At 68.6% G+C, this 230686-nt stretch carries 180 protein-coding genes and 1 pseudogene (2 of these 181 running past the window's edge); 94 read left to right on the forward strand and 87 right to left on the reverse strand.

Annotated elements, in window-relative coordinates:
- The 5 genes in view from ABAZ39_RS23820 to ABAZ39_RS23840 are tightly spaced (each overlapping or abutting the next) and all read right to left on the reverse strand, a layout consistent with a single transcriptional unit that may run on beyond the window.
- On the reverse strand, positions 1 to 6 hold the start of the coding sequence (locus ABAZ39_RS23820; protein WP_051658466.1) for a thioesterase II family protein. Its footprint begins 804 nt before the window's first position; only the first 6 of its 810 coding nucleotides appear in the window; its start codon is at positions 4 to 6; its stop codon lies off the left edge, out of view.
- Positions 6 to 1658: a cyclic peptide export ABC transporter gene (locus tag ABAZ39_RS23825; RefSeq protein ID WP_040136330.1), complete on the reverse strand. Its 1653-nt coding sequence runs from the start codon at positions 1656 to 1658 to the stop codon at positions 6 to 8. The genes ABAZ39_RS23820 and ABAZ39_RS23825 overlap by 1 nt, the downstream gene beginning before the upstream one ends.
- Positions 1655 to 3304: an ATP-binding cassette domain-containing protein gene (locus ABAZ39_RS23830; protein ID WP_040136332.1), complete on the reverse strand. Its 1650-nt coding sequence runs from the start codon at positions 3302 to 3304 to the stop codon at positions 1655 to 1657. Before ABAZ39_RS23830 ends, ABAZ39_RS23825 begins: the two co-directional genes overlap by 4 nt.
- The gene (locus ABAZ39_RS23835; protein ID WP_040136334.1) at positions 3301 to 4302 is read right to left on the reverse strand and encodes a TauD/TfdA family dioxygenase; all 1002 of its coding nucleotides are present in this window, start codon (positions 4300 to 4302) and stop codon (positions 3301 to 3303) included. Before ABAZ39_RS23835 ends, ABAZ39_RS23830 begins: the two co-directional genes overlap by 4 nt.
- Positions 4299 to 16895, reverse strand: a complete 12597-nt coding sequence (locus tag ABAZ39_RS23840; RefSeq protein ID WP_040136336.1) for a non-ribosomal peptide synthetase — start codon at positions 16893 to 16895, stop codon at positions 4299 to 4301. Before ABAZ39_RS23840 ends, ABAZ39_RS23835 begins: the two co-directional genes overlap by 4 nt.
- Positions 16896 to 17261: 366 nt before the next feature.
- Here ABAZ39_RS23840 and ABAZ39_RS23845 point away from each other — a divergent pair, with 366 nt between their 5' ends.
- Entirely contained in the window at positions 17262 to 17465 is a 204-nt protein-coding gene (locus ABAZ39_RS23845) for a DUF3008 family protein (protein ID WP_040136338.1), read from the forward strand.
- A 40-nt stretch (positions 17466 to 17505) separates the two neighbouring features.
- On the opposite strand, the gene ABAZ39_RS23850 is transcribed toward ABAZ39_RS23845, so the two are convergent.
- Positions 17506 to 18111 carry a DedA family protein gene (locus ABAZ39_RS23850; protein ID WP_040136340.1) on the reverse strand — a complete coding sequence of 202 codons (606 nt, stop codon included), beginning with the start codon at positions 18109 to 18111 and terminating at the stop codon, positions 17506 to 17508.
- 210 nt (positions 18112 to 18321) lie between these two features.
- On the opposite strand from ABAZ39_RS23850, the gene glpD reads away from it, so the two are divergent.
- The 9 genes from glpD (at position 18322) to ABAZ39_RS23895 (ending at position 28423) form a co-directional block, all read left to right on the forward strand.
- On the forward strand, positions 18322 to 19863 hold the full coding sequence (gene glpD, locus ABAZ39_RS23855) for a glycerol-3-phosphate dehydrogenase (RefSeq protein ID WP_040136343.1): 1542 nt from the start codon (positions 18322 to 18324) through the stop codon (positions 19861 to 19863).
- A gap of 80 nt (positions 19864 to 19943) precedes the next feature.
- Positions 19944 to 21047: an ABC transporter ATP-binding protein gene (locus tag ABAZ39_RS23860; RefSeq protein ID WP_040136345.1), complete on the forward strand. Its 1104-nt coding sequence runs from the start codon at positions 19944 to 19946 to the stop codon at positions 21045 to 21047.
- Positions 21048 to 21064: 17 nt separating this feature from the next.
- Positions 21065 to 22153: an ABC transporter ATP-binding protein gene (locus tag ABAZ39_RS23865; protein ID WP_040136348.1), complete on the forward strand. Its 1089-nt coding sequence runs from the start codon at positions 21065 to 21067 to the stop codon at positions 22151 to 22153.
- Positions 22153 to 23037: a carbohydrate ABC transporter permease gene (locus tag ABAZ39_RS23870; protein ID WP_014242526.1), complete on the forward strand. Its 885-nt coding sequence runs from the start codon at positions 22153 to 22155 to the stop codon at positions 23035 to 23037. Before ABAZ39_RS23865 ends, ABAZ39_RS23870 begins: the two co-directional genes overlap by 1 nt.
- A 15-nt stretch (positions 23038 to 23052) precedes the next feature.
- Entirely contained in the window at positions 23053 to 23850 is a 798-nt protein-coding gene (locus tag ABAZ39_RS23875; RefSeq protein WP_014242527.1) for a carbohydrate ABC transporter permease, read from the forward strand.
- Positions 23851 to 23870: 20 nt separating this feature from the next.
- Positions 23871 to 24164: a DUF2160 domain-containing protein gene (locus ABAZ39_RS23880; protein ID WP_040136351.1), complete on the forward strand. Its 294-nt coding sequence runs from the start codon at positions 23871 to 23873 to the stop codon at positions 24162 to 24164.
- A 58-nt stretch (positions 24165 to 24222) separates the two neighbouring features.
- Entirely contained in the window at positions 24223 to 25977 is a 1755-nt protein-coding gene (locus tag ABAZ39_RS23885; RefSeq protein WP_040136353.1) for an ABC transporter substrate-binding protein, read from the forward strand.
- A 154-nt stretch (positions 25978 to 26131) separates the two neighbouring features.
- Complete coding sequence (gene glpK / locus ABAZ39_RS23890) at positions 26132 to 27637, forward strand: glycerol kinase GlpK (protein ID WP_040136355.1); 1506 nt, start codon at positions 26132 to 26134, stop codon at positions 27635 to 27637.
- Between the two features lie 12 nt (positions 27638 to 27649).
- Entirely contained in the window at positions 27650 to 28423 is a 774-nt protein-coding gene (locus ABAZ39_RS23895; RefSeq protein WP_040136358.1) for an SDR family NAD(P)-dependent oxidoreductase, read from the forward strand.
- Here ABAZ39_RS23895 and ABAZ39_RS23900 read toward each other — a convergent pair.
- Positions 28413 to 28979, reverse strand: coding sequence for an AAA family ATPase (locus ABAZ39_RS23900; protein ID WP_040136361.1), 567 nt, complete (start codon positions 28977 to 28979; stop codon positions 28413 to 28415). The two genes, ABAZ39_RS23895 and ABAZ39_RS23900, sit on opposite strands and share 11 nt — an antisense overlap.
- A gap of 48 nt (positions 28980 to 29027) precedes the next feature.
- On the opposite strand from ABAZ39_RS23900, the gene ABAZ39_RS23905 reads away from it, so the two are divergent.
- Together ABAZ39_RS23905 and gltA are read left to right on the forward strand one after the other, a co-directional pair.
- Entirely contained in the window at positions 29028 to 29495 is a 468-nt protein-coding gene (locus ABAZ39_RS23905) for a flavodoxin family protein (protein ID WP_040136364.1), read from the forward strand.
- 123 nt (positions 29496 to 29618) lie between these two features.
- A complete protein-coding gene (gene gltA / locus ABAZ39_RS23910) occupies positions 29619 to 30959 on the forward strand; it encodes a citrate synthase (RefSeq protein WP_051658467.1) in 1341 nt (446 codons plus the stop codon).
- Positions 30960 to 30974: 15 nt separating this feature from the next.
- Here gltA and ABAZ39_RS23915 read toward each other — a convergent pair whose 3' ends face one another.
- On the reverse strand, positions 30975 to 31838 hold the full coding sequence (locus tag ABAZ39_RS23915; protein ID WP_040136366.1) for an aldose 1-epimerase family protein: 864 nt from the start codon (positions 31836 to 31838) through the stop codon (positions 30975 to 30977).
- Between the two features lie 22 nt (positions 31839 to 31860).
- Positions 31861 to 32487, reverse strand: a complete 627-nt coding sequence (locus ABAZ39_RS23920) for a MarC family protein (protein WP_237907691.1) — start codon at positions 32485 to 32487, stop codon at positions 31861 to 31863.
- A 94-nt stretch (positions 32488 to 32581) separates the two neighbouring features.
- On the opposite strand from ABAZ39_RS23920, the gene ABAZ39_RS23925 reads away from it, so the two are divergent.
- The 10 genes from ABAZ39_RS23925 (at position 32582) to ABAZ39_RS23970 (ending at position 42943) form a co-directional block, all read left to right on the forward strand.
- Positions 32582 to 33079, forward strand: a complete 498-nt coding sequence (locus ABAZ39_RS23925) for a response regulator transcription factor (RefSeq protein WP_247881760.1) — start codon at positions 32582 to 32584, stop codon at positions 33077 to 33079.
- Positions 33080 to 33119: 40 nt separating this feature from the next.
- On the forward strand, positions 33120 to 33743 hold the full coding sequence (locus ABAZ39_RS23930) for a chemotaxis protein CheC (RefSeq protein WP_198129061.1): 624 nt from the start codon (positions 33120 to 33122) through the stop codon (positions 33741 to 33743).
- 90 nt (positions 33744 to 33833) lie between these two features.
- Positions 33834 to 35807, forward strand: a complete 1974-nt coding sequence (locus ABAZ39_RS23935; protein ID WP_040136371.1) for a methyl-accepting chemotaxis protein — start codon at positions 33834 to 33836, stop codon at positions 35805 to 35807.
- 22 nt (positions 35808 to 35829) lie between these two features.
- A complete protein-coding gene (locus tag ABAZ39_RS23940; RefSeq protein ID WP_040136373.1) occupies positions 35830 to 37392 on the forward strand; it encodes a chemotaxis protein CheW in 1563 nt (520 codons plus the stop codon).
- Positions 37393 to 37410: 18 nt separating this feature from the next.
- Positions 37411 to 38511 carry a chemotaxis-specific protein-glutamate methyltransferase CheB gene (cheB, locus tag ABAZ39_RS23945; protein ID WP_040136375.1) on the forward strand — a complete coding sequence of 367 codons (1101 nt, stop codon included), beginning with the start codon at positions 37411 to 37413 and terminating at the stop codon, positions 38509 to 38511.
- 60 nt (positions 38512 to 38571) lie between these two features.
- A complete protein-coding gene (locus ABAZ39_RS23950; RefSeq protein WP_051658469.1) occupies positions 38572 to 39189 on the forward strand; it encodes a HEAT repeat domain-containing protein in 618 nt (205 codons plus the stop codon).
- Complete coding sequence (locus tag ABAZ39_RS23955; protein WP_051658470.1) at positions 39190 to 40080, forward strand: CheR family methyltransferase; 891 nt, start codon at positions 39190 to 39192, stop codon at positions 40078 to 40080.
- Positions 40081 to 40092: 12 nt separating this feature from the next.
- Positions 40093 to 40521 carry a response regulator gene (locus ABAZ39_RS23960; RefSeq protein WP_051658471.1) on the forward strand — a complete coding sequence of 143 codons (429 nt, stop codon included), beginning with the start codon at positions 40093 to 40095 and terminating at the stop codon, positions 40519 to 40521.
- Positions 40518 to 42704, forward strand: a complete 2187-nt coding sequence (locus ABAZ39_RS23965; protein WP_040136380.1) for a chemotaxis protein CheA — start codon at positions 40518 to 40520, stop codon at positions 42702 to 42704. Before ABAZ39_RS23960 ends, ABAZ39_RS23965 begins: the two co-directional genes overlap by 4 nt.
- A complete protein-coding gene (locus ABAZ39_RS23970; RefSeq protein WP_040136382.1) occupies positions 42704 to 42943 on the forward strand; it encodes a hypothetical protein in 240 nt (79 codons plus the stop codon). Before ABAZ39_RS23965 ends, ABAZ39_RS23970 begins: the two co-directional genes overlap by 1 nt.
- 152 nt (positions 42944 to 43095) lie before the next feature.
- Here the strand turns inward: ABAZ39_RS23970 and ABAZ39_RS23975 are convergent, their stop codons facing one another.
- The 5 genes from ABAZ39_RS23975 to ABAZ39_RS23995 form a co-directional block, all read right to left on the reverse strand.
- Positions 43096 to 43494 (reverse strand): response regulator, encoded by a 399-nt coding sequence (locus ABAZ39_RS23975; RefSeq protein WP_040136384.1) that lies wholly within the window; start codon positions 43492 to 43494, stop codon positions 43096 to 43098.
- Positions 43491 to 45344, reverse strand: a complete 1854-nt coding sequence (locus ABAZ39_RS23980; protein WP_051658472.1) for a sensor histidine kinase — start codon at positions 45342 to 45344, stop codon at positions 43491 to 43493. The genes ABAZ39_RS23975 and ABAZ39_RS23980 overlap by 4 nt, the downstream gene beginning before the upstream one ends.
- A complete protein-coding gene (locus ABAZ39_RS23985) occupies positions 45325 to 45966 on the reverse strand; it encodes a chemotaxis protein CheC (protein ID WP_014242550.1) in 642 nt (213 codons plus the stop codon). The genes ABAZ39_RS23980 and ABAZ39_RS23985 overlap by 20 nt, the downstream gene beginning before the upstream one ends.
- A 240-nt stretch (positions 45967 to 46206) precedes the next feature.
- Positions 46207 to 47358 carry an acetylornithine deacetylase gene (gene argE / locus ABAZ39_RS23990; RefSeq protein WP_200475659.1) on the reverse strand — a complete coding sequence of 384 codons (1152 nt, stop codon included), beginning with the start codon at positions 47356 to 47358 and terminating at the stop codon, positions 46207 to 46209.
- Positions 47359 to 47609: 251 nt separating this feature from the next.
- A complete protein-coding gene (locus ABAZ39_RS23995; RefSeq protein ID WP_014242552.1) occupies positions 47610 to 47957 on the reverse strand; it encodes a hypothetical protein in 348 nt (115 codons plus the stop codon).
- 381 nt (positions 47958 to 48338) lie between these two features.
- On the opposite strand from ABAZ39_RS23995, the gene ABAZ39_RS24000 reads away from it, so the two are divergent.
- Entirely contained in the window at positions 48339 to 48851 is a 513-nt protein-coding gene (locus ABAZ39_RS24000) for a DUF2934 domain-containing protein (RefSeq protein ID WP_040136389.1), read from the forward strand.
- Between the two features lie 22 nt (positions 48852 to 48873).
- On the opposite strand, the gene ABAZ39_RS24005 is transcribed toward ABAZ39_RS24000, so the two are convergent.
- Positions 48874 to 50169 carry a family 4 glycosyl hydrolase gene (locus ABAZ39_RS24005; protein ID WP_040136391.1) on the reverse strand — a complete coding sequence of 432 codons (1296 nt, stop codon included), beginning with the start codon at positions 50167 to 50169 and terminating at the stop codon, positions 48874 to 48876.
- Positions 50170 to 50367: 198 nt separating this feature from the next.
- Between ABAZ39_RS24005 and ABAZ39_RS24010 the strand changes: the two genes are divergently transcribed.
- From ABAZ39_RS24010 to ABAZ39_RS24030, 5 genes are all read left to right on the forward strand, one after another.
- Entirely contained in the window at positions 50368 to 51702 is a 1335-nt protein-coding gene (locus ABAZ39_RS24010) for a GH1 family beta-glucosidase (RefSeq protein ID WP_040136393.1), read from the forward strand.
- Positions 51703 to 51899: 197 nt separating this feature from the next.
- Positions 51900 to 52643 (forward strand): hypothetical protein, encoded by a 744-nt coding sequence (locus ABAZ39_RS24015; protein WP_040136395.1) that lies wholly within the window; start codon positions 51900 to 51902, stop codon positions 52641 to 52643.
- 226 nt (positions 52644 to 52869) lie between these two features.
- A complete protein-coding gene (locus tag ABAZ39_RS33370; RefSeq protein ID WP_051658473.1) occupies positions 52870 to 54927 on the forward strand; it encodes a glycosyltransferase in 2058 nt (685 codons plus the stop codon).
- A gap of 16 nt (positions 54928 to 54943) precedes the next feature.
- A complete protein-coding gene (locus ABAZ39_RS24025) occupies positions 54944 to 56488 on the forward strand; it encodes a DUF6212 domain-containing protein (RefSeq protein WP_040136396.1) in 1545 nt (514 codons plus the stop codon).
- A gap of 120 nt (positions 56489 to 56608) precedes the next feature.
- Entirely contained in the window at positions 56609 to 58408 is a 1800-nt protein-coding gene (locus ABAZ39_RS24030) for an ABC transporter ATP-binding protein/permease (protein WP_040136398.1), read from the forward strand.
- 8 nt (positions 58409 to 58416) lie between these two features.
- Here the strand turns inward: ABAZ39_RS24030 and ABAZ39_RS33375 are convergent, their stop codons facing one another.
- Positions 58417 to 60543, reverse strand: coding sequence for a tetratricopeptide repeat protein (locus tag ABAZ39_RS33375; RefSeq protein WP_051658474.1), 2127 nt, complete (start codon positions 60541 to 60543; stop codon positions 58417 to 58419).
- A 162-nt stretch (positions 60544 to 60705) separates the two neighbouring features.
- Between ABAZ39_RS33375 and ABAZ39_RS24040 the strand changes: the two genes are divergently transcribed.
- A complete protein-coding gene (locus tag ABAZ39_RS24040) occupies positions 60706 to 62526 on the forward strand; it encodes a radical SAM/SPASM domain-containing protein (RefSeq protein WP_247881761.1) in 1821 nt (606 codons plus the stop codon).
- On the opposite strand, the gene ABAZ39_RS24045 is transcribed toward ABAZ39_RS24040, so the two are convergent.
- Positions 62478 to 63863: a GH1 family beta-glucosidase gene (locus tag ABAZ39_RS24045; RefSeq protein ID WP_040136402.1), complete on the reverse strand. Its 1386-nt coding sequence runs from the start codon at positions 63861 to 63863 to the stop codon at positions 62478 to 62480. The genes ABAZ39_RS24040 and ABAZ39_RS24045 overlap by 49 nt on opposite strands.
- A gap of 135 nt (positions 63864 to 63998) precedes the next feature.
- Between ABAZ39_RS24045 and ABAZ39_RS24050 the strand changes: the two genes are divergently transcribed.
- Positions 63999 to 65324, forward strand: coding sequence for a GH1 family beta-glucosidase (locus tag ABAZ39_RS24050; protein ID WP_040136404.1), 1326 nt, complete (start codon positions 63999 to 64001; stop codon positions 65322 to 65324).
- A 178-nt stretch (positions 65325 to 65502) separates the two neighbouring features.
- A complete protein-coding gene (locus ABAZ39_RS24055) occupies positions 65503 to 65970 on the forward strand; it encodes a Ros/MucR family transcriptional regulator (protein ID WP_051658475.1) in 468 nt (155 codons plus the stop codon).
- 81 nt (positions 65971 to 66051) lie between these two features.
- Here the strand turns inward: ABAZ39_RS24055 and ABAZ39_RS33380 are convergent, their stop codons facing one another.
- From ABAZ39_RS33380 to ABAZ39_RS24070, 3 genes are all read right to left on the reverse strand, one after another.
- The gene (locus tag ABAZ39_RS33380; protein WP_051658476.1) at positions 66052 to 67227 is read right to left on the reverse strand and encodes a polysaccharide deacetylase family protein; all 1176 of its coding nucleotides are present in this window, start codon (positions 67225 to 67227) and stop codon (positions 66052 to 66054) included.
- A 298-nt stretch (positions 67228 to 67525) separates the two neighbouring features.
- Complete coding sequence (locus ABAZ39_RS24065; protein WP_372684174.1) at positions 67526 to 68167, reverse strand: class I SAM-dependent methyltransferase; 642 nt, start codon at positions 68165 to 68167, stop codon at positions 67526 to 67528.
- A 150-nt stretch (positions 68168 to 68317) separates the two neighbouring features.
- On the reverse strand, positions 68318 to 69241 hold the full coding sequence (locus ABAZ39_RS24070; protein ID WP_081863296.1) for an alpha/beta hydrolase: 924 nt from the start codon (positions 69239 to 69241) through the stop codon (positions 68318 to 68320).
- Positions 69242 to 69343: 102 nt separating this feature from the next.
- On the opposite strand from ABAZ39_RS24070, the gene ABAZ39_RS33385 reads away from it, so the two are divergent.
- Together ABAZ39_RS33385 and ABAZ39_RS24080 are read left to right on the forward strand one after the other, a co-directional pair.
- Positions 69344 to 69739 (forward strand): PRC-barrel domain-containing protein, encoded by a 396-nt coding sequence (locus ABAZ39_RS33385; RefSeq protein WP_051658477.1) that lies wholly within the window; start codon positions 69344 to 69346, stop codon positions 69737 to 69739.
- Positions 69740 to 69914: 175 nt separating this feature from the next.
- Complete coding sequence (locus tag ABAZ39_RS24080; RefSeq protein WP_051658478.1) at positions 69915 to 70454, forward strand: hypothetical protein; 540 nt, start codon at positions 69915 to 69917, stop codon at positions 70452 to 70454.
- A gap of 5 nt (positions 70455 to 70459) precedes the next feature.
- Here the strand turns inward: ABAZ39_RS24080 and ABAZ39_RS24085 are convergent, their stop codons facing one another.
- The 18 genes from ABAZ39_RS24085 to ABAZ39_RS24170 form a co-directional block, all read right to left on the reverse strand.
- On the reverse strand, positions 70460 to 71221 hold the full coding sequence (locus tag ABAZ39_RS24085; RefSeq protein ID WP_014242576.1) for an SDR family NAD(P)-dependent oxidoreductase: 762 nt from the start codon (positions 71219 to 71221) through the stop codon (positions 70460 to 70462).
- Positions 71222 to 71376: 155 nt separating this feature from the next.
- The gene (locus ABAZ39_RS24090; RefSeq protein ID WP_040137205.1) at positions 71377 to 73026 is read right to left on the reverse strand and encodes an electron transfer flavoprotein-ubiquinone oxidoreductase; all 1650 of its coding nucleotides are present in this window, start codon (positions 73024 to 73026) and stop codon (positions 71377 to 71379) included.
- 49 nt (positions 73027 to 73075) lie between these two features.
- Positions 73076 to 73903: a universal stress protein gene (locus tag ABAZ39_RS24095; RefSeq protein ID WP_040136410.1), complete on the reverse strand. Its 828-nt coding sequence runs from the start codon at positions 73901 to 73903 to the stop codon at positions 73076 to 73078.
- A 31-nt stretch (positions 73904 to 73934) separates the two neighbouring features.
- Positions 73935 to 74834 carry a hydroxymethylglutaryl-CoA lyase gene (locus ABAZ39_RS24100; protein ID WP_040136412.1) on the reverse strand — a complete coding sequence of 300 codons (900 nt, stop codon included), beginning with the start codon at positions 74832 to 74834 and terminating at the stop codon, positions 73935 to 73937.
- A 2-nt stretch (positions 74835 to 74836) separates the two neighbouring features.
- Positions 74837 to 76840: an acetyl-CoA carboxylase biotin carboxylase subunit gene (locus tag ABAZ39_RS24105; protein ID WP_040137206.1), complete on the reverse strand. Its 2004-nt coding sequence runs from the start codon at positions 76838 to 76840 to the stop codon at positions 74837 to 74839.
- Between the two features lie 20 nt (positions 76841 to 76860).
- The gene (locus tag ABAZ39_RS24110; RefSeq protein ID WP_040136414.1) at positions 76861 to 77643 is read right to left on the reverse strand and encodes an enoyl-CoA hydratase/isomerase family protein; all 783 of its coding nucleotides are present in this window, start codon (positions 77641 to 77643) and stop codon (positions 76861 to 76863) included.
- 16 nt (positions 77644 to 77659) lie between these two features.
- A complete protein-coding gene (locus ABAZ39_RS24115) occupies positions 77660 to 79267 on the reverse strand; it encodes a carboxyl transferase domain-containing protein (protein WP_040136416.1) in 1608 nt (535 codons plus the stop codon).
- A 28-nt stretch (positions 79268 to 79295) separates the two neighbouring features.
- The gene (locus ABAZ39_RS24120; protein WP_040136417.1) at positions 79296 to 80429 is read right to left on the reverse strand and encodes an acyl-CoA dehydrogenase family protein; all 1134 of its coding nucleotides are present in this window, start codon (positions 80427 to 80429) and stop codon (positions 79296 to 79298) included.
- Between the two features lie 119 nt (positions 80430 to 80548).
- On the reverse strand, positions 80549 to 81730 hold the full coding sequence (locus ABAZ39_RS24125; RefSeq protein WP_040136419.1) for an acetyl-CoA C-acyltransferase: 1182 nt from the start codon (positions 81728 to 81730) through the stop codon (positions 80549 to 80551).
- A gap of 36 nt (positions 81731 to 81766) precedes the next feature.
- Complete coding sequence (locus ABAZ39_RS24130; RefSeq protein ID WP_040136421.1) at positions 81767 to 82939, reverse strand: isovaleryl-CoA dehydrogenase; 1173 nt, start codon at positions 82937 to 82939, stop codon at positions 81767 to 81769.
- Positions 82940 to 83171: 232 nt separating this feature from the next.
- Complete coding sequence (locus ABAZ39_RS24135; RefSeq protein ID WP_040136424.1) at positions 83172 to 84665, reverse strand: aldehyde dehydrogenase family protein; 1494 nt, start codon at positions 84663 to 84665, stop codon at positions 83172 to 83174.
- Between the two features lie 60 nt (positions 84666 to 84725).
- Positions 84726 to 85955 carry a phenylacetate--CoA ligase family protein gene (locus ABAZ39_RS24140; RefSeq protein WP_040136426.1) on the reverse strand — a complete coding sequence of 410 codons (1230 nt, stop codon included), beginning with the start codon at positions 85953 to 85955 and terminating at the stop codon, positions 84726 to 84728.
- Between the two features lie 170 nt (positions 85956 to 86125).
- Positions 86126 to 86986, reverse strand: a complete 861-nt coding sequence (locus tag ABAZ39_RS24145; RefSeq protein WP_040136428.1) for an ABC transporter ATP-binding protein — start codon at positions 86984 to 86986, stop codon at positions 86126 to 86128.
- Between the two features lie 79 nt (positions 86987 to 87065).
- A complete protein-coding gene (locus ABAZ39_RS24150) occupies positions 87066 to 88349 on the reverse strand; it encodes an ABC transporter substrate-binding protein (RefSeq protein WP_040136431.1) in 1284 nt (427 codons plus the stop codon).
- Between the two features lie 72 nt (positions 88350 to 88421).
- The gene (locus ABAZ39_RS24155; RefSeq protein ID WP_040136433.1) at positions 88422 to 89495 is read right to left on the reverse strand and encodes a branched-chain amino acid ABC transporter permease; all 1074 of its coding nucleotides are present in this window, start codon (positions 89493 to 89495) and stop codon (positions 88422 to 88424) included.
- Positions 89496 to 89510: 15 nt separating this feature from the next.
- Positions 89511 to 90398, reverse strand: a complete 888-nt coding sequence (locus ABAZ39_RS24160) for a branched-chain amino acid ABC transporter permease (RefSeq protein WP_040136435.1) — start codon at positions 90396 to 90398, stop codon at positions 89511 to 89513.
- Positions 90399 to 90555: 157 nt separating this feature from the next.
- On the reverse strand, positions 90556 to 92487 hold the full coding sequence (locus ABAZ39_RS24165) for a long-chain fatty acid--CoA ligase (RefSeq protein ID WP_040136437.1): 1932 nt from the start codon (positions 92485 to 92487) through the stop codon (positions 90556 to 90558).
- Positions 92487 to 93374, reverse strand: a complete 888-nt coding sequence (locus ABAZ39_RS24170; RefSeq protein WP_247881762.1) for an ABC transporter ATP-binding protein — start codon at positions 93372 to 93374, stop codon at positions 92487 to 92489. The genes ABAZ39_RS24165 and ABAZ39_RS24170 overlap by 1 nt, the downstream gene beginning before the upstream one ends.
- 202 nt (positions 93375 to 93576) lie before the next feature.
- Between ABAZ39_RS24170 and ABAZ39_RS24175 the strand changes: the two genes are divergently transcribed.
- Entirely contained in the window at positions 93577 to 95229 is a 1653-nt protein-coding gene (locus ABAZ39_RS24175) for an AMP-binding protein (RefSeq protein ID WP_040137208.1), read from the forward strand.
- Positions 95230 to 95383: 154 nt separating this feature from the next.
- Here the strand turns inward: ABAZ39_RS24175 and ABAZ39_RS35800 are convergent, their stop codons facing one another.
- From ABAZ39_RS35800 to ABAZ39_RS24185, 3 genes are all read right to left on the reverse strand, one after another.
- Entirely contained in the window at positions 95384 to 96643 is a 1260-nt protein-coding gene (locus ABAZ39_RS35800) for a hypothetical protein (RefSeq protein WP_144243622.1), read from the reverse strand.
- Between the two features lie 322 nt (positions 96644 to 96965).
- Entirely contained in the window at positions 96966 to 97856 is an 891-nt protein-coding gene (gene mmsB, locus ABAZ39_RS24180; protein WP_040136439.1) for a 3-hydroxyisobutyrate dehydrogenase, read from the reverse strand.
- 31 nt (positions 97857 to 97887) lie between these two features.
- Positions 97888 to 99027 (reverse strand): isobutyryl-CoA dehydrogenase, encoded by a 1140-nt coding sequence (locus ABAZ39_RS24185; protein ID WP_040136441.1) that lies wholly within the window; start codon positions 99025 to 99027, stop codon positions 97888 to 97890.
- 161 nt (positions 99028 to 99188) lie between these two features.
- Here ABAZ39_RS24185 and ABAZ39_RS24190 point away from each other — a divergent pair, with 161 nt between their 5' ends.
- The 3 genes from ABAZ39_RS24190 to ABAZ39_RS24200 all read left to right on the forward strand — a co-directional run bounded on the left by ABAZ39_RS24190 (position 99189) and on the right by ABAZ39_RS24200 (position 102221).
- On the forward strand, positions 99189 to 99884 hold the full coding sequence (locus ABAZ39_RS24190; protein WP_040136443.1) for a GntR family transcriptional regulator: 696 nt from the start codon (positions 99189 to 99191) through the stop codon (positions 99882 to 99884).
- Between the two features lie 92 nt (positions 99885 to 99976).
- Positions 99977 to 101533, forward strand: coding sequence for a malonate--CoA ligase (locus ABAZ39_RS24195; RefSeq protein ID WP_040137209.1), 1557 nt, complete (start codon positions 99977 to 99979; stop codon positions 101531 to 101533).
- Positions 101534 to 101657: 124 nt separating this feature from the next.
- On the forward strand, positions 101658 to 102221 hold the full coding sequence (locus ABAZ39_RS24200; protein WP_040136445.1) for a TetR/AcrR family transcriptional regulator: 564 nt from the start codon (positions 101658 to 101660) through the stop codon (positions 102219 to 102221).
- Positions 102222 to 102421: 200 nt separating this feature from the next.
- On the opposite strand, the gene ABAZ39_RS24205 is transcribed toward ABAZ39_RS24200, so the two are convergent.
- From ABAZ39_RS24205 to galE, 3 genes are read right to left on the reverse strand one after another with little or no spacing between them, the layout of a single operon-like run.
- Positions 102422 to 103600: a DUF2336 domain-containing protein gene (locus tag ABAZ39_RS24205; RefSeq protein WP_040136447.1), complete on the reverse strand. Its 1179-nt coding sequence runs from the start codon at positions 103598 to 103600 to the stop codon at positions 102422 to 102424.
- 37 nt (positions 103601 to 103637) lie between these two features.
- A complete protein-coding gene (locus ABAZ39_RS24210) occupies positions 103638 to 104189 on the reverse strand; it encodes a MarR family winged helix-turn-helix transcriptional regulator (protein ID WP_051658479.1) in 552 nt (183 codons plus the stop codon).
- A gap of 14 nt (positions 104190 to 104203) precedes the next feature.
- On the reverse strand, positions 104204 to 105223 hold the full coding sequence (gene galE / locus ABAZ39_RS24215) for a UDP-glucose 4-epimerase GalE (RefSeq protein WP_040136449.1): 1020 nt from the start codon (positions 105221 to 105223) through the stop codon (positions 104204 to 104206).
- Positions 105224 to 105724: 501 nt separating this feature from the next.
- Here galE and ABAZ39_RS24220 point away from each other — a divergent pair.
- The 13 genes from ABAZ39_RS24220 (at position 105725) to ABAZ39_RS24280 (ending at position 122974) form a co-directional block, all read left to right on the forward strand.
- Positions 105725 to 107446, forward strand: a complete 1722-nt coding sequence (locus tag ABAZ39_RS24220; protein WP_040136452.1) for a type I secretion system permease/ATPase — start codon at positions 105725 to 105727, stop codon at positions 107444 to 107446.
- Positions 107443 to 108816, forward strand: coding sequence for an HlyD family type I secretion periplasmic adaptor subunit (locus tag ABAZ39_RS24225; protein ID WP_040136454.1), 1374 nt, complete (start codon positions 107443 to 107445; stop codon positions 108814 to 108816). Before ABAZ39_RS24220 ends, ABAZ39_RS24225 begins: the two co-directional genes overlap by 4 nt.
- Positions 108817 to 108910: 94 nt before the next feature.
- Positions 108911 to 109126, forward strand: coding sequence for a hypothetical protein (locus ABAZ39_RS24230; protein WP_040136456.1), 216 nt, complete (start codon positions 108911 to 108913; stop codon positions 109124 to 109126).
- Between the two features lie 752 nt (positions 109127 to 109878).
- Complete coding sequence (locus ABAZ39_RS24235) at positions 109879 to 110700, forward strand: calcium-binding protein (RefSeq protein ID WP_040136458.1); 822 nt, start codon at positions 109879 to 109881, stop codon at positions 110698 to 110700.
- 74 nt (positions 110701 to 110774) lie between these two features.
- The gene (locus ABAZ39_RS24240; protein ID WP_051658480.1) at positions 110775 to 113126 is read left to right on the forward strand and encodes a glycosyltransferase family 2 protein; all 2352 of its coding nucleotides are present in this window, start codon (positions 110775 to 110777) and stop codon (positions 113124 to 113126) included.
- Between the two features lie 4 nt (positions 113127 to 113130).
- A complete protein-coding gene (locus tag ABAZ39_RS24245; protein ID WP_040136460.1) occupies positions 113131 to 113958 on the forward strand; it encodes a class I SAM-dependent methyltransferase in 828 nt (275 codons plus the stop codon).
- The gene (locus tag ABAZ39_RS24250) at positions 113955 to 115256 is read left to right on the forward strand and encodes a glycosyltransferase family 4 protein (protein WP_040136462.1); all 1302 of its coding nucleotides are present in this window, start codon (positions 113955 to 113957) and stop codon (positions 115254 to 115256) included. The genes ABAZ39_RS24245 and ABAZ39_RS24250 overlap by 4 nt, the downstream gene beginning before the upstream one ends.
- Positions 115253 to 117415 carry a hypothetical protein gene (locus tag ABAZ39_RS24255; protein WP_040136464.1) on the forward strand — a complete coding sequence of 721 codons (2163 nt, stop codon included), beginning with the start codon at positions 115253 to 115255 and terminating at the stop codon, positions 117413 to 117415. Before ABAZ39_RS24250 ends, ABAZ39_RS24255 begins: the two co-directional genes overlap by 4 nt.
- Positions 117416 to 117456: 41 nt before the next feature.
- Complete coding sequence (locus ABAZ39_RS24260) at positions 117457 to 118770, forward strand: glycosyltransferase family 4 protein (RefSeq protein WP_014241733.1); 1314 nt, start codon at positions 117457 to 117459, stop codon at positions 118768 to 118770.
- Positions 118770 to 120065 carry a hypothetical protein gene (locus ABAZ39_RS24265; protein WP_081863298.1) on the forward strand — a complete coding sequence of 432 codons (1296 nt, stop codon included), beginning with the start codon at positions 118770 to 118772 and terminating at the stop codon, positions 120063 to 120065. The genes ABAZ39_RS24260 and ABAZ39_RS24265 overlap by 1 nt, the downstream gene beginning before the upstream one ends.
- Before the next feature lie 63 nt (positions 120066 to 120128).
- Positions 120129 to 121316: a polysaccharide pyruvyl transferase family protein gene (locus tag ABAZ39_RS24270; RefSeq protein WP_040136467.1), complete on the forward strand. Its 1188-nt coding sequence runs from the start codon at positions 120129 to 120131 to the stop codon at positions 121314 to 121316.
- A gap of 163 nt (positions 121317 to 121479) precedes the next feature.
- Positions 121480 to 122250, forward strand: coding sequence for a hypothetical protein (locus ABAZ39_RS24275; protein WP_051658482.1), 771 nt, complete (start codon positions 121480 to 121482; stop codon positions 122248 to 122250).
- A gap of 253 nt (positions 122251 to 122503) precedes the next feature.
- Positions 122504 to 122974 carry a hypothetical protein gene (locus ABAZ39_RS24280; RefSeq protein WP_040136468.1) on the forward strand — a complete coding sequence of 157 codons (471 nt, stop codon included), beginning with the start codon at positions 122504 to 122506 and terminating at the stop codon, positions 122972 to 122974.
- 84 nt (positions 122975 to 123058) lie between these two features.
- Here the strand turns inward: ABAZ39_RS24280 and ABAZ39_RS24285 are convergent, their stop codons facing one another.
- Complete coding sequence (locus ABAZ39_RS24285) at positions 123059 to 124771, reverse strand: right-handed parallel beta-helix repeat-containing protein (RefSeq protein WP_081863299.1); 1713 nt, start codon at positions 124769 to 124771, stop codon at positions 123059 to 123061.
- A gap of 500 nt (positions 124772 to 125271) precedes the next feature.
- Here ABAZ39_RS24285 and ABAZ39_RS24290 point away from each other — a divergent pair, with 500 nt between their 5' ends.
- From ABAZ39_RS24290 to ABAZ39_RS24305, 4 genes are all read left to right on the forward strand, one after another.
- Entirely contained in the window at positions 125272 to 126345 is a 1074-nt protein-coding gene (locus tag ABAZ39_RS24290) for a Bug family tripartite tricarboxylate transporter substrate binding protein (RefSeq protein ID WP_081863301.1), read from the forward strand.
- Positions 126346 to 126428: 83 nt separating this feature from the next.
- Positions 126429 to 126935 (forward strand): tripartite tricarboxylate transporter TctB family protein, encoded by a 507-nt coding sequence (locus ABAZ39_RS24295; RefSeq protein WP_040136472.1) that lies wholly within the window; start codon positions 126429 to 126431, stop codon positions 126933 to 126935.
- Positions 126936 to 127108: 173 nt separating this feature from the next.
- The gene (locus ABAZ39_RS24300) at positions 127109 to 128635 is read left to right on the forward strand and encodes a tripartite tricarboxylate transporter permease (RefSeq protein ID WP_040137215.1); all 1527 of its coding nucleotides are present in this window, start codon (positions 127109 to 127111) and stop codon (positions 128633 to 128635) included.
- A 97-nt stretch (positions 128636 to 128732) separates the two neighbouring features.
- Positions 128733 to 129437, forward strand: coding sequence for a TerC family protein (locus ABAZ39_RS24305; protein WP_040136474.1), 705 nt, complete (start codon positions 128733 to 128735; stop codon positions 129435 to 129437).
- 4 nt (positions 129438 to 129441) lie between these two features.
- Here the strand turns inward: ABAZ39_RS24305 and ABAZ39_RS24310 are convergent, their stop codons facing one another.
- On the reverse strand, positions 129442 to 129630 hold the full coding sequence (locus tag ABAZ39_RS24310; RefSeq protein ID WP_040136476.1) for a hypothetical protein: 189 nt from the start codon (positions 129628 to 129630) through the stop codon (positions 129442 to 129444).
- A gap of 161 nt (positions 129631 to 129791) precedes the next feature.
- Between ABAZ39_RS24310 and ABAZ39_RS24315 the strand changes: the two genes are divergently transcribed.
- Both ABAZ39_RS24315 and ABAZ39_RS24320 read left to right on the forward strand, forming a co-directional pair.
- Positions 129792 to 130478 (forward strand): CBS domain-containing protein, encoded by a 687-nt coding sequence (locus ABAZ39_RS24315; protein WP_040136478.1) that lies wholly within the window; start codon positions 129792 to 129794, stop codon positions 130476 to 130478.
- Between the two features lie 35 nt (positions 130479 to 130513).
- Positions 130514 to 131272 carry a GntR family transcriptional regulator gene (locus tag ABAZ39_RS24320; RefSeq protein WP_040136480.1) on the forward strand — a complete coding sequence of 253 codons (759 nt, stop codon included), beginning with the start codon at positions 130514 to 130516 and terminating at the stop codon, positions 131270 to 131272.
- Positions 131273 to 131384: 112 nt separating this feature from the next.
- Here ABAZ39_RS24320 and ABAZ39_RS24325 read toward each other — a convergent pair whose 3' ends face one another.
- Both ABAZ39_RS24325 and aptA read right to left on the reverse strand, forming a co-directional pair.
- On the reverse strand, positions 131385 to 132884 hold the full coding sequence (locus ABAZ39_RS24325) for a CoA-acylating methylmalonate-semialdehyde dehydrogenase (RefSeq protein WP_040137216.1): 1500 nt from the start codon (positions 132882 to 132884) through the stop codon (positions 131385 to 131387).
- 17 nt (positions 132885 to 132901) lie between these two features.
- Complete coding sequence (gene aptA / locus ABAZ39_RS24330) at positions 132902 to 134263, reverse strand: omega-aminotransferase AptA (protein WP_051658483.1); 1362 nt, start codon at positions 134261 to 134263, stop codon at positions 132902 to 132904.
- Between the two features lie 124 nt (positions 134264 to 134387).
- On the opposite strand from aptA, the gene ABAZ39_RS24335 reads away from it, so the two are divergent.
- From ABAZ39_RS24335 to ABAZ39_RS24345, 3 genes are all read left to right on the forward strand, one after another.
- Positions 134388 to 135350 carry a LysR family transcriptional regulator gene (locus ABAZ39_RS24335; RefSeq protein ID WP_040136482.1) on the forward strand — a complete coding sequence of 321 codons (963 nt, stop codon included), beginning with the start codon at positions 134388 to 134390 and terminating at the stop codon, positions 135348 to 135350.
- A gap of 79 nt (positions 135351 to 135429) precedes the next feature.
- Positions 135430 to 135990 carry a hypothetical protein gene (locus ABAZ39_RS24340; RefSeq protein ID WP_040136483.1) on the forward strand — a complete coding sequence of 187 codons (561 nt, stop codon included), beginning with the start codon at positions 135430 to 135432 and terminating at the stop codon, positions 135988 to 135990.
- 197 nt (positions 135991 to 136187) lie between these two features.
- Positions 136188 to 136655 carry a DUF4112 domain-containing protein gene (locus tag ABAZ39_RS24345; RefSeq protein WP_051658484.1) on the forward strand — a complete coding sequence of 156 codons (468 nt, stop codon included), beginning with the start codon at positions 136188 to 136190 and terminating at the stop codon, positions 136653 to 136655.
- Between the two features lie 9 nt (positions 136656 to 136664).
- Here the strand turns inward: ABAZ39_RS24345 and ABAZ39_RS24350 are convergent, their stop codons facing one another.
- A complete protein-coding gene (locus ABAZ39_RS24350; RefSeq protein ID WP_040136484.1) occupies positions 136665 to 137390 on the reverse strand; it encodes a pyridoxamine 5'-phosphate oxidase family protein in 726 nt (241 codons plus the stop codon).
- A 100-nt stretch (positions 137391 to 137490) separates the two neighbouring features.
- Here ABAZ39_RS24350 and pdxR point away from each other — a divergent pair, with 100 nt between their 5' ends.
- From pdxR to ABAZ39_RS24375, 5 genes are all read left to right on the forward strand, one after another.
- Complete coding sequence (pdxR, locus tag ABAZ39_RS24355; protein ID WP_051658485.1) at positions 137491 to 138936, forward strand: MocR-like pyridoxine biosynthesis transcription factor PdxR; 1446 nt, start codon at positions 137491 to 137493, stop codon at positions 138934 to 138936.
- Between the two features lie 157 nt (positions 138937 to 139093).
- Entirely contained in the window at positions 139094 to 140584 is a 1491-nt protein-coding gene (locus ABAZ39_RS33390) for a glycosyltransferase family 61 protein (protein WP_051658486.1), read from the forward strand.
- 348 nt (positions 140585 to 140932) lie between these two features.
- Positions 140933 to 142708, forward strand: coding sequence for an N-acetylglutaminylglutamine amidotransferase (locus ABAZ39_RS24365; protein ID WP_040136489.1), 1776 nt, complete (start codon positions 140933 to 140935; stop codon positions 142706 to 142708).
- A 7-nt stretch (positions 142709 to 142715) separates the two neighbouring features.
- Complete coding sequence (gene ngg / locus ABAZ39_RS24370) at positions 142716 to 144497, forward strand: N-acetylglutaminylglutamine synthetase (RefSeq protein ID WP_081863302.1); 1782 nt, start codon at positions 142716 to 142718, stop codon at positions 144495 to 144497.
- 16 nt (positions 144498 to 144513) lie between these two features.
- Positions 144514 to 145674 (forward strand): osmoprotectant NAGGN system M42 family peptidase, encoded by a 1161-nt coding sequence (locus tag ABAZ39_RS24375; protein WP_051658487.1) that lies wholly within the window; start codon positions 144514 to 144516, stop codon positions 145672 to 145674.
- Positions 145675 to 145681: 7 nt separating this feature from the next.
- Here the strand turns inward: ABAZ39_RS24375 and ABAZ39_RS24380 are convergent, their stop codons facing one another.
- The 6 genes from ABAZ39_RS24380 to ABAZ39_RS37575 all read right to left on the reverse strand — a co-directional run bounded on the left by ABAZ39_RS24380 (position 145682) and on the right by ABAZ39_RS37575 (position 152806).
- Positions 145682 to 146935: an MFS transporter gene (locus ABAZ39_RS24380; protein WP_040137222.1), complete on the reverse strand. Its 1254-nt coding sequence runs from the start codon at positions 146933 to 146935 to the stop codon at positions 145682 to 145684.
- A 244-nt stretch (positions 146936 to 147179) separates the two neighbouring features.
- The gene (locus tag ABAZ39_RS24385) at positions 147180 to 148991 is read right to left on the reverse strand and encodes a carbon starvation CstA family protein (protein ID WP_014241758.1); all 1812 of its coding nucleotides are present in this window, start codon (positions 148989 to 148991) and stop codon (positions 147180 to 147182) included.
- A gap of 207 nt (positions 148992 to 149198) precedes the next feature.
- The gene (gene btsR, locus ABAZ39_RS24390) at positions 149199 to 149918 is read right to left on the reverse strand and encodes a two-component system response regulator BtsR (protein ID WP_040136492.1); all 720 of its coding nucleotides are present in this window, start codon (positions 149916 to 149918) and stop codon (positions 149199 to 149201) included.
- Positions 149915 to 151624 carry a sensor histidine kinase gene (locus tag ABAZ39_RS24395; RefSeq protein ID WP_040136495.1) on the reverse strand — a complete coding sequence of 570 codons (1710 nt, stop codon included), beginning with the start codon at positions 151622 to 151624 and terminating at the stop codon, positions 149915 to 149917. Before ABAZ39_RS24395 ends, btsR begins: the two co-directional genes overlap by 4 nt.
- Positions 151625 to 151745: 121 nt before the next feature.
- Positions 151746 to 152156, reverse strand: coding sequence for a hypothetical protein (locus ABAZ39_RS24400; RefSeq protein WP_040136497.1), 411 nt, complete (start codon positions 152154 to 152156; stop codon positions 151746 to 151748).
- 137 nt (positions 152157 to 152293) lie between these two features.
- Positions 152294 to 152806: a septal ring lytic transglycosylase RlpA family protein gene (locus ABAZ39_RS37575; RefSeq protein WP_081863345.1), complete on the reverse strand. Its 513-nt coding sequence runs from the start codon at positions 152804 to 152806 to the stop codon at positions 152294 to 152296.
- Between the two features lie 576 nt (positions 152807 to 153382).
- Here ABAZ39_RS37575 and ABAZ39_RS24410 point away from each other — a divergent pair.
- The 3 genes from ABAZ39_RS24410 to ABAZ39_RS24420 all read left to right on the forward strand — a co-directional run bounded on the left by ABAZ39_RS24410 (position 153383) and on the right by ABAZ39_RS24420 (position 156087).
- On the forward strand, positions 153383 to 154726 hold the full coding sequence (locus ABAZ39_RS24410) for a reprolysin-like metallopeptidase (RefSeq protein WP_040136499.1): 1344 nt from the start codon (positions 153383 to 153385) through the stop codon (positions 154724 to 154726).
- A 107-nt stretch (positions 154727 to 154833) separates the two neighbouring features.
- Positions 154834 to 155190: a Lin0512 family protein gene (locus ABAZ39_RS24415; RefSeq protein WP_014241764.1), complete on the forward strand. Its 357-nt coding sequence runs from the start codon at positions 154834 to 154836 to the stop codon at positions 155188 to 155190.
- 75 nt (positions 155191 to 155265) lie between these two features.
- Positions 155266 to 156087, forward strand: coding sequence for a hypothetical protein (locus ABAZ39_RS24420; protein ID WP_040136502.1), 822 nt, complete (start codon positions 155266 to 155268; stop codon positions 156085 to 156087).
- A gap of 24 nt (positions 156088 to 156111) precedes the next feature.
- Here the strand turns inward: ABAZ39_RS24420 and ABAZ39_RS24425 are convergent, their stop codons facing one another.
- Entirely contained in the window at positions 156112 to 156372 is a 261-nt protein-coding gene (locus ABAZ39_RS24425) for a hypothetical protein (protein WP_040136504.1), read from the reverse strand.
- 154 nt (positions 156373 to 156526) lie between these two features.
- Here ABAZ39_RS24425 and exbB point away from each other — a divergent pair, with 154 nt between their 5' ends.
- Genes exbB through ABAZ39_RS24440 form a run of 3 tightly spaced genes read left to right on the forward strand, consistent with a single transcriptional unit; the run spans position 156527 to position 158755 of the window.
- On the forward strand, positions 156527 to 157486 hold the full coding sequence (gene exbB, locus ABAZ39_RS24430) for a tonB-system energizer ExbB (RefSeq protein WP_040136506.1): 960 nt from the start codon (positions 156527 to 156529) through the stop codon (positions 157484 to 157486).
- A 4-nt stretch (positions 157487 to 157490) separates the two neighbouring features.
- Complete coding sequence (exbD, locus tag ABAZ39_RS24435; RefSeq protein WP_014241770.1) at positions 157491 to 157913, forward strand: TonB system transport protein ExbD; 423 nt, start codon at positions 157491 to 157493, stop codon at positions 157911 to 157913.
- The gene (locus ABAZ39_RS24440; protein WP_051658488.1) at positions 157910 to 158755 is read left to right on the forward strand and encodes an energy transducer TonB; all 846 of its coding nucleotides are present in this window, start codon (positions 157910 to 157912) and stop codon (positions 158753 to 158755) included. Before exbD ends, ABAZ39_RS24440 begins: the two co-directional genes overlap by 4 nt.
- A 36-nt stretch (positions 158756 to 158791) precedes the next feature.
- Here ABAZ39_RS24440 and ABAZ39_RS24445 read toward each other — a convergent pair whose 3' ends face one another.
- The 3 genes from ABAZ39_RS24445 to ABAZ39_RS24455 all read right to left on the reverse strand — a co-directional run bounded on the left by ABAZ39_RS24445 (position 158792) and on the right by ABAZ39_RS24455 (position 162439).
- Positions 158792 to 159418: a response regulator transcription factor gene (locus tag ABAZ39_RS24445; protein ID WP_040136508.1), complete on the reverse strand. Its 627-nt coding sequence runs from the start codon at positions 159416 to 159418 to the stop codon at positions 158792 to 158794.
- Positions 159402 to 161060 (reverse strand): ATP-binding protein, encoded by a 1659-nt coding sequence (locus tag ABAZ39_RS24450; RefSeq protein ID WP_051658489.1) that lies wholly within the window; start codon positions 161058 to 161060, stop codon positions 159402 to 159404. The genes ABAZ39_RS24445 and ABAZ39_RS24450 overlap by 17 nt, the downstream gene beginning before the upstream one ends.
- A gap of 119 nt (positions 161061 to 161179) precedes the next feature.
- Complete coding sequence (locus ABAZ39_RS24455) at positions 161180 to 162439, reverse strand: Glu/Leu/Phe/Val family dehydrogenase (RefSeq protein WP_040136510.1); 1260 nt, start codon at positions 162437 to 162439, stop codon at positions 161180 to 161182.
- A 296-nt stretch (positions 162440 to 162735) separates the two neighbouring features.
- Here ABAZ39_RS24455 and ABAZ39_RS24460 point away from each other — a divergent pair, with 296 nt between their 5' ends.
- Both ABAZ39_RS24460 and ABAZ39_RS37120 read left to right on the forward strand, forming a co-directional pair.
- The gene (locus tag ABAZ39_RS24460; protein WP_051658490.1) at positions 162736 to 163128 is read left to right on the forward strand and encodes a GreA/GreB family elongation factor; all 393 of its coding nucleotides are present in this window, start codon (positions 162736 to 162738) and stop codon (positions 163126 to 163128) included.
- 250 nt (positions 163129 to 163378) lie between these two features.
- Positions 163379 to 164455: a DUF2325 domain-containing protein gene (locus ABAZ39_RS37120; RefSeq protein WP_040136512.1), complete on the forward strand. Its 1077-nt coding sequence runs from the start codon at positions 163379 to 163381 to the stop codon at positions 164453 to 164455.
- A 24-nt stretch (positions 164456 to 164479) separates the two neighbouring features.
- Here ABAZ39_RS37120 and ABAZ39_RS24470 read toward each other — a convergent pair whose 3' ends face one another.
- Positions 164480 to 166501 carry a methyl-accepting chemotaxis protein gene (locus ABAZ39_RS24470; RefSeq protein WP_051658491.1) on the reverse strand — a complete coding sequence of 674 codons (2022 nt, stop codon included), beginning with the start codon at positions 166499 to 166501 and terminating at the stop codon, positions 164480 to 164482.
- 325 nt (positions 166502 to 166826) lie between these two features.
- Between ABAZ39_RS24470 and ABAZ39_RS24475 the strand changes: the two genes are divergently transcribed.
- A complete protein-coding gene (locus tag ABAZ39_RS24475; RefSeq protein ID WP_247874721.1) occupies positions 166827 to 167912 on the forward strand; it encodes a hypothetical protein in 1086 nt (361 codons plus the stop codon).
- 16 nt (positions 167913 to 167928) lie between these two features.
- Here ABAZ39_RS24475 and ABAZ39_RS24480 read toward each other — a convergent pair whose 3' ends face one another.
- Together ABAZ39_RS24480 and ABAZ39_RS24485 are read right to left on the reverse strand one after the other, a co-directional pair.
- Positions 167929 to 168330, reverse strand: coding sequence for a DUF1398 family protein (locus ABAZ39_RS24480; protein ID WP_040136518.1), 402 nt, complete (start codon positions 168328 to 168330; stop codon positions 167929 to 167931).
- A gap of 32 nt (positions 168331 to 168362) precedes the next feature.
- The gene (locus tag ABAZ39_RS24485; protein WP_040136520.1) at positions 168363 to 168821 is read right to left on the reverse strand and encodes a MarR family winged helix-turn-helix transcriptional regulator; all 459 of its coding nucleotides are present in this window, start codon (positions 168819 to 168821) and stop codon (positions 168363 to 168365) included.
- A 427-nt stretch (positions 168822 to 169248) separates the two neighbouring features.
- Between ABAZ39_RS24485 and ABAZ39_RS24490 the strand changes: the two genes are divergently transcribed.
- The 5 genes and pseudogenes from ABAZ39_RS24490 to ABAZ39_RS24510 form a co-directional block, all read left to right on the forward strand.
- Positions 169249 to 170727, forward strand: a complete 1479-nt coding sequence (locus ABAZ39_RS24490) for a methyl-accepting chemotaxis protein (RefSeq protein ID WP_443983715.1) — start codon at positions 169249 to 169251, stop codon at positions 170725 to 170727.
- A 305-nt stretch (positions 170728 to 171032) separates the two neighbouring features.
- Entirely contained in the window at positions 171033 to 171767 is a 735-nt protein-coding gene (locus ABAZ39_RS24495) for a substrate-binding periplasmic protein (RefSeq protein ID WP_247874720.1), read from the forward strand.
- A 7-nt stretch (positions 171768 to 171774) separates the two neighbouring features.
- A complete protein-coding gene (locus ABAZ39_RS24500) occupies positions 171775 to 172605 on the forward strand; it encodes a substrate-binding periplasmic protein (RefSeq protein WP_040136527.1) in 831 nt (276 codons plus the stop codon).
- A gap of 13 nt (positions 172606 to 172618) precedes the next feature.
- On the forward strand, positions 172619 to 175660 hold the full coding sequence (locus ABAZ39_RS24505; RefSeq protein WP_051658492.1) for a hybrid sensor histidine kinase/response regulator: 3042 nt from the start codon (positions 172619 to 172621) through the stop codon (positions 175658 to 175660).
- A 53-nt stretch (positions 175661 to 175713) separates the two neighbouring features.
- A pseudogene (locus tag ABAZ39_RS24510) lies at positions 175714 to 176106 on the forward strand (response regulator); the annotation flags it as partial.
- Positions 176107 to 176143: 37 nt separating this feature from the next.
- On the opposite strand, the gene ABAZ39_RS24515 reads toward ABAZ39_RS24510, so the two are convergent.
- Complete coding sequence (locus ABAZ39_RS24515; RefSeq protein WP_040136530.1) at positions 176144 to 177373, reverse strand: sensor histidine kinase; 1230 nt, start codon at positions 177371 to 177373, stop codon at positions 176144 to 176146.
- 402 nt (positions 177374 to 177775) lie between these two features.
- Here ABAZ39_RS24515 and ABAZ39_RS34725 point away from each other — a divergent pair, with 402 nt between their 5' ends.
- Positions 177776 to 178018: a hypothetical protein gene (locus ABAZ39_RS34725; RefSeq protein WP_081863304.1), complete on the forward strand. Its 243-nt coding sequence runs from the start codon at positions 177776 to 177778 to the stop codon at positions 178016 to 178018.
- Positions 178015 to 178452 (forward strand): hypothetical protein, encoded by a 438-nt coding sequence (locus ABAZ39_RS24520; RefSeq protein WP_040136531.1) that lies wholly within the window; start codon positions 178015 to 178017, stop codon positions 178450 to 178452. The genes ABAZ39_RS34725 and ABAZ39_RS24520 overlap by 4 nt, the downstream gene beginning before the upstream one ends.
- A 30-nt stretch (positions 178453 to 178482) precedes the next feature.
- Here ABAZ39_RS24520 and ABAZ39_RS24525 read toward each other — a convergent pair whose 3' ends face one another.
- The 8 genes from ABAZ39_RS24525 to ABAZ39_RS24560 form a co-directional block, all read right to left on the reverse strand.
- On the reverse strand, positions 178483 to 179259 hold the full coding sequence (locus tag ABAZ39_RS24525; protein WP_040136532.1) for an SDR family NAD(P)-dependent oxidoreductase: 777 nt from the start codon (positions 179257 to 179259) through the stop codon (positions 178483 to 178485).
- 149 nt (positions 179260 to 179408) lie between these two features.
- Positions 179409 to 180314, reverse strand: coding sequence for an SMP-30/gluconolactonase/LRE family protein (locus tag ABAZ39_RS24530; protein WP_247881763.1), 906 nt, complete (start codon positions 180312 to 180314; stop codon positions 179409 to 179411).
- Between the two features lie 5 nt (positions 180315 to 180319).
- On the reverse strand, positions 180320 to 181855 hold the full coding sequence (locus ABAZ39_RS24535) for a tripartite tricarboxylate transporter permease (RefSeq protein WP_014241796.1): 1536 nt from the start codon (positions 181853 to 181855) through the stop codon (positions 180320 to 180322).
- An 18-nt stretch (positions 181856 to 181873) separates the two neighbouring features.
- Entirely contained in the window at positions 181874 to 182401 is a 528-nt protein-coding gene (locus tag ABAZ39_RS24540; RefSeq protein WP_051658493.1) for a tripartite tricarboxylate transporter TctB family protein, read from the reverse strand.
- Positions 182402 to 182459: 58 nt separating this feature from the next.
- Positions 182460 to 183425 (reverse strand): Bug family tripartite tricarboxylate transporter substrate binding protein, encoded by a 966-nt coding sequence (locus ABAZ39_RS24545; protein WP_040136534.1) that lies wholly within the window; start codon positions 183423 to 183425, stop codon positions 182460 to 182462.
- Between the two features lie 105 nt (positions 183426 to 183530).
- Complete coding sequence (locus ABAZ39_RS24550) at positions 183531 to 184181, reverse strand: 2-dehydro-3-deoxy-6-phosphogalactonate aldolase (protein WP_040136536.1); 651 nt, start codon at positions 184179 to 184181, stop codon at positions 183531 to 183533.
- A gap of 5 nt (positions 184182 to 184186) precedes the next feature.
- Positions 184187 to 185179, reverse strand: a complete 993-nt coding sequence (locus ABAZ39_RS24555; RefSeq protein ID WP_040136538.1) for a 2-dehydro-3-deoxygalactonokinase — start codon at positions 185177 to 185179, stop codon at positions 184187 to 184189.
- Positions 185143 to 185982, reverse strand: a complete 840-nt coding sequence (locus ABAZ39_RS24560; RefSeq protein WP_040136541.1) for an IclR family transcriptional regulator — start codon at positions 185980 to 185982, stop codon at positions 185143 to 185145. Before ABAZ39_RS24560 ends, ABAZ39_RS24555 begins: the two co-directional genes overlap by 37 nt.
- Positions 185983 to 186262: 280 nt before the next feature.
- Here ABAZ39_RS24560 and clpB point away from each other — a divergent pair, with 280 nt between their 5' ends.
- Both clpB and ABAZ39_RS24570 read left to right on the forward strand, forming a co-directional pair.
- Positions 186263 to 188932, forward strand: coding sequence for an ATP-dependent chaperone ClpB (clpB, locus tag ABAZ39_RS24565; RefSeq protein WP_040136543.1), 2670 nt, complete (start codon positions 186263 to 186265; stop codon positions 188930 to 188932).
- A gap of 148 nt (positions 188933 to 189080) precedes the next feature.
- Positions 189081 to 189674, forward strand: a complete 594-nt coding sequence (locus ABAZ39_RS24570) for a class I SAM-dependent methyltransferase (protein WP_040136545.1) — start codon at positions 189081 to 189083, stop codon at positions 189672 to 189674.
- 5 nt (positions 189675 to 189679) lie between these two features.
- On the opposite strand, the gene ABAZ39_RS24575 is transcribed toward ABAZ39_RS24570, so the two are convergent.
- On the reverse strand, positions 189680 to 190498 hold the full coding sequence (locus ABAZ39_RS24575) for a cytochrome c oxidase assembly protein (protein ID WP_051658494.1): 819 nt from the start codon (positions 190496 to 190498) through the stop codon (positions 189680 to 189682).
- Positions 190499 to 190579: 81 nt separating this feature from the next.
- A complete protein-coding gene (locus ABAZ39_RS24580) occupies positions 190580 to 191347 on the reverse strand; it encodes an FCD domain-containing protein (protein ID WP_040136547.1) in 768 nt (255 codons plus the stop codon).
- Positions 191348 to 191760: 413 nt separating this feature from the next.
- Between ABAZ39_RS24580 and lldP the strand changes: the two genes are divergently transcribed.
- The 6 genes from lldP to ABAZ39_RS24610 all read left to right on the forward strand — a co-directional run bounded on the left by lldP (position 191761) and on the right by ABAZ39_RS24610 (position 200262).
- Positions 191761 to 193449 (forward strand): L-lactate permease, encoded by a 1689-nt coding sequence (lldP, locus tag ABAZ39_RS24585; protein WP_040136550.1) that lies wholly within the window; start codon positions 191761 to 191763, stop codon positions 193447 to 193449.
- Positions 193450 to 193795: 346 nt separating this feature from the next.
- The gene (locus ABAZ39_RS24590; protein ID WP_040136551.1) at positions 193796 to 196669 is read left to right on the forward strand and encodes an FAD-binding and (Fe-S)-binding domain-containing protein; all 2874 of its coding nucleotides are present in this window, start codon (positions 193796 to 193798) and stop codon (positions 196667 to 196669) included.
- 19 nt (positions 196670 to 196688) lie between these two features.
- Entirely contained in the window at positions 196689 to 197459 is a 771-nt protein-coding gene (locus tag ABAZ39_RS24595; RefSeq protein ID WP_040136553.1) for a (Fe-S)-binding protein, read from the forward strand.
- Positions 197452 to 198876, forward strand: coding sequence for a LutB/LldF family L-lactate oxidation iron-sulfur protein (locus tag ABAZ39_RS24600; protein WP_040136555.1), 1425 nt, complete (start codon positions 197452 to 197454; stop codon positions 198874 to 198876). Before ABAZ39_RS24595 ends, ABAZ39_RS24600 begins: the two co-directional genes overlap by 8 nt.
- Complete coding sequence (locus tag ABAZ39_RS24605) at positions 198869 to 199540, forward strand: LutC/YkgG family protein (protein ID WP_040136557.1); 672 nt, start codon at positions 198869 to 198871, stop codon at positions 199538 to 199540. Before ABAZ39_RS24600 ends, ABAZ39_RS24605 begins: the two co-directional genes overlap by 8 nt.
- 275 nt (positions 199541 to 199815) lie before the next feature.
- On the forward strand, positions 199816 to 200262 hold the full coding sequence (locus ABAZ39_RS24610) for a group III truncated hemoglobin (protein ID WP_040137233.1): 447 nt from the start codon (positions 199816 to 199818) through the stop codon (positions 200260 to 200262).
- Here ABAZ39_RS24610 and ABAZ39_RS24615 read toward each other — a convergent pair whose 3' ends face one another.
- Both ABAZ39_RS24615 and ABAZ39_RS34730 read right to left on the reverse strand, forming a co-directional pair.
- Positions 200263 to 200757: a type 2 periplasmic-binding domain-containing protein gene (locus ABAZ39_RS24615; RefSeq protein ID WP_175428833.1), complete on the reverse strand. Its 495-nt coding sequence runs from the start codon at positions 200755 to 200757 to the stop codon at positions 200263 to 200265.
- Positions 200758 to 200822: 65 nt separating this feature from the next.
- Entirely contained in the window at positions 200823 to 203237 is a 2415-nt protein-coding gene (locus ABAZ39_RS34730; RefSeq protein ID WP_081863306.1) for a hybrid sensor histidine kinase/response regulator, read from the reverse strand.
- Positions 203238 to 203466: 229 nt separating this feature from the next.
- Between ABAZ39_RS34730 and ABAZ39_RS24625 the strand changes: the two genes are divergently transcribed.
- On the forward strand, positions 203467 to 204327 hold the full coding sequence (locus ABAZ39_RS24625) for an LOG family protein (protein ID WP_040136561.1): 861 nt from the start codon (positions 203467 to 203469) through the stop codon (positions 204325 to 204327).
- A gap of 3 nt (positions 204328 to 204330) precedes the next feature.
- Here ABAZ39_RS24625 and ABAZ39_RS24630 read toward each other — a convergent pair whose 3' ends face one another.
- On the reverse strand, positions 204331 to 205119 hold the full coding sequence (locus tag ABAZ39_RS24630; RefSeq protein ID WP_040136563.1) for a DUF3750 domain-containing protein: 789 nt from the start codon (positions 205117 to 205119) through the stop codon (positions 204331 to 204333).
- 136 nt (positions 205120 to 205255) lie between these two features.
- Between ABAZ39_RS24630 and ABAZ39_RS24635 the strand changes: the two genes are divergently transcribed.
- Complete coding sequence (locus ABAZ39_RS24635) at positions 205256 to 205696, forward strand: hypothetical protein (RefSeq protein ID WP_040136566.1); 441 nt, start codon at positions 205256 to 205258, stop codon at positions 205694 to 205696.
- A gap of 6 nt (positions 205697 to 205702) precedes the next feature.
- On the opposite strand, the gene ABAZ39_RS33395 is transcribed toward ABAZ39_RS24635, so the two are convergent.
- Complete coding sequence (locus ABAZ39_RS33395) at positions 205703 to 207751, reverse strand: mechanosensitive ion channel family protein (RefSeq protein ID WP_051658496.1); 2049 nt, start codon at positions 207749 to 207751, stop codon at positions 205703 to 205705.
- 366 nt (positions 207752 to 208117) lie between these two features.
- Between ABAZ39_RS33395 and ABAZ39_RS24645 the strand changes: the two genes are divergently transcribed.
- Complete coding sequence (locus ABAZ39_RS24645) at positions 208118 to 208498, forward strand: RT0821/Lpp0805 family surface protein (protein WP_040136568.1); 381 nt, start codon at positions 208118 to 208120, stop codon at positions 208496 to 208498.
- Positions 208499 to 208513: 15 nt separating this feature from the next.
- On the opposite strand, the gene ABAZ39_RS24650 is transcribed toward ABAZ39_RS24645, so the two are convergent.
- From ABAZ39_RS24650 to ABAZ39_RS24675, 7 genes are all read right to left on the reverse strand, one after another.
- Positions 208514 to 210715 (reverse strand): site-2 protease family protein, encoded by a 2202-nt coding sequence (locus ABAZ39_RS24650; RefSeq protein ID WP_051658497.1) that lies wholly within the window; start codon positions 210713 to 210715, stop codon positions 208514 to 208516.
- 3 nt (positions 210716 to 210718) lie between these two features.
- Positions 210719 to 212083: an efflux RND transporter periplasmic adaptor subunit gene (locus ABAZ39_RS24655; protein WP_051658498.1), complete on the reverse strand. Its 1365-nt coding sequence runs from the start codon at positions 212081 to 212083 to the stop codon at positions 210719 to 210721.
- The gene (locus tag ABAZ39_RS24660; RefSeq protein ID WP_247874717.1) at positions 212073 to 212861 is read right to left on the reverse strand and encodes an efflux RND transporter periplasmic adaptor subunit; all 789 of its coding nucleotides are present in this window, start codon (positions 212859 to 212861) and stop codon (positions 212073 to 212075) included. Before ABAZ39_RS24660 ends, ABAZ39_RS24655 begins: the two co-directional genes overlap by 11 nt.
- 139 nt (positions 212862 to 213000) lie before the next feature.
- The gene (locus tag ABAZ39_RS24665; RefSeq protein WP_051658499.1) at positions 213001 to 214851 is read right to left on the reverse strand and encodes a TolC family protein; all 1851 of its coding nucleotides are present in this window, start codon (positions 214849 to 214851) and stop codon (positions 213001 to 213003) included.
- A gap of 66 nt (positions 214852 to 214917) precedes the next feature.
- Positions 214918 to 218445: an Ig-like domain-containing protein gene (locus ABAZ39_RS37420; RefSeq protein ID WP_308217022.1), complete on the reverse strand. Its 3528-nt coding sequence runs from the start codon at positions 218443 to 218445 to the stop codon at positions 214918 to 214920.
- A 295-nt stretch (positions 218446 to 218740) separates the two neighbouring features.
- A complete protein-coding gene (locus tag ABAZ39_RS34735) occupies positions 218741 to 222382 on the reverse strand; it encodes a DUF4347 domain-containing protein (protein WP_081863308.1) in 3642 nt (1213 codons plus the stop codon).
- Between the two features lie 415 nt (positions 222383 to 222797).
- Positions 222798 to 223367 carry a GNAT family N-acetyltransferase gene (locus tag ABAZ39_RS24675; protein WP_040136571.1) on the reverse strand — a complete coding sequence of 190 codons (570 nt, stop codon included), beginning with the start codon at positions 223365 to 223367 and terminating at the stop codon, positions 222798 to 222800.
- Positions 223368 to 223787: 420 nt separating this feature from the next.
- Here ABAZ39_RS24675 and ABAZ39_RS33400 point away from each other — a divergent pair, with 420 nt between their 5' ends.
- The 3 genes from ABAZ39_RS33400 to ABAZ39_RS24690 all read left to right on the forward strand — a co-directional run bounded on the left by ABAZ39_RS33400 (position 223788) and on the right by ABAZ39_RS24690 (position 225647).
- Positions 223788 to 224456, forward strand: coding sequence for a phage tail protein (locus tag ABAZ39_RS33400; RefSeq protein WP_051658500.1), 669 nt, complete (start codon positions 223788 to 223790; stop codon positions 224454 to 224456).
- A gap of 107 nt (positions 224457 to 224563) precedes the next feature.
- Positions 224564 to 224884, forward strand: coding sequence for a DUF6916 family protein (locus tag ABAZ39_RS24685; protein WP_040136573.1), 321 nt, complete (start codon positions 224564 to 224566; stop codon positions 224882 to 224884).
- A 79-nt stretch (positions 224885 to 224963) separates the two neighbouring features.
- Complete coding sequence (locus tag ABAZ39_RS24690; protein WP_040136575.1) at positions 224964 to 225647, forward strand: phage tail protein; 684 nt, start codon at positions 224964 to 224966, stop codon at positions 225645 to 225647.
- On the opposite strand, the gene ABAZ39_RS37580 is transcribed toward ABAZ39_RS24690, so the two are convergent.
- The 3 genes in view from ABAZ39_RS37580 to ABAZ39_RS24705 are tightly spaced (at most 6 nt apart) and all read right to left on the reverse strand, a layout consistent with a single transcriptional unit that may run on beyond the window.
- Positions 225616 to 227442: an alpha/beta fold hydrolase gene (locus tag ABAZ39_RS37580; protein ID WP_051658501.1), complete on the reverse strand. Its 1827-nt coding sequence runs from the start codon at positions 227440 to 227442 to the stop codon at positions 225616 to 225618. The two genes, ABAZ39_RS24690 and ABAZ39_RS37580, sit on opposite strands and share 32 nt — an antisense overlap.
- Positions 227439 to 229880 carry a glycosyl hydrolase 2 galactose-binding domain-containing protein gene (locus ABAZ39_RS24700; protein ID WP_040136577.1) on the reverse strand — a complete coding sequence of 814 codons (2442 nt, stop codon included), beginning with the start codon at positions 229878 to 229880 and terminating at the stop codon, positions 227439 to 227441. Before ABAZ39_RS24700 ends, ABAZ39_RS37580 begins: the two co-directional genes overlap by 4 nt.
- 6 nt (positions 229881 to 229886) lie before the next feature.
- Positions 229887 to 230686, reverse strand: partial view of a DUF1839 family protein gene (locus ABAZ39_RS24705; RefSeq protein WP_040136579.1) — the 3' portion only. The gene runs 103 nt beyond the window's last position; 800 of the gene's 903 nt are visible here — the last part of the coding sequence; its start codon lies off the right edge, out of view; its stop codon occupies positions 229887 to 229889.

Consider the following 230686-nt stretch of genomic DNA (forward strand, 5'->3'; position numbering starts at 1 on the left):
GGCCATCACGCCGGCTCCAGCGCGAACAGGTGATGGTGGCCGTGGCCTTCCTCGATGCGGCCCTCGTTCATGTGATAGATGCGGTCGGCGAGGCCGAACCAGCGCTCGTCGTGGGTTACGCAGATGACGATCTTGCCCAACGCCTTCAGCTCCGGCAGCAGCTCCTCGTAGAAGACGCGGCGGAAATGCGGGTCCTGGTCGGCGGCCCATTCGTCCAGCACGATCACCGGCTTGTCCTCAAGCTGGGCGACGACGAGGGCGAGGCGCTTGCGCTGGCCGGTGGACAGGGAAACGGTGCTGAAGCCGCCGTTGGCGACCGTCACCTTGTCCTGCATCTCCAGCCGCTCCAGCAGGACGCGGACGCGCGCCGGGTCGGGATCGGCGACGCCGTAGAGGCGGCGCGACAGGTGATAGTCGGAGAAGATGGCCGAGATCATGTCGCGGTAGCTCTGCATCCGCTCCGCCGGCACCGGCTCCCCGTCGGCGAGCAACTCGCCGCCGCTCAATGGCATCAGCCCGGTCAGCAGGCGCAGCATCGTGGATTTGCCGGAGCCGTTGCCGCCGGTGACGAAGGTCATCTCGCCCGCCCGGAACTCCGCCGACAGCGGCCCCACGGCAAAGACGGGCGCGCCCGCGTCATCGTGATAGGCGAAGGTGGCGTCGGTCAGCGCGATGCGCGTGGGCGGGCCGGGCAGCCGCTCCGTCCCCTCGTCCGGGGCGCTTCCGGCGGCGGCGCGCAGCCGCTCCTCCATCGCCTCGATGTTGGACAGGGCCATCTCGGTCTGGGCGACCAGCGGGGTGACGAAGGACACGGTGCTGACCGGCCCGACGATGAACAGCGCCGCCGTGGTCGCCGCCACCACCACCGCGTGATAGCCGGTGGTGAACAGCGGTACGACGAAGACCATCATGCCGATCAGTGTGTAGAACATCGCCTCGACCAGCGCGAAGTTGCGGCCCCACCGCTCCTTCATGTCCACGTTCACCGCGCGCGCCCGGGACGAGGCGTCGGCGAGGTCGCGGATCAGCCCGTCGCCGCGGCGGCGGTTCATCCGCACCTCCTTGAAGCCGCGCAGCAGGTCGGTCAGCCCGTCGAAGACGCGCGTCTCGGCCGCCGCCGCCTCCACCATGCTGCGGCGCAGGCGCTGCACCCGCGCGACCTTCACGGCCACGGCGATCCCGGCGAAGGCGAAGGCCATCACGCAGGCCAGCGGCGACAGCCAGGCCAGATAGACCGCCAGGAAGGCCAGCATCACCGCCTGCTGCCCGCCGATCGCCAGAAGCGGCAGGGACTGAGCCAGCGTCTGGGTGTCCTGGGTCAGCACGCCGTGCAGCGACGCCCGCCCGATGCGGTCCACGGTCACGAGGTCGGCGCGGCGCACCAGATCGAACAGGCCCAGGCGGATCTTGTGAATCAGCCGCTCGGCGTCCTGGGACGCGGTGACCAGCGCGTAATTGTGGGTCACCCCGAACAGCGTCACCGTGACCGCGTACATCACCAGAAGCCGCGGGCTGAGGATGCCCTTGGCGGCGTCCTTGGCGGCGGCGTCGACCAGCCAGAGCAGCGCCGCGGTGGCGATCGCCGACAGGACGTTCATCAAAGCGAGCGTGCGCAGATTCTCCGGAAGCTCGCGCAGGACGATGGCGGCCAGCCTCATGCCACGCCCTCCACCCTATGGGCGAGTTCGGTCAGTTGGCCTTCCTCCATGTGCAGGCGGCGGTCGGCGACGTCGAAATAATGGTCGTCGTGGGTCACCGCCACGATGGTCAGGCCGCGCCGCTTCAGCTCCGGCACGACCTCCCGGTAGAACTTGAAGCGGAAATGCGGGTCCTGGTCGGCGGCCCATTCGTCGAGGATCAGGATCGGCGCCTTCTCCAGGACCGCGGCGACGAGACCCAGCCGCTTGCGCTGCCCGGCGGACAGGTCGCGCCGCCCGAAGCGGTCGCCGTCCAGAGCGGTGACCCGCTCCATCTCCATCCAGCGCATCAACTCGGCGGCCTCGACAGGGTTGAGGGCGTCCTGGCCGTAGAGGCGGGCGAACAGGTGGAAGTCGGCGAAGACGGTCGCCATCAGCTCGCGGTAGGCGGCGATGCGCTGCGGCCCGACCGGCACCCCGTCCACCGTGATTCGCCCGCGCAGCGGGTGGTAGAGGCCGGTCAGCAGCTTGATGAAGGTCGATTTTCCCGATCCGTTGCCGCCGGTGATGAAGATTACCTCGCCGCGCCGGATGGTCAGGTCGAAGGGGCCGACCGCGAAGGGCGGCTCGCCCGGCGGGGCGGGGAAGGCGAACTCCACCCCCTCCATCCGCAATTCGGCGAAATTGGCGGGCACCGGCAGGGCGGGGCCGTCGCTTCCGGCCTCCGCCAACTCCGAAAGCTGGCCTTCCAGGGCCATCATGCGCCCGGCGGCGGCCTCCGCGGCGCTCATCACCGCCAGCGACTGCATCAGCCCGAAGACCGGGGCCGACATGAAGAAGATGGCGGCGGTGATCTTCACCAGCTCCGCCGAGATGGCGCTGGAGTAGGACGGCACCACGAAGACGACCACGCCCAGCATCAGGTTGAAGGCGCATTCGCCGAACACGAACTGCTGCCAAGTGTGCAGATGCACCGCGCCGCGGGCCGTGGTGGTGCGGCCGGATACGGTGGCGAAGGCGGCGTTCAGGTCGCGGCTGCGGGCGCTGTTCAGCCGCTGTTCCTTGAATCCGTCGAACAGGTCCGACACGCCTTCGAACAGGGCGGCCTCCTCGGTCGTCATGGCGCGCTGCCGCTCCTCCAGCGCGCGGCCCAGCCGGATGTAGAACCATGTCCCGGCGCCGAGCAGCCCGCCGATCAGCAGGAAGGCGACCGGCGAGATGGTGGCGATGTAGAGCAGGATCGTCCCGGTCAGCAAGACCGAGCGCACCGTCAGCGCCAGGAATTGCGAGTTCTGCGAGATGAGCTGGCTGCTCTGCGTCACGCTTTCGAACAGCGGGGTCTGGCCGAAGCGTTCCAGTTTCCACAGGTCGGCGCGGCGGATCTGGTCGAGCAGTCGCATGCGCAGGCTGTCCACCACCTCTTCCGCGTCCGCCGACAGGTGGGCGACCATGCGGCCTTCCAGGAGCATGTAGAGGAGGACGCTGGCGACGAAGGCGGCGGCCAGCGGCACGTTGACGAAGTCGGCCTTCTCCGCGGCGATCTCCTCCGCCCCGCGGTTGACCAGGGCCAGCACCAGCGTGGAGAAGAGGGCCGACCCCAGCGCATAGAGAACCAGCCGGCGCAGCGGCGCCGGTCCCAGCCGTCCCAGCAGGCGGAGGAGGTTCATCGCGCGTGATCCTGCGGGGTGCCGTCGTCGATGCGGATGCGCAGCGCGTGGCGGTCCGGGTCGGCGAAGGCGCCGCGCCCGTGGAGCGCCTCGTGGTTGTTCATCGCCAGCAGGCTGTCGGACTCCATGAAGGTCTCCAGCCGCCGCGCCGGGTTGTCCAGTTCCGCCTGGAGGATGGCAAGCGCGCGGCGGACCTCCGGGGTGTCGTGCTCCGGTCGGGCGGCGAGGCCGCGGCGCAGCGTGTCGGTGCGGAAGCGGATGAGCGGGCGGTCGCCGAAGACGGTGGCGAAGGTCACCTCCACCGCGTCGCGCGACCCGGTGCGGGTGAAGGTGGCGGGAATGCGGAAGGGCAGCGCCGTCCGCGACAGCAGGTCGAGCGCCCAGCGCCCCTCCTCACTGCCGGCCAGAGCCGCGCGGACGCAGCGGGCGTCGCGCAGGCTGGACCGCCCGCCGCCGCAGGCCGCCGCCCGGGCGAAATAGAGCAGCATGTAGCGTTCGGGAGTCGAGAAATACTGGGTGTCGGTGTGGAAGTCGGCCTCGTCGGCGTGCTCGGAGAAGGTGGAGGCGCCGCCGCTGCGGACCAGTTCGGGGCGGACCTTGATGTCCCACACCACCTTGCGGTCGATCCGGTCGGTCGCGGTCGGTGCGCCCATGCACACCGCCAGTGCGTAAAGCAGGCGGCGCCGAGTGTCGAGATCGTGGCGGCCGAGGTGGGCGCGGCGGATCAGCACGCCGCTGTGGCTGGTCTCGAGCCGGTCGCGGATCGCCGTGGCCAGGGCGGACAGGCCGGGCGCGGCCTCCGCCAGCTCGCCGCGCAGCTCGGTTTCCCGCCCGTCCGGGACGAGGACGGCGGCGTCGGTCTCCGCCCCGTGGCGGGCGACCAGAACGGCCAGCACGCGCGCCGTCTCCGCGTCGGGCAGCGGCTCGGCGGTGAATTCCCCGGTGCGGAAGCCGAGATCCTGGACATGGGTGAGCATGATGGCTCCGAAGGCGTTCATCGGGAGAAGAGGTCCGCGGCGGCGCGCAGCATGTCGGCCTGCCCGGCGCGGGGAACCGGCGGCCAGCCGAAGCCCATGCGGCCGAGAAGCCCTTGCGTGCGCTCGGAGGTCAGCTCCTGCCGCCGGCCGCGCGCCTGGGGGGAGCGCCCGCTGTAGAGCCCGAAGCCCTCCAGCGTCTGGGCAAGTGCGCCGTCCATGTCGGGTTCGCCGATAGCGCGCTCCAGCCGGTCGAGCAGCGCGTCGAAACCGACCGCCCGCACCGCGCCCGCCATGCCCGCCGCCGAGGTGACGAAATCGGCCAGCGTGTCGCGGCGGTGATTCTCCACATGGTGCGTCTCGTTGGCGAGGCCGGCGGCACCGGCCAGCAGAGCCACCGCGCGGGCCACGAGATCGACGTGGCACAGCCAGACGTGCGAATCGTCGGGCACCACCCCCAGCCGCACGAAGGCGGCCAGTTGCCGGAAGAAGGCGTTGTCCCGCAGGTTCAGCTGAAGCGGCCCGCCCTCCGCCGCGAAGACGACGTTGCCGACGCGGTGGATGCTGGCGTTGCGCAGATCGCCGCGCGCCGCCGTGACCAGCCGCTCCGCCTCCTGCTTGCTGCGGACGTAGTAGTTCTCGTCGAGGACGTCCGGCACTGCGTCGTACTCGGTGACCAGTTTGAAGCCGTCGTCCGGCGCCTTGCCGGTGACCGACAGGGTGGAGATCAGGTGGAAGTCCGCCGGGTCGCCGCGCCGCGCGGCGGCGAGGTCGAGGAGCCGGCGCGTCGCCTCCACATTGTCGGCGTGAAACTCCGCGTAATGGCCGAAATGATTGACGTTGGCGGCGCAGTGGAAGACCGCCCGCACCCCCTCCGCCAGCGCGCCGTGCACCGTGGGGGCAAGGCCCAGCCCGTCGCGGCGCAGGTCGCCGGCCCGCACGGTCAAGCGCGGGTCGCCGATCAGCATGGCCCCGCCCGCCGTCCCGAAATAGCCGGCCAGCACGCGGCCCAGCCGGGCGTGGGCGGTCCCGTCGTCGCTCCCGCGGACCAGGGCGGTCACCTTCTGCGCCGTATCGGAGAGCAGCTCCCGCAGCAGATAGGCGCCGAGATAACCGGTGGCGCCGGTCAGCAGCACCTCGGCATGGTCGCTCCGCTCCGTCCCGTCGAAGGCGTCGTAGGCCGCGTTCCGCGCCTCGTAGGCTTGCTGCTGCTCGGCCAGCGCCCGGTCGCGGGCGGCGTCGAAGGTGGGCAGGGTCGCCTGATAGTCCCGCCAATGGGATCGGACAGCGGCGATCACCCGGTGCAGGTGATCCGGCTGGGGCCGCAGGCGCAATGCGAAATCCGCCAGCACCGGAGCTTCGTAGAGATCGTTGATCTTGCAGGCGAACTCTCGGCGCAGGCGGTTGACCACGGCGATCGCCCGCAGGCTGTCGCCGCCCAGCTCGAAGAAGCCGGCCTCCCGCCCCGGAACGGGCCGCTGGAGCTGCTCCGCCCACAGCTCGGCCACCCGCTGCTCCACCGCGTTGCGCGGCGGGGTGTAGGCGCCCGAGGCTGTGCCTTCGGAGGGCGCGTGGTCGGCCAGCGCTTGCAGCAGCGCCTTGCGGTCGACCTTGCCGGCCACGGTCACCGGAATCGCCGGCACCATGATCACCGCCGCCGGCACCATGTAGGCGGGCAGCGCCGCCGCCGCATGGGTGGCCCAGGCGGCCTGCGTCGGCTCCGTGGCGTCGGGCGCGAGGCTGACGAAGGCCCACAGCGTCTGGGCGCCGCCCGGCGGTGTGTCCACCAGGGCCACCGCCTGCTGTACGCCGGGGTAGGATTCCAGCCGGTGCTCGATCTCGCCCAGCTCGACGCGCTGGCCGCGCAGCTTCACCTGGCCGTCGGACCGTCCGAGCACCAGCAGTTCGCCATTGGGCAGCCAGCGGCCGAGGTCACCGGTGCGGTAGCGGCGGCCCTTCGGCGTCTCGACGAAGGCGGCGGCGGTCAGGTCGGGCCGGTTCAGGTAGCCAATGGCCAGCCCCAGGCCGCTCAGCCAGACATGGCCGATGGCGCCAGGGGGCACCGGTTCCCCGTCCTCGTCCAGGATGTGGATGGCGGTGTTGGGCAGCGGGCGCCCGGCGCTCATCCACGGCGAGTCCGGGGACAGGATGCCGATGCTGGCCGCGGCGGTGTTCTCGGTCGGGCCATAGCCGTTGATGTAGCGCAGCCGGGCCGCGTAGTGCAGGGCGTCGGCGGCGTTGGGCGGTTCGCCCACCGTCATCAGGATGCGCAGGGTCGGCAGGTCCGCCTGCTCGAACAGCCGCAGGTAGGAGGGCGGCAGGGTGGCGGAGGTGACGCCCAGCCGCTCCATCTTGGCGCGCAGCCCGGCGGTGTCGTCCATCTCGGCGCGGCGGATCGGAACCAGCGCGCCACCCGTCGCCCAGGTCATCACGGAATCGGAGATCCAGGCGTCGAAGGAGGGGGAAGAGCTGAGAAGTGTCCGCTCGTCCGGCTGGACGCCCATCATCCGCGCCATCGACAGGCCAAGGTTCAGCATGCCGCCATGATGCAGCACGACGCCCTTCGGCACTCCGGTGGACCCCGAGGTGTGGATGATGTAGGCGGGATCGCCGGGACCGCTGCGTTCCCCGGCCTCCGGCTCATGGGCGTGGGCGGCGCGGAACTCCTCGGTCAGGGCTTCCGGGCGGAGGACGGCGTATCCGGCCTGCGCCAGCGCGTCGGGCAGGGGGTGGCCGTCCAGCGCCACGACGACACGGATGGCGGCGTCGCGGGCGATGAAGGCCAGCCGGTCCGCCGGCAGGTCACGGGTCAGCGGCAGATAGGCGGCCCCGGCCTTCCAGATCGCCAGCACCGCCTCGGGCAGGGCGGGCGAGCGCTCCGTCAGGACGCCGACCGTGTCGCCGGCCCGCACGCCCTGCGCCAGCAGCGCATGGGCCAACGCGTTGGCGCGGGCGTTCATCGCGGCGTAGCTGACCGCGCCGTCGTCGGTCATGAGGGCCGGGCGATCCGGCTGCGAGCGCGCCAGTGCGGCGAACTGGTGGTGGAAGCAGGGAACCGGGTGTGGCATCGCCGGGCCGCGCTCCCACACGGCGAGCAGCGTTTCCTCGTCCGGCAACAGCGCGGGCAGCGGTTCGCCCGGCGCCCGCTGCGGATCGGCCAGCCGCCGCGCCCAGCCGGCCAGCGCCGCGGTCCAGGCCTGCGCGGTCTCCCGCTCGTAGAGGGCGGCGTTGGCATAGAGCTGAAGGACCAGCCCGCCGTCCGCCTGCCCCTCATGCACCAGGACAAGGTCCTGGGCGGGGGCGTTGCGGCGCAGCTCGTAGCGGATATCCCCGTCGTCGGAGGCGTCGATGGCCGCGAAGCGGAGCCCGTCACCTTGCAGGGCGGGCATCGCCGGATTTTCCGTCACCGCCAGATCGAACAGCGGGTAGCGTGCCGGATGATGCGGCTGCGGCTGGCTGCGGCGGAATTCCTGGTGGATGCGGGCAAAGGGCTGGAGGCCATGGCGCAGCGCTTCCGCCAGACGGCGTTGCGTGGCCTTGACCGCCTGTTCCCGCAACTCGCTCCGGTCGACCCGGAAGGGCACCGGCAGCATGTTGATGAAGTAGCCGATAACGCCCGCCTCCTCCGCCGTCTCGCGGGTGGAAGTGGCGGTGCCCATCAGGAACGTCGTCCGGCCGGTGCGGCGGCGCACCTCATACGCCATCAGGGTCATCATCAGGGCGTGCAGGCTGGCGCCGTTGCGCCGGGCGAGGGCGCGCAACGCCTCCGCCACGTCGGGGGCGAGGCGGACGCGGTGGCAGTGGCTTCCCTTGACCGTTTCCGCGTTGCGCACCGGCGGACGGGGTTTGTCGAGCGGCCATTCCTCGAAGGCGGCGTGGTCGATTCCGGCGAGCAGGTGCCGCCAATGCTCCGCGTCAGTCTGGGCGGCCTCGCCGGCGAGATAGGCCTCCTCCCGTGCGGCGGAACGGCCGAAGCCGGGCGCGCGGTCGGGCAGGGGAACCCCGCGCAGCAGTTCTGCGAGGTCGTTCGCCAGAAGGCCGAGCGACAGGCCGTCGCCGATGGAATGGTGCAGCGCCAGCCAGAACAGGGCGCCTCCGTCCGCCACCCGCACCAGCCCGGCCCGCCACAGCGGCGGAGCGGCCATGGTGAAGGGTTCGGTCTGGCGCGCCCGGATGCGTTCCAGGGCGGTGGGACGGTCGGGCGCCGTCGAAATCTCCAGACCGGCAGTCGTCGAATGGACAGTCCGGCGGAGCGTGCGGCCTTCGTCCTCTTGGAAGCCGGTGCGCAGGGCCTCGTGCCGCTCGGCCAGGGCGGTCCAGGCGGCTTGCCAGCGGTCGTCGGCCGGGGTGTCGCCCTCCACCGCCAATGTCAGGGGGATGGTGAAGCCGCAGGTGTCCAGCCCGGCCTGCTCGGCCACCCAGAACTCCCGCTGGCCTTCGGTCGCGCGGTCGGATTCGGCGTCGGATTGGATATTCGTGGGTGCGGCGGCGGCGAGGCGGGCGGCAAAACCGCGTAGGGTCGGCTCGGTGAACAGGTCGCGGGCGGAGACCGGCCGCCCCAGTTCCGTCTCCAGAGCGTGGGCGACGGCGATGGCGAGCAGGCTGTGGCCGCCAAGCGCGAAGAAATTGTCGTCGCGCCAGACCGGGCCGCGGTTCAGCCGCTCCGCCCAGACGCGGGCCACGGTTTCCTCAAGCCGGCCTTGCGGCGCCGTCTGCGCGCCCTGCGTGGCGTGGCCGGCGATCAGCTCTTGCAAGGCCGCGCGGTCCACCTTGCCGGACGCCGTGACCGGCACCGTCTCCACCGCGATCACCCCGGCCGGGATCATCACCGCGGGCAGCCGTTCGGCCAGCCAGCCGCGCCAGGACTCCTCCGCCGGGACCAGCTTGCCGGGGGTGGGGCGGGCGAAGGCCCACAGGCTCTGCGCGGCACCGGCCTTGCCCTGCACCAGAGCCACCGCCTGCGCGATGTCCGGGTGGGCGCCCAGCGCCTGTTCGATCTCGCCGAGTTCGATGCGGATGCCGTTCAGCTTCACCTGATCGTCGATGCGGCCCAGCACTTCCAACTCGCCGTCGGCGCGCCAGCGCCCGAGGTCGCCGGAGCGGTACAGCCGTCCGGCGCCCGTCCCGACGAAGACCGCCGCCTCCTGCTCCGGACGGTTCAGATAACCGCGGGCGAGGTTGGCGCCGCCCAGCCAGATCTCCCCAACCGCGCCCGGCGGCACCGGGCGGCCCGCCGCGTCGCGGATGTGGACTGACGTGTTGGGCAGCGGTCGGCCGACGGGCAGGAAGCCCCGGTCCTCCGCGCCCAGCAGCCCCATGGCGCTGGTGATGGTGTTCTCGGTCGGGCCGTAGGCGTTGTAGTAGCGCAGCCGCCCGGCGTAGGTCCGGACGTCGGCCGCCAAGGGCGCCTCGCCCCCGGTCACCAGAATGCGCAGCGACGGCAACTCCGCCCCGTCGAACAGGCGCAGATAGGTCGGGGTGAGATCGGCGACGGTCACCCGCTGCTCCGCCAGGAAGGCGATCAGGCGGGCCGGCGCGCTCAGCACCTCGTAGGGAACGGCGCAGAGCGCCGCCCCGGCGGCCAGCGGCACGCCGATGTCCGACAGCGACACGTCGAAGGAGGGCGAGGCGAACATCAGCGTCCGGTCCCCGGCGGTCAGGCCGAAGGTCTCGACGGCGCCCAAGACCATGTTCACGTAGGCGCCGTGGCTGACCGGCGTGCCCTTGGGCCGGCCGGTGGAACCGGAGGTGTAGAGGATGTAGGCGATGTCCTCCGGTCCGGTCGCGGCCTGTGGACGGTGGGCTTGCGGACGGTGGGCGTGCGCCGTGCGGAAATCGGCGGAGAGGTCCTCCGGACGCAGAAGCGGCAGGGCCGACAGCGCGTCGGGCACCGCAGCGCCGTCCAGCGCCAGCAGCAGGGCCGCCCCGGCGTCTCCGGCGATGAAGGCCAGCCGTTCGGCCGGCAGGTTGGCGGCGAGCGGCAGATACACCGCGCCGGCCTTCCACACGCCAAGAAGCGCGGCGGGCAGGTTGGGGGAGCGGCCGGTCAGCACGCCGACCACGCTGCCGCGCTCCGCCCCATGCTCCTTCAGGGCGTGGGCGATGGCGTTGGCGTCTGCTTCCACGGTGCGGTAGGTCAGAACGCGGTCGGTGCCGATGACCGCCGGGCGTCCGCCCTGGCCGGTGCCGGGCCGGTCGATCAGCCGCTCGAACAGCGCGTGGAAGGGCAGCGCCGGGCGCTCCGCCGCCGGGCCGTGCTCCCACGCCGCGAGCGTCATCTCCTCTTCCGGCAACAGTTCGGGCGGTGACACGTCGGCGCGGGCGGCGTCGCTGCCCAGCCAGCGCGCCCAGCCGGCCAGCGCCTCGAACCAGCGCTCCGCCGTATCCCTGGCGTAGAGCGCGGCGTTGACGTGCCATTGCAGCAGCAGCCCGCCGTCGGCCAGCCCTTCATGGATCAGCACCATGTCCTGGCCCGGCGAATGGCCGGTGCGTTCGTAGGCCGGCCCGTCGCCATCGGGGCGGACGAGGCGCAGCGGGCCGAAGGTGGGCGCGCTTTGCGGATTTTCCGTCACCGCGATGTCGAACAGCGGGTAGCGGGCCGGGTCGCGCCGCTGCGGGCGATCCGCCCAGAAGCCGTGACAGATCCGCGCGAAGGGCAGGCAGGCGTGCTGGAGCGCGTCGGCCAGGGCCGCCTGGGTGGCGCGCAGCTCCGCCCCGAAGGGGAAACCGGCAGCGGGACGGAGGGCCAGCGGCAGCATGTTCACGCCGTAACCGACGACCCGCGCATCCTCGGCGGTTTCCCGGATGTCGCCGGTCGTGCCGATGGTGACGGCGCCGCGCCCGGTGCGCCGCCGCACCTCGCGCGCCAGCAAGGTCAACAGGACGGCGTGCAGGCTGGCCTCGTTCCGGCGGGCGACGGCCTTCAGCCCCGAGGCGGTGGCTGGGTCCAACCGCAACTCGAAGCGGTGGCTGCCCGGCGCGGCCCCGGCGGCGCGCGGCGTGTCGAGCGGCCAGTCGTCGAACGCCTCGGCGGGCAGAGCGGACAGCAGGTTCCGCCAATGGGCCTCGTCCGTCGCGCGGTCCGGGCCGTCCAGATAGCGCCGCTCGCGGGCGGCCATGGCGGCGTAGCGGACGGGCCGAGGAGGCAGGGTCTCTCCCGCCAGCAACGCGGTCAGCTCCTCCAGCAGGATGCCGACCGAGCGCCCATCGCCGATGGAATGATGCATCGCCATCCAGAACAGCGGCGCGCCGCCATCCGCCAGCGTCACCAGCCCGGCGCGCCACAGCGGCGCGGTCGCCATGGCGAATGGTTGGCCTTGGCGGGCGCGGATGTGGACCAGTGCCGCGGCGCAGTCGGGTTGCTTGGACAGCTCCGGAGTGACGTCGATGGTGGGGGCGATGTGGCGGCGCAACCGCCCTTCGGCGTCCTCAGCGAAGGTCGTGCGCAGCGCCTCGTGCCGCTCGGCGAGCGCTGTCCAGGCGTCCGACCAGCGAGCCGCGTCCGGCAACTTCCCCTCCACGGCGCGGATCAGGGGAATGATGAAGGGCCGCGTGTCCAGTCCCGCCGCTTCGGCCACCCAGAACTCGCGCTCCCCTTCGGTGGCGAGGTCGGACTCGTCTGCGTCGGCCTGGGGCGTTTTCGCGTCGCGCAGTTCCGCCACCTTGCGGGCGAAGCCGGCCAGGGTGGGGGCGGCGAACAGGGTGCGCGCCGGGACGGCCACACCCAACTCCTGCGACAGCCGGTGCGCGATGGTCACCGCCAGCAGGCTGTTGCCGCCGAGCGCGAAGAAATTGTCGGTGCGCGCGACCTCCTCGCCCAACAGACGGCCCCACAGGGCGGCGATGCGGTGTTCGAGACCGTCCCGCGGTGCCGGACGCTCCGTCGTGGCGGTGTGGCCATCGGTATGGGCGAGGCGGAGCAGGGCGTCGCGGTCGATCTTTCCCGCCGGTGTCAGGGGGACCCTGTCCACCGCCGTCACGCTGGCCGGCACCATGAAGGCGGGCAGGCGGTCCGCCAGGAAGGCGCGCCACGCCTCCTCGTCGGGCAGGGTGGCGCCGTCCTTGGCACGGACGAAGGCGCGCAGTGCCTTGGTGCCCTCCGCCGCGGCGTCCACCAAGACGACGGCTTGGGCGGCGGCGGGGTGGGCCAGCAAATCCTGCTCGATCTCGGCAAGCTCGACGCGCTGGCCGTGCAGCTTCACCTGATGGTCGATGCGTCCGCACAGGACCAGTTGGCCGTCCGGCGTCCAGCGCCCGAGGTCGCCGGTGCGGTAGAAGCGGCCCTCCGTCGTCTCGACGAAGGCGCGCGCGGTCAGGTCGGGGTTGTTGAGGTAGCCGCGGGCGAGGCCCACCCCGCCCAGCCACACTTCCCCCGGCAGGCCCGGCGGAACCGGCGTGCCGTCCGGACGGCGCAGCGTGACCCGGCTGTTGGGCAGCGGGCGCCCGGCGGGCACCGGCCCGCCGCGTCCGCTGTCCGGCAGGATGCGCCCCATGGACGCGAGGATGCTCGCCTCCGTGGGGCCGTAGGCGTTCCAGAAGGCCAGGTCGGCGGCGTGGTGGCGGGCGTCGTCGGCGTTCGGCGCCTCTCCGCCGGTCAGCAGGACGCGCAGGCCGCGGAACGGCTTCTCCTGGCTGACCCGCAGGTAGGAGGGGGCGTGGAAGGCCACGGTGACGCCCAACTCGGTATAAGCATCCTTCAGCGCCCACGGATCGTCGCGCAGGTCCGGTGGCACGGGAACCAGCGCCATCCCATGCAGCAGCGCCAGCCCGAGTTCCCACAGCGAGGCGTCGAATCCCGGCGTCGCCGCCAGCGCCATCCGGTCGTCGGCCCGCAGGCCGACCGTCTCCCCGGTCGCCATCGCGGCGTTGAGGAAGCCGTCGTGACGGACCGCCACGCCCTTCGGATGCCCGGTCGTGCCGGAGGTGTAGATGATGTAGGCGAGGTCGTCCGGCGCCCCGGCCACGGTGGTCGGTGCGGCGGAGCCTTCGAGGATGTCCGGGCGGATCAGCGTCGGCACGGCCTCGGCCAAGGCGGGCGGAACGGGCTGGCCGTCCAGCGCGATCAGCAGCCGGACGCCGGCGTCGCGGACCATATAGGCCATGCGCTCTGGCGGCAGGTCCTGGGCCAGCGGCAGATAGGCCGCTCCGGCCTTCCAGACGCCGAGCACCGCCGCGGGCAGGCCCGGCGAGCAGCCGGTCAGCACCGCTACGGCCTCCTGCCGCGCCACACCGCAGCCCAGCAGCGCGGCGGCGATGCGGTCGGCGTCTCCGTTCAATTCGCCATAGGTTCGTAAGCCGCTGCTGGTCACGACGGCGGGGCGGTCCGTCTGGCGGGCGGCGATCTCCTCGAACAGTTCATGGGCGCGGCGGGCCGGGCGGGGGCGCTCCTCGCCGTGCTCCCAGCGGTCGAGAAGGGCCGTCTCCTCCGGCAGCAGCGCGGGCAGCGGAGAGTCCAGTCGCGTCGCGTCGGCGGCAAGCCAGCGCGCCCAAGCGGCGAAGCCGCCCAGCCAGGAGCGCGCCGTGGTCTCCGTGTAGACGTCCGGGTTCCACAGCAGCGCCAGTTCCAGCCCTTCGCCATCCTCCGCCGTCACCGGCTCGTGGCTGAAGGCGAGGTCGAGCCCGGCGGCGGGGTGGGCGAGCGCGCCGGGCAGGCGGCGCGGGGACAGCGACAGGCCGCTGGCCGGATCGGCGCTGGTCCGCGGCGGGTTGGCCGTCAACGCCACCGAGAAGAGGTTGGGGCGGGCGGGAGGCAGCGCGTTGGGCCGGCGCTGGCGGAATTCACGCTGGATCAGGTTGGCGGGCAGGGCGGCGTGTCCGACCGCCTCGGTCAGCGCGTCCTGGGTGGCCCGGACCTGCCCGTTCAGCGCTGCCGGGGTGCCGGGCAGGACGACCGGCACGAGAGTGACGAAATGCCCAACGGCGTCCTCCGCTCCCGCCGGGCGCAGCGAAACGCCGGTGCCCAGGATCAGGTCGGTTCGGCCGCCGCGCCGCCGCGTTTCTGCCGCCAGGATCGCCAGAAGCAGGCCGTGCAGGCCGACGCCCTGCGCCTTCGCAATCGCGGCGAGGGCCGCGGTGGTCGCGGCATTCAGCCGCTCCGCCAGGGGTGGGGCGGAGCGGCCGCCGGGCGTGGTGGGGCGGGGCTGGTCGAGCGGAAGCTCCTCGAACGCCTCCGGCGGCAGGGCGTCCAGCTTGGCGCTCCAGAAGGCGCGGTCCTGCGCCGCCCCGTCGGAACGGAGGTGGCGCGCCTCGTCCCGCGCCGCCAGCGCGATGCCGTGCGGCGCCGGCGGCAGGGGACGGGCCTGCAGCAGGGCGAGAACATCCTCCTGCACCGTGCGGGCGGACTGGCCGTCCACCACGGCGTGGTGCAGCACGAACCAGAACAGCGTCTCGTCGCCGGATTCGACGACCATCAAGCCGGCGCGGGCCAGCGGCGCCTCGGTCAGGGCGAAGGGCGTCTCGGCGTAGCCGGCGATCAGCTCCCGCGCCTCCTCCGGAACGTGGCAGCGGTCGATGGAAAAGCCGGCGGAGGGCGGCAGGGCGGTGATGGGAACCGTGCGCCAGCGCACCCGCCCGTCGGCGTCGGCGTGGAAGGCGGTGCGCAGGGCCGGGTGACGCGCCAGCAGGGCGGCCCAGGCGGCGCGCCAACGCTCCGCCTCCGGAACCGGGCCGTGCACCGAGAGGGCGCGCACGACGTGCGACCCGGCGGCGAGGCCGAGCTTGGCGGCGACCCAGAAATCCTCCTGACCGGCGGTGGCGGGACCACTGGTCAGGTCCGGCGGGGCGGTGTCCTCGTCCGTCTGCTCCGCGATGCGGCGGGCCAACACCTCCACCGTCCGGGAGGACAGGATCACCGGCACCGCCACCGGGTGGCCGAGCGCGTGCAAGCGCTGCCCCATCGCGATGGCGAGCAGGCTGGTCCCGCCGATCGCGAAGAACGGGTCGTCCCGCATCACAGGGCGGCTGTCCAGCACCTCCTCCCACACCGCGGCGATGGTCCGCTCCAGATCGCCCTGCGGCAGCGTTCCGCCGGTCGCACGAGGTGCGGAGAGAGCCTCCTCGGCAAGCGCCAGCAGGGCGCGGCGGTCGGCCTTGCCGGCGGAGTTGATCGGCATCCGCGCCACAGCCTTCACCTGCGCCGGCACCATGTAGGCGGGCAGGCTGCGGCCGAGGAAAGCGCGCCAGTCTTCCGACTGAGCCGCCTCCGGGTCGGCGCTCTCGACGATGGCGATCAGGCGGCCCTGCTGCTGAAGGGCTGCGGCGCGGCTGACCAGCGGGTGGCGCAGCAACGTGCGCTCGATCTCGCCCAGCGACACCGACTGGCCGGACACCTTCACCATGTCGTCGGCGCGGCCCAGCATCTCCAGCTCGCCGTCCACGTTCCAGCGCCCGAGGTCGTGCGTGCGGTAGGCGCGCCCGAAGCGCGTCTCGACGAAATTCTCCGCCGACAGCTCGGGCTGGTTCAGGTAGCCGCGCGAGACGCCCCGCCCGACGACGTGGATCTCCCCGATTTCGCCATCGGGGACCTCGTTGCCGTGGCGGTCCAGCAGATGGACGGCGTTGTTGGTGAAGGGACGCCCGCTGGGCAGCGGACCGTCGCCATGGGGTGGCACCTTGTGCATGCAGATGGTGCCGCAGACCTCGGTGGCTCCGTGCATGTTCCAATAGTCGAGGTGGCGGGCGTAATGCCGCGCGTCGTCGGGGTTCGGCCGCTCCCCGGCGGTCAGGATCATCCGCAGCCCCGCCGGAACCGCCCCGCGCAGAAGCCGCAGGTAGGAGGGGGTGAACAGGGCGATGGTCACACCCAGCCGGGTCATGTGGTCCAGCAGCCGCGCCGGATCGTCGATCAGCGCGCGCGAGGCCGGGACATAGGCGGCCCCGGAGAGCAGCGGCAGGCACAGCTCGCGGAAGCCCAGAATGAAGCCGGGGGAGGTGGACAGCAGCACCCGGTCGCCCGGCCCGACGCCCTGCGCCTCCGTGTGGCCGAGCGCCAGATTCACGCAGGCGTCGTGCTGGATCAGCACGCCCTTCGGCTGGCCGGTGGATCCGGAAGTGAAGAGGATGACCGCCAGCCCATTCACCGGGCCGGACCGGTTCGGGCGCTCCGCTGACTTGGCGAGGCTGTCCCCGTCCAGGGATTCGGGGCGCAGGACGGCCTGCGGTCGTTCCGTCCCGCCGTTGACGGACAGGGCATCGGCCAGCGCGTCCGGCGGGGTCAGCCCATCCAGCGCGATCAGCAGCCGCACTCCCGATTGCCGCGCCATGTTCGCCAGCCGCTCCGGCGGCAGGTCGGCGACCATTGGCACATAGACACCGCCCGCCTTGAGGATGCCGAGGAACGCCTGCGGCAGATGGCCCGACCGCTCTGTCAGCACGCCGACCGGCTCTTCCCGATGCAACCCGAAGGCCAGCAGCGCGTTGGCCAGCGCGTTGGCCGCCGCGTCCAACCCGGCGTAATCCAGAGTTCCGTTCTCCGTCACAACCGCCGCGGCGGTGGGGTGCCGGTCCGCAAGCCGTTCGAATCCCTCATGCAGACGAAGATCGGGCCAAAGTCTGACCGGCCCGAAGCTGTTGGACAGATGAAGGTGGTCGGTGGGGAGGTGCGGCGTGGTGTCGGGCATCGAAGTCCCCACAATTCCTTCGGCGTTGCAATGATCCGACGGGACAATTTGCGACAAGTTTTTACAGAAACGTCATATGCGTCCCAAAAAGGGATTAGATCGCCGAGAATACGTCCTAAAGGAGGATTGTCAACGAGTGATACAACTCAGAGAAATTTTAGAAAAAGAGAAAGCCACATTACGGATATGGAATGACCAGGGCATACCAACGTGTGGTTATGGCGTGCCGATCGGCGCCGTATCGGCCCTGCGTGGGGTGAAGCGGTTGCGATGGGGCATCAAAAGTTGCAGAGCCGATGTGCGAGAACGGAATCCGCTCCCGCCCTGTTGATGGAACGAGCGTTCACATCACAGGTGGAGGGACGGATGGGCAAGGCGGAGTCCAAGAAGCAGCAGATGGCTGCGGGGGCGGCGCTGGCCGCCAAGCGCGGGGAACAGCCGGAGTCCAGCCTGCGCGGCGCATCGAAGGAAATGGCCAAGTCGATGAGCGAGAAGGAACTGCGGGAGATGGCGTCCGCGAAGCGCAAGGACCTGCCCACCCGCGGTTCGAAGGATGATGCGGAGAATTGATGTCGGGCTGTTGTAGGGGAATTGACGGGGGAGTCCCCCGTCAGTTCTGTTCCTGCGGGCGGAAGGTGGCGACGCGGTAGGCGTACCAGACGGCGATGGCGGCGATGACCAGCTTGGCCACCGGGTCCATCCACCCCGACACCTTGTCGTACTGCCCCTCCAGCAGATAACCCGCCCCGGCGAGGACCAGCGACCACAGCGCCGTCCCGATGGTCGAATAGACCAGGAAGCGGGCCAGCCCCATCCCGGCGATCCCGGCGGGAACGGAGATCAGCGTGCGCACCGCCGGGATCAGGCGCCCGATCAGCACCGACGCCCCGCTGTGCCGGTGGAACCAGCCCGCCGCCTCGTCAACCTGCGCGGGCGCCACCGTCAGCCAGCGGCCATGCCGGGCGGCCAGCCGTTTCAGCCGCTCGCTGCCCAGCCACAACCCAGCATAGTACCAGAACAACGCTCCCGCCACCGATCCCGCGGTGCCCGCCAGAACCACCAGCGGCAGGCTGAGATCCCCGCGGGCGGCAACGAATCCGGCCAGCGGCATGATGAGTTCCGATGGGATGGGCGGAAAGACGTTTTCCAGCAGCATCAGAAGCGCGATGCCGGCGTAGCCGCCGCTTTCGACCAAGTTTGTGATCCACTCGAACACGCGGTCCTCCGGTTCCGGTTGCCTGGATAACCCTCCGGCGCCGCGGGAGTTCACCGGCTCCCCCAACGAGGGAGGGGGGATGGCGCCATGTCCTTTCGTATCACTTTCACTTTTTTCGTATTGCGGGCCGCTGAACCCTCGGCTACCGTTTGAAACGAAAGCAAAGGCGCAGACCGCAAAGGGCGGGCGCACAGCGGAGAGGAGGGATGGATGGCCGGGGTCTACGACCTTGCCATCGTCGGCGGCGGCATCAACGGCTGTGGCATCGCGCGCGATGCCGCGGGGCGGGGCTGCTCCGTCTATCTGTGCGAACAGAAGGATCTGGCGTCGGGCACGTCCTCGGCCTCGACCAAGCTGATCCACGGCGGCCTGCGCTACCTGGAATATTACGAGTTCCGGCTGGTCCGCGAGGCGCTGCGCGAGCGCGAGGTGCTGTGGCGCATGGCGCCGCACATCATCTGGCCGCTGCGCTTCGTCCTGCCCCATCTGCCCGGCCTGCGGCCATCCTGGTTCCTGCGGCTGGGCCTGTTCCTCTACGACCATCTCGGCGGGCGGGAGAAGCTGCCGGGCACGCGCGGGCTCGATCTGCGCAACGATCCGGCGGGGAAGCCGCTGAAGCCCGGTTTCGGTCGCGCTTTCGAATATTCGGATTGCTGGGTCGACGACGCGCGTCTGGTGGTCCTGAACGCGCAGAACGCCGCCCGCATGGGCGCGACGATCCGCACCCGCACCCGCTTCCTGGGCGCCGTCCGCGAGGATGGACTGTGGACCGTGACGGTGGAGGACACGCGCAGCGGCCAGCGCAGCAGCATCCGCGCCCGCGCTCTGGTCAACGCCGCCGGCCCCTGGGTGTCGGAGGTGATGCGGCAGGGCGCGCGCTCCACGGTGGAGGCGCGCATCCGTCTGGTCCAGGGCTCGCACATCGTGGTGCCGAAGTTGTTCGACCACGACCGCTGCTACATCTTCCAGAACGCCGACAAGCGCATCGTCTTCGCCATCCCCTACGAGCGCGACTTCACCCTGATCGGCACCACCGACAACGACTACCAGGGCGATCCCGCGAACGTCCGCGCGTCGGAGGCGGAGATCGCCTATCTCTGCGCCGCCGCCGGGGACTATTTCGCCAAGCCGGTGACCCCGGCCGACGTGGTGTGGACCTATTCCGGCGTCCGCCCGCTCTACGACGACGGCGCCTCGACGGCGCAGGCGGCGACCCGCGACTATGTGCTGGCGCTCGACGCGCCGGGCGACGGCAAGGCGGCGCTGCTCAACATCTTCGGCGGCAAGATCACCACCTACCGCCGTCTGGCCGATGCGGCCATCGCCAAGCTGGCGCCCTTCCTGCCGAAGCTCGCTCCGGGAGCCTCGGACTGGAGCAGCGCCGGGACCCTGCCGGGCGGCGATTTCCCGGTGGACGGCGTTGCGGCGCTGGTCGCCGAACTGCGCGGGCGGGCGCCCTTCCTGACCCAGCCGCATCTGGAGCGGCTGGCGCGCACCTACGGTACCCGCGCCCGCCGGATTCTCGACAGCGCCGCACGGCCGGAGGATCTGGGCCGCGACTTCGGCGGGACTCTGACCGAGGCCGAGGTCCGCTATCTGATGACGGAGGAATGGGCGGAGACCGCCGAGGACGTGCTGTGGCGCCGGACCAAGCTGGGGCTGCGGCTGGACCCCGCCCAGGCCCAGGCGCTCGACGCCTTCATGACCGAGGAGCGCAGCCGAAGGGAGAGGGCATCCGACGCCGCGGAATAGCGGGCGCGGAAAACAGGCTGGAAACAGGGCGACAAGAACCATCTCAATAAAGAAAAAATGAATATTGGGGAGGAAGGCCGGTGGGCTTGGTTCTGGACAAGGTCAGCAGGCATGTCGGCGGCCACGTTCACCTGGAGAACGTGTCGCTGAGCCTGGAGCGCGGGTCGCTGAACGTTCTGCTGGGGCCGACCCTGTCGGGCAAGACGTCGCTGATGCGGCTGATGGCCGGGCTGGACGTGCCCAGCGCCGGGCGCGTGCTGGTGGACGGGGTGGACGTGACGGGGCGGCATGTCCGCGAACGCTCCGTCGCCATGGTCTACCAGCAGTTCATCAACTACCCGTCCCTGACCGTCTACGAGAACATCGCCTCTCCCCTGAGGGTCGCCCGCCGGCCCAAGGACGAGATCGACCGCAAGGTGCGGGAGGCCGCCCGCCTGCTGAAGCTGGAGCCCTACCTGCAGCGCACGCCGCAGCAGCTGTCCGGCGGTCAGCAGCAGCGCACCGCCATCGCCCGCGCCCTGGTCAAGGAGGCGCAGCTCGTCCTGCTCGACGAGCCGCTGGCCAACCTGGACTACAAGCTGCGCGAGGAGCTGCGGGAGGAGTTGCCGAAAATCTTCGCCGCGACCGGCGCGGTCTTCGTCTACGCGACGACGGAGCCGGCGGAGGCGCTCCTGCTCCGCGGCAACACGGCGACGCTGTGGGAAGGGCGGCTGGCGCAGTTCGGGCGCACCCCGGACGTCTACCGCCGCCCGGCCAACCTGACCAGCGCGCGCGTCTTCTCCGACCCGCCGCTCAACACCATGCGGGTGCACAAGCGCGGTCTGCAGATCGTTCTGGCGACGGGCGAGCACGGGCCGGCGCGGGGCGTCCTGGCGGAGCTGCCGGACGACGACTACACCATCGGCTTCCGTGCCGACCACCTGCACCTGACGCGGCCCCACGCCGACGCGATGTCCCTGAGCGGTGCGGTGGCGGTCAGCGAGATCACCGGGTCGGAGAGCTTCGTCCATATCGACCTGCCGCGCACCGATGGCGGAACCGACCGTTGGGTCGCCGTTACGCGCGGCGTGCTGGAGGTCGAGCCGGGCGAGCGGATCGAGTGCTTCATCGACCCGCGGCGGCTGTTCGTGTTCGGCCATGACGGGCGGCTGGCCGCGGCGCCGCCGCTGGTCATGGCGGCGTGACGGGGAGGGCGGACGGCATGGCGCGCATCGACCTTCAATCCCTCGGCCACAGCTACACATCCAATCCCAAAGGCGACGACGACTACGCGCTGAAGCCGATGACCCATGTGTGGGAGCAGGGCGGGGCTTACGCGCTGCTCGGGCCGTCGGGCTGCGGCAAGACAACGCTTCTCAACATCATCTCCGGCCTGCTGACCCCCAGCGAGGGGCGGGTGCTGTTCGACGGCAAGGACGTGACGGCGCTGCCGACCGAGGCGCGCAACATCGCCCAGGTCTTCCAGTTCCCCGTCGTCTACGACACCATGACGGTCTACGAGAACCTCGCCTTTCCGCTGCGCAACCGCGGCCTGCGCGGGGCGCCGCTCGACGCGCGGGTGCGCGAGATCGCCGGGCTGCTCGACCTGACGGCGGACCTGAACCGGCGCGGGCGAAACCTGACCGCCGACGCCAAGCAGAAGATTTCGCTGGGGCGTGGGCTGGTCCGCCCGGACGTGGCGGCCATCCTGTTCGACGAGCCGCTGACCGTCATCGACCCCCATTTGAAATGGGAGCTGCGGTCGAAGCTGAAGGCGCTGCACCGCGCGCTCGACCTGACGATGATCTACGTGACCCACGACCAGACGGAGGCGCTGACCTTCGCCGACAAGGTGGTGGTGATGCATGACGGGCGCGTCGTGCAGGTGGGGCGCCCGCAGGAGCTGTTCGAGCGCCCGGCCCACGTCTTCGTCGGCCATTTCATCGGGTCGCCGGGCATGAACGTCCTGCCGGCCGAGGTGTCGGGCCGCGCCGCGCGGGTCGGTGGTCACGTCATCGCGCTGCGCCGCGGCTATCCGACGCTCAATGGTGGGGCGAAAATCGAAATCGGCGTGCGGCCGGAATTCGCCACGCTGGCGCCCGCCGGGGCCGGCGGCGTGCCGGTGCGGGTGCGCCGGCTGGACGACCTCGGGCGCACGCGCATCGCGCGGGTGGAACTGTCCGGCCTGCCGATGGCGGCGACGGTGCCGGAGGATCTGGCGCTGGCGGGGGACGAGGCGTCGCTGCTGCTCGATCCCGCCATGGTGCATGTCTACGCGGACGGAACGCTCGTGGAAGGGGAGGCGGCGTGATGGACAAGCCCGTCAACCAGGGGGCCTGGCTGCTCGTCCTGCCGGTTCTGCTGATCGTCGCCTTCTCGGCCATCCTGCCGCTGATGACGGTGGTCAACTACTCGGTGCAGGACACCTTCGGGAACAACCAGTTCTTCTGGAATGGCATCGGCTGGTACCAGGAGCTTCTCGACCCCTCCACCGACCTCGGCGGGCGGTTCTTCGACGCGCTGTGGCGCAACCTGCTGTTCTCGCTGCTGATCCTTCTGATCGAGGTGCCGCTGGGCATCGCCGTGGCTCTGAGCATGCCGCGCCACGGCTGGCGGGTGGCGGCGACCTTGGTGGTGCTGGCGCTGCCGTTGCTGATCCCGTGGAACGTCGTCGGCACCATCTGGCAGATCTTCGCCCGCGAGGACATCGGCCTGCTAGGCTGGGCGGTCAACCGGCTGGGCATCCCCTACAACTACACGGCGGACCCGCTGTCGGCCTGGGTGACCATCGTGGTGATGGACGTCTGGCACTGGACCTCGCTGGTGGCGCTGCTCTGCTACGCCGGTCTGCGCTCCATCCCCGACGCCTTCTATCAGGCGGCAAGGATCGACGGGGCCTCGCGCTGGGCGGTGTTCCGCAACATCCAATTGCCGAAGATGCACCGGGTGCTGCTGATCGCCGTTCTGCTGCGCTTCATGGACAGCTTCATGATCTACACCGAGCCCTTCGTGGTGACCGGCGGCGGCCCCGGCAACTCGACCACCTTCGTGTCGATCGACCTCGTGAAGCTGGCGCTGGGGCAGTTCGACCTGGGCAAGGCGGCGGCGCTGTCCATCGTCTACAACCTGATCATCCTGGCGGTCTGCTGGGTCTTCTACACCGTCATGACCCGCATGGACGCGCAACGGAACTAGCAAAGGAAACGGGCCATGCTGCGCGCACGGATCGTCCTCACGCTCTACATCCTGTTCCTGATGCTGCCGATCTACTGGCTCGTGAACATGAGCCTGAAGACGAACACCGAGATCGTCAGCGGCCTGACGCTGTGGCCCCACACCCTGACCTTCGAGAATTACCGACGCATCTTCACCGATTCGTCCTGGTATTCGGGCTACCTGAACTCGCTGCAATATGTGGCGCTGAACACGGTGCTGTCGATCGCGCTGGCCCTGCCGGCGGCCTACGCCTTCTCGCGCTACCGCTTCGTGGGCGACAAGCATCTGTTCTTCTGGCTGCTGTCCAACCGCATGGCCCCGGCGGCGGTCTTCGCGCTGCCCTTCTTCAACCTCTACTCGGCCATCGGGCTGTTCGACACGCCGCTCGCCGTGGCGCTGGCCCACTGCCTGTTCAACGTGCCGCTGGCGGTGTGGATTCTGGAGGGCTTCATGTCGGGGGTACCGCGGGAGATCGACGAGACCGCCTATCTCGACGGCTACAGCTTTCCGCGTTTCTTCGTGAAGATCTTCATGCCGCTGGTGGCCAGCGGGATCGGCGTCACCGCCTTCTTCTGCTTCATGTTCAGCTGGGTCGAACTGCTGCTGGCGCGCACGCTGACCTCGGTGGACGCCAAGCCCATCGCGGCGACGATGACGCGCACCGTCTCGGCCTCCGGCATGGATTGGGGGCTGCTGGCGGCGGCGGGGGTGCTGACCATCCTGCCCGGCGCGCTGGTGATCTGGTTCGTGCGCAACTACATCGCCAAGGGCTTCGCCCTGGGCCGCGTCTGACGGGAGGGAAGGACGCCGCCATGGACACCGTCACCGAACACCTCGCCTGGATGGCCTGGACCTGGCAGACCGGCGCCTTCTTCGCCGTCATCGCCGGGCTGCTGACCCTGCTCACCGTCCTGGCGCTCAACCGGCCGGAGGTGGCGCGCCCCGGCGTGCTGGGCATCACCACGACGCGCGGGGACCGGCTGTTCATCACGCTGCTCGGCAGCGCCTTCATCCACCTCGCCTGGCTGGGGCTGGGGGGCGGGGAGGTGCAGTACGCGACGGCACTTTCGCTTCTCTACGCCGCGGCGGTCTTCCGCTGGGTGTGACGGCCGGCCGTTGCCGGCCGGAACGGGCCTATAACAATGGAAACGGGAGGAATAAACGATGCGTACCCTGTATCTCGCCTCCGCATCCGCGGCGGCGCTTCTTCTGTCATCGGCCCCGGCCTTCGCCGACATCGAGGCGGCCAAGCGCTGGATCGACAGCGAGTTCCAGCCTTCGACCCTATCGAAGGAGGACCAGCTGAAGGAAATGCAGTGGTTCATCGACGCCGCCAAGCCCTTCGCCGGGATGGAGATCAACGTCGTCTCCGAAACCATCACCACCCATGAGTACGAGGCCCGGACGCTCGCCAAGGCCTTCAGCGAGATCACCGGCATCAAGCTGCGCCACGACCTGATCCAGGAAGGCGACGTGGTCGAAAAGATCCAGACGCAAATGCAGTCCGGCAAGAACATCTACGACGCCTGGATCAACGACAGCGACCTGATCGGCACCCATTTCCGCTACAAGCAGGTGGTTCCCCTCACCGACTGGATGGACGGGGAGGGCAAGGACGTCACCCTGCCGACGCTGGACGTGAAGGACTTCATCGGCACGTCCTTCACCACCGCGCCGGACGGCAAGCTCTACCAGCTTCCCGACCAGCAGTTCGCCAACCTCTACTGGTTCCGCTACGACTGGTTCACCAACCCGGACATCAAGGCCAAGTTCAAGGCCAAGTACGGCTACGAGCTGGGCGTCCCGGTCAATTGGTCGGCCTATGAGGACATCGCCGAGTTCTTCACCAACGACGTGAAGGAGATCGACGGCGTCAAGGTCTACGGCCACATGGACTACGGCAAGAAGGACCCGTCGCTCGGCTGGCGCTTCACCGACGCGTGGCTGTCGATGGCCGGAAACGGGGACAAGGGCCTGCCCAACGGCAAGCCGGTGGACGAGTGGGGCATCCGCATGGAGGGCTGCAGCCCGGTCGGCTCCTCCATCGAGCGGGGCGGCGACACCAACGGCCCGGCCGCCGTCTACTCCGTTACCAAATACGTGGAGTGGCTGAAGAAATACGCGCCGCCGCAGGCCGCGGGCATGACCTTCTCCGAATCCGGCCCGGTGCCGGCCCAGGGCAACGTCGCGCAGCAGATGTTCTGGTACACCGCCTTCACCGCCGACATGGTGAAGGACGGCCTGCCGGTGGTGAACGCCGACGGCACGCCGAAATGGCGCATGGCCCCGTCGCCCAAGGGCGCCTATTGGAAGGACGGCATGAAGCTGGGCTACCAGGACGCCGGGTCGTGGACGCTGCTGAAATCCACCCCGGTGGACCGCCGCAAGGCGGCGTGGCTCTACGCCCAGTTCACCATGGCGAAGTCGGTCAGCCTGAAGAAGAGCCATGTCGGCCTGACCTTCATCCGGGAAAGCGACATCTGGGACAAGAGCTTCACCGAGCGCGCGCCGAAGCTGGGCGGGCTGGTCGAGTTCTACCGTTCCCCGGCGCGCGTGCAGTGGACGCCGACCGGCGTGAACGTGCCGGATTACCCGAAGCTGGCGCAGCTCTGGTGGCAGAACATCGGCGATGCCTCGTCGGGCGCCAAGACGCCGCAGGCGGCGATGGACGCGCTGGCCGCGGCCCAGGATTCGGTGATGGAGCGTCTGGAGCGGTCGGGCGTGCAGGGCGAATGCGGGCCGAAGCTGAACAAGAAAGAGTCGGCGGAGTTCTGGTTCGCCAAGGCCGAGAAGGACGGCACCACCGCGCCGCAGCGCAAGCTGTCCAACGAGAAGCCCAAGGGCGAGACGGTGGACTACGACCAGCTCATCAAGTCCTGGCCGGCCTCGCCGCCGAAGAAGGCCGCGATGGCGCAGTGACGGTATAATAGCCCACAAAATAACCCTCTCCCCTCTGGGGAGAGGGGAGGGTGGGGGGATGTGCATGGCGGGACGTCCGGCAAACGCGCAACCCCCTCACCCTAACCCCTCTCCCCAGAGGGGAGAGGGAACGAACGAGACCATAGGAAAGACCATGTCTGAAGCCGGCCACGTCCTCGCCATCGATCAGGGCACCACCTCCACCCGCGCCATCGTCTTCGACCGGCGGGGCGTCCCCGCCGGGGTGGCCCGGCGCGAGTTCGCGCAGCATTATCCGAACGACGGCTGGGTGGAGCACGATCCGGAGGACATCTGGCGCGACACCGTGGCGGTGATGCGGGGGGCCGTGGACGAGGCCGGGCTGAGCGCCGCGGACATCGCCGCCATCGGCATCACCAACCAGCGCGAAACCACCGTCGTCTGGGACCGCCGCACGGGCGAGCCGGTGCACCGCGCCATCGTCTGGCAGGACCGCCGCACGTCCGACCTCTGCCGCAGGCTGGTCGAGGAGGGCTGCGGGCCGCTGGTGCGGCGCAAGACCGGTCTGCTGATCGACTCCTACTTCTCCGCCACCAAGATCGCCTGGATTCTCGACCATGTCCCCGGCGCGCGGGAGCGGGCGGAGCGGGGCGAACTGTGCTTCGGCACCATCGACAGCTTCCTGCTGCACCGGCTGACCGGTGGGCGGGTGCATGCGACCGACGCGACCAACGCCTCGCGCAGCATGGTCTTCGACATCCACCGCCAGGACTGGGACGACGAGCTTCTCGCCCTGTTCCGCATCCCCCGCGCCATGATGCCGGAGGTGCTGGACAGCAGCGCCGAGTTCGGCGCGACGGAGCCGGACCTGCTGGGCCGCGCCATCCCGATCACCGGCATTGCCGGCGACCAGCAGGCGGCGACCTTCGGGCAGGCCTGCTTCGAGCCGGGGATGGTCAAGTCCACCTACGGCACCGGCTGCTTCGCCCTGCTGAACACTGGCGACGAACCGGTGGAATCGCGCTCCAACATGCTAACCACCGTCGCTTACCGGCTGGACGGGCGGACGACCTACGCGCTGGAGGGCTCCATCTTCATCGCCGGGGCGGCCATCAAGTGGCTGCGCGACGGGCTGGGGATCATCACCCACGCCTCGCAGACCGACGACATGGCGACCCGCGTTCCGGACAGCCACGGCGTCTATCTGGTGCCGGCCTTCGTTGGACTGGGCGCCCCCCACTGGGACCCCGAGGCCCGTGCCGCCATTTTCGGCCTGACGCTGGACGCCGGCCCGGCCCACATCGCCCGCGCCGCGCTGGAGGCTGTGGCCTTCCAGACGCGCGACCTGCGCGACGCCATGGTTTCCGACTGGTCGGCCGCGCACACGGCGACCTCCGACGCGCTGCGGGTGGACGGCGGCATGGCGGCGAACGACTGGCTGTGCCAGTTCCTGGCCGATGTGCTGGACCTGCCGGTGGAACGCCCGGCGGTGATCGAGACGACCGCGCTGGGTGCCGCCGGGCTCGCTGGGTTGAAGGCCGGGGTCTACCGCGATCAGGCGGCGTTGGCCGGCGCCTGGCGCTGCGACCGCCGGTTCGAGCCGCGAATGGATGCGGCCAAGCGGGGTCGCCTGTACGACGGCTGGCTGGACGCGGTGCGCCGCGTGCGCCGCGAACGCTGAGGGGCACGAGCCATGACTCTGTTGGGCGAGGACCTGCGCGGCAAGCGCGTGCTGGTGACCGGCAGCAGCCGGGGCATCGGGGCGGCGGTGGGCACCGCTTTCGCCAGCCTGGGCGCGCGGGTGGCGCTCCACGGTTCTGGTGGCAACGATGCCGCGGCGAGGCTGGCGCTCGCCCTGACGGCGGGCGGGACGGAGGTCTACGCTGTCACCGGCGACTTCCGCGACCCGCGCGCCGTGGAGTCGGCGGTGGACGCCGCGGTGCAGGCGCTGGGAGGGCTGGACATCCTCGTCAACAACGCCGGCACTATGGTCGGGCGGGTGCCGCTGGAGCGGGTCGGCGACGATTTCCTGGACGAGGTGATCGACCTCAACCTGCGCTCGGTCGTCGTGGCCTGCCGGCGCGCCCTGCCGGCATTGCGGGCCGCTGGGGGCGGGACCATCGTCAACACCGTCTCCATCTCCGCCCGCACCGGGGGCAGCCCCGGCTCGTCGATCTACAGCGCGTCGAAGGCCTTCGTATCGACCTTCACCCGCTCCCTGGCGGCGGAGCTGGCGCCGGACCGCATCCGCGTCAACGCCGTCTCGCCCGGCACCATCGACACCGATTTCCACCAGCGCTACTCCTCGCCGGAGAAGCTGGCGGCGACTGCGGCGCGCATCCCGCTGGGCCGGCTGGGCACGGCGGAGGACTGCGTCGGCGCCTATCTGTTCCTGGCGTCCGAGGTGCTCAGCGGCTACATCACCGGGCAGGTGATCGAGGTGAACGGCGGCCAACTCATGGCCTGAGCGGCCCCGACCCGGCAAGCCGATCCAGGACGAAGCGCAGCCGCTCCGCCACCGGAGCCTTGGGCAGTTCGACCAGCTCGTAACCCAGGCCGCCGTAGCTCTCGACCATGGCGTCGTGGGTTGCCGCGGCCTCAGCCAGGGTCTGCCGGCGCTCGGCGTCCGGCGCGAAAATCTCCGGCCAAGGCGGTGCGATGAAGACGGTCCGGTGATAGCGGAAGCGGCGAGCCGCCGTCTCCATATGCGCGGGAACCGGGCGCTTCATCAGGCGCAGATAGCCGAGGATGTCCGGGATGCCGCGGTCGAAGAAGACCGTTCCCGCCTGCTCCCGCGCGAGGCGGAGGGAGCGCAGTTCCCAGCACAGCATCAGCTCCGCGAAGGCCGACGGGTCGATCCAGGGCAGCGCCGAACCGCCGATGGCCGTCTGGTCCTGGATGATGGCGCGGCCCGCCTCCACGCTGTGGACGTGGCCTTCGCGGGCCAGCGCGTCGATCAGGGTGCTTTTCCCGGAGCCGGGGCCACCCGTGATAACGACGAAGCGGCGCGCGTCTTCGCTCATGGGACGTTCTCCTGTGTTGTTGGTACAGTCGTCGTGGAAAGGACGATCATGCCGCCCAAGCGCCTCCTCGTCGTCGCCCACTGCCCGTCGCCCAACACGCGGGCGTTGCTGGACGCTGTGCTGCGCGGGGCGCGGTCGCCGGAGGTGCAGGGGGTGGAGGTGGTGGCGAAACCGCCGCTTGAGGCCGGGCCGGAGGACGTGCTGGAGTCGCAGGGCGTGATCCTCGGGACGACCGAGAATCTGGGCTATATGAGCGGGGCGCTCAAGGATTTCTTCGACCGCAGCTATTATCCCTGCCTGGAGCGCACGCAGGGGCTGCCCTACGCGCTGTTCGTGCGGGCGGGCCATGACGGGACGGGGACCTGCCGCGCCGTCGCCTCCATCGCGACGGGGCTGCGCTGGCGCCCGGTGCAGGAACCGCTGGTCTGCCGCGGCCCGTACCGCGACGATTTCGCCGCCTCCTGCGAAGAGCTGGGGCTGCTGATGGCCGCCGGCTTGGAGGCAGGGATCTTCTGACGGCCTATGCCCGGCGGGGTGGCATCTATCGGGAGTGCTATTGACGGCACCCCCCATTCATACAGTCTCCTACGTGCAACGAAACAGCGTCACGCCCGATGACGCGTGCATAAGGAGGGGCCGATGGAGAGCAGCAAGGGCCGGCCGGTCTGGCGCGGCGAGGTCAAGCAGGTCGGGACGATCACGGTCACCGACGACACGACCGGAAAAACCGTCAAGCTGCCGCTGCTGGAAGGCGAAACCGGCCCGCGCGCCATCGACGTGCGCAAGCTCTACGCCGAAACCGGCTATTTCACCTTCGACCCCGGCTTTACCTCCACGGCGAGCTGCGAGTCGGCGATCACCTACATCGACGGCGACGAAGGCATCCTCCTGCACCGCGGCTACGCCATCCAGGATCTGGCGGAGAACTGCGATTACCTGGAGGTCTGCCACCTGCTGCTGCGCGGCGAGCTGCCGAATCCGCAGCAGAAGGAGGAGTTCGAGCGCACCATCACCTACCACACCATGGTGCACGAGCAGTTGAGCCGCTTCTACAGCGGGTTCCGCCGCGACGCGCACCCCATGGCGGTGATGTGCGGGGTGACCGGCGCCCTGTCGGCCTTCTACCACGACTCGACGGACATCCTCGACCCGCGCCAGCGGATGATCGCCGCGCACCGGCTGATCGCCAAGATGCCGACGATGGCCGCCATGGCCTACAAATATTCGGTCGGCCAGCCCTTCATGTATCCGCGCAACGACCTCAGCTACGCGGAAAACTTCCTCTACATGACCTTTGGGACGCCGTGCGAGACCTGGAAGGTCGATCCGGTCCTGGCCCGCGCCATGGACAAGATCTTCATCCTGCACGCCGACCACGAGCAGAACGCCTCGACCTCCACGGTGCGGCTGGCCGGCTCGTCGCACGCCAACCCCTTCGCCTGCATCGCCTCGGGCATCGCGGCGCTGTGGGGGCCGGCCCACGGCGGCGCCAACGAGGCCGTGCTGCTGATGCTGGAGGAGATCGGTTCGGTTGAGCGCATCCCCGAATTCATCAAGCGCGCCAAGGACAAGAACGATCCCTTCCGCCTGATGGGCTTCGGCCACCGGGTCTACAAGAACTACGACCCGCGCGCCAAGATCATGCGCCAGACCTGCTACGAGGTGCTGGACGTGCTGGGCATCAAGGACGAGCCGCACCTCGCCATCGCCATGGAGCTGGAGAAGATCGCACTGGAGGACCCCTACTTCGTCGAGAAGAAGCTGTATCCGAACGTCGACTTCTATTCCGGCATCATCCTCAAGGCGATGGGCTTCCCGACCAGCATGTTCACCGTGCTGTTCGCGCTGGCCCGCACCGTCGGCTGGATTTCCCAGTGGCAGGAGATGATCGAGGACCCGCAGCAGAAGATCGGGCGTCCCCGCCAGCTCTACACCGGCAATCCGGGCCGCCCCTTCGTTCCGCTGAACAAACGCGGCTGACGGAACGCCGGTCCTTTACCCCACGGCGATGCGGTAGCTCAGCTCCCGCGTCGCTCCGGGGGCGATGTGCAGCAGCCCCGGCTTGTCCGCGAACTCCCCGTCGAACTCCGCCGGGGAGGCGTGGCCGTGCCAGGGCTCGATGCACAGGAAGGGCGCGCCGGCCGGTTTTGACCAGATGCCCAGCTCGCGGAAGCCGTCCCAGGAGACGGTGAGGACCGGGGTGCCGGGCGCCCCGTAGCGGACGGAACGGCTGGCTGGTCGGTCGAGGATCACCGCGTCCCGCGTGAACAGCCCCTCGTTCAGCGCCAAGCGACGGCCCTCGATGGGCGTCGGCTCGGGCCGCGGCGCCAGCAGGCCGCCCTCGACGCGGCGGATCGCCGCGGGCTCGTCGGTTTCGAACAGAAGCTCATGCGCCTCCTTCGGAACGCCGTCCTGCAACGGCCAGAGGAAGGCCGGATGCACGCCGAGCGAGGCGGGCAGCGTCTCATCGCCTGGATTGGTGATGCGGTGGCGGATGGTCAGCCCGTCCGCGTCCAGCTCGAAAATCAGCTCCAAACGGAAGGCGAAGGGATAAAACGCGCGGGTCTGCGCATCGTCGGACAGTGACAGGCGGCAGCGGGTAGGCGCGTGCTCCTCCCAGGCGAAGCGGCGGTCGCGGGCGAAGCCGTGCTGCGTCATGCGGTAGGTCCGTCCCTGGTGGCGCAACGTGTCGTCCTTCAGCCGGCCGACGATGGGGAACAGCACCGGCGCGTGGCGCGGCCATTCCGGACCGGCCTGCCAGAGCAGCTCCCGCCCGTCGAGGGACAGCGAGCACAGCTCCGCCCCGTCGGCCTTGATCGCGGCGCCGAGGCGTCCGTTGCTGAGCGTGTGCCGGTCCATGGGGCTGCGTCCTTTGCGGAGATCAGTGGGGCGGATAAACGGCGGTGATGCCTTCGATGATCGTCTGGGCGGCCAGCGCCGCCAGGACGATACCCAGAACGCGGCTGACCGTGTGGATCACCGTGCGTCCAAGCAGTTTGTTCACCAGATCGGCGACGACCAGCAGCGCCATGACGCTGCCCACGGCGACCGCGGCGGCTCCCAGAACCATGCCCTGACCGCCCAGCGTCGCGCCGTAGCGGTCCATCAGCAGCAGTGTCGAGGTGATGGCGCCCGGCCCGGCGATCAACGGGATCGCCAGCGGGAAGACGGCGAGGTCGTGAGCCTCCTCCTCCGTCCGAGCGTCGTCGGCGGTGCGCTCCTTGCGCTCGGCCCGGCGCTGGAACAGCATTTCGAAGGCAATCCAGAACAGCAGCGCGCCGCCGGCGATGCGGAAGGCCGGCATGCCGATGGACAGGGCGCTCAGCACCAACTCGCCCAGATAGGCGAAGAAGACGATGATGGCGAAGCTGATCAGCGGGCCGCGCAGGGCGATGGTCCGCTTGCGCCGGCTGTCGAAGCCGCGGGTGAGGCCGAGATAGATCGGAACCAGCCCGATCGGATCGACCACGACGAGAAACACCACGAGCGCGCTGATGAAATCTTCCACGGACGGAACCCCGGACGGCATGACCCTGTTGGCCCACCTTCTGTTAGCAAAGCCACCACGGGCGGCCAAGGGGAGGCGCGCCGAAAAACGCTGATTGCGGACCTCAATCCATGCTGGCGCGCAGCGTGGCGACGGTTATAATCGCTTCACAATTCAAATTTTCTCTCCTCCCGGAGCACAGGCGTTGAGCAAGACCGTAATCGTCGTGGACGACAGCAAGCTGTCCCGCATGCATGTCCGCGGCATAATACTTCGGAACAAGCCGGATTGGACGGTCATCGAAGCGGCGAACAGCGCTGAACTTTATGGAAAACTCGACGAAAGTGATATCCATATCGCCATAATCGACTTCAACATGCCGGGCGACAACGGCCTGGAGGCCGCCGCCCGCCTGCTGCAGGCGAAGCCGGACATCCGCGTCGCCATCATCACGGCCAACGCCCAGGATTCGGTGGTGTCCGGCATCCGCGCGCTGGGTGCCGCCTTCATGCCCAAGCCGCTGGAGGAGGAGCAGATGGCCCGGTTCCTCACCGCCGCCAGCCTGCCGCGCCGGCCGCCGCCCACTGATGGCGCCGGTGGAGGCGCCGGTTGACCGGAACGGTCCGGCCGGCGCGCCGATGGACCCGATCCCCATGAGGTTTGAGCTGGACGATCTGGAACATGATGCGCTGACGGAGCTGGGAAACATCGGCGTTGGCCGGGCGTCCACGGCGCTCAGCCGGATGATCGGCGGGCCGGTGGAGCTCTCCGTGCCGATGGTCAGCCTCGTTCCCGGGGACCGGGTCTCCGGCCTGCTTCGGTCGGCGCTGCCGGGGGCGCTGATCGCGGTGACGGAGTGCCTGTCCGGCACCTTCCTCGGCTCGGCGATTCTGCTGATGCCGGAACGCAGCGGCCTGCCTCTGGCCGCCGCCGCGCTGCCGCCCGGCGTCCCCAAGGAAGACGCGGTGGAGCTGGTGGAGGAGGTGCTGGCCGAGGTTGGCAACATCGTGCTGAACAGCTGCCTGTCCTCCATGGGGAATCTCCTGGGCGTCGCGGTCGGCACCACCCTGCCGCAGGTCTTGCGCGGCGTGGGGGATGATCTCCTGGAACGCTGCGGCGTCGCCCTGACGGCGGAGGCGCAGGCCATCCTGTTCCACGTCACCTTCCGGACGCCGCCCCACGACGTCGAGGGAACCGTCGTTCTGGCGCTCGACGCCGGATCGGCGATGGAGCTGAAGGCGGCCATCGGGCGCTACATCGGCCGGGTGCTGGCCTGAGGGCGGGCAACCGCCGGCAACGAACGCAAGCCAATCAACAAGAGCCACCGCCAGAGAAACACGGGCTCGCGGGACAAGGGGTTTTGAATCATGGCTTTGGTCAAGAAGAAGCGGATCGACACGGCGAACGCCTCCCGCAACGCGGACATCGGCGAGGACACGGTGGCGCTTCCCGATGACGCCGCACTCCCCGGCCAGCCCGATAACGCCCTGTCGACCCGTCGAGCGGCGGAGGTGCGGCGGCGCGCCCGCGCCGGGAACCGGCGGCGCAAGGCCGCGGAAGGCATCGCCGCGGCGGCGAACGAGCTTGCCAGCGGCGTGACCCAGGCCGCCGCCGCCGCCGAGGAACTGCGCAAGGCGATGGAGCAGGTGGCCGCCGGCGCGGAGGAGGCGGCCAGCGCCACCCAGCAGTCGCAGCGGATGATCGACCGCAGCGCCAGCCTGATCGGGCGGGCGCGCGGCAACGCCGAATCCTCGCTGTCGCGGATCGAGGCGCTGCAGGCGCTGATGAAGGAGGTCAGCGGGCAGATCCTCACCTCCGTCGATGGGCTGGTCCGCGCCGCCACGCGGCAGGAGGCCGCCGTCGCCCTGGTCCGCGATCTGGAGCGGCAGGCGGCGGAGATCGGCACCATCGTCGAGGGAGTGGCGGTCATGGCCGACCAGACCAACCTCCTGGCCCTGAACGCCGCCATCGAGGCCGCGCGCGCAGGCGACGCCGGGCGCGGCTTCGCCGTGGTGGCCGACGAGGTGCAGGCCCTCGCCGAGCGCTCCGAACGCTCCGCCAACGAGATCAACCGCATGGTCGCGGAGATCCAGAAGGCGGTGGGTGCCATCGCCGAGAGCATCGTGGCCGGTGCGGACGCGTCCAAGGCGGAGGTGGAGCGGGGCCGCCAGATCGCCGGCCAGCTCGACCGGGTGCGCGACGGCATGGGGGACATCGCCCGCGGTGCCCAGGAGACCATCAAGGCCGCGCTGGAAGCCGATTCCGCCGGGCGGGAGGCGCAGCGCGGCGCCGAGAGCGTGGCCTCCGCCGCGGAGGAGCAGGCGGCGGCGAGCGAGGAGGCGCTGAAGACGGTCGGCGAGCAGGCCAAGGCGCTGGCCCAGAGCGAGCAGGCCGCCGGTCAGTTGTCCGATCTGGCCGACGAGCTGACCGGCACCACCGACGTCCACCGCGCCGCCGGTGATCTCGCCTCCGCCGCCGAGCAGCTCTCCGCCGCCATTGAGGAGATCAACCGCGCCGCCGCCCAGATCATGGCGGCGATCACCCAGATCTCCCGCGGCGCCCAGGCCCAGGGGGCGGCGACCCACCAGTCGAGCAGCGCCATCGCGGAGATCGAGGCCAGCGCCCGGCTCGGCCACAGCCGCGCCGAGGAGGCGCTGCAACGCTGCGTCGGCCTGGAGGCGCTGCTGTCCGAGACGCAGGACATGGTGGGCGCCCTGACCGCCGGGGTGGGCGAGGCGGTGGCCGCCAGCCGCCGCACTGTGGAGCGCATCGGCGCCATGGAGCAGATCGGTCGACGCATCGACAAGGTGGTCGACGCCATCTCGATCATCGCCATCCAGACCGGCATGCTGGCGGTCAGCGGCTCCATCGAAGCGGCGCGGGCCGGGGAGTTCGGGCGCGGCTTCACCGTCGTCAGCAACGACATCCGCAACCTCGCCCGCGACAGCTCGGAGAATGTTGAGCGGGTGAAGGACATCGTCCACGCCATCCAGGACCAGATCGGGCGAGTCCGCCGCGACATCGAGGACATCGGGAGCGAGACGGCGCGCCAGTCCCTGCGCCATCAGGAGTTCGCCGGCAGCCTCGCCGCCTCCATCGCCGACCTGCGCACCGTGACCTCCGGCAGCCGCGAGATCGTCGAGAACGCCGGTGAGGTGCAGCGCGCCGTGGCGGAGGCGCAGAAGGGCGTGGAGCAGGTCGCCGCCGCGGCCAACCAGGCCAACCGCTCGGCCAACGAAGCGGCCAAGGCCGCGCGGGAGCAGGCCAAGGGAGCCGAGGAACTGGCCGCCGCCATCGAGGAGATCGCGGCCATGGCCGAAGAACTGCAAGGGGCCGGCTGACCGGCCGGCGGGGAGACGACCCATGGCCGCGATCATCCGCCGCGACGGCGTGCGTTCCTTCGTCCTCTTCACGGTCGGCGGCATGGGGTTGGCCCTGCCGCTGGACAGCGTGCTGGAAATCCTGCGCCCGCCCTCCCTGGTGCCGATCCCGCTGGGGCCGCCCAGCCTGGAAGGACTGGCCCGGCGGCGCGGCGCCGTGCTGCCGGTCATCGGGCTGCGCCGGGTCCTGGGCCTTGCTGGAGCCGGGGCCGGGGAGGGTGGAGCCGGTGATGGGGAGACGAAGGCGGCGCGGCTGCTGATCCTCCGTCACAACGGCCAGCCGGTCGGTCTGCTGGTGGACCGCGTGTCGGGCCTGTCCACCGTGGACGAGGGCCGCATCGCCGATTCCGCGACGGCGCCGGATCCATCCATCGACGCCGATCTTCTGGCCGGCGCCATCCTGGCCGGAGACGGGGCCGCGGGGGACGGCGCACTGATCCTCGACCCTGGCCCGCTGATCGAGCGCCAGTTCGCCGACCTTGGGCGGGGACCGGCGGGAAGCGCCGATTTCAGCGCGGCGCCCCAGCCGAAGACCGTTGCCGCGGTGAGCCAGGACGAGGAACAACTCGTCGTCCTCACCGTTGCGGAACAGGAGTTCGCGTTGCCCGTGGCGGCGGTGCAGGAGGTCGTTCCGGTTCCCGAGACGGTGATCCGCGTCCCCCGCGCCCGCCCTCATCTTCTGGGCATGATGACGCTGCGCGACGGGCTGCTTCCCCTGGTCGGGCTGCGGGAGCTGTTCGGGCTCGACGCCGCGCTCGATGCCACGGCGGATCGGGGCCGTGGCAAGGTGGCCGTCCTGCGCACGGCGGAGGGGCTGGTCGGTGTGGCGGTGGAGGATGTGCGGGAAATCCTGCGCGTTCCCCGCGAACGGATCGACCCGGTGCCGCCGCTGATGGCGCGGGAGGCGGAGTTCGAGGATATGGACGGCATCGCGCGGCTGGACGGCGGCGCGCGGCTGATCCCGGTCCTGTCGGCGGAACGGCTGTTCCGTCATGGTGCGGGCAGTGGCGCCGGGGTGGGCATTCATGCCCAAGGGCGCGAAGGAGAGGCGGCTGTGGCGACGGAAGCGGAGGCGGAGCGGGCGGAGGCCTTCGTGGTGTTCCGGCTGGCCGGGGCGGAATACGGCCTGCCGGTCGCGGCTGTGCAGGAGGTGCTGCGCCAGCCCGACGCCGTGACCCCGCTGCCCAACGCGCCGGACTTCGTCAGCAGCGTGACGACCCTGCGCGGGGGCGTCCTGCCGCTGGTCGCGCTGCGCCGCCTGCTGCGCCTGCCGGAGGAGCGGGAGGCCGGCGGCGATCGGGGCCGCGTGGTGGTGATCGCCGCGGGGGCGGCCCGCGCCGGGCTGCTGGTGGACGGCATGGCCGGAATCGTCCGCATCCCGGACGGCGCCATCGGGCCGGCCCCCGTCGTGTCGCAGGCCCAGCACCGGCTGATCCGCCGCATCGGCGCGCTGGAGAGCGCCGCGGAACGGCGGATGATCCTGCTGATGGATCCGGCGGAATTGCTGGACATGGACCAGCTCGCCGACCTGCTGGCCACCGTCTGATCGGAAGGTGGTCCCGTCATGCTGAAGGTCCTGGTCGTCGATGATTCGGCGCTGATGCGGCGGCGCATCGGCGACATTCTCTCGTCCGCCGGCTTCGCGGTGGAGACCGCCGCCGACGGGGCGGAGGCGCTGGAACGGCTGCCCGGCTTCGATCCGGATGTGGTGACCCTGGACGTCACGATGCCCGGCATGGACGGCCTCGCCTGTCTGAAGCGCATCATGATCGAGCATCCCAAGCCGGTGGTGATGGTCTCGGCCCTGACCGCGGACGGGGCGGAGGTGACGCTGGAGGCCCTGCGGCTGGGGGCGGTGGAGGCTGTGCGCAAGCCGTCGGGGGTCGGCGCCATCGCCGGCATCGCCGAGGAGTTGGTCGCCACCGTGCGGGCTGCCGCCGGATCGCGCCCGCGTCGGGTGCTGGGGCTGCGGGAGCGGTTGCGCCGGGCGCGCGAGCGCATCGTCGGGGAGGACTTCCTGGCGGACGCTCCCCTGTCCAAGCCGCGGACCGTGGCCGACGGTGACGAGGACGGCGGCAGGCCGGGTGAGGGGCTGGTGCTGATCGGCGTGTCCACCGGCGGGCCGCGCACGCTGGAGGACATCCTGCCGCTTTTGCCGGCGGATTTTCCCTGGCCGGTGGTGGTGGTCCAGCACATGCCCGCCAGCTTCACCGGGCCGCTGGCCCGCCGCCTCGACACCATCTCCGCCGTGACGGTGGTGGAGGCCGCGACGGCCACCGCGCTCCAGCCGGGGATGGCGTGCATCGCGCGCGGCGGCGCCGACCTGCAGATCGTCCGGCGCGGCGGGCGGCTCTGCGCCCAGCCCGTCCCGGCGGACGAGCGGCGGAGCTGGCATCCCAACGTGGATCGGCTGGTCGAGAGCGCCCTGCGCGCCGTGGCACCGTCACGGCTGATCGGCGTTCTTTTGACGGGCATGGGGTCGGACGGGGCGGTCTCGATGGCGGAACTGCGCCGCCAGGGTGGGCGCACCATCGCGGAGGCCGAGTCCAGCGCCGTCGTTTTCGGCATGCCGCAGGAGCTGATCCGCCGCGGCGGCGCCGACATGGTGCTGCCGTCCGACCGGGTGGCCCAGCAGGTGACGCGGTGGGTGATGGCCGCCGAATGATGGCCAGCAATGATGGCTGGTGGGTGATGAAATGAACGCGACAGGCGTGGTGGAGGCGGCATGGCCCTGGTGAAGGCCCGGAAGATCGACGGAGCGAAGCCGGCGGGCGCCGCGGAGGGCGGCGATCCGCTGGCGTGGCTGGAGGACGCCGACCCGGCCCGGCGGCGTCAGGCCGCCCACGCGCTCGGCGAGCGCCCCGACGCCGTTCCCGCCCTGTCCGCGAGGCTGGCGCGCGAGGAGGACCCGAGCGTCCGCGAAACCCTCCTCACCGCCCTGGTCCGCACCGGCACCGCGGCCGCGGCGGCGGCGCTGCTTCCCCATCTGGCGAGCGAGGACGTCGGGCTGCGCAACGGTGTGATCGAGAGCCTCCAGCAGATGCCCGCCGCCGTGGTGATGCCGGAGGTCGCGCCGCTGCTGACCGCCGCGGATTCGGACCTGCGCATCTTCGCGGCCCAGCTCGTGGGCAAGCTGCCCCATCCGGACCGGCTGGACCTGCTGGCCGGGGTGATCGACCGCGACCCGCATGTCAACGTCTGCCTGTCCGCGGTGGAGGCGTTGATGGAAAGTGGCGATCCCGCGGCTCTGCCAGTCGTGGAGCGGCTGTCCGTGCGCTTTCCGGACGATCCCTTCGTCGCTTTTTCCGTCGATGCGGCGCGCCGCCTGTTTTCCGGAGCCTGAATGAGCCTGCCTTCGGACAAGGGGCCTTCGGATAAGGGGCCTTCGGACAAGGGGGACACCGCCGGCCTGAACGCCGCGGATTACGACGCCTTCTGCCGGTTCTTGCGGGAACGCACCGGCCTGTCCTTCACCGAGGCCAAACGCTATTTCGTCGACCGCCGGGTGTCGGAGCGGATGGCGGCGGTCGGCGTGGAGCATTTCCGCCAGTACCTGAATCTGCTGCGGTACCAGGCGTCGGGGGAGGAGTTGCAGCTTCTCGTCAACCGGATGACGGTGAACGAGACCTATTTCTTCCGCGAACTTTACCAGCTCGACTGCCTGGTGAACGAGGCGCTGGACGAGGTGGTGCGCGGGCGCGCGCCGGGCAGCCGGGTGCGCATCTGGTCGGCCGGCTGCGCCACCGGGGAGGAGCCCTATTCCATCGCCATCACGCTGCTGGAGCGGTGGAGCCGGGTGGACGAGTTCGAGATCGAACTCTACGCCTCCGACATCGACAGCCAAGTGCTCGCCCGCGCGCGGGAGGGCGTCTACGAGGAGCGGTCGCTTCAGGCGATGCCGCGCGATCTCATCGCCAAATACTTCACCCGGCTGGACGACCGGAGCTGGCAGATCATGGAGGAGTTGCGGGATTCCATCGACTTCTCGCTGGTGAACATCGCCGATCCGCGGCAGATGGCGAATTTCCGTGGCATGGATGTCATCTTCTGCCGCAATCTGCTGATCTATTTCGACGATCTGGGGCGGCGCGAGGCGGCGTCGATGTTCTACGACGCGCTGTCGCCCAACGGGTTCATCTGCCTCGGCCATTCGGAAAGCATGAGCCGGATGTCCTCGCTTTTCGTGCCGCGCCGGTTCCCCGACGCCATCCTCTATCAGAAGCCCCAGAGTTAAGGAGGCCGTGCGGTGACCGACCGACCCAATCTCCAACCCGGCGTCCCCCAACCCCGAGTCCTCGTGGTGGACGACGCCGTGACCGTCCGGGCCTACACCCGGCAGGTTCTGGAAACCGACGGCTTTCGGGTCGACGAGGCGGTGAACGGCATCGACGGGCTGGAGCATGCGCTGGCGTCCACGCCGGACCTATTGATCGTCGACATCAACATGCAGAAGATGGACGGCTACACCATGCTGCGCCGCCTGCGGCAGGAGCAGACCCTGCGCGACGTGCCGGCGATCATGATCAGCACCGAATCCAAGGACAGCGACCGCGAGAAGGCGCTGCTCGCCGGGGCCAACTGGTATTTCGTGAAGCCGGTGCGTCCCGCCGACCTGACGGCCGCCGCCCGCCTGCTCACCGGGCGGCGCCAAGCCGGTGAAGAGGGGCGGTCATGAGCGCGCTGTTCGAGCAGTTCGTCCTGGAATCGCGGGAGTTGCTGGAGGCGGCGGGCGCCGCCCTGCTGCGGCTGGAGCGCGACCCGACCGACAAGGCCGCGATCAACGACCTGTTCCGCGCGCTGCACACGCTGAAGGGCGCCACCGCGCTGTTCGACATGGCGCCCTTCACCCGCATGGTCCATGCCGGCGAGGACGCGCTGATGGCCGTGCGCGACGGACGCGCCAGCATGAGCGGCGAACTGGCCGACCGGCTTCTGGAACTGCTGGACATCGGCGCGGCGTGGGTCGATGGGCTGGAGTTCAGCCAGTCCCTTCCCGACGGCGCCGACGCCCGCGCGCAGGAGCAGGAGGCGGGGCTCCGCGCCGCCCTCGGCGGGCCGGCGGAGGCCGCGGGCGGCGGTACGCCCGCCGGCTTCGCCTGGGTGGACGAGCTGACGGAGTCCGACCGGGCCAAGGCCAGCGGGCGCACCGTCACCGCCATTGCCTACGACCCTGCGGAGGACTGTTTCTTCGCTGGGGACGACCCGCTCGACCTGTGCCGCCGCATTCCCGATCTGCTGCTGCTGCGCATCGCCGGGGCGTGGCCGCCGCTGACGGACCTCGACCCCTACCGCTGCACCCTGCGCTTCCGCGCGCTGAGCGGGGCGCCGAAGGACGAGGTGACGCGCCTGTTCCGTGGCGTTCCCGATCAGGTGTCCCTTGCTACGGTCGTGATACCCGCGCCGGCCGAGCCGGCAGTCCCCGCCGCTCCGGTAAGTCTCGCCACGGCCATGCTGCGGGAGCAGTCGCGCATCCTCGGCCTGCCCGGCAGCGACGAGGAATCTGCGGCCCGCCGGGCGGCGGTGCTGCGGGCGGTGCGCAACATCCTCACCGCCGAGGGACGGGATTCAGAGGGAGTGGTGTTGGACCGCGCTGCCGAAGGCCCGACGGACGCGCTCATCCGATGCCTCGTGTCCTTGGCGGACGGCCCGGCTGCGGCGCCGGCGGAGCCCGCCGCTCCGGCCGCCTCGGCGCGGCGGGCGCTGCGGGTGGACGCGGAGCGCATGGACCGGCTGATGGCGCTGGTCGGCGAACTGGTCGTCGCCAAGGGAAGCCTGCCCTATCTCGCGCGCGAGGCGCAGGAGGGGCGGAGCGCCGACGCGCTGGCCCAGGGCATCAAGGAAGCCCATGGCCGCATCGATTCCATCGTCGGCGACCTGCAGGACGCGGTGCTGCGGCTGCGGCTGCTGCCGCTGTCGCGCGTCTTCGACCCGCTGCCCCGGCTGGTCCGCGACACCGCGCGGCGGCTCGGCAAGCCGGTCGAGCTGCACCTCTCCGGCGGCGAGACGGAGGCCGACAAGGACATTCTCGACATCCTGGGCGAACCGCTGCTGCACCTCGTCCGCAACGCCCTGGACCATGGCGTCGAGCCGCCGGAGCGCCGCCGCGCCGCTGGCAAGCCGGAGGTGGCGGCGCTCCGCGTCCAGGCCTTTCAGGACAGCGGCGGCGTGGTGGTGGAGGTCTCCGACGACGGGGCGGGCATCGACGCCGCGGCGGTGCGCCGCAAGGCGGTGGCCCAGGGCACCCTGACCGCGGAGCAGGCGGCGGCCCTGACCGAGGCCGAGGCGCTGCGCCTGATCCTCCTGCCGGGACTCAGCACCTCGGACACCGTGTCGGATCTGTCGGGCCGCGGGGTGGGGATGGACGCCGTGCGCAGCGCGGTGGAACAGGCGGGAGGACGGGTAGACGTCGCCTCGACCCCCGGCGTCGGGACGCGCTTCCGTCTCATCCTGCCGCTGACGATGATGGTCACCCGGCTGGTGACGGTGGAGACGGCCGGCGCGCTCTATGGTTTTCCGGTCACGCTGGTCACCGGCATGCAGCGCGTTCCCCACGGCGCGATCCGCCGCATGAAGCACGCGGAGAGCGTCGTCGTCCAGGACGCGGTGGTGCCGCTTCTGCGGCTGCGCCGCCTGCTCAACCTGCCGGAGGACGAGCGGGAACGCAGCGGGGAGGCGGTGCTTCTGCTGGACCTCGGCGGGCAGCCGATGGCGCTGGTCGTGGATGCCTTCCGGGAGCGCGCCGAGGTGGTTCTGAAGCCGATGACCGGGCTGCTCGCCCGGTTGCGCGGCTACGCCGGCACTGCGGTGCTCGGCGACGGGCGCCTTCTGCTCGCCCTCAACCTGCGGGAACTGGTGTGATGCCCATTCGTTTCGAAGACCGCACCGCCCGTTTCGAGGGCGCCTGCACGGTGGAAGAGGCAATCCCGCTGGCCGAATGGCTGTGTGCCGTGTCACAGCCCCGGCTGGACCTCGGCGGCTGCACCGCCCTGCACACCGCCTTGCTTCAGGTGCTGCTGGCGGCAGGCAAGCCGGTCGCGGTGCCGCCGGAGGACGCCTTCCTGAAGGGCTGGGTGATGCCGGTGCTGGGCAAGCGGTAGCGCGTGAACGGTTTTCGTCTCCCGCGCCGGTGACGGACGGCGCTTAAAGCGGATTGCAATCCGCTTTGGACCGCGGCGGTCCCGGTCGCACATGCGACCGGAGCCCGCCGGCGAATGAGGCGATATGAGTCTAAAGCGAACGGAAGTTCGCTTTAGGAGAACAGCTCCATCGTGTCGGGGACCTTGGTGGGCGTCCGCCCGGCCAGGATGGCGCTGACCACCTCGACCGCGGAGACCAGCGAGGTCTGCGAGAAGGGCTTGGGCAGGCAGCCAACCCCGTATTCGCGCGTCGGCTCCACCTCCTCGCGGTAGGAGGTGACGAACAGGCAGGGGATGCCCAGCGCGGTCATCCGGCGGGCCGCGTCGATGCCGCTGGAGCCCTGGGCGAGATGGATGTCCACCAGGGCCAAGTCCGGCTTGACCTCCTGCGCCAGGATCAGCGCCTTTTCGCTGGTGGAGGCCGGCCCGTGCACCTCGTGCCCGGCGGATTCCAGATAGAAGCTCTGCTCCATGGCGATGAGGACCTCGTCCTCGACGAGTAGGATCTTCATCCGTTCCACTCCGCCGCGCTGTCTTCCAGGATGGGGCCGCGTACTTCCGGCATGGTCAGCGCGATGCGGAAGGAGGTGCCCCGTTCCACCGGCATCAGCGCGACCGTCGCCCCGACCTGGCCGGTCAGGCTGGTGATCAAGCGCATGCCGAGGCTGCGCGACCGGCGCATGTCGAACCCGGCGGGAAGGCCGGGTCCCTGATCGGTCACGGTCAGAGCCAGCAAGTCGCCGGCCCGGTCGAGCGACACCAGGACGTTGGCGGGCGTGGACCCGCGGTGCTTGATGGCGTTGGTGATCAGTTCGTTGGCGATCAGCCCCAGCGGTGCCGCCTGATCGATGGGCAGGTCGACGCGCTCGGCCCGCACCTCGATGGAGCCCAGCGTGTCGCCGCCCGACGCGCGGGACAGGTCGGCGCACAGCTCGTTCAGGTAACTGCCGAACTCGATGGTCTGGAACTGTTCGGTCTGGTAGAGCCGGCTGTGCACCCGCGCGATGGCGTCGATGCGGCTGCGGGCGTCCTGGAAATGGACCCGCTCGGCGGCGCCCGGCAGGCTCATGGTCTGGAGCGTGAGCAGGCTGGACACGAGCTGGAGGCTGTTCTTCACCCGGTGGTTCACTTCGCGCAGCAGGGTGGACTTCTGGCCCACCAGCTTGCGCAGCGCCGCTTCCATCGACTTGATCTCGGTGACGTCGATGTGCATCAGCACCGCACCGCCGAAGGGGCCGGCGGCCATCGGCGCGGAGAGGCAGCGGTACCAGCGCGGACCGGCGTCGGACAGGCCCGGATATTCGATGGACACCGGCGACCCGCCGCGCAGCAGGCCGCGCAGCCCCTCGATCAGCGCGTCGGCATGCTCCGCCCCGCTGCGGGTGGCGGCGCAGGCCTCCAGATAGTCGTCGCCGATCGCCGAGCCGTCGCCGAGGAAGCCGGCCTGCGGCCCGCTTTCCGACCAGGCCTTGTTGACCGAGATGATGTGCCCGCCATGGTCGAGAACGGCGATGTGCGCCGGCAGCGCGTCGAGCGTGGCCTTGGTCTGCTCGGCGAGTTGGCGCATGGCGAGCGCGTTGGCCTTCAGCTCCTCGCGGGTGCGGCGGCGCTCGGTGATGTCGCGCAGGACGCCGGTGATGAAGCTCCGCCCCTCCGACTCCCAGCGGGCCAGCGAAACCTCCAGGTCGATGCGGGTGCCGTCGCGCTTGCGCCCGATCAGTTCCACGGGAGCCGGCCGCCCGGCCGGGTCGCGTTCCAGCAGGCCGGACCAGTCGGGGGAGCCTTCGGCGAGGAACAGGCTGACATGTTGGCCCATCAGCTCGTTGGACTGGAAGCCGAACTGCAGGGCCGCGGCGCCGTTGGCCCATTGCACGACGCCGCGCGTGTCGGTGGTGACGATGGCGTCGGGGGCGGTGTCCACGATGGCGCGGTAGCGCGCGTCGCGCTGCTCGCGCAGGACCCGCTCCCGGTTGACCACGGCGGTGACGTCGGTCACCTGGATCAGGCAGTAGGAGGCGTTGGCGACGGTGAAGGGACGGATCAGCACGTTGTGGACCATCCGCCGCCCGTCGGCGCAGCGCAGCGGGAACAGCACCGGGTTCAGCGTGTGGGACAGGACACTGGGCGCCCCGGTTTCCAGCACGTCGCGCACCGCGTTGTGCAGCCGCGTGTCGCGCAGGGACGGCAGGGCCTCCACCAGTTCCCGCCCGTGGATGTCGGGCTCGGGGGTGCCCGACGCCCTTTCCATCCAGCGGTTCCAGAACTGCACGCGGCCATGGCGGTCCAGCACGACGATGCCGGCGTCCATCGCGTCGAGAAGGCCGTCCAGCCAGGGCATGCGTTTAAACTCGGTCGGTTCCATCGGGCGTTCCGGAGGCGATGCGGTCGATGAATCCATGGATCAGTCCCTTCAGCGACTCCAGAGACGACAGTCCCATGAGCAACGCGATGTAGCCGCGAATGCTCCGGCTGCGGATCAGGAAGTCGATGTAGAGGAACATCACCAGCTCGTCGGGGTTGGGCCCGTTGCTTTGGAAGATGCGGTCGCTGTCACCGCGCAACACGCTGGGCAGCGAGATGTCCAGATTGTCCTTCAACGTGTTGGCCATCACGACCAGGCAACCATTGAGGATGATGTTGCCGATCTCCGCAAGCGCGTCCTGCTCCAGATCGACGATTTCCTCCAGGCTCAGCTCGCTGCCAAGGACGGCGCGGGCCAGCTCCAGGCTGTTGGTCTCGGGGAAGATCAACAGGGCGCGGCCGGAAAAGGACCCGTCGAAACGCTGCTCGACCGCGACGAGGCTCATTTTCTCGCGCGCGGCCAGAAGGCCGGCGGCGTCGTTGCGGCTGACGATCTCGATCGAGGGAACCGACAGCAGGACCTGATCGGCGACCATGCGGCTGAGGTTGGTCGCGGCACGGCCGACGCCCATGTTCACCAGCTCGGTCAGCGCGTCGCGCTCGAGGTCGCTCAGATCAACCATGCACCGACGCTCCCGTTTTCATGGACACGCCGGTGCACCGGCGCCCCCGGGCACAGTGCGACAGGAATGCCGTCAAAGTCTCCCCCGACAACGGCATAGGCCAAATTGGGAGTGCTCTAGGCAATTCAGCAACAAAGCGCCGACGATCCAACAATTGGTTCCTTCCATTGATCGCGGTCCGAATAAAGAGGCCGTCTGTATTGTGGTCCGGCGCGACGCTCCGCCGCACCCGTTTGCAGGTCAGGCCGCCAGCCGGCGGACGAGATCCCGGAGGAAGCCTTCGCAGGCCGTCACCTGGGCGACGTCGATGTACTCGTTGGGCTGGTGCGCCTGATCGATGGAGCCCGGCCCGCAGAGCACGGTGGACAAGCCGGCCTCCTGGAACTGCCCGGCCTCCGCCGCGAAGGAGACCATTCCGGTGTCGTTGCGTCCGGTCAGGGCGTGGCAGAGCTGGGCCGCCGGCCCGTCCGGCTCCGGCGCCAGCCCCGGCACGCCGGCAAGCTGCTCGGTGCGGATGTCGCAGTCCAGGCTGATCCGCCGCATGACGGCGCGCAGCCGCTCGCATTCCGCTTCGAACCGGTCGCGGTAGCGCGTCCAGTCGTCGCCGGGCAGCGGACGGATGTCCCAGACGAAGGAACAGTGGCGTGCGGTGATGTTGGCCGCCGTGCCGCCTTCGATGGTGCCGACCTGCAGCGTGGTGAAGGGCGGGTCGAAGCCGCAGGCGGGCTCCGCGGCGGCGGCGTTCTCCGCCGCCATGTCACCCACGAGATTGACGAGCCGCGCCGCGGTCATCACGGCGCTGACCCCGCGGTCGATCTGGGACGAATGGACCTCGTGCCCGGTGACCGTGGTGCGCAGCACGTAGCAGCCCTTGTGGGCCAGAACAACCCCCATCGAGGTCGGCTCGCCGACGATGACGGCGCTGGGGCGCGGCAACTCATCGGCGATGCGGGCGATCATGGCCGGCGCGCCGATGCAGCCGACCTCCTCGTCGTACGACAGCGCCAGATGCAGCGGCCGTTTCAGCCCGGCCTCCAGAATGTCCGGCAGCAGGGCCAGCGCCACCGCGGGGAAGCTCTTCATGTCGGCGGTGCCGCGCCCATAGAGGCGCCCGTCGCGTTCGACCAGGGTGAAGGGATCGGTGTCCCAGGGTTGTCCGTCCACCGGGACGACGTCGGTGTGGGCCGACAGCACCACGCCGCCTTCGGTCATCGGGCCGATGGTCGCGAACAGGTTCGCCTTGGCGCCGTCCGGGCTGGGCACCAGCCGGCTTTCCACGCCGTATCCGGCGAGATGGTCCCGAACCCAGTCGATCAGCGCCATGTTGGAACGGCGCGAAACCGTGTCGAAGCCGACCAGGCGGGCGATCATCGCCTTGGAGACGTCCTGCACCCTTGCGATCCAATCTGCGGAACGGCGGCGCCGATCCCGCGCTTGTGATAATCTTTAGCAGTCAGACACTGGCCCCTGCACCCTACGATGTCAAATGAGTCGTCCGGATCTAGGTGGGCATAGCGGCCAACGACCAACACCGGTTGAACGGTCTTCCCGCATTCGGGGGCCGTCCAACCGGTCGTAAAGCGGAATCGCCCGGGCCGGAGCGCCGCAGGGCGAAAGGGGCAGGGCAAAAAGCGACGGGGCTGTCAGGCCGCCGACCAGACCTTCTCGGTCAGGATCGTGCGCACCAGCGTCAGCGCGCTCTCGGCGCTCTCGCGCCCGTCGAGCTTCGCCGCAACCGCCTCGATCTGGGCCGGGGGCAGGGTGGACCGCAGGCGGCGCACCGTGTCGGTCAGGTGCTTCTTGGCGAAGCGCGCCTGATTCCCGCGCTCCGACAATTCCTGGAAGGCCAGCCGCCGGGTGGTCGCGTCGCGTCCGGCGCTGGCCGCCGTCGCCCGCTCCGCCGCTGCGGCAAGCTCGTTCGAGGATTGGAGGTAGTTGCTGATGGCTTCGGTCAGGATACGGTTGGCTTGAAGCAAGGGATCAAGGGACATGCGCTGAACTCGTTGCCTTCCGTGACGGCTCTGGGCCGCAAACGGCCCCCTGCCAAGACGTTTCACCCAAAGTTAATTGGGCCGGCCGGCCCGCTTCAACCCGGCGAAGGGTTCTATGCGGACCGCAAGCCGGGCCGGCGCCGGTGCGGGTGGGGCGCGACCAACGCATGGTCTATCACCGTCCGCTGTGTGTCGAGGCCGGACAAGCAATGGGCCTATGAATTTCCTATGAACTAAGGCACGCTTTCTTTGTGTACGTTTATCGTCACATAAACCGGGCACTAAAACGGGAACCCACGGGCGCAGGACGCCGTTTTCCTCGAGCGTCGATGTTTCTGCGGCCAAGCCCACTTGGACCAAAGCCCACTTGGAGACGGAAGAATGCAAGGCGATCGTGAGGACCGCATCCGCCACCGCGCCTATGAGATCTGGGAGCGCGCCGGACGACCGGAGGGACGGGGGGAAGAGCATTGGGCGCAGGCCTGCGCCGAGATCGAAGCCGAGGACCGGACGGTCGCCACGGCGGAACCGGTCGCCATGGTCGCGGCCGTCAAGGACGCCGCCGCGGGCGTCGTGAAGAAGGCGGTCCGCCGGACCAAGACGGCGGCGACCGAACTGCTGGGCGTCGGCCTGAACGCCGTGGTCGATGTGGTCGAGGAGGCCGTCGCGCCCAAGAAGCCGCGCGCCCGCAAGACCAAGGCCGAGCCGGCCGCGGCAAACGAGTCCTCAGCCGAAACCCCGGTCGCGGTTCCGGTTCCGGCGGCCCCGAAGGTGGCGAAGCCGCCCCGCGGCAAGGCCGTGAAAGCGGAAGCCGTGAAGGCGGAAGCGGTAAAGCCGGTCGCTCCGCGCGGCCGCCGCAAGCCGGCCGCGTCGGACACCGAACCGGCCCATTGACCCGCACCGGCCCTGCGCGTTCCTACACACAGGGACGGATGTAGGGCCGGTTCGCCTCCCACAGCTCGTCCAGGATCTTCACGGCGGCGTCGGTGGAATTCACCACCGGGTCGATCAGCAGAGCCTGGAGCGCCAAGTCCTTCGAGGCGTGGACCGCCGCTTCGACGGACAGTTGCTGCACGCTCGCCTGGACGTGCAGCAGTTTGGCGATCGGGTCGGGCAGGGGGCCGAGCGAGACCGGGTGAACGCCCGCCGCGTCGGCCAGCAGCGGCACCTCCACCGCCAGATCGGGCGGCAGGTTGGGGATGGCGCCCTGATTGTAGACGATCCCCGATTCAATAAAGCGCTTCTGGTTGTGCAGAACCCCGGCGATGACCTGCACCGCCCGCTCGCCCCAGGATGGCTGCGTCCAGTCGTCGGGCACCGGCGTCGTTCCGGCGATCGTTCCGTCCATCAGCGCGTTGAGGATGCCGCGCCCGCGCTCGTCCTCCGCAAAGTCGAATCCATGCTCCCCGCCTTCCCAGCCGTAGGGAAGGTATTCGCCCATATGATCGTCGCTGCAGGTCGGCCACAGGCCGAAGCTGGTGAACAGGCGGCGGGTCAGCGGTGTGAAGGCCGGGTCGTGGGTCTTCTCCCGCTCGCGCAGCAGCGGGTAGAGGTCGCGTCCGCTCGCCTTGTCGCGGATGTGCATCAGCCATTGGAAGTGGTTCAGCCCGGCCCCCCAGACCTCCACGTCCTTTTCGGCCATGCCGAGAATCTGGCAGATGAACCAGCGCGCCAGGAAGATGCCGTGGCACAGCCCCAGCGTCTTGATCTTGGTGTATTTGCCGAGGCCGAGAACGACGCGGCTTTCCGGATTCGACAGGTTGATGAACTGGGCGTCCGGGCACAGCTCCTCGATGTCGCGGGCGAAGTCGAAGATCAGGGGCAGGGTGCGCAGCGTGAAGAACAGGCCGCCGGGTCCGCCGTTCTCGCCCAGCGTGTGGCGGATGCCGTGCTTCTTCGGCACCTCGAAATCGAGCTTCCACAAGCGGTTGCGGTCGATGGCGACGGAATTGACGACGAATTCCGCGCCTTGCAGGGCGGCGCGGCGGTCGGTGGTCTGTTCGATGATCAGGCCGGCATCGCCCTTGGCGTTCAGCAGGCGGGCGAGCGCCGTCATGCGGTCGAGCGCCGCCGGATTCGTGTCGACCAGAGTCAGGGTGCTGCCCGCCAGTTCCGTCGTGGTGAAGAGGTCGCGGTACATGCTCAGCCCGAAGGCCGCGCTGCCGGCGCCCAGAAAGACGATCTTGGTGGTTTTGGGAGTGGTAATGACCATGGGACGCCTCCCGCCGGCGGGAATGCTGCTGTGCTGATTTTTCAGGGCAGCCGCCTTGGGTGAAGCATACACTTGTTAAGACGAAGAGACTATACCTGATGGTCGGAATAAGTGTGGTGATCTCTTCGCTTGCGCAACATGCCCTTCGCGCTCGCAACAGTGCGCCCGCAGCATAATCACTTCAAGGGAGGCCCCGTCATGGCACTCTTCACTTTTCCCAAGGACTTCCTGTGGGGGGCGTCCACGGCGGCGTATCAGATCGAGGGGGCAATTCACGAGGGTGGGCGCGGTCCCTGCGTGTGGGACACCTTCACCGAGGCCGGGCGCATCCAGGACGGCAGCAGCGCCACCGTCGCCTGCGACCATTACCACCGCTGGGCGGAGGACATCGCCCTGCTGAAGGACGCGGGCTTCAACGCCTACCGCTTCTCCATCGCCTGGCCGCGCATCCTGCCGAGCGGGACGGGGGCGGTGAACGCGGCGGGGCTCGACTTCTACGACCGGCTCGTGGACGGGCTGTTGGCCGCCGGCATCCGACCGATGGCCTGCCTGTACCATTGGGACCTGCCGCAGCCACTGGAAGACCGCGGGGGCTGGCAGGGCCGAGAGATCGTCGGCCCCTTCGCCGACTACGCCCGCGTCGCCGCCGCCCGGCTGGCCGACCGGGTGAAGGACTGGATGATGCTGAACGAGCCGAACGTGGTCGCCACCCACGGCTACGGCACGGGCGAGCACGCGCCCGGCCACAAGCTGGGCGAGACGGGCATCCTTCGCGCGCTGCACCACCAGAATCTGGCGCAAGGGGCGGCGCTCCGCGCCCTGTCGGCGGAGCATTCCGGCCTGACGTTCGGCACCGTCATCAACCTCCAGCCCTGCCGGGCCGAGAGTGACCGGCCGGAGGACGTCGCGGCGGCGGCCCGCTGGGACGCGGTGTGGAACCGGGTGGCCCTGGACGGCGTGATGCGCGGCAAGATCCCGGAACTGATGGCCGAGCGGATGAAGGACTTCGTGCTGCCCGGCGACGAGGAGGCGATCCGTTTCCCCATCGATCTGCTGGGCATCAACTACTACTCGCGCATGACCATGAAGCACGAGACGGGCCATCCGTTCGACGTGTGGTGGGGCGATGCCCATTGCGACCGCTGGACCGCCATGGCTTGGCCGGTCCAGCCCGACGGGCTCTACGACCTGCTGATGGAGTTCAGGCGCGACTACGGCAATCCCGCCGTCTTCGTTGCGGAGAATGGTGCGGCCTATGACGACGTGGTGACGCCGGACGGGCAGGTGCACGATGCGGAGCGCGTGGCCTTCCTGCGTGACCATGTGGCGTCGGTCGGCCGCGCCCTGGCCGATGGCTGCAACGTGAAAGGCTATCTGTGCTGGAGCCTGCTGGACAATTTCGAATGGGCCTTCGGCCTGTCGAAGCGGTTCGGCATCGTTCGCGTCGACTATGACACGCTGGTCCGCACGCCCAAGGACAGCTACCGCTTCCTGAGCGAGGTGGCAAAGAGCGGGCGGCTTGATCTCGCGTGAGGAACAGGAGAGCGGGCTGTGCGGAGCGATGCTTCGTCAGCCTGCTCCTCTTGCGGGGAACGAAGATTTTGGATCATTGATGGTTCGAGAGCTAATCATTAGAAAAGTAAGAATTTCATATTAATTTATTCTTCACAATATTGGCTGCAGATGGTCCGGTATCGCACGCCCTGCGTTCAGGATCACCGGAGGAAGCCATGGGAATTTCCGACGTTTCGGCATCCTTGTTCCAGGCCACCGCCGCGGCCTCCGTGCAGGCGAAACCCGCCGCTGCGAAGGCCGGCGCCACGGACGGGAGCGGACCGGCCTCCTCCAAGACCGACAAGGTCGATCTCAGCGATCTGGCGTCGGCGCTCAAGGGCGACGCGCTCGACCTGTTCAAGAACTTGTCGGCGGATGATCGGACGTCGCTGGGCAAGCTCGTTTCCAGCGGGGCGCTGTCGGCGGACGAACTTAACGACGCGCTGTCGTCCGCATTGAAATCGGAGCGCAAGAAGGCGTTCTGGCAGTCCGCGAGGGAGGACGCCGAGGCCGGGCGCACCCCTGACGGAGCGGCGCGCCAGCAGAGCATGAAGGCCATCTCGGATCGCATGGAGTCGGAGTTGGAAAGCCGGCGCGCCGCCATGGATCGGCCTGGAATGAGCCCTCAAGACCGCTTGGCTGCGCTGAGTAAGCTGAGTGCAGACCTGAAGGACATGCAGGATTCCTGGGACCAGTTGGCTGGCATCGGCATGCCCATGAAAGCCTACACCCTGAAAGGGGGCGATGAGCGTTTCTTCGCAACGTCGAAAGAACAGGCGGCCGGGCAGAAATTAAAGGATCTGGGTTTCCACTCCGGGACCTTTGACAAGGTGCTTTTGGGCCAATCCAAGGATTTTGCGCAGAAGTATCTGTCCGAGGAAGGGACATCCCAGATGACTTTAAGGAATGCGAACAAGTAGCCTGCGATGTACTCAGCGTTGTCTTTTTCATATCATCCGAGTTCAATCATAGGGTGGCTGCCGGCCCAAACATTCCTGTCCCCGAATTGTCACATCGGAGTCAAGCGGAAGCGGTGCTATCGACGGTGTCGTGTCACCACTGCGTTCGCCCATGCATTCCGTTGGAACTCACACCGCTTCAGCTTCAGGGTCCGGTGACGCCGAAGACGTCCGCGCGGCCATCGTCGTGCCGACCTACAAGCATTCGGGCCTGCTGGTCGAGGCGTTGTCCACCGCGCTCGCCCAGGACACGGACTTCGCCTACGCCGTGGTCGTGGTCAACGACGGCTGCCCCTTCCCGGAGACCGGTCGGGTGTGCCGGGAGTTCGCGGCGGCCCATCCGGGGCGGCTCTATCACCTGCACAAGCGCAACGCCGGGCTGAGCGCGGCGCGCAACAGCGGGATCGCCTTCGCGCTGGACGCCTTCTCGGCGCTGGAGGCGGTCTATTTCCTCGATTCCGATAACCGCATTCGGCCCCATCTGCTGCAACGCATGCTGGACGCGCTGCGGGCGGCGGGTCCGGAAGTCGGCTGGGCCTATCCGGACGTCGACAAGTTCGGCTTCTTCGAGTTCTGCGACATGTCCGGTACCTATTCGCCGCTGGAACATCTGTTCCGTAACGTCAGCGAGGCGGGCAGCATGGCGTCGCGCCGCCTGCTGGACAGCGGCGCCCGCTTCGACGAGGCGATGCGCCAGGGCAGCGAGGATTGGGAGTTCTGGCTGCAAGGGCTGGAGCGCGGCTTCCACGGCGTTCATGTGCCGGGCACCGGCTTCGGCTACCGCCGCCGCGGCGAGAGCATGCTGACCGAATCCGAGCGCGATTACCGCCCCATCCTGACCCACATCCAGAAGCGCCACCCCGCGCTGTTCGTGGTCCGGGCCGTGCTGCGGGCGGAGGCCGCCGTCGGCCGGCGCTACGCCGTTTACCTGCCCGACCGCGCCGTCGTCCGCTGCGTCACCGACCCCGCGCTGGGCGAGGAGGACGTGCCGCTCGCCGATTTCGTGCGCCGCGTCTTGCGTGCGCCGGAGCGGCCCGGCTACGGGGAGTGCCCCGGTCTGCTGGCGGTGATGGACTCGGGCCTTTACGAATTGCTGAAGCGCCACCGACTGGTGCGCGGCGCCTTGTGGGTCCTGGAACGAGCGGCGGCCCAGGCGACCCTGGTGCGCGCCGCGGTGACGGCGCGGGCGGCGGAGAGTGGTTGCGCGCTGTCCTGGTCCGGCGCGCCCGTGGGACTGCAGGCGGACGCGCCGTTTCCCTTGCCGGACAGCGGGGCGGCGATGGCGATGCTGCCCACCGCGGCCCTGCTCGACCTCGTTCGGCGCCAGCCGGCGGGCACCCCTTTGCTGGAGCGGGACCCCCGGAAGCCCTGCGCCGAGGCTCGGCTGAGCCTCACCCTGGCGCTGCCCGGCGCGGTGCAACCGCCGGCCGGCGCCGATGCCGCCCTGTCCACGCTGCGCGAGGCGATGGCCGCGGCGTGGTCGCGGCCGTCCAACGGCGGCTGGGCGGCGGCGCCCATCGACCGCTACCGCGCCGGGGTCGCCATGCCGGAGGATGTCTACCAGACGGTGCATCGGCTGCCCTCGGTGCTGCCCCTGCTTCCCCCTGTGGGAGGCCGGCGTTTGGCCGCGCTGGTGGCCGATCCCGCCGACGCGGAGGCGCTGGAGACCGCCGCGCGCATGGCCCGTTGGCTGTCCGGGAAGGGCTATGACGCGCATCTGGTGGCATTGGGAGGCGGGGACCTGACCCTGGCCGCAGCGTTGGTCGAGGCGTTCGCGTCGGTCATCCCTCACCCGTCGCCGCTGGTGCTGCCGGAACGCCCGCTGACCGGTCGCGACGCCTATCTGGGCACGCCGCTGCGTCCCTGGGATGCGGTGGAGGAGGATCTGGCGGTCGGCACGTTGGCCGTCTTCGATCTGGTCGTGACCGTGCGGCACGGCGGCGCGCATCCGCTGATGGGCCGGCTGCGCGCGCTCGGCGTGACGGGCTGGGCGCTGCTGGGGGCGTCCACCGTCCCGGACGCGCCGTCCCTGGCTGACGCGGTCAACGGCTGCGCCGCCTTCGAGCACGCCTACCAGACCGTCGTGCCCCTCGACGCCCGGACCTTCCGCCTCTGCCAAGCGCTGGGATTCCCACCGGACAAGCTGCGGCGCTGGGAGGATGCGGCGGAGCCGGATACCGATCCCGATTGGACCGCCTGCGCGTCTCTGTCCTCGTGTCTTCCCGAAACCTCCGCGGCCGCCTGAGAAGGGTGTCATCGTCATGAAGCTCTCCGCCCCTGCGGCCCAGTTCGCCTCCCTCTATGACGGCACGCCGAAGATCATCGTCGTCGGCGCCGTCACCGGCCTGGAAGCGGGCACCGTTCCCCTTCGCCTGCTGCGGCTGGTCCGTCACGACGGCGGCTATCTGCTGCTGTCCGGGGACACCGAGCCGGAGGAGGGCGAGGCGTTGCGCGCGCTGGCGATCCCGCCCGCCGCCGTCCGGGCGCTGTGGTCGGGCGACGAGGCGGCGCGGCGGGACGCCGAGCGGCTGCTCGGCTGGTGGGAGGAGGCCGGCGGGCCGGACAGTGCGCCACCGCAGATGACGGGCGATGCGTCCACGCTGCTGCGTGGCCTGTTGGCGCAGGCTTTCGGGGAAATCGACGGGCTGCACCGCCGCAACGCCGGGCTTCAGCAGACCCTGTCCACCTTGCGGGAGGAGTGGGGCCGCTCCGCCCGCCTGCCACCGGAGGCGGTGGAACTTCTGGACGCCCTGCGCCTCAGCCCGCCGCGGCTGGTCTTCGCCTCGCCGCGCCCGGTGGGAGCGCTGCCGGTGCCGCTGCGCCATGGCCGGAACACCGCGGGGGCGGCTGAAATCGTCCAGCGCCTGCCGGCTGGCGCGCGGGGGCTGGCGGGGCTCGACCTGCATCTCGACCAAGCGCCGAAGGGAAGCGGGGTGCTCGCCGTTGCCCTGACCGGGGTGGAATCCGGCGAGTCCCTTGCGGAATGGAGGTTGTCCTTTGGTGATCTGCGGTCCGGCTGGCTGTCGCTGCGCCTGTCCGCCGCCTCCACCCGGATGGATCGGCTTCTCGACCTGCGGATCAGCGCCATCGGGGTGGTGACGGAGGCGCCGCGCCTGTCGCTGGCCCAGGCCGGTCTGCTCGACGAATACGCCGTCGCGCCGCCGGCCCGTGCCGTCGGGCAGCCAGCCATGCTGGCACTGCGGCTGTGGGGCGGGCTGCCGGGGCTGGAGTATGGCGCGGCGGCGCATCTGGCGCTGCATCCCGCGCCGGAGCATATGGTCTGGCCGCTCACCCAGCCGGTGCTGGCGCAACTGCGCAAGGGCCGCGAGTTCGAGGCGACCTTCCCCTGGTTCGGCCTGCTGCGTGGTGGGCGCGTCCTGCTCCACCCGCTCCATGGCGTCGTCACGGCGGCCCACATCCCGCTGGACGAGGTTCCGGGCGCCGTGGCGGTGCGGGCACGGGCGGTGATCGACGACCCGCGCTGCCGCACCGCCATCGCCTGCAAGCTGGTGGTGGCACCGTCGTCGCTAACGGTGGACGAGGCGGAACGGGAGCAGGGCATCCTCGCCTCCAGCGGCTGGATGGTGCTGGAGGAGCCGCGCCGTCCGCTCGACCTGTTGGCGGCCCTGGCGGCGCCCTGGTCGGGTCCGATGGTGCTCCATCTTTTCACCGACATTCCGGACCGCGGCCATGGCCTGTACGGACGCACCATCTTTTCCGATTTCGAAGTGGAGATCGATTCCCGCACCGCCTGGGCCAACCCGCCCGCCCTGCCGGTGATGGACGGGGTCGCCGCCACGCCGTGACCGGCTATGACTTTGTGGCGGCGCACCAATCCTTTGGTGCGCTGCGGGGCAAGCTGTTGGTAATAAACTGTTCGTTAGGGTAAAGGAGGTCTTGCTTCAAGCCCAGGGGGTGGAAGGGCCATGTCGATCGCGTCCAGGACGCCGGACCGGTCCGGCTTCACCCGCCGTTTCCTTCATCTTGCCGGTGGCTTCTGGTCAGGGGCTTCCCGCTCGGGCGGGCGGACCTGGACGGTGTGGCTTCTCGCCGGGGCGCTGGGGCTCCTGACGGTCGGGCAGGTGGTGGTTCCCATCCTGCTGAACCTGTGGAGCCAGCATCTGTTCGACGCGCTGGAGCAGCGCTCCATGGACCGCTTCGTGCTGATGATCGCGGCGGCGGGCGGCATCATCCTGTTCAACATCGTCAACACCATCCTGCATCTGCGGGTGAAGCGCTGCCTGCAGCTGGGCTGGCGCACGTGGCTGACGCAGAAACTGCTGGGCGACTGGCTGACGCGCGGGCGGCAGCATCAGGTGACCTACCTGTCCGGCGACCACGACAACCCGGACGGCCGCATCGCCGAGGACATCCGCATCGCGACCGAGGCGGCGATCGACCTCGTCCTGTCGCTGTCCTACTGCGCGCTGCTGCTGATCAGCTTCACCAACATCCTGTGGCGGCTGTCCGGCGCGCCGGAGGTGACGCTGGCCGGAAGCACCGTCCATGTGCCGGGCTATCTGCTCTACATCGCGCTGGTCTACGCGGCCGTCGGCACGAGCATCGCCCTGCTGATGGGAAAGCCGCTGGTGAGGGCGGTGAACCGGCGGCAGGGGCACGAGGCTTCCTTCCGCTTCGGGCTTGCCCGCGTGCGCGAGAACGCGCAGGACGTGGCGCTTCTTCACGGGGAGTCGGGGGAGCGTCAACGCCTGGGCGTGCTGTTCGGCGGGGTGCAGCGCGGCTGGAACGGCCAGACGCACGCGCTCTCCAACATGATGGTCTTCAGCGCCGCCTATTCGGTGCTGTCCGCCGTCTTTCCGATCCTCGTCGCCTCGCCCAGTTACATCGCCGGGGCCATCTCGCTCGGCGTGCTGATGCAGACGGCGCAGGCCTTCCAGCAGACGGTGGGCGCCCTGTCCTGGCCGATCGACAACCTCGCCCGCGCGGCGGAATGGAAGGCGTCGGTGGAGCGCGTGCTGGGCCTGCACGAGGCGCTCCAGCGTCTGGACCGCGAGATCGACGGGGAAGGGACCGAGCGCATTGCGGTGGAGCGCAGCGACGGCGAGCATTGCCTGAGCTTCCACGGGCTGTCCATCGCCGAACCGGATGGGCGCCGGGTGGTGGAGCCGTTCGACCTGGAGATCCGCCCCGGCGAGCGGCTGCTGATCGTTGGCGATCCGGCGGCGGCGGTGCGGCTGTTCCGGGCGGTGGCGCGGGTCTGGCCCTGGGGCGGGGGACGCATCGTCCTGCCGTCGCTCACCCGCGTGTTCTTCATGGCCGAACGCCCCTACCTGCCGCACGACACGCTGCGCGCCGCTCTCAGCTACCCCCTGGGGGCGGAGACGGTGGGCGATGCCACGGCGGCGGAGGCGCTGGAGCGGGTCGGCCTCGGCCATCTGCGGACGCGGCTGGACGAGCCGGACAGCTGGGACGAGGTTCTGGCGGTGCCGGAGCAGCAGTTGCTGGGCTTCGCCCGCCTGCTGATCCGCCGCCCCGACTGGATCTTCCTGGAGGATGCCACCGGCAGCCTGGACCCGCGAACCGAGGAGGCCATGCTGCGTCTGGTCGACAGCGAGTTCCCCGACGCCACCCTGATCACCATCGGCAGCCACCCCGGCCTGGAGGCGCATCACCGCCGCAAGCTGGTGCTTGAACGGGTGGGCGACACCGTCCGCATGCGCGAGGAGACCTGCGGGGACCGGAGAGTTGCGGCGGTGGCGGAGTAGGGGGCCTTCTACCGCGGCGTGGGCGTCGCGGCCTGAAGCCGGCGCACCAAGTCGGTCAAGGCGGCGCGACGCTCCTCCTCGGAGCGGCCCGCGGTCCGCGTTTCCTCATGGATGCTGGCCGTCAGCGCGGACATCTGTTCGGTGAAACCGGCGCGGTGCTTCTCGTCGAAAAAGGGCAGGAAGACGTTGGACACGCCAAGGCGGCGGCCCAGCTCCTCGATCGGCAGGATGCCGACCGCGCCGCGCCGGCGCTCCACATCCGCGAACCCCTGGATCAGCGCCATCTGGTCGAGGAAATAGGCCATGCTGCGCTGCCGCTGCCAATGCAGGAGGACGGTGGCCGTGCGCTCCAGGACCTCCAGCATGGCATCGCTCGGGCGCAGCACGATCAGGCCGTTGCTGATGGTGTTGTAGAGATAGTCCAGGCTGTCCGGCCGATGGATGAGCATCGCCTCCTCTTCCGGCGCCATGGCGTCGACGAGGCGTCGCGGGTCGATCGGCAGCAGGGCGTCGATGTCGATCATGACCAGCGGCGGATGCCCGTGGAGGTCCATCACGTCCGGCGCCCTCATCAGGCGCAGGCAGGTGTAGAGGGTGCACCGGCTTGCCGGATCGAGATCCGGCGGCGTCCGCTCGGTGCTGACGGTGAGGCGGCAGCGCCGCAGCGGCGCCCGCAGGCCGGCGACGACTTCCGCGATGTCCGGGTCGGGGTCCGCGATGTGGAGGTGGACCCGCTGCCCCTCGCCGCAGAAGGCGTCCACCGTCAGCAGAAGAGGGGCCGCGAACAGGCGCAGGTAGCGGTCGTCACAGGCGGCGAACAGCAACGGTCCCGCACCTTCGGTAGCTGGTTCCGACTGGAAGCCGGCCCGGTGGTCCGCGCGTTCCTCTGGCGAAACCGACCGGCAGAGGGCGTCGAAATCGTCGCCGAAGGTGACGTGGCGCAGAAAGGGCAGGGCGGGGACCAGCGTCTTCAGCACGGCCCGGCCTGCCGCCTTGTTCTCTGCCGCTTCGTCACCCGCCGCCTCGTCCCCCGGCATGCGCAGGAGCAGCGAGCCGCGCAGGAAATCGATCCAGGGCAGCAGGTCCCGGTTCTCGTCCGCCGCGGCCTGACGGAAGTGGTCGAGCGCCTGCTTGGCGGCGTCCGGGCGTCCCGCCGCGATCCGGTCGTTCGCCACATGCATGGCGATGTAGACGGGCGCCTTCCAGAACAGATGCTTCGCTCGCGCCGCGGCCATCAGCCCGCCGGCATGGGCGGCGAGGGCGGCCAGACGGTGGCCGCGCGCGTCGAGAAGGGCGGCGTTCTCCCACGCCGTGTAGTCCGTCGGGCGCAGGGCCGCCGTGTCCTTGTAGGCCGTCGCGGCGCGGTCGGCATCCCCCGCCGCCTGGGCGGCCTCGGCCAGATGGAAGCGGTCTTGCGCGTCGCGGGGGCGCAGCCGGACCACCCGAGCGAGGATTGCCGGCGCGCGAATCGCGGCGGCCCGGTCGCCGCACCTCACCGAGAGCAGGGCCAGCCCGAGCCCGGACAACACCGCCGGCTCGGCCGGGTCGAGGGCCGCCGCCGCCTGGAAAACCGGAATGGCGGCCCCGGTTTCCCCGGCCTTCTGAAGCGTCAGGGCGAGATTGTAAGCCGCGAAGGGCGCGGCGGGGCGGAGCCGGAAGGCCCGGCGGTAGGCCGTCAGGGCCGAGGCCGGCTTGCCGGAGTCCATCCTGGCGAGTTCAGAGACGGCATGGGCGATCCCCTCCTGTGCGGCACCGTCACCCGGATCGATGGTCTGGGCGGCGCAATAGACGGCCAGCGCCTCGGCATGGCGACCGCCGGCCCGCCGCACGCCCCCCAGCGCGACGAGCGGCCCCACTCCCGGAGCCAGGGCGATGGCGCTCCGCAGCGCCGCCTCCGCCTCGTCGAAGCGCCCAAGCGCCTTCAGTGCAAGCGCGAGGTTGGCGTGGTAGGCGGCGACGTTGCCGCGGCGGGCGATGGCCCCGGCGATCAGGGAAGCTCCCTCCGCCGGATCGCCGGCCTGGCTCCGCAGCACCCCGAGGAGATGCAGCGCATCGGGATGGTCGGGATGCCGTTCCAGGAGGGTGCGGTACAGCGGTTCGGCGCCGGCAAGGTTGCCGGTCCGGTGCAGAGCCATCGCGTTCGCCAGGAGCGTATCGGAAGGAACTGGCGCACTCATGGAGAACGTCCCTGGTTCGTCGGGGTGATGGATGTTTCTATCCCAGGGAATCCATCGTGCTCAACCATCTCCCCGAAGCGTGATCCATGGGATTGCATTTCCCGTCGTGGGAGCGCTTCCTTGAGCCGCGACGACTCGATGGGGACGCAGGTGCAGGGGGCTGGGGTCATGCAGGATTTTTCCGTGAGCTTCCGGCAGGCGGTGGCGCTGCATCAGCAGGGACGCCTGCCGGAAGCGGATACGGCTTACCGCACCGTGCTGCACGCGGTGCCGGACCATGCGGACACGCTGCGGCTGTGGGGGCTGGTCGCTTTGCAGTCGGGGGCCGCCGAGGCGGCCTGCGCGCGCCTGTCCTGTGCGGTCGCGGCCAATCCCGGATCGGCGGAGGCGCTGCATGTCCTCGGCGGTGCGTTGCGGCAAGCGGGCGATCTTGAGAAGGCGCTCGACTCCTATCGCCGCGCGACGGTGCTGCGGCCGGTCTTTCCCGAGTGCCACTTCAACCACGGCAACGCCCTGGTCCAGGCGGAGCGGTCGCTGGAGGCCGCGGTGGCCTATCGGATGGCGGTCGTTCAGCAGCCGCTTGCGGCAAACAGCCGTCTCAATCTGGCGGGGGTGCTCAACCGCATCGGAGACGCCTCGGGGGCCGCGCTCCAGGCGCGGGCCGCGGTCGCTCTCGAACCCCATCGCCCTGCCATGCTGACGGCGCTCGGCCGTGCCGAGGCGGGGCAGGGGGACACCGTCGCCGCCGAACGGACCCATGGCCGTGCTCTCCGGCTGGACCCCCGGCAGGAGCCCCTCGTCTACGAACATGGCCTCGCCTTGTCCGAGGTCGGCCGCATCGAGGAGGCCACCACCCTCCTGCACACCCTGGTCAATTCCGCGGACGCGACCGTGAGGCTGGGAGCCAAAATGGCTCTGCACCGGCTGGTGCTCCGCTGCATCGATGTCGATGACTACCGGCGAGCCGCCGCCGTCGCCCTCAATGGCTGGAGCGGGCAGGGGAGCGACGGAACGGCCATGCTGCCGATGAGGGTCCGCCTCGAGTCCTCCAGCGCATGCAACCTGCGTTGCCGTCACTGCACCACCGGTGTGGCCTACCACAGCACCGACCGCCGTTTGCTGAAGGCGGACCTGTTCGAGCACATCCTGCGGGATCTCCAGGGAATAGAGGCGCTGGTCAGTTGCGTCATGTATCTGGGAGGGGAGCCGCTGATGAATCCCCAACTGGAATCCATGATCCGGCGTTTGAGGGACGAGACGTCGATCAATCAGATCCATTTCGTCACCAACGCCATGCTGGCGACCGAAGAGCGATGCCGCGCCCTGGCGGGTTGCGGGGTGGAAAAGATCTATGTGTCGATCGACGGCCGCTCGCCGGAGGAGAACGACGCCATCCGCCGGGGCTCCCACTATCCGACGGTGCGCCGGAACCTGGACCTGATGCGCCGATACCTGGAACCCGCCGGCGTGCAGTTGATCATCTCCAACAACGTCCTGCGCCGCCCGGGGGACCCGCCGACCGCTGCGACTCCGTCCTTTCTGATCGAGGATTTTCCCGGTCTGCCGATCGCCACGAACTACGCCTACAAATGGCCGGGCTGGACGCAGACGGGAGAGGAGGAGGCGCTGACGGTCGACGTCAATCCCGGACGGCGCCGCGGATTCTGCGGTGCGCCTTTCACGGAATCGGTGATCCGTCCCAACGGCGATGTGACGCTCTGCTGCTACGACATCTCCGGCATCGAGGTCATGGGCAACTTGAGGCAGGGCTCCCTCGAAGACATCTGGAACGGTGAGCGCTACCGGGCGGTGAGGCTTGCCATGATGGCCGGCGACGAGGCGGCCCTGCCCGGCGTGTGCCGGAATTGTCCGGTCTACACGGGCGAGGAGATTCAGGAGCGGCCGGCGAACCTGCCCGTCCCCGGCGCGGCGGCGGTTTGACCGGCCAGCGCCCCGCCGATCAGTGCCGCGTACCATTTGGCGGATTCCTTCGGCGTGCGCGTCTGCGTTTCGAAGTCCACATGGACGATGCCGAACCGCGTGCCGTAGCCGCCACCCCATTCGAAGTTGTCGAGCAGCGACCACACGAAATAGCCGCGCACGTCGGCCCCGTCCTTCAGCGCGCGGGCCATCTCGCCGATGCAGGCCTGCAAATAGTTCAGCCGCTCCCGGTCCATCACGATCCCCTGCGCGTCCGGGGCCTCCGGCGCCTTGGTGCCGTAGCCGTTCTCCGTCACGTAGATCGGCAGGCGGTAGCGCGCGGTGGCCTGCATCAGGGCTTCGTGGAAGGCGCTGGGCTGGAGCGGCCAGCCGATGTCGGTGCGCGGCATGCCCTCCGGCGGGGCGCCGAAGCCGCAACCCCAAACGGCGCCCGGCTCGGCCTGGGCGAAGAGGGGAGCGTAGTGGTTCATGCCGAACCAGTCCACGGGCCGGCAGATCCGCGCCATGTCGCCCGCCTGGACGTAAGGTTCGATGGCGCGGGCGATGCGTGGCGGGTAGCGACCCAAGATCTGCGCGTCGGGGAAGCACAGGTTCCACAACTCGTCGAACAGGGCCGCCGCCTCGACGTTTTCGGGCGACGGGTCGGCGGGTCGGCAGGGCTGAAAGCTGTGCACCGCCCCGATGGAGGCGCCCGGCACCAGATCGCGCAGCACGTCCACGCCGGCCCCGTGGGCGAGGTTCGTGTGATGGATGACCTTCAGATGCTCCCCGCGGTCGGACACGCTGGGCGCGCCCCAGCCCAGCGCGTAGCCGAACAGGGTGAAGACGGAGAACTCGTTGAAGGTCGCCCAGCGCGTCACCCGGTCGCCGAAGCGGCGGGCGCAGAGCACGGCGTAGTCGGCGTACCAGCCGGCGCTGTCCCGGTTTGCCCAGCCGCCGCGGTCCTGCAAGGCCTGCGGCAGGTCCCAATGGTACAGGCAGGCCCAGGGCTCGATCCCGGCCTCCAGAAGCCGGTCGATCAGGCGGTCGTAGAAGTCCAGCCCGGCCTCGTTCAGCACCCCGCGCCCGCGCGGCAGGACGCGCGGCCAGGAGATCGAGAACCGGTAGGCGCCGACCCCGATGTCCCGCATCAGCGCGACGTCCTCGGCGTAGCGGTGGTAGTGGTCGCAGGCGACGTCGCCGGTGTCGCCGTTGTCCACCCGGCCCTTCAGACGGCAGAAGCTGTCCCAGATGCTGGGCGCACGTCCGTCCTCGGCCGCGGCTCCCTCGACCTGGAACGCCGACGTCGAGGTTCCCCACAGGAAGCCGTTGGGAAAGTCGGAGGTGAGAGGAGGCATCGCTTGCCGTTCCACAGCTTTGGGTTTCAAGAAGCGACCGCTCCGTCGAGCCGTTCGTTCGACATTATGCCTGTTTCTTGACCATTCCGCCAAAGGTAGTATGGGTACGGGTGATTGGTGCGGACGGAGACGGCGATGACGAGCCTGCCGAAGGATTTTGTTTGGGGCGTCTCCACCTCCGCCTATCAGATCGAGGGCGCTGCGGCGGTGGACGGGCGAGGCCCCAGCATCTGGGACACGCGCTGCCGCACGGCGGGCGGGGTGGTGAACGGCGACAGCGGCGACGTCGCCTGCGACCATTACCACCGCTACGCCGAGGACGTCGCGCTGATGCGGGACATCGGAGTCGGCGCCTACCGGTTCTCCGTGGCGTGGCCCAGGGTGCTGCCGCGGGGACGGGGAGCGGTCAACCAGCCGGGTCTGGATTTCTACGACCGCCTGATCGACACGGTGCTGGAGGCCGGAATCGAGCCCTGGCTGTGCGTCTATCACTGGGACCTGCCACAAGCCCTGCAGGACCGCGGCGGCTGGGCGGACCGGGACAGCGCCGGCTGGTACGCCGATTACACGACGCTGCTGGCGCGGCGCTACGGCGACCGGGTGAAACGCTGGATCACCTTCAACGAGTTCTCCGTCTTCACCCTGTTCGGTTACGCCATTCCTTGGGCGGCCCCCGGCATCACCGACCGCGACCAGCATCTGCGTGCCATCCACCATGTCAATCTTGCCCATGGGGCCGGAGTGGACGCGATTCGCGCCCTGGTTCCCGGCGCATCCATCGGGGCGGTGCACAACCGCCAGCGGGTGCTGCCGGAGGGCGGACGGCCGGAGAACGCGGAAGCCGCCGCCCTGCTGGACGAGCATTGGAATCTGACCTTCTGCGACCCGCAGTTGCTCGGCCACTACCCGCCGCGGGTCGCCCGCGCCATCGAGCCTTATCTCCAGGCGGGCGATATGGCGCGGATCTGCCGGCCCATGGACTGGTTCGGGCTGAACCATTACGGCCCGATCTTCGCCCGCGTAAACCCCGACACCACCTGGGGCTATGGCTGGGGAGACGCACCGCCCGATTCGCCGACATACGGCGTCGGATGGGCGGTTTTCCCCGACGCGTTTCGTGACGAACTGATGGAGATCACCCGCCGCTACCGCATGCCCATCGTCATTACGGAAAACGGCTGCGGCGGCAGCGATTCGCCGGACGAATCGGGAGTCATCGACGACCAGCACCGAATCAACTATCTGCGGCTCTATAACGCCTCAATGCACGAGGCGATTCGCGGCGGAGCGGATGTGCGCGGTTACTTCGTCTGGTCGCTTCTCGATAATTTCGAGTGGGGAAGCGGTTACGGCAACCGTTTCGGCATCGTCCATGTCGACTTCGAATCGCAGAAACGCACGCCGAAAGCCTCCGCCCGCTGGTACGCCGACCTGATAAAGCGCGCGCGTTCCGCCGCCTGAACGGGCAGCGATTTCATCACCGGAGCCTACTATTTCCGTTCGACTGGACGGCCTGTCCGCGTGTCCTGCATGAAACACATTACACATTTGCATGTTAAACCTGATGCACAGGCTTGCGCTTTGCGCATCACTTTGCCCATCCTCCGTTCTGGATCATTCGTTCTCGAAGGAAACTGACATGCAAAGCAGCGACACCGACGGTTCTGAGAATTCGGCCACCGATCTGGTCGCCATGACGGGTAAGATCGTTGCGTCTTATGTCCGCTCGAACCAGATCGCGGTGAATGATCTTCCGAACCTCATCCGGATCGTCCATCAAAGTCTGTCGGGCACGGGCCGTCCGGTGGAGCCGGAGGCGGTGGAACTGCGTCCTGCCGTGCCGGTGAAGAAGTCGGTGATGCCGGACTACATCGTTTGCCTTGAGGACGGCAAGAAGCTGAAGATGCTGAAGCGCTATCTGCGCACGGCCTATGGCATGACTCCGGATGAATACCGTCGCAAGTGGGGCCTGCCCGCGGATTATCCGATGACCGCCCCGAACTATGCGGAGCAGCGTTCCGCCTTCGCCAAGTCGATCGGTCTCGGCAAGAAGGCCGCCGCTCCGGCCAAGCCGGCCCGCCGCGGCCGCGCCAAGAACGTCGCCTGATCGCGCATCCGTTCCGAACCGCCCCTTTCCCGACATCCGGGAGGGGGGCAGCGGGTGCATTTCACCCTGTTTACCCCGGCCTCAGCGCTGCGCGATGCGCGGCGTGGCGAGGCTGTTCAGGCTGGTGATCCATTCCGACAGGGTGACGAAGCGGCAGCCGCGCGTGCGCAGCAGGCCGATGGCGCGGGGGAGGGCTTCCGCCGTCGCGTTGTAGGTGGTGTGCATCAGGACGACGCTGCCGATGGTGCCGGTGGCTTCAAGCTGCGCCATGATCTTGCCGGCGTCGCGGGTGAACCAGTCGCGCGTGTCGACGTTCCACAGCGCCGGGCTCATCTTTTCCTGGTCGACGGCGGTCAGCGTGTCGCTGTTCCAGCGCCCGGCGGGCGGACGGAACAGCACCGGGTCGGCGCCGGCCTGGGCCAGGATGCGATTCGTTTCCGCGATCTGCGCGCGTTGGGCCTCGGTGCTCAGGGTGCGCATGTTCGGGTGGGTCAGGCTGTGGTTGCCGACCTCGTGTCCCTCCTGGACGATTCGCTGGATGATCCGTGGGTGGCGGACCGCGACGTTGCCGATCGGGAAGAAGGTCGCCCGGACTCCCTCGCCGCGCAGGATGTCGAGGATGCGCGGGGTCACGGCCGGGTGCGGCCCGTCGTCGAAGGTCAGGGAGCAGAGGTTCCAGCGGCTGGCCTTCAGCGCCCCAATGTCGACCCGCGCTTCGTTGCCGGGGACGATGGCGGCGATTCGCGACAGACGGGACGCCTGCCGCTCGATCTCCTGCATTTCCCGGCTCTGGTCCGGGCTGTAGGTGACGACGCCGTTGTGGTCGTTGTCCTCCGGTGCGGCGGTGGGGGCGGCGGCCGGTTGTTCGGCGGCGTCCACCACGAGGCAACTGCCGCCGCCGCCGACGATCCGGCGGCAGACGAAGTTGGGGTCGAGGTCAGGCAGGGGCGCGGCCCGCAGGACGAAACCGGAATCGGGAAGGTCGGGCCGTTGCTGGGAGACTCGGGGAACGAGATCGGCGACCATGTCCGGCTGGCGCCGGACGATCGCTTTCCAGGCAACCCAGGCGTCGGCTTCCGTCCGGTAGACGCCGAATTGCAGCATCTTGACCGCTTGCCCGTCCGCGTCCTTGCGCAGCGTGGTGACGGTGGAGAGATGCGGTTGGTCCGCGGCCTGGGACGGATCGGCGAACGGGCCGCAGACCATCGCCGCCAGCAGGCCGGCGGTCAGAAAACCGAAGCTCTTTCGCCTCCGCATCGGTGTGAGGGCGAAGCTATGGACGGAAGAGAGGCCCGAACCTGACATCATGTGCGATCGACCATCAACATCGCCGCGGTGAGATCGGGTGTGGGCGATACCTCTTATGGAATAGAGCAAAATTTAGGATGTCTCCATAAGGATCGTCGTCGAAGTGATGTTGTCACGGCTTTCTTCAGCTTATTTTCCATAACGTACCTTATGGAATTTATGCGCTCATGCGGGAGCAGGGCGTGTTGCGACGCGCCGACTTTGGCATCGTGCATCCGCTTTCCGCCCCGGCTGGGCCGCCGACCGCTCAGCGCCGCCGCAGGAGGGTCACGCCGTCCCCCACCGGCAGCATGCACAGGGCAACCCTCCCGTCGTTCAGACGGGCCGCGTTGAAGGCGCGAATGGCCTCGGTCTTGTGCTTGCGATCATCGGGGTCGGCGACTCGCCCGCGCCACAAGGTGTTGTCCACCACGATCAGGCCGCCGCGCCTCACGAGGCGCAGGCTCCGCTCGTAATAGGCGTCGTAGTTTTCCTTGTCGGCGTCGATGAAGGCGAAGTCGAACGAATCGCCCGCGCCTTCCGCGATGAGTTTGTCGAGACTGCCCAACGCCGGTCCGATGCGCAGGTCGATCTTGCCCGCGACCTTGGCCTCGGACCAGATCGCGCGGGCCTGGGCCGTCCACTGCTCGTTGATGTCGAGGCTGACGACCCGGCCATCCTCCGGCAGGGCCAGCGCCACCGTCAGCGCGCTGTATCCGGTGAAGGTCCCGATGTCCAAGGTTCGGCGCGCGCCGATCATTTCCACCAGGAACGCCAGAAGTTGCCCTTCCTCCGGTGCGATCTGGTAATGGGCCTCGGTCATTGTGGCCGTCTCGGCGCGCAGCTTCGCCTGGATGGCGGTCTCGCGCAGGGAAGCGTCAAGCATGTACCGGTAGATGGGCTCGGGCATGAAGATCGACTGCACGGTCAAGGAATCCGCTCCCCTCGTCTGACTGCCCGCGTCATGCGGACGCCGGTTCACATGTGGGGTTCACATGTGGGGAGCGCAGGGCAATTCGGAAGATCGCCCGGTGGCTGCGCGACTGCGCCGCTTCCCAAATCAGTCCGGGCTTCGCCCGAATGCGAAGCGCAGGGTGTCGGCCACGGCCAGCGGCAGCATGGAGCCATGGCTTTCCTCGGCGAAGTCATGGAAGGCGAGTCGCAAACCCGGAACCGTCGCCAGGGTGGCCGCGACCTCCCTCCCCGTCTGCCCGGAGCGCAGGCGCTTCAGCCGCTTGGCGTCCGCCGGCGGCAACGGACGTTCCACCAGCTTCCCGGACGTCTCGATCAGCAGCGCCGTGCCGGGCGGCACGCCCTTGCCCTTCGACCGCTCAAGGAACGCCGCCTGCTCTCTCAGGATGGCCTGCCCGCTCCACCAGATCGCCGGGTCGGCCGCGACGTAGGTCTGGAACAGGTCCCCCTTGGTGTAGAGAACGTAGAGGGAGAACAGCCCGCCCAGCGAATGGCCGAACAGGGTCCGGCGCTGCGGGTCGATGGGCAGGCGCGTTTCGACCGCCGGAATCACCTGCGTCTCGACGAAGGTCAGGAAATCGTCGCGCCCGCCGGTTTCGATGACGGAGGTTCCGTCCCGCGACGGTGGAATGAACTCCGGCGGGGTCGGTGGGGTCAGGTCGCGGTAGCGGCGGAGGATGTCGAACGGCCCGTCGATCGGATAGCCGATTCCGACGATCACCGCAGAACCGTAGGGCTCCGGCGGATTCGGACCGATGACCTTTTCCATCATCGGCACGGTCGCGTTGCCGTCCAGGAGGTAGATGACCGGATAGCCGCCCGGTGGCGGCGCTTCCGCGGGGCGGACGAGAAAGACCCGGTAATCCTGGCCCATCCGGTCGGCGCGCAGGTCAAAAGACTCCACCTTGCGGGCCTCCTTCACGGTTTCGGCCGTCACGCTTTGCGCCTGCGCGGGTTGGACGCCGAAGCCGGACAAGGCCACCAGCAGCATGGTCGTGGCAAAGCGGAGCATTGGCGGTTCCTGTGCAATCGGACGATGTGCACCGGCGGGTCGGATGGAACCGTGCTGGCGACCCCATGTTGTTGCACGGTCAGCAGCAGGAGAGCAAACGCGATGAGAAAGCTCCTTTCCGCAACGGCGGTCGCCCTCGTCATGGTCGCGGCCGGACCCTCGCTCGCCCAGCAGAGCGCCGCCATCGCCAACCCGGCCAACGCCTATCGGGAGGTGAAGGACGACAACGTCATGGTGCCGTCCCTCAAGCGGACGGTCGGGCAGCTGGACGACATGGATGTGCTGGGACCGGACGGCACGAAGATCGGCGAGGTGGAGGAGGTGCTGATGGACGCCTCCGGGCAGCCGGTCGCCGTCGTGGTGGATGTGGAGCATGGCGTGGGGATCGGCGACAAGGAGGTGATCGTCGGGCTGGACCAGCTTCGCGACGACGGGCGGACCCTGACGACCGCGCTGACGAACGCGCAGCTCGGCACCCTGCCGATTTGGGACGATTGAGGCGGAACTGGTCCGGACGGACAGCGGCGCTGATCGCCCATTGGTTGTCCTTTCCCCCTTTTCGCTGCATCTGCAGACGCGGTGCGGAGAAAAGGGGAAAGGGCGATGGTGGTTTCGCTGTCCCGGTGTCGATTTTCATGGCGCGCCCTCCCCGCCTGTCTGGCGATCCTGATCGGTGCCGGCCTCCTCGTTCTGCCCGCCCAGGCACAGACGATCGCACCGAAGGACGCGGTGGGACGGCGTCGGGCCATGCCCCTTCCTGACCACCGGCGCCCTGTTCCGGCTGGCCGCGAAGGGTGCCGAGGCCAAGCGCACCGCCTATGGCGCCGGCACGCCGGAGGAGCGGCGCGTCATCCTCGACGAATTGGCGGGAGTTTCCCTGCCCTCCCCGTCCGACCTGCTGCCCAGGGCGACGTGGCGGGACGCCGAATGGTATCTGACCGCGCGGGAGCTGTGCGGCCTGCTGCTGGAACTGCGAGACGCTCCGGCGCTGAACGGCTCTCCCGAGCCGCTGGTGGCGGTCGAGGGTTGGCGGTGGACCGGCTACAAGGGTGGTTCGGAGGTCGGCGTGCTCAACCTGTCGGCCGCCGGCATCACCGCCGATGGCCGGGTGGTCTGCGCCATCCTCACCGCCAACGGCGACCGGCTGCAGCCGGAGGACCGCCTTGCCCGGCTCTTCTCCACGCTGTTCCGCAGCGCGGAGAAGAGCCGGTAAGGGCCTTACTGTGGCGCCATGCGGATGGCGCCGTCCAGCCGGATCACCTCGCCGTTCAGCATCTCGTTCTCCAGGATGTGCTGCACGAGGCGGGCGTATTCGGAGGGCTGGCCGAAGCGCTTCGGGAAGGGCACCGTGGCGGCGAGGCTGTCCTGCACCTCCTGCGGCATGTTCAGCAGCATCGGCGTGCCGATCAGGCCGGGCGCGATGGTCATGACGCGCACGCCGCTGCGCGCCAGATCGCGGGCGGCGCAGATCGTCAGGGCGACGATGCCGCCCTTCGACGAGGCGTAGGCGGCCTGCCCGATCTGGCCCTCATAGGCGGCGACGGAAGCGGTGTTGACGATCACCCCGCGCTCCCCCGATTCCAGCGGGTCGAGCGTGCCCATGTCCGCGGCGGCAAGGCGCAGCATGTTGAAGGTGCCGATCAGGTTGACCTCGATGACCTTGCGGAAGTCGTCCAGCGCCATCGGACCGTCGCGCCCGACGATCCGCTTGGCCGGGGCGACGCCCGCGCAGTTCACCGCGATGCGGGCCGGGCCATGGGCCGCGCGGGCCTCGGCCACGGCCTTCTCCGCAGACTCCGCGCTCGACACGTCGCAGAGCAGCCCCAGGCCGCCGATCTCCTCGGCCACCTGCTTGACCGCCGCCTCGTTCATGTCGAGCACGGTGACCTTGGCGCCCAGCTTCGCCAGATGGCGCGCGGTTTCCGCCCCCATGCCGGAGGCGCCACCGGTGACGATGGCGGCCTGACCGTTGATCTGCATCGCGCTCTCTCCCTGATAACGTTATTGAAGTCCCCTCTCCCCTCTGGGGAGAGGGTTAGGGTGAGGGGGTTGCGCTTATGCCGGACGCTTCAAATCGCTCATCCCCCTCACCGGCCCTCCGGGCCACCCTCTCCAGAGGGGAGAGGGTTGAGGCGTCACATCCCGCCGGGATAGTTCGGGCCTCCGCCGCCCTCCGGGACGACCCAGTTGATGTTCTGGGTGGGGTCCTTGATGTCGCAGGTCTTGCAGTGCACGCAGTTCTGCGCGTTGATCTGCAGGCGCGGGTCGCTGCCGTCCTCCGCCCGCACGATCTCGTAGACGCCCGCCGGGCAGTAGCGCGTCTCCGGCGCGTCGTAGAGCGCCAGATTGACCGCGATCGGCACCGACGCGTCCTTCAGCGTCAGGTGCGCCGGCTGGTCCTCCTCGTGGTTGGTGTTCGACAGGTACACCGAGGACAGACGGTCGAACGACACCACGCCGTCCGGCTTGGGATAGGCGATCTTCGGCATCTCCGACGCCTTCTTCAGCGTCTCGTGGTCGCCGTGCCGGTGGTGCAGCGTCCACGGCGACTTGCCCTTGGTCGCCGTCTCGTAGGCGGCGTTGGCCAGACCCGCCCACAGACCCTTCTGGAAGCCGGGGCGGATGTTGCGCACCGCGTGCAACTCCGACCACACCCAGGACGCCTTCAGCTTCTCCGGATAGGCCACCGCCTCGCGCGCCGGAGCCTCGGCGGAGAGCAGCTCATGCACCGCTTCGGCCGCCAGCATGCCCGACTTCATCGCGGTGTGGTTGCCCTTGATCTTGGGCACGTTGAGGAAGCCCGCCGCGTCGCCGACGATCACACCGCCGGGGAAGGTCAGCTTGGGGATCGACTGGAAGCCGCCTTCGCTGAGCGCCCGCGCGCCATAGGCGATGCGCCGCCCGCCCTCGAAGGTCGGACGGATCGCCGGGTGGGTCTTGTAGCGCTGGAACTCCTCGAACGGCGACAGGTGCGGGTTTTCGTAGTCCAGCCCGACCACGAAGCCGACCGACACCAGGTTGCCCTCCATATGGTAGAGCCAGGAGCCGCCGTAGGTCTTGGGGTCCATCGGCCAGCCGATGGTGTGGACGATCAGGCCGGGCTGCGACTTGGCGGGATCGACCTCCCACAGCTCCTTGATGCCGATGCCGTAGGTCTGGGGATCGGCGTCGCGGCGCAGGTCGAAGCGCTCGAACAGCGTCTTGGTCAGCGAGCCGCGGCAGCCCTCGGCGAAGATGGTCTGCTTGGCGTGCAGCTCCATGCCCGGCGTGTAGTTGGCGGTCTTCTCGCCGTCCTTGCCGATGCCCATGTCGCCGGTGGCGATGCCCTTGACCGCACCGCTGTCGTCGTAGAGCACCTCCGCCGCGGCGAAGCCGGGGTAGATTTCGACGCCCAGCTCCTCGGCCTGCCCGGCCATCCAGCGGGCGAGGTTGCCGAGGCTGATGATGTAGTTGCCGTGATTGTGCATCTGCGGCGGGGCGAAGGGCGACTTCAGCGCCTTGGTCTCGGTGAGGAAGAGGAAGCGGTCCTCGCGCGCCGGGGTGGTCAGGGGCGCGCCCTTGTCCTTCCAGTCCGGGATCAGCTCGTCCAGCGCGTGCGGCTCGAACACCGCGCCGGAGAGCAGGTGGGCACCGACCTCCGAGCCCTTCTCGACGACGCAGACCGACAGTTCCTGCCCCGCCTCGTTGGCGAGCTGTTTCAGGCGGATGGCCGCGCTCAGGCCCGACGGGCCGGCTCCGACGACAAGGACGTCGTACTCCATCACCTCGCGCGGATCGCGAGCCATCTCGTCAGCCATTTCTTCTTCTTTCCTTGTTTCGTGCGAACAACGTCGGTCAATGCGACAACAGAACGGGAAGGGTCATCTGGCGCAGGATCTGGCGGGTGTTGCTGCCCCGCCCGAACAGCGGGAACAGCGAGCCGCCATAGCCGCCGAAGCCGCCCATCACCAGAAGATCGGCGCCATGGTCGGACGCGCGCGACAGCACGGCGTCCATGGGGGTCATGCTGGCGATGGTCATGCGTTCCTGTATGGCCGTCACGCCGTGGCTCGCCAGATGCTCCAGGATATCGACTTGCGGGACGTTGCCGCCCCCCTCCGCCCGCGGCTGGGTGTGGAAGGCGAGCAGGAGCACGGAACTCGCCTGCTTCAGCAGCGGCAGCGCGTCATTGACGGCGCGGGTGGCCTCGCGGCTGCCGTTCCAGGCGATCACCGGGCGGTCGGCGAGCTGCGGGTAGCTGCCGCTGTGCGGCACGACCAGGATCGGGCGCCCGGCATTCAGCACCACCTCTTCGAGCAGGTCCGCCGGGACGCGGCTGTCCTCCGGGTCGTGCTGGCCGAAGACGGCGAGGTCGACGTAGCGCGAGCAGATCACCGTCTCGGCAATGACATGGCCGTATTCACCGTGGCTGAGCTGCCACCAGCGGGTGGTCACCCCGGCCTCGCGGGCCTTCTCCTCGAACAGCTCCCGCGCCCGCTGCGCCGCCTGGGTCAGCGCCGGGCCGGCCTTGCGCGTGACGATGCCGGCGCCGGAGCTGTCGCTCTGCGCGAACAGGCCGGTCAGCGTGGCGCCATGCTTCTGCGCCAGGGTCAGGGCGACGGTCAGCCGCTCCCCGCAGCGGTCGCTGTCGTCCACATGCACCAGCAGGTTCGTGAAGCTCATGGCGCCCTTCCCTTCCCTCTTTCCCCGTGTTTTACGCACATCCCCGCGCGCGGGCGACCTTCGAGGCGGTCGGGCGGGCGATGGCATCGCTGATATAAGCGCCAGCCGCCACCAGCCGGTCGAGGTCCACCCCCGTCCCGACGCCCAGCCCGTTCAGCATGTAGAGGACATCCTCGCTCGCCACGTTGCCCGACGCCCCCTTGGCGTAGGGGCAGCCGCCCAGCCCGGCGACCGAGCTGTCCACCACCGCCACGCCCATCTCCAGCGTCGCCAGGATGTTGGCGAGCGCCTGACCGTAGGTGTCGTGGAAATGCACCGCCAAGCGCTCCATCGGCACGCGCTCCGCCACCGCCGCGATCATCGCCTGGGCCTTGGACGGCGTGCCGGTGCCGATGGTGTCGCCGAGCGAGACCTCGTAGCAGCCCATGGCGAACAGCCGCCCCGCCACCTCGGCCACCGCCGCAGGCGCGATCTCCCCCTCGTAGGGGCATCCGAGCACGCAGGAGACGTAGCCGCGCACCGGCACGCCTTGGGCCTTCGCCTGCTCCAGAACCGGAACGAAGCGGTCCAGGCTTTCGGCGATGGAGCAGTTGATGTTCTTCTGGCTGAAGCTCTCCGACGCGGCGGCGAAGACCGCCACCTCGTCGGCGCGGGCGGCGAGCGCACCCTCCAGCCCCTTGGCGTTCGGGGTGAGGGCGACGTAGCGCACCCCCTCCTTGCGCCGGATGCCGGCGAAGACGTCCGGCGTGTCGGCCATCTGCGGAACCCATTTGGGCGACACGAAGCTGCCGGCCTCGATGGCGGTCAGCCCGGCGTCGGTCAGCCGGTCGACCAGACCGATCTTCACCGCCGTCGGGACGATCTGCTTCTCGTTCTGGAGGCCGTCGCGCGGGCCGACCTCCACCATGCGGACGCTTTTCGGCAGGCGCATGCTCATCCCTCCGCCACGTCGAGGACCAGCAGATCCACGCCTTCGGACACCTGATCGCCCGCCGCGAAGTTGACGGCGCTGACCGTGCCGGCGGCGGGGGCCTTGATGGTGTGCTCCATCTTCATCGCTTCCAGCAGCATCAGCGGGGCGCCCGCCTCCACCGTCTGGCCGGGTTCGACCAGCACGCGGACGACGGTGCCCGGCATTGGTGCGGTCAGGCGGCCGGAGCCGCCCTCCTGCTCCGCGGCGCGGGCGGTCGGGTCGTCCAGATGCAGGCGCCACACCGCTCCATCGGACAGGATGGTCAGGTCCAGCCCCTGGCAGACCACCGTGGCGCGGGTGCGCACCGCGTCGATGGTGGCGGTCAGGGTCTCGCCGTCGAGCGTCACCCGCTCCGCCCGGATGGCCGGGCGGCCCTCCACCTCGATCTCGTAGCCGTCGGGGCGGAAATGCAGGGTCAGGCCGCGCGGCGTGTCGCCGTCGAGCAGGCGCAGGTCGTGGTGGTTGTCGTCGTTGAGGCGCCAGCCACTGGCCGACAGCCAGGGCGACCAGGGGTCCGACGCGGCGCGGCGGGCCTTGCGGGCGTCGGCGTTGCGGCGGAGCAGCACGCTGAGCGCCGCGATGGCCAGCCCGCGGTCCGGCACCGGGGCCGGCGGGGGCAGCAGGTCGGCGCGGTGCCGCTCGATGAAGCCGGTGTCGATCTCCACCGCGCGGAAGGCCGGATGCCCGGCGATGGCGCCGAGGAAGGCCACGTTTGTCGTGACGCCAACCACCTCGTAGGCGGCGAGCGCCACGCGCAGGCGGCGGAGTGCTGCGTCGCGGTCCTCGTCCCAGACGATCAGCTTGGCGATCATCGGGTCGTAGAACATGGTGACCTCGTCGCCCTCGCGGACGCCGGTGTCCACCCGGACATGGTCGTTCTCGGCGGGCGGGCGCAGGCGGACCAGCTTGCCGATGGCCGGCAGGAACTCGCGCTGCGGGTCCTCCGCGTAGAGGCGCGCCTCGAAGGCGTGGCCGCGGCGGGTGAGCTGGTCCTGCATCAGCGGCAGCGTGCCGCCGGCGGCGACGCGCAGCTGCCACTCGACGAGGTCCTGGCCGGTGATCTTCTCGGTTACCGGATGCTCGACCTGGAGGCGGGTGTTCATCTCGATGAAGTAGAAGCCGCCGTCCTCGTAGAGGAATTCCACCGTGCCGGCGCCGACGTAGTTCACCGCCTTGGCGGCAGCCACCGCGGCCTCGCCCATGCGGCGGCGCAGGTCGTCGGGCAGCGCCGGGGCCGGAGCCTCCTCGATCACCTTCTGGTGGCGGCGCTGGATCGAGCAGTCGCGCTCGAACAGATAGACGCCGTTGCCGTGGGTGTCGCAGAAGACCTGGATCTCCACATGGCGCGGGCGGCCCAGATACTTCTCCAGAAGCACGCTGTCGTCGCCGAAGGCGGCCTTCGCCTCGCGTTTGGCGCCGGCCACCGCGTCGGCGAACTCGCCAGGAGCGCGGACCACGCGCATGCCCTTGCCGCCGCCGCCCGCCGACGCCTTGACCAGCACGGGATAACCGATGCGCTCGGCCTCCGCGGCCAGCGTCTCCAGGTCCTGGGCCTCGCCGTGGAAGCCGGGGACCAGCGGCACGTCGGCCTGCGACATCACGCGCTTGGATTCCGCCTTGGAGCCCATGACGCGGATGGCCTCGATCGGCGGGCCGATGAAGACCACGCCGGCCTCGGCGCAGGCCGCCGCGAAGCCGGCGTTCTCCGACAGGAAGCCGTAGCCGGGATGGATGGCCTGGGCGCCGGTGCGCTTTGCGACCTCGAGGATCGCGTCGCCGCGCAGGTAGCTCTCGCCGACCGGCGCCGGGCCGATGCAGACGGCCTCGTCGGCCATCTCCACATGCATGGCGCGGGCGTCGGCTTCCGAGTACACGGCGACGGTGCGGATGCCCATGCGGCGGGCGGTGCGGATGACGCGGCAGGCGATCTCGCCACGGTTCGCGATCAGAATCTTGTCGAACATGCCTGTCTCAACCATGGGACTCAGCTCCGCCACGCCGGTTCGCGTTTCTCCAGGAAGGCGCCGACGCCCTCCCTTCCCTCGTCGCTCGCGCGCTGGCGGGCGATGCGCTCCGCCGTGTCGCGGACCAGCGCGTCGTCCAGCGGACGGCGCGCCACGGCGCGGATCAGTTCCTTCGCCGCGGTCTGGGAAGCCGGGCCGCATTGCAGCAGGTTGCGCACCATCACCTCGACCGCCGCATCCAGCTCCGTCGCTTGCACGGTCTGGTGCAGCAGGCCGAGCCGCAGGGCCTCGGCGGCGGAGAATCGCTCCGCCGTCAGGAAGTAGCGGCGGCAGGCGCGCTCGCCCATCGCGGCGACGACGTAGGGGCTGATGACCGCGGGGATCAGGCCCAGCCGCACCTCGGTCAGGGCGAAGCTGGCGGTCTCGGCGGCTATGGCGATGTCGCAGGAGGCGACCAGCCCCACCCCGCCGCCGAAGGCCGGACCCTGCACTACGGCGATGGTCGGCTTCGGGCATTCGTCCAGCGTGCGCAGCATGGTGGCGAGGCCCATGGCGTCCTCGACGTTCTCGCCATGGCTGTAGCCCGCCATCTTTTTCATCCAGCCAAGGTCGGCTCCGGCGGAGAAGCTCTTGCCCGCGCCGCGCAGCAGGATGGCGCGGACGTCCGGGTTCGATCCCAGGCTGAGGAAGGCGTCGGTCAGATCGGCGATGACCCGCTCGTTGAAGGCGTTGTGCACCTCCGCCCGGTTCATCGTGACGGCGGCGACGCCGCTGGCGGCGATGTCGATCAGAATGTCGCTCATGCTCGTCGTCCCCCGCTCACATCCGGAACACGCCGAAGGTGGTCTTCTCGACCGGGGCGTTCAGCGACGCCGACAGGCCGAGGCCGAGCACCATGCGGGTGTCCGCCGGGTCGATGATGCCGTCGTCCCACAGCCGGGCGGAGGCGTAGTAGGGATGGCCCTGGTCTTCGTACTGCTGGCGGATCGGCGCCTTGAAGGCCTCCTCCTCCTCCGGCGCCCAGCTCTTGCCCTGGGATTCCATGGCGTCGCGCCGGACCTGGGCGAGCACGCCCGCCGCCTGTTCCCCGCCCATCACGGAGATGCGCGAGTTCGGCCACATCCACAGGAAGCGCGGGGAATAGGCGCGCCCGCACATGCCGTAGTTGCCGGCGCCGTAGCTGCCGCCGATGATGACGGTGAATTTCGGCACCTTGGCGCAGGCGACCGCGGTGACCAGCTTCGCGCCGTCCTTGGCGATGCCGCCCGCCTCGTACTTCCGCCCGACCATGAAGCCGGTGATGTTCTGCAGGAAGACCAGCGGAATGCCGCGCTGACAGCACAGCTCGACGAAATGCGCGCCCTTCAGGGCGGATTCGCTGAACAGGATGCCGTTGTTGGCGATGATGCCCACCGGATAGCCGAAGATGTGGGCGAAGCCGCAGACCAGCGTCGTGCCGTAGAGCGGCTTGAACTCGTCCAGCACGGAACCATCGACGACGCGGGCGATGACCTCGCGCACGTCGAAGGGCTTGCGCGGGTCGCTGGGGATCACGCCGTAGAGTTCGCGCGGGTCGTAGGCCGGCTCCTGCGGCTCGCGCAGGTCCATGTCGATGCGCTTGCTGCGATTCAGGTTCGACACGACCTTGCGCGCCATGGCGAGCGCGTGGGCGTCGTTCATCGCGTAATGGTCGGTCACGCCGGAGGTGCGGGAGTGCACGTCCGCCCCGCCGAGGTCCTCCGCCGACACCACCTCGCCGGTCGCCGCCTTCACCAGCGGCGGGCCGCCGAGGAAGATGGTGCCCTGGTTGCGCACGATGATCGCCTCGTCCGACATGGCGGGCACATAGGCGCCGCCCGCCGTGCAGCTTCCCATCACCACGGCGATCTGCGGGATGCCCTGCGCGGACATGTTGGCCTGATTGAAGAAGATGCGGCCGAAATGGTCGCGGTCGGGGAACACCTCGTCCTGGTTGGGCAGGTTGGCGCCGCCCGAATCCACTAGATAGATGCAGGGCAGGTTGTTCTGTTGCGCCACTTCCTGGGCGCGCAGGTGCTTCTTGACGGTCAGGGGGAAGTAGGTGCCGCCCTTCACCGTGGCGTCGTTGACGACCACCATGCATTCCTGCCCGGCCACGCTGCCGATGCCGGTGATGATGCCCGCCGCCGGGATGTCGTCGTCATAGACCTTGTAGGCGGCCATCTGCGACAGCTCCAGGAAGGGCGATCCCACGTCGAGGAGCTGGCGGATGCGCTCGCGCGGCAGCAGCTTGCCGCGGGACAGGTGCTTGTCGCGGGCCTTGGCGCCGCCGCCCTGCTTGATCGCGCCCACCTTCTCGCGCAGATCGGCGACCAGGGCGGACATGGCGTCGGCGTTCGTCTGGAACTCGGCGGAGCGCGGGTTCAGGGCGCTCTTCAGGACGGTCATGGCCGTCGTCCTCCCGTCTCTTCTTGTTCTACTGCATCAGGGCACGGCTGATGACCAGCCGCTGGATGTCGCTCGTGCCCTCGTAAATCTGGCAGACGCGCACGTCTCTATAAATGCGCTCCACCGGGAAATCGTTCAGGTAGCCGTAGCCGCCATGGATCTGGATGGCGTCGGAGCAGACGCGCTCGGCGATCTCCGAGGCGAACAGCTTCGCCATGGCCGCTTCCTTCAGGCAGGGCTCGCCGGCGTCGCGCAGGGAAGCGGCGTGCAGGACGAGCTGGCGTGCGGCCTCCACCTTCGTCGCCATGTCGGCCAGCCGGAAGGCCACCGCCTGATGCTGGATGATCGGCACGCCCATGCTCTGGCGCTCCTGGGCGTAGCGGGTGGCGTGGTCGAGCGCGGAACGCGCCATGCCCACCGACTGCGATGCGATGCCGATGCGCCCGCCCTCCAGGTTGGCGAGCGCCACCCGGTAGCCGCCGCCCTCCGCGCCCAGCATCAGGTCGGCGGGGATGCGGCAGTCCTCCAGGACGATCTGGCAGGTGTCGGAACAGCTCTGGCCGAGCTTTTCCTCGACCCGCGCGACCTGGAAGCCGGGGGTATCGGTCGGCACGACGAAGGCGGTGATGCCCTTCTTGCCGGCGTCGGGGTCGCTGACCGCGAAGACGATGGCGACGTCGGCGTTTTTCCCTGAGGTGATGAACTGCTTGGTGCCGTTGAGAACCCAGTGGTTGCCGTCGCGGCGGGCGCGCGCCTTGATGGCGGCGGCGTCGGACCCTGCCTGCGGCTCCGTCAAGCAGAAGCAGCCGAGCTGCTCGCCGCGGGCCATCGGCTTCAGGAAGCGCTCCTTCTGCTCGGCGCTGCCGAACTTCAGGATCGGCATGCAGCCGACGGAGTTGTGCACGCTCATGATGGTGGAGATGGCGCCGTCGCCCGCCGCGATCTCCTCGATGGCGAGCGCGTAGGCGATGTGGTCGGTGCCGGCGCCGTCGAACTCCTCCGGCACCAGCATGCCCATCAGACCGAGCCGGCCCATCTCGGCCAGCTCCTCCCTGGGGAAGGCGCCGGTGCGGTCGCGCTCGGCGGCGGTGGGCGCCAGCCGCTCCGCCGCGAAGTCCCGCGCCATGTCGCGCACCATCCGCTGCTCTTCCGTCAGCCGCATTGCTTTCCCTCCCGCACACTTTCTGCCCCCTCCCCACCCCTCCCCCGCTGCGCGGTGGAGGGAGCTTGATCCCCTCTCCCGCGAAGCGGGGGAGGGTTAGGGAGGGGGCACGGTTTGCCTTACACCAGCTCCACCGCCACAGCCGTGGCCTCGCCGCCGCCGATGCACAGCGAGGCGACGCCGCGCTTCAGCCCGTTCTTCTCCAGCGCCGCCAGCAGCGTGACGAGGATGCGCGCCCCCGACGCGCCGATGGGATGGCCGAGCGCGCAGGCGCCGCCATGCACGTTGATCCTGTCGTGCGGGATGTCGAGTTCGCGCATCGCCGCCATGGCGACCACGGCGAAGGCCTCGTTCAGCTCGTAGAGGTCCACGTCCTTGGCCGACCAGCCGGCGCGCTCCAGCACCTTGTTGATCGCGCCCACAGGCGCGGTGGTGAACCAGGCCGGGGCCTGGGCATGGTTGGCGTGGGCCTTGATCTCGGCCAGAATCGGCAGGCCCAGCTTCTCCGCGTTCGACCGCGTGGTCAGCACCAGCGCCGCCGCACCGTCGGAGATGGAAGAGGCGTTGGCCGCCGTCACCGTGCCGTCCTTGGCGAAGGCGGGCTTCAGCGTCGGGATTTTGGTCGGGTCGGCCTTCAGCGGCTGCTCGTCCTTCTCCACCACCGTGTCGCCCTTGCGGCCCTTCACGGTGACCGCGGTGATCTCCTTGACGAAGCTGCCGTCCTCGGTGGCGCGGCGGGCGCGGTTCAGGCTCTCGATGGCGTAGTTGTCCTGCGCCTCGCGGGTGAACTGGTAGTGGGTGGCGCATTCCTCCGCGAAGGTGCCCATCAGGCGACCGCGGTCGTAGGCGTCCTCCAGCCCGTCGAGGAACATGTGGTCGAGCACGCGACCGTGGCCCATGCGGTAGCCGCCGCGCGCGCGGTCCAGCAGGTAGGGGGCGTTGGACATGCTCTCCATGCCGCCGGCCACCATGATCTCGGCCGAGCCGGCCTTGATCAGGTCGGTGGCGAGCATCACCGCCTTCATGCCCGACCCGCAGACCTTGGAGATGGTGGTGCAGCCCGCGGCCTCCGGGATGCCGGCTCCGAGCGACGCCTGACGGGCCGGCGCCTGCCCCAGACCAGCGGGCAGGACGTTGCCCATGAAGACCTCGTCCACGGCGTCCGGCTTCACCCCGGCGCGCTCCAGCGCGGCCTTGATGGCGGCGGAGCCGAGCTGCGGCGCGGTCAGGCCCTGCAAGTCGCCCTGGAATCCACCCATCGGGGTGCGGGCGGCGCCCGCGATGACAACGGTATCGGTCATGCTCTTTTCCTTCCCTCCGGCCTTGCGCCGTTTTCCTTAGGCCGTTTCCTTGAACAGCTCGCGCCCGATCAGCATGCGGCGGATTTCGCTGGTGCCGGCGCCGATCTCGTAGAGCTTGGCGTCGCGCAGCAGGCGGCCCGTCGGGTATTCGTTGATGTAGCCATTGCCGCCCAGAGTCTGAATGGCCTCCAGCGCCATCCAGGTCGCCTTTTCGGCGGCGAAGAGGATCGCCCCGGCGGCGTCCTTGCGGGCCGTCTCGCCGCGGTCGCACGCCTTGGCGACGGCGTACACGTAGGCCTTGGCGGCGTTCATGATCGTGTACATGTCGGCCAGCTTGCCCTGCATGAGCTGGAACTCGCCGATGGGCTGGCCGAACTGCTTGCGGTCGTGCAGGTAGGGAACCACCACGTCCATGCAGGCCTGCATGATGCCGAGCGGCCCGCCAGCCAGCACCGCGCGCTCGTAGTCGAGGCCGGACATCAGCACATTCACGCCGCGCCCGACGCCGCCCAGGATGTTCTCCTCCGGCACCTCGCAGTCCTCGAACACCAGCTCGCCGGTGTTGGAGCCGCGCATGCCCAGCTTGTCGAGCTTCTGCGCGACGGAGAAGCCCTTGAAGGACTTTTCGATCAGGAAGGCGGTGATGCCGCGCGGGCCGGCGTTGACGTCGGTCTTGGCGTAGACCACCAGCGTGTCGGCGTCCGGCCCGTTGGTGATCCACATCTTCGTGCCGTTCAGCACGTAGCGGTCGCCCTTCTTCTCGGCGCGCAGCTTCATCGACACGACGTCGGACCCGGCGTTCGGCTCCGACATGGCGAGGGCGCCGATGTGCTCGCCGGAGATCAGCTTGGGCAGGTAGCGGCTCTTCTGCTCCGCCGTTCCGTTCTTACGGATCTGGTTGACGCAAAGGTTGGAATGCGCGCCGTAGCTGAGGCCGACCGAGGCCGAGGCGCGGGAGATTTCCTCCATCGCCACGACATGCTCCAGGTATCCCATGCCGGCCCCACCATACTCCTCCTCCGCCGTGATGCCGAGCACGCCGAGGTCGCCGAACTTCCGCCACAGCTCGTTCGGGAACTCGTTGGTCCGGTCGATCTCGGCGGCGCGGGGCGCGATCTCGTCGGCGGCGAAGCTGCGCACGGTGTCGCGCAGCATGTCCGCGGATTCGCCGAGGTCGAAGTTCAGGGTCGGATACTGGTTCGACAGCATGGTGTTGGCGCTCCCCCCGGAGGTCTGTTCTTCGTTCTCGCCATACGGCGACGTATGGAGCCGTACGGTAGCGTATGGAAATGGGCGTGACAAGGCCTTCTAGCCCTCTCCCCTCCGGGGAGAGGGTGGCCCGAAGGGCCGGTGAGGGGGATGTGCTTGGCGGTACGTCCGGCAAAAGCGCAACCCCCTCACCCTAACCCTCTCCCCAGAGGGGAGAGGGGACAGAAAGTCATCACTTCATGTTGATGATGATCGTCTTCTTGTGGGTGAAGTGTTCCAGCATCGCTTCCAGCGAGGCTTCCTTGCCGAGGCCGGACGATTTCACGCCGCCGTAGGACAGGTTCGGCTGCACGACCAGATTCTGGTTCACTTGTACGAATCCGGCCTCCAGCCGGTGCACCGCGTCCATCGCCACCTTCAGATCGCGCGTCCAGATCGTCGCGGCAAGACCGTATTCGGTGTCGTTGGCCTGGGCGATGACCTCCTCGTAGTCGGTCCAGCGGATGACGCAGCAGACCGGGCCGAAGATTTCCTCCTGCGCGATGCGGTCGCTGTTCTTCACGCCGGTGAAGATGTGCGGCTGCACGTACAGGCCCTTGGTCAGCTTCGGATCGGACGGCATGGCGGAGCAGACATGCGGCGTCGCCCCGCCCTCCTTGCCGATGGCGATGTAGCTCTGCACCCGGTCGAGCTGCTGCGGCGAGACGATGGTGCCGATGTCGGTCGACTCGTCCAGCGGGTTGCCCATCTTCATCGCGTTCACCTTCTCCTTCAGCTTCTCGACGAAGGCGTCGTGGATGCTGTCATGGACGAAGATGCGCGACGACGCGGTGCAGCTCTGGCCCTGGCGGGTGAAGCGCATGCCGGCGATGGCGCCCGCGATCGCCTGATCCAGGTCGGCGTCGCCGCAGACGATCATCGGGCTCTTGCCGCCCAGCTCCAGCGTCACCGGGATCAGCTTTTCGGCGGCGGTCTTGTAGACGATCTTGCCGGTCTCGACGGAGCCGGTGAAGGTCACCTTCTTCACATCCTTGTGCGCCACCAGCGGGGCGCCGCATTCCGGGCCGTAGCCCGAGAGGATGTTCACCACCCCCGCCGGAATCACCGTGTTGATGAGCTGCACGACGCGCAGAACGGCGAGTGGCGCCTCCTCCGCCGACTTCACCACCACGGCGTTGCCCGCAACCATTGCCGGGGCGATCTTCAGCGCCATCAGCAGCAGCGGCACGTTCCACGGGATGATCGCGCCGACCACGCCCACCGGCTCGCGCACGGTCATGGTCAGCATGGACGGGTTGAAGGGGATGGTTTCGCCCTTCAGCTCCGGCGCCAGACCGCCGAAGAAGACGAAGGCGTCGGACAGGACGCCGGCCTCGACGCGCGATTCCGTGCGCAGGGCCTTGCCGGTCTCCAGCGCGATCAGCTTGGCGATTTCCTCCTTGTGGGCGTCGAGCACGCGCCCGCATTCGGCGACCAGCTTGCCGCGCTCGCGCACCGGGCGCTTGGCCCATTCCTTCTGCGCGGCCACCGCGGCGACCACCGCGGCGTCGACGTCCGCCGCCTCGCCGAAGGCGGCCTCGGCCACCGTCTCGCCGGTCGCCGGGTTCACGACGGGGAAGCCCTTACCGGAGGAGGCCGGGCGGAATTCGCCGCCGAAGAAATGCTTGCCCGACAGCTCCCTGGCGAGCGCGAAGGGGTCGAGCTGGAGGTCGGTGCTGACGCTCATGTCGAAAAGGTCCTCGTGTGTATCGGGTCGGTTATCGTTGTTGTCGGCTATCACTGGTTCTCAGGCGCGGGCGTCTTCGATGACCTTGCCGTCGTTGGGCAGGCTGCCGGGGGCCGCGAACTCCACGACACCCTTCAATTTGGTGACGGCGGCCAGAGTTTCACGCACCGACGCCGCCAAAGCCTCGCCGGACTCGGGCGACTCGCAGCGCAGGGTCATGGTGTCGTTGGCGTCCTGCCGCCCGACGACGAGGCGGGCCTTGCCGATCTGCGGGTGGCGGCGCAGCACCTCGGCGATCTGCTGCGGGTGGACGAACATGCCCTTGACCTTGGTGGTCTGGTCGGCGCGGCCCATCCAGCCCTTCAGCCGCATGTTGGTGCGCCCGCAGGGGCTTTCGCCGGGCAGGACGGCCGACAGGTCGCCGGTGGCGAAGCGGACCAGCGGATAGGCTTGGTTGAAGGTGGTGACGACGACCTCCCCCACCTCGCCCGCCGGCACGGGATCGCCGGTGCCGGGGCGGACGATCTCCACGATCACGCCTTCCTCCACCACCAGCCCGGCGCGGGCCGTCGTCTCGTAGGCGACGAGGCCGAGGTCGGCGGTGCCGTAGCTCTGGTAGGCGGCGATGCCGCGCCCCTCGTAATAGGCGCGGGCGTCTGGCAGGAAGGGACCGCCGGTCAGATGGCCGATCGCGATGGAGGACAGGTCCAGCCCCAGCTCATCGCCCTTCTCCAGGATGATCTTCAGGAAATCGGGCGTGCCAATGTAGGCCCGCGGCTTGAGATGGGCGGCCACCTGGGCCTGCATCTCCGTGTTGCCGACGCCGGCGGGGATGACGGCGCAGCCCAGCGCGTGCGCGCCCGTCTCGAACATCGAGCCGGCGGGGGTCAGGTGGTAGGCGAAGCAGTTCTGCACGAGGTCGCCGCCGCGGATGCCCGAGGCGTAAAGCGCCCGTGCGGTGCGCCAGGGGTCCGTGCCGTGCGCCTCCGGATCGTGGATCGGGCCGGGCGAGGCGAAGACGCGGGCCAGCCGCCCGATGGCGACGGTGGTCATCCCGCCGAAGGGCGGCGAGTCCTTCTGCAGCGCAATCAGGTCCGACTTGCGGGTGACCGGAAGTGCTGCGAGCGCCACCCGGTCACCGACGGCGGCGGGGTCCACATCGGCGAGCAGGCGGGTGAAATAGGGCGCGTTCGCCTTGGCGTGGGCGATCTGCGCCGGCAGCGCCGCGAACAGCTCCGCCTCGCGCCGGTCGGGGGAGCGGGTTTCGAGTTGATCGTAAGTGTCGGACACCGATGCCTCCCGGCTGTTTTTCTTCTTCTCCCCTCTCCCGCCCCGGGAGAGGGTGGCCCGAAGGGCCGGGTGAGGGTGCCGCCAACGGTCGGCGCCTTTCTTCCTGCTAGACCCTCACCCTTCCCACTTCGTGGGCCCCTTCCCTCTCCCGGGACGGGAGAGGGCATAACTCAAATCCAGCGCTTCCGGCGCTTGAAGCTCTTGAGATTCTTGAAGCTCTTGCGCTCTTCGTTGCCGCCGCCGAGGTAGAATTCCTTCACGTCCTCGTTGTTGCGCAGCTCTTCGGCGGTGCCGTCCAGAACGACCTTGCCGTTCTCCATGATGTAGCCGCGCGTCGCGGCCTGGAGCGCCATGCGGGCGTTCTGCTCGACCAGCAGGATGGTGACGCCCAGGTCCTTGTTGATCTGCCGGATGATGCTGAAGACCTCCTTCACCATCAGCGGCGATAGGCCCATGGACGGTTCGTCCATCAGGATCAGCTTCGGCCGGGCCATCATCGCGCGCCCGATGGCGAGCATCTGCTGCTCGCCGCCCGACAGGTAGCCGGCAAGGCCGGTGCGTTCCTTCAAGCGGGGAAAGTAGTGATAGACCATCTCGATGTCGTCCTTCACGCCGCCGTCGCGGCGGGTGAAGGCGCCGAGGCGCAGATTCTCCTGGCAGGTCATGTCGCCGATGATGCGGCGGCCCTCCATCACCTGGAAGATGCCGCGCCGGACGATCTGGTCGGGATCGATGCCGTTGATTCGCTCACCCCCGAAGGAGATGTCGCCGCGCGTGACCTCGCCGTCCTCGGTCTTCAGCAGCCCGGAGATGGCCTTGAGCGTCGTCGATTTGCCGGCGCCGTTGGCGCCCAGCAGGGCGACGATCTCTCCCTCCGGCACCTCCAGGCTGAGGCCGCGGAGCACCAGGATGACGTCGTTGTAGACGACCTCGATGTTGTTGACGGACAGCAGCGGCGCCTTGGCCGTGCCGGGAACCGGCGCCGGAGCGCTGGCGGGATTGACCGCGGCGGTCGCGGTGGCGGCGTTCATGATGCGGCACCTGATGCAGTGAGACGGGACGGGTGCCCCCGTCGCCGCCCTTTCACGGCGACGACGGGGGCGGTCCGGCTTACCAGCCCAGCCACTCCGGCTTGCGCGGGACGTCGACGGTGGCGATCTTCTCCAGCTTGATCGTGCCGGCCTTCACCAGATCGTCCACCGAGCCGCCGGTGTCGCCGGACACGTTGGCGCGGTACAGGTTGACCTTGTCCATGCCGCGGTGATCGGTCTCGGTCCAGGTCGACGGCACGCAGACCCCCTCCAGGCCCGCCGGCACCCAATCCTTCTTCTGGTACATGCCCTTGCGGATGTTCGGGCCGGTCACGCCACCGTTCTGCTTCGCCCAGTCCATCGCCTCCTTCATGTAGAAGGCGGAGCAGATGCCCGACACGTAGTGCACCGGACGGTAGGCGGTGCCGGCGGCGTCGGAGACCTTGGAGATCTCCTTGACGATCTTCATGCCCGGCGCGTCGCCGCCCCAGATCGCCGCGGTGCGCACCGGGAAGATCACGCCGTTGGCGGCCGAGCCGGCGGCCTTGGCGGCGTTCTCGTCCATGCCCCAGACGTTGCCCATGAACTGCACCTGGGCGCCGACCGTCTGGCAGGCCTTCAGCACGGAGATGTTGGATCCCGCCGTGTTGCCGAGATAGGCGTAGTTGGCGCCGGCCTGCTTCAGCGTCAGGCACTGGGCGGTGTAGTCGCCCGGCGTCAGGGCGAACTGCACCGCCGGCAGAACGTCGAAGCCAAGCTCCTTGGCGAGTTGCTCGCCGGCTTCCTTCGGGGCGTTCGGGTAGGGGTGGTTGGCGCCCATGTGGACGTACTTGGGCTTGCCCGAGCCGCCCTTCTTCTTCCAGTCCTCGGCCGCCCACATCAGCATGGCGCGCAGGCCGTCGGAGTAGGACGGGCCGTAGAAGAAGTTGTAGGGGGCCGGCTTGGAGCCGTGCGGGCCGTTGCCGGTCGGGTCGGTCAGGTGGCCCGAGTAGGAACCGGAGTAATAGGGGATCTCGTCCTTGCCGACGAAGCCGGTCAGCGCCTCGGTGTCGGCGGTGCCCCAGCCCTGGATGGCCGCGACCTTGCCGCTGCCCGACGACCACTTCTTGTACTGGCTGATGGCGCGCGGTGCCTGATAGCCGTAGTCCACCGTCTCGACGTCCATCGTCGTGCCGGCGACGCCGCCGTTCTTGTTGATGTAGGCGAGCGCGTCGGCGACGCCCTGGCCGAAGGGCACGCCCACGTCCGACGTGGCGCCGGACTGGTCGGCGAGATGGCCAACCGGGATCTTCTGGGCGTTGGCGGCCCCGGTGCCGAGCAGGACGACGGCGGCGGACGCCAGCAGGACGGTCTTCATGGTCATGGTGCGTTTTCTCCCAGTCGTTATGTTTTTCAGAAGCCGATGTGCGAGAGGCATGCCAGGGCGAGAAAGGCCCTAGTGCGAGAACGGGTAGAGCTTCCAGTAGGCCTTGATCTGCTTCCAGCGGTGGGCCAGCCCGTCCGGTTCGAAGACCAGGAACAGGATGATGACCAGACCGATGGCCATTTCGCGCAGGAAGGCGATGGCCTCCCTCAGGTTCAGCGCGGCGTCGATGGCGGTGCCGGACAGCGCCGTGGTGATGGCCTGCATCACCTCCGGCAGCAGCACCATGAAGGCGGTGCCCATCAGCGACCCCATGATCGAGCCCAGGCCCCCAATGATGATCATGCCGAGGAACTGGATCGAGAAGAGGATCGTGAAGCCCTCCACCGACACGAACTGCAGATAGTGGGCGTAGAGCGCGCCGCCGATGCCGGCGTAGAAGGACGAGATGCCGAAGGACATCGTGCGGTACTTGGTTAGGTTGATGCCCATGATCTCGGCGGAGAGATAATGGTCACGCACCGCCACCAGCGCCCGCCCGTCGCGCGACCGCATCAGGTTGGTCGCCAGGATGTACATGACGACCACATAGACCAGCACGACGTAGAAGAAGCTCTCGTCGGTGTCGAAGGCGTAGCCGAACAGGCTGAACGGCTCCGCGATTGTGCCGGCGGTGCCGCCGGTGAACCAATCGGCGCGCGAGAAGAAGTCCTGGAGGATGTACTGCGCTGCCAGGGTGGCGATGGCGAGGTACAGGCCTTTCAGCCGCGCCGCCGGGATGCCGAACAGCATGCCGACCGCGGTGGTCATCACGCCGGCCAGCGGGATGGCGAGCGCCACCGGGATGCCGAAGCTGTTCGACAGCCACGCCGAGGAGAAGGCGCCGAAGCCGAAGAAGGCGGCGTGCCCGATGGAGATCTGACCGGTGAAGCCGACCAGGATGTTCAGCCCCAGCGCCGCGATGCCGAGATAGCCGATCTGGATGCACAGGTTCAGCCAGTAGCGGTCCATGAAGGCCGGGCAGAGCAGCAGCAGGAGAACGCCCAGGATCGCGAAGTTGCGGCTGGTCTTGGTCGGGAAGATGGTCGTGTCGGCGGCGTACCGGGTCTTGAAGTCGCCGCAGGGAATGAGACTGATGTTCGCCATGGTTGCGGCCGCTCCTTACACGCGCTCGATGTCCTTGGTGCCGAAGAGGCCGTAGGGCTTGATCATCAGGATGACGATCAGGACGTAGAAGGGGGCGATCTCGTACATGTTGCCCCAGTTCAGCCACTGGCTGTCCAGGTAGTGCGCGAGATTCTCCAGCACGCCGACGATCAGGCCGCCCAGCACCGCCCCGGCCACGCTGTCCAGCCCGCCGAGGATGACCGCCGGGAAGACCTTGATGCCGAAGAAGGAGAGCGCGGAAGACACGCCGTTGACGACGCCGACCGTGACGCCGGCCACCGCCGACACCATGGCGGAGATGGCCCAGCTCATCGCGAACATGTGGCGGACGGAGATGCCCAGCGATTGTGCCACCTGCTGGTCGAAGGCGGTCGCCCGCATCGCCAGCCCCATCCGCGAGTATTTGAAGAACCAGCCGAAGCCCGCCATGATCAGCAGCGAGATGACCAGGCTCATCACGTAGACGGTCTGCACGTCGAGCCCGAGGATGTTCACGGTCGGGCTGGCGAAGATGGTCGGGAACGGCTTGGCGAAGACGCCGAACATCCACTTCATCAGCGCCTGGAAGAAGATCGACAGGCCGATGGTGACCATGATGACGGAGATGATCGGCTCCCCGATCATCGGCCGCAGCACGACGACCTGAAGCACGATGCCGAAGACCAGCATGAAGGCCAGCGTGATCGGGAAGCCGATCCAGAAGGGCAACTGCCAGGAGGTCAGCAGCCACCAGCAGGTCCAGGCGCCGATCAGCAGGAACTCGCCCTGGGCGAAGTTCACGATGCGGCTGGCCTTGTAGATCAGCACGAAGGACATCGCCACGACGCCGTACAGCGCGCCGACGATCAGTCCGTTGACGAGAAGCTGGAAGAGCAAGGTCATGGCGTGGCCTCGTCTTTGTTCCCTCTCCCCTCTGGGGAGAGGGGTAGGGTGAGGGGGTTCAGGAGGGACCGGAAAGTTCGGCAAATGCCGAACCCCCTCACCCCAACCCTTTCCCCGGAGGGGAGAGGGAGTTTAACGCGCGTCATCACCGCCCCCCTCACGCCGCGGCCTGCGCCGGCTTCTTGGCCGGCGTGGGCAGCAGGTCGACCACCTTCAGCACGGTGCGGATACGCTGCTTGGTGCCGTCCTGGAAGGTGATGGTGGTGTCCACGTCGATGGCCGGCTGGCCCGCGTAGATGGAGTCGATGATCTCGCCGTACTTCTCGGCGATCACGCCGCGCCGCACCTTGCGGGTGCGGGTCAGTTCGCCGTCGTCGGCGTCCAGTTCCTTGTAGAGCAGCAGGAACTTGGTGATGCGCTGAAACTCCGGCAGCGTCGCGTTCACCCGCTCCACCTCCTGGCGCAGCAGCTCGTAGATCTCCGGCTTGGACGCCAGATCGGAATAGGTGGTGAAGGCGATGCGGTTTTTCTCCGCCCACTTCGACACGATGGGGAAGCGGATGCAGATGATCGCCGACAGGTAGGGCCGCTTGTTGCCCAGGATCACCGCCTCGGCGACGTAGGGGCTGAATTTCAGTTTGTTCTCGATGTATTGCGGGCTGAAGCGGTCGTTGTTGCTGGTGGTGGCGATGTCCTTGATGCGGTCGATGATGACCAGATGGCCCTTCTTGTCGAAGAAGCCGGCGTCGCCCGTGTGCATCCAGCCGTCGCGGAGGTCCGCCGTGGTCGAGGCCTCGTTGCGGTAGTAGCCGGCAAACATGTTGGGATGGCTGACGACGATCTCGCCGATGCCGTTCTGGTCGGGCTCGATCACCTTGACCTTGACGCCGTCGTCGAAGGGCACGCCCACCGTGTCGAAATCCACGTCGTCCGAGCGGTGCACCGTGTAGGCGCCCATCGTCTCGGTCTGGCCGTAGATCTGGCGCAGCGGCACGCCCAGCGCCTGGAAGAACTTGAAGGTGTCGGGGCCGAGCGCGGCGCCGCCGGTCGCCGCCGACTTCAGGTTGGTGAAGCCCAGGCGGTCTCGCAGCGCTGCGAAGAGAATACGGTCGGCGACGGCGGACCGCGTGCCGTTGGCGAGCGCCTCCAGCCCCAGCTTCATGCCGTAATCATACATCTTCTGCTTGAAGGGGGAGGCGTCCATCATGCGGGCGCGCACGTCGGCGGCGATCTGCTCCCACAGGCGGGGGGCGAACAGCACGAAGCTCGGCCCGATCTCGCGGAAGTCGTTCATCATCGTCTCGGCTTCCTCGACGAAGTTCACGCGCATCCGCGACACCATGCCCATGCCGACGGCGTAGATCTGCTCCATGATCCAAGACAGCGGCAGCACCGAGACATACTCGTCGGTCGGCCCCTTGGGGTCCACCGACAGGTAGCTGGCGACGTGGCGGATCAGCCGCCCGGCCGGCAGCATCGCCAGCTTCGGGTTCGAGGTGGTGCCCGAGGTGGTGCAGAGCACCGCCACGTCGTCGCCGCGCGTCGCGCCGACCAGCTCCTCGTAGAGGTTCGGTTTCTCGGCGTGCAGCGCGTTGCCCAGCTTGACCAGTTCCGACGCTTCCATCAGGCGCGGATCGCTGTATTTGCGCATGCCGCGGGGGTCGGAATAGATGATGTGCTTCAGCGTCGGCAGGCGCTCGCCGAGGTTCAGCAACTTGTCGACCTGCTCCTCGTCCTCCGCGAAGATGACGTGGACGTCGGCGTAGGTGATGAGGTAGGCAACCTCCTCGTCCATGGCGTCGCGGTAGATGCCCAGGCTCATGGCGCCCATGGCGTGGGCGGAGATTTCCCCCATCACCCAGTCGGGCCGGTTGTCGCCCAGCAGCGCCACCACATGGCCGCGCTCCACGCCGAGCTTGATGAGGCCGAGCGTGAAGGCGCGCACGCGGGCGTGCATGTCCGCCCAGGTGAACTCCCGCCAGATGCCGAAATCCTTCTCGCGCATGGCGACGTCGCCGCCATGCTCGCGGGCGTGCAGGGTCAGCAGCTTCGGCAGCGTGTCGTGGGTTTTGATATCAGGAAGGGACATCACGCGACCTCCTGCTTGGGCGGCGGGGCCACGGCCTCGTCCTCCTCGCCGTCCTCGCCGAGATAGGCGCGCTTGACGCGCGGGTCGTTCAGCACCTCTTCGGGCGTGCCCTCGGCGATTTTCTTGCCGAACTCCAGGACGATCACGCGGTGGGAGATGTCCATCACGACGCCCATGTCGTGCTCGATCATCACCACCGTCATGCCGAACTCCTCGTTCAGGTCGACGATGTAGCGGGCCATGTCCTCCTTCTCCTCCAGGTTCATGCCCGCCATGGGCTCGTCCAGGAGGATCAGGTCGGGCTTCAGCGCGATGGCGCGGGCCAGTTCCACTCGCTTGCGCAGGCCGTAGGAAAGCGTGCCGGCGGTGGCCTTGCGGACATGCTGGATTTCCAGGAAGTCGATGATCTCCTCGACCTCGCGGCGGTGGGCCAGCTCCTCCTTGCGGGCGCCGGTCAGCCAGTAGAGCGATCCGGTGAAGAAGTTGTTCTTCAGCAGGTGGTGGCGCCCGACCATGATGTTGTCGAGCACCGTCATGTGGCCGAACAGCGCCAGATTCTGGAAGGTGCGCCCGATGCCGAGCGAGGCGCGGTGGTTGGGCGTCATGCCCGTGATGTCCTTGCCCTTGAAATAGACCTTTCCGTCGGTGGGCCGGTAGCGGCCGGAGATGCAGTTGACCATGGAGGTCTTGCCCGCACCGTTCGGGCCAATGATGGAGAACAGCTCCCCCTTGCGGATGCTGAAACCGACGTCGGTCAGCGCCTGCACGCCGCCAAAGCGCAAGGACACGCCCCGGGCTTCGAAGATGGTGTCCGATGGGGAGGCCGCGCGGGTGGCGTCGGCCGGATGGGCGTAACCGCGTGGCGATGCGACGGGCGCGCCTGACATTTCCTCCTCCGTTGCTGTGGAACTGCCTTTTTTATCGTTCGCCTGACTGTTTGAGTGGCGAACTGGTCCATATTGTGGACCGTCCTTTGTGCAACGTCCGAACTATAGCCTGTGATGCGCACCGTTTTCAACACGGACATTCCGTGTATGCATGTTTTTTGGAGCGACATCCGGCCCGAAGGTCCATAATATGGACCCCATCATGACCCGGCCCGATTCCGACACCGAAACCGCCCCCACCGGAGCGTCCGGCGGCACGCAAAGCCTGGAGCGCGCGCTGGCCCTGCTGCGCGCCGTCGCCTCCCATGGGGCCGACGGCGCGCGTCTGGCCGACCTGATGAGCGACACCGCCCTGTCCAAGGCGACCGCGCACCGGCTGCTGACCGCGCTGGCGCGGGAGCGCTTCATCGACCAGGACCCGCGCAGCCGTCGCTACCATCTGGGGCCGGAACTGGATTCGCTGGGTCGCATCGCCGCCGCCCGCCACCGCCCTGGAGGCGACGCGGCAGCGCCCGGTCCGGCCACCGTTCAGCCGACCGCCTTCCTGCGGCCGGACTATCAAGGTGACGCGATTCCGCTCGCCGATCTGCTGTGCGACCGCCACGCCCGCGCCGACGGCGCCCGCGCCGCCCTGCTGCACGAGAGCGTGGCCGGCCAGACGACGGAGCTGAGCTTCGCCCGGCTGGCACGCGATTCGGCGCGCTTCGCCGCGGTGCTGCGCGGCCTCGGCGTTGGGCGCGGCGACCGGGTGGCGGTGCTGCTGCCCAAGGGGGCGGAGCTGCTGATCGCCGCGCTGGCGATCTGGCGGCTCGGCGGGGTCTACATGCCGCTCTTCACCACCTACTCCGCCGCCGCGGTCGCCTACCGGCTGGCCGACAGCGAGGCGCGGGCGATCGTCACCACCGGCTTCCTGCGCCGCAAGATTCCGCGCGACAACAGCCGCCCGGTGGTGATGGTGGAGGGGGACGAGGCCTTCGGTCCCGGCGCCGACGCGGTGCCCTTCTGGTCGGCCCTTCACGAATCAGCCCCCTTGCCCGACATTGCGCGCTACGCCGACCGCGACGCCTTCGCGCTGATGTACACCTCCGAAGCGGAGCCGAAGCCGCTCGGCGTGTCGCTGCCCGTCATGGCTCTGGCCGGGATCGAGCAGTACATGCGCATCGGCCTCGACCTGCGCGACGACGACATCTATTGGAACATGGCCGACCCCGGCTGGGCCTACGGCGCCTATTACGGGCTGGTCGGGCCGCTGCTGCTCGGGCGCACCACGATCTTCTGCGACGGCCCCTACGACGTGCGGCAGGGCTACCGCATGCTGACGAAGTTCGGCGTCACCAACCTGACCTGCGCGCCGTCCCAGATCCGCGCCTGGCACAGCGCCGACCCGGAGGGCGGCCCGCACAAGCTGGCGCTGCGCATCCTGTCGGTGGTCGGCGAGCCGCTGCCGCCGGAGCTGATCGGCTGGGCGAACCGGGTGGTCAGCGTCCCCCTGCTCGACCAGTACGGGCAGCGCGAGACCGGCATTTTCATGATGAACCGCTACGACCCCGGCCACGCCGACCGCACTGCCGATTCCTCGCTGGGGCGGCCCCTGCCGGGTTTCCGCGTGGTCATCCTCGACCCGCAGGGCCGCGAGGCGCCGGTCGGCGGTGCGGGCGAGATCGCCATCGACGTGGAGTCCTCGCCGCTCTTCTGGTTCGACGCCTACGCCAACGACCCGGGACGCACCGCCGCCCGTTTCCGCCACGGCCGCCGCTACTACCTCACCGGCGACTGGGCGTTCCTGGACGGTGACGGCAACATCCACTTCCGCGGCCGGGCGTCCGACGCCATCGTCATGCAGCAGGCGGATTGAGAGACCAAATGTGCCTTTCCTACTTTCCTCGCCCCGGCGGGAAGTGGGGTCAGCTCCTGTCTGACGGTCAATCACATCATGCCGCGGTTGGGCGGGTGGAGAGCCATTATTTATCGAGTTTCATGACGGACGTCGGACAGCAGTCGACGTTCGCCTAATGCAAGGGCGCGATACGCGCGATCGCTGGAATCTTCTCAATGGAGCGTGCGACTTCGTCCAATACATTATCGCGCAGGCGGTCGACACTGACCGGAAGATCGCCATTGCAGGTCCGTCGCATATGATCGTTGGCAACGAAGTCCGCACGCTGTATGCCACCGAAAACGTTCTGAATGCGAGCGTTCGAGCAGGAACGCCAAGAGCGTATAATTTTATTGCGTAAAAGATGGTCGTAAGGCGGCATGCCCTTTCCGTTTGCCTTGATTTCAAAGGCATAGGCCAGTTCGATGCCACCTGTTGTCAGGTCGTACTGGTAACTGGCATTGCGGGGCATCAGCAGTGAGGCCGCCAACAGGCTCACATCTCCTTGCGAGTAAACAATGGATTGATTCCTCTCGGGCTCACGCCGTTCCTCCCATTGAAGTTTCTTGACAGTGACCGTCACTGCCGCGCCACCTGAGGTGATGAGGATTAGATTTGGCGAGATTGTCCGCAATTTTGTCGCCACATCTTCATAGAGCAGACGGTCTTCCGGTTCAATAATCAAGCGGACCTCTACAGCGCGTTCTTCCAGTAATCTCTTTGCCTGTTCAGGAAAAACGGGAGCCACATACTTTCGAAGATCCTCTGCAGTGAGCTTCATTGACGGGAGAACCGCCAAGACCATAGCCGCATCCTGCGATTTGGCGCCGCTGGCACGCGCCTTCTCAAATACGCCCTTGATGAGGGCATTATCTGGAGAGTTGCTCGTGGCCAGCTTCCCCACAGACCGCCTGAAAATGATCGATTGTGCTTCGGGTGCGTTCAGTGAGGGAAAGAGACGAATGTCATCTGAGTAATAAAAATCTATTTTATTATTTATATTTGCCTCGGCGGCTAATCGATCGATTTCTTTTAGTATGTTCTGCTCATCTTCTTGGCTTATCAGATCTTTCAGAGATGCCTCTCTGACAATGCGGTGCAAATCCACCATCCTGGCGGAAGTATCCGCGTTAAACACATCGGCCCGCAAATAAGATGGATAATTTTTCTTAAACGATGGATATTTGTTGATTATGTTGCGAGCCCTTCTCCCGTTTTCTGTTTCGTCGTAAGCGAAAATATTGAGGGTTCTATAAGAAACGCTCTCTCTTCCACCGTTCTTCAATATATCTTCAGTCATGGAAAACAGATCGGAATTTTGATCGTCAATGGTTTGGCAGGCGTTAAGAGATAAGGCCGTGGCAAGGGCCAGTACAAATCTAAGTATAAGCATTCCGTGTCACTCCTGAGCCGGCATCAGAAGTGTATGGGAGGGATGGTGGAATCGCTAGCCTAAATACACGGGAAAATGGTGTCTGTGATCAGGAATCATGCCAAGGAGAGCTTTGACCGAATAGTGCTCAGGACAGGATGTGTTGGTCGTGGTTTCGGTTGCTCCGTAACGCTTGGCGGAGCCTCTGCCCCGCAGCGTCTTGTCGATACCCGTGCAGGTTCTGTCTGACGGCCTTCTCGGAACTCAGCAGAAAGCGGTTCTTACTCGTCAAACCGCAACATTGTGATCCGTTTGGGCCGTCAGACGGTGACCATGCGCCTGCTTACGGCTTCCCGCGCAGCAGATTGACGATGCCGGAGAAGTCCTTGCCGCCGAAGCCGGCGTTGCAGAACAGCGCGTACATCTGCGCCGCCTCGCCGCCCAGCGGCAGCGGGCTGCCGGTGCTCTGCCCGGCCTCGACCGCCAGCTTCAGGTCCTTCAGCATCAGCGCCGCGGCGAAGCCCGGCTGGTAGTCGCGGTTGGCCGGCGAGGTCGGGACCGGACCCGGCACCGGGCAATAGCTGGTCAGCGACCAGCACTGGCCCGACGACTTCGACGCCACGTCGAACAGCTTCTGCGACTCCAGCCCCAGCTTCTCGGCGAGCGCGAAGGCCTCCGACACGCCGAGCATCGAGATGCCGAGGATCATGTTGTTGCAGATCTTCGCCGCCTGACCGTTGCCCGGCCCGCCGGTGTGCACGATGGCCTTGCCCATCGCCGACAGGATCGGTTCCGCGCGGCGGAAGGCGGTGTCGCTGCCGCCGACCATGAAGGTCAGCGTCGCCGCTTCGGCCCCGCCGACGCCGCCGGACACCGGCGCGTCGACCATGGCGTGGCCCGCCGCCTCCGCCGCCGCAGCGACGAAGCGGGCGCTGTCCACGTCCACGGTGGAGCTGTCGATGAACAGGCTGCCCGGCTTGGCCTTGGCGATGATGCCGTCGGGTGCCGTGTAGACCTCGCGCACATGCTTGCCGGCGGGCAGCATGGTCACGACCACCTCGGCCTCCCCCGCCGCGGCGCCGGGGCCGGTGGCGACGGTGGCGCCGGCGTCGCGCGCGGCGGTGCATGCGGCTTCCGACAGGTCGAAGGCCAGGACGGTGTGGCCGGCCTTCAGCAGGTTGCGCATCATCGGCGCACCCATGTTGCCCAGACCGATAAAGGCGATCGTCGCCATAGCGTTTCCCCCTCGCTTTATAATGACGCTATCAGCCGCCGGTCAGATGGCGGGCGATGATGACGCGCATGATTTCGTTTGTGCCTTCGAGAATTTGGTGAACCCGCAGGTCGCGGAAAATCCGCTCGATCGGGTACTCCTTGATGTAGCCATACCCGCCATGAAGCTGCAGCGCCTCGTTCACCACCTGGAACCCGGCGTCGGTGGCGAAGCGCTTGGCCATGGCGCAATGGGCGGTCGCCTCCGGCGATCCGGCGTCGAGGCTGGCGGCGGCACGGTGCAGCATCAGCCGGGCGGCGTCCAACTCCGTCGCCATGTCGGCCAGCTTGAATTGCAAGGCCTGGAAGGCGTTCAGCGGCTTGCCGAACTGCTTGCGCTCCGTGGTGTAGGCGACGGCCTGCTCCAGGCAGAAGCGCGCTCCGCCGACCGAGCAGGCGGCGATGTTCAGGCGCCCGCCGTCCAGCCCCTTCATGGCGATGCGGAAGCCCTCCCCCTCTTCGCCGATGCGGTTGGCGACGGGGACGCGGCAATTCTCGAAGATGACCGCCGACGTCGGCTGGCTCTTCCAACCGAGCTTGTGCTCCTGCTTGCCGAAGGACAGGCCGGGCGTGCCCTTCTCCACGACGATGCAGGAGATGCCCTTGGGGCCGGGCTCGCCGGTGCGGACCATGCAGACATAGACGTCCGACGTGCCGCCGCCGGAAATGAAGGCCTTCGACCCGTTCAGCACGTAATGGTCGCCGTCCCGCTCCGCCCGCGTGCGCAGCGAGGCCGCGTCGGACCCCGCCCCCGGCTCGGTCAGGCAATAGCTGGCGAAATGCTCCATGGTCGTCAGCTTGGGCAGGAAGCGCTCACGCTGCTCCGCGTTGCCGAAGCGGTCGATCATCCAGGAGGCCATGTTGTGGATGGAGATATAGGCCGCCGTGGACGGGCAGGCCGCCGACAGTTCCTCGAAGATCACCGCCGCGTCGAGCCGCCCGAGGCCGGAGCCGCCGAACTCCTCCCCCACATAGATACCGGCGAAGCCGAGTGCCGCGGCCTGTCGCAGGGTGTCGACGGGAAAGACGCTGTTCTCATCCCAGTGCGCGGCGTTCGGCGCCATTTCCTGCTGCGCGAAGTCGCGCGCCGTGTCGCGGAACGCCTGCTGCTCCTCCGAAAGCGCAAAATCCATGCGCATCCTCCCCAGAACCGCAGTGGCCCGGAGCCCAGGACGGACCTCCGGTTCCCATTGTTGGGTGGAAGGACTATCATGCTGGATACGCGCTGTCCATCTCTTGTATACACAGACAGGAGCGGCGGAAGGCCGCGGACGAGGAAGGGGACACGCTCGGGATGAGCGACCGGATTGCCGCCAGCAAGACCACGGACAAGGGTGCCACCCGCGCCGACGAGGTGAGGCTCGCCATCGAGGAGGACATCTTCCTGGGCCGGCTGCGCCCCGGAACGCGGCTGGACGAGGAAAGCCTCGCCCAGCGCTTCAACATCTCCCGCACACCGATCCGCGAGGCGATTCTCCAGCTCGTCCACGCCGGGCTGGTGGAGAAGCAGCCGCGCCAGGGCGCGGTGGTCGCCCCGCTGAAGCTGCACCGCATGGTGCAGATGTTCGAGGTAATGTCGGAGATCGAGGGGCTGTGCGCCCGCTTCGCCGCCCGCCGCATGTCGGAGGAGGAGAAGCAGGCCCTGAAACGCCTGCACGATACCTCGAAGGCACATATGGAGGCGCGGGAGCTGGACGCTTACTATGCGGTCAACCGTTCCTTCCACGAGGCGGTCCAGGCGGGCAGCCACAACGAGCCGCTGCAGGAGATCGCGCGCGGGCTGTTTGCCCGACTGGCCCCCTATCGCCGCTATCAGCTCAACCATCCCAACCGCGTCAAGGACAGCTTCACGGAGCATGACGACGTGGTGGAGGCGATCCTAGCCGGCGACCCGGAGGCTGCCTACGCCGCCATGCGGCGGCATGTGACCATCCAGATCGACATCTTCACCGAGTTCGTGTCCATCATGGGCGGAAACGAAATACAATAGGCCGGACTTGCGTATACAAAGCTGTGGTCCACGGCATGCGCCTATGCTAAACCCTTGGGCACCGGATCACCGGGTGTATGGAGGGAATCACGATGTCCGACGTGGGTGGCAATCTGTTCGAGCTGTTCCGTTCCCGCTTTCCGGCGGACCGCAGCCGCCCCTTCGCCGAGACCGAGCCCGGCACGGACAACGCACGCACCGTCACCTACGGTGACCTCGAAGCCCTGACCGGCCGTTACGCCAACCTGCTCGCCGACCTCGGCCTGAAGAAGGGCGACCGGGTCGCCGTGCAGGTGGAGAAGTCGGTCGAGAACATCATCCTCTACCTCGCCACCGTACGGGCGGGCGGCGTCTTCCTGCCGCTGAACCCGGCCTACACGAAGGCGGAAGTTGAGTATTTCCTGACCGACGCGGAACCGCACGTCTTCGTCGCGCGCCCCGAATCCGCGGACGCGCTGCGTGAGGTCGCCGACAAGGCCAAGGTCGCCCATCTGCTGACTCTCGGCACACACGGCGAGGGCACCCTGCCGGAGCAGGCCGCCGGCAAGGGCACGGACTTCACGACCGTCCCGGCCGAGGCCGACGATCTCGCCGCGATCCTCTACACCTCCGGCACCACCGGGCGGTCGAAGGGCGCGATGATGAGCCACCGCAACCTCGGCTCCAACGCGTTGACCCTGCACAAATACTGGGGCTTCCAGCCGGACGACGTGCTGCTGCACGCCCTGCCGATCTTCCACACGCACGGCCTGTTCGTGGCGACCAACTGCGTGCTGCTGAACGGCTCCTCCATGCTGTTCCTGCCGAAGTTCGATGCGGAGCAGGTGATGGGGCTGCTGCCTCGCGCCACGGTGATGATGGGCGTGCCGACCTTCTACACCCGCCTGCTCGCCCACCCCGGCCTGACGCGCGAGGCGACGGCGCACATGCGGCTGTTCGTCTCCGGCTCGGCGCCGCTGCTGGCCGACACGCACAAGGAGTTCTCCGCCCGCACCGGCCACGCGATCCTGGAGCGCTACGGCATGACCGAGACCGGCATGCTGACCTCCAACCCGCTGGACGGCGACCGCATCCCAGGCACGGTCGGCTTCCCGCTACCCAAGGTCTCCGTGCGCGTCGTCGACCCGGAGACCGGCGCGAGCCTCGGCACCGACGAGATCGGCATCATCGAGGTGGCCGGGCCGAACGTCTTCTCCGGCTACTGGCGGATGCCCGAGAAGACGAAGCAGGAGATCAAGCCGGACGGCTTCTTCATCACCGGCGACGTCGGTAAGGTGGACGGGCGCGGCTACGTCCACATCGTCGGACGCGCCAAGGACCTCATCATCTCCGGTGGCTTCAACGTCTACCCGAAGGAGGTCGAGACGGTCATCGACGGCATCGACGGCGTGGTCGAATCAGCGGTGGTCGGCGTGCCGCACCCCGACTTCGGCGAGGCGGTGACCGCCGTCGTGCTGCGCAATCCCGGCAGCGCCACCCCGGACGAGGCCGCGGTGATCGCCGTTTGCAAGGAGCAGCTCGCCAACTTCAAGGTGCCCAAGCGCGTCTTCTTCATGGACGAGCTGCCGCGCAACGCCATGGGCAAGGTGCAGAAGAACCTGCTGCGCGACGCCCACAAGGACCTGTTCACCGCGGCAAAGGCGCGCTGAGGCGCGCCCGGCTTTCCCTCTCCGGTCAAATCCGTATAAGGTTCGGCGCTCGTTCCGCCCGGCGGGTTGTGGACAGGCCAACGGCGAATCGATACGCTGCCGTATGGTCTCCGGAGTGTTGCCGATGGAAGCGAAGACGCTGAACCGCGAATCCTGGCTGTCCGCCGCCTTCTCCGCCCTGGCGGAGGGCGGCGTCGAGCAGGTGCGGGTCGAGCTTCTGGCCAAGCGGCTGAAGGTGACCAAGGGCAGCTTCTACTGGCACTTCCGCGACCGGATGGAACTGGTGGAAGCGATGCTGGAGGGCTGGAAGACCGGCCGCATCGAGGCGATCAAGGCGCAGACCCGGCTGGACGGCCGCACGCCGGCCGAGGGGCTGCGCTACGTGCTGTCGCTGTATGGCGGCAGCAGCAACCCGCGCGGCATCGCCATCGAACTGGCGATGCGCGACTGGGCGCGCCGCGATCCTCGTGCGTCCGAGATCGTGGCGGAGGTCGACCGCGAACGCCTGCGCTGCGTGTCGGACCTGTTCGCCGGCCTGGGGCTGGACCCCGACGACGCCTTCGCGCGGGCGTATCTGTTCTACTCGTTCATCTTTGGGGAGGGGCTGCTGGCCCGCTCCGCCGCGCCGGACCGCTTCGAGAAGGCGCGGGATATTTGCGGGAAGGTGCTGGTTCCGGAGGGAGTGTAGGCGCGTTGCCCCCACCCTTCCCACGGCTTCGCCGCGGGCCCCTTCCCTCCCCCGCCTCTCGGCGGACCAAAGGTCCGCCTGCTGCGTCAGCGCAAACCGAAGGTTTGCGCGAGAGCTTCGCAGGAGAGGGAGGTTTGGTCCCCTCCCCCGCCCAGCGGGGGAGGGTCAGGGAGGGGGCAAGCGTCGCAACAACCTCACCCTCACGTCCCCGTTCCGCGCACCGGCGCGAAGGGCAAACCCGCCTGATCCAGCGCACGGTCGATCACCTCGTCCGACGCGCCGTCGAACAGCTGCAACAGCAGCTCGTCCACCACCCACTCGTTCGTCGGGGTCAGGGCGGCGAACAGGTCGGCCATGACCTCCGCCTGGAAATCGTCGCGGCGGTTGTCGCTGCCCTCGTAGCCCATGCGCTTGGCGGTGGCGATCGCCACCTGGAAAGGCGGCACCAGGACCGGTGCGACCGATGCCCTCTTCAGCACCGCCCGCAGCCCCAGCGCACCGTCGTCCCAGGCCAGCTTGCGGGCGTTGTCCGCCGGGATGCCGGCCTTCGCCCCCAGCCCCGCCGCGAACAGCGCGACGTCGCCCGCGCACAGCACGCGGAACAGCAGCGCCGCGGTGAAGCGCCCGTTGGCGTGCAGCCAGCGGGCCACCGCCTCCACATCCTCGTCGCCGCGCAGCGCCGGGCGCAGCAGCCGCATCGTCGCCGACTCGCGCCCGCGGTTGGCCAGCCGGTCCACCAGATCCTTGGACAGGCCATGGCTGTGGGCCAACGTGGCGCGCATCGCGTCGGACACGAAGGCGATCAGCCGCTCCACCACGGCCAGCGGCAGGCCGGGGCGGGTCGCCGCGGCCTCGCTGACCATGCGCACGCGGCCGAAGCGGTCCAAGGCCCGGTGCAGCGCCGGTTCCGCCAGCTCCGCGCCGGGGTTGCGCAGCAGCGCCGTCACCACCGCGACGTTGCCGGTCTCGACGACGGCCCCGGCCACCCGCGCCGACACGGTGTGGCGGTTGGCGACGGCCATGTGCTTGCCGGCGTCGGGGTCGGCCAGCACGTCGAGCAGCAGCTCGTCGCTGAGGCTTCCGGCGTCGCGCAGGATCGGGAAGGCCACGCGGGCCACATCCTTCACCAGTCGCTCGGCCAACTCCGCGGTCAGCATGGCGTTGTTGCGGATCTGCCAGGCCACGGCCTCGCGCACCGCCACCTGGGCGTCGGCGGCGAAGCAGTGCATGACCTCCAGCGCCAGCGACCGTTCGGCGTCGGTCAGCCCGCCTTTCTCCAGATCGCCGGCCAGCTTCTGCATCGTGTCGATGCGGGCCTCCGCCGACGAGGATTCGAGCAGGCGCTCGACATCGCGGATGGACAGGGATGAATCGGTCATGTGCGGATGCCTGCGGATGAGAGGTGCATAAGGCGGTTCAATCCAGTCCCTGGCCGGCGTAGCGGACCATGTCGCCCCAGATGCGGTCGAGCCGGCGCAGCGTGCGGTAGGCGGCCTTCAGGTCGGCCGCCTCCGCCTCGTTGCGCACCAGCGCCGTGGCCTGCACCTGCTCCAGCGTGAACAGCTCGTCGCGCAGCGTCCGGCCCTTGTCGGTCAGGCGCAGGCGGGCCGTGCGGCGGTCGCGCTGGCTGGCGCCGCGGTCGATGTAGCCGGCCTCGACCAGGATCTTCAGGCTGTAGGAGGCGTTGGATCCCAGATAATAGCCACGCTCCATCAGGTCGCGGACCGACGGCTCGTCGTCGCCGATCAGCATGACCATCAGCGCCTGAACCGGCCCGATGTCGTCGATCCCCTGCCGCAACAGGCCGGCCCGCACCACGTCCAGGAACCGGCGGTGCATCCGCTCGATCAGCCGGGCGAGCCCGTGATACTCGGCCAGTTCCGCCGCGTCGATGGCATCGGGCTTGTCTTGGGCCGGTTTGGCTTCGGCCGGCTTGGATTCGGCGCCCGCCCGGCGCTGCGTGTTCATCCCTCGTCTCTCCGTCACTCGGCGGCCTGTGCCACGGCCGGGCCGCGGTAGCCGCCCGGATGGCGGCGGCGCCATTCCCACGCGCTGCCGATGATGCTGTCCAGATCGGGGAAGCGCGGCGACCAGCCCAACTCGCCCCGAATGCGCTCCGACGAGGCGATCAGCACCGCCGGATCGCCGGCGCGGCGCGGCCCGACCTTCACCGGGACCGTCAGCCCGGTGACGCGCTCCGTTGCCTCGATCACCTCGCGGACGCTGTAGCCCTTGCCGTTGCCCAGGTTGAAGCGGACGCTGCGCGTCTCCAGGGCCGGCAGCACCCGCAGATGCGCGTCGGCGAGGTCGCAGACGTGGATGTAGTCGCGCACGCAAGTGCCGTCCGCGGTCGGGTAGTCGTCGCCGAAAATCTCGATGTGCGAGCGCCGGCCGCTGGCCGCGTCGAGCACCAGCGGGATGAGGTGGGTTTCCGGGTCATGATCCTCGCCGATGATCCCGTTCGGGTGCGCGCCGGCGGCGTTGAAGTAGCGCAGGCAGGCGGAGCGCAGGCCGTGGCAGCGGTCCGCCCAGTGCAAGGCGCGCTCGATGAAGAACTTGGATTCGCCGTAGGGGCTGCCGGGGTCGATGGTGGTCTCCTCATCGATCGGCTGGCGCTCCGGCGTGCCGAACAGGTTGGCGGTCGAGGAGAAGACCATCTTGCGCACGCCCGCCGTGGTCGCCGCGCGGATCAGGTTCAGCGAGTTGACGGTGTTGCCGTGCAGATAGAGGTGCGGGTCGCGCATCGATTCACCGACCAGCGACAGGGCGGCGAAATGGAACACCGCGTCGAAGCGCCATTCGGCGAAGACGCGGGTCAGCGCGTCCATGTCGGCAAGGTCGGCCTCCACGAAGGCGGCGTCGGACGGCACGGCGGCGCGGTGGCCCTGGCGCAGGTTGTCGAGCACGACGACCCGGAAGCCGCGGTCGAGCAGTTCGGCCACACAGTGACTGCCGACATAGCCGGCACCGCCGGTCACGAGTACGGTCTGGGGCGTGTTCATCCTAAATATTCCTTGGATTTGAGAAATATTCGTCAGTCCAGGCACCCGCCGGCATCAAAGGATCGTACATCCCCCGGTGGCAAGTGCAAGAGTTCCGCGATGCACCATGCCGCCAATTCAGACGGAAGGCCAGTTGACGAAAAAGAGACATGGGCGCCGGGAAAGGCGCGGGGCGTCATCGGAAAAATGTTTTGGAACAACATTTTACAGCGCTGCAAATACCTCTTTCGATCAGTGTCGGACGGGGTAAGGGCTCAAAGTTGTCACACGCCGCAACGCAGCGTCAGACGTAAGCGGAAATGGCGCGGGACCAGTCTTCCCGCAATGGGCGGCCTTTGTCCGGACTTCGTCTCAAAAGGAGTTCATGGGACGCGGCCGCATCTCAACATTTCGTTAACCATGAAACCCTTTGCATGACCGGCTTCATGGCCCGCCCCAAAACCTGAGAACGCGGGACTCCGGAACGCGGCCGGAACGCAGGACGCAAGAAAAGGAATCGGCATGAGCGGTATGGATCGGACCCTGCTGACCCAAGCCTACCGGAAGATCGGGCGCGGCCTGCTGCTGGCCGGCGCCCTCACCTTCTTCGTCAACATCCTGATGCTGGTGGTGCCGCTCTACACGATGCAGGTTTACGACCGCGTGATGAGCAGCCGCAGCCTGGAGACGTTGACCATGCTCGCGGTGATCTCCGTGGGCGGGCTGGTGCTGTACGGCGTGCTGGACTTCATCCGGGCGCGCGCCTTCCTGGTCTGCGGGGCGGTGATCGCTCACCGCTTCAACGTGTCGGCGCTGCAGGCATCCATCGTGGACGCGCTGGGTGGCGGGACGCGCAACGCCGGCCAGACGATGCGCGACCTGAACGACCTGCGGAACTTCATGACCAGCAACGCCGTGGTGGTGCCGCTGGACCTGCTGTGGACGCCGATCTTCCTGGTCATCCTGTTCATCCTGCACCCGATCTACGGCTGGATCGCGGTGGGGTCGGCGCTGCTGCTGCTGACCATGAACGCGCTCACCGACGCGCTGACCCGCCGCCCCATCGCCGAGGCGAACGAGGCGTCGGCCAAGGTCTTCGCCGACGTGGCCAGCACCGTCCGCCACGCCGAGGCCATCGAGGCCATGGGCATGCTGCCGCCGCTGGCCCGGCGCTGGCAGATGGCGCAGATCGGCTCCGCCTCGCTGATCGACCGCGGCGTGGTGCTGTCGCGCGGCATGGCCTCGGCCTCCCGCTCGCTGCGCCTGATCCTGCAGATCGCCACCATCTCCGCGGGCGCGGCGCTGGTCATCCGGAACGAGGCGTCGCCGGGCAGCATGATCGCCACCGGCATCATCATGGCCCGCCTGCTCCAGCCCTTCGAGCATCTGGTGGAGAACTGGCGGCAGTGGATCGTCGCCCAGACCGCCCACAAGCGCATCCGCGAGCTTCTGAACGGCGAGGGCGCGCGGCGCAGCACCATGCCGCTGCCCCGCCCCGACGGACGCCTGACCGTCGACCGCGTCAGCCATGTGCCGAAGGGCCTGCAGCGCCCCGTGCTGCGCGGCGTTTCCTTCGCGCTGGAGCCGGGGGAGGTGCTGGGGATCATCGGCCCGTCGGGGGCCGGCAAGTCGACCCTCGCCCGCCTGCTCGTCGGCATCTGGGAGCCCACCGCCGGCGGCATCTACCTCGACGGCACCAGCACCTTCCTGTGGGAGCGCGAGAGCTTCGGTCAGTATGTCGGCTATGTGCCGCAGTCGGTCGCCCTGCTCGACGGCACCATCGGCGAGAACATCTCCCGCATGGCCCAGGCCGACCCGGCGGAGATCGTGCGCGCCGCCCGGCTGGCCGGCGTCCACGACATGATCGGCCGCCTGCCCTTCGGCTACGACACGCCGGTCGGCGAGAATGCCTTCGCCCTGTCCGGCGGGCAGCGGCAGCGCATCGCGCTGGCCCGCGCGCTGTTCGGCAAGCCGCGCCTGATCGTGCTGGACGAGCCGAACTCCAACCTCGACCACGAGGGCGAGCAGGCGCTGCTGACCGCGATCAACCACGCGCGACGCGACGGCGCCACCATCGTGATGGTCGCGCACCGCCCCTCCATCGTGTCGGTCGCCGACAAGCTGCTCGTCCTCAAGGACGGCATGGTCGAGCATTTCGGCGAACGCACCGACGTGCTGAAGATGGTCCAGCCCGGCGGCGCCGTGAAGGTGGCCCGGCTGGTCCGGACGGGAGAATCCGCATGACCGACACGACGCTTTCCCAGCCCGCGAACGCGCCATCCCCCCTCACCGCCGCCTGGTCGCCGGTCATCGACGTGACGCCGCACGAACCGACGCTGCGCGGCACCGCGCTGGCGGGTGCGCTGGCCGTCGCCATCGGCTTCGGCGGCTTCTTCGGCTGGGCCTTCACCGCCAGCCTGGACAGCGCGGCCATCGCGCCCGGCACCATCATGGTGGAAAGCCACCGCAAGACCGTCTCCCACCTGGAGGGCGGAATCCTCAGCGAGTTGCTGGTCAAGGACGGCGACATGGTGACGGCCGGGCAGGTCCTGCTGCGGCTCGACACCACGCAGAGCGGCGCGGTGGTCGCCCAGCTTCACGGGCAGTACTGGACCTCGCTGGCCCGCCTCGCCCGGCTGCGTGCCGAGCAGACCGACGCCAAGGCCCCGGTCTACGCCGACGAGCTGGTGGCCGCCGCCAAGACCAGTTCCGTCGCCGCCGAGGCGCTCGCCGCCGAACAGCGCCTGTTCGAATCGCGGCGCGACGCCTATGAGGGGCAGATCTCCATCCAGCGCAAGCGCATCGGCCAGCTCCGCGACGAGCTGGTGGCGCTCGATTCGCAGCGCGTCGCCGCCAACGACCGGCTGCGCTACACCCAGGACGAATTGCGGATCGTCGAGACGCTGCTCGCCAAGGGCTACGAGCGCAAGCCGCGCATGCTGGAGCTTCAGCGCAACGTCGCCGACACCAAGGGCCGGCTGGGCGAGATCCAGGCCGACAAGTCGAAGGCCGAGCAGGGCATTGCCGCGGCGGAGCTGGAGATCATCAACCTCGGCAACAACCGCCGCTCGGAGGTCGGGAACGAGCTTCAGACCATCCAAGCCACCGTGTCGGACCTGTCGGAGCGGCTGCGCAGCGCCGGCGACGTGCTGAAGCGCCAGGAACTCGTCGCCCCCCAGGCGGGCCGGGTTACCAACCTGCGCTTCTACACGCCGGGCGGCGTCATCCCGGCGGGCCAGGGCATCCTCGACATCGTTCCGCAGGACGACGGGCTGATCGTCGAGGCCCGAGTCGCCCCCGCGGACGTGCAGAACATCGACGTGGGCGGCAGCTCCATGGTGCGGCTGGTCGGCTACCGCCAGCGGCTGGTGCCGCCGGTCCAGGGGAAGGTGCTGACCCTCTCCGCCGACCAGCTCGAGGACGAGCGCACCGGGCAGGCCTATTTCCTCGCCCGGATCAGCCTCGACGCCGCGGCGCTGAAGGCCCTGCCCAACGTGGACCTGCACCCCGGCATGCCGACCGAGGTGATGATCCACGGGCACACCCGCAAGGCCATCGAGTATTTCCTGACGCCGCTGACCGACGGCATGAACCGCGCCTTCCGGGAGAACTGACCGCGGCGGCCCCGCACCGGATCATTTCGCACGCTCCCCCGTTGCCCAGCAGGCAAGACAGAGGGCCGACAGGCCAGGAAGGGAGCGTGCGAGCATGACCACACAGTGGGACCGGAACACCCTGAAGCGTGTCGCCGACGCCATCGGCGACGTCCATCTCTACGACAAGCACCACACCGGCGAGTTCATCGCCATGCGTCTGCGCGATTCGCTGGCCGACAGCCCCGGCTATGACCAAGCGGCGGTCGACGACAAGCTGATGCAGTTGGCGCGGGTCGCGTTGGACGCCGCGGAAGAGGGCAAAGTCTGAACCAGCCCAAAAATCTGACCCGGCCCGGACGCCGGGCAGCAACGCAAGACAAAAATTTTCGCCCCTCCCAAGGGCATCGGTAACGACCATCCGGCGGCCTTTGGCCCGACAGCGGCGGGCCGCCGGAGCGCTCCGGACCCGCCGGAGCACCCGGCGGGCCGGTCCACAGGCGTGTTTTCCGGATGCCCGCCGCCCTGGCCGGCCCCCACGGCGCAGCCGCCGCTTTCAAATTCCGGCTTTTAAAATCCTTGGCCCACCCCTCGAAATTTTGAAAAGGCCGTGATTTTGAATGCGCTGCAGCATTGGGCGGCGCCACCAATGGGCAATGATCAACGGCATAATCCTAAGCCAAACGCATAGGACTCGCGGGCCATTTCAGGGCATTTCGTCGAAATTCGACAAAATCTCTTTCCGGCAACTTTGAAAGTATTATGGGCGAACAATTCAAAATCTTCCATTAACCATGAGTCATCGTCTTGGATGGAGCCCGTAAAACCACCGCTCTGGCGCGGCGTCCAAAATTAGATGTTTAGATTTTCGAAGTTCTTTGAAGCCAAGGTGACAGGAATGACGTAATGAACGTTGATGATTATTGTGTTTTGACTCTATGAACTCAAGATTTGCCTGGGTTTGACCTTATGTTTGTCACAGCCACGCCGAACGGTATTTGGGTAAAGGCTTAGTGGTACCTCGCCATTTCGGGGTAGGAAATCCCCCACCCCACCGAATCCCATCGTTAAGGAGTATGATTCATGGCCACCCTTCCTGGCGGCAACTATGACGACGTCATCACCGGCACCAACGGCAACGACTTCATCGACGGCGGTAAGGGCGACGACATCCTGATGGGTGGCAACGGCCACGACACCATCCTGGGTGGCGACGGCCGCGACGCCCTGTTCGGCGGTAACGGCGACGATCTGCTGAGCGGCGGCAGCGGGGCCGACGTCCTCGATGGCGGCAACGGCAACGACACGCTGGATGGCGGGGACGGCGACGATTACCTGTCCGGCGGCAACGGCGATGACGTGCTGATCGGTGGCCGCGGCAACGACATTCTCGACGGCGGGAATGGTGACGATGTCCTGAGCGGCGGCGACGGCGCCGACATTCTGCGCGGCGGGAACGGCGACGATGTCCTGATGGGCGGCGGCCACAACGATTACCTGGATGGCGGCGCGGGCAACGACATCCTGATGGGCGGCACCGGCGACGACATCCTCAAGGGTGGTGAGGGCGACGACTACCTGGATGGCGGTGCGGGCAACGACATCCTGGAAGGCGGTGCTGGCAACGATATCCTCGTCGGCGGCGCCGGGAACGACATCTTCGTCTTCTCGGGCGGCGGCGGCCAGGACGTCGTTCTCGACTTCCGCGCCGGCGAGGACGTCCTGCAGATCGAGCGCAACATCAACGGTCTGGACATCAACGACGCTTCCGATCTGGCGGCCCGCGTCACCGACATGGGCGGCAACGCCGTCATCGATCTCGGCAACGGCGACAGCATCATGCTGAAGGGCGTTTCGGCCGACGAAGTTCACAACAATCCGAACGACTTCTTCGTCATTCACTAAAGACGTAACCCACCCAGGGACCGGACCGGCGGCGTGTATTCCACACGCCGCCGATGGGTCCGGCTAAGGAACGCATGACCGTGCTCGCCGTCCTGCCGGCCTCCGCCTCCATCGCGTCCGCCCAGCTCCATGCGCTCGGCGACGACTTCGTGCTCGCCTCGTGGGAGAGCGACGGACCGGAGCCTTCCGGCCGCGTCGTTCCCACCCTCGACGGCGAGGAGGTCCGGCCCCCCTACACCACCTTGTCCGTGCGGACGAGCTGGGGTGGGCAGCGGGTGCTGTCGATCCTGCGGGCGCCCCGGACCTCCGGTGCGCCCGTCCGTTTCGTGGCCCAGAGCCGCGTCGTCGCGGAGGTCCTGGCCGAACCGCAGGTTCCCGATCCCGACCCCGCCTTCCTGCTCGGCAGCCTCGACGCGCCGTCGCGGCTGCGCGTGGTGCGTTTCCTCTTCGATTTCGCGCGCTCCACCCCGGCGCTGCGCAGCGACGCCGGCTTCGCCGCGGTCTGCCGCCGCATGGTGCTGGAGCTGTCGCCCACCCCCTCCCCGCTCGTCGCCCGCGCCCTGGCGACCGACGAGCTTCTGCTCTGCGGCGGGTCGCTGTCGTCGGGATTCGGCGAGGTGACGGGGGCAGTCATCATCACCGCGGGCGCCGTCGGCCCCTCCCCCTTCGAGGTCTGCATCGGCTCCGCGCTGGACCGGCGCGGGCGCGCCGCCATGTCGCTGCTGGTGGACAAGGCGCTGTGCGCGCCGGGCAACCTGCTGGTGGTGCTCGGCCGCAACGGGCTGGCCTGCCGCGCCTTCTCGGCCGTGGCGCCCAACCTGCCCAGCCTGACCGAGCGGCTGTCCACGCGCCGCGACACGCCGCTGGAGCTGCGCCAGTACATTCTGAACGCGCTCGCCCGGCGCGGACGGTCGGACGCTACGGCCGCGGCGGCGGTGCGCGAGCTTCAGGTGCTCGCCCCGCTGCCCAAGCGGCAGGTCGCCGACGCGAAGCGCTCGATCGGCGCCGCCCTCGACCTCGCCGTTCCGACCGGCGACGGCGGGCTGTTCCTGGCCGGTTGGGTGCACGACCCGCACGGCCTGTCCGGCGGCCTCACCGTGCACACGCCCTTCGGCGGCGAGCGCCGGCTGGAGGTGCTGGAGCACCGCTTCCCGCGCGAGGACGTGGCGAAGCTGTTCGGCACCGCCCCGTCCACCGACCGCAGCGGCTTCGTCGCCTATCTGCCCGGCGCGCCCGAGCCCGCCGCGGCGCTTCAAGTCCATGCGGAGCTTCGTCTCGGCTCCGGCGGGTCGATCCGTCTGGTGCCGCCGCTGCGCCCGCTGTCGCCCGCCGACGCCCGCGCCGCGGTGCTCGGCAGCCTGCCGCCGCAGCACGCGATCCCCCTGGTTCTGGAAACGGTGATCGCCCCGGCCGTGGCACCGCTCCACGCCGCCCACATGGCCAGCCGCGGCGAGCCGGAAACCGTCACCTTCGGGCGCGGTCCGGAGACGCCCGCCGTCTCGGTCGTCATCCCGCTGTACAAGGCGTTGGAGTTCCTGCGCTTCCAGCTCTCCAGCTTCGCCACCGATCCCGGCATGGCCGGGGCCGAGCTGATCTTCGTGCTCGACAGCCCGGAGCAGCGCGACGAGCTGGTGCACATGCTGCACGGCTTCCACGCGCTCTACGGCCTGCCGATGCGGGTGCTGGTGCAGCCGGCCAACTACGGCTACTCGGCGGCCAACAACGCCGGGGTCGCGGCCTCCACCGGGCGGACCCTGCTGTTCCTGAATTCCGACGTGATCCCCGACCAGCCCGGCTGGCTGCCTGTTCTGCTCGCCGCGCTGGAGCGCGCGCCGGGAACCGGGGCGGTCGGGCCGAAGCTGTTGTTCGACGACGACAGCCTGCAGCACGCCGGCCTCTACTTCGACCGCGACGTCCGCGGGCGCTGGTACAACCATCACTTCTTCAAGGGTCTGCCGCGCGACTTCCTGCCCGCCCGGCGCGAGCGCAGCGTGCCCGGCGTGACCGGCGCCTGCCTGATGATGACCCGCGAGACCTTCGACGCCGTGGGCGGCTTCTGCGAGGACTACGTCATCGGCGACTACGAGGACTCCGACCTCTGCCTGCGCATCCGCAAGGCCGGGCTGGACATCCGCTACGTCCCCTCGGTCGAGCTGTACCATTTGGAGCGCCGCTCGATCAGCCGGCATCAGGGCTACACCCGCGGCGTTGCCTCCGAATACAACGGCTGGCTCCACGCCCGCCGCTGGGCCGCGATGATGGAGGAACTGGCCGCGCGCGACTGGAGCGCGTTGCCGCCGCCGCCCGCGCTGGAGGACAGCCTGATGCGCCCCCTGTCGGCGGGCGCCCCCACGGACACCGCCCTTCCCGTTGCCGTTCCGGGCAAATCCCGCCTGTTCGGGCGTGCGAACCGGAACCGGAGCTGACCTGATGAACGAGATCCTCACCGGGCGCCGTCTCGCCGTCCTGCGCCGCAACACCGACCCGCGGCTGGAATGGCTGTGCGCGCAGATCGCTCGCAACCGCTTCCTGCCCGTGCCGCCGCCGGACCGCGTGTTCATCGGCGACGGCGATTTCCGGGCCATCGGGGCGGAGTTCCTGCGCCATTTCGTGCGCGTCGGCGGGCTGAAGCCGAAGCACCGCGTGCTGGAGATCGGCTGCGGCATCGGTCGCATGGCCGTGCCGCTGACCCAGTATCTGGACTCCAGCTACGACGGAGTGGACATCGTCGAGGACGGCATCCGCTGGTGCACCGAGACGATCACCCCGGCCTATCCGGAGTTCCGCTTCCAGACGCTCGACGTGGCGAACGCCCTCTACAACCCCGACGGGGCGGAGGACGCGGCGCAGACCCGCCTGCCCTTCCCGGACGGCGGGCACGACTTCGTGATCCTGACCTCGGTCATCACCCATCTGCGGACGGCGGAGACGGTGCGCTACGCGGCGGAGATCGCCCGCGTGCTGAAGCCGGGCGGGCGCTGCTTCCTCAGCCTGTTCCTGGTCGATGCCCGCGCGCGGGACGGCATCGCCAAGAAGACCGCCCGCCCGGCCTTCCTTGAGGCCGCCGGGCCGGAGTTCATCGCCGACGAGGCCAACCCGAACGCCGCCGTCGCCTACAGCGAATCCTTCCTGCTGGACACCTTCGCGGAACAGGGGCTGCGCCCGGCGCGCCCGGTCCTGCGCGGCCACTGGAGCGGGCAGCGCAACGCCGAGAACTTCCAGGATCTCCTGGTTCTGGAAAAGGAGGGCGCGCGATGAGCCTGCCCCGCGTCCTCGTCGTCGCCCACAACCACCCGAGCCTGCACCCCGGCGGCACGGAAATCTTCGCGCACGAGCTGTTCGGCAGCCTGAAGGCCAAGGGGGCCGAGGCCCTGTTCCTCGCCTGCACCAACGGCGTCCACCGCGACCGCAAGCCCGGCACCAACCTCCAGACGCTGGGCCGCAGCGCCGACGAGGTGGTGCTGTGGGCCGGCCATTTCGATCACTTCTTCCAGAGCCAGATCGACCTGCACGGCATCGTGCCGGACCTGTCGAACCTGCTGCGCGCCTTCCAGCCGGACATCGTGCACATCCACCACACGCTGCTGCTGGGCGTGGAGATGCTGTTCCTGATCCGCCGCGTCTGCCCGCGGGCGCGCATCGTCTACACGCTGCACGACTACTACCCGATCTGCGCCAACGACGGGCAGATGGTGACGACCAACGGACACGCGCTGTGCCGCATGGCCTCGCCCGACGCCTGCCACCGCTGCTTCCCCGACCGGCCGGCCGACCAGTTCGTGCTGCGCGAGAAGCACATCAAGGCGATGTTCGGGCTGGTCGACCATTTCCTGGCGCCCAGCGCCTTCCTGCGCGACCGCTACATCGCCTGGGGCATCGACCCGGACAGCATCTCCGTCATGGAGAACGGGCGCCCGGCGGTCCGACCGGCGCCGCACCGGCCGCTGCCCGCGGGCGCGCCGCGCAACGCCTTCGCCTATTTCGGCAACCTGAACCCCTTCAAGGGGATCACGGTCGCGCTGGACGCCGCCGCCCGGCTGGAGAAGCAGGGACACGACCTGACGCTGGCCGTCCATGGCGGCGCGCCGTTCCAGACCGACGCCTTCAAGGACAAGGTCGAGCAGGGCTTCAAGGGCGCCCGCGGCACCGCCGTCCGCCACGGCCCCTACCGGCGCGAGGAGATGCCCGAACTGATGGCCGCCGCCGATTGGGTGGTGATGCCGTCGATCTGGTGGGAGAACGCTCCGCTGGTCATCCGCGAAGCCTTCCAGCACCGCCGCCCGGTCATCTGCAGCGGCATCGGCGGCATGGCGGAATCGGTGACCGACGGGGTGGACGGGCTGCATTTCCGGGCGGGGGACGCCGCGGATCTGGCCCGCGTGATGACGCGCGCCATGACCGAACCGGGGCTTTGGGACCGGCTCGTCTCCAACATGCCGGCGGTCCCGACGACGGAGGAGTCCGCCGAAAAACACGTCATTCTCTATGACGACATAATGAATGGTCCGGGGGGATCGCATGGGCAGGGCTCGATTGCGGGGAGCATCGCGGGATGAAGGAACCGATCACCAAGGCCGACATCACGGCGGCCATTCTTCTTGACGACGACACGCTCGTCCTGTTCGGCGCCATCGACCGGGCGCTGCCCGCGCAGGGCGCCGTGCATCTCGACGGGTCGGTGGAGGGCCGCTACGCCGGACGCTCCTGGGCCGACGCGGAGGGCGAGCGCTGGTTCCTCGGCGGCATCCGCGTGCCGGGGCTGGCGCAGATGCGCCCGTCGCGCGTCGAGCTGGCGGACGAGAAGGGGGAACGCCTCGTCCTGCCGCGCCTGTCCAACGTCCGCACCAACCCGTCGCACCTCGTCTCGGCGCTGAAGGGCTTCCAGCCCGGCGCGCTGGCCGTGGCGCTGGATTTCACGATCCAACTCGCCGCGTCTTCGGACAGTGACTCCGACCGCATCGGGCGCCTGCTCTCGGGCCTCGCCCAAGAGGTGTCGCAGCCGGACGGCTTCGCCGAGGTGTTCGGTCGCTTCCGCGACGGCAGCCTGATGCTCCAGGGCTGGGCGCGCAGCTTCCGCAACGGCGCCCAGAAGATCCTGATCGAGGCCGAGGAGACCGCCGCCTACCGCGCCACCGCCGGGGCCTTCGCCCGCCCGGACCTGCCGCCGGAGGCGTCGGGCGTGATGGCGGTTCTGACCGACCAGACCCCGCTTCCCACCGCCATCCGCCGCATCCACTACCGCGCAGCCGAGGGCTGGCGCCATCTGGAGATCTTCGAGCACCGCACCATCCTGCCCGACGGCGTCGCCTCCGCCCATGTGCGCGACATGCTGGGCAACATCCAGGACGCCGAGACGCGCCAGCGGATGACGCGCATCGCCGCGTCGCGCTACGACGGTGCGGAAACGGTGTCGCGGCTCGACATCCCGGTGCGGACCGGGCTGGACATGGCGCTGCGCGTGCCGGGGGCCGGGCTGTTCGTCGCCGGCTGGCTGCTCGACCCGACGCGGCAGGTCCGCGCCGTCACGCTGAAGGGGCCCGGCGTCGCCGTCCGGCTCGACGAGGGCTGGTCGCGGCTGGCCCGCCGCGACGTGACGGAAGCCTTCCAGCATGACGGTCTGTTCGCCGGGCGCATGATCCCCGGCCAGGACCAGCACGGCTTCACCGCTTTCGCCGCCGAGCCGTCGGGCCTGCCCCCGGGCGCCGAGTTCCATCTGGAACTGGAACTGGCCGACGACCGTTTCGCCTTCCTGCCGCTGAGCTGCCTGCCCCCGGCTCCGGAAGCGTTGCGCCGCATGCTGTCGCTGGTCAATCTCGACAGCCCGTCCATTGACACGCTGATCGCCCGCCATGTCGGGCCGATGCTGCGCACCGCCCGCTCCCGCTCCGGTGCCGCACCGTCGGCGGGCGTGCATCCGATGGGCCGTCCGGTCAAGGCGCCGCGCGTCTCGGTGATCCTGCCGGTGACCGACGCGCGCGAGGATGTGGACCTGAACATCGCCCGCCTCGCCATCGATCCGGACTTCGCCGAGACCGAACTGCTGGTGGTCGCCGCCGCCGGCACGCACGAGCGGCTGGGCGGAGCGGTCCGTCAGGCCGCCGCCTTCTATCGCATGGCCGTCACCTTCGTCGCCGCTCCCGACGCCACCGACGCCTTCGAGGCGATGGCCGCCGCCCTGCCCCACGCCCGCGGCGAGCGGGTGCTGACGCTCTCCCCCTCCGTCCTGCCGACCGAGAAGGGCTGGCTGGCGGCGCTGGAGCGGGTGTCGCGCAAGTCTGGCGGGCCGGTGATGGTCAGCCCGACGCTGCTCTACGAGGACCATTCGATCCGCTTCGCCGGCATCATGGCGGTCGAGGGTTCGGACGGCGCCAAGACCTTCGAGCGCCGCTTCGCCGGCTACCCGCGCGACTGGCTGAAGGAGCAGGACGCGGCGACGGTGGACGCCGCCGCGCCGGAATGCGCGCTGCTGCCCAAGGACGCGCTGGTCCGGGCGTTGGCGACCATGGGCTCCTACATGGGGGCCGACCACAAGGGGCTGGACCTCTGTCTGCGCCTGCGCGCGCTGGGCGGGGCCTGCGTCTGGCTGCCCCGCGTCACGCTGGTGGCGTTGGACGAGCAGCCGCGCGACGCGCACGCCGACCGCTGGCGCCGCGCCGGCGCCATGGTGGACCGCTGGAGCTTCGAGGACATCTGGTCCGCCCGCGCCGCCGCCTGAGCCCGCACGTCCCGCAAGCCCTATTCGAGATCGGCCCGACCATGAGCAACAAGCGCGTCCTGATCATCAGCCACGGCCATCCCGCCTTCTCGCTGGGCGGCGCGGAGGTGGCCTCCTACAACCTGCACCAGGGGCTGCACGACCTGCCCGGCTGGGAGAGCCATTATCTGGCCCGCACCTCCCCGCCGGTCACGCCGCACGGCAGCTCCGCCCTGATGGCGCTGCGCCAGAAGGAGCGTGAGGTTCTCTACTACGCCAACGACTACGACCATTTCCGGCTGTCGAACCGCAACCTGCCGGGGCTGGAGAAGGACTTCGTCCGCTACGTCCGCGACCTCCAGCCGGACGTGGTGAACTTCCATCATTTCCTGGGTCTTGGCATCGAGACGATCCAGGCGATCCGGCAGGCGCTGCCGCGCGTGCCGATCGTGGTGACCTTCCACGAGTATCTGTCCATCTGCCACCACCATGGCCAGATGGTGAAGACCAGCCGCAACACGCTGTGCTACCGCGCCAGCCCGGCCGACTGCGCCGGCTGCTTCCCGCACATCGGCGAGGCCCAGTTCTTCAAGCGCGAGCTGTTCCTGAAGACCTTCCTGGAGCAGGCGGACTTCTACGTCAGCCCGTCGAACTTCCTGATCGACCGCTACGTCGACTGGGGCCTGCCCCGCGAGAAGTTCCGCATGATCGAGAACGGCCTGACCGTCGAGGGCATCGCCCCGCCCCGGCCGCTGGCCCGCGGCGGCAAGCGCAACCGCTTCGCCTTCTTCGGCCAGTTGACCGAGTTCAAGGGCGCCCATGTGCTGGTTGAGGCGATCGGCCGCGTCTCCGAAAAGGCGTGGGGCGAGGACGGCGCGCTGATGATCTTCGGCGGCAACCTGGAGCGCCAGCCCGAAGCCTACCAGAAGAAGTTCAACGAGGCTGTGGAGCGTGCCGGCGACCGCGTGCGCTTCTACGGCAGCTACCGCTCCGCCGAACTGCCCGGCCTGATGAAGGACGTGGACTGGGTGGTGATGCCGTCCATCTGGTGGGAGAACTCCCCGGTGGTGATCCAGGAGGCCTTCCTGCACGGCCGCCCGATCATCTCCAGCAACATCGGCGGCATGGGCGAGAAAGTCACCCACGGTGTGGACGGCCTGCATTTCCGCAACGCCAGCGTCGAGGATCTGGTGGACCGCCTGACCGAGGCGCTGACCACGCCGGACCTGTGGGACCGCCTGCGCATGCGCATCCGCCGCCCCATCGACCGCGCGGAATGCGCCCGCCGCCACGCCGACGTGTTTGACGCGCTGATCGCGAACGCGGGTGGTGGCGCGGTGTCGATGCCGGAGCGGGCGGTGGCGCAGAAGCCGTGATGGGGATGTTCGTGCAGGACAACCGTGGCCCCCTCCCCAACCCTCCCCCGCTGCGCGGGAGAGGGAGCAGGGGCAGAGCGGCGGCAGTTCCCTCCACCGCCAAAGGCGGGGGAGGGTTAGGGAGGGGGCAATGCACCCTGGCCCTGATCGCCTGCACCTTCCTCCTCGCCACCCCCTCGCACGCCGCGGACCTCCGCGTCAGCGTCCCCGCGGGTGCCGCGCTGGAGACCGTCTACGACCACCGCACCCAGGCCTGCGAGGACTGGGACGTGCCGGACGCCCCGGCGCGCGCCTGGAAGGCGGCGGACGGCAGCGTCCGGCTGCTCGCCGCGCACACCCGCGCCCGCCTCCTCAGCGGCCCGTCGCTGAACGACCTGCACCACGCCTGCCGCATCGTCTTCCAGTCGGCCAAGCGCGACGATCCGGCGCGCTTCGACGACATGGGCTGGCTGACCTCGCCCTACACGCTGGACGGCACGACCGTCTACGGGCTGGTCCACAACGAGTATCACGGCCACAAGCGCCGCGACCTCTGCCCGACCGGCGACTACATGGCCTGCTGGTGGAACGCGCTGACCCTCACCGTCTCGCACGACGGCGGGCAGAGCTTCGGGCCGGCGCGCTACGTCGCCGGGGTGCCCTACCGTTTCCGCGGCGATCTGGGCAAGCGCGCCGGGCTGTTCGCGCCGAGCAACATCGTCGAGCGCGACGGCTGGTACTACGCCATGGCCTTCGCCGAGGCCATCGGCGCGCAGAAGCGCGGTGTCTGTCTGATGCGCACCCGCGACCTTGGCGATCCGGCGTCCTGGCGGGCGTGGGACGGGCAGGACTTCACCGTCCGCTTCCGCGACCCCTACACCGAGGGCGAGGCCGATCCTGAAACGTCGGTCTGCGCGCCGCTGCCGCCCGACCGCCTGCCCTTCACCGTCACCAGCCTCGTCCGCCACGCGCCGAGCGGCCTCTACGTCGCGGTGATGGCGGGACGGCGCGCGGAGCGCAAAGGGGCGGAGCCGGTGTCCGGCGTGTGGGTGTCGACCTCCGCCGACCTGATCGGCTGGTCCGCCCCCCGCCTCGCCTGGGCGGCACCGCTGCTCACCGACAAGACTTGCGCCGTGGACGAGACCTTCTACTACCCGGCCATTCTCGATCCGGACGCCAGAAGCCGGAATTTCGAGGACACGGATGGAAACGCCTGGCTCTACCTGACCCGGCTTGCCCAGAAAAATTGCAAGCCAACCAGGGATCGCGATCTGGTCCGAATAATGATCCGGGTTGATCCGTCCCAAAGTGGCTAGAATTCATCAAGATAAAACCCGAACCCTGTAACCCTCCACCACCCCGACCCCAGGAGAATTAAATTGGCTAACATCCTAGTCATGATTCCCTCCGGCGAAGTCTATGACCATGACTGCGTGCGGTGGTACAGCTACCAGAACATTCAGCGTAGCATTAATCATTACCACAACATCGGCGACGCCTTCGTCTACGATTCCTCGCTGAAGCTGCTGACCTTCGACCGTCTCGACGTCGTCGAGATCCGCGAGTTCAAGCAGGAGGTGGTGGATCGGGCCAACGCCGAGTACGATTACGTGTTCCTGCGCGGGTCGAACTACATCCACGACCACATGACCTGGCCGGAGGGCACCGAGCAGGTGCTGTCCAAGCTGCGCATCCCGGTCATCGCCTTCGGCGTCGGCGCCCAGGCCCCGGCCACCGGCAAGCTGACGCTGTCGGATGAGAGCAAGCGCATTTGGCAGATGTTCGCCGACAAGTCCACGACGCTGGGCGTGCGCGGCACCTACACCGCCGAAGTGCTGTGGGACCTCGGCATCAAGAACGTGCGCATCGTCGGCTGCCCGACCGCCTTCCGCAACCGCGATCCTGAGCTGCGCATCGACCTGCCCGCCCTGGACAGCGTGCGCAACGTCGGCATCACCATGCGCCGCGAGGTGTCCAGCCACTATTCGCCGGACGTGAAGACCTACCTCACCCGCCACCGCGACTTCGTCAAGGACATGAGCCGCCGCTTCGACACCGTCCTGATGATGCAGGGCGAGGTCGAGGAGAAGAAGCTGCTCTGGGGCACCGACGAGCAGAAGGCCGAGGCCTGGGATGAACTGCACAACAACAACTGGCTGAAGAGCTGGTACTTCGACGAGGAGCTGGACGAGCTGTACCGCTCGCGCCTGTGGTACTCGGACGTCGTCGCCGACTATGAGAACATCGTGCGCTCGAAGGACCTCGTGCTGGGCTACCGCCTGCACGGCAACCTGATGGCGCTCTCGAACGGCACGCCGTCGGTCTATTTCAGCTACGACAGCCGTACGGCGGAGTTCGCCGAGACCTTCGCGATCCCCTGCTACGACGTCTATTCCGACAAGCCCTTCGTCCTGGAGGAATACTGGGACCAGAGCCTGTTCGAGAAGTTCAACCGCACCTTCTACCAGCGCTACCGCGACATGCGGGAGTTCCTGGACGAGAACTACATCCCGCACCGCATGCCCAGCCCGACCGCGCGCAAGACCCCGCAGCGCAAGGCGGCCTGACGGCGGTTGCCGTCTTAGCCCTCTCCCCTCTGGGGAGAGGGTGGCCCGAAGGGCCGGTGAGGGGGTTGTGCTTGGTGATAAGTCCGGCAAAAGCGCAACCCCCTCACCCTAAACCCTCTCCCCAGAGGGGAGAGGGAATTCAACCATTCCGCGAGTGCCTGCCATGCCCGACGTCGCCACGCCCGACACCCTGTCCTCCACCCCCGTCGCGGCGGAGCCTGCGGCGTCCGTCATCGAAGGCCGGGTGGACGCCGTCCAGGCCGGACGGATCTACGGCTGGGCCTGGGACCGCTCGTACCCCACCGACCGCCTGACGGTGGAGTTCCGCGCCGAGATGCCGGACGGCCGCAGCGTTGTGCTGGGGCGCGCGCTGGCCGACCGCCCGCGCGAGGATCTGGTGGGCGGCAACTTCGGCGACGGGCATCACGCCTTCGAGGCCGACCTTGAAATTCCGGCCGGGCTCGACCCCACGCGCGTCGTCGCTGTGGTCGTCGCCCCGAGCACCGGCACCATCGCCACCTTCGCCCAGCCGAGCGCCGAGGAAAAGCTGCTGGAGCGCACCCTCGCCCCGCATCTGGTGCGCATCGGCGCCGGGCTGGACGCCGCCCGCCGCGACCACCAGCAGATCGCCGCCGGCCAGCAGGGCATCGCCCGGCTGCTGCGCGAGACGCAGGAGCGCATCGCCGCCGGCCAAGCCGGAGCCGGTGCCGTTGCGGTGCAGCAGGCCGCCCTGTCGGACGCGCTGCACAGCCTTCAGGAGCGGGTGGCCGGGCTGGAGGTCTTCCTCGTCCGCATGGACACGACGCTGCGCGGCTTCGACGATGCGCTGAAGGTGAAGGCGGCCAAGTCGCACGCCCCCACCATCATCGCCGCCCTGGCCTCGGCTGTGGGGGCCTTCGCCGCGACGGTGATCGGGCTGGCGATCTTCGGGTAACGGCGACCTGCCGGCCTTCGGGTTCCTGCTCCAACACTCCGTTTCATCATTCCCGGGCGCTTCAGCCGCCGCCGATTCCGGCGGCGGCTTTTCCGTGCGCCGGAGGTGGACGCGCCGCCATTCCACATGCCACCCTGCGTGACGCGCGTCCCGCCGGGACTTTGCGGGCCGCGATGCGGCGTTCAGGACGTCCTTGAAACAAACCGCATTCCGAACCGACAAGGCCAAAGGCCTTAACCGGGAGACATGCGACATGCCCGCAGACGGTCCCTCCACCCCTCCGAATTCCCCGCATGGCAGCGGCCTCATCACGCCCAGGGAACTCCAAGCGATCACCGAAGCGCAGGAGATGGCGCGCCTGAAGGAGGCGCAGGATCTCGCAAAGAAGCAGCAGGAGGAACAGACCGCGATCCACGACGCCTTCATGCACCAGCACATCCGCCCCGACGCCAAGGAGCGCTTCACCCGCGCCGTGCGCACGGCGGCGGAACGCGGGGAGACCGAAATCGAGATCGTGCGTTTTCCCAGCAGCTACTGCAGCGACGGCGGCCGGGCGATCAACAATTTCGAACCCGACTGGCCGGACAGCCTCACGGGCTTCGCGCGGGAGGTCTACGACAATTACGACCGGTATCTGCGCCCAGCCGGCTACAAGCTGCGCGCCCAGATTCTGAGCTATCCCGGCGGCATGCCGGGCGATGTCGGCGTCTTCCTGCACTGGTGATCGCCGGCATCCGAACGCACCGACGCCCGGCCAAGGAATGGCCGGGCGCGGTCGTCGCCGAAAATTTGGAGAGAGAACCCGTCCTTAGGCGGTCGGGCTGGCCTTGTTGGCCGAGGAGATGGTGTTGTTGACGACGTTCTGGCTGATGCTGTCGGCGATGGACACCGCCGAGCGGCCGTTGTTGTTGTTGAAGATGTTGTCGTGCACGTCGAGCGAGATCGACCCGGCGCCCTTCAGGTGCTCCATGATGCCGCCATTGTTGTTGAAGATCTCGTTGCCGTAGATCTTGTAGGTGACGCTGGTGCCCTGGTTCTGGCCGACCGAGATGCCGACGTTCGAGTTGCCGTAGATCGTGTTGTCGTAGATCTCGGTGCTCGACTTGGCGAGGATGCCGGCGCCGCGCGGGTTGTCGTAGATCGTGTTGTCGTGGATCTTCAGCGTGCTGTTGGCTTGGCTGTGATCGTGGTACAGCCCATGCGAGCGGCCGTCGCCGCCGCCGGCGCCGTTGTTGAAGATCGTGTTGCCGGCGATTTCGCCGCTCAGGATGCGGCCGTTCCAGCCCGAATACACACCGTCGGTCCGCCAGCCGTTGTCGCTGATGGTGTTGTTGGTGAAGTACTGGTCGGCGTTGTCGGCGGAATAATGCACGATGCCGTAGGCGCCGTTGCCGTCGATCGTCGATCGATCGATCCGCAGCCCGTGCGAGGTGCCGCTGATGACGACGCCCGAACCGTGGTTGTCGACGATCTGCGAGTTGGTGACCTTCACGTTGTCGGCGCCGCCGTTGAGCAGCAGGCCGGCGTCGCCCGAACCCTTCATGGTCAGGCTGTCGAAGGTGATGTTGTCCTTGTTGTTCAGGCTGACGGCGTAGCTGGAGCCGCTGGCCGCCTCGATCACCGGGTTGGCGCCGGTGCCGTAGGCGCCGTAGACGATCGGCTTGTCGGAGGTGCCGGAGGTGGAGGCCAGCAGGCTGTCGTGCCAGGTCTCGCCACGCTCGAACAGGACCAGCGAGCCGGGGGCGAAGTTGGTGGAGTTCACCTTGTCCAGCGACTTCCAGGCCTGGTTCGCATCATGGCCGGAGTTGCTGTCGCTGCCGTTGGTCGCGTCGACGTAGTAGATCTGCGAGGCCGGGGTGGACGGGTAGTCCGACGTGCCGGAGGTCGGCGCCGTGGGGGCGGCCGGGGCCGCGGCGGCGGTCGTCGCGAAGAACTCCTTCGGAGCGGCGACGGCCAGCGTGCCGTTCCACCACATGTTGGCCTGACCCGGGACGACGTCCTTGCCGTCGAGCGCGCCCTTGTCATAGGTGACGGACGGATCGGTCGGGGCGACCTTGTGGCCGTTGATGGAGATGGCGTTGACCGTCAGATTGCGGTCCTGCCCATCGGCGGCGCCGTCGTTGTCGTACTGGATCTGAATCTTGTGCGCCTGATCGGCGGTCACGTTGGCGTCGAAGGAGAAGTCCTTGGCGTCGCCGCCCGCGGTGCCTTCGCCGACAACGGCGCCGTCCACCAGCAGTTTGAAATGGGGCGAGACGCCGCCCGCGGCGGTGCCGGAGGCGTTCACGACGATTTTGGCGGTGGAGGCGGCAGCGGCCGTGGCGTCGGCCAGCGCCAGAGGCTGTGCGGTGGTCTGGAGTGCCTGGAGATGGAGAATTGAGTCCGGCGTTGCGGCGCTGTCGGCGGTCACCGGGGTGACGCTGTCGACAACAGCCTGGAACGGATCGGCAGCAGAATCACCGACAAAACCGGTCGTGTCGGCGTGGTTCTGATGATCAAGCTCAATGGCCATATGTTCCATGGTCTTTCACTCTTTCCTTTTTACAGCGCCACGTTTGTGGCGGTGGGCGGGAATGTGCGCGGATCGCGCCGTCCCGCTTGCTGTGTGCTCAATCGTTTTCGACAGGACCGGAGCCTAGCCAGCACCGTGTGGCCTTAAATGGTTCGATTTTAGGATAATTAGTTTTTGAAGCGCGCCAAATCCGTCACAGGAATTCTTCTAACGAAAGAGGTAGTTCCTCGAATTTAAGCGCTAGCACGAACGGGGTAACTCTTTCGTAAAATTCTTGAAATTGCAGCGAACTACAAGAATTTAGCTGCCGATTTTCGATGGATCCTTGCGCTGCACCCAATGATTGGGCTCGGTCGTCTTGTGACATTCCTGTTGAAGAAAGCTGGGATGCCACATACCATACGCCACACGGACAGTTTGCATAACAAACAATCCGTCTCGCCAGACAATCCAAAAATGATGAGCCGTGCCGACGGAAGCCCGGCCACCCAAAAGGGAAGGAATGAGGCATGAAGGACGTACAGCGCCCGCGCTGCGCGCGGAAGACCCCTTTTGACTCCTTCGCTTTTAAAAGACCCCACAGAAGAACGCTCGCCGGCGGAACGGCCCTGGCCGGCGCGCTCGGCCTTCTGCTGATCCCGGCCGCGGCCCAGGCCGCCTGGGAGCCGACCAAATCGGTCGAATTCGTCGTCCCGGCGGGAACCGGTGGCGGCGCCGACCAGATGGCGCGGATGATCCAGGGCATCATTCAGAAGAACAACCTGATGGGTCAGCCCATCGTCGTCATCAACAAGTCGGGCGGCGCCGGTGCGGAAGGCTTCCTCGACGTCAAATCGTCGAACCGCAACCCGCACAAGATCATCATCACCCTGTCCAACCTGTTCACCACGCCCTTGGCGACCGGCGTTCCCTTCTCCTGGAAGGACATGACGCCGGTGGCGATGCTGGCCCTGGACAACTTCGTCCTGTGGGTGAACAGCGAGGCCGCGCAGAAATCGCCCAAGGAGTTCGTCGAGGCCGCCAAAGAGGGCGGCGCCAACCGCTTCAAGATGGGCGGCACCGGCTCCAAGCAGGAAGACCAGATCATCACCGCCGCCATCGAGCAGTCGGCGGGCGTCACCTTCACCTACGTTCCCTACAAGGGCGGCGGCGACGTTGCGGCCCAACTCGTCGGCAACCACATCAACGCCAGCGTCAACAACCCGATCGAGGCGGTGTCGCAATGGCGGGCCGGGGCGCTGCGGCCTCTCTGTGTCTTCGACAAGGAGCGCATCCCGCTGAAGGAGCCGGTGGCCGACGGCAAGTCGTGGAACAGCATCCCGACCTGCAAGGAATCCGGGCTGGACGTGGAATACACCATGCTGCGCGGCATCTTCATGGGGCCGGGCGTCACGCCGGACCAGATCGCCTACTACGTGGACCTCTTCAAGAAGGTCCGCGAGACGGAGGAGTGGAAGGACTTCATGGCGAAGGGGGCCTTCAACGTCAGCTTCAAGACCGGCGACGAGTTCAAGACCTGGCTGACCGCGGCGGAAACCCAGCACAAGACCCTGATGGACAAGGCGGGCTTCACCAAACAATAGCCCCTCTCGTCCGACGCGCGGCCCCCGGGGCATCGCGCCCCGGGCGCCCTCCCCTGCCTTTCGGGTTTTTGCGGGAGTGAGCCATGGAGCATGGAACACAGAACAGTGATCCGGTCGTCTCGAACCGGACCATGGAAATCGTCGTCGCCGGGCTGTTCGCTCTCGTCGCCCTCGTGGTGATGGCCGACAGCATCCGCGTCGGCAACGGCTGGGGGTCCGACGGGCCGAAGGCCGGCTACTTTCCCTTCTATGTCGGCCTGATCATGCTGGTCAGCAGTCTGGCCACGCTGGCCGTCAACCTCTGGCGCCACAGCGGCGAACGCACCGCCTTCGTCGAGAAGCACCAGCTCGCCCTGGTTCTCCAGGTTCTGGTCCCCAGCGCGGTCTTCGTGATCCTGACCGCCTTCCTGGGCATCTATCTGTCGGCGGTGCTGTTCATCGCCTTCTTCATGCATTGGGTGGGCAAGTATCCGCTCAAGACGATCCTGCCCGTTTCCATCCTCGTGCCCGCGGGCCTCTTCGTGATGTTCGAGATCTGGTTCCTGGTACCGCTTCCCAAGGGGCCGGTCGAGACGATGTTCGGGTTCTGACGAGTCCAGTTTTTTAAAAGCCGGGGCGGCCGCGGGAACGGCCGCGCACACCGAAGCAGCGGCAGGCATCCGCGACGAACCAGCCCATGCGGCGGGGACGAACCCCGTCCTGCGCGCTCAAGACGCGACCTTTCCAAACGGAACGGGCGCGGATGCCGGAAAGGGAGGGAAACTTGGAAGCGCTCGGGTCACTCATACAGGGGTTCGGCGTGCTCGCCGATCCCATGAACATCGCCTACATGTTCATCGGCATCACGCTGGGCGTCCTGATCGGCGTGCTGCCGGGGCTGGGCGGGGCGAACGGGGTAGCGATCCTGCTGCCCCTGACCTTCAGCATGTCGCCGACCTCCGCCATCATCATGCTCTCCTGCATCTATTGGGGGGCGTTGTTCGGCGGGGCCATCACCTCGGTCCTGTTCAACATACCGGGCGAGCCATGGTCGGTGGCGACCACCTTCGACGGCCACCCCATGGCGCAGAAGGGCCACGCGGGCGAAGCGCTGACGGCGGCCTTCACCTCGTCCTTCTTCGGGGCGTTCGTGGCGGTTCTGCTCATCACCTTCCTGGCCCCGGTGATTGCCGGCTTCGCCCTGCGCTTCGGCCCGGCGGAGTTCTTCGCGGTCCAACTCCTGACATTTTGCAGTTTCGTCGGCATGGGCAGCGAGTCCCCCTTCAAGGTGCTGTGCGCCATGATGCTGGGCTTCGCGCTGGCCGCGGTCGGGCTCGATAGCGTGACCGGCGAGCTGCGGATGACCTTCGGCTCGGTGGAACTGCTGCGCGGCTTCGACTTCCTGATCGCGGTCATCGGCCTGTTCGGCATCGGCGAAATCCTCCTGACCATGGAGGAGGGGCTGGCCTTCAAGGGCAAGAGCGCGAAGATCAACGCCAAGGTCGTGTGGGAGACCTGGAAGAGCCTGCCCCGTTACTGGGTGACCGCCATCCGCGGCTCCATCGTCGGCTGCTGGATGGGCATCACGCCCGGCGGCGCCACCCCCGCCTCCTTCATGAGCTACGGCCTCGCCAAGCGCTTCTCCAAGAACCGCCAGAATTTCGGCAACGGCGAGATGGAGGGCGTGGTCGCTCCGGAAACCGCGGCCCACGCCGCCGGCACCAGCGCGCTGCTGCCCATGCTGACGCTGGGCATCCCCGGCTCGCCCACCGCGGCGGTGCTGCTGGGCGGCCTGCTGATCTGGGGGCTCCAGCCCGGCCCGCTGCTGTTCATCGAACAGAAGGAGTTCGTCTGGGGCCTGATCGCCAGCATGTATCTGGGCAACATCGCCGGCCTGATCGTGGTGCTGACCACGGTTCCGGTCTTCGCCTCGATCCTGCGCATCCCCTTCAGCATCATCGCGCCGGTCATCGTGGTGATCTGCGCGGTCGGCGCCTACACGGTGCACAACGCCTTCCTCGACATCGTCATGATGCTGGTGTTCGGCGTCGTCGGCTACGTCTTCAAGAAGCTGTCCTACCCGCTGGCCCCGCTGGTCCTGGCGCTGGTGCTGGGCGACATGGCGGAAAGCTCCTTCCGGCAGGCCATGCTGGTGTCGCAGGGCGATCTGGCGATCTTCTGGTCCAACCCGCTGGTCGGCAGCATCGTCACCCTGGCGCTGGTCATGCTGTTCTGGCCGGTGATCTCCGCCCTGTTGCGCAAGCGCCAGTCCCGGCAGGACGGCGGGACCCAGGTCATCCCGGTCAAATAAATCATCCCGGTGAACCAGCTCCACCCACTCCCCCGCCGGCCTCCGGGACGGGACGACCGGCGGGGGGATTTCTTCTCACATCGGGGGGTTCGGGACGATGGACACGTCCGATTTCATGATCGCTCTGCTCCAGATCATCTGGATCGACATCCTGCTGAGCGGCGACAACGCGCTCGTCATCGCGCTCGCCTGCCGCTCGCTGCCGCCGAAGCAACAGAAGATCGGCGTTTTCCTCGGCACCGGGGCGGCCATCGTGCTGCGCGTGCTGTTCGCCGTCATCATCGCCTACCTGCTGGCCATCCCGTACCTGAAGATCATCGGCGGGGCGCTGCTGTTCTGGATCGCCATCAAGCTGATGCTGCCCACCGAGGAGGAGGCGCAGGCGGAGCATGACGGCACTTCCGCCGGACTGTGGGGGGTGGTCCGCACCATCGTGATCGCCGACGCGGTGATGAGCCTGGACAACGTCATCGCCATCGCCGCCGCCTCGCACGGCAACACGGTCCTGCTGATCCTGGGGCTGGCCATCAGCATTCCGCTGATCGTCTTCGGCAGCACGCTGATCCTGAAGGCCATCGAACGGCTGCCGGCCCTGGTCTATGCCGGCGCCGGACTGCTCGGCTACATCGCGGCGGAGGTTATCCTCACCGACCCGAGCATCCATTCCCACGTCACGGAGAGCCTGCCGGTGCTGACCGGGACGGCGCCCTTCGTCGCGGCGCTGGGGGTGATGACCGCCGGTTTCCTGATGGCCCGCAGCATCAACCGCCGCCGCGCCGTGGTGGAAACCGATCCGGCCTGATGTCTCAGAAGGAAGAAGGGCGACGGGGCTCGCGGCAGCGGTTTCCCCGCACCGCCCGGAAACGGCTCGGCAGGGCCATGGTGCGCACGTCGCTGGTGATCTCGGAGATGAGGCCCGGATCGTTCCGCAAAATCTCCGTCACCACGGCGGCCAACCCGGCAAGGGCGAACACGACGGCAAGACTCTCCAACATCGGGAACTCCGGACTCTGACCACACTCATGCTGCGTTGCAGCAGAGATGGCGCAAAGTCCGTTGGGGAGCAAGGGATAAGAAACGTAGCATTTCGTATACCAGACACGCAGCAGGAGCCGGACACAGGCTCCGCACCGCCAGTTCAGGGAGGAACGTCGAGATGCAAGCGAAGGATGTCATGACATCGCCGGTCATCACGGTGGCGCTGGACACCCCCGTACCGGACATCGCCGAACTGCTTTTGACCCATCGGATCAGCGGCTTGCCGGTGGTCGACCAGGATGGACGCGCGGTCGGCATCATCAGCGAGGGGGACCTTCTGCGCCGGGTCGAGACGGGAACCGACCGTCCGCGCGCCCGCTGGCTGGAGATGCTGGTGGGCCGCAACGTGCAGGCCGCCGACTTCCTGAAGACCCATGGGCGCTGCGCGCGCGACGTCATGTCGCGCCCGGTCCAGGCCGTCTCGCCCGACACGGAGATCGCCGAGATCGCCGACCTGATGGAGGACAAGCGGATCAAGCGCGCCCCCGTCCTGATCGACGGGCGTCCGGTCGGCATCATCAGCCGCGCCAACCTGCTGCACGGTCTGCTCCGCAACCGGCGTGGCGCCACCGGCTTCGGCGCGTCCGGCGACGAGGCGATCCGCGCCGCGCTGCTGGAGGCGTTGGACGGGCAGTCCTGGGTGGACCTTGATCGGATCAACATCGTCGTCAACGACGGGGTCGTGCAGCTCTGGGGCATGGTCGACAGCGAGGAGCAGCGCCGCGCCCTGCACACCGCGGCGAGCGGTGTGAGCGGCGTCAAGCGCGTGGAGGAGCATCTGAACCGGAACCGCTTCGTCGGGTGATCCCCGGCCGTCCGCCCCATCGAAGGAGCAGCCCGATGCCGCCACCCGAATTGACCGTTCAACCGCTGGATTCCGGCGCCACCTTCCGCAACCAAGTCTACCGACGGCTGAAGCAGGCCATCATCCAGATGGACATCTACGACCACCCCGGCGACGTCCGGCTGGACGAGCGCCAGCTCAGCGGCCTGCTGGGCGTCAGCCGCACCCCGATCCGCGAGGCCCTGACCCTGCTGGAGCAGGAGGGGCTGGTGCGGCTGGAGCCGCGGCGGGGGATCTACATCGTCCGCAAGACCAAGACCGAGATCATCGAGATGATCATCGCCTGGGCGGCGCTGGAAAGCATGGCGACCCGCCTCGCCGCCGAGCGCGCCACCGCGGAGGACATCGGCACGCTGTGGAACATCTTCCGCAGCTTCGAGGAGCAGGCGCCCTCCGACAACATCCAGGAATATTCCGATGCCAACATCGAGTTCCACAAGGCGATCATCCGCCTCAGCCGGGCGCGCATCCTGGAAACGCTGACCGACAACCTGTTCATCCACATGCGGGCCATCCGCAAGCTGTCGATCCGCCAGGACAACCGGGCCGAACAATCGATGCACGAGCACCGCGACATCATCCGGGCGCTGGAGCGGCGCGACGGCGAACTGGCCGAACGTCTGGCGCGCGAACACACGCTGGGTCTGGCCGCCCATGTCGAGCGCCACGGCGATTTCCTCGACTGGCTGCGTCTGGCCGAGGTGCGGGGCCCCGACGTGAAGGCCGCCTTCAAGGACGGCCTGCCGCTGATGTAGCCTCTTAGCCCTCTCCCCTCTGGGGAGAGGGTGGCCCGAAGGGCCGGTGAGGGGGTTGCGCTTGTACTGGACGTGGCGCCATGCGCAACCCCCTCACCCTAACCCTCTCCGTTCACTTCATCGACGGGAAGGAGAACTGCGAGCCTTCGCGCACGCCGCCGGCCGGCCAGCGCTGGGTGATCGTCTTGCGCCGGGTGTAGAAGCGCACGCCGTCCGGCCCGTAGGCCGCCAGATCGCCGAACAGCGACCGCTTCCAGCCGCCGAAGCTGTGGTAGGACACCGGCACCGGCAGCGGCACGTTGACGCCGACCATGCCGACCTTGATCGCGTCGGTGAAGTAGCGCGCGGCCTCGCCGTCGCGGGTGAACAGGCAGGTGCCGTTGCCGTACTCGTGGGCGTCGACCAGGTCCATGCCCTCTTGCATCGTCTTTACGCGCACGACGCAGAGGACCGGGCCGAAGATCTCTTCCCGGTAGACGCTCATGTCCGGCGTCACCCGGTCGAACAGGCAGCCGCCGAGGAAGAAGCCGCCCTCGTTCCCAGGCACCACCAGCCCGCGGCCGTCGACCACCAGTTCCGCCCCTTCGGCGACGCCCTGGTCCACGTACCCCTTCACCTTCTCGAAATGGGCGCGGGTGACCAGCGGACCCATGTCGCAGCCGGTCCCGGTCCCCGCCCCGACCTTCAGGCCACGCACCTGCTCCGCCAGCATCGCCACCACGCGGTCGGCGGTCGCGTCGCCCACCGCGACGACCACGGAGATCGCCATGCAGCGCTCCCCGCAGGAGCCGTAGGCCGCCCCCATGATCGCGCTGACCGCGTTGTCGAGGTCGGCGTCGGGCATGACGATGGCGTGGTTCTTCGCCCCGCCCAGCGCCTGCACCCGTTTCCCATGGGCGGTGCCGGTGGCGTAGACGTATTCGGCGACCGGCGTGGAACCGACGAAGCTGACCGCCTGGACGCGCGGGTCGGTCAACAGCGTGTCCACCGCCTCCTTGTCGCCGTGGACAACGTTCAGCACGCCCGGCGGCAATCCTGCCTCCTGGGCCAGTTGCGCGACGAGCAGGGAGGCGCTGGGGTCACGCTCCGACGGCTTCAGGATGAAGCTGTTGCCGCAGGCCACGGCGACCGGGAACATCCACAGCGGCACCATCGCCGGGAAATTGAAGGGCGTGATGCCCGCCACGACGCCCAGCGGCTGGAACTCCGACCAGCTGTCAATGCCCGGCCCGACGTTCTTGGAGTGCTCGCCCTTCAGCAGATCGGCGATGCCGCAGGCGTATTCGACATTCTCCATGCCCCGGCCCAGCTCGCCGCGGGCGTCCTCCAGCGTCTTGCCGTGCTCCCGCGTGATCGCCATGCAGATGCGGTCGGCGTTGTCCTCCAGCAATTGGCGGAAGCGGAACATCACCCGCGCCCGCTTGGCCGGCGGGGTTGCCCGCCACGCCGGGAAGGCGGCCTCTGCGGCGGCGATGGCCGATTCAACAGTGGCGCGGCCGGCGAGTGGGACGCGGCCGACGGTTTCGCCCGTCGCCGGGTTCACGATGTCGGCGCTGCGGCTGTCGGCGGGGGCGTCGGCCACCCCGCCGATGAGGTGCGGAACGAGGGTCATGGCGGTTTCCATCCTCCTCAAGCGGTCGCCTGGATGGCGTCGGAAACGGCGTTCATCAGCCGGTCGAGGTCCTCGCGCTCGCTGATGAAATGCGGGCCGAACTGCAGCGTGTCGCCGCCGAAGCGGACGTAGAAGCCCGCCTTCCAGCACTTCATGGCGATCTCGTAGGGCCGGCGGGCCGGCTCGCCCGGCAGGGCCGCGATCTGCACCGCGCCGGCAAGGCCGTAGTTGCGGATGTCGGTGACGTGGCGAAGCCCCTTCAGCCCGTGCAGCACCGTCTCGAAATGCGGGGCGAGCGCCGCCGCCTTCTCGGCCAGCTTGTCCCGCTCGAACAGCTCAAGCGCGGCGAGGCCGGCGGCGCAGGCCACCGGATGGGCGGAGTAGGTGTAGCCGTGCGGGAACTCGACCATGTAGTCGGCGCCGCCGTTGTCCATGAAGGTCTGGTAGATCTCATGGTTGGCGACCACCGCGCCCATCGGCACCGCGCCGTTGGTCAGGCCCTTGGCGACGTTCATGATGTCGGGGACCACGCCGAAGGCGTCGGCGCCGAAGGCGGCCCCCATGCGGCCGAAGCCGGTGATGACCTCGTCGAAGATCAGCAGGATGTTGTGCTTGTCGCACAGCGCACGCAGCCGTTGCAGATAGCCCTTGGGCGGCGGCAGCACACCCGCCGAGCCGGCCAGCGGCTCGACGATCACCGCGGCGATGTTGGAGGCGTCGTGCAGGGCGACCAGTTCCTCCAGCGCGTCGGCCAGCTCGGCGCCCTGCTCCGGCAGGCCCTTGGTGAAGGTGTTCTGGGGCAGCAGCGTGTGCGGCAGGTGGTCGGCCTCGACGCCCGAGCCGAACAGCTTGCGGTTGCCGCCGATGCCGCCCAGGCTGATGCCGCCGAAATTGACGCCGTGGTAGCCCTTGGACCGGCCGATCAGCTTGGTCTTGGTCGGCTGGCCCTTCAGCCGCCAATAGGCCCGCGCCATCTTCAGCGACGTGTCGGTGGCCTCCGACCCCGAATTGACGAAGAACACATGGTCCAGCCCGGCCGGCGTCATCGAGGCCAGCTTGTGCGCCAGCTTGAAAGCGGCGGGGTGGCCGAACTGGAAGGCCGGGCTGTAGTCCAGTTCGGCGATCTGGCGGGCCACCGCCTCGCTGATTTCGCGGCGGCTGTGCCCGGCGCCGCAGCACCACAGACCGGACAGGCTGTCGTAGATTTTTCGCCCCTCGGCGTCCCAGTACCAGGCGCCTTCGGCGCGGGCGATCAGGCGCGGATTCGCCTTGAATTCGCGGTTCGCCGTGAAGGGCATCCAGTGGGCGTCCAGCTCCTCGCGCGTCAGCCCGGCGGTCGGGGCGGCTCCGGCTTTCTGGCTCTCGTCCAACGGCGGCATCGGGCGGCACTCCTGCTGGCTGGGGGGCGTCGGGGGATCGTCTCGGAAAACAGTGTGCGCGGAGGCATGGTTGCGGTTAAATCCAAACCATTCAAACTTTACGCAAGCATCCGCTTACCTATCCATGACCAAGCCCGCCCGCCCCCTGAGCGGCCTCAACGACGCCGACCTGCGCCTGCTGCGCGTCTTCAAGACGGTGGTGGAGTGCGGCGGCTTTTCCGCCGCTGAGGTGGAACTGAACATCAGCCGCGCCGCCATCAGCCTGCACATGGCCGATCTGGAACGGCGGCTGGGGTTGCGTCTGTGCCGGCGCGGGCGGGCGGGCTTCCTGCTTACCGACGAGGGGCGCATGGCCTACGAGGCGGCGCTGCGCCTGTTCGCCGGGCTGGAGAGCTTCCGCAGCGAGATCAACGCCGCGCACGGGCGGTTGCGCGGCGAATTGAACATCGGCATCACCGACAACCTCGTCACCATGCCGAAGATGCGGGTGACCGACGCCCTGCGCGGCCTCAAGCAGCAGGGACCGGAGGTGCGGGTGAACATCCGCATGATTCCGCCCAACGAGATCGAGCGCGGCGTTCTGGACGGGCGCCTGCATGTCGGTGTCGTGCCGGCACGACGCGCCCTGCCCGGCCTGGACCGCCTGCCGCTGTACCAGGAGGAATCACACCTTTACTGCGGGCGCGGCCATCCGCTGTTCGATGCGGAGACGGTGCCCGACGCCGCGGTGGAGGCCGCCGACGCCATCGCCCCGACCGAGGCGCAGCAGGTGCCGGAGGCGGCGGGGGTGCAGCGGGCGCTGACCGCCACCGCAACCGCGACCGACCGCGAGGGCGTGGCCTTCCTCATCCTGACCGGCTGCTACGTCGGCTTCCTGCCCACCCATTACGCGCGACAGTGGGTCGAGCGCGGGGCGATGCGCGCGCTTCTGCCGGAGCGCTTCCATTACGCCCAGGAATTCCAGGCGGTCACCAAGACGGGCACGCAGGCCAATCTGGTGCTGGAGCGGTTTCTCGACCTTCTGAGACGAACAGGAATGGAGGGGGCGGGAACGAAGGGGGTGGACGGCCCCCAAAAATCGGGGTGATTTCCATTGACGCCGGCCCGGTCGCGCCCCACCGTAATTGAGGGGAATACGAACAAAGAACCGGTGGGGGAGCGCGGCCATGGTGATGCTGACCGAACAGTTCGTCATCGACTATCTGCTGTTCGCCGCCGTCCTGCTCACCGTCACCTGTTCCCTGCTCGGCAGTTTCTTTCTGAGCGCGCTCAGCCGCCAGACGGGGGCGCTGTCCCGCCTGCTGCTGTGGGGCGTTCCGGCGACCCTGCTCAGCACCGCCCTGTGGTCGCTCGCCATGCCCGCGAACGAGGCGCTGGTCGTCGGGGTCGCCACCGCCGGGGCAACGCTCATCGGGCAGCATCTCCTGCCCTTCGGCCCGGTCGGCCCGCGCGGGGTCTGGTCATGGGAGGCGCTGCTGTTCCGCGGCCTGTCCTGGACCGGGCGCACCGCCCTCATGCTCGCCCCCGCCGTGTGGCTCGGCGGCATGCCGTCCTGGATCCTGTGGTTTGCTCTGGCCGGCCCGATGAACGCGGCCATCTTCGCCCTGTGCCAGTTGCGCGGCACCAACCCGGCGCTGCGGCGGTCGGTGGAGCAGGGAGATGTCCTGTGGGGCGGGGCCCAGGGGGCGGTTCTGGGCGGTCTGCCGGCCTTCCTGATGCTTTTGTGACCGGTCTGCAAAAACCGGGGATGAATCCACCGTACTCATACGAAAATGTACCGGGTGGGTCTTGCGTGGGCGGGACGACCGGGCCATCTGTGCGGGACTGGCTCCGGGCCCCTCTGGCGGTCCACTTGGTACGGACCGCGATGTCGGAGCCCTTCACTTGAGCGGACGGCGCAGCCGTCCCCTTCTGGAGGGTCCGTATGACCGCTACCTCTTTTTCTTCGTTCCGTTACGGTTCCGCCTACGGCGAGACCGCGCATTTCGCGGCGCGCCAGCGGCTGGAATGGCTGGCGCGGATGATGGACAGCGCCGTCCGCGTGCCGGGCACCAACATCACCTTCGGCGCCGACGCGGTATTGGGTCTCGTGCCCGGCTTCGGCAACCTCGCCACCACGGCGGTCTCCGGCTACCTCATTCGCGAGGCCTGGAGGCTCGGCGTGCCGCGCGGCAAGCTGCTGCGCATGGTCGGCAACGTGGCGATGGACAGCCTGATCAGCGCCGTTCCGGTCGCCGGCAACATCGCCGACGTGTTCTGGAAGGCCAACCGCAAGAACATGGCGATCCTGGCCGAGCATCTGGACGGCCAGCCCCCACAGGGCGATCGGACGGACCGTCGCCGCCGCTCGGCGCCCTACACCATCGACGGCGAGTGGCGCCGGACGCGGTAACGGAGGGCGTTACTCCCCGCCGAACCTGATGCGGTGGTTTTCCAGCATCAGCTCGTCCAGCCGGCGGCCGGCGGTAAAACCCGCCAGCCCCGGCGGGACCGGCGTATCGGCGGGAAGCCGCGGGCAAAGCTCGGCGGCACCGATCACCTGAACCACCGGGTAGCGGGCCGTGTAGATGGGCAGGTCCATGTCCTCTCCCTCGTCCGACAGGCCCTTGCCCCGGACCTTGGCGCTCGCCTCCTCGATTTCCATGCCGACCACCATGGTCGCCTTGATCTCCTGCGCCGTGCTGACCCGCAGGTCGGCGCTGCGCTCCGGATAGAAGCGATCGACCATGGCGTCGAGCGCGCGGGCCTTGGCCTCCGGCTCCTCGACGATGCGCGCGGTGCCGAAGCACATGGCGGACCGGTAGTCCGCCGAATGGTTGAACCCGCTGCGGGCGAGCACGAGGCTGTCGAGATGCGTGACGGTCAGGCAGACCGGCAGGCCGTCGCGCTGCGCCCGCAGCATCCGGCTGGCCGAGGACCCGTGCCAATAAAGATGCTCCCCCTCCCGCCAGAAGGCCGTGGGCGTGCAGTAGGGCTGCCCGTCGATCACGTAGGCGATGTGCGCGATCATCGCGCCGTCGAGGATGGCGTGAACGGATTCGCGGTCGTAGCGGCCCCGCTCGTGCAGGCGCTTCACCCGGTTGCGGTCGGTGACGGGATAGCTTTCGGACGGAACGGCCTCGGACATCGCGGAACTCACTTCGCGGCGGTGGACAACGGCGCCATTAGAGCCTAGCCATTGGTCCGGTGTGAGAGCCAATTCCGACCTTGTCGACTGGACCAATCCGATGCCCGCTGATCTCTCCGACCTGATGCTCCTTCCCATCGACCGGACGGGCGGAGAGCCGCTGCTGCGGCAGGTCTACGGCGCGCTGCGCCGGGCCATCCTGTCCGGCGCCCTGCCGCCCGGCGGAAAGCTGCCGCCGACGCGCGCCCTGGCCGAACGGCTCGGCGTCGCCCGCAACACGGTGGTCGTCGCCTATGAGCAGCTTCTGGCCGAGGGGTTCATCGAGGGGCGCGTCGGGGCGGGCAGCTTCGTGTCCCGCGATCTGCCGGACGGGCTGGAGATTCCGCCACCGGAGCCGCCGCGCCGCGTCCCTTCCCCGCCGCCATCGGCCAGCCCCTTCGGCACCCTCCCCTTCAGCACGGGGCGTTGCGCGCTGGACGAGCGCAGCTTGCGGATCTGGCGCAGCCTGACCCTGCGGCATCTGCAACGGCCCGACCCGGAGATGCTCGGCTATGGCGAGCCCGGCGGGCCGGCGGCGCTGCGGGAGGCCATCGCCCGTTATCTCCAGAGCGCGCGGGCGGTGCGCTGCGAGCCCAAGCAGGTGGTGATCACCGCCGGCGCTCAGCAGGCCATCGACCTTGTGCTGCGGGTGCTGCTGCGGCCCGGCGATCCGGTGTGGCTGGAAGACCCCTGCTACCCCGCGGTGCGCGCCGCGCTGGAGGCGGCACGGGCGCGCGTCGTGCCGGTGCCCGTCGATGGGCAGGGCATGGCGGTGGCGGCGGGCGTCGCCGCGGCGCCGGATGCCCGGCTGGCCTATGTCACCCCGTCCTCCCACTACCCGCTGGGCGTGGTGCTGTCGATGGCGCGGCGGATGGAGCTTCTGGCCTGGGCGCGCACGGCCGGCGCCTGGGTGCTGGAGGACGATTACGACAGCGAGTTCCGCTACGCAGGCCGTCCGCTCGCCTCGCTCCAGGGGATCGACGGCGGTGGGCGGGTGATCTATGTGGGCACCTTCAGCAAGGTCCTGTTTCCCGGCCTGCGGCTCGGCTACGCGGTCCTGCCGCTCGAACTGCTGGACCCGGTGCTCGCGATGCGCCGCCTGACCGATTGGCACCCGGCGACGCTCTACACGGGCGTGGTGACGGATTTCCTGAACGAGGGTCATTTCGGCCCGCATCTGCGCCGCATGCGCCGCCGCTACACGGCTGCGCGGGACGCGCTGGCCGACGCCATCAGCGCCCATCTCTCCCCCTGGATGGAGGCGGAGGTGCCGGAGCAGGGCATGAAGCTGATCGCCCGGCTGCGCCCCGGCCTGTCGGACCGCGACGTGGAGGCGGTGGCGGCCCGGCGTGGCATTGCCGTCCGCCCGGTCAGCCCGATGCACATCGCCGCTCCGCCGTTGCAGGCGCTGATGCTGGGCTTCACCGGCCACGAGCCGGGCGCCCTGCGCCACGCCGCAAGCGAGTTGGGCAGGATTCTGGCGATGACCATCCCCGAATGCGATTAGACGTCTAATGGGAATCGCACTCACCTTCCGTGTCCGTCGTCGGGCATGGATTGCCGATGGACGCTGCGATCCCAAATCGCGTGGTGGTATGGTTCAGCGGCCGCTCTGCAAGGCGCGGTCGACGAAAAGCGCATGAGCCAGTCCGGACGACACCGACGTGCTGAACACGCCCACAACCGCCCCCGCCGCCCCAGCGCCGAACGCCGAGGTGCGGGTCGATTATGATGACGAGGGTTTTGCCGGCTGGGTGGTCAGCAGCGCCGGCCCTTATGCCCCCGTCTGGTGTCAGGTGGAGATCGACGGGCAGCACCGGGCGTCGATCCGCGCCGATGAGTTCGTCCCGTTCATCGGCGAGCGTCACAACGGCCATTGCTGCCTGAATTTCTCATACCGGGTTCCGGCCTATTTGCGCGACGGCCGGGCGCATCGCGTCCAACTGACATTCACGTTCGTCCAGGACGGCACGACCGTTCGATGCGGCCTGCCGGTCACGGTGCGGACGTTCGGTGCCGCGTCACGCCATCCTCAGGCCGGCTATTCCGTTTGCCGCGCCCAGGATGTGATGGCGGTTCCCGCCGACATCGTGGAGGCCGAAGCCTGGACCTCCCCCGTTCCCGCGATTCTGTTTCCGGAGGGGCCGATCCGGCGCGTTTGGCGGCTCTGCCGGGACGCCGACGGCACAGTCCTGTCCGGCTTTCCCCACGCGGAGATCGTCACGCACCCGCCGGCCCTGTCCTTTCTGACCGACGTCCATGTCCGCCGCTCCACCGGCGCCGTCTATGTTCCCGGCCACGGCGTGTGGCAGGATTCCTGTTACCTGTCCGACAGCCGGCGCATCCGGGAGGATTTGGAACGGCTGGAGCGCGGCGATCTCGACGTCCCGCTCATCGAGGGGCCGGTGCTGCTGGCCTCCACCGCGCTGAACCGGAACTACTTTCACTGGGTCATGGACATCCTGGCGGGGGTGCATGCCTGCGCCCGCCTCCTCGGTCCGCCACCGTCGCTGCTCACCCCGCCCTTGGCGTCCTGGCAAGCGGACTCCCTCCGGCTCCTGATGGGTGAGGTGACCTACGCGACGCCCGCCGAGGAAGCCGATCCATCATCCGATCTCGTCCGGTGCCGCCGTCTGATCGTGCCATCGCAGCTTGGCGGGGTCGGGCTTTTCCCGGACGGAACCGTGACCGATCTGTTTGCGACCCTGCGCGGCCGCGTCGCCCACGACCCGCAGGCGCGCCGCCAGATTTTCATCAGCCGGTGCGACAGCGATTGCCCGCGCATCACCAACGAGGCGGCGCTGGCGGTGACGCTGGAGCGGCTCGGAATCGAGACGGTGGTGCTCGGTGAGCGGTCCTTCCTCGAACAAATTCGTCTGTTCAAGGAGGCCGAACTGGTGGTCGGCGCCCATGGGGCGGGCCTGGTCAACGGCGGATTCTGCGCGCCGGGGACCTGGATGGTGGAGATCCGAAGCAGCAACTACCTCAACCCCTGCTTCTACCATCTCAGCGGTGTGTGCGGATTGTCCTACGCCAGCCATGTCGAAACCGTTCCCCATCGTGAGGATGGGGCGGAAAACGCGGCCTCCTTCGAGGTCGACATCGAACGGATGGTGGGCCTCCTGCACCGCCTGCCCGTAAGTTGCGTTTCCTGACTTCCACGCCCGCTTTTCCTGTTTGGCTTCGCACATCAGGCGAATAAAGAGGCGTTCGGGGTAGCCTCAAATACACTCCCACCTCCGAATCGTTTTCGCCCGCCGCGCACTGTGTTTTTCCGGGCCATGGGGCGGATGGCGCCAGAAGCGGTAGCCCAATTGGGCCCGATCGCGGAGCGCCCTGCCCGGCCGTTCGTTGCCCCCTACCCCGGATAACCTCTGCAAGGCAGGCCCCAACCTTGCGACGATCAAGCTGCACGCCTGTTGAGAGGTGGCGCCGGTCCTTCGCCGTTTCGCTGCGTTTTTTGCCGGCGTCCAGTCCATTCGAATACGGAGATATTTCTTACAATGTGCGGCATCAGCGGGGAAATCCGCTTCGATTCTTGCCCGGCCTCCGCGTCCGCGGTCGGCTCGATGACCGAAGCCCTGGCGTTGCGCGGCCCCGACGGGCAAGGCGTCTTCGCCCATGGCCGGATGGCCTTCGGTCACCGGCGGCTGAGCATCATCGACCTGTCCGAGGCGGCGCAGCAGCCGATGACCGACCCGGAACTGGGCCTCGGCATCGTCTTCAACGGCTGCATCTACAATTACCCGGAACTGCGGGCGGAGCTGGAGGCCAAGGGCTACCGCTTCTTCTCGCACGGCGACACCGAAGTTCTGCTGAAAGCCTATCACGCCTGGGGCCGCCGCTTCGTCGAGCGGCTTTACGGCATGTTCGCCTTCGCCATCTGGGAGCGCGACAGCGGGCGCGTCACACTGGGGCGCGACCGGCTGGGCATCAAGCCGCTCTACCTGTCCGAAACGGCGGGACGGCTGCGCTTCGCCTCCACCCTGCCCGCCCTGCTGGCCGGCGGCGACATCGACACCGCCATCGACCCGGTGGGGCTCTACCAGTATATGAGCTTCCACGCCGTCGTGCCGGCGCCGGGAACCATCCTGAAGGGCGTGCGCAAGCTGCCGCCGGCCACCCTGCTGACGCTGGAGCCGGACGGGCGCCGCACCGAGGAGACTTATTGGGAGCCGGTCTTCGGCCCGCAGCCCGGCGACGAACGGATGTCGGAGGGCGACTGGCAGGACGCCGTGCTGTCCACGCTGCGCAAGGCGGTGGAGCGGCGTCTGGTCGCCGACGTGCCGGTCGGCGTGCTGTTGTCGGGCGGGCTGGACAGCTCGGTCATCGTCGCCCTGCTGGCGGAGGCCGGGCAGACCGGCCTGCAGACCTTCTCCATCGGCTTCGAGACGGTGGGCCAGGAGAAGGGCGACGAGTTCCAGTATTCCGACCTGATCGCCCAGCGCTTCCAGACCAACCATCACAAGCTCTTCATCGACAGCAACCGCGCCCTGCCCGCCCTTCAGGACTGCGTGCGGGCGATGTCGGAACCGATGGTCAGCCACGACGCCATCGGCTTCTTCCTGCTGTCGCAGGAGGTCGCCAAGCATGTGAAGGTGGTGCAGAGCGGCCAGGGCGCCGACGAGATCTTCGCGGGCTACCACTGGTACCCGCCGATGATGGAGGCGGCGGATCCGCTGTCCACCTACGCCAGGGTCTTCTTCGACCGCAACCGCGCGGAGATGGCCGAGGCGCTGAACCCCCGGTATCTGGCCGACGAGGACGCGGCGAGCGCCTTCGTCGCCGCCCATTTCGCCCGGCCCGGTGCCGACCGCCCGGTGGACAAGGCGCTGCGCCTCGACACCACGGTCATGCTGGTCGACGACCCGGTGAAGCGGGTGGACAACATGACCATGGCCTGGGGTTTGGAGGGGCGCGTGCCCTTCCTCGATCACGATCTGGTCGAGCTGGCCGCCCGCGTCCCGCCGGAGCTGAAGGTGCGCGACGGCGGCAAATACGTGCTGAAGGAGGCGGCGCGCAAGGTCGTCCCCTCCGAGGTCATCGACCGGCCCAAGGGCTATTTCCCCGTTCCGGCGCTGAAGTACCTGCGCGGTCCCTATCTGGAGCTGGTGCGCGACGTGCTGAACCAGCCCGCCGCGCGGGAGCGCGCGCTGTTCCAGCCGGCCTACCTCGACCGGCTGTTCAGCGATCCGGAAACCCACATCACGCCGCTTCGCGGTTCGAAGCTCTGGCAGGCCGCCCTGCTGGAGTTCTGGCTGCAAACCCACGGGATCTGAACACCGCATGATGACGATGCAGAATCGCACCCAGACGCCTTTCCGGATCGAACGCGCCCTGGTCTCCGCCCTGATGGACGAGGACTCGCCGCGCCCGAACCGCCGGACGGGGGCGGGGCATCCCGGAGCGGAAAAGGGGCCGACGCCGCGCGCGGTGGTGAATTGCGGCTGGGGCCGCCTCCTGTTCGCCAACACCTTTCCCGACGTGGGTGAACTGATCGCGGCGATGCGCCAGGAGGGGCCGGGGCGGCGCGACATCGCGCTGTATCTGGAGGACCCCCATGTGGCGCTGGCCCAGGCGCCGACCGAGCTGTTCCTCGACCCCTCCCACACCTACCGCCTGCGGCTGGCCGGCTTCCGGCCGGGCGGCGAGACGCGCGGCTTCGCCATCGAAAAGCTGCGCGGCCGCCAGGACGTCGATGCCGTGAACCGCATCTACGGCGCCCGCGGCATGGTCACCATGGACCCGGAATTCTGCTGGTCGGAGCGCGACAGCCGCGTGCTGACCCACCTGATCGCCACCGATCCGGTCAGCGGGGCGGTCATCGGTTCGGTCACCGGGGTGGACCATGTCCGCGCCTTCAAGGACCCGCAGAACGGTTCCTCCCTGTGGTGTCTGGCGGTCGATCCGCAAGCGGCCTATCCCGGCATCGGCGAAGCGCTGGTCCGCGCGCTGGCCGAGCATTTCAAGGACCGCGGGCGCAGCTTCATGGACCTGTCGGTCCTGCACGACAACGCCAACGCCATCGCGCTCTATGAAAAGCTGGGCTTCCGGCGGGTGCCTGTCTTCGCGCTGAAAACCAAGAACCCGATCAACGAGAAGCTGTTCGCCGGCCCGGCGGTGGAGGCCAGCCTCAACCCCTACGCCATGATCATCATCAACGAGGCCCGGCGCCGCGGCATCGGGGTGGAGGTGGTGGACGCGGAGTCCAACCTGTTCCGCCTCAGCTTCGGCGGGCGCAGCATCCTATGCCGCGAAAGCCTCAGCGAGCTGACCTCGGCGGTGGCGCTGTTCCGCTGCGACGACAAGGCGGTGACCCGGCGCACGCTGCTGCGGGCCGGCCTGTCGGTGCCCGACCAGATGACCGCGGACGGCATGGACGACAACGCGGCCTTTCTCGAGCGCCACGGCAGCGTCGTGGTGAAGCCCGCCCGCGGCGAGCAGGGCCAGGGCATCACCGTGGATGTGCGCGACGCGGAGACTCTGGCCTGGGCAGTCGGCAAGGCGAAGAAGATCTGCGAAACGGTCCTGCTGGAGCAGTTCGTGCAGGGCCAGGACGTGCGCATCCTGGTCATCGACTACCGTGTCGTCGCCGCGGCGGTGCGCCGCCCGGCGGAGATCGTCGGCACCGGCGAGCGGACGATCTCGCAGCTGATCGAGGCGCAGAGCCGCCGCCGCGCCGCCGCCACCGGCGGGGAAAGCCGCATCCCGATGGACGAGGAGACGGAACGTTGCGTGCGCGACGCCGGTTTCTCCATGGACTCGGTCCTTCCGGAGGGGCAGACACTGGCCGTTCGCAAGACGGCCAACCTGCACACGGGCGGCACGCTGCACGACATCACCGACCGTCTGCACCACCGCGTGGTGGAGGCGGCGGTGGAAGCGGCGCGCGCTCTCGACATTCCGGTGGTCGGCCTGGATCTGCTGATCCCCGACCTGCTGGGGTCCGACTACGCGATCATCGAGGCGAACGAGCGGCCCGGTCTTGCCAACCACGAACCGCAGCCGACCGCCGAACGCTTCCTTGATCTTCTCTTCCCCTACTCCGCGGTCGATCCGCGGGCGTGACCGTTCAGGAGGTGGTATGGAGCAGGCAGCCTTGACGCGGACCGGAATCGTCCGGCCGGTCATCGACATGGACTATCTGACGGGCCTTCTCCGCCGCCTGCTGGAGATCCCGAGCCCGACCGGATACACCGACCAGATCGTCCATTTCTGCGGCGACGAGCTGCACCGGTTGGGCATCCCCTTCGAACTGACCCGGCGCGGCGCCATCCGCGCCGATCTGGCGGGGCGGCAATACAGCCCCGACCGCGCCGTGGTCGCCCATCTCGACACGTTGGGCGCCCAGGTGAAGATGCTGAAAGCCAACGGCCGGCTGGAGGTGGTGCCCATCGGCACCTGGTCGGCGCGCTTCGCCGAGGGGGCGCGCTGCACCGTCTACACCGACAAGGGCAGCTACCGCGGCACCATTCTGCCGCTGAAGGCATCCGGCCACACCTTCAACGAGGAGATCGACACCCAGCCGGTGGCCTGGACCAACCTGGAGATCCGGGTGGACGCCCGCTGCGAAACCCTGGCGGAACTGCAGTTCCACGGCTTCAACGTCGGCGACTTCGTGGCCATCGACCCGCAGGCGGAGTTCGACGCCAGCGGCTTCATCAACTCCCGCCATCTCGACGACAAGGCGGGGGTGGCGGTGATCTTCGCCGCCGCCAAGGCGGTGCTGGACGCCAAGCTGCCGTTGCCGGTGGACTGCCACCTGCTGCTGACCATCTCGGAGGAGGTTGGCTCCGGCGCCTCGTCGGTCCTGCACAAGGACGTGGCGGAGATGGTGACCATCGACAACGGCACCACCGCCATGGGCCAGAACAGCCGCGAGTTCGGCGTCACCGTCGCCATGGCCGACAGCACCGGCCCCTTCGACTATCACCTGACGCACAAGCTGCTGTCGCTCTGCCAGCAGCATGAGATCGAGCACCAGCGCGACGTCTTCCGCTATTACCGCTGTGACAGCGCCGCCGCCATCGAGGCCGGCAACGACATTCGCACGGCCCTGGTCTGCTTCGGCATCGACAGCTCCCACGGCTACGAGCGCATCCACGCGGACTCGCTGCGCTCGCTGGCCGAGTTGATCGCGCTCTACATGCAGAGCGACGTGGCGATCCCGCGCGACCGCGTCGGCATGGGCCCGATGGGCGCCTTCCCCTGGCAGCCCACCGCACCGGCAAAGGTCGAGGAGTAAGGCCGCCTCAATCCCCCGCCGCCAATTCCGGCCGGGGCGGACCCAGCGGGTCGAGCGGGGTGACGGTCGGCGTCGTCTGGGGCAGCGGGCGGAAGCTCGCCTGCGCCTCGGCGGGCGGCGGCGGGCGCATCCGCGTGCGCCACAGGCCATAGAGCGTCGCCGAGCCCGCCCCCGCCGCGATGAAGCCGAACAGCGCCTCCGGCCCCGCGAAGCCCATGGCAGCCGAGGCCAGCGGCGGCCCGATGATCGCCCCCACCGAGTTGGCGAGGATCAGGCCGCCGCTGACCGACACCACATTGTCCGGCCCGGCGTGGTCGTTGGTGTGGGCGGCGCAGACTGGGTAGAGCGTGAAGGCCAGCCCGCCGAACAACGGCGCCACCAGCAGCAGAGTCTCCTGCCGCCCGCTGCCGTCCGCCAGGATCATGCCGACGCTGACCAGCGCCAACGCCGCCGACAGGCCGATGATGACGGCGCGCCGGTCGAAGCGGTCGGACAGCCGCCCAAGCGGCCATTGCAGCGCCACCCCGCCCAGGATCAGGGTGCTCATGAACAGCGCCGTCCCCGACACCCCGAAGCCGGAGGCCGCGCCGAACACCGGGGCGAGGCCGTAGATGGAGCCGGTGACCGTCCCGCTGATGAAGACGCCGACGACACCCAGCGGCGACGCCTCGTACAGCCGCCGCAGGCCGTAGGATTCCACGTTGGGCAGGGTCGGCGGCGTGGTTCGGGTGAGCGCCACCGGCACCAGGGCGAGCGTCAACAGGATGGCGATCAGCATGAAGATGCGCACGCCCGCCTCATCGTCCAACTGCAACAGTTGCTGGCCCACCGCCGAGGCGGCGTAGAGCGTGACCATGTAGAGCGACAGGATCTGCCCGCGCGTCTCGTTGTTGGCGGTGCCGTTCAGCCAGCTTTCGATGCAGATGTAAAGGCCGGCCATGCAGAACCCCTCGGCCAGCCGCAGCACGGTCCACAACGGGACCGCGTCGAACAGCGCGTGGGACAGCGCCGCCGCCGACAGGACGGAGGCGAAGGCGGCGAAGGCGCGGATGTGGCCGACCCGCGTGATGACCCGGTGGGCGAACAGGGAGCCGCCGGTCAGCCCGGTGTAGAAGGCCGCGGTAATCAGGCCCACCGCGACCGCACCGGATTCCGTTCCGGCCAGCCGCAGGCCGATGAGCGTGCTGAGCGCGCCGTTGCCCAGCATCAGGAATGCGACCCCGAGCAGGAGCGAAAGTACCGACCGTGCAACCTGCGGCATGTGTCCGACCACCCATTCCATCCAACGAAGAGGCCCATCCACGAAAAACCGGCACCGCAGCCCGGAGGCCACGGCGCCGGCCCTTGGATGGCACCCGCCGGATGGCGAATCAACCCTTGTAATTCCCGGAATCGGGGGCGTCCCAGCCATTCCACAGCAATGCAGAAGAGGTACCGCTGGGGGAGCAGCGATACCTCTTCCGGTTGAGCGTCCGATCGTCTTTGGGCGTCTTGCCCGATCCCGGTTATTCAGCGGGGGTGGCGATCAGCGTCTCAGGCATGTTGTCCTTGCGGATGCGCAGGAGTTCCTTCCACTTCTTGAGGGCGGCGATCAGGATCACGAAACCCAGCGACAGCATGATGATCGAGATGCCGGCGTTGAAGACGTTGTAGCCCTTGGCCAGCGGGTTCAGATAGACGTTGGTGATCATCCAGTAGCCGGCGTAGTTCACCGTCACGAACAGGTAGGCCAGCGGGACGAGGCAGGTCAGCATGTAGACCCGTTTCTGGCCGAGGCGCAGGATGATCGTGGCGCCGATGATCAGGCCGACCGAGGCCATGAGCTGGTTCGACACTCCGAACAGCGCCCACACCGAGTTGATGTCGCCCGACGTCAGCAGGTAGCCCCAGGCCACGCAGGCCAGCACGCTCGCGGCGATCGAACCGGGGACCCAGTCGAGACGCTTCAGCGGGGCATAGAGGTCGCCACCCAGGTCCTGGATCAGGTAGCGGGCCACGCGGGTGCCGCTGTCCACCGCAGTCAGGATGAACACCGCCTCGAACATCACGACGAACTGGAAGAAGTAGGAGGCCAGCGTGCCGAACCACGGGATGCGAGTGAAGATTTCCGTCATGCCGACGGCCAGGGTCACAGCACCGCCGGTGCGGCCGTAGAGGTCGAGGCCGATTTCCTGGCTGAGCCGCGGCAGATCGACGACCTGCATGTTCAGGGCCTGGAAGGCGGCGGGCGAGGAGTTGATGGCGAAATAGTCGGCCGGGTGCAGGGAGGTAGCGGCGATCAGCGCCATGACGCCGACCACGCATTCGGCCAGCATGCCGCCGAAGGCCACGGTGCGGATGTCGCTCCATTTGTCGATCAGCTTCGGCGTGGTGCCCGAGCCGATGAAGGCGTGGAAGCCGGAGATGGCGCCGCAGGCGATGGTGATCGAGATGAACGGCCACACCGGGCCGGCCAGCACCGGGCCGCCGCCATGGATGAAGTCGGTGAGCGCGGGGAAGCGGATTTCCGGGTTGATGAAGACGACGCCGACGACGAGCGCGCCGAACACGCCGATCTTCATGAAGCTCGACAGGTAGCCGCGCGGGGTCAGCAGCATCCACACCGGCAGGGCCGTGGCGAAGAAGGCGTAGATCGGCAGGATCAGCGCGACCGTCTCGGCGTGCAGCGTCAGCCAGCTTCCCAGCACCGTGCCCTGGATGTAGGGGCCGGCGAAGACCGAGGCGGCGATGGCGGCGATGCCGACCTGCGTGGCGCCCTTGGACGAGCCGGTGATCTTCTCATAGAGGCCGAGCGCCACGGCGATCGGGATCGTCATGAAGACCGCGAAGGCGCCCCAGGCGTTGCGCTCCAGCGCATGGACGACGACCATCGACAGGCCGGCCATGGTGATGGTGATGATGAACAGCATCGCCAGACCGGTGCACCAGCCGGCGACCGGGCCGAGTTCGGCCTTGGCGACCTCCGACAGGGACTGGCCCTTGTGCTTCATCGAGGCGAACAGCACGACGGTGTCGTGCACCGCACCGCCGATGACGCAGCCGATCAGCAGCCACAGGAAGCTCGGCAGATAGCCGAACTGCGCGGCCAGCACGGGGCCGACCAGCGGGCCGGCGGCGGCGATCGCCGCGAAATGCTGGCCGGCGTTCACCCACTTCTTGGTGGGAACATAGTTTCGCCCGTCGGCCAGGATGTGGGACGGCGTCACCTCGGAATCATCGGCACGGAGCACCTTGCGCACAAAGAACACGCCGTAGAAGCGGTAGCAGAGGGCGAGGATGCAGAGTGTCGCGATCACAAATGTTAGGGCGTGATCCATGACAGCTCTCCTTGGAAGGAACTGCCGTCACTGTAGGAGCGGTTTCATCCTCCGTGTGGTGCCCTCCCCGGAGCGGCGCCATGGCGTGGCGAGCGGTCGGAAAGCGGGGATGAGCGGCGGGGGGCTGCCTTTCCCTCTCCCGGGGCTCTCGGCGGCCAAGGGCCGCCTGACGCCGTCAGCGCCCGCAAGCGGGCGCGAGAGGGAGACTCACCCGATGCCCAGCCGCTCCTTCAGCGGGCCGAGGAAACGGCGGCTGACCGGGATGCTCTGGCCGCCCAGCGTCTGGATTTCCGCCAGCCCGTTGTCGATCAGGCGGATTTCCCGGATGCGCTCGGGGTTGACCAGATATTGCCGATGGCAGCGCACCAACGGGGTGCGCTCCTGCAGGGTCAGCAGGGTCAGCTCGGTGAAGCGCTCTTCCCCATCGGCCCCCACGACGAAGACGCCGCTCGCCTTGGAGGCCACGCACTCCACCTCGTCCAACTTCAGCAGGGAGATGCGGTTGTGGCCGGTGCAGGGGATCAGCCGCAGCGGGGCGGCGTCCTTCAGCACGGCGAGGTCCTGCGGCGCCCGCTCGCGGCGCAGCCGTTGCAGCGTCTTGGCCAGCCGGGCCGGGTCCGCCGGCTTCAACAGATAATCGAAGGCGTGCTCCTCGAAGGCCTGGACGGCGTATTCGTCGTGGGCGGTCAGGAAGACGATGCGGGGCATCCGCTCCGGGTCGAGCATGCTCAGCATCTCCAGCCCGCTGACGCGCGGCATCTGGATGTCGAGGAAGACCACGTCGGGCGGCTGGCGGTTGATGGCGCCGATGGCCTCGATGGCGTTGGCGCATTCCCCGGCGACCTGGAGGTCGGGGAACTCCTCCAGAAGGCGCCGCAGCTCCTCGCGGGCCAGCGGCTCGTCGTCCACGATCAGGACGGTCATCATGGCGCGGTCTCCGCAACGGCAGGGATATCCAGGGGAAGGCGCAGGGTGATGCGGGTGAAAACGTCGGCCTCGCAGGCGACGTCCACCCCATAGTCGTTGCCGAAGCGGTTGCGGACACGGCGGTCCACGATGGACATGCCCAGCCCGTCACCGCCCGGCTTTTCCTCGTAGAGGCCGGCGTTGTCCTCCACCGCCAGCAGAAGGTCGCCGCCCTCCCGCCGCGCCGCGATGCGGACATGGCCGGGGCCGAGGAGCTGCGAGGTGCCGTGCTTGATGGCGTTCTCGACGAGCGGCTGGAGCAGGAAGGCCGGCAGCCGGGCGTGGCGCAGCCCGTCGGGCACGTCGATCTCCACGGACAGGCGCCCGGTGAAGCGCGCCAGCTCGATCTGGAGATAGGCGCTGACATGCTCGACCTCGTCGGCCACCGTGGCCTCCTGGCTGGGGCGTTTGAGGTTTTTGCGGAAGAAGACCGACAGGCTCTGCACGAGCTGGCGCGCCCGTTCCGGGTCGTTGCGGATGACCGCGGAGATGGTGTTCAGCGCGTTGAACAGGAAATGCGGGTTGACCTGGGCGTGCAGCAGCTTGATCTCCGACTGGGCGAGCAGCGCCTTCTGCTGTTCGTAGCGCCCGGCGAGGATCTGGCTGGACAGCAGCCGGGCGATGCCCTCCCCCAACGTGCGGTTGATGGTGGAGAACAGCTTGGTCTTCGGCTCGTACAGCTTCACGGTGCCGATCACCCGGTCGTCCTCGCCGACCAGCGGGATCACCAGCGAGGCGCCCAGCCGGCAGTTCGGGTGGATCGAGCATTTGTAGGAGACCAGATTCCCGTCGGCGTAGAGCACCTGGTTGTTGGCGATCGCCTGGTAGGTCTGGGGCGAGGTGATCGGCGTGCCCGGCAGATGGTGGTCGTCGCCGACGCCGATGAAGGCCAGCAGCTTCTCACGGTCGGTGATGGCGACGGCGCCGACGCCCGTCTCCTCGTAGATGATGCGGGCGACCCGCATGCTGTTCTCTTCGTTGAAGCCTTGGCGCAGCACGCCGTCCGCCCGCGCGGCGATCTTCAGCGCCTTGGCGGAGAAGGCGCTCGACTGCTTGTCGATCAGGGCACGGCGGTCCATCAGGATGCGCATGAACAGCCCCGCCCCCAGCGTGTTGGCGACGATCATCGGCAGGGCCACCACCTCGACCAGATGGACCGCCGCGGGGAAGGGCTTGGCCACCAGCAGGATGATCAGCATCTGGGCGATTTCCGCCACGAGGGTGACGGCGCCGACGCGCAGCGGGTCGAACAGCGGCTCGATGCGGCCCTGGTTGACGAAGTGGCGGTGCACCAGACCGCCGATCAGCCCCTCCGTCACGGTGGAGATGGCGCAGGCCACCGCCGACATGCCGCCCAGCGAGTAGCGGTGCAGCCCGCCCGTGAAGCCGACCGCCAGCCCTACCGACGGCCCGCCCAGGATGCCGCTCAGCACGGCCCCGATGGCGCGGGTGTTGGCGATGGAATCGTCGATCTGCAACCCGAAATAGGTCCCCATGATGCAGAACATGGAGAAGATGACGTAGCAGGCCAGCTTGTGCGGCCAGCGCACGGTGAGGTGCATCACCGGCAGGAACAGCGGCGTCCGGCTCAGCATGTACGCGATGACCAGATACACGCACATCTGCTGGAGCAGCAGGAAGACGAGGCTAAGATGCTCGACGGTCATGGGGGCGGGCACGGGCAGCGGGTGGCGGGATTGCCGGCCCGCAGGCTACCCCCGCCCGCCACGCCGCGGTATGATTCCAATCAATGGATGCGGCCGGAGTCCCCGGACCGCTGCGATGGCTCTATGCGGCCAGCGCGGGGGTCTGCCGCACCGTTGCAGGCACGGTGCCGGTGTTGGCGGGCGGCAGGCGCAGGCGGCTCGCCAGCCCTTCCAGGGAGTCGTGCAGGCGGCGACAGGGGGTGCCGTCCTCCCCCGGTTCGTAGATGCCGACGTAGGGCGCACCCGGCTGGTTGGGGTCGAGGTGCAACTCGACGATGTGGGTGCGCGACGTGCAGCCGCGGACCAGCGGATCGGCGGGGATCACCGTCCAGCCGCGCCGCAGGCAGCGCTCGGCCAGCCCTTCCAGATAGAGCGAGGCGGACGGAACGCGCTTCAGCGCCTTCAATTCGGCGATGAGCTGGCGGACGTTGTCCACCTGCTCCAGGAACAGGCCGGCGGCGTGATGCGTGTCGCGGATCACGAGTTTCAGCATGGGTTGGAACCTCCTCTGTGCGCACGGCCCCGTCACCCGCGGGGGCGCATCGGCGGCCTTCGCGGCGCCGCGTCCCTTGGGCGGAAGCCTGTGCGTTGTGCGTTCGGGTGGGAAGCGTCGGGCGTGACGCAATTCCGCTATTCGACGGTGCCCAGGTCCGTCCCGGTCAAGTCCGTGCCGGTCAGATCCGGTTCGGGCCGTTCGGCGACTGTCACAGGCGGTTCGGACACCGGTTTGCGGTCGGGGTACAGGGCGGCGACCATGCGCTCCAGCCGGTGCCGCAGGGACCGGTTCGGCTGGTCGGAGGGCCGGGCCTCGACGCGGACGTTCACCACGCCGTCCTCGATCATGCCCAGTTCGCTGGCGGCCTTCCGGGAAAGGTCGATCACCCGCCCCTTCACGTAAGGGCCGCGGTCGTTGATCACGACTTCGACGCTGCGCCCGTTGTCGGCGTTGGTCACCGTCACCCGGCTGCCCAGCGGAAGCCGCCGGGACGCGGCGGTCAGCCGGTTCTGGCTGAATCGCTCCCCCGACGCCGTGGTCCGGCCGTGGAAGAAATCGGCGTAGTAGGACGCCTTCCCCTTGTGAACATAGACCGGTTCGATGTCCGGAACGTCGGGTGCCTCTTCGAACTCGATCTCCTGTGGCACCGGGTCCTGCGGCACTGGCGGGACGGAGGCGATCTGTGCACCGGTCGAGCATGCCCCAACAGAAACAGCACAGATGGCGAGCGCAACACAGCCATACCGCACTCTTTTTCTCCCCCGTTGTTGTTCTGCGGCAACGGTTGCGGAATCTCTCCATCCTGTCAATCCGCGAATCCACGCTTATCCTGTGACAGGATTGCGTCTTAATATTCTTTAACGATTTTATTTTATGTTTGTCGTGCCTGTCACGGAGTGAGTCCTGATTTTTATTTATAACGACTGTCATCGTACCTGATCCTGAAATCCTCCCAATCATCCCAGGCGCAGACCCGGATGCCATCGCCACCCCGCGAAGATGCGGAGGGATATTCTCGGGATACCCGCAAGACACTGAAAATATGTGGAGAAAATTCACCCTTCCGGATTTGTGAATGCCCTCTGATCCATTGAACGGCGCCTCCCCCTTCGTCATAAATACTGTCTGATTGGAAGACGAACGCCGACTGTTTTCGCCAAACATCATCGAAATTCGGAACGAATTTAGCGAAACACTGGTCCACCCAGACGGAGCGCGCGGACATGAGCGAGTTTCGGATTCCCGGCGTTGGCGAAAGCGGGGACGGAATCGGCGACGGCCGGTCAACCTTCGATGATGACTTCCCGGCCCCGGCGATGGAGACAGCCGATTGGTCGACGGGCGGAACCGACAACCCGCTGTTCATCCGTGCCCTCGACAGCGGGTACCGCTGGGGCACACCGCTGAACGGCGCCGCAGCGGCACCCTACACGCTCACCTACGGCTGGGTGGTGGACGCCGGCTCTCGCTTTGCGCCCGGTTTCCGCCCCCTCAACGATGTCGAAAAGGCCATGGCGTTGCGGGCCATGGGGGAGTGGAGCGCGGTCGCCAACATCGCGTTCGTGGAGTCGGCTGCGCCGATGACCGCCAACCTCCAGTTCCACATGAGCCAGTTGGACTCCTACGGTGCCGCCGGCATGGCCTATTATCCCAACCCGGCGGGCTCCTTCATCTACCTTGATCCCGAATCGGCGGGCTACCGGACCTATGTGCACGAGATCGGGCATGCGCTGGGCCTGAAGCATCCCGGCGACTACAACGGCGGCGGCAGCGGGGCCCCGCCCTTCCTTCCCCCGTCCGAGGACAACCGGATCAACACGGTGATGTCCTATCACGGGGCTTGGCTCGGAGGGTTGGGCATCTACGACGTCGCCGCGATCCAGAACCTCTACGGTCCCAACCCCGCCGTGCGCGCGGGCGACGACCTTTATGTCCTGACACCGGATGCGCCGGGGCGCTACCTCTGGGACGGCGGGGGAAACGACACCCTCTCCGCGGCGGGCGCGGACCTTCCCGTCACCATCGACTTGACCGGCGGCTGGGGATGGTTCTCGGCGCAGGCGTCTTCGATCCTGGCCCCGAACCAGTTCTTCATCGGCCACGGCACCCGCATCGAGTCCGTCATCGGGGGATCGGCGGGCGACCGGCTGACCGGCTCCGCCTTCGCCGATACGCTGGGGGGCGGGGCGGGTGACGATACGCTCGCCGGCGGGGCCGGTGACGATTTTCTGGACGGCAGCACGGGCTCCAACTTCCTGAGCGGCGGCGACGGCGTGGACACCTTCTTCATCGACGGACGGGGCCAGGGCCTCACATGGTCCACCGTCGCTGATCTGCAGCCGGAGGAATGGGCCATCGTCTGGGGCTGGACGGACGCCATCTCACATCTGACCTGGGAGGATCTGGCGGGGGCGGCCGGCCATCAGGGGGTGACCGCGCAGATCGACTTCGACGGCAACGGCGGCACCGATCTCTTCCTGACCTTCGGCGGACTGGCGCCGGGCGGACTGGCCGCCACGCCCGGACAGATCGGGACGGACGGCTACCTTGCCTTTCGGATCGCCTGACCGGTTTTCGCAGTTTGAAAAAGCGGTGGCCCAGGGGCGGCGGCGGCGCCACTCTCGCGCATTCTGTGCGGAACCGACGCCCCAGGGACAAGGAGGAACTCGCGATCATGAAGCAGGTGATGTTCGTCGAACTCGGCATGGGTGCCGATCTGCATGGGCAGGACGTGACCAAGGCCGCCGTGCGGGCCGTGCGCAACGCCATCGAGCGCAACTCCATGCCGGGCATGCGGGCGCTCGTCGATGGCGACACCAGCCGGATGCAGGTCCGCGTCCATCTCGCTGTTCCGGCGGACGCCGACCGGCTGGACCTGGAGGCCGTCCGGGCCGTCTTCCCCTATGGACAGGTGTCCTTCAACGTGGTGTCCGGCGGCATGCTGGCGCCCAGCGGCATCTTCCTGGCCGACAAGAACGACCGCAACGAGATGATCTACATCGTCAACGCCGCGGTGGAGGTCGGCGTCTGAGATCGGGGGGCTGAGGTTCGGCCTGTTGAGTCTGGAGCGGTTGCCCCCGCCCCTTTTTCGTGCCAGCGTCGAGGCATGAAGCGTGCGCTCCGAACCGCCCTGATCGCCGTCGGCATCCTCGCCGGCGGCCTCGTCACCCTGACCGTGGGGGTGGTCGCCGCCCTGCCGGTGATCGCCGACCACATTCCGCTCGAACTCTCCCGAGTCGTGATGAGCGACGGGCGGCGGCAGGTGGAGATGCAGGGCATGGTCCATGTCGCCAAGCCGGATTTCTACAGCGGCATCGCCCGGCACATCGCGCAGCGGCGCCAGGAAGGCTGGCTGGTCTTCTACGAGGAGGTCCGTCCCGACGACGCCTCCAACCCCGCCGGGGTGGCCGACGTGCTGCGCCGGCTGGGGGCGGACTGGAATCCGGACAGCAAGCAGCATCCCTACGAGATGATGGCGAGCCTGCTCGGTGACGGGCTGGTGCTTCAGGACAACCGCGCCCTGATCGGCCCACCGGGGCCGGACGCCCACAACGTCGACGTCACCCTGTCGCAGCTGCTGGCTGCCCTGCCCCCCGACGACCCGGACGACGCCGATCCGGAAACCATCGATCTGGCGCAACTCCGGGACGAGTACGACACGCTGCCGGGCTGGGTGCAGAGGCGCGTCCAGGCCGCCATCCGCATCATGCTGGCGACCACCGCGTCGGGCTCCATGGTGCGCGACGCCCTGCCGCCCGCGTTGACCACCCTGCGCGAGGACAAGGTGGTGGCGGCCATCAAGGCCGAACCGGACCGCAACATCCTGATCCTCTACGGTCAGGTGCACATCGGTCACATCCAGACCATGCTGAAGGACGCTGACGCGCGGTGGCGGACGGTCTCGTCGCAGGCGATCCAGGCGTTCTGAACCGAGCGGGTCACCCGATGCGGATCACCAGATTTTGCGGGCGAGCTCCTCGCCGCGGGCGGTGAGTTCCTCGAAGCGGCGGCGGGCCACATCCTCGGCGTTCCAGTCGCCGGGGGCGACGACGGCTTCGGTGGCGTCCGGGCGATCCGGCGCGCTGGGACGGTTGCCCGACTCCCCGTGGAGACCGTAGACTTGGCCGTCGCGCGCTTCGATCACGGCATAGCGGCCGTCCCGTTCGATGAGCCGGAAGCTGCCATGTTCCGATACGGTCCGGACGTTGGGCATCGCACTTCTCCCTGGCGGTTCATGGTCCACGCCGTGAACAACCGCCGCGATGCCCATTTGTCGCATAGCAGCAATATAGCACTTTATGGGTGCAAATGAGAGTCGTTCGCACTATACAGGAAGGAAGTCAGCCGCAAAGAAGTTTGAACCGCCAATGTTCACAGCGCTTCACACCCGTTCCATCGCCGCGATGGCCGCCGCCGGCACCTTCCTGTCGAGCGGACTTGGCTGGGCGCAGGGCGTCCCCGCAACCAACGGCGGCGCTCCCGCGGCACCGGTCCCGGCCCCGATGGCGGCTTCCATGGCGCCTCCCGTGACGGCGCCCGCCGCCGACGCGCTGGCGGCCCCGCTGGCCGCGCCGGACGCTGCGGCGGGAGCGGCCGCCGGGCTGGACCACATGACCGCCGCGACGGCGATCCTGCCGCACGACCTGTCCCCCTGGGGCATGTTCATGGCGGCGAGTCCGGTGGTGCAGGCGGTGATGATCGGGCTGGCGCTGGCCTCGGTGGCGACCTGGACCATCTTCCTCGCAAAATCGGTGGAGCTGTCGAAGGCCAAGCGCAAGGCGCGGGCCTCCCTGGCGGCGCTGGAGCAGGCGCGTTCGCTGACTCAGGCGGCCGAGAGCATCGGCTTCGAGAAGACCCCGGCCACCGCCTTCCTGCGCGCCGTGATCGCCGAGGCCCACCAGTCCGCCGACGCCCCCTCGCAGGAGGGTCTGAAGGAGCGCGCGGCCTCCCGCCTGGAGCGGATCGAGGCGGCGGAGGGGCGGCGCATGATGCGCGGCACCGGCATCCTCGCCAGCATCGGCTCCACGGCCCCCTTCGTCGGGCTGTTCGGCACGGTGTGGGGCATCATGGTCAGCTTCATCGGCATCGCCAAGTCGCAGACGACCAACCTCGCCGTGGTGGCGCCGGGCATCGCCGAAGCGCTGCTGGCGACGGCCATCGGCCTCGTCGCGGCCATCCCGGCGGTGGTGATCTACAACGGCTTCGCCCGTTCCATCGGCGGCTACCGCGCCCAGCTCGGCGACTCGTCGGCGGCGGTGCTGCGGCTGCTGAGCCGCGACATGGATCGCCGCGCCCTGCCGCGCGCCGTGTCCAAGGCGGCGGAGTAAGACCATGGCGGCGCGTCTGGACGACGGCGACGATCTCACCGAGTCGCACGACATCAACGTCACGCCCTTCATCGACGTGATGCTCGTGCTGCTCATCATCTTCATGGTGGCGGCCCCGCTGGCGACGGTGGACGTGCCGGTGGACCTGCCGGCCTCGACCGCCCAGCCGCAGCCGCGGCCTGACAAGCCCCTGTTCCTGACCATCCAGGCCGACAAAAGCCTGTCGGTGGGCGACACCCCGGTGGCGCGGGAGTCCCTGGCGGCGGCGCTGGACGGGGTGACGAACGGCGACAAGGGCGCCCGCGTCTTCCTGCGCGCCGACCGCAGCGTGGATTACGGCGCGCTGACCGAGGTGATGAACGCGCTGCGCGCCGCCGGCTACCTGAAGATCGCCCTGGTCGGGCTGGAAGGCGCGGCCGCGAAATGAGCGTGGCGACCTTCGATCCCAACGACCTTCCGGACGGCGAGGAGCGCACCGCGCCCGCCCTGGCGCGGTGGGGCGGCAGTCTGGTGATCGTGCTGGGCGCTCACGCCCTTCTGGCGCTCGCCGCGCTGTCCTGGCACGTCGCGATGGAAGAGGCGCCGGCCATGGCGCCCGCGGTGATGCTCGACCTGCCGCCGATGCCGGAAACGCCGGCCGCGGAGCCGCCGCCGACGCTGGAATCGATGCTCCCCGAACCGGAGTTGCCGCCCGAGCCGGTGATCGAGCCGGAACCGGAGCCCGAGCCCATCCCCGAGATCGCCCCGGAGCCGCCGCCGCCCGTGCCGGCGGAGGTCGCCCTGCCGGAACCGCCGCCCAAGCCGAAGCCCAAGCCCAAGGAAGAGCCCAAGCCCAAGCCCAAGGCCGAACCGCCGAAGCCCCGCCCGCAGCCGCAGGCACAGCCCAAGCCGGTGACGGAAGCCCCGGCCAACGCCGCTCCTGCCGCCGCACCGCCCGCGGGCGCGCCGGCCCAGGCGGCGCCGGTTCCGCGCAACAGCAACGCGCTGCCCACGTGGCACGGTGCTGTGCTCGGCCATCTGGAGCGCTACAAGCGTTACCCCCGCATCGCTCAGATGCGGCGCCAGCAAGGCGTTCCGCAGGTCCACATCACGCTCGACCGGCAAGGCCGGGTGCTGGCGGTGCGGCTGCACAAGGGCTCCGGCTTCGAGGCGCTGGACGAGGAGACGATCGCTCTGGTCGAACGCGCCTCCCCGCTCCCGGCCCCTCCGCCGGACGTGGCGCAGGACCGCATGGAGCTGGTGGTGCCGGTGCAATACTTCCTGCGCTGAATTCGACCGCTCACGCGCCGATGACGTGGATGCGCATCACGGTATGTGCATCCACAGGCGCATGAGTTCCGGAACCGTCCGGATGTCGAGTTTGCTGAGAATGTTCGCCCGGTGGGTCTCCACCGTGCGGACGCCGATCCCGAGGCGGATCGCAATGGCCTTGTTGGCGCAGCCCTCCACCATCAGCGCCGCGACGTCCCGTTCACGGGGGCTGAGAAGGGCCAGCTTTGCCAGGGCGGACTCCGCGGCGGAGCGGTCCCGGCGCTGGTGGGCGTCGCGCTGCAAGGCCTCGTGGATGCGGCGCAGGAAGACGCCGTCGTCGAACGGCTTTTCCAGGAAATCGACGGCTCCACCCCGGAAGGCGGTGACGGCGGAACTCACCTCGCCATGGGCGGTGATGATGATCACCGGCAGACCGCAGCCGCGCCGGGACAGTTCCTCCTGAAGCTCCAGCCCGTCCATGAAGGGCATGCGGAGGTCGGCCACCACGCAACCCGGCTGCTCCGGGCTGTAGCGGTGCAGGAACTCCAGCGCGTTGACGAAGGTGCGCACAGACAGGCCGGCCACCTCGACCAGAACGGAGAGCGCGTCGCGGACCGCCTCGTCGTCGTCGATGATGAAGACGGTCGGTTCGCCGGTGGAGGTTTTATCGGTCTGGGTCATGGGATGGCCGGGTGTCTGAACGGGCTGCGGGCAGAAAGACCTGGAAAACGGAGCCGGTCGAACCGGTGCGGCCGAGCCACAGCCTGCCGCCGTGGCTTTCGACGATCGACCGGCAGATGGGCAGGCCGAGTCCCATGCCCGCCGGTTTCGTGGTGGCGAAGGGCGAGTACAGATGGTCGACCATGCCCGCCGACACGCCGGGGCCGCTGTCCTCGACCTCGAAGGTCAGGCCGTCTGGCGGCGTGGCACGGACACGCAGAACGACCTCGCGCACCGCGCTGTCGGCCGCGGCGATGGCCTCGATGCTGTTGTGCACGAGGTTGAGGAGGACCTGTTCGATCTGGATGCGGTCGCACAGCACGAGGGGAAGCGGCTCGGCCATCTCCACCCGCAGCTGGACCCGGTTGTAGGCCGCGTCCCCCCGCACCAGCGTCAGCGTCTCGCGCAGGATCTCGCTGGCCGATTCCGGCGCCAGCTGCAGCGATCCCTTGCTCAGGAAGGTGCGCAGCCCGCGGATGACCTCGCCCGCGCGCTCCGCCTGGATCACCGCCTTGTCGATGAGTTCGTGGGCGCGCGGCGGCGTGTCGTCGCCTTCCAGAAGACGCTGGGCGGCGCGCGCGTAGCTGATGGCGGCCAGCAGCGGCTGATTCAGCTCGTGGGCCAGGGCGGACGCCATCTCCCCGGTCACTGTGAGGCGGGAGAGATGGGCCAGCTCGGTCTGGTGTTCGCGCAGCCGGACCTCGACCTCGCGCCGCTCGCTGACCAGCGCGCCGAGGAACAGGGCCGTGATGGCCAGGGCCAGCATCAGCGTCTGGTGATAGATGACCGCGCCCAGGGGAAGGCCGATCGCCTGCAGCCCGGCGATCAGGCCGCTCTGGATGGCCAGGGCCGCCAGCACCGCGCCCGGCAGGCCGTGCGACACGGCCACCCAGACGAGGGGCAGGAACAGGAGGTAGAACAGGTTGAACTGGCCGTCGCCGATGGGCAGGAAGACCAGCAGCAGGGCCGCGGCGATGGCCGCCGTCTGGGCGGTGGTGGGCGTCTTCGGCACGCTCCAGGCGGGCGTCTTGTCCGGCCGGTGCAGCAGGAGGACGAAGGGCGTGACCACGGCGATGCCGATGGCGTCGCCCAGCCAGTATTGGAAGGCCAGCGTCGGCAGATCGGCCGCGGGCAAGGCCCCGTCGAGGACGAACACGCCGACGAAGACGGGCGCCACGACGGCGGCGCTCAGGAAGGTGACGCCGACCAGCCAGCCGACGTCGCGCACCCGGTTCAACGCCAGACCGATCGCCACCCGGTGACGCAGCACATGGGCCGCCGCCCCGTACCCGGCGACGATGGCGAGATTCGAGAGCAGCAGCGAGGAGACCGAGGCCGGATGCCCCCGCACCACCAGATCGGCCAGGATCAGCGTGGCGTAGACCATCGGCAGGCCGCGCGCGCCGGTCCACAGCAGAAGAGCCATGTAGAGACCTGCCGGCGGGTTCCACGGCGTGATGTTGAGGCTCGGGCGGGGGTGGATGAAGGTCAGCCAGTCGATGGGCAGATAGGCCGCCAGGAAGGCGAGCGACAGCAGGACCATGTCCCGGCCGGTCAGGATGGCGGGCGCTCCCGTCGCGCGGCTGGCGGGCGGAAAAGGCATCTCAGAACAGTCTTTCAGGCTGCACGGGCGGAATGGCACGGACTATACGTCCAACCGGGCGTGTTCGCCTCTGCGATGGGCGGGGAGCCCGGCGGGCTCCCGTCCCCGCGACGCACGGATCAGCCGACGAAGAACGGCTGCGTTCCATGCGCGGCGATGGCCTTCGACAGCCGTTCCAGCGCGTGGGCGTAGGCCGCCGTGCGCATCGGAATGTCCTTGCCCGTGCCCATGTCCCAGACCCGGCGGCCCTCGGTCTCCATGATCACGCGCAGGCGCTCGTGAATCTCGTCGAGGCCCCAATAGTAGCCCTGGCGGTTCTGCACCCACTCGAAGTAGGACACCGTCACGCCGCCGGCGTTCGCCAGGATGTCGGGCAGGACGATGACGCCGGCCTCGTTCAGGATGCGGTCGGCGTCCGGCGTGACCGGGCCGTTGGCGAGTTCCAGGACGACGCGCGCCTTGATGAGCCCGGCGTTGCCCTTGTGGATCTGATCCTCCAGCGCCGCGGGGACCAGGATCTCGCACGCGGTGCCCAGCAGCTCGTCGCCGGTCACCGCACGGGCGCCATTCCCGGTGTAGGCGGTCACCGAGCCGCCCCGCTCCTTGGCCGTCTGCACGGCCTGCGGGTCCAGCCCGTCCTCGCAGACGATGGCTCCGCGGGAATCGGACAGGCCGACGATGCGGTAGCCGTCCGCGTGCAGCAGGCGGGCGATGTGGAAGCCGGCGTTGCCGTAGCCCTGGATCACCACCCGGCGGGCCGATCCGGACAGGCGCAGATCCTCTTCCAGATGCTTGATGAGGTAGTAGCCGCCGCGCGCGGTCGCGTCGTCACGCCCGAGCGAACCGCCGAGCGGCAGCGGCTTGCCGGTGATGACCGCCGGGCTCGGCTGGCGGACGATGGAGCTGTACTCGTCGGCCATCCACCCCATGATCATGGAGTTGGTGTAGACGTCCGGCGCCGGGATGTCGCGGTCGGGTCCGATCATGCCGGCGAAGGCCTGGACATAGGCCCGCGACAGACGCTCCAGCTCCGACTTGGACAGGCTGTGCGGATCGACCTTCACCGCGCCCTTGCCCCCGCCATAGGGCAGGTTCATCACCGCGCACTTGAAGGTCATCCAGAAGGCCAGCGTGGTCACCTCCTCCACGTTGGAACTCGGGTGGAAGCGGATGCCGCCCTTGGTCGGGCCGCGCGTGTCGTCGTAGCGGCACCGCCACGCCGGGAAGGAGCGTCGCGAACCGTCGTCCATGCGCACGGACAGGCGGACGCTCAACGTCTCCTTGGCGTATTTCAGTTTCTCGAGAACCTCGGAGTCCACCTCGACGTGCTTGGCGGCTTCATCCAGGCGGCTCAGCGCCCCCGAAAGCAGATCGTCCATTCCTTTTCCCCATGGTTTCGGTCAGGCGCACCGAAGGTTGGCCGCATCTCCTTCCCGGAAGGTTCTGCTCACTTCCCCTTAGGCATATGACGGCCTTTTCTACTGGGGAATAACCCGGATCAAAATATCCGTATTACTACGGAAATCTAGTAACATATTGAAAAACAGTGATAAATTTTTTACAGACCGATTTGCGCCTTGCGCTCCGTAATCATACGGATGGTCGCGGACAATGCCCGTGGGCGAGAGTTCATCCGGGCTTGAATCACCGCCGCCACGCAGTCGAGGACGCATCGATGATTGAGGGAACCGATCGGCCGCTGATCTGGATCGGACGCATGGATTACGGCCGCCTGCTGCGGGCCATGGACCGGCTGGCCGTGCAGGCCCCGGAGGTCTCGGCGTTCCTGTCGCGGGAGTTGGAGCGGGCGATCGTCCGCCCGGAAGGCGACCTCCCCCGGACGATCGTGCGCATGGGCAGCCGGGTGCTGTTTCGCCGCGACGACGGCATGCCGCCCGAATGGGGGGAACTGGTCTACCCGGACCAATTGCCCAAGGACGACCAGATCACCGTCGCCTCGCCGCTGGGGGTGGCCCTGCTCGGTCTCCGGGAGGGGGCCCACATGCCGTACAGCGACGCGGACGGAATCACACGCCGGCTGATGATCGAGCGCATTCTCCCGGCCTGAGCCGCCTCCCCCGGGAGCGGACCTGCGTCGCTCTTCATTTGCAAATGCGAATGAATCGCATTATTAGTGGAGCATGTTCCGCTCCACGGCCCCGCTTGGCTCCGGACGGAACCGGACACCCAACAGCCGAAGCCGATCGGGGGCGGAGACGATGTGTGAGCGTTGTCGGAAGACCGTGCCATCCTGCGTACTGGGACAGGCCAAACGCCGGAAGCTGTGGACGATTCCCACGGAGTATCATTGCTCGATCGTGGGCACCTGCCTGTCGTCGGAGGACGTGGCGTGGCTGTGCCGGCGGCTGAAGCTGGTCCCCACGGCGGACGCCCGCCCCTACGATATCCACCGCTATTTCGTGGAGAAGGCCGCTGAGGACGGGCCGGAAGCCCGGCTGATGCACAAGCGGCTGGACGAGACCTTCGCCGTCGCGGTGAAGCGCTTCGCCCGCGAGACGACCGAAGAGGGCTGGATGGCGCTGTGGACCGCCGCGGTGGCCTCGGGCGACGTGGCCGCCGCCTACTGGGGCGTGCTGAGCCATGGCGCCATGCCCGACGCGGTGCGGGTCCGCGCCTTCGCCGACGTGCACATGCTCTCCCACATCATGGGTGGCGAGAACCGGCGCCAATTGCGGGAGAACCGCGATTTGTCCCGGCGCTGCGAGGAGCTGACCGCCCGGCTGGCGAAGCAGGAACGCGCCGCCACCGAACGCGTCGCCGAGAAGGACGCCCGCATCCGGGAGCTGGAAGCACAGCTCGCCACCCAGCGGGCCGCGCCCGCGGTTCCGGAAACGCCCAACGTGCCGAAAGCCCCGTCGGTCCGGGCGCCGGGACAGGCACGGCTGCTGCGCACCATGGACGCCCTGCATCGCCGTGTCGCCAGCGAGCGCATGCGCGCTCGCCACGCCGAGGCCGAGGTGGAGCGGCTGCGCCGCCTGCTCGACCCGCCGGCCGCGCAACTCCGCCGCACCGCCGCCGCCGAGACGAACGCCCCGACCGACCTCGGCGGGCGGGCCATCCTCTATGTGGGCGGGCGGACCAAGAGCCTGCCCCACCTGCGGGCAGCGGTGGAGACGCGCAACGGCTGCCTGTTGCACCATGACGGCGGGTTCGAGCAGACGACCCGCTGCCTGGAAGGGCTGGTCGAGCGCGCCGACGTGGTGGTCTGCCCCGTCGATTGCGTCAGCCATGACGCCTGCCTGCGGGTGAAGGGGCTGTGCCGCCGCATGGGCAAGCCCTTCGTTCCCATGCGCAGCGCCGGCGCCACCAGCTTCGCCCGCATCCTGCACAGCTTCGGCCAGGACGGCGCCGGGGAGGAGTCCGCCCACCACTGAGCAGCGCCAGGACATTCGGCGCGGTCAGGCGCCGCGGACACCGGCGAGGAAGTCGCCGACCTCGCCGGTCAACCGCTCCGCCTGCTGCGACAGCTCCTGCGCGGCGCTCAGCACATGGGTCGCCGCCGTCCCGGTGTCGTTGGCCGCCTGTTGGACGCCGGCGATGTTGGACGCGACCTCCTGCGTGCCGGCGGCTGCCTGCTGGACGTTGCGGGTGATCTCCTGGGTGGCGGCGCCCTGCTCCTCCACCGCGGCGGCGATGGCCGTGGCGATCTCGTTAACCTCGCCGATCACGGCGGCGATGCCCTGGATCGCCGCGACGGCGTCGCGCGTGACGGTCTGCACCTGGACGATCTGCGCCGCGATGTCGTCGGTCGCCTGGGCGGTCTGGCTCGCCAGCGTCTTCACCTCATGCGCCACGACGGCGAAGCCCTTGCCGGCGTCGCCGGCGCGAGCGGCCTCGATGGTGGCGTTGAGCGCCAGCAGGTTGGTCTGGCTGGAGATCGCCTGGATCAGCCCGACCACCTCACCGATGCGTTGGGCGCAACCCGCCATCAGCCGCACCGTCTCGTCCGTCCGCCGGGCGTCCGCGACGGCCCGCGTCGTGATCGCCTGCGACTGGGCGGCGCGGTTGCCGATCTCCCGGATGGAGGCGGTGAGCTGTTCGGTCGCCGCCGCCACGGTCTGCACGTTCGTGGAGGCCTGTTCCGACGCGGCGGCCACGGCGAAGGACTGCTGGTTGGTCTGCTGGGCCGCCGTGGACATGGAGCCGGCGGTTGCCTCCATCTCCGTCGCGGCGGAGGACAGCGTGCCGACCAGCCCGCTCACCTTGGCTTCGAAGCCGTGGGTCAGCCGGGCCAGCGCGACCGCCCGCCGCTCGCGCGCCTCCTGCTCGCGCCGCTGCTCCGCCTCCAGCCGCTCGCGCGCAACGGCGTGTTCCTGGAGGACCTGGACGGCCTGCGCCATGGCGCCGATCTCGTCGCGGCGTCCGGCACCGGGGATGGCCACCGCCAGATCGCCGTCGGCCAGCTGCCGCATGGCCCCGGTCATCGCGGTCAGCGGGCGGACGACCCGCCGGATCACCAGCAGCGAGCCCCCGACGCCCAGAAGCAGGCTGAGCGTGAAGACGGCGAGGCTGACGAGCAGGTCGGATCGCGCCTCCTCCGCGGTTCCCGCGACCGCCGCGTCGATGGCCGCGCCCACCGTGCCGGCCAATGCGAGGATGGAATCGATGCCCACCGTCGCCCGGACCATCCATTCGTCGGAGGTCAGTGGGTAGCGGCCATCGGCGCCGCCCTTCAGCACCGCCTGCCGGGTCTCGGCGAACGCTTGGAAATACGCGGCCTCGACTCCATCGATGGCCCGCGCGAGGTCGGGCGTGATGTCCGGCCGGGTGCGCAGCGCGCGGATGCCGTCCCAGGCCTGCTCCAACCGCCCGCGGGACTTCGCCAGGGCTTCGGCCTGTCCGGGAGCGACGGGCCGGCTGCTGGCGACGAGGGCGCTGAACAGACCGCGCTCGCGCCCGGCGTGTTCGGCCATGTCCGCCGCGTAGCTACGCAGCTGGACAAGTTGCAGCGTTGCCGGTTTCGGCGGCGGAGCGACCGCCTCCAGCAACAGGCGCAAGGCGCCGATCCGTTCGATATGAGCGGTGATCGTGCCGCCGAAGCCCGATACCACGTCCGGCGACCGCTGGCCGGCGTCGCGGGCCAACGCCTCGTCCACCCCACGCCGGTAATCCCGGAATCGGCCCAAGGATGTCTCCACCTCACCCAGGCGCTGAGCATGCGACGCCATTTCGGGAAAAGTGGGCAGTGCATCCAGCGCGGCGCGCAACGCAGCGTCGGCGGCATCGCGGCGCTGTTGCAGCCGAGAGCGCCGTTCGGAAGGAATCGGGGTCGAGCCGTTCAGCGCTCCGTTGGTCGCGCCCCGTTCGAGGGCGAACTCACCGGCGACGACGACCAAGCCACCGGCCACCTGATTGACGTTCCGGTAGGCCGAAGCTGCCTCCACGCCGCGAAGGGCCGTGAACGCCGCGTCGCCCGCCATGAAAATTCCCAGAAGGGCAAGCCCACCGACAATCACCGGTAGAATGACTTTGATGGAGAATAATCGCATGGATTTGCCCTCGAAAACGGATAGCATTCATCGACTCATATCCAGGTGATGATGCCTTTCCTTGATTTTGGTCAAAGGACCTGCAAACGCTCTGGTGCGAACGTGATCTGAGAAAAGTTCAAGTTTTGACGACAGGTATTGCGGATTTGCTTTTGGAAAATTTCCAAGGGGCTTTTCAAAACGACAGGCTGACACACGGCTAAAGTTGCGAGGCACCGGTCCGCCCTGTGCTACAGTGCCGCCGGAAGGAGCCGTCATGCCGTCAGAACACCCGTCGCCCGAAGCCTCTCAGCCCAGCCAGAATGCCCCCGAACCTCTTCTGAAGCTGGGCGACGCGCCCCGCCCGGCCGCCATGCCCGACAGCCTCGCTGCGGACGTCGCGGGCTGGCGCTTCATCCTGCGCAGCCCGGTGGCCCCCAGCTTCTATTCCAAGCCGGGAACACCGTGGCTGGCGCCGCCGGAGGGCTGTCTGCGGGTCAGCGACCGATGGAATCTGGACGGCGCCTTTCCCACCGACCAGCCTGTCGAGAACGGCGCGCAATGGGCCGTCGCCCGGTTCGAGGGCGGCGCGTGGCGCGTGGAACGCTGTGTTCCGGCCGCCCCCCGCCCGGCGGTGCGCGACCTGCTGCGCCTGCGGGTTGAACGGCTGACCGCCGCCCGCCGCTGGACGCACGGCGACTTGGAGCTTCTGCACGGCCTGTTGGACGGCGGGACGCTGGCGGAGTCGGTTCTGCTGGCCGGTGACGAGGGGCGGGCGCGCTCGCTGCGGTCGCTGAAGGCGCTGGGCCTCGCCGGAGCGGCCTCGGCGGACGACCCGGAGCTTCCCGACGAGGCGAAGACCCTGCTCGCGGACGGCGCGGGGGGCGTCGTCTGGCTCGACGCCGACGCGCGGGAGATCGCGGACGGCATCCTGTCCTGGCACGCCAAAAAACAGGCGCGCGCCGCCGCGCGGGTGAGCCGGGGCGCCGAGGCGAAGCAGCGCGGCGACGACATCAAGGACGCACTGACCAAGGCGGTGCAACGGGCCTTCCCGCGCATTCCCAAGGAGGCCGCCGCCGCCGCCGCGGCGCGGCTGGCGCCCGGCGTGAAGAAGCTGGGCCGCATGCCGGCGCTGCAACCCATCGTGGACGCGGTGGCTGAGGTGCGGCTGGAGCGCTGGCGCCAGGCCGTGGCGTCGGAGCCGGAGGTGGCGAAGCGGTTGGCCGCCATGGAGGCGCGCGGCGACGCGAACCGCGCGCTCAAACGTTACCGCGACCAGCGGGCGGTCGAGCGCGCGGAGGCCGAGTTGAAGGAGTGGCGCGGCGACCTCGGCCCCGTGCTGTCCCGCCGCCTGGGCTGGTGACGGAGGAGCGGCGGCGTCAGTGTGTACCGGGGAACCACTCGGTGTGGCTGTCGCCGCTGCGGCCGTAATAGACGACCCGCCGGCCCAGGATGCTGACCATCCAGCCGGCGCAGCCGGCCCGCAGCACCCGCTCGCGGAAGCCGCCGTAGCGGATCGTTCCGGCCTGGATGGCGCGGACGGCGGATTCCACGCCCTCCGCCGAGAAGTCAATGGCCGGCGGCAGAGGGGAAGGCCGGGCCTCCACCCGCTCCGTCGTTCCGTCCAGGAGGTAATAGGTCGTTTCCGCGCGCACGAGATCGGTGTGGTAGCGCTCCACCCCCGCGACGGCCAGCGCCGCGACGACCTCGGGGAAGGTGATGCGCTCCTCGTCCGAGGCGCGGCTGCACTCCCGCAGGATGGCCGTGATTTTGGAATTCATGACGTTTCCTCGGTGCCCCGTGCGCGTCGCGGTCAATCGATGGGAATGGAGCGCAGCCCCATCCGGCGGACGATGCCCTTCAGCGTGTCCTCGATCCGCGCCCGCTCGGCGGGGTCGAGGTGGCCGAAGAAGTCGGCGTCGTTGCGGTCGGCCAGAGCGGACAGATCCGGCACCAGCGCCCGGCCCTCCGCGGTGAGCGCCAGAGTCTGGTAACGCCGGTCGTCCGGGTCGGTGGTCTGGGTGAGCAGCCCCTTGGCGGTGAGACGGTCGGCCAGTTTCGAAATCGCTCCCCGCGTCATGCCCAGCCGGTCGGCGAGCAGGCTGGGCGCCACGCCGTCGCGGTCGTAGAGGTCGCGCAGCACCACCCACTCGGCGACGGTTACCCCCTGCCCCGCCAGCGTCGCGGCAAAGGCATGGGACACATGGTTCGACACGAAGCGCAGCCAATAGCCGAGATGCGCGTCGAGCGGGCTGATGCTCGAATCCGTCATCGGGCTCTCCTTGAGTTTCCTTGGAAACTATACCCAAGAAGTTTCCTAGTCAACTGACGGGATTGGTGCCTGGATATCCCGATGAAGCTGCTTTTTCTCGCAAAGACTCCCCCGGCAGACGGGATGACGTGTTTCAAAGTTGAAACGCGGAGAAGGCAGGAGATCGGAGGTCTGCCCGGTAATTTCCATTCCTGAGACGTTGCATAAATTAAGCGGATCGGGGGCGATCCGTTCAATCCAGGCCGAATCGAACAGAGTTCACCTCTTCTGTATATCACCAATGCGATAAACGATGAGGGTATGACTATTTGAAACTGCGCCTTGTGACAAATTAATTTGAAATCCATGATTAGTGGCATCTAAATCAATTCCGGATACGATCTGCCAGCCACCTCCACATGCCTCTGGTGATTCCATGTTCAAATTCATGTCAGCGGGACGCACAGAGTTAAAGGCCAAGCTCGCGGCATTGGATGCCGCGCAGGCCATCATCGAACTTTCGCCGGACGGGATGGTTCTTTCCGCAAACAATAATTTCGCCGCGGCGCTCGGCTGCGGTCCGGACGAGATCCAAGGCCGGCATTGGTCATCGGTTCTTTCCCTGCAAAGTGAGGGAAGCAGCAACCCGCAGACCTTGTGGGATGCGCTGCGGCGCGGTGAGCCGCGGACCGTGGAATGCCTGCTTCTTGGCAAGACGGGGCGGGAGTCGTGGGTTCAGGCGATCTTCACGCCGATCCGGGACCGCGGGGGGCGGACCGTCACGATCGCGGCCTACATCCTGGACATCACCGCCGGCAAGCGGCGGTCCGCCGATCAGGAGGGGCAGATCGCGGCGGTCAACAAATCGCAGGCGGTCATCGAGTTCGACATCAACGGGAATGTCCTGACGGCCAACGCCAATTTTCTGGCCGCCATGGGCTACCGGCTGGACGAGATTGTCGGACGGCATCACGCCATATTCGTGGCACCGGAGGAGCGCGACAGCGACTGTTACCGTCGCTTCTGGGACGCGCTCCGTCGTGGAGAGCATCAGACGACCGAGTTCCGGCGGCTGCGCAAGGACGGCGGCGACGTCTGGATTCAGGCCAGCTACAACCCCGTCTTCGACCCGCAAGGCCGTCTGGTCAAGGTCGTCAAGTTCGCCACCGACATCACGGAGCGGGTGAGGGAGCGGCTGAACCGCTCCGACATCGGACGCGCGGTGGACGGCGACCTCGGCCACATCACCCAGGCCATCGCCGACGCCAATCGGCAGGCCGCCGCCGCGGCGAACGCCGCCGCCCAGACCAGCCACACCGTGCAATCCGTCGCCGCCGGCGCCGAGGAACTCGTCGCCTCCGTCAACGAGATCAGCCAGCAGACGGCCACCGCCTCGGTCATCTCGAACGAAGCGGTCGGCGAGGCCGAGCGGATCGGCGCGACCGTCGAGGAACTGGTGGAGGCCGCCAAGCAGATCGGCATGGTGGTCAAGATGATCTCGGACATCGCCAACCAGACGAACCTTCTGGCGTTGAACGCGACCATCGAGGCCGCGCGGGCCGGGGAGAACGGCAAGGGCTTCGCGGTCGTCGCGTCCGAGGTGAAGGCGCTGGCGACCCAGGCGGCCAAGGCGACGGAGCAGATCACCTCGCAGATCGCCCAGGTCCAGGGGGCCACCGATTCCGCCGCCCGCGCCATCACCTCGATCGGTGGGACGATCCGCAAGCTGAACGGCATCTCCGCCGCCATCGCATCCGCCACCGAGGAGCAGAGCGCCGTCGTTCGTGACATCTCGGCCCATATGCAGGTCACCGCCGACGCCATCACGACCATCAGCGACAACATGGCCGGCATCGCCCGCGCCACTGAAGACGCTGCGGTGGCGACCGGAAAGGTCAAGGCGCTGTCGCACACCTTGGCGGCCTGATGGCCGCCGGACCGGACAAAACCCAGACGTGACACCGGCGATGGCAAATCCGTCCATGCCAGTGCCTCGTCATGTTCCAGAAATGAAACAACTTAAGGGATTAATACCAAGCTTGACCGGTCTTTTTGTGGTGGTATTGTCTCGTCGAAGCCGGAAAATCATCCGGCGAAAGCACTGAAATTCAATCGGTGCGCTTTGAACATGCGGCAAGGAAACGCCGAGCGCGTGATGCGCGCCATCTTGCCGCTTTGCCGAGGCAATTCATGCACCGCCTGATGCCGTTTCGCACCGTCGCGACCTTGTGGATGGCCCTCCTGCTTTGCGTTCCGGTGGCATCGTCCGCCCATGCGGACGAAGTCTACCGGGTGCTGACCTGGAGGATGGCGCCCTACGCGATGGTGGACGAGCAGGGCAAGCTGACCGGCTTCGAGGTGGAGATCGCCCGCGCGCTGTGCGACACCATGGGCATCCGCTGCGAGATCACCGCGCTGCAGTTTCCGGAGGTCCTGGACCTGCTCGACCGCAACGCCGCCGACTTCGCCGTCGCCAGCATCCTGAAGACGCCGGAGCGGATGAAGAAATACCTCTTCACCGACCGCCACAAGCGGTCCAGCTCCAGCTACATCGGCCGGGCCGGCGAATGGGCGTTGGGTGTGGCGCCGGATCTGGCTGGCAAGCGCGTTTCGGTCACCCGCGGATCGAAGCAATACGACTATCTGACCGCGAAGAATGTCGGCTGCACGATCGCGATTTACGACGATCAGGCGGAGGCGCTGCGCGCCGTTCTCGACGGGCGGGTCGATCTGGCGCTGGCCCCGACCGCCGTCACCGTTCACCTCCTGACCAGCGCGGAGGGAGAGGCGCTGGAGGTGGTGGGCGATCCATTGACCGAGAGTGGACTGGGCGGCGAATCCGCCATCGCCCTGCCGCTGGGGCGCGAGGAGCTGCGCGACCGCGTCAACATGGCCCTGCGCGCCATCCTGGCGGACGGTCGGTACGACGCCATCAGTTCCCGATTCCTGCCCTTCCGGATGTACTGAGGCACCGATGGGTTTCTGCATGCGCATCCCCGCCGCACACGCCGTCGTGACCGCCGTGTTGAGCGCCGCGCTCCTGCTGACCGGCCTTGCCCTGCCGCAGCCGGTCCGGGCGGACGCGCCGCCGACCGGCCGGCCGTTTCTGCGCGTGGTGGTCATCGATCACTCCCCACCCTTCAGCGATCGCGACGCCGACGGGTTGCTGGTCGGCTTCAACATCGATTTCGGGCGCGAGTTGTGCCGCTCGCTGGGCGCAGTGTGCAGCTTCGACGCGGCCCCCTTCAAGCAGATTATCGAAGACGTCGCCGCGGGCCGCTTCGACATCGGCTTCGGCAACGTTCTGCGCACGCCGGACCGCGAGCAGCGGCTTCTGTTCTCCGTTCCCTATTGGCGGTCGAGCACCAGCCTGGTCGGGCGCCGTGGCATGCCCGAGCTGAGCCTGGATGAGGCGATCCGCAGCCGGCGCATCGCCACCATCCGCGGCTCGCGGCAGCACGCGGCCCTGGTGCGTCTGGCCGACGCCGCTCCGGCGCTGCACGCCAATCTTGTGCCCGTCTCCACGCTCGACGATCTGTGGAGCGCCATGCGCAACGGCGAAAGCGACATGGCCATCGGTCCGACGCTGAACGTGGTGCATTTCCTGCTGTCCGACGCCGGGGACGGATTCGAGACCATCGGCACCCCGATGTCAGAGAATGGGCTGGGTGGGACCGTGCACATCGTCTTTCCTCCCGGCCAGCACGAGCTGAAGGCGTCGGTGGACCGGGCCCTGACGGCCTTGCGCAACGACGGCACCTACCAGCGCATCAACCGCCAATACTTCCCCTTCGACATCTACTGAACCGGAACCGGCCATGGCGTCCGCCCGCGACCGCAGGCATCCCCGCGTACGGCTGCAGCCGGCGATTCTTACCGGTGGGGCGATCCTGCTGGCGCTGATCGGCCTGCTGTTCCTCGGCATCGTCGCGGAGCAGGGCAAGATGGAACGGCTGGCCGCCGACAGCCAGGACCGCATGGTGCCGCTGATCCTGGAGCGCCAGCGCGCCGTCGTGAATCTGGAACGGCTGAAGCAGTCGGGGGCGATCGTCCTGTCCGCCGACGACCCGCGCCGCCGCCGCGAGGCCCTGCTGGCCGCCCAGGCGCTGGCCTTCCACCCGACCTTCCAGTTCGATCCCGCGCTGAAACGGCAGGTGACCGACGCCTATTCGGTCATCCGGCAGGTCTCCTCGGCGAAGGCGCATCGGTTGGAGAGCGCCGCCGCCGGCGATGCGCCCGTGCCCGCCGAGGAGGAGCGCCTCGCCGAGACATGGGCGCAGACGCTCGTTGAGCTGAACACGGTCGGCGACCGGCTGCTCGTCGACGTGACCGAGTTGACGGCGGGCCGCCTGGGCCAGATCCAGGAGCGCACCCGTCTGGTGTCGCGGGTCATCCAGTTCGCCTTCGTCGCGGTGCTGGCGATCTTCATCGCTGCGGGGCTGCTGATCCGCCGCCATGTGGTGCGGCCCCTGCTCTTCGCCGCCGACGGCCTGCGCCGCATCGGCGAGGGCGAGCGCGACATCCGGCTTCCCGGCGCCCGCACGCAGGAACTGGACAGCATCCTGAACGCCGTCGTCCGGCTGGGCACCCAGGCCGAGGAACTGCGCCTGACCCGCGACCGGGCGGAGGCGGCGTCCCAGGCGAAGGCCAGTTTCCTCGCCAACATGAGCCACGAGATCCGCACCCCGATGAACGCGGTGATCGGCCTGTCGCATCTGGCTCTGAAGACCGACCTGACGCCGCGTCAGCGCGACTACGTCCTCAAGATCAGCCAGTCCGGCCAGCATCTGCTGGGCATCATCAACGACATTCTGGATTTCTCCAAGATCGAGGCCGGGAAGCTGAGCGTCGAGCGCACCGGCTTCCATCTCGACAAGGTGCTCGGCACTCTGGCCGACCTGATCGCTGAGAAAGCCGCGGCCAAGGGGTTGGAGCTGATCTTCGACGTCGCCCAGAACGTGCCCAGCGACCTGATCGGCGATCCGCTGCGCATCGGGCAGATCCTGGTTAACTACGCCAACAACGCGGTCAAATTCACCGAGCGTGGCGAGATCGCCATCATCGTCCGGCTGGAGGAAGAGGTCGGGAGCGACCTGCTGGTCCGCTTCGAGGTGCGCGACACCGGCATCGGCTTGAACGATGACCAGAAAAATCAGCTTTTCCAGAGCTTCCAGCAGGCCGACGCCTCGACCACCCGAAAGTACGGCGGCACCGGCCTGGGGCTGGCGATCTCCAAGCGGCTGGCCGAGCTGATGGGCGGTTCGGTCGGGGTGGACAGCGTGCCGGGCCAGGGCTCCTGCTTCTGGTTCACCGCCCGGCTGGGCCGTGACAAGCCACGCCGCGTGCTGCTGCCGCGGCCCGACCTGCGCGGCCTGCGCTGTCTGGTGGTGGACGACAACGAGAACGCCCGCGTCGTGCTGACCGACATGCTGTCGGCCATGTCCTTCACCGCCGAGGCCGTGGAGTCCGGCCCCGCCGCCATCCAGGCGGCGCGGTTCGCGGCGCGTGAGGGCCGACCCTTCCGCGTCGTCCTTCTGGATTGGCAGATGCCGGGCATGGACGGGTTGGAAACCTCCGCCGGCCTCGCCGCGCTGGAGCTGGACCAAGCCCCCCACCACATCATGGTCACCTCCTATGGCCGGGAAGAGGTGCTGAGGGGCGCCGAAAACACGGCCATCGAAGAGGTGCTGTTCAAGCCGGTCAACCCATCCGCCCTGTTCGACGGCATCATGCGGGTTCTGGGCGCCGACGAGCAGGCCGCGGACATCCACCCGGTGCCAGCCGCCGCTCCAATCGCCGACCTGTCGCGCCTGCGCGGTGCCCGCATCCTGTTGGCCGAGGACAACGACCTCAACCAACAGGTGGCCTGCGAACTGCTGGGCGATGCCGGGCTGACGGTGGAGATCGCCGAGAATGGCGCCATCGCCGTGGACATGGTGCAGGCGGCCCACTACGACCTCGTGTTGATGGACATGCAGATGCCGGTCATGGACGGCATCGCCGCGACCCGGGAAATCCGTCGGCTGGACTTCACCGGTCTGCCCATCGTCGCGATGACGGCCAACGCCATGCAGGCCGACCGCGAGCGTTGCCTCGACGCGGGCATGAACGATTATCTGGCCAAGCCCATCGACCCGGACGCGTTGTGGGCGACCCTGCTGGTCTGGGTCACGCCGCGGCCGGGATTGGGCGCCGAGGCTCCGGCTCCCCTCCCCGTGCCGGCCGTGGAGGAACCGGGCGATTTGCCCACCGGCGTTCCCGGGCTGGACACCGCCATTGGGCTGTCGCGGGTGCTGGGCAAGAAGCGCCTCTACCTCGACCTGCTGCGCAAGTTCACAGCCGGGCAGCGCGGAGTGGTCACCGCCATCCGCACGGCGCTGGACGCCGGCGACCTCGCCGCGGCGGAGCGGTACGCCCACACGCTGAAGGGAACCGCCGGCAACATCGGCGCCCACCCCGTCCAGGACGCTGCCGAACAGCTGGAAGCGGTGATCCGCGACGCCCGACCACGCCCGGAGATCGACGCGCGGCTGGCCGCGCTGGAGCCACCGCTGGGCGCCCTTCTCGCCCATCTGGACGCGGCGCTGGCGTCCAACGGCGACACCGCGCCGTCCGTGGCCCCGCCCGCCGCGGTGGATGCGGCCGCACTTCGCGCCCTGTGCGGCCGGCTCCGCCAGCTTCTGCTCGACAGCGACCCCGACGCCGAGGAGGTGCTGACGGCGAACGCCGACCTTCTGCAAGCGGCCTTTCCCGACCGGTTCGAGACCATCGCCGGGCAGATCCGCAACTTCGACTTCGACGAGGCCGCCGCCACCCTGGACGCAGCCTCGATCGACCGCGGCGTGACCGCCCAACCCTGACCGCCCAACCCTGACCGACGCCGGCCCGTCGGCTCCCAATTCGGAACATTTCCATGGACATCGCACCGCCCGCATCGGTTCCGGCCGGGAAGGCCACGATCCTCATCGTGGACGACACGCCGGACAACCTGAAGCTGCTCAGCAGCCTGCTGAAGGACAGCTACAGGGTCAAGGTCGCCAACAACGGGCGCAAGGCACTGGAGATCGCCGCCGCGTTTCCCCCGCCCGACCTGATCCTGCTGGACGTGGTCATGCCGGAGATGGACGGCTACGAGGTCTGCGCCGCCTTGAAGGAGGCGCCGGGAACCCGCAACATCCCCGTGATTTTCCTGACGGGACGGGCCGACGAGGCCGACCGGGAACGCGGCTTCGCCATGGGGGCGGTGGATTACATCGCGAAGCCGGTCGATCCCACGGCGGTGCTGGAGCGTGTTGCCGCGCGCATTCCAGCCTGCTGACCGCAGCCGTCCCTGCGAGCCGGCCTCAGGCCGGCGCGTCGGCCAGAGCGGACACGCGCCGCGGCATACGGACGACGAAGCTGGCACCGCCGGCGGGCTGGCTTTCGACCTCGATGGTACCCTGAAGCACCTGATGGACGAGGTTGAAGGCGATGTAGAGCCCCAGCCCCGGATATTCGATGCCCCGGCGGGTGGTGAAGAAGGGATCGAACAGCTTGGGCAGATGCTCCGGATCGATCCCCTTGCCGTCGTCGGACAGGCGCAGCTCCACCCAATCCTCCTCCCGCGGTGTGACCGACAGGACGACGCGCCCGTTCTGTCCGGGCCGGAAGGCGTGGGCAACCGCGTTGCGGATCAGGATGGACAGCACCTCCGACAGCGGGCCGGGATGGCTGTCGATGGCCAGACCGGCGGGGCAGGACACGGTGAGGCTGTGCCCGGCCTCCCGCAGATGCGGGTCCAGCCCGAACAGCGCGTCGGAGAGATAGTCCTTGAGGTCGAAGACCCGCCGTTCCGATCCGGCGCGGTCCACCACCACCTGCTTGAAGCTCTGGATCAGGTTGGCGGTGCGCACGATGTTGGTGGTGACCAGCAGCGTCCCTTCCCGGGCGTTCTCCAGGAAGCGGGCGAGGTCGGACTTGCGGATCGCCCCGCCCTGGAATTGCGAGGCGAGCGATTCGACCAGGCCGGAGAGATGCGACACCGCGGTCAGGGCCACACCGATCGGCGTGTTGATCTCATGCGCGACGCCGGACACCAGCAGCCCCAGCGCCGCCATCTTCTCCGTCTGGATCAGATGCTGCTGCGTTTCCTCCAGCCGGCTGTGGGCGGCGCGCACCTCCTCAACGGTGGCCCGCAACGAGTCGGCGGTGGCCTTCAGCGACAGGTGGTTCTTCACCCGCGCCAGGACGATGGGGGGACTGATCGGCTTGCTGATGTAATCGACGGCGCCCAGGTCCAGCCCGAACTTCTCATCCTCCACCGAGGTGCGGGCGGTGAGGAAGATCACCGGAACATCGCAAGTCCGCGGGTCGGCCTTCAGGCGGCGGCACACCTCGTAGCCGTCCATGCTCGGCATCATGACGTCGAGCAGGATCAGATCCGGCGGATGGTCGGAGAAGGCGATGCGCAGCGCGGCATCGCCGTTGTTCACGGTCTTGACCGTATAAATGGATTTCAGGTGGCTGCTCAGCAGCGACAGGTTGTCGGCGGTGTCATCCACGATGAGAATCGTCGCCTTCGTCGGTGCTCCCATATCCGCCCCTTCCTCTTGCGGCGGACAAGACGATCCGGTGCTCCCCCGGTTTGGGGCGCCAGCCACAACCAGCGCATCACCGGCCTGCCGAAACACCCTCGTCCGCCAGAAGGGACCTTACAACGCGATTTTTTATCGTCAAAGACAATTTATCAGTGCTTAGCGGCGGAACAACTCTCTCGAACGCTCATTTTCTGTCGAAAAAACAACTTAATTTTATGCATTGTCCGAATTTACCAAACACTGCGCCTTACCGGGGAACCGGCCGGCGCCCAAGGGCGTTTCCGTGTCCGCGAGCGGCGGCCAGGGCCCGAAAAAGTGGTAGCCCGCCCCCACCCGTCAAACTGTCACAGACCGCTCGTATAGTCCGTCCAACTTTGGAAATGCCTCGTGAATCCAGCCATGACGACGCCGACACACGCCCGTACGCCCCAGATTACTCCCACGCCCAAACTGCATTGCGCCTGCTGCGGGCGTCCATTCACCCGCAGTTCCGGCCGCGGCCCCGCCCCGCTCTACTGCTCGGCGGACTGCCGGACGCAGATCCGCATCCGCCAGCGGGTGTGGTCGAACCGGCCCGGCTACGCCGCGAGCGGCACGCCCAACCACTGGGACGCCCGGTTCGAGACGGCCTGCGCATCATGATGAAGCTGGTGATCCACGACCGCCATTCCGCTGCCGGGCTGATCCTGCCGGAAGTCGCCCATATGCGCGATGTCGTGCGCGCCCTGCGCGGGCTGGAAACGGTGGACAGCGCGTCGGTGCTTCTGGAAGCCTTCGCGCGGCGCTGCCTGGAGGCCGGCGTGGCCTTCGATTCGACGGACCCGCTGACCGCCTGCTCCTTCTGCACCCATCTGGTGGAGGTGGAGGTCCATGCGGAGAACGGGGCGGCGCCCGTCCAGTTCGTCCGGCTCTACGACCGCGACGCCGACGGCATCCTCTGCCGCCGCCATCACGGCACCCTGCACGCCGTAGCCCGGCAACTGCGGTGCGAGGACGGCGTGCCCTTCCCCAGCCTGCCGGCCATCGCCGCCAAAACGGCGGCCTTCACAGCCGCCATCCCGCCGCGTCCGCTCTGACCGGGCGGACACGGACGGGACAGCCGATCATTACGGCATGTACTGGCCGCCGTTGACGTCGAGAACCTGCCCGGTGATGTAGCCGCTGCAGGCGTGCGACGCGAAGAACAGGAAGGTCGGGGCGCACTCTTCCGGACGGCCGAAGCGGCCCATCGGGAAACCGGAGCCGATGCGGGCCTTGGTGTCCTCGTCCTTGTCGGCGTGGAAGGCCGTGTCGAAGGTGCCCGGCGAGACCATGTTGAAGCGGATGCCGTCCTTGGTATGGAAGGCCACCCAGTTCTTCTGGATGTTGTGCAGCCACGCCTTGGCCGCGCCGTACAGGCCGGCGCCCGGACCGCCGCCAGTGTAGCCGGCGACCGAACCGACCGAGATCACCGAAGAGGTGGTGCCGTTCTGCGCCGCCGCGGCCTTCAGGTGCGGCAGGGCGTGCTTGGTCACCATCAGCGCGGAGCGGGAGTTCAGGTCGGTCACCGCGTCGAAGAATTCGTCGTCGATCTCCGGCAGCGGCTTGCGCGCGACCAGACCGCCCGCGTTGTTGATGAGCACGTCGATGCCGCCGAAGCGCTCGACGAAGGCCTCGACGAGGGTGCCGCACGCCGCGCTGTCCGACACGTCGGCCTGGAGGAAGACGACCTCGCCGCCCAGCCCGTTCAGACGGGCCAGCGTGGCCTCCAGGTCCGCCGGGGTGCGGCGGCCATTCATGGCGACCTTCGCGCCGGCGCGGGCGAACGCCTCCACCGCCGCGAGGCCGATGCCCTGCGTGGAGCCGGTGATCAGAACGCGCTTGCCCTTCAGATCGTCAAACATTCCTTGCCTCTCGTGTCTTGGTCTTTAAGTTCCCTCTCCCCTCTGGGGAGAGGGTTAGGGTGAGGGGGTTCCGCTTGTGCCGAACGCACCGCCACGCACATCCCCCTCACCGGCCCTTCGGGCCACCCTCTCCCCAGAGGGGAGAGGGTTCAAACAGCCAGGCGGGGTTCCGGCAAGCCCTGGGCGCCGGGATCGAACATCAGGACGCGCCCGCCATGCGGGTCCTCGGCGAGGTCCGCCGGCCCGCGGCTGAGCGAGGTGACCAGCATCGTCCGCAGGTCCGGCCCGCCGAAGGCGCACATGGTCGGCTTGCGCATCGGCACTTCGATCCGCCGGTCCAACGCGCCGTTCGGGGTGAAGCGCTTGATGCAGCCCTCGTCCAGGCAGCAGATCCAGTAGCAGCCGTCGACGTCCACCGCGGCGCCGTCGGGACGCCCGACCATCGCCCGCATGTCGACGAAGGGGCGGCGGTTGGCAGCGGTGCCGGTGTCCGTGTCGTAGTCCCAAGCCCAGACCATCCGCACGTCGCGGTGGCTGTCGGATGCGTAGAGGGTGCGCCCGTCCGGGCTGAAGGCGGAGCCGTTGGGGATGATGTAGCCGCCGGTTCCAGTGTCCGTCAGCCCGTCGGCCCGCGTGAAGCGGTGCCACAGGCCGGAGGAGTCGCCCTTGCTGATGTCCATGACCATGCTGGACAGCCAGAACCGCCCCTGCCGGTCGCAGCGCCCGTCGTTGAAGCGCATGCCCTCCTTGGGGAAGCGGTGGGTGGCGAGGGCGGTGACCACCGCCTCCCCGCCTTCGCCCGGCAGATCGACGTCGAAGACGCCGGTCTCGCAGGCGCAGACCGCGCCGCCGTCCGGACGCAGGACGAGGCTGCCGATCATCTCCGGCAGGGTCCAGCGGCGGTGGGCGCCGCTGGAGGAGTCGAGCCGGTGGATGGTCCGCGCCGGGATGTCGATCCAGGTCCACGAGGCCCCCTCGGCGTCCCAGACCGGGTTCTCGCCGGTGCCGTTGCGCAGTTCGGGATCGAAGACGGCTTCCAGGCCAACGCTCGTCACGGTCGTCATTTCGCGGACCCTACGGTGCCGGCGGCCGCGCCGTCCGCGGTCGGGCCGTTGCCGCCGTTGCCCCGGAAGTAGCGCAGCAGCGGCAGCGCCAGGGTGATGACCGCGACGGTCAGCAGGCCGAGCGTGATCGGACGGGTGTAGAGGAAGTCCAGGCTGCCGCCCGACAGGGACAGGGCGCGGCGGAAGCTCGCCTCGGCCATCGGACCCATGATCAGGGCCAGGACGACCGGCGACGCCGGATAGTCCCAACGCTGCATGAAGAAGCCGACCACGCCGACCGCCAGCATGATGCCCACGTCGAACATGCTGTTGTTGATGGCGTAGGCGCCGACGACGCAGAGCGCCAGGATGAGCGGCGTCAGGATGGCGCGCGGCATCTCCAGCACCTTGCCCATCAGGCGCAGCGACGACAGGCCGATGATCAGCAGGGCCGCGTAGCAGAACAGCATGCCGGCGAACAGCGTGAACACCAGACCGGCGTGGTCCTTGAACAGCAGCGGACCGGGCTGGAGACCCTGCATGGTCAGCGCGCCCAGCATGACCGCGGTCACCGCGTCGCCGGGAATGCCGAGCGTCATCATCGGCAGCAGGTCGCCGCCGGTGCAGGCGTTGGCACCGGACTCGGCGGCCGCGACGCCCTTGATCTCGCCCTTGCCGAAATTCTCCGGATTCTTGGAGAAGCGCTTGGCCTCGTTGTAGGCGACGAAGGACGCGATGTCCGCACCGGCGCCGGGGATGATGCCGACGATGATGCCCAGACCCGACGAGCGGAGAATGGTGAAGATCAGGCCCTTGAAGACGCTCCAGGGCGGAATGATCCGGCCGATGTAGACCTTGACCTCGGCCCGCGTCTCTGGCTGGCCCAGCGACTTGAAGGCTTCCGACGCCGCGAACAGGCCGATCATCACCGGGATGAAGGGAACGTTCAGCAGCTCGTTGAAGCCGCCGGTGAAGCGCGGGAAGCCGGCCATCGGGTCGAGGCCGACGGTGGACAGCAGAAGCCCGAGGAAGCCGGCGATCAGCCCCTTGACCAGGGAGTCGCCCGACACGCTGGTGATGATCGACAGGCCGAACACCGCGAGCGCGAAGGATTCGGCGGCGGAGAATTCCAGCGCGATGCCGGCCAGCAACGGCGCCAGGAAGATCAGCATGAAGACGCTGAGGAAACCGCCGAAGCAGGAGGACAGCGTCGCCGTGCCGAGCGCGAGGCCGGCCTGGCCCTTCTGGCTCAGCGCGTAGCCGTCCATGGCGGTCGCGGCGGCGGCCGGGGTGCCGGGGATCTTGAGCAGGATCGCGGTGATCGAGCCGCCGAAGATGCCGCCGAAGAACACGCCGCACAGCATCAGGATGGCCGAGACCGGGTCCATGCCGAAGGTGAAGGGCAGCAGGATCGCGACGCCCATGGTGGCCGTCAGGCCGGGCAACACGCCGATGATGATGCCCAGCGTGACGCCGATCAGGGCGAGCAGAAGCGGCAGGGGTTCGCTGGCAAGGTTGGCGAAGCCCTGAAGGAGCATGTCGATTTCATACATCTTCCATCTCCTCGCTGACTAGAACTCGCCCGTTTCGAACAGGCTTCCGTCCGGCAGCGGGATCTGCAGGGCGTACAGGAACACCAGATAGAGGAAGGCCGTGACCGCCACCGCGATGATCGGGGCGCGGACCCAGCTGCGCATGCCCATGAGCCGCATCATGCCGATGAGGAACACCACCGTCGTGGGCAGGTAGCCGATCAGGGACAGCATGTAGATATAGACGGCGGTCGCGACCACGCCGATGGCCACCCGGTGGAACCGGAACGCCTCGGCCGGGGCTTGCGGCTCGGCGGGTGCGGCCTGGGCGCCGCGCTTGGGCATCAGCCGGCCGATGACCAGGATCGCGCTCAGGACGAGCAGCGCACCCGCGTAAATGATCGGAAAACGGGCCGGTCCGACATCGGTGTCGAGGCCGGCCATCGTCGGAAAACCGCCCGACACGACGATGGCCGCGACGGCGACGGCGGCGACCACGGCGCCGGCGAAGAGGTCGGCCGAACGCGGCGTTCCCGACCCCGGAGTTCCACCAGAGGAATGGCTCATTGGACGTCTCCACGCACGGGGCACGGGCGGTGGACGCCCGCGCCCCTGTCTTTCCTGATTACTTCGCCATTCCGAGCTTGGTCATCAGGTCCTTGAAGAAGGCGTTGTCCTTCTTGATCATCTCACCGAACTCGGGACCGTCGGCATAGGCCAGGGTCAGGTTCATCTTGGTGAGGGTCTCCTTGAAGGCCGGCTCGTTGGCGGTCGCCTTGGACGCCTCGCGCAGCGTATCGACGACGGCCTGCGGGGTCTTCTTCGGAACGACGATGCCGCGCCAAGTGTAGACCGACAGGTCGATGCCCTTTTCCTTCACGGTCGGGACTTCCGGGAAGGCCGCCGAACGCTCGTCGCCCATAACGGCGAGAATGCGCAGCTTGCCGGCGGCGACGTGGTTCACGACCTCGGCCGGGCTGACGCTCACCGCCTCGATGTGGTTGCCGAGCAGGGCGGTCACCGCCGGGTTGGCGCCGTCATAAGGGATGTGGCTGAAGCTGGCACCCGTCTTCTCCTGGAGCGCCGCCGCGGCGAGGTGCCAGATGGCGCCCGTGCCGGAGTTGCCGATGCGCACCTTGCCTGGGTTGGCCTTGGCGTTCGCCAGGAAGTCCTCGAAGGTCTTGAAAGGCGAGTCGACGTTCACCGTAATGGCGCTCGGCTCGGCGTTCAGACGGGCGATCGGGGTGAAGTCGTCCGCGGTGAAGCGGGCGATGCCCATGTGCGGCAGCATGGTGAGTTCCACCGTGCCCATGCCGATGCGGTAGCCGTCCGCGCGGGCGGCCATGATCTCGGTCAGGCCGACGGCGCCGGCGCCGCCGGTCTTGTTCACCACGCCCATCGACTGGGGCAGGTGCTTCTTGGCCGCGTCGGCGTAGGCGCGGGCCACCAGATCGGTGCCGCCGCCCGCCGCGTAGGGGACGGTCAGCTCGATCGGCTTGGTCGGATAGCCGGCGGCCTGCGCGGCCACCATCATCGTGGCGGAGGTCAGCGCGCCGACGACGGCGCCGGTGAGGAAACGATAGCCCTTCATGAGCGTTCTCCCTGGAACTTTGCTTGTGGTGAGGAGGGGGGAGGAGAAAGCCCGCGGCGCGTTCTGCGACCGGCCGCGGGATGGTCCGCTGGTACCGTGGCTCGGTCAGCGCGGGTTGAGGCGCCGCCACGCGGCGACGAAGGCGTCCGCCCGGACGCCGACCTCGGCGGCAGACAGGCCCGGCGCATACAGCGCGGACCCCAGCCCGAAGCCGGCCACGCCGGCCTCCAGGAACGGCGCCATGGTGTCCGGGGCGATGCCGCCCACGGGCAGCAGGCGGGTACCGGCGGGCAGGATGGCGCGCATCGCCTTGATGATGCGCGGGCCGACCAGCTCCGCCGGGAAGATCTTCAGGGCGTCGGCCCCGGCTGACAGCGCTGCGAAAGCTTCCGTCGGAGTGGCGATTCCGGGCAGGCTGACCAACCCCGCGGCCTTGGCGGCGCGGATCACCGCCGTGTCGGCGTGCGGCATGACGACCAGATCGGCGCCGATTTCCTTGAGCCGGGCCACCTGCTCCACCGCCAGGACCGTGCCGGCGCCGACCAGCGCGTCGCGCGGCAGCAGCCGGCGGACGGCGGCGATGCTCGTGAACGGATCGGGCGAGTTCAGCGGCACCTCGATCATGCGGAAACCGCTGTCGTAAAGCGTCTGCGCGACACCCTCCGCCTCCGCGGGGGTCAGGCCGCGCAGGATGGCGACCAGCGGCAGGGCGGAAAAGGCGGCGTCGAAGCGGGCCTTCAGGGAATCATCCGACATGTTCGTCACTCCCCCGCCGGCGCGATCAGGCCGGCGGCAACGGCAAACTGGAAAAGCCCACGCGGGGCGGTGTTCTCAAGCCGGTCGGTGGGCTCGACGCCCAGCAGCTCCAGGCCGCGCACGTAGCGGCGGCAGAGCGCGCCCTCGCCGATCAGCAGAAGCGGACGGCCCTCATGCAGCTCGTTGCGCATGTGGCCGAGGCCGGAGACCAGCTCGTGGCCGATCAGCAGGCCGGACAGGTAATCCTTCAGAAGCTCCGCCGGCATGCGGCGGGTGATGCCGAGCGTGCGCGCGGCGAAGATCTGGTGCGTGAAGTCGCCCGGCCCGCTGGCCTGCGCCGCCCGCACGCCCTCTGCGAAGGCGGCGTCGGACTCGGCCTCCGCCGGGGCGGCGTCCGCCGGCATCAGCCGGCCGAGGATGGAGTGCTTGCACAGCACGGCGAAGGTCTCGCCGGTCATGTAGGTGGAGAAGCGGATCATGCGCCCGCCGACGATCTCCACCCATTTGGAATGGGTGCCGGGCAGCACCATGCAGGCGTCGCGGCCCCAGTCGGGACGATCGGCCAGCACGCCGGCGATCTGGATCTCCTCGCCGCGCAGGATGTCCGGCGGGCCGCTCGGCGGGTCGTAGAGGACGCCCGGCGCGATCAGGATGCGGGAGCCCGACGCGCTTTCCACCGGAATGGCCTGCGAGGCCAGGGTGGTCGTGTCGGCGGGGCAGCGGACATAGGGGGCCTCGCGCCAGCCCTGGGCGCTGCCGACCATGCCGCCGGCCACCACCGGCAGCCCCGGATGGGCGGCCATCCAGTCGCCGCACAGGTCGGCGAAGGCCTGCTCGAAGCCGGCGATGCCCGGCATCGGCAGGTTCTGGATGCCGTGCGCGTTGGCGCGCTGGTCCAGCACCCGCCCGTCGCGGCCCATCAGGAAGCCGCGCAGGCTCGACGTTCCCCAGTCGAGGGCGATCAGCGATGCCCCGACGCCCGTTCGTCCCGTTTCCATCCCAAATCCTTTGAAATCGCGTCGGCGACCGCCCGGACCACGGGTCCAAGCTCCTCCATCCGTTCGTCCGGCATGTACGGCACGGCGCTCGCCACGCTGATGGCGGCGACGACCTGGTTGCGGACGTCACGGATCGGCGCGCCGACGCAGCGGATGCCGATTTCGTTTTCTTCAAGGTCGAAGGACCAGCCGCGATCCACATAGGCGGCCAGCCGGGATTCGAACTCCGGCCAGGGCGCCAGCGGGGGCCGTTCCGGCGCCGCCGCGGTCAGGCGGAGCGCGTGTTCGTACAGCTCGGACCAGCGCTCGCGCGGCAGGCCGAGGAGAAGCGCCTTGCCCAGCCCCGTGGAGGCCAGCGGCATGCGCAGGCCGATGCGCGACCGCATCTCCAGCCCGCGCGTGTTCGGAATCTTGTCGAGGTAGAAGACCTCCGCCCCTTCGACGACGCCGAGATGGACGGTGTCGCCGGTCTGGCGGGCCAGCTCCTCGATGTGCGGGCGGGCGATGGCGACCAGCGGGCGCTGCTCCAGCGCGCGCATGCCGAGCGCGATCAGCTTCGGCCCCAGCAGGTAGCCCTTGTAGGGCACGTGATGCAGATAGCCGTCCTGGGTCAGGCTGTTGAGCATCCGGTGCGTGGTGCTGCGCGGCGTGCCCAGCCGGGCGGCGATTCCCTTCACGTCACCGATGCCCGCCGCAACGCATTCCAGGAGGGCGAGGCCGCGCATCAGCGTCTGGGTTCCGGACGCCTGCGGCTTCTCCGGCGACGCTTGTGCATCGAGCGGATTTGCTCCGATGCCGGCCATATCCTCCCTCCCGCGTTGTTGTCCGATATCTGGCATATCAGTTTCCACCACTTTATGAAGGTGTATGGAGTGTGTCAAATAAATAAATCGTCGTCCATATAGTGAGACATCGTAGGCGCAAGACAGCCTTGCCCCACGGTCTGGGCGGCCGTCTTGATCGGGGCGGCACCCCTGCCCATCTGTTCCCTTGAGGCGACCGGGGCCGCGCATGGTGCGGGCCACACAGGCCGTCTTCCCGCGCCTTCGCAAAGGGCGGGAACCATAACGAACGGAGTGCCTGATGGACTTCGGTCTGTTCACCGACCGTGCGCGCGGCGTCATCCAGGCTGCGCAACTGGCGGCTCTCGCCGGACGCCACCAACAGCTCGTCCCCGAACATCTCGTGAAGGCCCTGGTCGAGGACGCCGACGGCGTGCCCGCCAAGCTGATCCGCGATGCCGGCGGCGACCCCGAGCTTCTGAAGACCGCCGCCGAGGAAACCCTCAACCGCCAGACCCGTGTGGATGGCGAAGGGCCGCACCCGATTTTCATGTCCCCGGCGCTCGCCGGCGTGCTCCAGAATGCCGTCGAAACGGCGCGGGGTGCCGGGGACAAGTTCGTCTCCCCCGAACGGCTTCTCGAATCGCTGGCCGCCCAGGGCGGCAGCACCCGCGCGCTGTTCCACCGCGCCGGTGTCGATCCCGCGGTGCTGGTCGAGGGCGTCGAGTCGCTGAGCAGGAACCGCCCCGCCGACCGGCAGGAGGATTCGCAGATGGGCGAGGCGCTCGCCAAATACGCCCGCGACCTGACGGAAGAAGCCCGGCAGGGCCGTCTCGACCCGGTGATCGGGCGCGACGACGAAATCCGGCGGACCATCCAGGTCCTGGCCCGGCGCACCAAGAACAACCCCGTGCTGATCGGCGAGCCCGGCGTCGGCAAGACCGCCGTGGTGGAAGGGCTGGCCCAGCGGCTGGCGTCCGGCGACGTGCCGGAGGGGCTGAAGGACCGGCGCGTGCTCGCGCTCGACCTCACCGCCCTGCTGGCCGGCGCCAAGTTCCGCGGCGACTTCGAGGAGCGGCTGAAGGCCGTCCTGTCGGAAGTGCAGCAGGCGGCGGGCCGCATCATCCTGTTCATCGACGAGCTGCACTCGCTGATCGGCGCCGGCCGCACGGACGGCGCGATGGACGCCGCCAACATGCTGAAGCCCGCGCTGGCGCGCGGCGAGCTGCGTTGCGTCGGCGCCACCACGCCGGACGAGTACCGCAAGTACATCGAGAAGGACGCGGCGCTCGCCCGCCGCTTCCAGCCGGTGAACGTGGACGAGCCGTCCGACGAGGACGCCGTGTCGATCCTGCGCGGCATCAAGGGCAAGTACGAGGTGCACCATGGCGTGCGCATCGCCGACGCGGCGGTGGTCGCGGCGGTGCAGCTCTCTGCCCGCTACATCGCCGACCGCCGACTGCCCGACAAGGCCATCGACCTCGTCGACGAGGCGGCCAGCCGCCTGCGCATGGCCATCGACAGCAAGCCGGAGGCGCTGGACGCCGTCGGTCGCCGTGTCGCCCAGTTGAAGATCGAGCGCGAGGCCCTGAAGTCGGAGCCCGATGCCGCGTCCCAGGAACGGCTGCACAAGCTGGAGTCCGAACTCGCAGTGGACGAGGCGAAGCTGACCGCCATGGAAGAGGAATGGCGCGTCGGCCAGTCCCGCCGCACCGAGGGCCGCCGCCTGAAGGAGGAGCTGGACCAGGCCCGCACCAAGCTGGAGCACGCGCAGCGCGATGGCGACTGGGCGAAGGCCGGCGAGCTGGCCTACGGCGTCGTTCCCGACCTGGAGAAGCGTCTGGCCGAGGCGGAATCCCGCGCCAACGCGGAGCGGGAGGAGGTCACGGCGAAGGACATCGCCGCCGTGGTCACCCGCTGGACCGGCATCCCGGTGGACCGCATGCTGGACAGCGAGCGGCAGCGGCTGAAGGGCATGGAGGACCGGCTGGCCGAGCGCGTCGTCGGTCAGGCGGAGGCGGTGCGCGCCGTGTCCAAGGCGGTGCGCCGGGCGCGGGCCGGGTTGAAGGACCCGAACCGTCCCACCGGCTCCTTCCTGTTCCTCGGCCCGACCGGCGTCGGCAAGACGGAACTGGCCAAGGCGCTCGCCGCCTTCCTGTTCGACGACGAGACCGCTGTCACCCGCGTCGACATGTCGGAGTATATGGAGAAGCACTCCGTCGCCCGCATGATCGGCTCGCCCCCGGGCTATGTCGGCTATGACGACGGCGGCACGCTGGCCGAGAAGATCCGGCGCCGGCCCTATCAGGTCGTCCTGCTGGACGAGGTGGAGAAGGCCCATCCGGATGTGCTGAACGTGCTGCTCCAGGCGCTCGACGACGGGCGGCTGACCGATGGGCAGGGCCGCACGGCGGACTTCCGCCACGCGATCCTGATCATGACGTCGAACCTGGGGGCGGACGCCCTGACCGCACTCGGCGAGGACGACAGCCTGGAGGGCGCTCGGATCGAGGTCATGGACGCGGTGCGCCGCGCCTTCCGGCCGGAGTTCCTGAACCGGCTGGACGACGTGCTGATCTTCCGCCGGCTGGGACGCGAGCAGATGGCCCACATCGTGGACATCCAGCTTGCCCGCGTCGCCGACCGTCTGGCCGAGCGCGGCCTGTCCCTGACCGCCGACGACGCGGCCCGCGCCCGTCTCGCCGACCTCGGCTGGGACCCGGCCTTCGGCGCCCGTCCGTTGAAGCGGGCGGTGCAGAATCTGGTGGAGGATCCGATCGCCGAGCGCTTGCTCGACGGCGAGGTGGACGAACGCTCGACCCTGCACCTGTCGGCGCGGGACGGTCGCCTGACCTTGGACGGGGTGCCGGTCGAGGAGGACCGCGCCACCGGCTTCAAGGCCCCGGAACGCCCGCCGCTGGGCTTCGCTCTGACCGGCAGCGGCGGACGGAGCAGCGCCGCCGTCCACTGAGCATGACGCGACACGAGAACCCCGGCCCGCAAGGGCCGGGGTTTTTCGTTGCGCGCGTCTCCCCAACGCATCGGTGATGTCCGCCGCTCTGTGGTATGCAGGAGGGACGGTCGCGCCGTCATCGGCGCGCCATGCGGAGGGCCGGGGAATGAGCGGATTGAGCGGATACGGTGAAAACGCGACGGCGCTCACGGAACAGTACGAGAGCGTGGCGTTCGCCGATGTGCATCGCGATGTGCTCCACCTTTTTCCCTCCCGGCCGAGCCGCATCCTGGACATCGGCGCCGGCACCGGACGGGACGCGGCCGCCCTCTCGCGGCTCGGTCACGACGTGACGGCCGTCGAACCGACGGTAGAGCTTCGCAACGCGGGTGTGCGCATTCACGCCGCGACGCCGATCCGCTGGATCGACGACAGCCTGCCAGAGCTGACGGCGGTGCGGAGCGACGGCGGGCGCTACGACGTCGTCCTGCTCACCGCTGTGTGGATGCATCTCGACAAAGCCCAGCGAGCCATCGCGATGCCGCACATCGCGGCCCTTCTGAACCCGAACGGCCGGATCGTCATGTCCTTGCGGCATGGCCCGGTGCCGGCGGGGCGGACCATGTACGACGTTTCAGCCGCTGAAACCATCGAGCTTGCCGCGTCCGTCGGCCTTCGCTGCATCCATCGGAATGACCGGGAGGATATGCTCGGCCGTGGCGATGTGTCCTGGAGCTTCCTCGGATTGGAGGCGCGCTGACCGCCTTACGACCGCTGCCGCTCGGGCACCATCAGCCAGCGCGCCAGGGCGTAGAGGTTGACCATCACATAAACCGCCGCCCCGACCACCCCCATGATGAGGCCGCCGAGCTGCTGGTCGGCGAGCGCAGACAGGCCCCAGGGCGCCGTCGTGTCCAGATGGTAGACGAACAGCGGCTGCGGGGCGAAGATCAGCAGCGCCGCGAGGATGGCGAGATGGACCGAGGTGCCGAAGGCCGACAGCAGCCCCCTCCCCCGCATCGCCGCATCGTCAGGGGCCAGCACCGTCCGCCACGCGGCGACCGCGCCGACGAGGAGACTGGCGTGCATGACCCACAGAACCGCGTCGAAGCGCAGCGCCGCCATGTAGGGTCCCGGCAGGTGCCACACCCAGAGGAACAGTCCGAACAGACCCCAGGCGATTTCCGAAATGGCCAAAGGTGACGCCAGGATCTGCGCCCAGCGGGGCCAGCGGAGCGCGCCCATCGGCCAGGACAGGACCAGCAGGGGCGCCGCCACCTGGATGGTCAGGAGATGCTGGACCACCCGCGCCGAGAACAGGGCGGAGGTCAGGTTGCACAGCGGCGACACGAAGGCGGCGAACAGCACCAGCCACCCGGCGGCGAAGCACCAGGGCTGGTGCCGCGCCATCCCCGCTCCATGCCGCCGCACCACCATCGCGTATCCCGCGGCGGCCAGGGCGAAGACGGACAGCAGGACCGGATCGCCGTTCCAGGCGCTCCAGAACCCGTCCGGCACCGGCGGGGCGCCGCAATAGGGAATGATGGACGGCAGCGTTTCGGCAAGTGGCGTTGCGGTGGGCACGGCTGGACCTCCCTTGGCCTACAGCCGTGTAAAACCGAGAATGGCCCTCGGGTTCCCGAATGATGGACGACCGAACGGGGCTCAGGCCCGTTCGGCAGTTTCGATCAGGTCGGTGCGCCCGATGCGGCGCAGGGAGGCCTCCAGCCGCGTGTCGTCCTCGCGGATTTCGCGCAAAGTGTGCAGCGTGAACATCACATGCGCCTCCGCCGCCGCCTGGGCGGCCTCGGCATCGCCGGCCAGAACCGCGTCGGCAATGGCCAGATGCTGATTCAACAGCAAGTCGCGCACGGCAGGTCGGGTGTAGAGCCGGTCGCGGTTGTAGAACACGTCGTTGCGCAGCATTTCCGACAGTGCGCCCATGATGTGCAGCATCACCGTGTTGTGCGCCGCCTCGTAAAAGGCGAGGTGAAGCTGGGCGTCCACGTCGGCCTCTTCCGACGGGTCGTCCTTCCCATGGGCGTCGCGCATGCGCTGGGCCAGGGCGCGGATCGCCTCGCGGTCGAGGTCGGTCGCCCGTTGCGCGGCCAGCTTGGCGGCGGACGCCTCGATGGAACTGCGGAACTCCAGGTAATGGAAGGGCGCGTCCGGATCGGATTGCAGCAGCGCCGCCAGCGGCGCCGCGATGGGCGCCAGAAACTGCGCGATGTGCGTGCCGTTGCGCCCGGAGACGAGCAGCCCGCGCTCCTCCAGCTTCTCCAGCGCATCGCGCAGGGACGGGCGCGAGACGTCCAGCTTGAGCGCCAGGTCCCGTTCCGGCAGCAGCTTCTCCCCCGGACGCAGAACGCCCTCCCGGATCAGCGTCTCCAGATGGTCCGCGATGGCGTCCGCCAATTTGGCCGGCTTTATCATTCCTCTGCCTTGCCCCTTGCCCTGCATCCGCAGAAATCCCGCCTCATCCAGAAGGTTAGATATCGTCACCGCTTTCGCACGTCCAGCCCTGCCGAGATCCATGCCACCGTTTCCCGGCCACTCCGCCACCGAATGGGTCTGGTGGTAATACCATGGGCAAGAAAAAGTCTCACTCAACGCTGACGGTAAATTGAATTTTCCCTATTGCCAACCATTGCGACCCAATGTATCCGTTCTGAGCCTTTGGTCATAAGTTTTGACCGGAGCCCAACCCAAGAAAAAACTGATCTCCACGACCGGTCGGCCGTGGAATGACAGGCGGCGCGCGTCCGGATAAGACGCGCGGGTCCGGGCTCCACTCACGGTCGCAGGCCAAAGCGCAGAACCGAGAATCTGCGGCATAGGTAGGAAACATGCAGCCCTGGACACAAGTCTACGATCCCGCGGGTAACCTTTGGCTTTCGGCACTTGTGGCCGCGTTGCCGATCATCTTCTTCTTCATCGCGCTGACCGTTCTGCGCATGAAGGGTCACATCGCGGGCACCATCACCGTCGCCATTTCGCTGGCCGTCGCCATCCTGTTCTACAAGATGCCGGTCAGCATGGCGCTGGCGTCCGCCGGATACGGCTTCCTCTATGGCCTGTGGCCCATCGCCTGGATCATCGTGGCCGCCGTGTTCCTCTACAAGATCACGGTCAAGACCGGTCAGTTCGAGATCATCCGCTCGTCGGTGGTGTCGATCACCGAGGACCAGCGGCTTCAGATGCTGATGGTCGGCTTCTCCTTCGGCGCCTTCCTGGAAGGGGCCGCGGGCTTCGGCGCGCCGGTCGCCATCACCGCGGCGCTGCTGGTCGGGCTGGGCTTCAACCCGCTCTACGCCGCCGGTCTCTGTCTGATCGCCAACACCGCCCCGGTGGCCTTCGGCGCCATGGGCATTCCGATCATCGTCGCCGGTCAGGTCACCTCGCTCGACCCGTTCAAGATCGGCGCCATGGCCGGCCGCCAGCTTCCGCTGCTGTCCGTCTTCGTGCCCTTCTGGATCATCATGATCATGGATGGCTGGAAGGGTGTGCGCGAGACTTGGCCCGCCATCCTGGTCGCCGGCGGCACCTTCGCCGTCACCCAGTACTTCACCGCCAACTTCATCGGGCCGGAGCTGCCGGACATCACCTCCGCCCTGGTCAGCCTCGTCAGCATCACCGTCTTCCTGAAGTTCTGGAAGCCGAAGGCGATCTTCCGCTTCGCCAACTCCCCGCTGGCGTCGGGTCCGGTGCCGCAGTCGGTCGGCGCCATGGCGTCGAGCGAGTTCAACGCCCAGCGCAGCTACAGCGCCGGTGAGATCGCCAAGGCCTGGTCGCCCTTCCTGATCCTGACCGTGATCGTCACGATCTGGAGCCTGAAGCCCTTCAAGGCCCTGTTCGCCAAGGGCGGCGCGCTGGCCGACACGGTGCTGTACTTCCCGATCGCCGGGCTGGACAAGCTGGTCCTGAAGGCCGCCCCGATCGTCGCCTCGCCGAAGCCCATCGACGCCGTCTACAAGCTCGACCTGCTGGCGGCCACCGGCACGGCCATCCTGATCTCCGCGATCATCACAATGGTCATGCTGAAGATGCGCCCGGCCGACGGCGTGAAGACCTTCGTCGAGACGGTCAGCGAGCTGAAGCGCCCGATCTACTCGATCGGCATGGTCCTGGCCTTCGCCTTCATCGCCAACTACTCGGGCCTGTCCTCGACCCTGGCGCTGCTGCTGGCCGGCACGGGCTTCCTGTTCCCGTTCTTCTCGCCGATCCTGGGCTGGCTGGGCGTGTTCCTGACCGGGTCCGACACGTCGAGCAACGCGCTGTTCTGCGGCCTGCAGGCCACCACGGCGCAGCAGGTGGGCGTGTCCGATGTGCTGATGGTCGCGGCCAACACGACCGGCGGCGTCACCGGCAAGATGATCTCCCCGCAGTCGATCGCCGTGGCCTGCGCCGCGGTGGGTCTGGTCGGCCGCGAGTCCGAGCTGTTCCGCTTCACCGTGAAGCACAGCCTGTTCTTCGTCGCGATCATCGGCGTCATCACCATGATCCAGGCCTACATCCTGCCCTGGATGATCCCCTAAGCGTCGACCTCCGACCCCCCTTCTCCTCCCCCCGAGGAGAAGGGGCGTCATCCACTGCCGAGCTTTATTCCCTACGGCGCCGCTCGGCCTTCCATCCGGTCGGGAGGCGCCGCTTTCTTTGTCCGCCGTATTTTTTATGCGTTGCAGCATCACAGCGCTGCGTTTGGTCAATTCATTTTACCATTGCGGCCACCAAGCAAATCGATTATCCGACTGACTGACTGTGGCACACAACAAGCCGTCCGTCCGACGGGCGGAAACAAACGTCGCCCCAGCACCCGCAACCCGGACCGGCGATCACGGAGGAGTCGTCGCGCGGTCCCAGATCCGGAGGCCCCGAGAACCGATGCTGCCCGCGCCCTATGACCGCCTGCACGCGGCCCTCCGGGAGTTCATGCCGGACGAACGCCTCGTCACCGACCCGCTGCGCACGCTGGCCTACGGGACCGACGGCAGCTTCTACCGCCTGATCCCGAAGATCGTCGCCATCGTCGAGGCCGAGGGCGAGGTGGTGCGGCTGCTCGACCTCTGCCGGGAGCTGAAGACCCCGGTGACCTTCCGCGCCGCCGGCACCAGCCTGTCGGGCCAGGCGGTCACCGATTCCGTCCTGGTCCTGCTGGGCGACAGCTGGCGCGGCTGCACCATCCCGCCGGGTGCGGCGACGGTAACCCTCCAGCCCGGCGTCATCGGGGCGGAGGCGAACCGCAAGCTGGCTCCCTTCGGACGCAAGATCGGTCCGGACCCGGCCTCCATCGCCACCGCCAAGATCGGCGGCATCGCGGCCAACAACGCCAGCGGCATGTGCTGCGGCACCGCCCAGAACAGCTACCGCACGCTGGCTTCCATGCGGCTGGTGCTGGCCGACGGCACGCTGCTCGACACCGGGGACGCCGCCAGCCGCGCCGCCTTCGCCGTCAGCCACGGCGCCCTGCTGTCCGGCCTGTCCGATCTGGCCGCCCGCACCCGCGCCGACGACAAGCTGGCGGAGCGCATCCGCAACAAGTTCCGCATCAAGAACACCACCGGCTACAGCCTGAACGCCCTGGTGGACTTCGAGGAGCCCGTCGAGATCCTCCAGCACCTGATGATCGGGTCGGAGGGCACGCTCGGCTTCCTGTCCGAGATCACCTACAACACGGTGCCGGAACACGCCCACAAGGCGAACGCGCTGCTGATGTACCCGGACATCGGGGAGGCCTGCCGTGCCGTCGCGCTGATGAAGCCGACGCCGGTGTCGGCGGTGGAGCTGATGGACCGCGCCTCGCTGCGCTCGGTCGAGGGCAAGCCGGGCATGCCGGACTTCATCGGCGGGCTGGGGCCGGACGCCTCCGCCCTGCTCGTGGAGATCCGCGGCGAGGATGCGGCGGCGCTGGACGCCAACATTGCCGCGGTCAGCGCGGTGATCGCCCAGACCCAGACCCTGTTCCCGCCCACCTTCACCACCGACGCCAAGCTGGGCGAAAGCTACTGGAAGATCCGCAAGGGCCTGTTCCCGGCGGTCGGCGCCATGCGCAAGGTCGGCACCACGGTCATCATCGAGGACGTGGCCTACCCGCTCGACCGACTGGCCGAGGCGACGGTCGAGCTTCAGGCCATGTTCCTGAAATTCGGCTACACCGAGGCGATCATCTTCGGCCACGCGCTGGAAGGGAACCTGCACTTCGTCTTCACCCAGGCCTTCGACACCGACGAGGAGGTGGACCGCTACCGCCGCTTCATGGACGCGGTGTGCGATCAGGTGGTGCGCAAGTACGACGGGTCGCTGAAGGCGGAGCACGGCACGGGCCGCAACATGGCCCCCTTCGTGGAGATGGAGTGGGGTCCGCAGGCCTATGGCCTGATGAAGGAGATCAAGGCGCTGCTCGACCCGCAGGGCCTGCTGAATCCCGGCGTCATCCTGAACGACGACCCGGAGGCGCATCTCAAGAACCTGAAGGCGATGCCCGCCGCCCACCCGCTGGTGGACACCTGCATCGAGTGCGGCTTCTGCGAGCCGACCTGCCCGTCGCACAAGATGACGCTCTCCCCCCGCCAGCGCATCGTCGGCTGGCGCGAGATTTCGCGTCTTGAGGCCACGGGCGCGGACGCGGCTCGGCTCGGCGCCTTGCACGAGGCTTATGATTACCAGGGCATCGACACCTGCGCGGCCTGCGGCCTCTGTTCCACCGCCTGCCCGGTGGGGATCGAGACGGGGCTGCTCATCAAGGCGATCCGCGGCGACCGTCGCGGGGCAGTGGCCCAGGGGTTCGGCACCTACGTCGCCAGCCACACCGCCGGGGCCTTGTCGGTTGCCCGCACCGGCCTGAAGCTGGCCGATCTGGCGAAGCGGACGCTGGGCGACGACACGGCGAACGGGCTGTTCGAGAAGCTGCGCACCGTCACCGGCCAGCGCCTGCCGCATCTGCCGCGCGCCCTGCCCACACCGACCAACTTCACGCCGCTGCCCCAGGCTAAGGCGTCCGCCGATGCGCCGACTGTCGTCTATGTGCCGAGCTGCACCAGCCGCAGCATGGGTCCCGCCGCCAACGATCCGGAGAAGACCCCGCTGCCGGTGAAGGTGGAGGCGCTGTTCCAGAAGGCCGGCTACCGCGTCGCCTATCCGGAACAGCTGTCCTCGCTGTGCTGCGGCATGCCGCTGGAGAGCAAGGGCCTTGCCGCCCAGGCCGACGCCAAGGCGGAGGAGATGGTCCGCGCCATCTGGGCGGCCAGCGCCAACGGCACGGCCCCGGTGGTCCTCGACACCAGCCCCTGCTCCTTCCGGCTGAAGAAGCACCTGAAGGACGCCGGGCTCCAGGTCCTGGATCTGGTGGAGTTCATCCACGACCATCTGCTGGATCGTCTGACCTTCACCAAGCAGACGGAGCCGGTGGTGCTGCACCTGACCTGCTCCACCCGCCGCATGGGGCTGGATGCCAAGATGAAGGCGGTGGCCGCCGCCTGCGCCACCCAGGTGGTGGTGCCGGAGGATGTCGGCTGCTGCGGCTTCGCCGGCGACAAGGGCTTCACCACGCCGGAGCTGAACGCCCACGCCCTGCGCCACCTGTCCAAGGACATCCCCGCCGGGGCCAAGGCCGGCTATTCGAACAGCCGGACCTGCGAGATCGGCCTGTCCGACCACTCCGGCTTGCCGTACCGTTCCATCGTCTATCTGGTCGATGCCTGCTCGACGCCGAAGGCTCCCGCCACGGCTTCCACGCGCGCGTCGGAACCCGCGTTCTGAGGCGGGAGGGAGGAAAACCATGAGCCACGACGGCACCACGAGCCGCCCCGACATCGAGCGGCCCGAAAGCGTTTACTTCTTCGGCACCTGTCTGGTCGACCTGTTCTATCCGGAAGCCGGCATGGCCGGCATGGAGCTGCTGAAGGCGCAGGGCATCCGCGTCGTCTTCCCGCAGGGGCAGAGCTGCTGCGGCCAGCCCGCCTACAATTCCGGCTACCGGGAGGAGGCGCTGAAGGTCGCCCGCGCGCAGTTGGACTACTTCCCCGGCGACTGGCCCATCGTCGTGCCGTCGGGCTCCTGCGCCGGCATGATGAGCAAGCACTGGCCCGACCTGTTCAAAGGCGAGCCGGACGAGGTCCGCGCCCGTCAGGTGGCGTCCCGCGTGTGGGAGCTGACCCAGTTCCTCGTCCAGGTCCTCAAGGTTAAATTCGAGGACCAGGGGCCACCGGTGAAGATCACGTGGCACGCCTCCTGCCACGCCCAGCGCGAAATGGGCGTGACCGACGAGCCAAAGGCCCTGCTGCGCCAGCTCGCCAACGTCGAGCTGGTCGAGTTGCAGCGGGAGAAGGAATGCTGCGGCTTCGGCGGCACCTTCGCCGTGCGCCATCCCGAGATTTCGGCCGCCATGGTCGGCGACAAGGTGGCGGACATCGAGAACACCGGGGCGAAGGCCGTGGTGTCCGGTGACTGCGGCTGCCTGATGAACATCTCCGGCGCGCTGGAGGGCGGCAAGAAGCCGGTCCGCGGAGTCCACATCGCCCAGTTCCTGAAGGAGCGCACCCATGGGTGAGACGAGCATTAATTTCGCAAAGGCCTCCAGCGCCGCGCTCCAGGACCAGCAGCTCCGCGGCAACTTCCGCCGTGCCATGGACGGGCTGATGTCCAAGCGCGCCGTGCAGTTCGCCGACACCGCCGAGTGGAACGGGGTGCGGACGCTCGGCGCCTCGGTCCGCCTGCGCGCCCTGTCCAAGCTGCCGGAACTGCTGGAGACGCTGGAAGCCAACTGCACGAAGAACGGCATCCAGGTCCATTGGGCCTCCACCACCGACGAGGCCAACGCCATCGTCCTCTCCATCATGCAGCGCGTGAACGCCAAGCTGGTGGTCAAGGGCAAGTCGATGGTGTCGGAGGAGATGCACCTCAACGCCTTCCTGGAAAAGCACGGCATCGAGAGCCTGGAAAGCGACCTCGGTGAATACATCGTCCAGCTTGATGAAGCGATGCCCTCGCACATCATCATGCCGGCGATTCACATGAACACCAAGCAGATCGCCCATCTGTTCAAGCAGAAGATCAAGGAAGCGGAATACACCGAGGACGTGGCCCAGCTGACGGACCTCGCCCGCCGCGTCCTGCGCAAGAAGTTCGCGACCGCCGACGTCGGCATCTCCGGCGTCAACATGGCGGTGGCGGAGACAGGCACGCTCTGTCTGGTGGAGAACGAGGGCAACGGGCGCATGAGCACTACGGTGCCGCCCGTCCACATCGCCGTCATGGGCCTGGAAAAGGTCGTGGAGAAGCTGGAGGACGTGCCGCCGGTCATCAGCCTGCTGACCCGCTCCGCCACCGCCCAGCCGATCACCACCTATGTCAACATGATCTCCAGCCCCCGCAAGGAGGGCGAGAAGGACGGCCCGAACGAGATCCATCTGGTGATCCTCGACAACGGGCGGTCGGGCATCTACGCCGACGAGGAACTGCGCAACACGCTGCGCTGCATCCGCTGCGGCGCCTGCATGAACCATTGCCCGGTCTACACCAAGGTTGGCGGCCACGCCTATCAGGCGCCCTACCCCGGCCCGATCGGCTCGATCCTGATGCCGCAGGTGGAAGGGCTGGAGAAGCGGGGCGAGCTGCCGCACGCCTGCACCATGTGCAACGCCTGCGTCGAGATCTGTCCGGTCAAGATCCCCATCGTGGAGATCATGGGCCGCCTGCGGTCGGAGGCCGTTCATCCCGGCGACGCGGTGCGGGGCGCCGGATCGCACGCCAGCAAGGCGGAGGCGATGGTGTGGAAGGGCTGGTCGATGACCTACGCCTCGCCGCTCGCCTACCAGTTCGCGACGGCGCTGCTGGCGAAGCTGGGCAACGCCGCGCCCGCCAGCCTGCCGCTGCTGAAGGAGTGGACGAACGTGCGGGCCAAGCCGCGCTTCGCCAACCGCACGCTCCACGCCCTCGCCCGCGAGAAGGGGATCCCCGATGTCTGAGTCCAGAAACGCGATCCTGGGCAAGCTGCGCGCCGGGCGCGATGCCCACCCGCTGACCCCGCCGGAGTCCGATTTCGCCGTCCTGCGCAACAAGCGCTGGGACGGCGCGGAACGGCTGGAGCGCATCAAGCGCATGATGGAGGCCGTCCACACGGAATTCCTGGAGACGACCGAGGCCGACTGGCCCGCCGACGTCCAGGCCTTCCTCAAGGCGCAGGGCACCCGCAACCTGCTGTTCGGCCCGGCGACCGAGGCCGGGGCGCGCCTGTCGGCCGAATGGGCGGCGTCCGGGATGGCGGGCGGTCCGAAGCTGATCCCCTACGCCGACCGGGTCGAGACCTTCAAGGAACGGCTGTTCGACGGCATCGACGCCGGCATCACCACGACGCTGGGGGCCATCGCCGACACCGGCAGCCTGATCGTCTGGCCGACGCCGGAGGAGCCGCGGCTGATGTCGCTGGTGCCGCACATGCATCTGGCGCTGCTGCGCGCCGACGCGCTGTACGACACCTTCTGGCAGGCGATGACCGAGAATCGCTGGGCCGACGGCATGCCGACCAACGCCCTGCTGATCTCCGGCCCGTCGAAGACCGCGGACATCGAGCAAACGCTGGCCTACGGCGTCCACGGGCCGAAGCGGCTGGTGGTGGTTATCGTCCGGTAATAGTGCGGAGAGCGATCCCCTCTCCCGCCCCGGGAGAGGGAGGGGCCCGCCGCAGGGCGGCGGGCGGGTGAGGGTGCTCCCGAGAGTCAGCGTCTCGATCCTCGCTCGACCCTCACCCGCCCGCTTTCGCGGGCACCCTCTCCCGCCCCGGGAGAGGGGTTCAAGAGCAGACGTCATCATCTCTGTCAATCGCGTCGCACGGGTGGCGGTGTGCCGCCGGGACGGGTATAGTGCCGGGTCTTGTTCGCCTCATGTTTTTTCAGGACCCCACCGCCTTGGACCAGACCACTGTTCCCACCCCCCAGTCCGCCACCATCGCCGAGCGGGTCGCCAAGACCGGCATCGACGAGGCGATGATCGAAGCCCTCGTCCGCACCTTCTACGGCAAGATTCGCGACGACGCCCTGCTCGGCCCGGTGTTCGGCGCGGCGATCACCGACTGGGAGCCGCATCTTCTGAAGATGATCGACTTCTGGTCCTCGGTCGCCCTGCTGACCCACCGTTACGACGGGCGGCCCCTGCCCGCCCATGTCCGCTTCGACATCGGGCCGGCGCATTTCGAGCGCTGGCTGGAGCTGTTCCGCGAGACGACGGCCGAGGTCTGCACGCCCGAGGCCGCCGCCTTCTTCGAGGATCGCGCCGCCAACATCGGGCGCAGCATCCAGATGGGGGTGGATTTCTTCCGCAAGCAGGCCGCCGCCGACGCTGGCGCTGCCCGCTGATCAGGCCCCGCGCACCGGCTTGCCCTTCACGCCCCAGCTGTCCGTGAAGTCGCGCACGCCGGGTATGGTCATCATGTGGGCGTCCTTGACATAGACGAACTGCTTGGGACCAAGCTCGTACTCGGTCATTGTGATGCCCTTGGCCCGGCAGCGCTTCTGTTCCTCGGCCCCGATGCGGCGATCGGAGACCACCATGTCGGGATGCTCCAGCCCCACCCCGGCGCAGAAGCTGCGGAATCCGCTGTTGGTGCCCTCGGCGACGAGGCGCGGCTGGGTGTCGGGCGTGCTGTTGAAGCGGCTGGCCGCGGTGCCGACCGCCCCCCGCATGGACGGGCTGCCGACGATCCAGATTCCGCGCTCCTCGGGCGGCGGCTTCGGCACGGTGGGGGGCGGCAGGGTGGCCGTCTGCTGCGGCGATTGGAAGCCGGGAAACTGGCACCCGGCGAGCGCCGCCGCGACGGCGACCATGGCAAGGCCTTTCGACAGGGATGGCACTCTGTTGTCTCCTCCATAACCCTCGCACGGCGCGGCGCCATCGGCGCCGCTGGTGATAGCAACGCTCAAGCCGGCCCGATGGCTCCAAGATGACGGGCCAACGCGGCTTCGAGAAGACGCGGAGTCACCGGCTTGTGCATCAGGCCGAGACCGTGCCGCGCGGCGTCGCGCTGCGGTTCCGGTCCGATCTCCCCGGTGACGATGAGGCCCGGCACGTCGACGCCGAACAGGTCGCGGATGCGCAGGATGGCCTCGGTGCCGACCCGGCCCTGGCGCAGCCGGTAATCGGCCAGCACGATGTCGGGCCTCCGCCCGCCGCTGCGCAGGCGCTCCAGCGCTTCGCCGGTGCTCCCGGCGCACAGAACCTCGAACCCCCATTCGCCGAGCATCACCGCCAGCCCCATCAGAACGATGGCGTCGTCCTCCACGACCACGGCCAGCCGCCCACCCCCGGTCGCCGTCATGGCATCGGCCCGCGCTGTCCGGGCGGCGGGAGGCGTGGGACGCGGCGCATCATGGCGGACCAGCGGCACGCTGACCGAGAAGATCGAGCCGCGCTCCGGACGCGACACCAGATCCACCGGATGGTCGAGCAGCCGCGACAGCCGTCGCACGATGGCGAGCCCCAGGCCAAGTCCCTGGTCGCGGTCGCGCTCCGGGTTGCCGATCTGATGGAACTCCTCGAAGATGCGCTCCCGCTGGTCGGGCGGGATGCCCAGGCCGGTGTCGTGCACCTCGACGCACAGGCGCGTTCCCTGGGGCCGGCAATCGACCATCACACGGCCCCGGTCGGTGTAGCGGATGGCGTTGTCGACCAGATTGCGCAGCATCCGCCCCAGAAGAACCCGATCGCTGCGCACCGTGCCAGTGCAGGGCACGATCCGCCAGTCCAGCCCCTTGGCCTCGGCCAGCGGGGCATAGGCGGCGGCCAGCGGGCCGAGCAGGTCGGCGACCGGAAACTCTTCGATCTGCGGCGCCACCACACCGGCGTCGAGACGGGACACGTCGAGCAGGCTGTCCAGCAGATCCTTCAGCGTGTCCAGCCCCTGCTGGAGCCGGTCCAGCGCCCGCTGCCCGGCGTCGCCGGTGACATGGGCCCCCAGCGCGCCGGCGAACAGCAGGATCGATTGCATGGGCTGGCGCAGGTCGTGGCTGGCCGCTGCCAGGAAGCGGCCTTTGGAGCGGTCGGCCTCCTCCGCCGCCTGTTGGGCGCGCCGGATGTCGTGGATGTCCACCGCGGTGCCGATCCAGGAGACGATGGCGCCCCTTTCCCGCACCGGCACCACGCGGCACTGGTGCCAACGCCATGCCCCGTCGGCGCGCCGCATCCGGATGTTGCTCTGATAAGGCGAACCCGCGGCGATCGAGCGCGTCCTCAGTTCCAGATAGGCGGGGCGGTCGTCCGGATGGAACCCCTGCCAGGCGGACATGACGTCCGGGTCCTGGCCGGTGTAGGCGCGCAATTCCTCATTGTAGTATTCAGGGGTGCCGTCCGAGCGGTTGATCCACATGAGCAGCGGCGTGTTGTCCACCAGCGTGCGGAACCGTGCCTCGCTCGACCGCAGCGCCTCCTCCGCCCGCTTGCGGGCGGTGATGTCGCGGGCCACCCCGACGACGCCGATGGCCGCCCCCCAGGCGTCGCGCAGGGGCATCACGCTGATCATCAGGACGCGTTTGCCCTCCTCCGTCGGGAAGGGCAACTCCTCCTCCACCGTCTCCTCTCGCCCGGTGGCGATCACCCGCCCGCACAGGTCGTCGAGCCGTGCAGCGTCCTCCGGTGGGAACAGATCCTCGTCGGTCAGGCCCGCCAACTCCTCCCGCGTCCGTCCCAACAGGCGCGTGGTCGCGGAGTTGACCAGGGTGAACCGACGCTCGCGGTCCTTGGCGAAGATCGGGTCGGTAACGCTCTCCAGAAGGCTTTCCAACAGGGCGTTCTTGTCCCGCAGCAGCGCCTCGGCCGCCTGGGCGGCGCGGTGGGCGGCCTGGGTTTCCATCTCGTGCATGGCGAGACGGGCGAACTCCTCCAGGTCCCGCCCGTCCTCCGCGCTGAACTCCGGATGGGGCTTGTGATCGAGCAGGGAGAAGGTTCCGATGCGCAGCCCATCCGGCGCGATCAGCGGCGCCCCGGCATAGAAGCGCAGGTGCGGAGGCCCGGCCACCAGCTCATGGTCGGCGAAGCGCTCGTCCTCCCGCGTGTCGCACACGACCAGCACCGCATCGTCGAGAATGGTGTGGGCGCAAAAGGACATCCGGCGCTCAAGGACCATCGTATCCAGCCCATAGCCGGCCTTGGACCATTGCCGCGTCTCGTCCACCAGATTGACCATCACGATGGGCATGCGGAAATGGCGGGCGCCCAGCCGGACCAGCCGGTCGAAGGACGCCTCCGGCGGCGTGTCCAGCACACCATAGCTCTTCAGCCGGTCGAGCCGGGCGCGCTCATCCGATGGCCATGGCGGCTCGATGCTGCTCAACGTCACCCCTTACGAACAGACGCGGATAAGACGCTGATGGTTGGACGCAGACGCGCCTGAACCATGATGTGGGCAGTGCCAAGGCTTATGGAAAGACGCGCAACCGCTTTCCCTTCCGCCTTCCTTCGGTCTGCAGCACAATTGCTTTGAATGCAAATCCTTTGAGTCCGGGCAATGAACCGCCCGCGACCCCACATGACCAGAAGCCGTTCCCCGTCCCCACCCGGAGCACAGCATGAAGGACAGCAAGCCGAACCACGAATCCGCCGCCTACCGCATCGCCTTCGAGGACCGCGATTTCCTGTTGAGCGAGCCGATGCGCGGGGTGCGCTTCATGCTCGAATACGCCAAGCCGGAATCGGAGCTGAAGGCCTGGGGCATCCGCTCCACCATTGTGGTCTACGGCAGCGCGCGGGTGCCCTCGCCCGAGCGGGCGGAACAGCTTCTCCGCGACGCCCGGACGCCGGAGGAGCGGCAACTGGCCGAGCGGCGGGCCAAGCAGGCGGCCTGGTACGAGGAGGCCCGGACCTTCGGGCGCATCGTGTCGGAGCGTGGCGGCGCCCTGGCTCCCACCGAGGATGGCCAGCGCGACAACGTCATCGCGACCGGCGGCGGACCCGGACTGATGGAGGCCGCCAACCGCGGCGCGCAGGAGGCCGGGGCGCCGAGCATCGGCTTCAACATCAGCCTGCCGCAGGAGCCGCACCCCAACCCCTACAGCACGCCGGAGCTGACCTTCCGCTTCCATTATTTCGCCATCCGGAAAATGCATCTGGCGATGCGCGCCAACGGGCTGGCGATCTTCCCTGGCGGTTTCGGCACCTTCGACGAGGCGTTCGAGATCCTGAACCTGCGCAACACCAACAAGGCGTCCCGCCTGCCCATCGTCTTCGTCGGGCGCGACTATTGGAACGAGGTGGTGAACTTCCGCGCCCTGGCCGATCACGGCATGATCAGCGCCGGCGATCTGGAACTGTTCGACATCGCCGACACGGCGGAGGAGGCGTGGGACTGCATGACCCGGCTCGGCCTCAAGCGCGGCAACCCGCCGCTCGGCCCCGCCGGCACCGGCATGTCGGCGTCCGAGGAGAACTGAGGCTCAGCCCGGCGGCGGGCTTTCGGCGGCCGGGGCCGTCGGGGCGGGAGCGTTCAGCGCCAACCGCCCGACGCCCGGGATCTTGACCGCGAGGTCGAAGGGATCGACCCCGAAGGTCATGCCGAGCAGGTTCACCTCGAACCCTTCCTCCTTGGCCAGGAGCAGGCCGGCGAGGCCGAACAGGCTGACCTGCCAGCCCGTGCCGCTGGGCGCCCGCGCGATCATGCCGGTGCCCAGATAATCCTTGCCCAGCGCCGTGGAGGGCAGGTCGAGCCGCAGCTCCGGCACCGCCCGTCCTACCCAGGCGGCAAAGGTGTTGCTGTTGGGGCCGGGCCAGATGCGGTACTCCCCGGCGTAGGGGTAGCTCTGGGCGGCGTCGGCGATCTTGGGGATGGCGGCCTCGGCGGCGGGGCCGCGCAACTCGGCCAGCACGGCGGGGGCGGAGCCGAACCAGCGCCCGTCCGGATCGCGGTTGCTGACCGCCACCGCCGGCAGACCGCGGTAGACCCGCCAGCCGATCACCTCATAGACGGTGTAGGCCGACGCCCCCGCCGGCTTCACCGCGAACCACGGGTGCGTGCCGAAGGCGCCGCGCCAGGACAGGGCGCGGGCGGCGTAGACCTGCACCACCGCCTCTTGCGTCGTGGCGGGATCGGGGGCGAGGCCGACGGACGCGCGGTCCGCCCGGCTCCAGTCCACCCCCAGCGTCGCCGTTCCCGACGCGATCACGAAGGCCGGACCGGCCAGCAGCAGGACCAGCGTCATCAAAATCACCAGGATGGTGGCCGTCATTCTTTTCCGCACCGCTCCCTCTCGCCTGATGGGCCGTTTCCCAGATAGGCTGTCATCGCCCTGCCCGCCACCGATGTTGTACGTTGAGGACCATCCAATCGGTTCATCGCCGGATGGTTATCCAAGGAGCGCACCGATGCCCGCCGCTGACCTGACCGACCTTCTGGACCGCATCACCCGGCAGGCGCCGACCCGCGCCGCGACGATGGAGGTCGCCCGCGCGCTCGGCTGGACCACCGGGCCGAGCCGCAAGGGATGGAAGGTGGTTCAGCCCACCGGCTATGTCGGCGGCATGGTTGTCCCGCCCAGCGCCGACACCGCCGCCGCCGAGGTGTGGTTCGATCCCGAGGGGACGGAGCGCGGCCTCGCCGGCCCCAACGCCGAGTTCCCGCCCTATCTGACCAGCCTGGACACCGCCCTGTCCGCCGTCCCCGCGGCGGAGCGGGCGGCCACCCTGCGAACCGCGCTGGACCGTCACCGGGCGTGGCAGGAGGAGACCGGGCGCGACGACGCGGCGCTCGGCCGCCTGCCCGCCTTCGTCATCGCGGTATGGCTGTCGGTTACGCCGGCGGCGTGACGGGGGTCACTCCGCGGCTCCGCTCTCCTTGCCGGTGCCGTTCATGGCCTGGGCGGCGGCGAAGCCGATGATCCGGTTGGCGGCGTCCGGATCGTCCACCCGCACCACCACGCCGCGCCCGACCAGATGGATGCCGTGGTCCTGGAAGGCGCGGATCAGGCGATGGTACGCCTCGCGCCGGATGACGAACTGCTCGTTGGGCTTGGTGATGAACTTGACGCCGATGATCGCCGCGTCGTCCTCCACCCGCCGCACGCCCTGGGACTTCAACGGTTCGATGAAGCTCGGCCCCATCTCCGGGTCGGCGGACAGCTCCTTGCCGACCTCCTTCACCAGCTTCTTCACCAGCCCCATGTCGGTCTCGGGTGGAACGCGGAACTCCAGACGCATCAGCGCCCAGTCGCGGCTGTAGTTGGTCAGCGCCTTGATCTGGCCGAAGGGCAGCGTGTGCACCGCGCCGCGGTGGTGGCGCAGCTTCAAGGAGCGCAGGGAGATGCCTTCCACCGTGCCGCGCAAGTTGCCGACCTCCACATAGTCGCCCATGTGGAACGCGTCCTCCAGCAGGAAGAAGACGCCGGCCAGGATGTCGGCGATGGTCGATTGCGCGCCCAGTCCGATGGCGATGCCGACCACTCCCGCCCCGGCGAGCAGCGGCCCGATCTCGATGCCCAGGGAGGACAGGACGATCATGACGACGATGGCGACCAGCACGACCTGAAGGAACTTGCGCAGCAGCGGCAGCAGCGTCGCCAGCCGCTGCCCGCGCGACGACGTCCCGCCGTGCCGGGCCTCCTCCAGCGTCCGGTCGATTGCGCGCACCACCATCGTCCAGGCGACGTAGCCGAGCAGAATCACGACCGTCACGTTGAACAGCAACCGCAGGGCGATGCCGGTCGCTCCGGTCGCCTGCTCCACCCGGAATCCCCAGATGGCCGCGGTGGCGAAGACGCCGACGACGAACAGGGCCAACCACAGCGCCCGCATCACCCGTGCCACCGCGGCCTTCCCCGCCTCCGTCTCCTCCCCCCGGTAGAAGCGGGCGAGCGGGCGCTGGGCCATCAGGGCGATGGCCGGCACGGCCAGCGCCACCAGCAGGCTGGCGAGCATCCGCGGCCCCGTCGCCGGCTCCAGCCGCACCGCCGCCGCCGCGACGACCAGCCACAAGGCGACGAGATAGACCGAGGCCACCACCGCCCATAGACCCAGCGTGGGGTGGTCCTGCGCCGCCATGCCCAGCGGACGGGCAATGGCCCGCGCCACCGCCACGCGCCCGCGCCACACGCGGTAAAGCAGATACAGGAAGGGCACGGTGCTCAGCGGCAGGCCGATGGCAACGATGGCGTTCCCGCCGACCCCCAGCGCCAGCAGAAGATCGATCAGCCCGAGCACCGTCGCGGCCAACGTCACGGTGACCACGCCCGTGCGGTGAAGGGTGCGCGCGTCGGTATCCTCCAACGGGATCAAGCGTTGCTCTGGATGGTCCGGCGCGCACAGGAAGCGGATCAGGCGGTCGGTCAGCAGAACGGTCAGCGCCGCCTGGAGCACCGCCAGAAGGACGGCCGGGGCCGCGGGATGCGGCGGCCGCAAGATCGCGTAGACGACCAGCACCCCGAGCACGAAGGCGCCCACCGGCACCAACCCCAGCACGAAGCGCAGCGCACCGGTCAGCAGTGGCGCCCCATCGTCCACCTCCAGGTTGCGGACCGGCCCCGCCAGGATCCGGCGCGTCAGCAGCAGCGCCGCCGTCCCCGCCGCGAAGAGGATGAGCAGGCCGCGCAGCAGGCGCAGCGGGTTCACCGCCGCCTCCCGTCCGTTGGGGCGGGCGAAGGCGTCCGACAGGATGGTGGGAAGCTGTGGATAGGTGGCGGCGACCGCCTCCAGCCGCTCGGCATACACCTCCAGCGCCGTCGCCGGCCCGCCGGCCGCAGGCGCGTGGGCATCGGGCGTCTGCGCCACGGCCCATCCGGACGGCGAGGCGGCAAACAGCAGGACGGCAAACAGGGCAAGGGCTGACCACCGGGCCAACCTGCGGCGCGTCCCCGAATCTTCGTTCATAGGGGCCATCCTGCCGGAGAGCGACGGAGCGGTGCCCATCGGGCGGAAAAGTCCGCGCCGATGACGGGGACCGACAATGGGAAACGCTCGTCTGCCCCTCGATCAGGAAGCCAGTACGTTACCGTTGCCTATCGGACGGCCCCGCGACGGAACGCGCACCGTGAACCTGACTTTGGAGCATCCCGGAGCATGGCCTGAGCATGGAACAGAGCATGAAAACGGCCGGAGGCCGCCGCCCGTCGATGGGTGAAGCGTATGTTACCGTAACACCCCGGTTCGTGACCTGTCTTCACATGCGGCCATCATCAATCATTCCTAAAATGCCCGGATTCGAAAACGGTCATATCGGTCATAAGGAGCCGCCGCATGCGCCTGTTGCCCATCCCGTCCCTTGCCTTCGGGCTTTACGCCGCCGCGCTGGTCGCGACGCTGGGCGTCGCCACCCCGGCGCAGGCGCAGTTCGGCCTTTTCCTTGGCGGACGCGGCGGGGTGGATTTGACGGACGAGGATTGGGACCTGTTCCGCAAGGCGCTCAGCGACGCCCTGACCCCGATGGAAGCGGGTCGGCGCACCGAATGGAACAATCCGAAGACCGGGGTGCGCGGCGATGTGGTCGTGGAGAAGATCCACGAGCGCGACGGCGCGCCCTGCGGGGACGTTCAAGCCAATTTCATCCGGCGGACCGTCCAGCCCTACAGATTGACCTTTTGCAAAATGGCCAACGGGCGATGGGCAATCGCTCCCTGATGGGCAATCGTCTCGTCAGAACCCGGTTTCGCGGATCAGCACGGCCAGCGCGGTGCGCCAGAAGCGGTCGGCCAGACTGCGCGCCTCGCCGTCCACACGGGCCACGCCGCGCATCTGGTGGGCGGGTCCCGCCTGCGTCCGGTCCAGCGGCGCCAGGGTCACCCGGTACACCGCTTCCATCGGCTTCAGGTTGGCGCGCGCGGCTTCGGCGTTCGTACGCCCCATCGATGGTCCGGCTTGGCTCTCCACCGCGATCGGACCGCCGTGGGTCGAGGCCAGGGCAGGAATGTCCAGCCCCTTCACACTGACCCGGTCCACCGCCGTCACCCGCGCTTCCATGCGGGGGCGCAGCGGATCGTCGGCGTGGAACACCGCCCCTGCCCCCACCGCGACGCGGATGAGGTCGTTCTCGGCCACATAGCCGACCAGTTCCCCGCCACCGTCGGCGACGATCTGGCCCAGCGCCAGGGACGGTCCCACCCAGCGGCCGGGGCGCAGCGAGTCGGCCACATCCACCACTTTGCCGGCGATGGGCGCGCGGATCTCCAGCCGCGCCAAGCTGTCCAGCAGGCCCTGCCGGTCGGCCAGCCCGGCGGCCAGATCCTCTTCCATCACGCGCACCCGGTCCAGCCCGTCGCGGGCGGCCAGCATGCGGTCGATGCGGTCCTGGGCCAGCGCAATGCGCAGCTCCGACTGCTGCAGCCTGCTGGTCAGTTCCGGCGCCTCCAGGCGGAACAGCAGGTCGCCCGCCGCCACGCGCTGGCCGGGCTGGACCAGCACCTCCACGATTCGGGACGGGGCCGGAGCGAACAGGGTCGAGAAGCCCTCCGCCCGCCACACCGACGGTACGGCGATGGTTCCGGTGACCGGCACGAAGGCCAGCCAGACCAGCGCGGTCAGGCCGCCCAGGGTCATCAGAAGGTTCCGGTTGGGGCGCAGGCTGCCCCGCCGCTCCCACCAGGCTGCCACCTCGTTGCAGAGGGGACGCAGGATGAACCAGCCGACTTCGACCGCGAACAGCACGATTCCCAGCACCTTGATAAAGAAGTGATAGACCAGGAGCGCGATGCCGATGAACAGCACCAGCCGGTAGACCCAGGTGGCGAAGGCGTACGCCAGCAGCACCCGGTGCATCCACGGATCGAACCGCTCCGGCACCTCCTCGCCCAGGCCGAACAGCCACTCGCGCAACCGCCAGCGGGCCAGCGCGAAGGCGCGGTCCTGGAGATTCGGCACATCCAGCGCGTCGGCCAGCAGGTAATAGCCGTCGAAGCGCATGAAGGGGCTGAGGTTGATGGTCAGGGTCGTCACCCAGCTCACCGTCGCCACCAGGAAGGCGGCGCTGCGCAGCGGCCCGTCGGGCAGGAAGCTCCACGCCAGCGTGGCGAAGGCGGCCAGCGCCAACTCGGTCAGCATGCCCGCCGCGGCGATGTGCAGCCGGGCGCGGCGCGAGACGAGCCGCCACGCGTCGCTGGTGTCGGTGTAGAGCACCGGCCACATCACCAGGAAGGCCGCTCCCATGGTCGGCACCCGGCAGCCGAAGCGTTTCGCGGTGTAGGCGTGCCCCAGCTCGTGCAGCGTCTTCGTCACCAGCAGGGTCAGGCCGTACAGCGCCATGCCCTCCAGCGTGAAGAAATGCAGGAAGGTGTGGGCGAAGCTGTCCCACTGGCGCATTGCCAGGATGAGGCCGAGAACCCCCGCACCGATCACCGTCCACAGCCAGCCGCGGCTGTAGAAGGGCGCCACATAGCGCACCGTGGCGTCCAAAAAGGCGTCGGGCCGGACCAGCGGGATGCGGAAGAACAGGTAGTTGTGCAGCAGCCACATCCACCAGGACGTGCGGCGCGCCGCCGTCTGCTTCGCCAGGAAATCGACGTCGGCGCCCTGGGTCAGGTTGTTGGCGGCGAGGAACTTGTAGAGGGTCACCACATCCTCCGCCTCCGGCTGCAGGACCGTTTCGGCGGCCACAGTGGCGGCGATGGCGCGGGGCGATCCGTGATGCCAGCGGGCGATGACCTCGAAGGCGCCGTGGCCGATGCGGAAATAGCGGTTGCGCACCGGATCGTGAATTGTCCAGCAGGGCGAGCCGTCCACCGCCGGCGGGGCGGGGAGCAGATGAAGCTCCTCGCGCAGCGGCGGCAGCCGCACGCTGTCCATTGGATCCACCGGCGTGACGGCCGCTGGACCCGTCGTCATGCCGATGGCGGCGGCGCCCATGGTTTAGAGCCCCACGGTCTGACGCAACGCCGCCAGCGGGCGGCGGAACAGGTAGAAGGCCAGCGGCACCCGCTCTCCCTGGATCTTGGCGGTCCCGCGCAGCCCGATGCGCGGCGTCGGCTGGTCCGGCGCCAGATCGGCGCGGACGCGGTAGGCCAGGACCCCGCCCGGGGTCAGGCCCGGTTCATAGCTGGCGTGGGACACCGTGGCGCGCAGTGGCTGCAGGGGATCAACGTTCAGATAGAGGCTGACCTCCGCCCCCTCCTGGAGCACGATCGCGTCGTTGACAGGGACATGCACGTCCACCTCCGCGGCCTGCGGATCGGCCAGGGTCAGGATGCGCTCACCCACCGCCACCGGCTTGCCCAGCCAGTCGTTGGCATCGGCGAAGACCGCGATGCCGGTCCGCTCCGCCTTCACGGTGACGCGCTCCATCAGGTCGCGCGCGAAGTCCATCTCCGCCCGGCGCAGTTCCACCTGGGCCTTCAACTGGGCGATGCGCGCCTTGCTCTGCGGGTCGGCGAAGGCTCCCTGGGAGGCGGTCAGCAGTTCCGCTTCCGCCGAGGCCAGCGCCTTGCGCGCCACCTCCAGGCGGCTTCTCAGAATCGACGATTCGAAGCTGAACAGAGGCTGGCCGGTGGTCACCGGCTCGTTCGGCTGGACGTGGAAGCGTTCGATCACGCCTTCCAGCGGCGCGCTGACGATCAGCGGGTCGCGCGGCGCCACCTCCGCCGGGGCCAGCGTCGATTGCGGCACCGGGATGGCGAGAACCCCCGCCAGGACCGCCGCCACCGCCACCGCCCACAGCCCCTTGCGCGCCCGCAGCCCGGAGCGGCGTCCGGCCTGGGTCAGCGCCCACCAGGCGTGCCCGTACCCGCCGGACAGCTGGCCGAGGAGAATCTTCTCCCCTTCCGCCCACGCGGTGTCGCGGACGAGCCACAACACCGCCATGACGGTGCCGTCCGGCGCCGGCAGGGGCACCCAGAGCGCCTGCGCCGGTCCCCACTGGCCCCAGTCACGCGCCAGCGCGGGCGGCACCTCCGTGGGAGCGACGCTGTGCAGGTTGCGCGCCTCCGCTCCCGCGGCGATGGCCGAGGCCGCGGCCTCCAGCCAGCGGGTGAAAGGGGCGTCGCGCTCCGGAACGGCGATGTTGGACACGGCTTCGAGCCGCGCCTTGCCCGATGCCGCGACGGTCAGGAAGACCGCCTGCTGATAGGCGATCAAGCGCCGCGTCTGGTTCACCAGGAAGAAGCGCAGCGCCTCCGGATTCTGCGCCTGCCGGGCCTCCTGCTGCAGGTTCAGCAGAAGCAGGAGGCCGTTCAGCGGGTTGATCGCCTCCGTCCGGACGGATGTGACGTCATCGGGCACCTTTGGCCTCCTCCGACGGGGTGAAGCGGGCGGTTCCGCTCATGCCGGCGACGAGGTTCGGGGCGTTGCCCTGCTTGTCGGCCTGCAGCTTGCCCGTCACCTTCAGCGACTGGCTGACCGGATCGACGCGGGCGCCGGTCAGGGTGACCTCACCGTCTAGGGCCTCGCCGGTCTCGTCGATGCGCAGTTCGAAGCGCTGGCCGGGTTTCAGCCAGACCAGCCAGGAGGACGGAACGATCAGATCCACCCGCAGATCGCGGTCGGACAGGATCTCCAGCAGAGCCGTGCCGGCGGGGACCGACTCATGCTCGCGAATCCGCTGCTCCACCACCTTGCCGTCGAAGGGCGCCTTCACGTCGCAGCGGCGGACCTCGATCTCCGCCTTGCGCAGATCGGCGCGGGCGGCCTCGGCCTTGACCTCGGCCATTTCGACTTCGGCCCCGCCGATGGACTTCAGCTGCTCCAGCCGGCGGTTCTGCCGCACCGTCACCTCGGCGGCGCGTAGGTTGGCGCGGGCGGCATCGACCGTCGCCTGATACAGGCTGCAATCGAAGGCGACGAGCGTCTGTCCCGCCTTGAAGGACTGCCCCGCCTCCACGGTCATCCGCCCGATGCGTCCGGCGATCTCGCTGGACAGCACGGCGTGCTGCCGCGCCTCGATCAGCGCGCGCACACCTCCTTCGGGGGCTGGCGCCGGGTCGGCCGCGGCAAGCGGCAGAGGAAGCAGCGCGATAGACAGCGCGGCGAGGAAGCGTGAGGGGCGAAAGCGGCACATCATGGCAGAGATTTTCTGCACCCTTTGCTCCGGAAGCGCAACGATCCAGGATCGGCAAGCGGTCCGGTACGCTTATTTGTTTCAGCGCCGGGGCACCGGCACAGCCGAAAGGGGACGGCGACGGCGCGCCGCCCCCAAGGCGTCAACGCGCGGAGGCACGCCCCATCGGGGCCAGCGCGCCCAGCGGCACCGCGTAGATCCTGACCGGCTCCGACCGGGTGGACGGGCTGTAGGACACCGTCATCGGAGCGGTCATCGAGGCGGCCGGTTGCTGCGGCAGCTCGGCCACCGTCACGCGGTCCGGCACGGCCGCCTTGCGGTCCACCGGTTCCTCGCTGCGCGCGGCCATCGGGGCGGCTTTTGGTTCGGTCGTCGGTTCGGCCGCCTTCTCGACGGGAGCCTTGTCCGCCGGAGCCTTTTCGGAGGTCGCGGCGGAGGGGACCAGCAGATCCTGGAGGCGCGCCGTGCCGCCGGCCTTCTGCTGCCAGGCGCCCAGCCCGTCGGACACCGCCTGACGCAGGGTCGCGAGATCCTGGGACGGGACGGCCTCCGGCATCGGATCGACGCCCGCCGACACCATGACGCGAGCGTAGGCGTTCTGCAGGTCGGCGTAGACGAGATCGCGCCGCAGGTCGGAGACGAGTTCCGATACCTCGGCCTGGATCACGCTCATGTCGCCCTGCTGGCCGACCGTGCTGCTGTTGACATACTGCTGCCGGATGCGGCGGTCGATCGCCGCCTGATCGGCGTTGAGCGAGAATTCTTGCGACAGTTCGCGGAACTGCACCACCGCCACGCGCACCTGGCTCAGCACCGCTACGCTGAGGGCCTGACGGCGGAAGGAGACCAGCTCCTCCTGCGCCTTGGAGAAGGCGTGGGTGTCCGGGGCCGAGGCCAGCGACAGGATGTTCCACGACACCCGCGCCCCGTAATCGGCCCAGCGCTGGTTCAGCAGGAAGCTGTTGCTGTCGTAATGCAGGCCGGCGTTCAGGTCGATGCCCGGCAGCAGCTTCAGCAGGGCGCGGCGGGTCTCGTCGGCGGTGATGCGGGCGTTGTAGGATTCCTCCAGCAGCTCCGGGCGGTTGAGGAGCGCATAGGTCTCCAGGGATTCCACCGACGCCGTGATCGCCGGGACGTCCTTGCCGGTGACGTCGGGCGGCATCTGCAGGGTGAAGTTCTCACCCGGCGGCAGGCCCATCAGCGCGCCGAGCTGCGACTTGGCGGCGACCAGCTCGCGCCGCAGGGTCTGGAGCTGGCGCAGCGTGTCGACCAGCGCGCGCTGGTAGGACAGGGTCTGCAGCGGGGACTGGACACGCTGGGCCTCCAGGGCGTTCGCGTTCTTGCGCGCCGCCTCGATGCGCTTTTCCAGCGGCTCGATCCGCTTCAGCAGCCGCTCTGCCGCGACCGCCCGCCAATAGGAGGTGCGCACGTCCTGCAAAATGCCCTGGACGACGCGGCGGCGGCGCTCGTCGGCGATCAGGACGAGGTTGGAGTTTTGGCGGGCACGCAGGTAGCTGACGCCGAAATCGAGAATGTTCCAGGTGAAGCCCAGGTCGGCGGTCCGGCGGTATCGGTCCGTGGCCGTGGTGCTCTCGCCGGTGCGGCGGCCAGTGGCGAGGTTGAGGCTTTCCGACCCGGATTCGTTGTTGCGCCCGGTATAGCCGGCCCCCGCCACGAGACGCGGCAGCATGTCGAACCGCGACAGGTCGAGCTGCTGGTTGGCGACCGCCATCTCCATCAGCTTCACGCGTTCGTCGAGGTTGTACTTGATGGCCCGTGCCATCGCCTCGTGCATCGACACCGGACCGGCGATCGGCTCCTGCGGCGCCATGATCACCGACATGTCCTCGCGCAGGCGGGACACGTTCTCATCGTCGGTCAGAGGCTTCGGGCTGATGGAACATCCGCTGGCGAGCAGCGCGGCGGCGGCCAGGGCGAAGGACGCGCGGGCCTTGTTACCCCGCGGCCGGAGGGAGGAAGCGAACCGGGTCATTCTCGTCGGCAATCCATTTGGAAAGAAAAGCTCAAGCGGGGAAGACGGGGGGAGGCTCGGGCGGCGCTAGGCCGCCCGGCTTCCCGGAGGGACGTGCGAGGTAAGGGCGGCGAGCAGCGCCGCGGTCTGGGCATCGGCGGCGCCGTGGATCTGAGCCACCTGCCGGGAGAAGGCCGGGCGGGCCGGCGAAGTCCCGTCGAGGTCGGCGCGCGGGCCGGGGTCTTGCCCCTGCCCGTCCGGCGCGGTCGGAGCGATGCCCGGATCGCCCGCCGGCGCGTCGCCGGCCGGTGACTGTCCTCGGCCCGGCGCTGGCCCCTGGGGCTGGCCTTGCGGTCCACCCTGGCCGCCCGGCCGGTTGGCCGGCGCGTTCTCGATCGTGGAGCCGGGTCCCGTCTGGCCGCCGCCCCGATTGCCCGGTGCGCTGCCAAGCCCGCCGGTTGCGCTGCTGGAGCCACCTGGGGCCATGCTGCCGCCCGGCGCGCCGCCGGCGGCGCCGTTCGGGCTGCCATTGCCGGTTCCGACGCCCGTCGCGGTCGCGCCGGCTGCCGGTCCGCCCGTGCCGAGGCCAGCACCCGGACCGCCGCCCGTCGAGGCTCCGCCGAACGCACCGCCGCCGATTCCGGCACCGGCACCGAGCCCCCCGGAAGCGGAGCCGCCCAAGCCCGAACCGGCCCCGATGCCGCCACCCCCGACACCGCCACCCAGGCCACCACCCAGGCCACCACTGCCAAGGCCGCCACCGCTGCTGACGACGCCGCTCACTCCGGAGCCGGCCGAGCCGCCGGTGCCGCCGCTGGAGGGAGCCCCGCCCATGGCGGAGATCGTGATCGAACGCCCGGCGTCGCTGCTGGTCGAGTTGCCGATGTTGCCGATGGTGATCGAGCGTCCGGCGTCCGTGCTGCTGTTCCCGTTGCCGGCCCCGCTTCCGCTGCCGATCGACGAGCTGGTGATGACACGGCCCGCGTCGCTGCTCGTCTGCAGGCCGGGCAGGGTCGGCGCGGTGCCCAGCGTCGGGCCGACCGTCTGCGTCGTCCCGATCCCGGTGGACGTCGCGGCCGTGACGTTGGACGAGGAGGCCGCCGTCGTCGTGTTGCCGGTGGTGGCCGCCACGGCCGGTGGTGGCGGCGGCGGCGGAGCCACCGAATAGGTGGTCGTGCCGGCGTTGCCGGTGTTGCCGACGGCATCGCTCGCCTTGGCCGCGATCACATAGCTGCCGACGCTCAGGTCGGAGGCCAGGGCCAACTGCCACGTTCCGGTCGCGCTGGCGCGCGCCATGCCGATCGTCTGCCCGTTGATCGTCACGGTGACCAGGCTGTTTGCCTCGGCGGTGCCCTGCACGACCGGCGTGCTGCCGGCGGTGGTGTTCAGCGCCACGGTCGGAGCGGCTGGCGGCGTGGTGTCGATGGTCAAGGTGGTGACCGCCGACAGGCTGCTGGCATTGCCAGCCCGGTCGGTGGCCTGCACCTGGACGCTGTGCGTGCCGTCGGCCAGCGCCGCCGTGAACTGGAAGGTCCAGGCGCCGTTGGCGTCGGCGACCGCCGTTCCGGCGACCCTGCCGTCGACCAGCACGTTGACCGTGCTGCCGGCTTCCGTCGTTCCGGCGAGGGACGGCTTGGCGATGCCGGAAATCCGCTCGCCCGCCGCCACACCGGCGACGGTGGCGCTGGTCACCAACGGGGCGGGCGCCACCGGCACCGCGGTGTCGATCACCACGGCCAGCGCATCCGACGGATCGCTGACGATGCCGAACCGGTTGGTCGCCGTGGTGGTGATGTTGTGCGTCCCGTCGGTCAGAGGCGTCTGGAGGCGATGGACCCAGAAGCCGTTCTCGTCGGCCACGGTGGTTCCCACCGCGATGCCGTCGACCAGCACGGTCACCGTGGCGTTCGCCTCGGCGGTGCCGGACAGGGTCGGTCTCGTCACGTTGGTCAGCCGGTCCGTCGCCGACACGCCGGAGTCGGACAGGCCGCTCAGCGCCGTCCCGACCGGCTTCGCCGGGATCGGGGTGTCGATGCGCACTTGGCTGGTGTCACCGATGCCCGCCAGCGCGGTCAGCAACGGCCCCTGGGCGAGGTCCGTGACGATCGACCCGTTCAGCGCCAGCCCGAGGACGGAAATGCCCTGCGGCGCCCGGTCGCCGACCGGAACGACGTAGTCGAAGCGCAGCAGCGTGCCAGTGCTGCCAGCCGCGTTGTAGGTGGCGTTCCGGATGTCGCTTCCGACCGCGAGTTCCAGGATCGGATTGCCGCCATTGACGACGACCGTCTCGCTGAGCTGGACGAAGAAGCTGACCGTCTCGCCCGGCAGATAGGTCCGCGCCGGAGGAGGCGTGACGCTGACCACCGACGGCGGCGTGCGGTCCACCGACAGGCTGCGGGTCGCCTGGCTGGGGTTGCCCGCCGCGTCGGTGAGGCTGGCGGTGACGGTGTAGCTGGCGCCGTCGGTCAGCGCCAGCAGGTCGCCGGACGGGACGGTCAGGCTCCAGGTGTTGTTGGTCACCGTCGTGCTGTAGGTCTTGCCGTTCAGCGTCACCGTGACCGTCTGGCCGTTCTCGACACCGTTCGTCACGCCCGACACCGTCTGCCCCACGGCGCTGTCTGCCGCGTTCAGCACATTGTCGCCCGCCACCGTCGCGATGGCCAGGGTCGGCGGCGTGCGGTCGACCGAGACGCTGCGCGTTGCCTGGACCGCGGCGTTGCCCGCCACATCCGCCAGATCGGCGGTGACGGTGTAGGTGCCGCCGTCCGTCAACGCCAGCAGGTCGCCGGAGGGGATGGACAGGCTCCAGGCGTTGTTGGTCACCGTCGTGCTGTAGGTCTTGCCGTTCAGCGTCACCGTGACCGTCTGGCCATCCTCGACGCCCGTCGTGGTGCCGGCCACCGTCTGGGCCACGGCGCTTTCCGCCGCGTTCAGCACGTTGTCGCCCGTCACCGTGGTGATGGCGACGGTCGGCGCCGTGCGGTCGAAGGTGACGGTCCGGACGGCGGAGTCGGCGCTTTCCATCCCGGCGATGACCTGACGGACGGTGAAGTCGACCGCGCCGCTGAGGCCGGACACGTCGACGCCGGTGAAGCTGTAGGCGCCCGACGCGTCGGCGGTGGTCGTCGCCACCAACGTGCCGTTGGCGTAGAGCCGCACCGTCGTGTTGGCGTTGGCGTTGGCGCCGCTGCCATCGAAGGTGACGCTGGTCGCCTTGGTGATGTTGTCCGAGTTGCTGCTGCCCGTGTCCGACGCGGCCGCGAGAGTCACGGTGCTGGCCAGAGTGGCCGGGGTGATCGAGAGGCTGGCGGTGTCCATGCCTGCGGAGAAGGCGGAGATTCCACCGCCGCCCGCGGTCGCCACCTTGGTTCCGGCGGTGCCGCTGGTCTGGTCCCAGGCGCGGAAAGTGATCGCCGCGTTGAGAATGCCCGCGTTGGCGCCCGTCGGTTGGTAGTAGAGCCGATCCGTCGTGCGCAGCAGCAGCGCGTTTCCGCTGTCGTTCACCGTGCCGACCGCGGTCCAGGTGGCACCTCCGTTGGTGCTGTAGTACCAGGTGCCGCCTTCCGACGTGTCCACGCCGACCAGCGCGATGCCGGTTACGGCGCCGCTGTCCATATCGGACACGTTGGTGCCGAGCGCCACCAGCGACGATACGGCGGCACCGACGGCACCGCTGGGCGCACCCGCGGCCTGGGCGACGCTGGGCAGGGTAAGGACGGTGTCGGTCAGCACCGGGGCGTCGTTCACCGCGGTCACGGCGATTCCCGCCGTCGCGCTGGCGACGCTGAACTGACGGTCGCTTCCCTGCCCGCCGTTCGCGGTGGTGTCGTTGCCGACCGTGGTGCCCGCCGTGCCGGAGGTTTGATCCCACGCCTTGAAAGTGACGCCGCCGGTGACCGATCCGTTGTAGTCAGCGTTCGGCACGAAGCGCACGCGGTCGGTGCTGGCGAGCAGCAAGGCCGACGCGCCCGAGACGCCGGTGATGGTGGTCCAATTCCCGGCCCCGGTCTTGTACTGCCACGTGCCGTGGCTGGTGTTGGTCCCGGTGATCGCGATGCCCAGCGCGTTGCCGTCGACATCGGTGGCGGAGCCGGCGGAGGCCAGTATGGCCGCCACGGTGTCGCCGTTGTTGCCGGTGGCGTCTTCGTCGATGGCGGTCAGGCTGCGCTCGTCCGTGCTCAGCACCGGAGCGCTGTTGAGGATTTCCGTGTAGCCCGAGTTCGCCGTCTGCGTGCCGCCCTTGCCGTCGTTGGCGGTCACCACGACGCGCAAGTAGCTTGTGCGCGTCGGAACTGGTCAGCGTGTAGTTGGAGTTGGTCGCCCCGCTGATCGAGGCGGCGTTGGTGCCGTTGACATCGTCGGCCCGGTACCACTGGTAGGTGTAGCTCAGCGAGTCACCGTCCGGATCGCTCCAGGTGCCGGTTCCGCCGCTCAGCGCGTTGCCCACCGTCGCCGTGCCCGTCACGTTCGGCACAACGCTGTTCACCGGCGCGCCGTTGGAGGCTCCACCCGTCGTCGAGACGCTGACCTTGACCGGCGCACTCATGAGGTTCCCGGCGCTGTCCTTCGCCACGACATAAAGGTCGTAGTCGGTGCCGGCGGTTAGTCCGGTGATCGATCCGCTGCCGTCGAACGGGGACGACGACGCGCTGAGGTTGCCGGACTTCAGCGCCGCTCCGCCGCCGGAAGCCGTGCCCGCCTCCACTTCCGCGGCGGTCGGAGCGGTCGCGTTGCGGGCGACGAGGACGTAATAGACTGTCCCCGCTTCGTCGAGGCTGGCGGACAGGGTGAAGCCGGTGTCGGTGATGCTGGACGTGGCGGCAGCGACGTCGAAGGTCGGCGCCACTTGATCCACCGTGTGGGTGTCGCCGGTGAAGCCCGCGGCGATGTCGTTGTTCGCTGTGTCCTTGATGCCGGTGCCGGTGCCCTTCAAGTTCAGCCCCAGCGTTCCGGCGCCGGAGATGCCGGTGATCGAAACCGTGTAGACGCTGGCCGATACCTGGGTGACGGTGCCGATCGTGCCGGAGGCCGTACCGGTCGTCGCCAGCGTGAAGTCGGAGGAGTCGACGCCGGACACGCCTTCGCTGAAGGTCACCGTGTAGGTGACCGAGGATGCGTTGGCCGCCGGCGTACCGGACACCGCGATGCTGGAGATGGTCGGCGGCGTGGTGTCGACGACGGTGCCGAGGGTGATGGTGCTGGTCCGCGCGGTGCTGGTCGTTTCGCCATCGTTGACGACGACCGTGGCGGTGCGCGCACCCGCGGTGAAGCTGCCGGCGGAGTTCTTGTATTGGATCAGGCGGATCACCGCCTGGTAGTTCGCCACGGAAGCCGCACCGCTCAGGGTGATCGTGGCGCCGTCGTTGGCGAGCACCGCGATGCCGAACATCCTGGCGGTGCTGATATCCGCCGTGGAGAGGGTCAGCGTTTCGTTTCCGGTGTCGACCACGCCGCTCAAGGTAATGGTGGCGCCGAGCAGGCGCGTGTCGGTGTCCGTCTGCGCCAGGGTGGCGTTGGGCGCGATGAGCACGCCGGAACTGGGAGTGCCGCTGCTGACGGACTCGTCGCTTCCGCCGCCGGCCCCGTTCAGATCGACCGACGGCTCGCCCGCGTTCCAATGCACTTCGTAGGCGCCGATGTCGAGGGCACCGTCACGGATGCGGTCGATGCCGCGGATGTCGTAGCTGCCGCCGTAGCGGTTCGCGTTGCTGCTGTCGCCGGCGTTGATGAACGTCGTCGCGGTCGATGCCGGACGATAGTCGCGCAGACTGTGATCGGCGTTGGTGGAGTCGACGAAGGTCGCGTTGCCGGTTATGGCCCCCTGATAATTGTTGCCTTGATTCAGGGTGACGCCGGCACTGTTGTAAATGATGGCGTTCGGGTCGGCAAAACTCGTCCCGCCAAGATTGCCGGAGTTCCCCGCGATGATCGTGTTGTAAACGTTCAGCGTCCCCGTGCCCGCCGAACCACCGGAATAGACGCCGATGCCCGCCGTCTTGACACTGACGGCGGCGGCATCATTGTTGATGTAGCTGTTGTTGACAATGGTGACGTTGCGTATGTTTACCGTGAAGGCAGCCGTGTTGTGGTATTGCACAATAATGGAGCCCGGGTAGAGAGCCGAACTCGAGCCCATGTTCATGACGTAGTTGTTGTCTGCAAACAGACTGTTCTCGATCGTCAGCGTTCCGGTCACCTGCGCTCGAACGACCGCGAAGCCAGCCGTACCGGTCACCACACTGGCATTGTCACGGAAAACCGAGTTCCTGATCGTCAGGGATGTGGCCGCGGTGGTCGTGGCGATGGCGTTGTTCAGGTTGTCCTTGAAGGTCACGCCATCCACTACGAGCGACCCGTTCTGCAGCGTCAGCGCGCCCTGCAGAGCGGATGCCGAATAAAAGCGCTCCATGATGACGTTCTTGACCGTCAGCGTATTGCCGGACGAATTGAAGAGAATGCCCCGGTAGTCCGTCGTCGTGGGCACGTTGCCGCTGGAAGCGCCGGAGATCGTGATGTCGGCGATACCGTCGCCGTTCACGTCGCCGTTGATCGTGAAGCTCTGATTCGGCGCCGTCAGGATGGTTGTCGTGACGCCCAGGGAAATCTTGCTGGAGATCAGCGTCGAACTGAACTCGATCACGTCCCCGGCGGCCGCGTTCACGATCGCGTGGTTCAACGATCCCGCTGCCGTTCCGGTCGCCGAAGTGACGACCACGGTTCCCAGCCGGCCGCTGAAGGTCTCCATGGACGACAGGGCAAAGGGAATCGCGGCCTCGATGGACCCGCTTTGGACCTCCAGCGTCCAGTTCTGCCCTGGGGCGCTGCCGGTCTGATCGTTGGACACCGCCACGTCGGCTCCGGTGAGCCGGTGGACCGTCTGAACGAACTCCTGCCCCGCCTGTCCGGCGCCGACGTTGCAGGCGTAGAAAAGAAGGTCGCCACCGGGCTTCAGCGCAGCGCCGATCGCCTGGAGATCCTGCCCGCGGTTCGCCAGTCCGTCCGCCCAATAGGCGCGACCGGCAATATAAAGGTGGCCTTCGTTGCCGTGGCTGACGACATGGATGGAATCCAGGCCGGACATCCCGGAGAGCGCATTCGCCATCTGGCCAAGCGCCTCCTGCTGGGAGTCGAGCAGGACGACCTTGGCGTCGGGGGCGATGTCCTTGATCAGCGTCTGGTAGTCGTTCACGCTGGTGTCGACGAACACCACCGACCGGACCGTCCCCTGAACCTGGGCGGGTTGCGCCGTCACCGCCGCAGGTTCGGCATGCGGCGGAGCGGAGGCGGCCGGGGGTGCCGCCACAGGAACGTTCGCCTCCTTGGCGGCCCAATCGGCGAGCTTGTCGGCCTCGGCCGTCTTGGCGGCGCCCTGATCGCCCGGCGCGGGCTGATCGGGCTGCTGATGGACCTCGGCAACCGTGACGGCGCCCGCCGCGTCGAACATGAAGCGCGGTTCGAGAGCCATCGCGAACATCGACGAGGACGGCTTGTGCGTCTTGTCGGAACGCCCGTTCACGTTGTTGCCGTTCGAACCACGCTTGCGCGCCATCATCCGTCTCCCGCCATACGCAGCACCGCCCGACCTTAAGCCGAAAGCGGTCACCAAAAAGTGAACAGCCTGCGCGAGAGTACCACCTTTTCACAGTGGTTGACAGCGCATGAGTCTATAAAAGCGGCAAAGGAGGCACCCGATTTGCGTCGATTCGCATCATCGAGGAGAACAGCGCGTCATAATTTGATGCATTTGTTTCTGCGAAGCGCTCTGTATTTCATTGCTGAAACGAGCGCATATGTTGGTATGCTTTTCGCGCCGGCATTTCGCCGTGTGAGAGGGCAGGGCGTGGCGGATGCAAACATTTGCGTGCAAAGCGCGCACACCGATGTCACAGGCCCCGCATGCCATGACCGCGCTGGAATTCAACCCGGAAGACGCGGACCGCCCGGTCGCGTCTCCAAGAAGAGCGGCGTCAGGAGGCGCCGCCCTGCTGCATCTGCGCCGGCAGAATTTGCGGGGGCAGGTGCTGGATTCCCGGATGACCGGGCGGCAGCCAGATCAGCTCAAGGGACGGCGATGTCTTTGCCAGCAGATCGAAGCCCAAGCGATGATAAAACCAATGGACTCGCGTATCCACCTCGGCCACCGACAAGGTGATCGGAATGCGCATTTGCGCCGCGGTCCCCTGGAAGCTGCGCAGCAGATCGGTGCCGATGCCCTTGCCACGGGCCAGACGATGGATCTCCACCTCCGACACCCGCCAGTCGTAGCGCCCCAGATCCATGACGATCCGCCCCACCGGCTGGCCCGTCTTCTCGACGACGAAATCCAGGTGTTCCGGATAACGGCTTTCCTGCCCCATCCGCCGCGCGCCGTACTGCTGTTCGTAGAGCGTCCGGATGAAGTCGCGGTCGTGGTGCGCCTTGGCCAGCCAGGGGCGCGCATCCATGAACAGGCCCAGCAGGAAGTCGTCGTCCGATGGGCGGGGGAAGCGCACCGTCAACCCGCCGAGCAGCGGCAGCGACCCATTCAGAACGGCCATCGGCCTCACCCCTTCCGGTAGCACAAGCGTGCGCCCTGAATAGCCGAAGATGCGGACCTGACGCAAGAATCGCCGCTGCGGACCTTCGCCGCGGCGAGTGCCGTTTGAGTCGTCCGCCTCGGCACCGGCCCGGTGCGGAGCGACCCTAACCGAGGACCGCCCGACACCGCCTGCGACCGAGCGGACGCATCGCCCACAATCCGGCGGTGGCCAAATACATACGCAAATATGCAACCACAGGACTGTAATGCAAAGATAACAATCGAAAAAGTAACTTTTTGTATCGTCTGTTGCTCGGGCACTAGCCGGTGAGGAGAATATGTCGGTATGCTTTCTATCACATTCGGCGGCGTGGCGCGTCCTTAAGGAGACGCTGGCCACAGGCCGCCGCAACCGGTTTCATACACAGGAGGTTTCGCCATGGAAGTTTACCTCGGCCTGGTCATCCCGTTCGCCGGCGCCTACGCTCCGCAGTTCACCGCCCAGTGTCTGGGCCAGCAGATGCAGGTCAGCCAGAATCAGGCCCTGTTCGCCATCACCGGCGCGATGTACGGCGGCAACGGCACCACCAACTTCAACCTGCCGGATCTGCGCGGCCGCGTCATGATCGGGTCGGGCACCAGCCCCTACCTGAACAACCAGACGCTCAATCCGGGGAACAACGGCGGCGTCGCGAACAATCTCATCACCGCCCAGAACCTGCCCCTGCACACCCACGCCGCATCCTTCACGCCGTCGGGCAGCAGCACCAACGCGACCGTCACCGCCGCCGCGGCCATCCCCGTGAGCACCAGCGTCGGCTCCAGCGCCACCCCGGCGGGCGGCAACAACTATCTTGGCGCGTTCCAGCTCAGCGATCCGGGCGTCGGCATCACCATGGACGGCCCCTACAGCTCCGGCACCGCCTCGAGCGGCTCCGCGCTGATCGGTTCGGCCTCCGGCACCGTCACGATGGGCGGGTTGACGGGCACGGTGAGCGTTTCGGCCGGCGGCGGCGTCTCCAGCCCGACGGCGCTGAACAACATGCAGCCTTATCTGGCGCTGACCATGCTGATCGTCACCAGTGGCATCTACCCGATGCGCGACTGATCAAGGTTCCCCTGATCGCCGAACAGCGGATGGACGGATGCGGCGCGTCGGCTTCCTATGCCCGAAACGACCGCCGGACCTTCAGAACTTGAGCCCGGACCTTTGAGATGACCATCGACATCGCCACCCTGTCTCACGAGATGTTCGCCCCGCATCTCGGCCAGACGTTCCGTTTCCTGGCCCCGGAGGACGGGTCCGTGATCACGGACGTCGAGTTGACGAAGCTGACGGCGCGTCCGGAATGCACGCCGCGCTGGGCGAAGCGCACGTCCTTTTCGGCTCTGTTCGAAACCTACGGCCCCAGCCAGCTGTGGAATGGCAATTACCACATCGACCATCCGACGATGGGACTGATGGGTCCGTTCTACATCGTGCGCGTCATCCCACGCGCCCACGACCGGGGCTGTTTCGAACTGATCCTGAACTGAGTCCGGCCGCCACGTTCCCTTTCGCGGCATCACCGCACACCGTCCGCCCCAGCGCATCGAATCCACCGGAGATCTCGCCATGGACTTCTACATTGGCACCATCTTTCCATTCGCCGGCAACTTCGCCCCGGTGAACACCCAGCAATGTCTGGGACAGACCGTCAATTCCCAGCAGTACCAAGCCTTGTGGGCGGTCACAGCCGGCGCCTTCGGCGGCGGGCAGGCCAGTTCGACGTTCAACCTGCCCGACCTGCGCGGCCGCGTGATGGTGGGGCCGGGGATCAGCCCCTACACCAGCAGCACGCTCAACCCCGGCAATTCGGGCGGCACGCAGTACACGACGGTCAGCGGCGCCAACCTGCCGGTGCACACCCACAGCGCGGCCTTCCAGGGCGGCAGCGCGGGCGGCAGCGTGCCGTTCACCGCGACGGTCACGGTCCCGCTGAACCCTGGCGTCGGCAACAGCAACAGCCCGTCCGGCAACCCGGTGGTGCTGGGCGGACAGTTCATCGATCCGAGCACCGACGTGACCCTCAACGGGCCCTACATTCCGGCCTCGAGCCTGCCGACGCCGCCCAGCGGAAGCTCGCTGACCGGCGCGCTCTCCACCCAGGGCACGGTCAGCGGGGGGCCCACGGGCGCCAGCATCGCCGTGAGCGCGGGGGGCGGCGTCGCCGGCCCGACCCCCTTCAACAACCTGCAGCCTTACCAGTCGCTGTTCTTCTTCATCTTCATGCTGGGCTATTTCCCGTCGCGTGATTGACGCGGAGGGCCCCGGTCCCTTCCGGTGGGCCGGGGCCTTTCCCGCGCACGGCGCCCGTCGCGCCCGTGCCGATGCGGTCCAGCAGGTCATCCAGCAGGCCGGCGAAGCGCTCCCGCGCGGCGCGCTCCATCAGGCTGTGATCGGCCCCGGCGAGGCGCTCCATCCACAGCCCGCCCATCCGGCGCAGCCGCCCGCCGTCCGCTCCGGCTTGCGCCTCCAACTCGCCCAGCGTCACGTCGCCCGCGCTGTGGACCATCAGCGTGCGGACTCCGCGGTCGGTCAACGCCTGGAAGGCGTGGAGCACGTCGTCGCGGGCGTAGCCCCGCCCCGTCAGCCCGGCGCGCAGCCGCCCGGCCCCGATGCGCAGGCGGCGGGCCGCGCGCTCCGACAGGCCGCGGGCGACGCGCGACGCCTTGCGGTCCTGGCGCAGGATGGCCCGCCACACCGCCGGCTCGGTCAGCCGCGGAAGATAGGCGGCGGCCGGCTTCACCGCGCTGCCGATGGCCTCTTCCTGCGTCACCCCGTCCCCCAGAACGAAGCGGCCCGGATTGACCAGCACCAGCCCGATCGTCCGCGGGTCGGCCAGTGCCACATGCAGCGCCACCGCCGCCCCGGCACACAGCCCCACGGCGACCGCGGCGGCATGCCCCGCCGCCTCCAGCGCGTCGAGCCCGGCCTGCGCGTCCTCCACCATGTCCCGGCAATAGATCAGCCCGTCGCGGCGCCCCGGTTTCGACGCGCTGTCCCCCAGCCCGCCCAGGTCCAGGCGCAGCGAGGCGATTCCCCGCGCCGCCAGCCGCCGGGCCAGCCGCACCGACATGCGCCCGGTGCCGCCGTGCGGCGTGGCGCCGCTGTTCAGCAGCAAAACGGCCGGCCGCTCGGCGGCCGCGGCGACAGGCTCGCACAGGATGCCGAACAGACCCGCGCCGGGCCCGAAGCGGAGCGGGCGCTCCACCGCGCCGGGAAGCCGCAGACGGGGAGCAGGCGCCTCCATCGTTCGGCCCGGCCCGGCGGGCGCCACGCCCGGTGCCACGTCCTGCGCCAGCCAGGCCGTCGCCCGCGCGAAGGCCGAACAGTCCAGGGCCGCGTGCTGGACGCTGCTCATCAGCCGCGCGTGGTCGGGGAAGGGCGCCTCCTCGACGTTGGCCCCCAGCGCGCGGAACCGTTCGGCCAGAGCGGCGGCGCGGCCCTCCGGGCGGTCGAGGATCAGCACGCGCCGCGCCGGGGCCTCCGCCACGCGCGCGAGGTCGAGCGCCCGCAGAGCCTCCGCCGTCTCCGGAGTCAGGCGGAATCCGGCGCTGTCGATCCCCTCCGGCCCCACCGCGGGCGGGGCGTCCGCCGGCCGTTCGGCGAGCAGAGCCACCGCCCGCAGCTCCTGCAGGAAGGCCCGGCCCGAGGGGAAGGGGGACAGCAGGACCAGGGCGTCCGCCCCCACCTCGCGGGCCACCGCTGCGGCGAGCAGCCCACCCAGCCGCAACCCCACCAACGCCACTTCCTCCACCCCTGCGACGGCGCGCAGATGTGCGGCCGCGGCGCGGATGCCGCCGAGCCATGCGTTCAGACGGGCCGGATCGCCCTCCTCGCCGGCGCTGTCTCCGGTGCCGGGATAGTCGAAGCGCAGCACCGGCAATCCGGCCGCGGCCAAGCTCTCGGCGAAGCGGCGCCACGCCCGGTGGGTGGCCAGCGCCTCCCCGCCATAGGGCGCGCACAGCACGACGCCACGGCGCCCGCCCGCCGGGTGCAACCAGCCAAAGCAGCCGTCGAACAGAACGGGCATGGACGGGCCGGACGTCATGCCACCCCCCGGTAACGGGTCGGGTCCAGCCCGTTCAACGCGTGGACCTCACCATCGGGCACCGCCGCACCAGGGTGGCGCGGGATCAGCCGCACCCGCCGCTCTTCTCCCGGCGGGAGATGGAACCACTCTTCCGCCGCCCGGAACATGTCGTCCTCGATATGGACGGAACGGGCGAGGCGCCGGCTGGACAGAACCAACAACCACCCCTCGTCCGTCCGCTCCACGCGGGCGCCCAAACCCAGTTCCACGCGCTCCATCCGGCCGCCCCGGACAAAATGGAAGGCATCCGCCAGCGGCGCGCCGGACCGTGGATCGAACAGCGCCGCCACCACCGCGTCGTGCGTCGGCGGGCCGAAACGATAGGCGCCGGTCAGGTCGACAAAGCGGTCGGGCAGAGACGCCGCCGGAACCACCTGCGCGCTGCGCGGCGGCAGGGTGAGCGTCCGCTCGGCCCGCAGCACCGGAACCTCGCCCCGCCGCAGGGCGGTCAGGGTCAGCACCGCCTCCACCGGCTCCGCCGTCTCGTTGAGCAGATGGATCGCCAGCCCGTTCACCCCCTCGTCGGTCAGCAGGACCTGCACCGGCCGGAAGGCGCGGCGCAAGGCGTGCCACGCCGCCTTCGGCACGCCCGCGGAGTCGACCACGCCCCAGCCGGCCCCCGGCCAGACGTCCTGGAACATCCAGACCAGCCCACCCGCGCAGGAGGAGCCGGCCCGCCGCCACTCCGCGAAGACGGCCTCCATGACCTCCCCCGTCACGGCGCGGGACAGCCGCGCGTAGCGGTCGGGGTCCTCGTAGCGCAGGACCATGGGATCGCCGCCGTACAGCGTCCGCAGGTAATGGTCCCGCACATCCTCGAAATCCCACGGGGCGCCGGGATCGCGCGGCACACGCGCCTTCCAGCGCGGGTCGTGGACCGCCGGCACGCCGGACAGCGCCCCGGCGGCCGGCATGTTGGCGAAGGCGAGGCACTCGGAGGCGAAGCGGACACTCGCCCGGCGCGCGTCCTCCAGCGGGCGGAGATAGGGCCCGACGCCGTAGTAATGGGTCACCCCCGCGTCGGCGGCGAAGGGCAGCGGCCCGCCGGTCGGGGAATTGGTCACGTAGGGGACGTCGGGCCGCGCCCGTTCCGCCTCGTCGCGCAGGACGGTGTCGAACAGCGGCTGGCTCCAGCGCTCGCGCGGCAGGCCGAGCATGGCCGCCTGCTGCTCCGCCTCGCTGCCGCCGCACAGGACGGCCAGCGACGGCGACGCCTGGACCCGATCGAGAAATTGCGCCGCCTCCCGCCGCACGCCGTCGAAGAACGGCTCGTCGGCCGGATAGTCGAAATTGGCGAACATGAAATCCTGCCAGACGAGGATCCCCATCGCGTCGCACAGGTCGAAGAAGGCGTCGGCCTCGTAGGTGGCGATGCCCGGCACGCGCAGCATGGTCATGCCGGTCTGCCACGCCGTCTCCAGCCAGGGGGCGTAAGCGTCCCGCGTCCCCGGCAGGGCGACGATATCCGGGCTGCTCCAGCAGGCGCCGCGGCAGAAAACCCGCTCCCCGTTGATGCGCAGGGCGAAGCCGTCGCCGGGCTCGCGCTCGATGCGGCGGAAGCCGGTGCTCCCGAGATCGATGCGCGCGTCGCCCACCGACGCGCGCACGGCGTGGAGCGCCGGGTTGCCGTGGCTGTGCGGCCACCATGGCTCGATCTCCGGCAGGCGGAGGTCACCGCGCAGTTCCCCCGGCCCGGTCCAGCGCAGCGGAGCCCGCGCCTCCCCCACCTCAAGCCAGCCCGGCGGGGAAGCGGACCCGTTCCAGGCCGCCGCCAACGTCAGGGACAGGCGGCCGTCCCGCCCCTCCAGCGTGGCGCGCAGGTCCGCGGAACGGACGCGCAGCGGACCATCCTCGGTGATCATCTCCACCGGGCGCCAGGGGCCGACCGCCGGCACGGGCGGGCACCATCCGGGCATGTGCCCCAGCAGCGTGGTCCGCACTGTTCGCAGTCCTGCCGGCTCGGCCAGCCGGACCGGCCAGCGGCCCCGCCCCTTCCGCGCCTTCAGCACTGGATTCAGGGCCCGGAAGACGATGCGCAGCGCGTGCGTGCCGCGCAGCGTGACGGGCACGTCGTGGCTTTGGAACATGCTGTCGCTGGCCAGGATGCGCTTGCCGTCCAGCCAGACCTCCGCGATGGTGGCGAGGCCATGGAAGCGCAGGGTGCAAGGCCCGTCACCGCTCAGCCGCACCCGGTACCAGACGTCGCGGTCGTGGAGGGGAAGCGGATCGCCCAGCCGGTAGAGCCCGGCCTCGCGCAGCGCCTGAGCGACGGTGCCAGGCACCGGGGCGGGCAGCCAGTCCCCGCCGGGCGTCGCCCCCGGCTCGGTCACGCACAGTTCCCACCCCGCGGACAGGGGCGTCACGCTGCGGCCGGTCACGGCGTGAAGGCGCGCCATGGTCGGTCACCCGTAGCGGCGGAGCAGCGCGCCGAGCGCGCGGTCGTACGCTCGCTCCATCGCCTCCAGCGGTTCCGCGTAATCGCCGAAGCGCCGCCGGTGCACGCCGCGCGCGAGTTGGAACTGGAACGCCTTGGCGGTGGCGGAGAGGGTGGCGCATGCCTCCGCCGCCTCCGCCGGCCCGCCGATCCAGCGAACATGCATCCCGAGAAGCTCGAAATTCGCCCCCACCTGCCGCAGCGTGTTGAAGGCGTAGAGATGGAAATAGTCCATGGGCCGGGCGGCCAGTATCTCCAGTTGCTCCGGCAACGCGGCGCGGAAGGCAGCGATGGGGTTGCCCGCCGGGCGACGGCGCAGATGGTGGGACAGGAGCCCACGCGAGGCGTCCATCAAAGCCTCTCCCTCCAAGGCCGGGCCGCTGCGCTTCACGAACTCCACATAGGGGAACAGGGGGGCGGGGGCGAACAGGCCATCGTAGTCCTCCCCTTCCAGCGTGAAGCGCCCGGCGTTGTGGATGTAGTCGAGCCGCCGCGCGCCCGCGTCCATGCCGAGGATCGCGATGGTCGTCTTGACGTGCTGCGCGCGATACGACGTCCCCCGCGTGTCCGGCAGGTGATAGCCGTCCACCTCGACCAGCACGGGACGCCCGCGCGCCACCTGCACCGCCGCGTGGGTCTCCAGCCGGTCGTAGAGGGCGAGTTCCTGCACCTCCAGCCCATAGAGGCGGCGCAGGTCCTCCGGCGGCACCTTGAAGAAGGTGAACTGGTCGCCTTCGAAATCCTGCGCGACGGTGAAGGCCAGGGCCG

This window comes from Azospirillum argentinense (assembly GCF_000632475.1).
Classification (GTDB): Bacteria; Pseudomonadota; Alphaproteobacteria; order Azospirillales; family Azospirillaceae; genus Azospirillum; species Azospirillum baldaniorum.

Coding starts and splice junctions, on each gene's coding strand:
- ABAZ39_RS24145 (WP_040136428.1), bottom strand. CDS start 86,986: ATGAACGCCGCCACCGCGACCGCCGCGGTCAATCCCGCCAGCGCTCCG.
- ABAZ39_RS24570 (WP_040136545.1), top strand. CDS start 189,081: ATGAGCGGATTGAGCGGATACGGTGAAAACGCGACGGCGCTCACGGAA.
- ABAZ39_RS24525 (WP_040136532.1), bottom strand. CDS start 179,259: ATGTTTGACGATCTGAAGGGCAAGCGCGTTCTGATCACCGGCTCCACG.
- ABAZ39_RS24110 (WP_040136414.1), bottom strand. CDS start 77,643: ATGAGCGACATTCTGATCGACATCGCCGCCAGCGGCGTCGCCGCCGTC.
- ABAZ39_RS34725 (WP_081863304.1), top strand. CDS start 177,776: ATGACGACGCCGACACACGCCCGTACGCCCCAGATTACTCCCACGCCC.
- ABAZ39_RS23870 (WP_014242526.1), top strand. CDS start 22,153: ATGGACAAGCCCGTCAACCAGGGGGCCTGGCTGCTCGTCCTGCCGGTT.
- ABAZ39_RS34735 (WP_081863308.1), bottom strand. CDS start 222,382: ATGATGGCGCGCAAGCGTGGTTCGAACGGCAACAACGTGAACGGGCGT.
- ABAZ39_RS24660 (WP_247874717.1), bottom strand. CDS start 212,861: ATGATGTGCCGCTTTCGCCCCTCACGCTTCCTCGCCGCGCTGTCTATC.
- ABAZ39_RS24475 (WP_247874721.1), top strand. CDS start 166,827: ATGCCGTCAGAACACCCGTCGCCCGAAGCCTCTCAGCCCAGCCAGAAT.
- exbD (WP_014241770.1), top strand. CDS start 157,491: ATGGCGGCGCGTCTGGACGACGGCGACGATCTCACCGAGTCGCACGAC.
- ABAZ39_RS24165 (WP_040136437.1), bottom strand. CDS start 92,487: ATGTCCCTTCCTGATATCAAAACCCACGACACGCTGCCGAAGCTGCTG.
- ABAZ39_RS24515 (WP_040136530.1), bottom strand. CDS start 177,373: ATGGGAGCACCGACGAAGGCGACGATTCTCATCGTGGATGACACCGCC.
- ABAZ39_RS24425 (WP_040136504.1), bottom strand. CDS start 156,372: ATGCCCAACGTCCGGACCGTATCGGAACATGGCAGCTTCCGGCTCATC.
- ABAZ39_RS24645 (WP_040136568.1), top strand. CDS start 208,118: ATGCGCCTGTTGCCCATCCCGTCCCTTGCCTTCGGGCTTTACGCCGCC.
- ABAZ39_RS24210 (WP_051658479.1), bottom strand. CDS start 104,189: ATGAACACGCAGCGCCGGGCGGGCGCCGAATCCAAGCCGGCCGAAGCC.
- btsR (WP_040136492.1), bottom strand. CDS start 149,918: ATGATGACCGTCCTGATCGTGGACGACGAGCCGCTGGCCCGCGAGGAG.
- ABAZ39_RS23955 (WP_051658470.1), top strand. CDS start 39,190: ATGAGCCTGCCTTCGGACAAGGGGCCTTCGGATAAGGGGCCTTCGGAC.
- ABAZ39_RS24015 (WP_040136395.1), top strand. CDS start 51,900: ATGGGAATTTCCGACGTTTCGGCATCCTTGTTCCAGGCCACCGCCGCG.
- ABAZ39_RS33375 (WP_051658474.1), bottom strand. CDS start 60,543: ATGGCTCTGCACCGGACCGGCAACCTTGCCGGCGCCGAACCGCTGTAC.
- ABAZ39_RS24235 (WP_040136458.1), top strand. CDS start 109,879: ATGGCCACCCTTCCTGGCGGCAACTATGACGACGTCATCACCGGCACC.
- ABAZ39_RS24605 (WP_040136557.1), top strand. CDS start 198,869: ATGTCTGAGTCCAGAAACGCGATCCTGGGCAAGCTGCGCGCCGGGCGC.
- ABAZ39_RS24250 (WP_040136462.1), top strand. CDS start 113,955: ATGAGCCTGCCCCGCGTCCTCGTCGTCGCCCACAACCACCCGAGCCTG.
- ABAZ39_RS24400 (WP_040136497.1), bottom strand. CDS start 152,156: ATGCTGAAACTCGTGATCCGCGACACGCATCACGCCGCCGGCCTGTTC.
- ABAZ39_RS24030 (WP_040136398.1), top strand. CDS start 56,609: ATGTCGATCGCGTCCAGGACGCCGGACCGGTCCGGCTTCACCCGCCGT.
- ABAZ39_RS24000 (WP_040136389.1), top strand. CDS start 48,339: ATGCAAGGCGATCGTGAGGACCGCATCCGCCACCGCGCCTATGAGATC.
- ABAZ39_RS24685 (WP_040136573.1), top strand. CDS start 224,564: ATGACCATCGACATCGCCACCCTGTCTCACGAGATGTTCGCCCCGCAT.
- ABAZ39_RS24505 (WP_051658492.1), top strand. CDS start 172,619: ATGGCGTCCGCCCGCGACCGCAGGCATCCCCGCGTACGGCTGCAGCCG.
- ABAZ39_RS24625 (WP_040136561.1), top strand. CDS start 203,467: ATGAAGGACAGCAAGCCGAACCACGAATCCGCCGCCTACCGCATCGCC.
- ABAZ39_RS37580 (WP_051658501.1), bottom strand. CDS start 227,442: ATGACGTCCGGCCCGTCCATGCCCGTTCTGTTCGACGGCTGCTTTGGC.
- ABAZ39_RS24230 (WP_040136456.1), top strand. CDS start 108,911: ATGACCACACAGTGGGACCGGAACACCCTGAAGCGTGTCGCCGACGCC.
- ABAZ39_RS24700 (WP_040136577.1), bottom strand. CDS start 229,880: ATGGCGCGCCTTCACGCCGTGACCGGCCGCAGCGTGACGCCCCTGTCC.
- ABAZ39_RS24520 (WP_040136531.1), top strand. CDS start 178,015: ATGATGAAGCTGGTGATCCACGACCGCCATTCCGCTGCCGGGCTGATC.
- ABAZ39_RS33380 (WP_051658476.1), bottom strand. CDS start 67,227: ATGCGGAGGCGAAAGAGCTTCGGTTTTCTGACCGCCGGCCTGCTGGCG.
- ABAZ39_RS23835 (WP_040136334.1), bottom strand. CDS start 4,302: ATGAACGCCTTCGGAGCCATCATGCTCACCCATGTCCAGGATCTCGGC.
- ABAZ39_RS24105 (WP_040137206.1), bottom strand. CDS start 76,840: ATGTTCGACAAGATTCTGATCGCGAACCGTGGCGAGATCGCCTGCCGC.
- ABAZ39_RS23825 (WP_040136330.1), bottom strand. CDS start 1,658: ATGAGGCTGGCCGCCATCGTCCTGCGCGAGCTTCCGGAGAATCTGCGC.
- ABAZ39_RS24070 (WP_081863296.1), bottom strand. CDS start 69,241: ATGCTCCGCTTTGCCACGACCATGCTGCTGGTGGCCTTGTCCGGCTTC.
- ABAZ39_RS24455 (WP_040136510.1), bottom strand. CDS start 162,439: ATGGACGATCTGCTTTCGGGGGCGCTGAGCCGCCTGGATGAAGCCGCC.
- ABAZ39_RS24095 (WP_040136410.1), bottom strand. CDS start 73,903: ATGAGCTTCACGAACCTGCTGGTGCATGTGGACGACAGCGACCGCTGC.
- ABAZ39_RS24385 (WP_014241758.1), bottom strand. CDS start 148,991: ATGGATCACGCCCTAACATTTGTGATCGCGACACTCTGCATCCTCGCC.
- ABAZ39_RS24185 (WP_040136441.1), bottom strand. CDS start 99,027: ATGGATTTTGCGCTTTCGGAGGAGCAGCAGGCGTTCCGCGACACGGCG.
- ABAZ39_RS24260 (WP_014241733.1), top strand. CDS start 117,457: ATGAGCAACAAGCGCGTCCTGATCATCAGCCACGGCCATCCCGCCTTC.
- ABAZ39_RS24555 (WP_040136538.1), bottom strand. CDS start 185,179: ATGGAAACGGGACGAACGGGCGTCGGGGCATCGCTGATCGCCCTCGAC.
- ABAZ39_RS24635 (WP_040136566.1), top strand. CDS start 205,256: ATGCCCGCCGCTGACCTGACCGACCTTCTGGACCGCATCACCCGGCAG.
- ABAZ39_RS24500 (WP_040136527.1), top strand. CDS start 171,775: ATGGGTTTCTGCATGCGCATCCCCGCCGCACACGCCGTCGTGACCGCC.
- ABAZ39_RS24470 (WP_051658491.1), bottom strand. CDS start 166,501: ATGGCGGGCGACGCGGCGTTCACGGCCCTTCGCGGCGTGGAGGCAGCT.
- gltA (WP_051658467.1), top strand. CDS start 29,619: ATGGAGAGCAGCAAGGGCCGGCCGGTCTGGCGCGGCGAGGTCAAGCAG.
- ABAZ39_RS35800 (WP_144243622.1), bottom strand. CDS start 96,643: ATGCTTATACTTAGATTTGTACTGGCCCTTGCCACGGCCTTATCTCTT.
- glpK (WP_040136355.1), top strand. CDS start 26,132: ATGTCTGAAGCCGGCCACGTCCTCGCCATCGATCAGGGCACCACCTCC.
- ABAZ39_RS24545 (WP_040136534.1), bottom strand. CDS start 183,425: ATGAAGGGCTATCGTTTCCTCACCGGCGCCGTCGTCGGCGCGCTGACC.
- ABAZ39_RS23830 (WP_040136332.1), bottom strand. CDS start 3,304: ATGAACCTCCTCCGCCTGCTGGGACGGCTGGGACCGGCGCCGCTGCGC.
- ABAZ39_RS24010 (WP_040136393.1), top strand. CDS start 50,368: ATGGCACTCTTCACTTTTCCCAAGGACTTCCTGTGGGGGGCGTCCACG.
- ABAZ39_RS24440 (WP_051658488.1), top strand. CDS start 157,910: ATGAGCGTGGCGACCTTCGATCCCAACGACCTTCCGGACGGCGAGGAG.
- ABAZ39_RS24350 (WP_040136484.1), bottom strand. CDS start 137,390: ATGTCCGAGGCCGTTCCGTCCGAAAGCTATCCCGTCACCGACCGCAAC.
- ABAZ39_RS24255 (WP_040136464.1), top strand. CDS start 115,253: ATGAAGGAACCGATCACCAAGGCCGACATCACGGCGGCCATTCTTCTT.
- glpD (WP_040136343.1), top strand. CDS start 18,322: ATGGCCGGGGTCTACGACCTTGCCATCGTCGGCGGCGGCATCAACGGC.
- ABAZ39_RS24590 (WP_040136551.1), top strand. CDS start 193,796: ATGCTGCCCGCGCCCTATGACCGCCTGCACGCGGCCCTCCGGGAGTTC.
- ABAZ39_RS24220 (WP_040136452.1), top strand. CDS start 105,725: ATGAGCGGTATGGATCGGACCCTGCTGACCCAAGCCTACCGGAAGATC.
- ABAZ39_RS24460 (WP_051658490.1), top strand. CDS start 162,736: ATGATTGAGGGAACCGATCGGCCGCTGATCTGGATCGGACGCATGGAT.
- ABAZ39_RS24535 (WP_014241796.1), bottom strand. CDS start 181,855: ATGTATGAAATCGACATGCTCCTTCAGGGCTTCGCCAACCTTGCCAGC.
- ABAZ39_RS24125 (WP_040136419.1), bottom strand. CDS start 81,730: ATGACCGATACCGTTGTCATCGCGGGCGCCGCCCGCACCCCGATGGGT.
- ABAZ39_RS23900 (WP_040136361.1), bottom strand. CDS start 28,979: ATGAGCGAAGACGCGCGCCGCTTCGTCGTTATCACGGGTGGCCCCGGC.
- ABAZ39_RS24410 (WP_040136499.1), top strand. CDS start 153,383: ATGAGCGAGTTTCGGATTCCCGGCGTTGGCGAAAGCGGGGACGGAATC.
- ABAZ39_RS24675 (WP_040136571.1), bottom strand. CDS start 223,367: ATGGCCGTTCTGAATGGGTCGCTGCCGCTGCTCGGCGGGTTGACGGTG.
- ABAZ39_RS23935 (WP_040136371.1), top strand. CDS start 33,834: ATGGCTTTGGTCAAGAAGAAGCGGATCGACACGGCGAACGCCTCCCGC.
- ABAZ39_RS24445 (WP_040136508.1), bottom strand. CDS start 159,418: ATGACCCAGACCGATAAAACCTCCACCGGCGAACCGACCGTCTTCATC.
- ABAZ39_RS24595 (WP_040136553.1), top strand. CDS start 196,689: ATGAGCCACGACGGCACCACGAGCCGCCCCGACATCGAGCGGCCCGAA.
- ABAZ39_RS23875 (WP_014242527.1), top strand. CDS start 23,053: ATGCTGCGCGCACGGATCGTCCTCACGCTCTACATCCTGTTCCTGATG.
- ABAZ39_RS24190 (WP_040136443.1), top strand. CDS start 99,189: ATGAGCGACCGGATTGCCGCCAGCAAGACCACGGACAAGGGTGCCACC.
- ABAZ39_RS23845 (WP_040136338.1), top strand. CDS start 17,262: ATGGGCAAGGCGGAGTCCAAGAAGCAGCAGATGGCTGCGGGGGCGGCG.
- ABAZ39_RS37420 (WP_308217022.1), bottom strand. CDS start 218,445: ATGGACAGCGGCGCCGTAACCGGCATCGCGCTGGTCGGCGTGGACACG.
- ABAZ39_RS24305 (WP_040136474.1), top strand. CDS start 128,733: ATGGACACGTCCGATTTCATGATCGCTCTGCTCCAGATCATCTGGATC.
- ABAZ39_RS24365 (WP_040136489.1), top strand. CDS start 140,933: ATGTGCGGCATCAGCGGGGAAATCCGCTTCGATTCTTGCCCGGCCTCC.
- ABAZ39_RS24495 (WP_247874720.1), top strand. CDS start 171,033: ATGGCCCTCCTGCTTTGCGTTCCGGTGGCATCGTCCGCCCATGCGGAC.
- ABAZ39_RS24485 (WP_040136520.1), bottom strand. CDS start 168,821: ATGACGGATTCGAGCATCAGCCCGCTCGACGCGCATCTCGGCTATTGG.
- ABAZ39_RS23905 (WP_040136364.1), top strand. CDS start 29,028: ATGCCGCCCAAGCGCCTCCTCGTCGTCGCCCACTGCCCGTCGCCCAAC.
- ABAZ39_RS24650 (WP_051658497.1), bottom strand. CDS start 210,715: ATGGGCGCCGCCGCCATCGGCATGACGACGGGTCCAGCGGCCGTCACG.
- ABAZ39_RS23975 (WP_040136384.1), bottom strand. CDS start 43,494: ATGAAGATCCTACTCGTCGAGGACGAGGTCCTCATCGCCATGGAGCAG.
- ABAZ39_RS24160 (WP_040136435.1), bottom strand. CDS start 90,398: ATGACCTTGCTCTTCCAGCTTCTCGTCAACGGACTGATCGTCGGCGCG.
- ABAZ39_RS24340 (WP_040136483.1), top strand. CDS start 135,430: ATGGTGATGCTGACCGAACAGTTCGTCATCGACTATCTGCTGTTCGCC.
- ABAZ39_RS24170 (WP_247881762.1), bottom strand. CDS start 93,374: ATGTCAGGCGCGCCCGTCGCATCGCCACGCGGTTACGCCCATCCGGCC.
- ABAZ39_RS24395 (WP_040136495.1), bottom strand. CDS start 151,624: ATGACCGTCGAGCATCTTAGCCTCGTCTTCCTGCTGCTCCAGCAGATG.
- ABAZ39_RS24175 (WP_040137208.1), top strand. CDS start 93,577: ATGACCCGGCCCGATTCCGACACCGAAACCGCCCCCACCGGAGCGTCC.
- ABAZ39_RS24055 (WP_051658475.1), top strand. CDS start 65,503: ATGCAAAGCAGCGACACCGACGGTTCTGAGAATTCGGCCACCGATCTG.
- ABAZ39_RS23880 (WP_040136351.1), top strand. CDS start 23,871: ATGGACACCGTCACCGAACACCTCGCCTGGATGGCCTGGACCTGGCAG.
- ABAZ39_RS24090 (WP_040137205.1), bottom strand. CDS start 73,026: ATGGCTCGCGATCCGCGCGAGGTGATGGAGTACGACGTCCTTGTCGTC.
- exbB (WP_040136506.1), top strand. CDS start 156,527: ATGTTCACAGCGCTTCACACCCGTTCCATCGCCGCGATGGCCGCCGCC.
- ABAZ39_RS24580 (WP_040136547.1), bottom strand. CDS start 191,347: ATGATAAAGCCGGCCAAATTGGCGGACGCCATCGCGGACCATCTGGAG.
- ABAZ39_RS24630 (WP_040136563.1), bottom strand. CDS start 205,119: ATGACGGCCACCATCCTGGTGATTTTGATGACGCTGGTCCTGCTGCTG.
- ABAZ39_RS24265 (WP_081863298.1), top strand. CDS start 118,770: ATGGGGATGTTCGTGCAGGACAACCGTGGCCCCCTCCCCAACCCTCCC.
- ABAZ39_RS33400 (WP_051658500.1), top strand. CDS start 223,788: ATGGAAGTTTACCTCGGCCTGGTCATCCCGTTCGCCGGCGCCTACGCT.
- ABAZ39_RS24130 (WP_040136421.1), bottom strand. CDS start 82,939: ATGCTGTCGAACCAGTATCCGACCCTGAACTTCGACCTCGGCGAATCC.
- ABAZ39_RS24665 (WP_051658499.1), bottom strand. CDS start 214,851: ATGACCCGGTTCGCTTCCTCCCTCCGGCCGCGGGGTAACAAGGCCCGC.
- ABAZ39_RS24380 (WP_040137222.1), bottom strand. CDS start 146,935: ATGCCGCAGGTTGCACGGTCGGTACTTTCGCTCCTGCTCGGGGTCGCA.
- ABAZ39_RS23895 (WP_040136358.1), top strand. CDS start 27,650: ATGACTCTGTTGGGCGAGGACCTGCGCGGCAAGCGCGTGCTGGTGACC.
- ABAZ39_RS24085 (WP_014242576.1), bottom strand. CDS start 71,221: ATGCAGATCAACGGTCAGGCCGCCATCGTCACCGGTGGCGCCTCCGGC.
- ABAZ39_RS24045 (WP_040136402.1), bottom strand. CDS start 63,863: ATGCCTCCTCTCACCTCCGACTTTCCCAACGGCTTCCTGTGGGGAACC.
- ABAZ39_RS24150 (WP_040136431.1), bottom strand. CDS start 88,349: ATGACCATGAAGACCGTCCTGCTGGCGTCCGCCGCCGTCGTCCTGCTC.
- ABAZ39_RS24420 (WP_040136502.1), top strand. CDS start 155,266: ATGAAGCGTGCGCTCCGAACCGCCCTGATCGCCGTCGGCATCCTCGCC.
- ABAZ39_RS24280 (WP_040136468.1), top strand. CDS start 122,504: ATGCCCGCAGACGGTCCCTCCACCCCTCCGAATTCCCCGCATGGCAGC.
- ABAZ39_RS24320 (WP_040136480.1), top strand. CDS start 130,514: ATGCCGCCACCCGAATTGACCGTTCAACCGCTGGATTCCGGCGCCACC.
- ABAZ39_RS23950 (WP_051658469.1), top strand. CDS start 38,572: ATGGCCCTGGTGAAGGCCCGGAAGATCGACGGAGCGAAGCCGGCGGGC.
- ABAZ39_RS24240 (WP_051658480.1), top strand. CDS start 110,775: ATGACCGTGCTCGCCGTCCTGCCGGCCTCCGCCTCCATCGCGTCCGCC.
- ABAZ39_RS24285 (WP_081863299.1), bottom strand. CDS start 124,771: ATGGAACATATGGCCATTGAGCTTGATCATCAGAACCACGCCGACACG.
- ABAZ39_RS24325 (WP_040137216.1), bottom strand. CDS start 132,884: ATGACCCTCGTTCCGCACCTCATCGGCGGGGTGGCCGACGCCCCCGCC.
- ABAZ39_RS23940 (WP_040136373.1), top strand. CDS start 35,830: ATGGCCGCGATCATCCGCCGCGACGGCGTGCGTTCCTTCGTCCTCTTC.
- ABAZ39_RS23865 (WP_040136348.1), top strand. CDS start 21,065: ATGGCGCGCATCGACCTTCAATCCCTCGGCCACAGCTACACATCCAAT.
- ngg (WP_081863302.1), top strand. CDS start 142,716: ATGATGACGATGCAGAATCGCACCCAGACGCCTTTCCGGATCGAACGC.
- ABAZ39_RS24295 (WP_040136472.1), top strand. CDS start 126,429: ATGGAGCATGGAACACAGAACAGTGATCCGGTCGTCTCGAACCGGACC.
- ABAZ39_RS33395 (WP_051658496.1), bottom strand. CDS start 207,751: ATGAACGAAGATTCGGGGACGCGCCGCAGGTTGGCCCGGTGGTCAGCC.
- ABAZ39_RS24050 (WP_040136404.1), top strand. CDS start 63,999: ATGACGAGCCTGCCGAAGGATTTTGTTTGGGGCGTCTCCACCTCCGCC.
- ABAZ39_RS24275 (WP_051658482.1), top strand. CDS start 121,480: ATGCCCGACGTCGCCACGCCCGACACCCTGTCCTCCACCCCCGTCGCG.
- ABAZ39_RS24550 (WP_040136536.1), bottom strand. CDS start 184,181: ATGTCGGATGATTCCCTGAAGGCCCGCTTCGACGCCGCCTTTTCCGCC.
- ABAZ39_RS23930 (WP_198129061.1), top strand. CDS start 33,120: ATGAGGTTTGAGCTGGACGATCTGGAACATGATGCGCTGACGGAGCTG.
- lldP (WP_040136550.1), top strand. CDS start 191,761: ATGCAGCCCTGGACACAAGTCTACGATCCCGCGGGTAACCTTTGGCTT.
- pdxR (WP_051658485.1), top strand. CDS start 137,491: ATGCCCGCTGATCTCTCCGACCTGATGCTCCTTCCCATCGACCGGACG.
- ABAZ39_RS24450 (WP_051658489.1), bottom strand. CDS start 161,060: ATGCCTTTTCCGCCCGCCAGCCGCGCGACGGGAGCGCCCGCCATCCTG.
- ABAZ39_RS24375 (WP_051658487.1), top strand. CDS start 144,514: ATGGAGCAGGCAGCCTTGACGCGGACCGGAATCGTCCGGCCGGTCATC.
- ABAZ39_RS24600 (WP_040136555.1), top strand. CDS start 197,452: ATGGGTGAGACGAGCATTAATTTCGCAAAGGCCTCCAGCGCCGCGCTC.
- ABAZ39_RS24490 (WP_443983715.1), top strand. CDS start 169,249: ATGTCAGCGGGACGCACAGAGTTAAAGGCCAAGCTCGCGGCATTGGAT.
- ABAZ39_RS23985 (WP_014242550.1), bottom strand. CDS start 45,966: ATGGTTGATCTGAGCGACCTCGAGCGCGACGCGCTGACCGAGCTGGTG.
- ABAZ39_RS23885 (WP_040136353.1), top strand. CDS start 24,223: ATGCGTACCCTGTATCTCGCCTCCGCATCCGCGGCGGCGCTTCTTCTG.
- ABAZ39_RS24100 (WP_040136412.1), bottom strand. CDS start 74,834: ATGCGCCTGCCGAAAAGCGTCCGCATGGTGGAGGTCGGCCCGCGCGAC.
- ABAZ39_RS24335 (WP_040136482.1), top strand. CDS start 134,388: ATGACCAAGCCCGCCCGCCCCCTGAGCGGCCTCAACGACGCCGACCTG.
- ABAZ39_RS23970 (WP_040136382.1), top strand. CDS start 42,704: ATGCCCATTCGTTTCGAAGACCGCACCGCCCGTTTCGAGGGCGCCTGC.
- cheB (WP_040136375.1), top strand. CDS start 37,411: ATGCTGAAGGTCCTGGTCGTCGATGATTCGGCGCTGATGCGGCGGCGC.
- ABAZ39_RS24310 (WP_040136476.1), bottom strand. CDS start 129,630: ATGTTGGAGAGTCTTGCCGTCGTGTTCGCCCTTGCCGGGTTGGCCGCC.
- ABAZ39_RS24205 (WP_040136447.1), bottom strand. CDS start 103,600: ATGACCGATTCATCCCTGTCCATCCGCGATGTCGAGCGCCTGCTCGAA.
- ABAZ39_RS24025 (WP_040136396.1), top strand. CDS start 54,944: ATGAAGCTCTCCGCCCCTGCGGCCCAGTTCGCCTCCCTCTATGACGGC.
- ABAZ39_RS24540 (WP_051658493.1), bottom strand. CDS start 182,401: ATGAGCCATTCCTCTGGTGGAACTCCGGGGTCGGGAACGCCGCGTTCG.
- ABAZ39_RS24065 (WP_372684174.1), bottom strand. CDS start 68,167: ATGCCCGAGCCCATCTACCGGTACATGCTTGACGCTTCCCTGCGCGAG.
- ABAZ39_RS24155 (WP_040136433.1), bottom strand. CDS start 89,495: ATGGCGAACATCAGTCTCATTCCCTGCGGCGACTTCAAGACCCGGTAC.
- aptA (WP_051658483.1), bottom strand. CDS start 134,263: ATGCCGCCGTTGGACGAGAGCCAGAAAGCCGGAGCCGCCCCGACCGCC.
- ABAZ39_RS24690 (WP_040136575.1), top strand. CDS start 224,964: ATGGACTTCTACATTGGCACCATCTTTCCATTCGCCGGCAACTTCGCC.
- mmsB (WP_040136439.1), bottom strand. CDS start 97,856: ATGGCGACGATCGCCTTTATCGGTCTGGGCAACATGGGTGCGCCGATG.
- ABAZ39_RS23980 (WP_051658472.1), bottom strand. CDS start 45,344: ATGGAACCGACCGAGTTTAAACGCATGCCCTGGCTGGACGGCCTTCTC.
- ABAZ39_RS24315 (WP_040136478.1), top strand. CDS start 129,792: ATGCAAGCGAAGGATGTCATGACATCGCCGGTCATCACGGTGGCGCTG.
- ABAZ39_RS24005 (WP_040136391.1), bottom strand. CDS start 50,169: ATGGTCATTACCACTCCCAAAACCACCAAGATCGTCTTTCTGGGCGCC.
- ABAZ39_RS24480 (WP_040136518.1), bottom strand. CDS start 168,330: ATGAATTCCAAAATCACGGCCATCCTGCGGGAGTGCAGCCGCGCCTCG.
- ABAZ39_RS24115 (WP_040136416.1), bottom strand. CDS start 79,267: ATGACCGTCCTGAAGAGCGCCCTGAACCCGCGCTCCGCCGAGTTCCAG.
- ABAZ39_RS33385 (WP_051658477.1), top strand. CDS start 69,344: ATGAGAAAGCTCCTTTCCGCAACGGCGGTCGCCCTCGTCATGGTCGCG.
- ABAZ39_RS23995 (WP_014242552.1), bottom strand. CDS start 47,957: ATGTCCCTTGATCCCTTGCTTCAAGCCAACCGTATCCTGACCGAAGCC.
- ABAZ39_RS23915 (WP_040136366.1), bottom strand. CDS start 31,838: ATGGACCGGCACACGCTCAGCAACGGACGCCTCGGCGCCGCGATCAAG.
- ABAZ39_RS24560 (WP_040136541.1), bottom strand. CDS start 185,982: ATGGCCGGCATCGGAGCAAATCCGCTCGATGCACAAGCGTCGCCGGAG.
- ABAZ39_RS24415 (WP_014241764.1), top strand. CDS start 154,834: ATGAAGCAGGTGATGTTCGTCGAACTCGGCATGGGTGCCGATCTGCAT.
- galE (WP_040136449.1), bottom strand. CDS start 105,223: ATGAACACGCCCCAGACCGTACTCGTGACCGGCGGTGCCGGCTATGTC.
- ABAZ39_RS23840 (WP_040136336.1), bottom strand. CDS start 16,895: ATGCCCGACACCACGCCGCACCTCCCCACCGACCACCTTCATCTGTCC.
- ABAZ39_RS24200 (WP_040136445.1), top strand. CDS start 101,658: ATGGAAGCGAAGACGCTGAACCGCGAATCCTGGCTGTCCGCCGCCTTC.
- ABAZ39_RS24135 (WP_040136424.1), bottom strand. CDS start 84,665: ATGAGCGTCAGCACCGACCTCCAGCTCGACCCCTTCGCGCTCGCCAGG.
- clpB (WP_040136543.1), top strand. CDS start 186,263: ATGGACTTCGGTCTGTTCACCGACCGTGCGCGCGGCGTCATCCAGGCT.
- ABAZ39_RS23965 (WP_040136380.1), top strand. CDS start 40,518: ATGAGCGCGCTGTTCGAGCAGTTCGTCCTGGAATCGCGGGAGTTGCTG.
- ABAZ39_RS24245 (WP_040136460.1), top strand. CDS start 113,131: ATGAACGAGATCCTCACCGGGCGCCGTCTCGCCGTCCTGCGCCGCAAC.
- ABAZ39_RS24225 (WP_040136454.1), top strand. CDS start 107,443: ATGACCGACACGACGCTTTCCCAGCCCGCGAACGCGCCATCCCCCCTC.
- ABAZ39_RS24290 (WP_081863301.1), top strand. CDS start 125,272: ATGAAGGACGTACAGCGCCCGCGCTGCGCGCGGAAGACCCCTTTTGAC.
- ABAZ39_RS24345 (WP_051658484.1), top strand. CDS start 136,188: ATGACCGCTACCTCTTTTTCTTCGTTCCGTTACGGTTCCGCCTACGGC.
- ABAZ39_RS24120 (WP_040136417.1), bottom strand. CDS start 80,429: ATGCGGCTGACGGAAGAGCAGCGGATGGTGCGCGACATGGCGCGGGAC.
- ABAZ39_RS24195 (WP_040137209.1), top strand. CDS start 99,977: ATGTCCGACGTGGGTGGCAATCTGTTCGAGCTGTTCCGTTCCCGCTTT.